Here is a 226,654-nt window from a genome sequence, read left to right as displayed (position 1 = left end):
TGGCCGCACGCACGGGACCGGCCCGGGGCCTGTCCTAGCCCGTCCGCCCCCGCAACTCCCCCTTCACCACCTTCCCGCTCGCGTTGCGCGGCAGTTCGGCCACGAACTCCACCGTGCGCGGCACCTTGTAGTTGGCCATCTCGCGGCGGGCCCAGGCGATCAGGTCGTCCCCCGTGAGGACCGAGGCCGGCCGGCGCACCACGTACGCCTTGCCGACCTCGCCCAGCCGGGCGTCCGGGACGCCGATCACCGCGACGTCGGCCACCTCCGGGTGCAGGCCGAGCAGTTGCTCGATCTCCGCCGGGTAGGCGTTGAAGCCGCCGACGATGAACATGTCCTTCAGCCGGTCGGTGATCCGGAGGTTCCCGGCCGCGTCCAGGACGCCGACGTCGCCGGTGCGCAGCCAGCCGTCCGGGGTCAGGGCGCCGGCCGTCGCCGCCGGGTCCTCGTAGTAGCCGCGCATCACGTTGAAGCCCCGGACCAGCACCTCCCCGCTCTCGTCCACGCGCACCTCGGTCCCGGGTATCGCCCGCCCCGAGGTCGACGCGATCACCGTCGGGTCGTCGCCCCGGCGGCACATGGTCACGATCCCGCTCGCCTCCGAGAGGCCGTAGGCGGTGAGGACCGTCTCGACGCCGAGTTCGCCGCGCAGGCGTTCCACGAGCCGCAGGGGGACGACGGCGGCTCCTGTCACCACCAGGCGCAGCGCGGACAGGTCGTGGGCGTCGCGCGCCGGATGGTCGAGGAGGGACTGGTGCAGGGTCGGGGGGCCGGGGAGCACCGAGACGCGTTCCGCCGCCACATTGGCCAGCACCGTCGCCACGTTGAACACCGGCTGCGGGATCATCGTCGCGCCCCGCATCAGGCAGGCGATGACCCCGGCCTTGTAGCCGAAGGTGTGGAAGAAGGGGTTGACGATCAGGTAGCGGTCGTCGCCGCGCAGGCCCGCGAGGTCGGCCCAGACCTCGTAGGCGCGCAGGGTCTGGGCGTGTGTGATCATCGCGCCCTTGGGGCGGCCGGTGGTGCCCGAGGTGAAGACGATGTCGGAGAGGCAGCCGCCGTCCAGCCCGGCCGCGCGGGCGGCGACCTCCCGTGCCCCGACCCCCTCCCCGGCCGCCAGGAAGTCCTTCCAGGTGCGGAAGTCGACCGGCGCGTCCTCCGAGAGCACCACCACCTCCCGCAGCGCGGGCAGCCCGGGCAGCGGCCCCGGGCCGTCCCCGTCCCCGTCCCCGGTCCCCTCCCCCGCCGCCCGGCGCAGTGACGCCACGTACGAGGTCCCCAGGAAGGTGCCCGTGACGAACAGCAGCCGGGCCCCGCTCCTGCGCAGCACGTCCGCCGCCTCCGCCCCCTTGAAGCGGGTGTTCAGCGGGACCAGCACCCCGCCCGCCGAGACCGCGCCCAGCGCCGCGACGATCCAGTCCAGGGAGTTGGGCGCCCAGATCCCCACCCGGTCGCCCGGCTCCACGCCCGCGGCCAGGCAGGCGGCCGCCGCCCGTTCCACCCGGGCGCCCAGTTCGGCGTACGTGATCCGGGTACGGCCGTCCACCACCGCCTCGGCGTCCGCGTACCGCGCCGCCGCCGACCGCACCAGTCCCGGAACGGTCCCCCACTCCATGTCACCGCGCACAACCGGCCTCCCCTCACACATAGCTGACTGTCCGTCAGATTAGCTGTAGCCTGACGACCTGTCAGCAAGCCGCGATAGCCGTGGAGGTGCGGGCACATGGCCGGTCCGAAGGGCTTCAAGGGCATCAAGGACGCCACCGCCATCGTCGGGATCGGACAGACCCGCTTCGCGAAACGGCTCGACGAGGACGAGAAGACCCTGGCCTGCCGGGCCGTCCTCGCCGCCCTCGACGACGCCGGGATCGCCCCCGGCGAGGTCGACGCGCTCTCCTCCTTCACCATGGAGGAGACGGACGAGGTGGAGCTGGCGAAGGCGGTCGGCTTCGGGGACCTCACCTTCTTCAGCAAGGTGGGGTACGGCGGGGGCGGCTCCTGTGCCACCGTCGCGCACCTCGCCGGCGCGATAGCGAGCGGGCAGGCGACCGTGGGAGTCGCGTGGCGGTCCCGGAAGCGCGGCTCCGGCCCCCGCCCCTGGACCAACACCACCGTCCAGCTGCCCACCCCCGCCCAGTGGACCCGCCCCTACGGCCTCCTCCGCCCCGCCGACGAGATCGCCATGCTCACCCGCCGCTACATGCACGAGTACGGCGCCACCCGCGACCACCTCTTCAACGTCGCCCTCGCCTGCCGCAACCGCGCCAACCAGAACCCGGCCGCCGTCATGTACGACCGCCCCCTGACCCGCGAGATGTACATGAACGCGCGCTGGATCAGCGAACCCCTCTGCCTCTTCGACAACTGCCTGGAGACGGACGGCGCGCTGGCCTGCGTGATCGTCAGCAGCGAGCGCGCCCGGGACTGCCGGCGGACCCCCGTCTACGTCCACTCCGCCGCCCAGGGCCTGCCCGCCCAGCACCACGGCATGGTCAACTACTGGAACGACGACCCCCTCACCGGCCCCGCCTGGACCGCCGCCCGGCACCTGTGGAAGCACGCCGACCTCACCCCGGAGGACGTCGACGTCGCCCAGATCTACGACGCCTTCACCGCCCTGGTCCCGCTCTCCCTGGAGGGGTACGGCTTCTGCGGCCGGGGCGAGGGCGGGGCGTTCACCGAGCAGGGCGCGCTGGAGACCGGCGGGCGGCTGCCGATCAACACCGGGGGCGGCGGGCTCAGCGAGGCCTACGTGCACGGCTTCAACCTCATCACCGAGGGCGTCAAGCAGCTGCGCGGCACCAGTACCGCCCAGGTTCCCGGCGCCGCCAGCTGCCTGGTCACCGCCGGCGAGGGCGTCCCGACCTCCGCCCTCCTCCTCACCAACCGGAGCTGAGATGCTGCGACCGGCCATCGACACCGACGGCGCCCCCTTCTGGGAGTACGCGGCACTCGGCGAACTCCGCGTCCAGGCCTGCGCCGACTGCCGTGAACCCCGCTTCCCGCCCCGCCCCTGCTGCCCGCACTGCCAGTCCTTCGCGAGCGAGTGGCGGCCGACGAACGGGCGCGGCCGGATCTGGTCGTACGTCGTCCCGCACCCGCCGCTGCTGCCCGACTACGCCGCCCAGGCGCCGTACAACGTCGTCGTCGTGGAACTCGACGAGGCGCCCCGGGTGCGCCTTGTGGGCAACGTCGTCGCCGCCGCCGGGGCGCCGCTCGACTCGACCGGGCCCGAGCGGATCCGGATCGGGGCGCGGGTGCAGGCCGTCTTCTCGGACGGTCTTGTGCAGTGGGTCCTGGAGCGGCCGTGAGTCCGCGCCTGGACGTGGACAAGGAGACCGGGGTCGCCGTCGTCACCCTCGACCGGCCCGAGCGACTCAACGCGATCGACCTGGCGACGGCGGCCGAACTGGCCGCCCTCTGGCGGGCGTTGCGCTTCGACGACACCGTGCGGGCCGTCGTCCTCACCGGGGCCGGCAGCCGCGCCTTCAGCACCGGCCTGGACCGGGACGCCGTGGTGCCGCAGCCCTCCTCGCCGTACAGCCAGGACGATCCGCTGATCGCCGTAGGACCCAAGGCGAACGACCTGTGGAAGCCGGTGATCGCCGCGGTGGCCGGGATGGCCTGCGGCGGCGCCTTCTACCTCCTCGGCGAGGCGGACTTCGTCATCGCCGAGGAGGACGCGACCTTCTTCGACCCGCACACCTCGTACGGCATGGTCAGCGCCTACGAGTCGGTGCTGCTGGCCCAGCGGATGCCCTACGGCGAGGTGGCCCGGATGGTGCTCATGGGCAACGCCGAGCGGGTCTCCGCCCAGCGGGCGTACGAGGTGGGCCTGGTGTCCGAAGTGACCGGGCCCGGGCGGGCGTTGGAGGCCGCCGTGCGCTGCGCGACCGTCATCGCCGGGTATCCGACGGAGGGGGTGCAGGGCAGCGTGCGGGCCCTGTGGGCGGCTCAGGAGGCGACGCGGGAGCGGGGCTGGGCACAGGCACCGCACCTGATCGCCCTGGGCAACCTGCCCGACGAGCGCCAGGCGGAACTCTTCGGCAACCGGGCCCGCACCGCCCCCCGCGTCCGCTGAACCACGCGTGGCGGGGCGCACCACTCGGGCGTAACGTTCGCTGCGGGAGCCGACTCCCGCCCCGAGCGACGGCCGCCGTGCACAGCCCTTCCGTGCGAGTGGTACGACGGCCGTCCCGGGGTACGGAAGTCTTTCGGGTGCGGGTGCGTGGGGGTTGCTCGCGCAGTTCCCCGCGCCCCTAAAGGCAAAAGAAGGGGCGCTGCAGCAAGCCCCCCTTTAGGGGCGCGGGGAACTGCGCGACCAGCCACAGCGCACCCGCACCCGACACTCGACCGTCGGCGCCACTCACGTCGTGCGGGCCGTCCCCGTTCCCTTCTCCGCGTCCAGCGCGTACACGCAGCGGTCCTTGCTGCACGCGTACACGACCCCGTCCCGTACCACCGGCGACCCGGTGATCTCCCCGCCGGTGGCCAGCTTCCACCGGAGCCGGCCGTCGTCGGCCTTCAGCGTGTACAGCAGATGGTCGGTGGAGCCGAAGTGGATACGGCCCTCGGCCACGGCCGGCGCCCCCACCACGTCGCCGCCCGCCTGGAAGCGCCACTTGGGCGTCCCGGTGACCGCGTCGAGGGTGTACAGGCCCTTGCCGCTGCCGACGTGGACATGGCCCGCGGCCACCAGCACCGGCTCGATCGAGGCACGGGCCTCGGTCGCGATGCGCCAGCGGTCGCGGCCGTCGGTGGCGTCGAGGGCGTAGACCGTGCCGAGGTAGTCGGCGAGGTAGATGCCGCCGCCGGTGACCGCGGGTCCCGGCACGAACGTCGGCGGGGAGAGGAACACCGCCGGTGCCTCGAAGTGCCAGCGCACGCGCCCCGTCGTGGTGTCGAGGGCGATGACGCGGGTGCCCGCGGAGGCGTACACGAAGCCGTCGTCGGCGTGGGTGAGGCGGACCGGGACGCCGCCGCAGGAGGCCGCGTCGCCGATGGGGTAGGACCAGCGTTCGTCGCCGGTCCGGGCGTCCAGCGCGCGCAGCCGCGCGTCCTGCCAGACGAAGACCGTGCCGTCGTGCAGGGACGGCCCGGACTCGGGGGACTCGAAGTCGGTCTGGGCGCCGGACAGCTCCCAGAGTCTCTGCCCGTTGGAGGCCTCCCAGGCCTGGACCCCGCCGCCCCGGGTGCCGGTGACGAGCGTGCCGCGGCCGGCCTTGAGGGAGTACACCCAGGCGTCGGTGGACAGCCGCCACAGGTCGCCGCCCTCGCGGGCCTCCAGGGCGAACAGGGTGGGGCCGTCGGAGGCGTGGATGCGGCCGTCGGCGACCGCCATGGACCAGGCGACGTCACGGGTCTTGAAGCGGCGCCGGCCGGTGGCCACGTCGAGGGCGTGCACCTCGAAGGAGGTGACGTAGACGAGGTCGCCGTCGACGGACGGGGTGCCCCAGACGTCGTTGGACATCCGGAACCGCCAGGGGCGCCAGCCGGACGCCGTCTCCGGCGGCAGGGCGGGCACCGGCGGTACGGCGGGGTCGACGCCGTTGACGCCGGGGTGCGGGCGGGACCAGCTGGCCACCAGGCCGGCCTCGGGCGGCGGCGCCTTGACGGCGGCGGCGCGAGTGTCGGAGACGCGCGGGCCGGGCCCGATGGGCACCTGGGCGCCGGCCAGGCGGACCGGGCCGGTGTCGGGGGCGGGGCCGGGGGCGCCGACGGGGACCGGGGCCGGGACGACGGGGTCGTAGGACGGCGGCGGGGGGACGGCGGGACGGCCGCCGCCGCGCCCGCCGGAGGGGTGCGCGGAGGGTTTCACGGCCGGCCGGCCGCCGCGGCGGGACTCGATCAGCCCGACCGCCTTCTCGGGCAGCCAGGCCGAGGCCGTACCGCTGTCGTCGGAGCCGGAGCCGAACAGGTGCGGGGCCAGCTGGGCCTGGAGGTCGGCCGGGTTGGGGCGGGCGGTGGCCTCCATCTGCATACAGGACTCGATGAGCGGACGCAGTTCGTCCGGGAGTCCTTCGAGGTCGGGTCCCTCGCGGAGCAGCATGAAGACGGTCTCGACCGGGTTGGCGCCGTGGAAGGGCGGGTGGCCGGTGGCGGCGAAGACGAGCATGGAGCCGAGCGAGAAGACGTCGCTCGCGCCGGTCACGGACCGGGAGTCCTTGGCCTGCTCCGGTGACATGTAGGCGGGCGTGCCGACGGCGACGTTCGTCATCGTCAAACGCGTGTTCGACACGCCGGACGCGATACCGAAGTCGATGACCCGGGGGCCGTCCTCGACGACGAGGACGTTGGAGGGCTTGAGGTCCCGGTGGACCAGTCCGGCGCCGTGGATCGACTGGAGCGCCTCGGCGACACCCGCGGCGAGCCAGCGCACCGCCTGGGCCGGCATCGGCCCGCAGTCGTTCACTATCTCTTCGAGGGACGGCGCGGGCACGTACGCGGTCGCGAGCCACGGCACGGCGGCACGCGGGTCGGCGTCGACGACGGCGGCCGTGTAGAAGCCGGAGACCGCGCGGGCCGCCTCCACCTCGCGCGTGAAGCGGACCCGGAACAGCTGGTCCTCGGCGAGCTCGGTCCGGACCGTCTTGATCGCCACGCGCCGGCCGGACGCCGAGCGCGCGAGATAGACCAGCCCCATGCCGCCGGCCCCCAGCCGTCCCAGCACCTCGAACGGCCCGATCCGCCGCGGATCGTGCTGCGTCAGCTGATCCACCACTTGCCTGCCACCTCCCCGTACGGGCCTCGTCCACCCACATATGTACGCGACCCCGTGCAGCGTCTCACCACCGGCACCGCCGTGGCGGCACGCACCCCGATTCTTCCTGGCCCGGGCACAGGTTGCGAACCCGGAGATCAATCGGGGTGTCTTATGACAAAGTGAGACATTTACTCGCCGCGAGCCGTTGTTTCGTGGCTTCTGAGCCGTTGTTCCCTGACTTCTAGCGTTGCAGCAGCGCGAAGGACGCCCCTTGATTGTCGGTGACGACGGCCACTTTTCCGTACGACGTCTCGAAAGGCGCCGCCTGGACCCGGCCGCCGAGTTCCTGGACGGCGCCGACCGCGGCCGCCACGTCCCCGGTGCGGAAGTGGACGACGAACTGCGGCGGCATCCCGGGGTGGAAGACGTCGGAGACGGGGGCCCGGCCGAAGTCCGGGTCGGCGTCCGCGCCGAAGAGGGCCTCGGTGAAGAGGTGCCCGTAGAAGGTGTTGGCCGCGTCGATGTCCGTGGTGTACAGCTGCGCCCAGGCGAAGCCGCCGGGGGCGTGCCGGACGCCGAAACCGGGGTGGCCCGCGGCCTGCCAGAGGCCGAAGACGGCACCCTGGGGGTCGGCGACGAGCGCGGCGGTGCCGAGGTCGCGGACCGGCGCGGGCTCGCTGACCACCTGCCCGCCGGCCGCGAGGACGCGCCGGGCGAGTTCCCGGGCGTCCGGGGTCGCGAAGTACACCGTCCAGACGGTGGGCATCCGGCCGTCCCGCTTCCGCGCCAGCCTGGCCACCGCCGCGCCGCCGAGCCGGGCCCACACGGAGCCGGGGCCGCCGCCGGCGTCCTCGAAGGTCCACCCGAAGAGCCCGCCGTAGAACCGCTTGCCCGCCTCGATGTCGGGCAGCTGCACGTCCACCCAGCACGGGACGCCCTCGGTGTATCCGGATGCCCTGTTTTCGGCCATGTCGTCAAAGTAACCGCCCGGCCCGCACCGCGCAGACCGTCCGCGCTCCGGGAGTGACCGGCGCTTTCCCCTCCGGGCGAGCGCCTCGCACATCCGTGCACCCCATTTGCAGTCGGCCGAATCGCGCTCCGATCACCCCTCGGTAAGCTGACGGCATGACAGGACAAGTGCGTACCGTCGACGGCCGCGTGGCCGGCCGGCGTGGGCAGGCGACCCGGCAGAAGCTGCTCGACTGCCTCAGCGAGATGCTCAGCTCCTCCCCTTACCGGGACGTCAAGGTCATCGATGTCGCCCGGAAGGCGGGTACTTCGCCCGCGACCTTCTACCAGTACTTCCCGGACGTCGAGGGCGCCGTCCTGGAGATCGCCGAGCACATGGCCGCCGAGGGCGGTCAGTTGACCGAACTGGTCGCCGGGCGCTCCTGGGTCGGCAAGGCCGGCTGGGCGACCGCCCAGGAACTCGTCGACGGTTTCCTGGAGTTCTGGCGGAAGAACGACGCGATTCTCCGCGTGGTCGACCTCGGCGCGGCCGAGGGGGACAAACGGTTCTACAAGATCCGTATGAAGATCCTGAACTCGGTGAACAACTCCCTGTCCGATTCCATCGCGGAGTTGCAGTCCAAGGGCAAGGTCGACAAGGACGTGAACCCGGCGGCCGTCGCCGGTTCGCTGGTCGCGATGCTCGCGGCGGTCGCCGGACACCAGAAGGGCTTCCAGACCTGGGGTGTGAAGCAGGCCGAACTCAAGCCGAACCTCGCGCTGTTGGTGCACCTGGGTGTGACCGGGAAGAAACCCACGAAGTAACCCGCACGGCAACACACCCTCCGGGTCCTGTCTGGCAGGCGGCGGTTCACACGCAGCGGTGAACCACCGCCTGTCGTGCTACGCCGGCAGCGGCCGGTCCCGCACCACGTGCTTCATCACCAGCGTCGAGTTGAGGCGCTGCACCCCCGGCAGGGTCGCGAGCCGTTCGTCGTACAGCCGCTGGAAGGCGGCGAGGTCGGCGGTGGCCACCCGCAGCAGGTAGTCGGGCTCGCCGAACAGCCGCTGCGCGTCCAGCACATGGGGGATCTCCGCCAGCTCCCGCTCGAAGTCGGCGACCGTGTCCCGGTCCTCCTGCCGCATGGACACGAAGACCAGCGCCTCGAAGGTCAGCCCGACGGCGGCCGGGTCCACCACCGCCCGGTACCCGCTGATCGCCCCCGACCGCTCCAGCTCGCGCAGCCGCCGGTGGCAGGGCGAGACACTCAGCCGCACCCGCCCGGCCAGCTCGGTCACGGTCAGCCGCCCGTCCTGCTGGAGCTCGGCAAGAATTTTCCGGTCCACGTCGTCCATGAGGTAGATCTTCCCCCGAAAACGTGCTCTTCGAGCAAATTTCGACAACACCTTCGGGTCATTCGCGCCTAATGTCCCTTCCATGGACACCGGACCCCTGATCTCCTTCCTCGCCGTCGACCTGCTGCTGGTGTGCGTGCCCGGCGCCGACTGGGCGTACGTGATCGCCGCCGGGGTGCGCGGCCGCTCGGTGACCCGGGCGGTGGCGGGCCTGATGACCGGGTACGCGCTGCACACCGCGCTGGCGGTGGCGGGGCTCGCGGTGCTGGTGGCGGGCTCGCCCGCGCTGCTCACGGCCCTGACGGCGGCCGGCGCCGGCTACCTGATCCGGCTGGGGTGGAGCGTGCTGCGCCGCCCGGCGGTGCCGCAGGAGGCGGACACGGCCCCGGAGGGCTTCTGGCGGGGCGCGGCGATCAGCGGCCTGAACCCCAAGGCGCTGCTGCTCTACCTGTCCGTGCTCCCCCAGTTCCTGGTCACCCGGGGCGACCACCCGCCCATAGCCCTCCAGACGGCCGTGCTCGGCACCCTCCACATGGCCTGCTGCACCGCCGTCTACCTGACCGTCGGCACCCTCGCCCGCCGACTGCTCGCGGCCCGCCCGAGGGCGGCGAGGGCGGTCACCCGCACCTCGGGGGCGGCGATGCTGGGCATCGGCGCCCTGCTGCTGGCGCAGCACGCCCTGTGATCACCGCGGGTCGAGCCGGAAGACCCGCAGCTCCCGCTCCACCCGCTCCTGGTAGGTGGCGTACGGCGGCCAGAACACCAGCAGCTCCCGCCAGGCGGCCGCCCGCTCCTCCCCCGCCAGCAACCGGGCGGTGACCGGGACGTCCCGCCCCTTCCAGCTGATCTCGGCGTCGGGATGCCTGAGCAGGTTGTAGGTCCAGGCCGGGTGGTCGGGCCGGCCGTAGTTCGAGCCCACGAGGAACCAGCCGTCGCCGTCGGGCCTGCACGCGAGCGGCGTACGGCGCGGCCGCCCGCTGCGCGCCCCGGTGGACGTGAGGATCACGCCCGGCAGCATCTGGGCGCTGAGCAGCACCTTGCCCCGGCTGAGCCGGTGGACGGCCCGGTCCATCGCCGGGACCACGTGCGGGGCGACCTTCAGGAACCCGCGGGTGCCCGCCACCTTCCGCACCAGCCGTTCGCCGATCACATCGCCACCGCCCCTCGCTCGAACAGCCCCGCCGAGGCGGCCGCGTGGCCGCGCAGCCGGTGCGCGGGCCCGAAGAGCAGCTCGTCCCCGGCCGCGCGCTTGAAGTACAGATGCGCCTCGTGCTCCCAGGTGAACCCGATCCCGCCGTGCAGCTGGATCCCCTCCCCGGCGGCGACCCGCAGGGCCTCCAGCGCCTGCGCGAGGGCCAGCCCGCCCACCTGCTCCCCATGGGCCGTCGCCCAGGCCGCGTAGTAGGCGGCGGACCTGGCCGCCCGCACCGCCACGTACACATCGGCCAGCCGGTGCTTGACGGCCTGGAAGGACCCGATCGCCCGTCCGAACTGCTCGCGCTGCTTCACGTACTCCACGGTCCGCTCCAGCGCCCGGCCGGCGGCTCCCACGGCCTCGCCCGCGAGCACGGCGGCGACGGAGTCGCCGAGGGCGGCGAGGGCGGGGCGGATGTCGGTGTCCTGGTCCGCCCCGAGCAACTCGGCGGGAACGTGCCGCAGTTGGATCCGGGCCTGGCCGCGCGTGGTGTCGAGGGCGGTCCGCCGGGTCCGTACGACCCCGGCGGCGTCGCCCGCCACCAGGAAGAGGAGGACGCGCGAGCGGGCGTACCCGCCCGCGTGGGCCGGGACGAGCAGCAGTCCGGCGCTGTGCCCGTCGAGGACCTGGTCGGCCTCGCCGTACAGCCGCCATCCGTCGTCCCCGTGCCTGGCCTGGACCCCGCCGGACCGCCCGCCGCCGGCCCAGTCGCCGCTCTGTGCGTCGGTGAGCGCGAGGGCGGCGCCGAGCCGGGTGCCGGGGACGGCGAGGGCGGCGGTGCGGCCGCCGTCGGCGATCCCCGGGAGCAGTGCGGCGCGCTGGGCCTCGGTGCCGAGGGCGAGCAGCAGCGGAGCGGCGAGGACGGCGGTGGCGAGGAACGGGGAGGGAGCGAGGGCGCGCCCCAGCTCCTCGGCCGCCAGCGCGACTTCGGTGACGGAGCAGCCGGCGCCGCCGTACCGCTCGGGGAGCGCGAGCCCCGGCAGTCCGAGCTGTTCGCCGAGGGCGGTCCAGAGGGCGGGGTCGTGGCCCTCCGCCCGGTCGACGGCGGCCCGCACGTCCTCCGTACCGCATCGCTTGTGGAGCAGTTCACGCAGGGCGCGCCGGATCTCGTCCTGCTCGTCGGTGAAGCGGGCGTCCATGACCGGACCTCCTGACGATCTGACGGCCCGTCATGCTAGGCGTACCGGATGCAGATGCACAGAGGCGGAGTCCGGCAGATCTGATGTACCGTCAGATTCATGACTGGACCCCGCAAGGTCGCCGTCGTCGGTGTCGCCCTCTCGGACTGCGGTCGCGTGGACGACGCCACCCCCTACGCCCTGCACGCCCAGGCGGCCCGCCGCGCGCTGGCCGACGCGGGCCTCGGCCGGGAGGTGATCGACGGCTTCGCGTCGGCGGGCCTCGGCACGCTGGCCCCGGTGGAGGTCGCCGAGTACCTGGGCCTGCGTCCCACCTGGGTGGACTCCACCTCCGTCGGCGGCTCGACCTGGGAGGTCATGGCGGCGCACGCGGCGGACGCGATCGCGGCGGGCCGGGCGAACGCGGTCCTGCTGGTGTACGGCTCGACGGCCCGCGCCGACATCAGGTCGGGCCGCCGGACCGGGAACCTGTCCTTCGGCGCCCGCGGCCCCCTTCAGTTCGAGGTCCCCTACGGCCACACCCTCATCGCCAAGTACGCGATGGCGGCCCGCCGCCACATGATCGAACACGGCACGACGATCGAGCAGTTGGCCGAGGTGGCGGTCCAGGCGCGGGCGAACGCGGCACTGAACCCGGAGGCGATGTTCCGCACCCCGGTCACGGTCGACGAGGTCCTGTCCGGCCCGATGATCGCCGACCCCTTCACCAAGCTGCACTGCTGCATCCGCTCGGACGGCGGCGCCGCGGTGCTGCTGGCCGCCGAGGAGTACGCGCGGGACTGCCGTACGGCGCCGGTGTGGGTGCTCGGCAGCGGCGAGTGCGTCTCCCACGCGACGATGTCGGAGTGGCCGGACTTCACGGTCTCCCCGGCCAGGGTCAGCGGCGAACTGGCCTTCCGGCGGGCCGGGGTAGCCCCCGACGACATCGACTTCGCCGAGATCTACGACGCGTTCACCTACATGACGCTGGTGACCCTGGAGGACCTGGGCTTCTGCGCCAAGGGCGAGGGCGGGGCGTTCGTGGAGAAGGGGCGGCTGCGGGTGGCCGGAGGGGAGCTTCCCGTGAACACGGACGGGGGCGGGCTCTCGGCCCAGCACCCGGGGATGCGAGGGCTGTTCCTGCTGGTGGAGGCGGTACGGCAGCTGCGCGGGGAGGCCGGTGACCGGCAGGTGCGGCGGGCCGGCGGGGGGCTGCCGGAGCTGGGGGTGGCCTCGGGCACGGGCGGCTGGTTCTGCTCGTCCGGCACGGTGGTGCTGGGTCGGGACTGAGCGGAGGGTGGCGGCAACCCTTTCCGGAACGGCGGCAACCTTCTCGGCTTCGGCGGCAACTACCGTCGGAAGCTTCGAAGTTCATTCGTTCGAAGGACGTGCACCGCCGACACCGCGTAAGGATTCCTCCGTGGCCTCCTCCTCACATCGCCGACGCCCGCGCCCGGAACAGGACTTCCAGTGGCGACCGGTCCGCGGCCCGCTGCTCGCGGTGGCCGCCGTCGCCGCCGTCGCCCTGGTCGTCACGCTGATCGTGGCCTTCCGGCCCGGCGACGCGTCCGGCGGCGGACAGGACCGGGCGGTGTCCGACGCCGGGGCCGTGACGAGCGCGACACCGACGGTGCCGGATTCGGCGTCCCCGACCTCGCCGAAGCCCTCGGCGACGACCTCGACCCCCGCGGCGGGCAAGCGCACCACACCGCCCGCGTCCGCGACCCCGTCCACCACCGCCACCCCCACCCGGCGGGCGACGAGCGGCACGGCCCGCACCCCGTCCACCACCACGGCCCCGGCGGCCGGCCGGATCCGCCCCGGGACGACGTACGACGGGGTCGCCACCTCCTACGACGTCGGCAACGGCGACGGCGCCTGCTCGTTCGGCCCGACCTCCGACGTGATGACCGCGGCCATGAACACCGCGGACTACGAGACGGCGAAGGCCTGCGGGGCGTACGTCTCCGTCCGCGCGGCGAGCGGCAAGTCCATCACCGTACGGATCACCAACGAGTGCCCGGCGCCCTGCGCGGTCGGCCAACTCGACCTCAACCAGCAGGCGTTCGCGAAGCTCGCGCCCCTGTCGGCGGGCCGGATCGCGATCACCTGGAGCCTGCTCAGCCCGGCCACCTCGGACACCGTCTCGATCCGCTACAAGACCGGCTCCACCCAGTACTGGTGCGGCATCCAGGCGATCGGCCACCGCAACCCGCTGGCCCGCCTGGAGGTCCGCACCGGCGGCGGCTGGCTGGCGCTGACCCGGACCGGGTACAACTACTTCCTCTCCGAACAGGGCACCGGCTGCGGCGCCGAGCTCCGGCTCACCGACATCTACGGGGAGCAGCTCGTCGTCCCCGCGCTCGCGGTACGCGCGGACGTGGTCCAGCGGACCGGGGTGCAGTTCGCCCGGCACTGAGCGGCCGTCAGCCGCGTACCGGCACGATCCGGTGGCCGCGGCGGGGTCCGGGCGCGTCGAGGAGGGTGACACCGAGGTGGCCGCGGCCGATCAGCCACGCGGCGGGGGCGACGACCAGGGTCACACAGGTCGCGACCACGCTCACCGGGAGGAGCAGCGGCGGCGACTGCCCCGCCGGGAGGGCCCGGCCGCCCTCGTGGACGGCGTAGGCGAGCGAGACGGCGAAGACCGCGAGGAAGAACAGGGAGACGGCCCGCCAGGTCGTGCGGACCCGCCGGGTGCGGCCGTGGTCGCGGACCTCGGCGAGGACCGCGACCGCGCAGACGGGGCACTCCAGTTCGACCCGGTCGCGGCCCACAGCCGGCCGGACCAGCCGGAAGTCACGGGTGGCCCAGGCCGCGGACCGCGTCCTGGGTCGCCCGGTATCGCCCGCCCTATGGCGTACGGCCACTTTCACGGTCCTGGGTCCCTTCATGCCGGACAGTGTGGTGCCGGGGCACAGGTGTGCGCAGCGGTTTGCCCGGTCGGGTTTGCGACCGGGTCCGGCGGGGAAGGCCCGACCGCCGTGCGACCCCTGATGACACGGCTGCCGGAGGTGCCCGAGTGATACTCGGCACATGGCAGCCACGGATCTCCACACGCTCCTGAAGTCGCTCCGCGTCTGGTCCCCCGGGACGACGGAGCTACGGCCGTTCGACCCGGCGTCGGCACCCGACGCCCCGCTCCCGCTCTTCACCGCCTGGTTCGCGGAGGCGGTGGCGGCCGGACAGCCCGAGCCGCACACCGTGTCGCTGGCGACGACGGACGAGGAGGGCCGGGCGGACGTACGGATCGTGATGCTGCACGGCGCGGACACGGACGGCTGGTCCTTCGGCTCGCACGTGACCAGCCGCAAGGGGCACCAGCTGAACGCCCGCCCGTACGCGGCCCTCGCCTTCTACTGGCCGGTGCTGGGCCGCCAGATCCGGCTCCGCGGCCCGGTCACCGCCGCCCCCTCCGAGGAGAGCCAGGCAGACCTGCACGCCCGCTCGACCGGCGCCCTGGCCGCCGCGCTCACCGGTCTGCAGAGCGGCCCCCTGTCCTCGCTGGAGGAACTGCGCGAGGCGTCCGACGCGGCCTGGGAACGCGCCCGCACCGACCCGGCCGCCCTCTCCCCGACCTGGACCCTCTACCGGCTCCGCCCGGAGGAGGCCGAGTTCTTCCAGGGCGACCCGGAACGGCGGCACGTACGCCTGCGGTACACCGGGCAGGCGGACGGGACCTGGCAGCGGCAGCTGCTGTGGCCGTGAGCGGCGGTGCTCACGCCGCCCGCTCCCCGAACGTGTACTCCGCCCAGTCGGCCACCCGCCGGTAGCCGATGCGCTGGTACAGGGCGTTGCTCGTCGGGTTGGCAAGGTCCGTGAAGAGCAGGAGCTCGCCGACCCCCGAGGCCAGCGCCGCCCGGCTGACCTGCGCCGTCACCGCCCCCGCGTAGCCGCGGCCGCGCAGCTCCCGCGGGGTGTAGACGGGTGCGATCCGGGCCTGTCCGGCGACCGTCGGGGTGACGCCGGCCATGGAGACGGGGGTGCCGTCGGCGGTCTCCCAGAGGGTGACGCCGCCGTACGAGAGCCGGAAGTCGGCCCAGTCCGCGCCGCCCCGGCCGCCGTGCGTGCCCGCGTCCTCGACGAACCCGTCGTACCAGCGGACCAGCAGCTCCCGGTCGGCCTCGCCCGCGACCCGGGCCCGGCCCTCGGGCATCGGCGACGGGTCGGTCAACTCGGCCAGCCGGTACAGCCGGTGCCGGTCGTGCAGCCGCGCGGACGCCCCGGTCCGCCGCTGCCACGCCGCCGCGAACGCCTCCGCCGTGGCCCGCTCGGAGGCGAAGCCGGTGACGGGACGGCCCAGGTCCACGAGAACGGCGGCCAGCGTCTCGGCCTCGTCGGCGGTGAGCCGGGTGGCACCCAGGGCGTACGGCGGGGTGTGCAGCAGCGTGGCGCCGACGCCGCCGTCCTCCCGGACGAGGTGCCCGAGGAGCGCCGGCCGGTCGCCGTAGGCCCGCGGGCCGCTCCGCCGGAGCCGTTCCGTCACCGTCAGCTGGACGGTGTGCAGGTCGGGGCGCGAGTGGAGGAAGTCCCTTGTGTAGGAGAGGAATTCGTCGACGTCGGTGGTGAAGTGCCAGCCGGCTGCGTGCCGGTCGGCCGCGTGCCGGTCGACTGCGTGCCGGTCGACCGCGTGTGTTTCGGGGTCCATGGTCGATGGTCCCGTCCGACCGCCCCGCCGGGCATCCGAATTAGGCCTCCACGGCGGTCCCGGGGTCCGTCGCGAGGCGGGCGTGCAGGTGGACGTCGCGGAACGCGTTCTGGCGGCCCGCCTCGAACATCGCGCCGCGCAGCGTGCCCTCGTAGGGGAAGCCGCACGTCTGCGCGATGCGGCAGGACGCGTCGTGGCCGAGGGCGTGGCCCAGCTCCAGGCGGTACAGGCCGAGTTCGGCGAAGGTCCAGTCGGCGGCCAGGGCGAGGGCGCGGGTGGCGACCCGGCGGCCGCGCGCCTCGGGGAGCACCCAGTAGCCGACCCGCGCCGACCGGAACACCCGGTCGATCACGTTGATGCCGACGTGGCCGAGGGTCGTACCGCTCCGCGCGTCCGCGATCCGGAACGGCGCGCAGGTGCCGTCGGCGGCCTGTGCCAGCTGCCCGACCATGGCGGCCCGGGCGCCGGCGAGGTCGATGTCCGGGGTGAGCGGGGTGTTCCAGCGGAGGAAGTCCGGGTCGGCCCGGCCGCGCCACCAGGCCTCGACGTGGGACTCCTGGTCCGGGTCCCAGCGGTCCAGCCGCAGGCCGTGTCCGTGGGGGACGGCGTCGGGGCGGTGGCCGGCGGGCTGTTCGTGGGTCTGGGCCATGAGGCCATTGAAACTCCTGTGCCGGGCGACGGCCCAGCGCGTTTCAGCGCACCTCGGGGCGGAACACCGGCACGCCCTCCCGGAAGGCGACCGTCAGCCGGAGCCCGGCACCCGGCTCGGGGGTGTCCACCAGCTCGGTCATCATGCGCGGGCCCTCTGCCAGGTCGACCACGGCGGCCACGTAGGGGACGCGGTCGCCGAACGGCGGGAGGTCGTTGCGGTGCACGACGGACCAGGTGTAGAGGGTCGCCCGGCCGGTCGCGGGCTCCCAGTCGACGTCCTCGCTCCAGCAGTGCGGGCAGAACTCCCGGGGGTAGTGGTGGGCCAGGCCGCAGTCACGGCAGCGGCGCAGCAGCAGCCGGCCCTCGGCCGCCGCCTCCCAGTAGGGGCGGGTGAAGGCGTCCGGTTCGGGGAGGTCGAAGCGGGGGGCATCCATGGATCTGACGGTACGTCAGGTGACTTGGAAAGCCGAGAGTCGGGCCTGAAAAGCCTGTGCACTTCCCGTGGGGCTGTGCGCCGCCCATGAATCCCGACGAATTGTTGACGATTTTGTCGGCGGTCACCTACGTTCGCAGACGCAAGGCCAAGGAGTCCAAAGACGAGGGGCAGCACGGTGAAGCACAGGTCAGTCAAGCGCAGGACGGTCGTCATGGGTATCGGCGCCACGGCCGGTGTCGCGGCGGTCGGCGGCATCGCGCTCAGCGCACAGGCGTCGAGCGACTCGTCGTCGGGCTCGGCGGGCGCGGCGGGCTCCCTGGCGTTCGATCCGGACGGGTTCTCCAAGCTGACCACGACCGTCACGGACACGGCGGGCACCGAGCACAATGTGACATACCACTTCTGGAAGGCGATCACCTACGTCGCCAACCCGGTGGACGAGACCTACCAGTCCCTGATCGTCAGCGCCCCGGTCGAGATCGACGGTACGGCCGTCGACCCGACGGACGCCCCGATCCTGCTCGCCAACTCCATCGGCGGCTACATGCCCTCCTCCGTGGCGGACGCCACCGAGGTCGGCGGCGGCGGTTCGGCGATGGGCGGCGGCGCGGCCCCCAGCGGGGCGGCCCCCAGCTCCTCCACGAGCGCGGCCCCCAACGCGAACGCCAACACCAACGCCACCGGCGGCGCCACGGCGAGCAACCAGCTCCTCGCGCTCGCCGCCGGCTACGTCGTGATCGAGCCCGGCGCCCGCGGCCGTACCCTCAAGAACTCCGACGGCGAGTACTACGGCACCGCGCCCGCCGCGATCGTCGACCTCAAGGCGGCCGTCCGGTACATCAAGGCCAACAAGGGCCTGATCCCCGGCGACGTCGACAAGATCGTCTCCGCCGGTACGAGCGCCGGTGGCGCCCTCTCCTCGCTGCTCGGCGCGTCCGGCGACAGCCCGATCTACGAGAAGTACCTGAAGGAGCTGGGCGCGGCCGACGCCTCCGACGCGATCTTCGCGGTCGGCGCCTGGTGCCCGATCACCGACCTGGAGCACGCCGACGGCGCCTACGAGTGGAACTGGGGCACCAACGACCTCTCCACCGGCAAGCAGGTCGACCAGACCGTCTCCAAGCAGCTCAGGGCGCAGTTCGCCGAGTACCAGGCGGGTCTGAAGCTGCGCGGCCTGGACGGCTTCGGCCCGCTGAACGCCCGCAACTACGACGACTACCTGGTCGAGCAGTACCTCCAGCCGTCGGCCACCACGTACCTCGCCGCCCTCTCGGACGCGGACCGCGCGACGTATCTCGCCGCCAACACCTTCATCACCTGGTCCGCCGGCAAGGCCACCTTCGGCTGGGACGACTTCCTCACCCACGTCGGCGCCCGCAAGAAGGACACCCCGGCCTTCGACGCCTTCGACCTGTCGGCGGGCGAGAACAATGAATTCGGAGCCGGTACGACGGAGAACCGTCACTTCACGGCGTTCGGCGCGAAGAATGACACCACCGGCCTCAGCAGCAAGCGGGTCGCCGCCGACATCCCCGAGAAGCTGAACCTGATGAACCCGATGTACCACCTGGTGGAGAAGGTCAACGACCGCCGCTCCAAGCACTGGTGGATCCGCCTCGGCACCAGCGACTCCGACACCTCGCACGTCATCTCCGCGAACCTGGCCGCCCGCCTGGACAACCTCGGCGACGACGTGAACCACCTCTACTACTGGGACCAGGGCCACGGCGCCAACACCGACCCCGGCGACTTCATCACCTGGATCGCCGATGTCACCTCCTTCGGCAAGGACAAGAAGGGCGCGGACAAGAAGGGCAAGCGGAATTAACAGGCCGCCGCGGAAGTAAGAAGCTCTCACAATCGGGAAAGAGCTCTCACGGTCGCGATAGCCTCCCAGAACGCGGTGTTCTTTCCCGTCTGTCTAAGGACACCGCCCACCCGTGACGTCGGGCCCCAGCGCACCGGGGCCCGACGTCACGGGCCTTTCTTTTCCGGCCGGATGCGGACCGGATGAGGTGGGCTACGTCACAAGTCCCACCCACTTCTCCTACCGGTGTGATCAATCCGCAACCAATTCCGGTCTTGACCGAGACCCATCAACGTGAAGCGTGATTACGCTCGCGCTCATGGCCGTGTTTCCCCCCACCGTTTCCCCCGTCTACGTCATCGGCGCAGGCCCCGGAGGGCTCGCCGCCGCGTATGCGCTGCGGGCCCGGGGCATCCGCGCCGTAGTCCTGGAGAAGTCGGACGAGGTCGGCGCGTCCTGGCGCCGGCACTACGACCGGCTCCACCTGCACACCACCCGCCGGCTCTCCGCGCTCCCGGGCCTGCCCATGCCGCGCCGCTTCGGCCGCTGGGTCTCCCGCGACAACGTGGTGCGGTACCTGGAGAAGTACGCCGAGCACCATGAACTGGAGATCGTCACCGGCGTCGAGGTCTCCCGCGTGGAGCGCTCGGCCGACGGCGAGGGCTGGCTGCTGCACGCCACCGGCGGCCGGGAGCTGACCGGCTCGGCGGTGGTGGTCGCCACCGGCTTCAACCACACGCCCCGCATCCCCGACTGGCCCGGCCGGGACGGCTTCGGCGGCGAGTTCCTGCACGCCGGCCAGTACCGCGACGCCGGGCCCTTCGCGGGCCGGGACGTCCTGGTCGTCGGCCCCGGCAACACCGGCTCCGAGATCGCCGTCGACCTGGTGGAGGGCGGCGCGGCCCGGGTCCGGCTGGCCGTCCGCACGGTCCCGCACATCGTGCGCCGCTCCACCGCCGGCTGGGCCGCCCAGTACAACTCCATCCTGGTACGACGGCTGCCGACCGGCCTGGTCGACCGGCTCGCCCGCACCATGGCCAAGGTCAGCGTGCCCGACCTGGCCGCCCAGGGCCTGCCCCGCCCCGACAGCGGGCTCTACAGCCGGGTCAAGCAGGGTGCCATCCCGATCCTGGACGTCGGCCTGATCGACGCGGTGCGCCAGGGCAAGGTCGAGATCACGGCCGCCGTCGAGGGCTTCGAGGACGGCAAGGTCGTCCTCGCCGACGGCACCCTCCTCTCCCCCGACGCGGTGATCGCCGCGACCGGGTACGTCCGCGGCCTTGAGGGCCTGGTCGGCCATCTCGACGTCCTCGACGAGCGCGGCCGCCCCACCGCCCACGGCCCCCGCACCCCGAAGAACGCCCCGGGCCTCTACTTCACCGGCTACACCAACCCCATCAGCGGCATGTTCCGCGAGATGGCGATCGACGCGGAGAAGATCGCCAAGGCGGTCGCCAAGCGTCAGCGCGTGGCGTAGAAAACCTCAACCTCCTTACGTACGACCCCTGTTACGCATGTGACCGATGCGACGAGAGTTCTTTGTTACCTGCGGTAGCACTGTGCCCCCGTGCGAGACCAGAATGTGAGCCCTGCTCAACTTTCCGGCTCCACCCCTCTCGCTCATGACGGAGGACGCACGTGGCACGTGAAAGACAGCTCTCCCCCCGACCCGCCCCCGCCCAGCCCCTGTCCCGCCGCTCCCTGCTCGGCGGTGCCGCCGCCGGGGCCGTGGGCCTCACCGCGGTCACCGCGGGCACCGCGTCCGCGGCGAGCTCCCGGACCGTCGACGTCGCGATCGTCGGCGGCGGCCTCGCCGGGCTCACCGCGGCCCGCGACCTGGTGGCGGGCGGAAAGACGGTCGCCGTCCTGGAGGCCCGGGACCGGGTCGGCGGCCGGGTGGTGAACCTGAAGCTGGCCAACGGCGGATTCACCGAGGGCGGCGGCGAGTTCATCGGCCCCACCCAGGACCGCATCAAGGCGCTGGCCGACTCCCTGGGCGTGGCGACCTTCACCACCTACAACACGGGCGACAACCTCCTCTACAAGGACGGCACCCGCACCCCGTACGACACCAGCGGCCTGCTCGGCTCGGTCCCGCCGGTGGACGCCGCCGGGCTCGCCAACGCGGCGATCGTGCAGTCCGAGCTGGACAGCATGGCCACGAAGGTGCCGGTGGACGCGCCCTGGACCGCCGCCAAGGCCGCCGAGTGGGACAAGCAGACCTTCGAGAGCTGGCTGAACGCCCACGCGATCGTGCCCTCCGCCAAGTTCCTGCTGGACCTGGCCTGTACGTCGATCTTCTCGGCCCAGCCCCGCGAACTCTCCCTCCTCTACGTCCTCTACTACATCGCCGCCGCCGGCAACGCCTCCACCGCCGGCACCCTGGAACGCCTCACCGACACCGCGAACGGCGCCCAGGAGTCCCGCTTCGTCGGCGGCTCCCAGCAGGTCCCGATCAAGCTCGCGGCGACCCTCGGCGACCGGGTGGTGCTGAGCGCCCCCGTCCGCTCCATCACCAAGTCCGGCGGTTCCTACGTCGTCACCGCGGACGGCATCACGGTCAACGCGACCCGGGTCGTCGTCGCCGTACCGCCCCCGCTGGCCGCCCGCATCACCTACGACCCGCTGCTGCCGGCCGCCCGCGACCAGCTCACCCAGCGGATGCCGATGGGCTCGATCGGCAAGGCCATCGCCGTCTACGACACCCCCTTCTGGCGGGCCGACGGCCTCAACGGGCAGGCCGTCAGCGACTCCGGCGTGGTCCGCTCCACCTTCGACAACTCCCCGCCGGACGCCTCCTACGGCGCCCTGATGGGCTTCATCGAGGCCGACGAGATGCGGGCCTACGACGCGGCGAGCACCGACGACGTCAAGGCCGCCGTCCTGGCCGACTACGTCAACTACTTCGGGGACAAGGCCAAATCCCCCACCTCCTTCGTGCTGCAACGCTGGGACAATGAAGGCTTCTCACGGGGTGGCCCGGTGGCCTACGCGCCGCCCGGCGTGCTGACCGAGTACGGTGCCGCGCTGCGCGAACCGGCGGGCGGCATCCACTGGGCCGGCACGGAGACCTCGACGTTCTGGACGGGCTTCATGGACGGAGCGGTGCGCTCGGGCGAACGGGTGGCGAAGGAGGTACTGACGGCGCTGGGGTGACAGCGCGGGCACCTCCGGCTGTTTTCGGCCTCAACTTTGCGTGCACACCCGTTCCTGACGCAGTGTCAGTTCAGTAATCTGACACTGCGTCAGTTAATTGTGCTGTCACACAGGAGCGGGCGGAACGATGCTTGGATCAACCCACGGCACCCTCACCACCGACTCCCGCCGGGCCAGGGCCATCGCCTGCGGTGAGCAGCGTCCCGGGCCCGCCGTCCACGGACGGGCGGCCGATTCGGACGAGCTGGACGTCAGCGGACGGCCGCTGTACGCGGACGTACCGGATCTGGACAGGTTCTTCCGGCCGGAGTCCGTCGCCGTGATCGGCGCCTCGGACGCCGACGGACGGCCCAACACCGGCATCACCCGGCAGATTCTCGACTGGGCCGGCCGGGTCGGGGCCCGGGTGCACCCGGTGCATCCGACCCGGCCGTCGGTCTTCGGCATCCCCTGCGCCCCTTCCGTCGCCGACCTGCCCGAGCAGGTCGATCTCGCGGTACTCCTGGTCGCCGACCCCCTTCCGGTGATCGAGGAACTGGCCGAGGCCAAGGTGAAGTTCGCCGTCGCCTTCGCCTCCGGGTTCGCGGAGACCGGCGAGGAGGGCGCGGCCGCCCAGACCCGGCTCGCGGCCGCCGTCCGCCGCTCCGGTCTCCGCCTGCTCGGCCCGAACACCAACCTCAACGCCTTCGAGCGGTTCCGGGACGACCTGGACGGCCCGGCGATCGCGCTGATCACCCAGTCCGGGCACCAGGGCCGGCCGGTCTTCGCCGCGCAGGAACTCGGTATCCGCCTCTCGCACTGGGCCCCCACCGGCAACGAGGCCGACCTGGAGACCGCCGACTTCATCTCCTACTTCGCCGAACGCCCCGAGGTCGGCGCGATCGCCTGCTACGTCGAGGGCCTGAAGGACGGCCGCGCCTTCCTGCTGGCCGCCGACCGCGCGGCCCGCCGCCAGGTGCCGGTGGTCGCCGTGAAGGTCGGCCGCACCGAGGCCGGCGCCCGCACCGCCGCCTCCCACACCGGCAAGCTGACCGGCGCGGACGACGTGGTCGACGCGGCGCTACGGCAGTACGGGGTGATCCGCGTCGACGGCCTCGACGAACTCCAGGACACCGCCGCCCTGCTGGCCCGGGCCCGGGCACCGCGCGCCGACGGGGTCGTGGTCTATTCGATCTCGGGCGGCACGGGCGCGCACGCCGCCGACCTGGCGTCCGGCCTGGGGCTGCGGCTGCCGGTGCTGTCCGAGGCGCGCCAGGCCGAACTGCACCAGTGGATACCGGAGTACCTGAGCGTGGCCAACCCGGTGGACAACGGCGGGCACCCGGTGGGCGACTGGCGCGGCCGGAAGATCATCGACTCGATCCTCGCGGACCCGGAGGTCGGGGTGCTGATCTGCCCGATCACCGGCCCCTTCCCGCCACTGAGCGACCGGCTCGTCCAGGACCTGGTCGACGCGGCCGAGGCCAGCGACAAGCTGGTGTGCGTGGTGTGGGGCTCGCCGGTCGGCACCGAAGCCGCCTACCGCGAGGTCCTGCTCGGCTCCTCCCGGGTGGCCACCTTCCGCACGGTCGGCAACTGCCTCACCGCCGTCCGCGCCTACCTCGACCACCACCGCTTCGTGAGCGCCTACCACTCCCCCTTCGACGAGGCCCCGCGCACCCCCTCGCCCTCCTACCGCAAGGCGCTCGCGCTGATGCGGCCGGGGCAGCAGCTGAGCGAGCACGCGGCGAAGCAGCTGCTGCGCGCGTACGGCATACGGGTGCCGCGCGAGCAGCTGGTGACCAGCGCGGCGGCGGCGGTGCGCGCGGCGGGGCTGGTCGGCTACCCGGTGGTGATGAAGGCGTCCGGCGGGCAGATCGCCCACAAGACGGAGCTGGGCCTGGTGAAGATCGGCCTGACCTCCGCCAGCCAGGTCCGGGACGCCTACCGGGAGCTGACCGACATCGCCCGCTACGAGGGGGTGACCCTCGACGGGGTGCTGGTCTGCCAGATGGTCGAGCGGGGCGTGGAGATGGTCGTCGGGGTCACGCACGACGACCTGTTCGGGCCGACCGTGACCGTGGGCCTGGGCGGGGTGCTGGTGGAGGTGCTGCACGACGCCGCCGTACGTGTCCCGCCGTTCGGCGAGGAGCAGGCCCGGGACATGCTCGCCGAGCTGCGCGGGCGGGCCCTGCTGGACGGGGTCCGGGGGCGGCCGCCGGCCGATCTCGAAGCCCTCGTCGAGGTGGTCCTCCGCGTCCAGCGCATGGCCCTGGAACTCGGCGACCAGCTCGCCGAGCTCGACATCAACCCGCTGATGGTGCTGGAACAGGGGCAGGGCGCGGTGGCGCTGGACGCGTTGGCGGTGTGTCGCTGAGATGAACATGGCCAAATCCCCCGAAGAGCCGGAAATATCCGTTGAGTCATTGGTACTGCACGCCACTGACAACCGGGTCGCCCAGCTCACCCTCAACCGTCCCGAATCCCTCAACGCCATCACCCCTGACCAGCGGGAACGCATCATCCAACTGCTTTCCGCAGCCTCCGCCGACCCGGAGATCGGAGCCGTCGTCCTCACGGGAACGGGCCGGGGCTTCTGCGCCGGCGCCGACCTCCGCGGCGGCGCCGGCGCGGCCGAACGCGTCCCCGGTGACGTGGCCCGCACCATCCGCCTCGGCGCCCAGCGCCTGGTCGCCGCCGTCCTCGACTGCGAGAAACCGGTGATCGCGGCGGTCAACGGCACCGCCGCCGGCCTCGGCGCCCATCTCGCGCTCGCCTGCGATCTGGTCCTGGCCGCCGAATCGGCCCGCTTCATCGAGGTGTTCGTCCGCCGCGCCCTGGTCCCCGACGGCGGCGGCGCCTACCTCCTCCCACGCCTGATCGGCCCGCACCGCGCCAAGGAGCTGATGTTCTTCGGCGACGCCCTCTCGGCACCGGACGCGGAGCGCCTGGGCCTGGTCAACCGCGTCGTACCGGACGAGGAGCTGACGAAGACGGCCCGGGCGTGGGCGGAGCGTCTCGCCAGCGGCCCCACCCGCACCCTCGCCCTGACGAAGCAGCTGGTCAACGCCTCCCTGGAAGCCGACCGCGCCACCTCGTTCGCGGCCGAGGCGGCGGCCCAGGAGATCAACATGACGACGCGGGACGCCCAGGAGGGCCTGCGGGCCTTCGTCGAGCGCAGAAGCCCGGACTTCCGGGGCCGTTGAGCCGCACGGGCCGACCGTGCGGTGCGGTGCGGTGGGCCGGCCGCACGGTGGGCCGGTCAGCCGTCAGCCGTCAGCCGGTTCGAGGATGCGGAGGGTGCCCGCGTCCGGGTCGCCGAAGAGTACGAACAGCTGGGGGGACTTCTCGCTGCCGCCGATGGACCAGTGGGTGTTCTCGCCGCAGTCGGCGTCGAGGCTGAGCAGCACGCCGTCGCGGCCGGTGCCGGAGCTGTCGGCGTCGGGCTTCCACGTACCGGACCCCTCGCACACGACGTAGTCACGGAACTCGCCGTCGCCGACGGGAGGCTGGGCGGGCAGCCGGGCGGCCTCGGCGCTGCCGTCGGCGCGCAGCCGCAGCTCGGCCCCGTCGTCGCCCCGCCAGACCCCGGTCAGCTGGTCGGCGGTCAGCTTCGGTGGCTCGTACTGCCGGATCAGGCCCGCCTCGGTGGCCGCCACGCCGCCGCCGAGGGCCAGGAGGAACAGGGCGACCGAGCCGGGCACCGCCCACCGCCAGACGGCCGCCGGCCGCCAGGAACGCCTGCGGCCGTACGCGACGCTGAGAGTGGGCAGCAGGCCCAGTGCGGCCAGGACCGGAACCGTCGTGGTGAGCGGCCAGGACCACAGCAGCGCGGCCGGTCCGCCCCAGAGGACGGCCGGTGCCACCGGGGCCGCCAGATGCCACGCCCAGGACGGGCCGCCGGGGCGCCGGGCCGCGAGCCGGGCGAGCACCACCGCGGGCCGGGTCAGGACGAACGCCTGCACCACGCCCAGCACCGGCAGCAGCAGCCACCCGAAGACCAGGAAGCACGCGGCGCCCAGGGCACCGCCGGACCCGGCGCCGTAGTCGTCGCCGCCGCTGCTCGCGGCCCACCACAGCACCGCCGCCGCGGGCAGCTGGGCCGCGCCCACCGCCGCGGCCGCGCCCAGATCTTCGCGCGACCAGGACACCTCGCCGCCGCGCAGTCGTCCACGTATGTTTCCCCACCCCATGAGCGCAGCGTAAGTGCCCGCATCGCGCCGCTCACCACCCTTCCCATCTGACGATGCGTCAGCTTCAATGAAAAGGTGATGGGACACGCAGGGGCGGCCGCCGCCGCCGTCCGTTATCTCAGGTCGGTTCCCGGGCCGGGCCCCGTGGAGGCGCTGCCGCGCCCGGAGTTGCGCTGTGTGCGCGCCGACGAGCGGGCCCCGGTCGACCAGACGGAGTTCCGGCGCGTCCTCGGGAACTTCGCGACCGGGGTGACCGTTGTCACCGCACCGGCCGCCGAAGGCGAATCCTCCCCCGCCGGTTTCGCCTGCCAGTCCTTCTCCTCCCTCTCCCTCGACCCGCCCCTGATCTGCTTCATGGTCGGCCGTACGTCGGCCACCTGGCCGCGCATCGCCCGCGCGGGCGTCTTCTGCGTCAACGTCCTCGGCGCGGACCAGGGCGGGCTGTGCCGCGCCTTCGCGGTGAGCGGCGCGGACAAGTTCGCGGGCGTGGCCTACGACGCGGCCCCGGTCTCGGGCGCGCCCCGGCTGACCGGTGCCGCCGCGTGGATCGACTGCGCGATCCACGCGGTGCACACGGGCGGCGACCACCTGATCGTGGTCGGCCGGGTGAACGCGCTCGGCGCGAGCGCCGCTGACGACGTCGCGCCACTGCTGTTCCACAAGGGGCGGTTCCTCTAGTTCCGCACCGGGCACTGGCTCCGTTCTTCACGGGCGGCTGAATCGGGTGGAGTTGCGGCCTGACGCTCACATCACCCGAGGCCGGTCTGCTGCAGTGCCGTCGCGGAGACCGCCTGCTGCGCCTCCGTCGCGGCTTCGGCCTGTTCCGCCTCTCCCTTCGCGGCCAGGGCGTTGGTCGCGGAGTTGAAGCACTCCATGGAGGTGGGACGGTCGGGGCCCAGGACGTACTCCTTCAGGGTGCGGCGGTCGAGGGCCATCGGGTCGGTGTGCGGAGCGCGGACCGAGTCGAGGATCTCCGGGAGGCGGGCGCACCGGCGGTCCAGGAGGTAGGCGCCGCCCGCAGTGGTGTAGGCGGCCCGGAACTCGTGGTCGGGCAGGTCGCGCGCGTTGGTGAGGACGTACGGCTTGAGGCTGGCCACGAAGTCGGCGACCACCGAGGAGACGTCGCTGATGAGGATGTCCGCCTGGTTGAAGCACTCGTAGAGGTTCGGCAGTTGCTTGAGGATCACGTTGTGGCGGACGGCTCCCTGGCTCTCCCAGAAGATCCGGTGCCACTCCGCGCGCAGTTCCTGCCACTCGGCCGCCGCGGCACGGTCGGGAACCCGGGCCTCGCGCATCTGCTCGGCGTCGTCGCCGTCGTGCCGGCCGGCCAGTTCGTCGAGGCGGGCCTGGATCTCCCGCAGCCGGGGCCGTGCGGCGGCGTTCGCGGCCTCCGCCGCCGCGGGGTCGCGCCGCTCGTTGTCGGCGCGCAGCAGCTCGCGGATCGCCTTGTCGGCGGCCGCCGCCTCGGCCGAGCGCTTGCCGGTGAGCGGGTGCGGCTTGTAGACGATCCGTACGTTCTCCGCCAGGAGCTTCTCGACGAGGGCCACGCCCATCGGGATCAGAGAGGTGTGGCAGTCGTCGTCGCTCCAGCCCTCCCAGGTGGGCGCGTAGAGGACGACGGGCAGCGGGCCGGGGACGTGTTCGGCGTGCAGACGGATCGGGGACAGCTGCGGGCGGCCCACCTCCACGATCGCGCTGTCGCTGATCGCGTGCCGCACCCGCTGGTAGCGGTCCCGGCCCGCGCGGCCGGCCACCCAGATCTCGTCGTACACCTTGCTGACCCGGTTGCTGCTGGCCAGCTTGTCGCTGTCGCCGTGCCCGATGAAGACGTGCTTGGCCTCGGCCACGCGGAGCATGTGAACGTTCTTGCCCGCGTTGCCGGGATACAGCACGACCCGGACGCCGGACAGTTCGAGTCTGGCCAGGTCGTCGGCCTTCGGTACGCAGACCACCGGGATCCAGGTACGGCTCAGGTGGCGGAACGAGGCACCCTCCCGAAGGATGATCAATGGACGCAGGTCGAGCTGCTCAAGCGTCTCGATCCACATGTTGACCTGGTACATGAAGTCACGTGAGACGGCCGCGAAGCTGAAATAGAGCACCACCTCCGGCCGGTGATCCTCCAGTTGGCGGTTGACCTCGGCGAACACCTCGTCCCGTGCCGGCATCCGGCGCACCTTGCGGTACTGACCCAGCAGCGCGAGGACAGCCGCCACGGTCACCCCGACGGTGAGCGCCAAGCCCGCGTAGGCCGACTCCCAGGTACCGGCGATGAGCGCGACGAGGAGCCCGGCGTGGGCCGGCAGGTCCAGGTGGAGGAGCTTGCGCAAGTGGCGTCTGTCCAGGAGGGCGGGCGGCTGCCGCGGTATCGACAGCTCGCTCAGGTCGAGGTTCCGCACCACCAGCGGCAGCACCCGGCGCCGGCGGATGGCGTGGTGCACCGCCGTGTACAGCATCATCATCGCGAAGTGACCGCTGAAGACGGCGAGGGCGGTGACCAGCACCACGCCCGGCGCGTCCATCCGGCTCGCCAGCGCGAGCAGCATCACCGTACGAACCGCGAACCGCATGGTGCGATCGAGATGCAGCACCGCCAGCCGGCGCACGAAACTCGGGGCGCGCACATGCAGTACCTCGTCCACCGCATAGGTAACGGCCGCCGCCGCCGCGAAACCCCACAGGGACGGCAGCAGGGCGAAAACCGGCAGCGCGGCGAAACCGAGGCCGAGCAGGAGCACAAGGAGCAGGTCGACCACCCTGTGCACACGTAGAACTCCACACAACCGACGGATCATCATGTGCACGGCTTCCCCCTACCGGACCGTCCACCCGGACAGGCGAACTGGTGTGTCCACCGGTTCGACCCGGTAAGCAAGGAAAGAGTTGTACACCTGATTCACATGAAAAATTCACCTTCCGTATGGCCTGGTGAACACGTTCGGCGTGAATGACGGTGACGACGCCGGAGCCGTCAGGCCGTCGCGGGGAGCACGGGGGTGCCTGCGGCGGGACGTCGTCGGATCACCAGCGCCATCAGCGCCGCCGCCGCGCACAGGGTGCCGGAGGCGTACCAGACCATGTCGTAGGTGCCGAAGACGTCGCGGGCGACACCGCCGAGGTAGGCGACGAGGGCCGCGCCGACCTGGTGGGAGGCGAGGACCCAGCCGAAGACGATGGCGCTGTCCTCGCCGTAGTGCTCCCGGCACAGGGCCAGGGTGGGCGGGACGGTGGCGACCCAGTCGAGGCCGTAGAAGACGATGAAGAAGATCATCGGGGGGTGGATCGACGGGCCGAGCAGCATCGGGAGGAAGAGCAGGGAGATGCCGCGCAGGGCGTAGTAGACGGCGAGCAGGCGGCGCGGTTCGAAGCGGTCGGTGAACCAGCCGGAGGCGATGGTGCCGACGACGTCGAAGACGCCGATGACCGCGAGCAGCGAGGCCGCCGCCGTGATCGGCAGGCCGTGGTCGTGGGCGGCGGGCACGAAGTGGGTCTGGATCAGGCCGTTGGTGGAGGCCCCGCAGATCGCGAAGGTCCCGGCGAGCAGCCAGAAGGGCCCGGTGCGGACGGCGGAGGCCAGCACGCCGAGGGTCCTGCGGGCGGCTCCGGTGACCGGCGCCGGCTTCGGTACGAAGTCGACCGCGCCGTACGGCTTCAGGCCGACGTCGGCCGGGTGGTCGCGCAGCAGCAGCCAGACGAAGGGGACGACCGCGAGGGCGGCGAGGGCGACGGTGACGGCGGCCGGGCGCCAGTCGTACGTCTCGACCATCCAGGAGAGGAGCGGGAGGAAGATCAGCTGGCCCGAGGCGGAGGCCGCGGTGAGGATGCCGCTGACCAGGCCGCGCCGGGTGGTGAACCAGCGGTTGGTGACCGTGGCGGCGAAGGCGAGCGCCATCGAGCCCGAGCCGAGGCCGACCAGCAGGCCCCAGCAGAGCAGCAGCTGCCAGGCCGCCGTCATCCAGACGGTCAGGCCCGAGCCGACCGCGATCACGGTCAGGGCGACGGCCACCACCCGGCGGATGCCGAAACGGTCCATCAGGGCGGCCGCGAAGGGCGCGGTGAGCCCGTACAGCGCGAGGTTGACGGAGACGGCCGCGCCGATCGTGCCGCGCGACCAGCCGAACTCCCCGTGCAGCGGGTCGATGAGCAGGCCGGGCAGGGAACGGAAGGCGGCCGCGCCGATGATCGTGACGAAGGTGACGACGGCGACGAACCAGGCACGGTGGATGCGCGGTGAGCGGGTCGGCTTCGAGCCCTCCGAGTCCTCGGCGGGGGCGGCTGCGGCTGCGCTTGTCTGGGTCACGCCACAAATATCCGGCCACCGGGTCCACTCCATCGAGTGGCCGAGAGGACAGTATTCGCTAGGATCGGGCCATGAGCAGTGACCCCGGCTTCCGCCCGCACCGTGTCGTCGTCCTCGCCCTGGACGGCCTGCTCCCCTTCGAGCTGGGCATCCCGCACCGCATCTTCGGCCGCCCCAAGGACGCCCGGGGGCGGCATCTCTACGAGGTCGTGACCTGCTCGGTCCGCCCGCCCGGCCCGGTCGACACCGACGCCGACTTCGCGATCCACGTACCGAACGGCCCGGAGACACTGGCCACCGCCGACACGGTGATCATCCCGGCGTCGTACGAACTCGGCCCGGTCTTCGAGGAGGGCGTCCTCACCCCCGAGCTGGCCGCCGCCCTGGCCCACATCCGCCCCGGCACCCGGCTCGCCTCCATCTGCACCGGCGTCTACGTCCTGGCCGCCGCCGGCTACCTGGACGGCCGCCCGGCGACCACGCACTGGGCCGAGGCCGATCATCTCCAGCGGCTGTTCCCGCGGATCGAGGTGGACGCGGACGTCCTGTTCATCGACGACGGCGATGTGCTGACCTCCGCCGGGGTGGCCGCCGGCATCGACCTGTGCCTGCACATGGTCCGCCGCGACCACGGCACGGCCGTCGCCAACGAGGTGGCCCGCCGCACCGTCGTCCCCCCGCACCGGGACGGCGGCCAGGCCCAGTACATCCACCGCCCGGTCCCCGACCTCCAGGTGGCCACCACCACGGCCGCCCGCGCCTGGGCGCTCGGCCGCCTCCACGAGCCGATCCAGCTGCGCGACATGGCCGAGCAGGAGGCCATGTCGGTACGGACCTTCACGCGCCGTTTCCGCGAGGAGACCGGCGTCAGCCCCGGCCAGTGGCTCACCCAGCAGCGGATCGAACGCGCCCGCCACCTCCTGGAGTCCACCGACCTCTCCGTCGACCAGGTCGCCCACGACGCCGGCTTCGGCACCGCCCAGTCCATGCGCCAGCACCTACAGACCGCGCTCGGTGTCACCCCGACCGCCTACCGCCGGACCTTCCGCACCTCACCGGCGCGGGTCAGAACGTGAGCACCCCCCGGGCCACCCGCCCCGCCTCGGCGTCCGCGCGGGCCTTCTCGAAGTCCTCCACCGGGTAGGTCGCGGTCACCAGCTCGTCCAGCAGCAGGGTTCCCTGGCGGTACAGCTCGGCGTAGAGCGCGATGTCGTGCTGGGGGCGGGAGGAGCCGTAACGGCAGCCCAGGATGGACTTGTCGAGGAACATGGAGGCGACGACGAAGGACGCCTCGGCGGTGGCGGCGGGCATGCCGAGCAGGACGGCCTGGCCGTGCCGGTCGAGGAGGTCGACGGCCTGCCGGACCAGCTCGACCCGGCCGACGCACTCGAACGCGTGGTCCACCCCGGTCGGCAGCAGATCCCTGACGCCCTCCGTCGAGGGCAGGAAGTCGGTCGCCCCGAACTGCCGGGCCGCCTCCTCCTTGGCCGGGTTGGCGTCCACGGCCACGATCCGGCGCGCGCCCGCGATCCGCGCGCCCTGGATGACGTTCAGCCCGATCCCGCCCGTGCCGATGACCGCCACCGTGTCGCCGCGGTCGACCCGGGCCCGGTTCAGTACGGCACCCACACCGGTGAGCACCCCGCACCCGATGAGGGCGGCCGAGGTCAGGGGGATGTCCTTCGGGATCCGCACCGCCTGCACGGCCCTGACGACGGTCCGTTCCGCGAAGGCCGAGTTGCACGCGAACTGGTACACGGCCGCACCGCCCCGCGTGAACGGCTTCTGCGGCCGCCCTATGGCTTTGCGGCACATGGTGGGCCGCCCACGGTCGCAGTCCGCGCAGGCACCGCAGTTGGCGAGAGTGGACAGCGCCACATGGTCTCCCGGGGCCACATGGGTCACGCCCACACCTACGGCCTCGACCACGCCCGCACCCTCATGTCCGAGCACCACAGGAACGGGGAAAGGTATGGTCCCGTCCACCACGGACAGATCGCTGTGGCAGAGTCCGGCCGCCGCCACCGCGACCAGCACCTCGCCCGGCCCCGGCTCCCGGATGTCCAGATCGTCGACGACCTGCACCTGTTTCCCGTCGAACACGACTCCACGCATCACGACTCGACCCCCTTCGGTTCCCTCGGCAGACCGAGCACGCGCTCGGCGATGATCGTGCGCTGCACCTGGTCCGAGCCGCCGTAGACGGTGTCGGCCCGGGAGAAGAGGAACAGGTGCTGGGCGGCGTCCAGTTCGTACGGCGCGGCGGCCGACCAGTCGGCCGGGCCCACGCTCGCCGCCGCGCCCCGCACCAGCACGGCGAGCTCACCGAGCCGCTGGTGCCAGCCGCCCCACAGCAGCTTGGCCACACTGGGCGCGCCCGGCTCCGCCGCCGCACCCCCGAGCGTCCGCAGGGCGTTCCACCGCATCACCCGCAGCTCGGCCCACTGCCGCACCAGCCGTTCCCGTACGACGGGATCGTCGGCGGCCCCGGTCCGTACGGCGTCCCGGACCACCCGCCCCAGTTCCTCGGCGAACCCGATCTGCTGGGCGAGGGTCGACACCCCGCGCTCGAAGCCGAGCAGGCTCATCGCCACCCGCCATCCGTTGCCCTCGCCGCCGACGACATGCTCCGCACGCGCGTGCGCCCCGTCGAAGAAGACCTCGTTGAAGTCGCTGGTGCCGGTCATCTGGCGAATGGGACGCACCTCGACGCGCCCCGGCTGGTCCATCGGCACGAGCAGGAAACTCAGCCCGTGGTGGCGCCTGGAACCGGGCTCGGTCCGCGCCAGCACGAAACACCAGTCCGCCTCGTGCGCCAGCGAGGTCCAGATCTTCTGCCCACTGACGCGGTAGCCGTCCGCCTCCCGCACGGCCGCGGTCCGCACACCGGCGAGGTCCGACCCGGCGCCCGGCTCGCTGTACCCCTGGCACCACAGCTCCTCGCCCGCGGCGACGGGCGGCAGAAAGCGGGCCTTCTGTTCACCGCTGCCGTGGGCGATCAGCGTCGGCGCGAGCAGGTTCTCCCCGATGTGCCCCGAGCGCGGCGGCGCCGCCGACCGCGCGTACTCCTCCGCCCACGCGACCTGCTGGGTGAGCGTCGCGGTCCGGTTCCCGTACCCGCCCTCCGCCCACCCCAGCCCGATCCACCCGGCGGCACCGAGCGTGCGCTCCCAACTGCGCCGGTCCGCATCGGGTTCGACATGCGCGTCGAGCCAGTCGCGGACCTCGCCGCGAAACACCTCGTCCTCCGGCACTGAGCCGAACTCCACGGTGACCTCCAGAAGTACGTCGGGGTTACGGCCGTACGAAAACCGCCGGCATCCGCCGTCGGGGCTGATCGCCGTCGCGGCGGAGAAAGAGGAGAGGGGCCGACAGTGCGTATGGACAGCGAAAACGGGGGGAGCAGGTGGTGGACGGGCGGGGGTCCGGTGGGCGGCGCCTTTGAACGGCGGTGCAGGCGACCGGCCCGGGGGCGCGGGGAACTGCGCGAGCAACCACGACGGCGCCGCACTCGCCAGCGCATCGCACCCCCGACGGCGAACAGGCGCCCGGCCCCACCCACATGTAGCCCACCCCCTAGGCGTTCGGTCGGCTGCCTTCTCGTGCCGCCGTCTCCATGGCCGTCACCCGCGCCAGCATCGGCATCGGATCCGCCCCCACACTCCCGGGCAGCACCTCCGCGATCCGCTCCGGCGTCCACGCGCCTTCGGACGCGTACGCGGCCCGCAGCTCCCTCGGCTGGGCCCACACCGCGATCTTCGGCCCGGCCACCGTGTACACCTGCCCGGTGATCGCGGCGTCCCGCGCGGCGTCCGACAGGAGGTAGACGACGAACGCCGCCACGTCCTCCGGCTCGCCGATCTCGGTCAGTTCCGTCGGCACGCCGGCCGACATCCGGGTCCGGGCCACCGGTGCCACCGCGTTCGCGGTCACCCCGTACTTGTGCAGGCCCAGCGCGGCGCTCCGCACCAGCGAGATGATCCCGCCCTTGGCCGCGCTGTAGTTGGCCTGGGAGACCGACCCCTGGTGGTTGCCGCTGGTGAAGCCGATCAGGGTGCCGGCGCGCTGCTTCCGCATCACCGCCGACGCCGCCCGGAACACCGTGAACGTGCCCTTGAGGTGGGTGGCGACCACCGGGTCCCACTCCTGCTCGGTCATGTTGAACAGCATCCGCTCGCGCAGGATCCCCGCCACGCAGACGACCCCGTCGAGACGGTCGTAGGAGGCCAGCGCGGTGTCCACGACCCGCTGCCCGCCCGCCATCGTGGAGATGTCGTCGGCCACCGCGACCGCCTCGCCGCCCGCCGCCTCGATCTCCTTGACGACGGCCTCGGCGACCTCGCTGGTGGGCGAGCCGCCGTCGACCGAGACGCCGTAGTCGTTGACGACGACCTTCGCGCCGTCGGCCGCCGCCGCCAGCGCGACCGCGCGTCCGATACCGCGCCCGGCTCCGGTCACGGCGACGACCTTGCCTGCCAAGAAGTTCCCCACGCCCGGCCCCTTCCCGCGGTTTCTGACGGACCGTTAGATTTTATGGCGCGTCAGATGTGCGGACACAAGCCCCGGGGAGGAACCGGATGTCACTGCCGACACTTCATCCGGCGTTTCACGACATCGCCAAGCGCGTCAACAACTGGGGGCGCTGGGGTGCCGACGACGAGATCGGCACGCTGAACCTGATCACCGACGACGTCGTACGCGCGGCCGCGCAGACGGTCCGCTCGGGCCGGCGCGTCCCGCTCGCCCTGCCCCTGCAACAGGACGGCGTGCAGACCGGGATGATCCCCGGGCGGGTCAACCCGCTGCACGCCATGGTGCAGATCAACCAGGAGCTCTTCGGCCCGGGCACCGTCGCGTGCAGCGACGACGCGGTGACCATGGGCCTGCAGGCCGGCACGCACTGGGACGCGCTGACCCATGTCTCGCACTCGGGGAAGCTGTACAACGGCCGCCCGGCGGGCACGGTGACCGCGCACGGCGGGGCGGAGTTCAGCTCGATCGCCACGGCCCGGCACATCGTGTCGCGCGGGGTGCTGCTCGACGTGGCACGCGCGCGGGGTGTGCAGCGGCTGGAGGGGGGTCACGCGGTCACGCCCGAGGACCTGGACGCGGCCGAGGAGCTGGCCGGGACGACGGTCCGGGCGGGGGACGTCGTGCTGGTGCGGACCGGTCAGGTGCAGGTGTATCTCGCCGGGGACAAGCACGGCTACGGCTATCCGTCGCCGGGTCTCTCGGTCCGCGCCCCGGAGTGGTTCCACGCGCGCGATGTGGCCGCCGTCGCCAACGACACGCTCACGTTCGAGATCTTCCCGCCCGAGATCGAGGACCTGTGGCTGCCCGTACACGCTCTCGACCTGGTGGAGATGGGGATGCTGCAGGGCCAGAACTGGAATCTGGAGGAGTTGTCCACAGCCTGTGGAGAAACCGGCCGGTACGCGTTCCTGCTGTCGGCGATGCCCGAGCCGTTCGTCGGGGCGACGGGCACGCCGGTCGCACCCGTGGCCGTTCTCTAGTCCCTGGTGACGAAGCCGGTGTCACGCCGGGGCCGAAGCCCGAGCCGGCGTGACACCGGCCTTCCCCCATTCCCCCCGGAATCCGAACGGCCGCACGCGCCGGACCGCCCCGAGCCCGGCCCCGCGCGCCGCCGTCCGGCTCGACCCACACTCGACGAGGACGTCCGCCATCAAGGCCCCCGCCGTCCCCTCGCGGCGAATCGCAGACCTCAAGCGTGATCACATGGTCACAAGGCGTCAACACCCGTGCGGAGTTTTACGGCTTATGCCCCGGTTCACCGAGGGCGCGCACGGATGCAACCCCCCGGCGCATCACCGCGCACCGGGGTCAGACCGCCTCGAAGGCCAGCCCCTCGAACGAGGCCAGGCCGCCTCCGTACGCCACCGCCGCGCTCTGCCGGGGCTGCGAACACCGGTCGAGTTCACACCAGATGCGCTTGCCGGCGCCTTCGGGGCTCCACCCCCAGCGGTCGGCGAGCCCGTCGACGAGGGCCAGGCCCCGGCCGCCGGTCGCGTCGCCGTCGGCGCACCGGGGTACGGGCGCGCGATTGCTGGTGTCGGCGACCTCCAGCCGTACGGTGACCGACTCCTCGGCGCTCCCGCGGTCCGCGCCGGGCAGCGAGAGCCGCAGCACGGCGGGCCGGCCGGTGTGCACCACGGCGTTGGTGACCAGCTCGGAGACAAGCAGGATCAGCGTCTCGGCAAGCGGCTCGTCCGCCGCTATACCGGACCCGGCGAGGCGCGAGCGGGCCCACCTTCTGGCCCGTCCCACCTCCGCGGGGTCGGGCCGGATCTCCAGCTGCACTTGAAGCACCTGCACCGCTCACACCATCCGAACCGGCGGACACATGAACCCGCGCCGAGCGAGCGCCACGACGAGGATCGCGACGAGCAGAACGGCGAGGGCCACGATCGTAGCCATTTTCTGCATGGCCAGAACAACGGCCAGAGCAAGGGTCACGGAACGTGATTCCCTTACGAGACAGCATGGTTGACGTACAGTCACCCCAACAAGCGCTTCGGGCATATTCCAGCGCGAAGGAGTACGCGTCCGGCATACTGTGCGACGCTCGCCGCGGGGAGTCGAACACGCGGGGGCGCAAGCCCTTACCGCCCTGCGAGCAGCCGTGTGCACCATGAATCGCGGGGCCGCTTCGACGGCACCGCCGGCATGGCTCGTCCTCGGAACCACTCGCATCCCACAGAAGGTACCCGAGGGGACACTCGACTCCAGGCCGTGACGAGTCACGCGTTGGACACAACCCGGTATCAACGCTCCGTGATTCCGGTATGCCACAATCCGCGACATCCGGCCCACCCGCACCACCGATCCCGCAGGCCACGGCCGTTTCGAACGTTCACCCGAGCAGTTCCGCGGCGAGCAGCTCCTCACTCTCCGTGTTCCCTCCGCCACGCTGTGCCCGCACCCAGGCCCGTTTCAGGTGCAGGTGCACCTCCGCCTCCCAGGTGAAGCCCATCCCGCCGTGCACCTGGAGGCAGTCCCGGGTGCCGCGTACGGCGGCCTCGTCGGCGAGCAGCCGGGCCGCCGCGATGTCCACGGGGTCGGCGGTCACCGCCGCCGCGTAGACGGCCGCCCGCGCGGTCTCGGCGCGCACCAGCATCTCGGCGCACAGGTGCTTGACCGCCTGGAACGCCCCGATGGGCTGCCCGAACTGTTCGCGGGTCCGCGCGTGTTGCACGGCGAGCTCGCACGCGCGCGTGGCCGTGCCGAGCTGCTCGGCGGCGGTGAGGAGCACGGCCACCGGATCGGGGGGCGCGGCGGAGGCCGGGCCGGGGATCCGGTGCAGGGGCGTCAACGGGTCGACCGAGCGCACCGCCACGGCCCCGGAGGCGTCCCCGGTGACCGCGTCCGCCTCGGCCAGCCACTCCACCAGGCCGCCGTCCACGCGGGCCACCACGGCCTCCCCGTCGGCCGCGCCGGGCACCTCGGCCGCCGCGAGGTGGGTGGCGGCCAGCGGGCCGGTCAGCAGCGCCCGTCCGGCCTCCTCGAAGACCAGGACCGCCTCGGGCAGTCCGAGTCCGACCCCGCCGTCCGCCTCCGGCAGGCGCAGCGCGAAGAACCCCGCCGCGCCCAGCTCCCGCCACAGGTCCCGGTCGAGGCGGCCGGGCGCGCCGACCGCCGCCCGCAGCGCCTCGCCGTCGAACCGGCGCCCGAGCAGCTCCCGCATCCCGTCCCGCAACGCCCGCTGGTCCTCGGTCAGTTGGAAGCGCACGTCATCGCCCCTTCGGCAGCCCGAGGATCCGCTCGGCCACGATGTTCCGCTGGATCTGCGAGGTCCCGGCCGCGATGGTGTACGAGAGGGAGGAGAGCCGGTCCAGGACCCACGGCCGGTCCAGGTCGAGCGCGTCCGGGCCGAGCACGTCGGCCGCCGTGTCGTACAGCTCCTGACGGGCGTGCGAATAGCGGAGCTTGAAGACCGAGCCGCCGACGCCGGGCACGCCGGTGCCCTCGGCCTCGCTGACGTTCCACTGGGTGAGCCGCCACAGCGCCCGGAACTCGGCGTTCAGCCGGCCCAGGCGGCGGCGCAGCGCGGGGTCGTCCCAGGTGCCGTTGGCGCGGGCCGCGCGCGCGAGGTCGCCGAGCACCCGGCGGCAGGCGACGACCTCGCCGACGAAGGCGGTGCCGCGTTCGAAGGAGAGGGTGACCATGGTGACCCGCCAGCCGTCGTTCTCGGCGCCCACCCGGTTGGCGACGGGCACCCGGACCTCGTCGAGGAACACCTCGGCGAACTCGGCCGACCCGGCCAGCGTGCGCAGCGGCCGTACCGTGATGCCCGGCGCGTCCATGGGCATGCCCAGCCAGGTGATCCCGCGATGCCTGGGCGCCTCCGGGTCGGTGCGCACCAGGAGCTCGCACCAGTCGGCGACCTCGGCGTGCGAGGTCCAGATCTTGGAACCGCTCACCACGTAGTCGTCGCCGTCGCGCCACGCGCGCGTGCGCAGCGCGGCGAGGTCGGAGCCGGCGTCCGGTTCGCTGAACCCCTGGCACCACACCTCCTCGCCGCGCAGGATCGGCGCCAGCCAGCGCGCCCGCTGCGCCTCGGTGCCCTCGGCGGCGATCGTCGGGCCCGCGTGCAGCAGGCCCACGAAGTTGGCGCCCACATAGGGCGCGCCGGCCCGTTCGGTCTCCTCCAGGAAGATCAGCCGGGTGGTCGGGGAGGCGTCCCAGTGGACGTCGGCGTACCCGGCGTCGTAGAGCATCCGCTGCCAGCCGAGGTCGTAGGCGCGGCGGCCCGGCCAGTCCTGTGGGCGCGGCTTCGGCGGCAGGCCGGGCAGCGCCTTGGCGAGCCACTCCCGCAGTCGCGCCCGGAAGTCCTCCTCCTCGGGCGTGTAGGACAGATCCACCGGCGGACACCCCCACGGAACTGATGGTTCGTCAGATTCTTCCGATCTCGCAGGCTAGCCCCGCGCCTCTGGACCGACAAGGCGGCAGGACCTACGATCTGACGACTCGTCAGGTCAGCCGGGCAGGGGGACTCCATGAACGCCACCGCACACGAACTGAGCGCCTCCCGCACGCTCTGGGACCTGGCCGCCCGCCGCGCGGAACTCACTCCCGAGCGCCCGGTGTTCCTCCAGGGCGACCGCACCCTGTCCTTCGGCGGACTGCGCGCGCGTGCCGAGCGGGTGGCGGCCGGCCTGTACGGCATGGGCGTGCGCCCCGGCACGGTCGTCGCCTGGCAGCTGCCGACCCGGATCGAGACGGCCGTGCTGTCCTTCGCGCTGGCCCGGCTCGGCGCCGTCCAGTCCCCCGTCATCCCCTTCTACCGGGACCGCGAGGTCGGCTTCGCCCTGCGCGAGTCCAGGGCCGAGTTCTTCGCCGTACCGGGCGTCTGGCGCGGCTTCGACCACACCGGGATGGCCCGGCGGCTCGGCGCGAAGGGGATCTTCGAGGCGTACGACGACCTGCCCGACGGCGATCCGGCCGTGCTGCCCGCCCCGCCCGCCGAGGGCACCTCCGTCCGGTGGATCTACTGGACCTCGGGAACCACCTCCGACCCCAAGGGCGTTCTCCACACGGACCGTTCGCTGATCGCGGGCGGTTCGTGCCTGGCGCACGCGCTGCGGCTCACGGCGGCGGACGTGGGCTCGATGGCGTTCCCGTACGCGCACATCGCCGGCCCCGACTACACGGTGATGCTGCTGCTGTACGGCTTCCCGGCGGTGCTGTTCGAGCAGTTCGCGCTGCCGGACGCGCTGGAGGAGTACCGCCGCCACGGGGTGACGGTGGCGGGCGGCTCGACGGCGTTCTACTCGATGTTCCTGGCCGAGCAGCGCAAGCAGCCGGGGGTCCCGGTGATCCCCTCGCTGCGGCTGCTCGCCGGGGGCGGGGCGCCCAAGCCGCCGGAGGTGTACCACGCGGTGGTGCGGGAGATGGGGGTGCAGCTGACGCACGGGTACGGCATGACCGAGGTGCCGATGATCACGATGGGGGCGCCGGACGACACGGCGGAGAACCTGGCCACGACGGAGGGGAAGCCGCCGCGGGGGATGGAGATACGGATCGCCGAGGGCGGCGAGGTCCGGTTGCGCGGGGAGGCGGTGTGCCAGGGCTATCTGGATCCGGCGCAGACCGCCGACGCCTTCGACGCGGAGGGCTTTCTGCGCACCGGCGACCTGGGCCGCCTGACCGGAACCGGCCATCTCGTCCTCACCGGGCGGCTCAAGGACGTGATCATCCGCAAGGGCGAGAACATCTCGGCGAAGGAGATCGAGGATCTGCTCGCCGCGCATCCGGCGGTCGGCGAGGCCGCGGTGGTGGGGCTGCCGGACCCGGAGCGCGGGGAGCTGGTGTGCGCGGTGCTCGAACAGCCGCCCGGGACCGCCGCGTTGACGCTCCCGGAGGTGGTGGCCTACCTGCGCGCGGCGGGCCTGTCGGTGCACAAGCTGCCCGAGCGACTGGAGGTGGTGGACGCCCTTCCGCGCAACGAGACCCTGCGCAAGGTGCTCAAGTACAAGCTGCGCGAGCGGTTCGCGGGGACGGCCACCACGGCGTGAGCACTACTCCGGGATGGTGAAGTAGCGGGCGAACGCCGGGACGATCTCCGTCTCGGCGACCCTGCCGTCACCGTCGATGTCGAGGCCGGACGCGACCGCCCGCGCGAGCTCCGGGGGCACCCCGAGGACGCGCAGCACGCGCGCGGTGTCGGCGACGGTGGCCGTGCCGTCGCCCTCGGTGTCCGCGAGGGCGAGGGCCGCGTGCAGGAAGGGGCGGGCGATCTCGCCGAACCGGTCGGGGTTGTCGTGCAGCCGCTTGACCGCGCCGCTCACGAACTCCTCGCGGGTGATGCGCTGGTCGCCGTCCCGGTCCGCCATGCCGGCCATGCCCTGCCAGAAGGCCTCCGCGCCGGCGTACAGGGCCTGGCCCTGGCCCGAGCGGGCGGGGGTGCCGAACTCGGCGAGCAGTGCCTTGGTCGCCGCGTTGAAGTCCCCGCGGTCGATCCAGCCGTTGCCGTCCTGGTCGAAGGTTGCGAACCGGGCGGCGATCCGTCGCTCGTACTCGGTGCTGACCATGTCTGTTCGGGCCGCCTTACGTGACGTGGGGGTTCATCTCGCAGGGAGCGTACGACGCCGCGGGCGGCCCGGGAGCGGGAAAACCACGCTTGTGCCAAGACCGGGGGAATTCTGCGACAACAATGTGGCACTGCCGTGATCGTCGGCTATGGGCGTTCCGGAACACCGGGGTGAGCCGGGGTGACGGGCGCGGGGCGGCTACGCGGAGAGCGGGTCCTCCTCGCCGTCCGCCGTCGCGCTGTCGATGTCGGGGTACACGTCGAACAGCCGTCGTACGCCGAGGGCGCCGAGGACCCGGTTGACGTGAGAACCGTCACTCGCGCCCTGGGCGGGCAGTATCAGCCGCAGCCGGCCCCGGCAGGAGCGGATCAGGCGGCGGGCGGCGATGAGGACGCCGACGCCGCTGGAGTCGCAGAAGAAGACGTCGGACAGGTCCAGGACCAGGCTGTGGTGGCCCTCGGCCACCGCGTCGTGCACCCGCTGGCGCAGCGCCGGCGAGGTCACCAGGTCCAGTTCGCCCGACACCCCGAGCACGGCCCACTCACCCTGCTCGACGCCGATCACCTTGAAAGCCACGGCTCAGCCCTCCGCTCGCCGGATCTCCGGAACCGCCCGGAAACGGAGCAAGTTCCTACGCTTCTTTTCGCGCGGCTGCCCAGCGGCGGTGCCCCGAAACACTGGATGACAAACGAGCGACGATCAGGAAGGGTCTTGTTTCAGTCACTGCCGATCCTGTTCGATCGGAAACAGAAGGGTCGAGCGAGGACTGCAGGACCCGGAGGACCCGGAGGACCCGGAGGCCCCGGAGGACCACAGGGAGGGCCCACTACCATCCGCCGTCCGTCAGGGGGCGCGCATTGCCACAAAGGGGCGTGCGTTGTCCGACGTGCCGACTACATTCGAGGAGACGGTGGAGACACGCTGGACACGGGCACGGGGAGGGGGCCGCATGGCGAAGAAGGACGCACCGCCCCGCTGGGACCGCAAGATGCAGCAGCGGCTCGCGCGCGGCGAGGCGGCCGCCCTCGGTGAGCTCTACGACCGCTACGCCTCGCTCGTGCACGGCCTCGCCCACCGCGTCCTCGGCGACGAGACCGCCGCCGACGGCATAACCCGCGAGGTCTTCGCCCATGTCTGGGAGCATCCCGACGCCTACGACCCCAAGCAGGGCCCGTTGCGCACCTGGGTCGCCGCGCTGACCCACCGGCTCGCCGTGCAGCGGCTGCGGGCCACCGAGACCGCCGCGCTCGGCCCGGGCGAGACCGGCTCCGCCGAGGCCACGGAGGAACTGGAGCGCAAGGTGCTGCGCGCCTCCGTCGCCGCCCGCGCCGACTACATCGTCCACTCCATGCCGACCCCGCTGCGCGCCGCCCTGGAACTCGCCTACTTCCAGCGCCGCGACTACCGGCAGACCGCGGCCGACCTCGGCGTCACCGAGGACGAGGCGCGCCGCCGGCTCCGCCTGGGCCTGCAACTGCTGTCCACCGCGCACGACGCCGGGACCCCGCCGGGATACGGAGGTGGCGTGTGAGCGACGCCTTCGAGGCGCACGACGGCCCCGGCTCCGGGGACGGCGACGCCCCGGGCAACGGCGGTGGCGGCCTGGGCCGGCCGCCGCGCATACCGCTGCCCCGGGCCTCCGTCGAGGACGGCGGACAGCCGCTGCCCGCGCCGGCCGACCTGCCGCCCGTACCGCTGGAGTTGCCGCACGACGTCCTGAAGTCGCTCCTCGGGGCATGGGCGCTGGCCGCGTGCTCGACGGCGGAGTCCCTCGCCGTCGAGGTCCACCTCGGCGACTGCGGCGCCTGTGCGGACGAGGCACGGCGGCTGCGCGAGGCGGTCGGGCTGCTGCACCAGCCGGAGAGCCTCGACCTCGACCCGGGCCTGCGCACCCGCGTCCTGGAGAGCTGCCTGGACCGCCGGCCGCCCCGGATCCCGCTCCCCTCGTGGGCGGCGCCCTACGACGCCGAGACGGCCCGCCTGGACGCCCTGCTCCAGGACATCGGCGACGCGGAGTGGCACGCCCCGGTGCGGCTGCGCTGGTTCGACGGCGCGGCGCCCGCGACCCGCCGTACGACGGTCGCCGGGGTCATCGCGCATCTGCTGTCCGTGGACGGCCTGGTGGCGGTGGCGCTGGGCCTGGACGACCCGCTGGGCGAGGTGCCCGGCCAGGGTCCCGCCGGGCGCACCGAGGCCTTCTGGCAGGGCTCGCACTTCCCGCCGACCCGCGCGGTGCGGGTGCCCTGGCGGGAGCAGAGCCACCAGCTCGTGCAGACCGTCTCCTTCACCGGCGGCGGCGCCGGGCGGCTCGGGGTGTCGTACGGCGACTTCGCGCTGCCCCTGCACGACGCGATGCTGGACCGCGCCTTCGAGTGCTGGGTGCACGCGGAGGACATCGCGGAGGCCGTGGACTACCCCTACGGGCCGCCGGCCCCGAAGCACCTGCACAAGATGATCGACCTCGCCGCCCGCATGCTGCCGGAGGCGCTCGCCGCCCGGCGCCGGGCCGGGCTCGCGTCCCCCGGCCAGGTCCCCCACCTGGTCCCCGCCGGGGCGCCCGGCCGCAGCCTGCGGCTGGAGATCGAGGGCAACGGCGGCGGCCAGTGGCTCATCCCCCTGGACTCACCCGGCGCGGTGGGCTCGGAGGACTTCGAGGTGGCCCACGTGGCCCTGGACGACGTGGAGTTCTGCAGGCTGGCCGCGGGCCATGTACCGCCGGAGGAGGCGGCCGCGGGTCAGCTCGGTGACCGGGCCGCGATCAGAGACGTCCTCTTCGCGGCGGCAAGCCTGAGCCGTATGTAGCCCACGGGGGAGGTGGGTTGCGATGCGTCGGCGGCTGCGGATGATTCGTGGTTGCTCGCGCAGTTCCCCGCGCCCCTGAAGGGGCGCTTGCTTCAGCACCCCTTCTTTTTGCTTTTAGGGGCGCGGGGAACTGCGCGACCAGCCCCCACGCACCGCAGCCGCCCTACGACCGAACCGGCCCGCCCCTCAGGCGAACACGACCGTCCGTCGGCCGTTGAGCAGAATCCGGCGCTCCGCGTGCCACTTCACGGCCCGCGCCAGCGCCTGGCACTCGACGTCGCGGCCGATCGCGACCAGCTGGTCCGGGGTGACGTCGTGGCCGACCCGCTCGACCTCCTGCTCGATGATCGGGCCCTCGTCGAGGTCGGCGGTGACGTAGTGCGCGGTCGCGCCGATCAGCTTGACGCCGCGCGCGTGCGCCTGGTGGTACGGCTTCGCGCCCTTGAAGCTCGGCAGGAAAGAGTGGTGGATGTTGATGATCCGGCCGCTGAGCTGCTTGCACAGGTCGTCCGAGAGGACCTGCATGTAGCGGGCCAGGACGACCAGCTCGACGTCCTGCTCACGGACGAGGGCGAGAAGCTGGGCCTCCGCGTCGTCCTTGGTCTCCTTCGTCACCGGGATGTGGTGGAAGGGGATGTGGTACGAGTCCACCAGCTCGGCGAAGTCGGTGTGGTTGGAGACCACGGCGGCGATCTCCACCGGCAGCGCGCCGATCCGGGCGCGGAAGAGCAGGTCGTTCAGGCAGTGGCCGAACTTGCTGACCATGAGGACGATGCGCATCTTCTCGTCGGCCCGGTTGAGCTGCCAGTCCATGTGGAACGAGTCGCCGACCGCCGCGAAGCTGGCCCGCAGCTTGTCGACCGTCACCGGCGCCTCGGCCGAGAAGTGCACGCGCATGAAGAACAGACCCGTGTCGTGGTCCCCGAACTGCTGGCTGTCCTCGATGTTGCAGCCGGTCATGAACAGGTAGCTCGACACGGCGTGCACGATGCCCTGCTTGTCCGGGCAGGAGAGGGTGAGGACGTACTGGTCGGCCAGGTCGGCCTGCGCTCGGGTGGGCTGATCGGTCATGCACCACAGAATCTCATGCCCCGCCGCCCCCGGCGGCCCCCGTCCGCCACGCGGACGCCCGGGGACCGGCACCGGGACCGGCGCCGGGACCTACGCCGGACCTATGCCGCCCGCGTGATGATCCGCAGCACCTCGAGGCTGCGCGGCTGCGCGTCCGGGTCGTCGCCGTCGCTCGTCGCCAGACGTATGTGCGCGTCCCGGGAGGCGCGGACGGCGTCCGGCCACCCCTGGTGGTCGAGGTACGCGGAGACCTGCGCGTCCGGCCCCACCTGGTGCATGATCCGCAGCACCCGCAGCACGGCGGTGTCGACGAGCGCCGCCTCCTGCGAGTCGCGGAATATCGTCCCGACGTACTTCTCGGCCGACCAGCTGTCCAGCCAGGTGTCCTCGACCAGCCGGTAGACCGCGTCGGTCACATCGCCGTACCCGTCCTGGCCGGCCAGCCAGACGTTCCGCTGGAACTCCGGGTCGGAAAGCATGTGCAGCGCGGAGCGCACATTGCTGCGCCAGCGCCACCACGGCATGTCATTGAGTGGCATGTCGCCCATGGTGGAGGAGCGACGGCCACGACGGGAAGAGTTCTCCGAACCTTGCACGGTCATCGATCGTACGTTCCGCGTCACACCGCCGTAACCCGCCCCCGCAATTCACCTGCACGTCACCTCTCATTGACCGAGGGTCACTTCCGGGTTAGTGATGTGGCGGAATCGTGCGTGTCCATGACCGGCAGGCGAGACCAGCGCAGCACCTTCCCCCCTTCGGCCCACCGGCGCCGCAGAGCCACCGCCCTGTCCGCGGTGGCCATGACGGCCTGTGCGTCGCTCGCCGCCGGCTGCGGCGTCGTCCCAGGGCTGTCCAGCGCGGCGGACGACGAGATCAAGGTCATGACCTGGGCCCCGCAGCAGACCAGCGCGACCAACAAGCCCGGCATGCCCGCCATGGCGTCGGCCATCGTGCGCTGGCTCAACTCCCAGGGCGGGGTCAACGGGCACAAGCTCAAGCTGCTCACCTGCAACGACCACAACACCAGCGTGGGCGCGGCGAACTGCGCGCAGCGCGCGGCCGACCAGAACGTCGTCGCCGTCGTCGGTTCCTACAGCCAGTTCGGCGACTCCTACTTCGCCCCGCTGGAGGGCGCGGCCACCCCCTACATAGGCGGCTACGGGGTGTCGAACGAGGAGTTCACCAGCCCCGTCTCCTACCCGGTCAACGGCGGCCAGCTCACCCTGCTGGCCGGACTCGGGGAGGCGCTGGCCGACTCCTGCGGCCCGGTCACCCTGGTCCGCCCGGACAGCATCGCCGGCGACCAGCTGCCCCAGCTGCTCGACTCGGGCCTGCAGGCCGGCGGCCACGCCAAGTCGATCGACCAGCTGGCGGCCGAGGACCTCACCGAGTACGACAAGCAGTCCCAGAAGGCCCTGGAGAACGCCACCTCGAACGCGGCGAAGACGGGCTGCGTGGTGCCCGAGCTCGGTGACCGCACGGCCACCTTCATGGACAACTTCCAGCGCGCCCGCCAGGACTACCCGAAGGTCAAGACGGCCGCCGAGGTCGGCAGCGTCGACCAGACGGTGATCAACTCCACCGGCGGCGCGTCCGGCCCGTACGAGGGGTCGTACATCACCGGCTGGTACCCGGTGGCCTCGGACTCCCGCTGGGACCAGATGAAGAAGGTCATCAGCAAGGAGGCCTTCGGCGACAACCGGATCGACCCGGCCGACGCCGGTGTGCAGACCACCTGGATCGCCTACCAGGTCCTCGTCGCCGCCCTGAAGAAGATCGGCGACGGCGAGGTGACCGCCGACAGCGTGCGGCGCACCCTCAACGACGGCCTGAAGGTCTCCACCGGCGGTCTCACCCCGACCCTGACCTGGCCCTACCAGGGCAAGCTGGCCGCGGCCGGCTTCTCCCGGCTGGTCAACGCGGACGTGAACGTCCAGACCGTCAAGGGCGGCCTGCTGCAGTCCGCGAACAAGGACGCCCTCGACATGACCAAGATCCTGGAAGACGCGGACCTCAGCTGATCCGCCCCCGCCGGCCCGCGCTCAGCCAGCCATTCAGCCGGTCAGCCGGTCAGCCGGTCAGAGCTGGGTCGGCTGGCGCTGGGTCAGCCCGTACTTGCTCGCGATCGTGTTCCACAGCGCGGCCGCCTTCGCCTTCTGGCTGCTGGCGGTGCCGCTCTCCCGGTTGCCGGCCAGGGTCTGGCCGGTGGTGCGGGCCTGGCCCTTGCGGCAGCCGTGCTTGCCCCTGGCCTGGTCGGCCCAGGACGCGTAGTGGCTGTCGGCGTTCGCGGAGGCCTGCCACGCCTTGGTGAGGGAGGCGGTCAGCTCGGCGTTGTCCGGCAGCTTGTCGACGGACAGCTGCGAGAGCCGGGTGACCAGACCGGCGCGCTGCTTGGCCGCGTCGCGCAGGTCGGAGGCGGCGCCGTCCAGGTCCTTGCACTGCTTCACGTTCGCGACGGCGCCGATCACCGTGGCCCGGCTGCTGCCGCTGTCGGCGAGCAGCTTGTCCAGGGCGACGGCCTGCGCCTTCGCCGGGTCGGCCGCGGCCGACGAGGACCCGTCGGTGGCGGGGGCGGACGCGGCGACCGTCTTGTTGCCGTCGTCCGAGCTCCCGCCGCCCCCGCTGAGCAGGGCACCGGCCCCGATGCCGAGGACGGCGATACCGACCCCGACGGCCGCGATCAACGGCACCTTCGACTTGTTGCGACCGCCCCGGCCGCCGTCGTCGTAGTCGTCATACGAAACCGACGGCGACGGGCCGGCGGGCGGCGGGGTGTACCCCGGCTGCTGCTGGAAGTGCTGGGGCTGCTGGAAGCGCGGCAGCTGGGCGGTGGACGCGGCCGGCGGCTCGCCGCCCGGGGCACTGCGGAAGAGGTTGTCGAACTCGGCGGGCGGCTGCCGGTCGGCGCCCTGCGAGGCTCCCGCCGGGTACGGCGCTATGTACTGGGTGGCCTCGGCGTCGGAGTGCGCCGGGGGCGCGGACTGCCGGCCGAGATAAGTGGTCTGCTCATTGGATCTCTCCGGCGGCAGCGCACCGGGGCCGACCGGCGGGATCAGCTGGGTGGCCCCCTCGTCCACCGGCGCGGCGGGCACCGGCGGGATGAACTGGGTGGCGCCCTCGTCGGCGGGCGGCAGGGCCCCGGGGTACCCGCCGTGGCCACCGTGACCGCCGTACGGGTCGGCGGGCGGCAGCGCGGCTCCCGGAGCGCCGTAGGGGTCCTGGCCGGCGGCCGGCGGCAGCGCGTCACCGGCCGTGCCCGGGGCGCCGTAGGACTGCTGGGGCTGGGCACCATAGCCGTACGACTGCTCGTAGCCGCCGTACGACGGTGCCGGGGCCGTCTCCGGCGGGAGCGGGCCTGCGCCGGAGGCGTCGGAGCGGGCCTGCGCGTGGGCGGCGTGGGACTGGGCGTTCCAGGCGGGCGGCAGCTCGGCGGAACCCCACTCCTGGCCCGCCGCCTGCGGCCAGTCCTGCTGGGGCTGCGAGGCGCCCTGCTGGTGCCCGGGACCCCACGGCTGTCCCCAGGCCTGGCCCTCGGGGGGCGCGGCCGGCGGGGCCGGGGCCTGGGCGGGGGCTATCGGCACGGGGCCGCCCGTCATGCCCGGCAGCAGGGGCTCGCCTCCGTCGGAGGGCAGCACGATGCCTTCGCGTGCGGGCTCGCCCTGTCCACTCTGCGTCACCGGGACTCCTACTAATGGGGGACCTTGTGAATCGTCGGCTCACGCTACCGGGTCCCCTCAGCAAGGTGCCACGCAGCCAAGGGCGCGATCTTGTTCCCTGTGACGGCAGTAACAGAACCGCCCCGCGGTGCGCTGTATATGCCACCTCTTGCACGGCAAGGTGTGGTTTCCCGCACGTTCACGCAACCGCGGGGCATGAATTCACGCGGCCGCCTGCAGATCCAGCCGCGCCCCGAACTCCCTGACCACCGGTTCGTCCCGGAACGGCTCCAGGCGCTGCTGGAAGTCCTCCAGGTACTCGGCGCCCCGGTTGGAGCGGACCGTCTCCAGGAGCTCCACCGCCTTCGTCCCGGTGGCGCAGGCCTGTTCGATCTCGCGCTGCTGCACCTGGGCTGTGGCGAGAAGCACATAGCCGATCGCCCGGCGCCGCGCCCGCTTCTCCGGGTGCCCGTCCAGCGACTGCCGGGCGCACCGCGCGGCCGCCTCGGCCTGGCCCAGGTCCCGGTGGCAGTGCGCCAACTCGTCGGCCAGGTAGGCCTCGTCGAAGTGCGCGATCCACGCCGGGTCGTCCCCGGAGGACGGATCGGCCGCCTCCATCGCGGAGAGAGCCCGCCCGGACGCCAGCTGCGCCGACCGCGCGTCGCCCAGCAGGGCGTGGCCGCGGGCCTCGGCCGCGTAGAACATCGCCTCCGCGCGCGGGGTGACGCGACCCCGCGCCCCCTCCTGCGCCGCCCGCGCCAACTGGGCGATCTCCCGCGGGTTCCCGAGCTGCGCGGCCAGGTGGCTCATGGACGCGGCGAGCACATAGCCGCCGTAGCCGCGGTCCCCGGCCGCCTGCGCCAGCCGCAGCGACTGGATGTAGTACCGCTGGGCGAGTCCGGGCTGGCCGGTGTCGACGGCCATGTACCCGGCGAGCTCGGTGAGTCGGGCGACGGCGGCGAACAACTCCCGCCCCACGGCCTCCCGGTAGGAGCCGGCCAGCAGCCCGGAGACGACGCTGTTGAGGTAGTGCACGACGACCGGCCGCACATGCCCGCTGCCGAACTGGTGGTCCAGGTCGGTGAGCGCCTGCGTCATCGCCTTCACGGCCGCGACGTCCGACTGCCCGACCCGCGGCCCCGCCTGCCGCGCCACCTGCGCGTCCGGTGCCGAGATCAGCCAGTCCCGGCTGGGCTCCACCAGCGCGGACGCGGCGACCGAGGAACCGGACAGGAAGTCCCGGCGCCCCACGTCGCTGCGCCACAGCTCGCAGACCTGCTCGATGGCCCCCAGTACCGTCGGCGAGAACTGGAGACCGACACCGGACGCGAGGTTCTTGCCGTTGGCCATGCCGATCTCGTCGATCGTGACCGTACGGCCCAGCTTCCGCCCCAGCGCCTCGGCGATGATCGCGGGCGCCCGGCCCCGCGGCTGCTGGCCGCGCAACCAGCGCGCCACGGACGTCTTGTCGTACCGCAGGTCGAGACCGTGCTCGGCGCCGCACATGTTGACCCGGCGGGCCAGCCCGGCGTTCGAGCACCCCGCCTCCTGGATGAGCGCCTGCAACCGTTCGTTCGGCTGCCGCGCGACAAGCGGCCTTGCGGCCATGGCGTACCCCCTGCGAACTCCCTGTAGGGAAAAGATCCGGCCTTTGCGATCACTGCCCAGCGGACATACCGAAAATGCGGGACATGCGAGGATTGCCGGGTAAAGGCAGCGGAACTGCGGGGACGACCGCCGCCAACCCCCCACTTGTGACTACCCGCTCACGCCCCGGTTCCTCCTGCGCGCCCCCACACGTGCATCCATGCGCCCCAGTTGCGGAGAAGATGCTCCTCCCCCGCGCGCGTTACGGCCGTAACTCCAGGTGGGTGCGGGAGTTGTGTTGAGCGTGGAAGAGACGATCGCCGGAACCGAAGCCGCTCAGATTCCGAAGCAGCGCGGGGAATCGCTGCTGGAGACCGCCGTACGCTACGCCGAGGAGCGCCACTGGGACGTCTTCCCCGGCACGTGGCTGGAAGCGGTCGAGGGGGTGCAACGCTGTTCCTGCGGGGAGGTCGCGTGCGGCGCGCCCGGCGCGCACGCAGCGCGCCCGGACTGGGCGACGCAGGCCACCGGTAGTGCGACGGTCGCGCGCCGGATGTGGCAGAAGCAGCCGACGGCGTCGATCCTGCTGCCGACGGGGCGGACCTTCGACGCGCTGTCCGTCCCGGAGACGGCGGGGTTTCTCGCGCTCGCCCGGATGGAGCGGATGGAGCTGACGCTCGGGCCGGTGACGCTCACCCCGGACCGCCGGATGCAGTTCTTCGTGCTTCCCGGGGCCTCGGTGAAGGTCCCGGAGCTGGTACGGAAGCTGGGCTGGTCCCCGGCCTCGCTCGACCTCATGGCGCTGGGCGAGGGGGCGTACGTACCCGCGCCGCCGACGCGGTACGGGTCGCGGGGGGCCGTGCAGTGGGCCTGCCGGCCGACGGCCGCGAACCGGTGGCTGCCGGACGCGGAGGAGTTGATCTCGCCGTTGGCCTATGCGTGCGGGCGGGATCGGTAGCGCGCCTATTGGGTTGCCGGGTGCCTTTTCGTCGGCGGCCGCGGGTGCGTTGTGGCTGATCGCGCAGTTCCCCGCGCCCCTGACGGGGCGCTGTGGTCCCGTCAGCTACATGGCTGCGCCCGCCCCTGCGCCGCCCCTCCCACCGTAGGGTTCACTCATGACCGATGCCGTGCGTGTGCGTGGGCTCTGGAAGCGGTTCGGGCAGCAGGTCGCCGTAGCCGGGATCGATCTGTCGCTGCCTGCCGGGAAGTTCGTCGGGCTGGTCGGGCCGAACGGGGCCGGGAAGACGACCACTCTCTCCATGGTGACCGGGCTGCTGCGGCCGGATCAGGGGTCCGTCGAGGTGGTCGGGCACGACGTGTGGCGGGACCCGGTGGCGGTGAAGGCCCGGATCGGTGTGCTGCCCGAGGGGCTACGGCTCTTCGAGCGGCTTTCCGGACGCGAACTGCTCGGCTACTCCGGGCGGCTGCGCGGTCTCCCCGGTCCGGAGGTCGACAAGCGGGCCGCGCAGTTGCTGGACGTGCTCGATCTCGCCGGGGCGCAGCACAAACTCGTCGTCGACTACTCGACCGGCATGCGCAAGAAGATCGGGCTCGCCGCCGCTCTCCTCCACAATCCCGAAGTCCTCTTCCTGGACGAGCCGTTCGAGGGCGTGGACCCGGTGTCCGCGCAGACCATCCGGGGCGTGCTGGAGCGCTACACCGCCTCCGGCGCGACCGTCGTCTTCTCCTCCCACGTCATGGAACTCGTCGAGTCGCTGTGCGACTGGGTCGCGGTGCTGGCGGCCGGACGGATCCGCGCGACGGGGACGCTGGAGGAAGTACGCGGGGAACATCCCCACCTCCAGGCCGCCTTCCTGGAGCTGGTCGGGGCGAGCGGCCGGGACACGGCCTCCGACCTGGACTGGCTGGGCGGCGGGGCGGCCCGATGACGGACGTGACCTCCACCGTCGTACGGCTGAAGCTGTCGCTGTTGCGGAACGGGCTGCGGCAGTCCGGCGGCCGCCGTGCCGCGTTCATCGCGTCGGCCGTCGTCGCGCTGCTGTTCGCGGCGCTGCAGCTGCTGGGCCTGGTCCTGCTGCGCGGGCACGCGCACGCGGACGCGGTGGCCGTCCTGGCGACCGCCGTACTGGCCCTGGGGTGGGCGTTCATGCCGCTGTTCTTCCCGAGCGGCGACGAGACGCTGGACCCCACCCGCCTGGTGCTGCTCCCGCTGCGGCCGGTCCCGCTGGTCCGGGCCCTGCTGGCGGCCTCGCTGGTCGGCATCGGCCCGCTGTTCACGCTGGTGCTGCTGGCGGGCTGCGCGGTGTCCGTGGCGCACGGGGCGGCGGGGTACGGCGTCGCGGTCGTCGGCGTCGTCCTCGCGCTGCTGGTGTGCGTGGCCCTCGCCCGGTCCGTCGCGGCCGCGAACGTACGGCTGCTGACCAGCCGCAAGGGACGCGACCTGGCCGTGCTGAGCGGCCTGGTCATCGCGGTGGGCGCGCAGCTGGTCAACTTCGGGGCGCGGAGCCTCGGTTCGGCCGGGCTCGGGGAGCTAGCGCCGGTGGCCGACGTGGTGCGCTGGCTGCCGCCGGCCTCCGCGATCGGGGCGGTGCGCTCGGCGAGCGAGGGGGCGTACGGGCAGGCCGTCCTCCAACTCGCCCTGTCCGCGGCCGCGCTGGCGCTGCTCGTCGGCGCCTGGGCGCGGACCCTGACCCGGCTGATGACCGCCCCGGACGGCTCGACGCTCCAGGAACCCGGCTCCGCCGGGCGGGGCGCGTCGTCGGGCGGCGGCCCGGGGCGGCTGCTGCCCTCCGGGCGCACCGGCACGGTCATGGCGCGCAGCCTGCGTTATGTCTGGCGCGACCCCAAGACCAAGGCCGCGTGGGTGACCTCGCTGGCCATCGGCCTGATCGTCCCCGTCTTCAACGCCCTGCAGGGCACCGGCTCGATCTACTTCGCCTGCTTCGCCGCCGGCATGCTCGGCATCCAGATGTACAACCAGTTCGGGCAGGACACCTCCGCCTTCTGGATGGTGGCGATGACCATCTCGTCCCCGCGCGACGCCTACGTCGAACTGCGCGGGCGGGCGCTGGCCCTGCTGGTGATCACTCTGCCGTACGCGACCCTGGTGACCGTCCTGACCACGGCCATGCTGGGCGACTGGCCCCGGCTGCCCGAGGTCCTCGGCCTCTCCTTCGCCCTGCTCGGCGCCATGCTCGCCACCGGCGCCTGGACCTCGGCCCGCTTCCCCTACTCCATCCCCCAGGAAGGCCACCGCAACGTCGCCGCCGGCCAGACCGGCCTCGCCTGGATCGCCATCTTCGGCGGCATGGTGTCGGCGGCCCTCCTGTGCGCCCCCGTCATCGCCCTGACGATCGCCCTGAACGTCAGCGCGGGCGGCGAGAACTGGACCTGGGCGCTGCTGCCCGTGGGGGCGGCGTACGGGGCGACGATCACCTGGGCGGGGCTACGGGGCGCGGCACCGCGCACGGCGGCAAATCTCCCGGAAATCCTGACAGCTGTCAGCAAGGGATAGCCCCTTTAGGGGCGCGAGGAACTGCGCGACCAGCCACAACGCACCCGCACCCGCCGAAGTACCCACTCCCCCACCCCACTGGGCGCTCTTCACTCCCCCACCCGCTCAAGAAACGGCTCCACAGCCGCCCTCCAGGCCTCAGGCCGGTCGTACGGCAACAAGTGCCCGGCATCAGCCACCTCCGCGTACTCCCCCCTGGGCAGGACCCGCACCATCTCCTGCGCCTCCGCCCGCCCCAGCTCCCCGTCCACCCCGCGCACGACCAGCGCGGGGCACGGCACCTGGGCCAGCTCCTCCCAGTGCGCGTCGTACACCCAGGTCTCCCGGGACCTCAGCATCTGGTCGGGATCGAAGACCGGCCGCCAGCCGTCGCCGCACTCGTGCATGACCTCGGCATAGAACTCCCCGCGCGCGGGGTTCGGCCGCTCCACCCAGGGATCGTCCTCACCGAACCACTTGCGGACGTCGGCGAGCGTGGCGAAGGGCACGGGCCAGGACCTGAACCAGTCGGCCCACTCGCGCTGCGAGGCCGCGCCGAGCGCGGAGGCCCGCATATCGCAGATGATCACGCCCCGGACCAGTTCGGGGCGCTTCGCGGCGAGCTGCCAGGCGGTCAGCGCGCCCATGGCGTGGCCGATGAGCACGGCGGGGGCGAGGCCCAGCTGCTCGATCGCGGCCGTGGCGTCCTCGACATACGCCTCACGGGTGTACACGGCCTGTGGGGGCTTGTCGCTCTGGCCGTGGCCGCGCTGGTCGAGCGCGACGGCCCGGTGCCGCTCGGAGAGCCAGCGGGCGGTGGACGCCCAGTGCGAGGCGCGGCCCATCAGGCCGTGCAGTAACAGCACGCCGTGCGACGACCGCTCCGGGTCGTCCTTCTTGGGCGGGTCCGCGAACTCCCAGGCGGCGAGGTGTACGCCGCCGGCTCCTGTCACGTCGATGCGCCGTGCCATGGGCCTGGCACCCCCCTAGCTCCGCGTGCCTAGTGTCGCCTCGGATCGCTTCGGATCGCTTCGCGATGTCGCTTCGTGATGCTTCGCTACCACTGCAGACTATCGAATGCCTATTCGAAAATCGGGCTCCTACGGGCAACACCCCTCGTTCGAGTGACCCCTCCCCAGGCATGATCGGCGCCACCGAGGGGATCTGTTCTGCGGGGGGCGGACCGCTCGGGGAAAACGGTCCGAGGGGATGACCCTGAGAGCTCGGGGCTCCGGGTCAGCACTGGGGAGGACAGGCCCCGGCACCGCAAGGTGCCGGGGCCAAACCCAGGTCCATCTCCACGTCCGTCTCCACGCCTTCGGCACATCCTCCCCGCCCCCTCAGGTCATATGCCTCACGCGACAGCCTCGCACGCGAAACGGATGGGCGCTGCGATTCGACGCACTGAATCTCCGATTCGACGCGTTCGACACACCGGGGAGGAACGCCGAAAAGACCCGCCAACTCCCCCACGAACAACGGAAGTTGAACGGCGCTCCGGCTACGGCGCTCAGCGCTTGGCGACGAACACATGGGAGGCGATGTCCGCCTCCAGCTCGGCCGCCTCACCACCGCTGCCCACCAGCACCCCGCCGGCCGACTCCGTCACGCTCACCACCGAACCGGGCTGCACACCCGCCCGCCGCAGCGTGTACATCAGCTGCGCGTCGGTCTGGATGGGCTCCCCGATCCGGCGTACGACCACGGTCTTGCCGTCGGCGCCCGGGTCCAGGTCGGCCAGCGACACCATGCCCTCGTCGAGGAACGGGTCCGCGCCGTCCTTCTCGCCCAGCTCCTCCAGACCCGGGATCGGGTTGCCGTACGGCGACTCGGTCGGGTGCCGCAGCAGCTCAAGCACCCGCCGCTCCACCGCCTCGCTCATCACGTGCTCCCAGCGGCACGCCTCCGCGTGCACCTGCTCCCACTCCAGGCCGATCACATCGACCAGCAGGCACTCGGCGAGCCGGTGCTTGCGCATCACCCGCGTCGCCAGCCGGCGGCCCTCGTCGGTCAGCTCCAGATGGCGGTCGCTGGCGACGGACACCAGACCGTCCCGCTCCATCCGCGCCACCGTCTGGCTCACCGTCGGCCCACTCTGGTCGAGCCGCTCCGCGATGCGGGCGCGCATGGGGACCACGCCTTCCTCTTCGAGCTCGAGGATGGTGCGGAGATACATCTCCGTGGTGTCGATCAGTCCGGACATTCGTGCCCCTCGATTACCTCTGCCGGAAGCCCGGCCGCGTGCGCTGGCCCTGACACCAATTCTGCCGGATCCCACTGACAAGCGGGGGACACCGGCGGAACGGGAACCAGAACGGGCCCCGGACCGGCAGTTCGGCAACCCCGTGCGGCCGCCTGCGCACCGGCCGTATTGACACCGAGATGGTCCAGACCGGAGGGTGATCCGCGACACAGACGCTGCGAAGGGGCACCGCATGAGCGACGGCACGCCGGCCGACCTGTTCTTCGACGCCGCCATCGGCCTCCTGCAACGGGTCCGCGCCGAGGAGGCCGAGGCCATCGGCGCCGCCGCCACCCTGCTCGCCGACACCGTCACCGCCGGCGGCCGGCTGTTCGCGTTCGGCGCCGGGCACTCCTCCCTCGCCGCCCAGGACGTGGTCTACCGCGCGGGCGGCCTCGCCCTCATGAACCTGCTCGCCGTCCCCGGCGCCGTCGGCGTCGACGTCATGCCCGCCACGCTCGGCTCCCGCCTGGAACGCGTCGTAGGACTCGCCACCGCCGTCCTGGACACCTCGCCCCTGCGCGCCGGCGACGCCCTCGTGATCATCTCCCTGTCCGGCCGCAACGCCATGCCCGTCGAGATGGCCATCGGCGCCCGCGACCTCGGCGCCCGGGTCATCGGCGTGACCTCGGTGGCGTACGCCGAGCAGACCACCTCCCGGCACTCCTCCGGCACCTACCTCATGGACCACTGCGACGTCGTCCTCGACTCGAAGATCTCCGTCGGGGACGCCGAGCTGACCCTCGACACCATCCCGGCCCCCTTCGCCCCCGCCTCCACGGTCGTCACCAGCGCCCTGCTCCAGGCGGTCCTCGCCACCACCGCCGCCACCCTCGCCGACCGCGGCATCGAACCCCCGCTGCTGCGCTCCGGCAACGTCGACGGCGGCCACGAGTGGAACGCCCGCGTCTTCGCGGAGTACCGCGACCGGATCTTCTACCAGCCCTGACAGACCCGCCGGGCTCCTGGGAACCCTCGTCACCGCTCCCTCAGGAGCCCCGCCAGGTCCAGCGCCGTGGCGATCCGTACCGCCACGTCCTCGGCGTACGTCGCGTCCGGGCGCTCGAAACGGCTGCGGCCCGACCCGCGCAGGAACGTCACCACGCCCAGCGTCCGCCCCCGGCTGCGCAGCACCGCGCACAACGCGTGCACCGCGTCACCCGGCCACTGCCGGTCCAGCGCCCACGCCCGCGCCCGGTCCGGCGGCACCGAACCCGCGTCCGCCCGCACACTCCCGGCCCGCTCCACGCACTGCAGCGCCGGGTGCCCGTCCTCGTACCGCACCGGCAGCCCCGCCGCGCCCGTCAGCAGACTCGGCCCCGGCGTCCCCGCCGGCGTGGCCGCGATCCGCACCAGCCGCACCGGCCCCACGTCCCCGTCACCCCGCGCACCGCCCACCACCCGGTCCACCACCGCATGATCGGCGAACCCGGCCAGCGCGAAGTCCAGATGGACGGTGGCCGCCTCCGCGGGGTCCTCGCACTCGGCGGCCGCGCGCGCAGCACGGTGCAGCTGGTTGGCACGGAAGCGCAGCATCGCCGCCTCCTGCTCGCTCTGCTTGGCCTCCGTGACGTCCTGGAACAGCCAGCCGACCCCGAGCGGCACCGGCTCCTCCGCGAGCGGCGACGCCAGCCGCAGGAACCCGGACCGCCAGCAGCGCCGCTGCTCGCCCTCCGCCGTCCGCACACTCACCCACATCTCCGCCGGCGCGGGCGGCGCGCCCTCGGCCAGCACATGCGTGAGCGCGCTCTCCAGATCCTCCACACCCAGCGCGAGCAACTCGCCCAGCGGCCGCCCCAGCGCCGACGTACGCCCGATCCCGAGCGCCCGCGCCGCATGGGCGTTCACCACGGCCGGCCGCAGATCGGCGTCCACCAGGACGACACCCCACGCCGCGTCCTCGAACAACGCCTCGCTCAGCGCGATCGACCGCTCCAGGTCTATCTGCGCGTGCACCTCGCTGAACGCGCAGTACACACCCGCCGGCTTCCCGTCCGGACCACGCACCGCCGCCGACTGCGTCCGTACGAGGACCCGCCCGCCGTCCTTCGTGAGCAGCGCGAACTCGTGCACCTGACGACCCGGGGCATGCATGGCCGACAGCAGCCGGCCCTCCACCTCGTCGGCGTCCGCCGCGCGCACCGCCCACCCGGCGAACCCGTGCCGGCCCACCGCCTCGGCCGCCGTCCAGCCCAGGATCCGCTCGGCCTCACGGTTCCAATGGGTGACGACACCGTCCGCGTCGAAGGCGCACAGGGCCGCGTCCATGCCGTCGAGCAGCGCGGCGAGCAGGTCGGAGCCACCCGAGTCGTCCGGGGCGTCCCGCTCCGGTTCCGGCTCGGGCTCGCCGGGCCCCAGCTCGTCCGTGGTCCCACTACGCCGGGAAGCACTCACCTGGACCCCCATCAGGCTGCGTCCGCACGCACGGCGCGTCGGTTCACTCACTGCCCTTCATTCAACTCGAACGTGACGCAGCCCACACTGTGTTCCCGCAAGATTGAAGGAATCGTTGCAAGCCGCACCCCGCCGACGCTCACAGCACGAGCCGCAGATCCACCCACTCGTCGCTCTCCCCGTCGAGCACATACCGCTCCACCTCGGCGAACCCGTACCGCCGCGCGAACCGCAGCCCGTCCTCGTTGACCCCCAGCACACACGTCTCGACGGCCTCGACCCCCGGCACGCACGCGTACCCGACCACATGCTCGTACAAGGCCGTACCGAACCCACGCCCCCGATACCCCGGCAGCACCCGCACGATCACCGTCACCACCCCGTCGACCACCGGCCGCACCGTGGCACACCCCACCAGCACGTCCCCGTCGTACGCGTTCTCCAGCCGATACCCCCGCGCCAGCCGCTCCCGAGCCTCCTCGAAGGTCATCGCCGCAGGCGGCACGACGACGTTGTGCACATACCGCCACTGCTCCAGCGCCCCGCCCCCGTCGCCGCCCCCGTCGCCGCCCACGAGGACCACCCGGAAATCACTCACGCCCATCCCCTCCCGACCGCCGCGCGTACACCTCGATCTCGATCTTCATCCGGGGATCGGCCAGCCCGCACACCATCATCGTCGCCGCCGGCCGCACATCCCCGAACACCCGCCGCAGCACCGGCCAGCACGGCTCGAAGTCCTCCCGCACCGGCAGCAGGTACCGCACCCGCACCACATCCCTGAACCCGCACCTCGCCTCCGCCAGCGCCGCCCCGATGTTCCGCAGACACTGCTCCGCCTGCTCCACCACATCCTCGGAAATCGTCATCTCCGCATAGTCGAACCCCGTCGTCCCCGACACATGCACCCACTCCCCGTCCACCACCGCCCGCGCATACCCGATCTCCTCCTCGAACACCGACCCACTGAGAATCACCTGCCGTTTTGTCATGCGCCGAACGCTAACGAAAAAAGAGTTGAGACTGTCCCGGCGGCTTCTTAGTGTGTGGGGCACACGAGAAGGGAGGTGGTTCGGCAGATGTATGAATACCGGACGCGTGAGGTGGCTGCGGGCTAGCGGCCCGTCACCACACCGAGTGCGGTGCCGGACCAGCACGTGACAGACGCGTGCAGCCGGCCCAATCCCAAGCAGTCACCCGACCCGCGAGCTCGCCGGTGCGTCCGGCCGGCTTCTCCGTCGTAAGGCGGAGGGACCTGAGCTCGCGGGTCGTCTGCGTCTGTGGGGAGCGTGGGGCTCAGGGGCTGAGGCGTTCCACGTGCCAGGTTCCGTCGGGGTCGGCGACGTAGCGGAGGCGGTCGTGGAGGCGGTTCTGGCGGCCCTGCCAGAACTCGACGGTCTGGGGGGCGATGCGGAAGCCGCCCCAGTGCGGAGGGACCGGGACCTGTTCGCCCTCGGGGTAGCGGGCGGTCAGCTCGGCGTAGGAGGCGTCGAGTTCGGCGCGGGAGTAGATGACCGAGGACTGGGTGCTGGCCCAGGCGCCGAGCTGGGAGCCGTGCGGGCGGGTGCGGAAGTAGGCGGCGGTCTCGTCGCGGCCGGTACGGCGGGCGGTGCCGGTGACGACGACCTGGCGGGCGATGGCGTGCCACGGGAAGAGCAGCGAGACGTACGGGTTCGCGGCGAGGTCCTGGGCCTTGCGGGAGTCGTAGTTGGTGTAGAAGACGAAGCCCTGGGTGTCGTACTGCTTCATCAGGACCGTGCGGGAGCTGGGGCGGCCCTCGGCGTCGGCGGTGGAGACGACCATCGCGTTGGGTTCGTAGATCATGCCGTCGGCGGCGGCCCGTGCGGCCTGGTGGAACCAGTGGGTGAACTGGTCCATGGGGTGAGCTGCCAGGTCGTGCTCTTCGAAGCCCTCGGCCCGGTAGTGCTTGCGCATCGCGGCGGGGTCGAGGACGGGGTCGTCGGAGGCGGCGGCGTCGCGGTCGGTCACGCGGTCATCTTGCCGTATGCACATATGGGTCCGGGGTACATGTGACGCAGACCTGTGGTGGCACTGAGTGCCGCTGGGCTCCCCAACTCTGGCACTCGGGGTTATGGTGCAGTTGCCTCCGCCTACACCTCATGAGGAGCCGCCCCATGTCCGACTTCGTACCCGGGCTCGAAGGAGTCATCGCGTTCGAGACGGAGATCGCCGAACCGGACAAGGAGGGGGGCGCCCTGCGGTACCGGGGCGTCGACATCGAGGATCTGGTCGGGCACGTGTCGTTCGGGAACGTGTGGGGGCTGCTCGTCGACGGGGCCTTCAATCCCGGTCTGCCGCCGGCCGAGCCGTTCCCGATCCCCGTCCATTCGGGTGACATCCGCGTCGATGTGCAGTCGGCGCTCGCCATGCTCGCCCCCGTGTGGGGGCTGAAGCCGCTGCTCGACATCGACGCGGCGCAGGCCCGGGAGGACCTGGCGCGGGCCGCCGTCATGGCGTTGTCGTACGTCGCCCAGTCCGCGCGCGGGCAGGGGCTGGCGATGGTGCCGCAGCGGGAGATCGACAAGGCGCACTCGGTGGTGGAGCGGTTCATGATCCGGTGGCGGGGTGAGCCGGATCCGAAGCATGTGGCCGCCGTGGACGCGTACTGGACGTCCGCCGCCGAGCACGGCATGAACGCGTCCACGTTCACCGCGCGTGTCATCGCCTCCACCGGTGCGGATGTCGCCGCCGCGCTGTCCGGTGCCGTGGGTGCGATGTCGGGGCCGCTGCACGGTGGTGCGCCCTCCCGGGTGCTCGGGATGATCGAGGAGATCGAGCGGACCGGGGACGCGGCCGGGTATGTCAGGAAGGCGCTGGACCGGGGTGAGCGGCTGATGGGGTTCGGGCACCGGGTGTACCGGGCCGAGGATCCGCGGGCGCGGGTGCTGCGGCGGACGGCGCGGGAGCTGGGGGCGCCGCGGTTCGAGATCGCGGAGGCGTTGGAGAAGGCGGCGCTGGAGGAGTTGCACAATCGGCGGCCGGATCGGGTGCTGGCCACGAATGTGGAGTTCTGGGCGGCGATCATGCTGGACTTCGCGGAGGTGCCGGCGCACATGTTCACGTCGATGTTCACGTGTGCGAGGACGGCTGGGTGGTCGGCGCACATTCTTGAGCAGAAGCGGACGGGGCGGTTGGTGCGGCCGTCGGCGCGGTATGTGGGGCCTGGGGTGCGGAAGCCTCAGGACATCGAGGGGTTTGTGGATATCGCCCACTGAGTTGCCTGTGCGGGTGTGTGGGCGGGTGCGGGTGGGTGGGAGCTGGTCGCGCAGTTCCCCGCGCCCCTGAGGGGCGCTTCAGCCGAGGATCTCGTCCAGCAGTGCCGCCCATTGCGCCACGACCCGCTCCCGTCTCGCCCTGTCGTCCGTGAGCAGGTTGGCCAGGCCCAGGCCTCTGGCCATGTCCAGGAGGCCCTGGACGGTTTCGCGGGTGCCGGGGCGGGATTCGTCGGCGCCCAGGAGGTCGACGGCGATGCGGTGGGTTTCGCGGCCGACGCGGGCTTCGAGTTCGGTGACGCGCGAGCGGAGCTGGTCTTCGTCGGAGGCGGCCACCCAGAGGTGGAGGGCGGCGCGGAAGAGGGGGCCGGTGAAGAGGTCGACGAGGGCGGAGACGACGGCTCCGCGGTCGCCGGTGGTGCCTTGGGGGAAGAGGGCCCGGATGGCGGTGGAGCGTTCTTCGGCGACGTATTCGACGGCTGCTGTGAAGAGGTCCTCGCGGGTCGGGAAGTGGTGCTGGGCGGCGCCGCGGGAGACGCCGGCGCGTTCGGCGACGACGGCGACCGTGGAGCCTGCCCAGCCGTGTTCGGCGAGGCAGGCCACGGCGGCTTCCAGGAGCCGTTGCCGGGTGGCCCGGCTGCGGTCCTGCTTCGGGGCACGTTCCGTCGTGCTCACACCACCCACGCCGCATCCCGTCGTTCGAGGAAGGCCGTCATCCCCTCGCGGGCCTGGTCGGAGGAGAACAGCCGGGCCGAGAGGGCGGTGAGGTGGGCCGCGTCCCGGTCGAATGTCTCCAGCACCCTAGCCGTGAGCAGCTGTTTCGTCTCGGCCAGGGCCTGGGGGGCGGAGCGGCGGAGGCCGTCGAGGATGGGGGCGAGGGCGGTGTCGACGTCGTCCGCGGTGGTGGTGAGCAGGCCCAACCGGACGGCTTCCGCCGACTCGAAGCGTTCGCCGGTGAGGTAGTGGCGGGCGAGGGCGCGGGGGTCGGTGCGGGGGAGGAGGGGCAGCGAGATGACCGCGGGGGCGACGCCGATTCTGACCTCTGTGAAGGCGAAGGTGGAGTCGGTGGAGGCCGCGGCGATGTCGCAGGCGGCGAGCAGGCCGAGGCCGCCCGCGCGGACGTGGCCGGTGACGCGGGCGAGGACCGGTTTGGGCAGTTCGACGATCTGGCGGAGGAGTTCGACGAGGGCGTCGGGGTGGGGCGGGTCGCGCAGGTCGGCTCCGGCGCAGAACGTGGTGCCGGTGTGGGTGAGGACGATCGCGCGGACGTGGGGGTCCTTGGCGCAGTCGGTGAGGGCCTCGGCGAGTTCGGTGACGAGGGCGGCGGACAGGGCGTTGCGGGTGGTGGTGGAGTCGAGGCTGAGGGTGGTGACGGCACGCGTGTGTGTCTGTCCGATCGACGTCATGGGCCCTCCTCGGGTTGCCCGGCCTTGGCGAGGGCGCGTAGTTCGCGGCGGAGTATCTTCCCGGAGGCCGCGCGGGGCACCCCGGCGATGAAGCTGACCTTGCGGACGCGCTTGTAGGGCGCGACGCGTTCGGCGACGTAGAGCATGGTCTCGTTCTCGGTGAGTTCGGGGGTGTCGTCGGTGGTGGGCCGGCGGACGACGAAGGCGTGCGGGATCTCGTTGCCGTCCTCGTTGTAGGCGCCGATGACGGCGGCGTCGGCGATGCCGGGGTGGGTGAGCAGGAGGGCCTCGAGTTCGGCGGGGGCCACCTGGAAGCCCTTGTACTTGATGAGTTCCTTGACGCGGTCGACGACGTAGAGCCAGCCGTCGGCGTCGACGTGGCCGACGTCGCCGGTGTGCAGCCAGCCGTCGGGGTCGATCATGTCGGCGGTGGCCTCGGGTTTGCCGAGGTAGCCCTTCATGACCTGGGGGCCGCGGATGGCGATCTCGCCGGGTTCGCCGATGCCGACGTCCTTGTGCGGGTCGTCGAGCGACACGATCCGCATCTCGGTGCCGGCGATGAGCTTGCCGACGGTGCCGGGCGGTGCGGTGCCGAGGGCGTCGAGGGGGACGATGTGGGTGCCGGGGGAGAGTTCGGTCATGCCGTAGCCCTGGGCGACGGGCGGCAGGCCCAGGCGCTGTCCGCCGGCCGTGGCGAGCTGGGCGTCCAGGGGGGCGGCGGCGCTCATGACGTACTTGAGGGAGGACAGGTCGTACTGCTCGACGAGCGGGTGCTTGGCGAGGGCGAGGACGATCGGCGGGGCGACCCACAGGCCGGTGATGCGGTGGGTCTGGATGGCCTTGAGGAAGGTCTCCAGCTCGAAGCGGGGCAGGACGACGACGGTGGCGCCCTTGCGCAGGGGCGCGTTCATCAGCGCGGTGAGGCCGTAGATGTGGAAGAACGGCAGGACGGCGAGGATGCGGTCGCCGGGGCCGGAGGGGACGCAGACGTCCAGCTGGGCGAGGTTGGTGGCGATCTGCCGGTGGGTGAGCATCACGCCCTTGGGGACGCCGGTGGTGCCGGAGGAGTACGGCAGTGCGGCGACGTCCTCGACGGGGTCGATGTCGACCTGCGGTTCGGGGGCGTCACCGGCGAGCATGTCGATGAGTGAGCGGTGTCCGGGTGCGCTGTCGCAGACGAAGATCTCCGCTATGCCGCCGGCGAGTTCGGCGGCCCGGCGGGCGGACTCCAGGAGGGGTGAGACGGTGATGATCCAGCGGGCCGCGGAGTCCTTCAGCTGTTTGGCGAACTCCTCGGGCGTGGCGAGCGGGTGCACGGTGGTGACGGAGGCCCCCGCGCGCGTGGCCGCGTAGAACGCCGTCGGGAAGGCGACCGTGTTCGGGCTGTGCAGGGCGAGGACGTCGCCCTTGCGGATGCCCGCGTCGGCGAGCGCGGCCGCGATCCGCCGGTGGAACCGGTCCAGTTGCGCGTAGGTGAGGGTGGTGCCGTCGGTGCCGTCGATGAGGGCGGGCGTGTCGCCGAACTCGGCGGCCCGGCCCAGTACGGCCTCGTGGATGGGGAGTTCTACGGGCGGAACGTCTGCGTACTCGCTGCGGAACACGGTTCCTCCAAGGCGGGCGCGGCTGCCTAGTACGACTTGGGCAGGCCCAGGGTCTGGTGGGAGACGTAGTTGAGAATCATCTCCCTGCTCACCGGAGCAATACGAGCCACGCGCGCGGCCGTTATCAACGAGGCGAGGCCGAATTCCCGGGTGAGGCCGTTGCCGCCGAGGGTGTGCACGGCCTGGTCGACGGCCCTGACGCACGCCTCCCCCGCCGCGTACTTGGCCATGTTGGCGGCCTCACCTGCGCCGATGTCGTCTCCGGCGTCGTACAGGTGTGCTGCCTTCTGCATCATCAGGCGGGCGAGTTCGAGGTCGATGTGTGCCTGGGCGAGGGGGTGGGCGATGGCCTGGTGGGCGCCGATGGGGGTCTTCCAGACGGTGCGGTCGCGGGCGTACTCGATCGCTTTGGACAGGGCGTAGCGGCCCATGCCGATCGCGAACGCGGCCGTCATGATGCGTTCCGGGTTGAGTCCGGCGAACAGTTGCAGCAGGCCGGCGTCCTCGTCGCCGACGAGGGCGTCCGCGGGGAGCCGTACGTCGTCGAGGACCAGTTCGAACTGCTTCTCGGCGGCGTTGAGTTCCATGTCGATCGGGTGCTTCTGGAAGCCCTCCGCGTCCGTGGGGACGATGAACAGGCAGGGCTTGAGGCGTCCGGTGCGGGCGTCCTCGGTGCGGCCGACGATCAGGACGGCGTCGGCCATGTCGACGCCGGAGATGAAGACCTTGCGGCCGGTGAGCAGCCAGTCGGCGCCGTCCTTGCGGGCCGTGGTGGTGATGCGGTGGGAGTTGGAGCCGGCGTCGGGTTCGGTGATGCCGAAGGCCATGAGGAGGGAGCCGTCGGCGAGGCCGGGGAGCCAGGTGCGTTTCTGGTCCTCGGTGCCGAACCGGGAGATCACGGTGCCGCAGATGGCGGGTGAGACGACGAGCATGAGGAGCGGGGAGCCTGCGGCGCCGAGTTCTTCGAGGACGATGGAGAGTTCGGTGATGCCGCCGCCTCCGCCGCCGTGTTCCTCCGGGAGGTTGACGCCGAGGTAGCCGAGCTTGCCCGCCTCTTGCCAGAGTTCGGTCGGGGGGCGGCCCTCGGCGATGGTGCGGGTGATGTATTCGCGGCCGTATTTGGCGCCGAGGGTGGCTACCGCTGCGCGGAGTGCCTTGTGTTCGTCGGCTTCGATTTGGGGGGACATGGTGGCTCCCTTGGGTGCGGGTTGTGTGTGGTTGCTCGCGCTCGCGCGGCGGTAGCCGCAAATTCGATGCAGCCCCGCGCCCCTAAAGGGGCGCTTGTACTACCGCCAATAGAGAGCCGGGCTCCACCTGTTGTCCTACGGCCACTCGCAGCTCGGTCAGTGTTCCCGTCGTCGGTGCCGTGATCCGGTGCTGCATCTTCATCGCCTCCAGCCAGAGGAGGGGCTGGCCGGCTTCCACTTCCGACCCCACCTCCAGGCCTTCCGCCACCCGTACGACCGTTCCCGGCATCGGTGCCAGCAAGGACCCCGGTGCCAGCTGAGCCTTGGCATCGGGGAAGCGGGGCAGGGCGGTGAGGGTGTGGTTGTTGACGTGGATCCGGTCGTCGCCGTAGCGCGCCACCTCGAACTTGCGGTGGACGCCGTCGATGTCGAGTACGACCAGACGCGCGCCGGCATGCACGACGCGTACGCCGTCCGCCGTGAGGCCTTCGCGGGTGTGGCGGTAGCGGACCTCGTGTTCCTCGCCGGCCATCAGGTAGCGCTTGGTCTGGGGCTGGGAGGGGAGGTTGCGCCAGCCGCCGAAGCGGGAGCGGCCGTGGGCGTCGGCGAGGGCGGCGGCGAGGGGGGCGTGCGGGTCGGGGGCGGGTGCCGTCAGCTCGGTGAGGTGGCGGTCGTAGAAGCCGGTGTCCATGCGGGCCGCGGTGAACTCCTCGTGGCGCAGGGAGCCGACGAGGAGATCGCGGTTGGTGGTGGGGCCGTGCAGAGTGGTGTTCTCAAGGGCGTGCGCCAGCTTGCGCAGCGCTTCGGCGCGGGTGGGGGCGTGCGCGACGACTTTGGCGAGCATCGCGTCGTAGTGGACGCCGATCTCGTCGCCGTCGGTGTAGCCGGTGTCGAGGCGGACGCTGTCCGGTACGGCGAGGCGGTGCAGGGTGCCGGTCTGGGGGGCCCAGTCGCGGGCGGGGTCCTCGGCGTAGAGGCGGGCCTCGATGGCGTGGCCGCGGGCGGGGGGCGGGTCGAGGGGGAGGGGGTGGCCTTCGGCGACGCGGATCTGTTCCGCGACCAGGTCGACGCCGGACACGGCCTCGGTGACGGGGTGTTCCACCTGGAGGCGGGTGTTCATCTCCAGGAAGTGGGCCCGGCCGTCGGCGACGAGGAACTCGACGGTGCCCGCGCCGACGTACGCGACGGAGCGCGCGGCGCGCACGGCCAGCGCGTACAGCTCCTTCACCAGGCCTTCGGGGAGTGCGGGCGCGGGTGCTTCCTCGATCACCTTCTGGTGCCTGCGCTGGAGTGAGCAGTCGCGGGTGCCGAGCGGCCAGACGGTGCCGTGGGTGTCGGCGAGGATCTGCACCTCGACGTGGCGGCCGCGTTCGAGGTAGGGCTCGACGAAGACCTCGCCGTCGCCGAAGGCGCTGGTGGCCTCGGCGCGCGCGCCCTCCAGGGCGGCGCTCAGCTCGTCGAGACGGCGCACGACGCGCATGCCGCGCCCGCCGCCGCCGGCGGCCGCCTTCACCAGGACCGGCAGGTCGGACTCGGTGACGTCGCCGAGGGGTGCGATGCCCATCAGTTCCTTGGCGCGCGTCTTGGACGCCATCGCCTCGATCGCTTCCGGGGGCGGTCCGATCCAGACCAGGCCGGCGTCGAGGACGGCGCGGGCGAAGTCGGCGTTCTCGGAGAGGAAGCCGTATCCGGGGTGCACGGCGTCCGCGCCGGCGCTCACGGCGGCCTTCACCACCAGGTCGGCGCGCAGGTAGGTGTCGGCGGGTGTGGCGCCGGGCAGCCGTACGGCGGTGTCGGCCACGCGGGCGTGGCGGGCGTTCGCGTCGGCGTCGGAGTGCACGGCGACGGTCCTGATGCCGAGGTCGGCGCAGGTGCGGAAGACGCGGCAGGCGATCTCGCCGCGGTTGGCGACGAGCAGGGTCGAAATCGACGTGGTCGACGTGGTCACGTGGTCCCTCACATCCGGAAGACGCCGAAGCCGCCCCGCGCGCCCTCGTAGGGGGCGGTGTGGAGGGCCGACAGGGCAAGGCCGAGGACGGTGCGGGTGTCGCGCGGGTCGATGACGCCGTCGTCGTACAGCCGCCCGGACAGGAACATCGGCAGCGACTCGGACTCGATCTGCTGCTCGACCATGGCGCGCAGGGCCGCGTCGGCGTCGTCGTCGTAGGGCTGGCCCTTGGCGGCGGCGGACTGGCGGGCGACGATCGAGAGGACGCCGGCGAGCTGCTGCGGGCCCATGACGGCCGACTTGGCGCTGGGCCAGGCGAACAGGAAGCGGGGGTCGTAGGCGCGGCCGCACATGCCGTAGTGGCCGGCGCCGTAGGAGGCGCCCATGAGGACGGAGATGTGCGGGACGCGGCTGTTGCTGACCGCGTTGATCATCATCGCGCCGTGCTTGATGATGCCGCCCTGTTCGTACTCCTTGCCGACCATGTAGCCGGTGGTGTTGTGGAGGAAGAGGAGGGGGATGTCGCGCTGGTTGGCGAGCTGGATGAACTGGGCGGCCTTCTGGGACTCGGCGGAGAAGAGGACGCCTTGCGCGTTCGCCAGGATGCCGACCGGGTAGCCGTGCAGCGAGGCCCAGCCGGTGGCGAGGCTGCTGCCGTACAGGGGCTTGAACTCGTCGAAGTCGGAGGCGTCGACGAGCCGGGCGATCACCTCGCGCGGGTCGAAGGGGATCTTGAGGTCGCCGGGGACGATGCCCAGGAGTTCCTCCGGGTCGTACTTGGGCGGTTCGGCCGGGGCCGGGTCCGCGTACGCCTTGCGGTGGTTGAGGCGGGCGACCACCCGGCGGGCCTGGCGCAGCGCGTCCGGTTCGTCGAGGGCGAAGTAGTCGGCGAGGCCCGACACGCGCGCGTGCATCTCGGCGCCGCCCAGTGACTCGTCGTCGCTCTCCTCGCCGGTGGCCATCTTCACCAGGGGCGGTCCGCCGAGGAAGACCTTGGCGCGTTCCTTGACCATGATCACGTGGTCGGACATACCGGGGATGTAGGCGCCGCCGGCCGTGGAATTGCCGAAGACGACGGCGATGGTGGGGATTCCGGCGGCCGAGAGGCGGGTCAGGTCGCGGAAGATGGCGCCGCCCGGGATGAAGATCTCCTTCTGGGAGGGCAGGTCGGCGCCGCCGGACTCGACCAGGCTGATGCAGGGCAGCCGGTTGGCGAGGGCGATGTCGTTGGCGCGCAGTGCCTTCTTCAGCGACCAGGGGTTGCTGGCGCCGCCGCGCACGGTCGGGTCGTTGGCGGTGATCAGGCACTCGACGCCCTCGACGGTCCCGATGCCGGTGACGAGCGAGGCGCCGACGGCGTATTCGCTGCCCCAGGCGGCCAGCGGGGACAGCTCCAGGAAGGGGGTGTCGGGGTCGAGGAGGAGTTCGATGCGCTCGCGGGCCAGGAGCTTGCCGCGCGCCCGGTGCCGTGTCACATATTTCTCGCCGCCGCCCGCGAGGGCCTTGGCGTGCTCGGCCTCCAGCTCGGTGAGCTTGGCGAGCATGGCGTCGCGGTTCGCCCGGTAGTCGGGGGTGCGGGTGTCGAGCGTGGTCTCGATGACCGTCACAGCAGGGCCTCCGGGATGTCCAGGTGGCGGGAGCGGAGCCATTCGCCGAGGGCCTTGGCCTGGGGGTCGAAGCGGTGCTGGGCGGCCACCCCCTGGCCGAGGATGCCTTCGACGGTGAAGTTGAGGGCGCGCAGGCCGGGGAGGAAGTGGCGGGTGACGGTCAGCTCCCGGCTCTCCGGGAGGAGGGCGCGGAAGGTGTCGACGGTCAGGGTGTGCGCCAGCCAGCGCCAGGCCTCGTCCGAGCGCACCCAGACGCCGACGTTGGCGTTCCCGCCCTTGTCACCGCTGCGGGCCCCGGCGACGAGCCCCAGGGGCGCCCGCCGGGTGGGACCCGCGGGAAGCGGCTCGGGCAGGGGTGGTGCGGGCAGGTCCTGGAGTACGAGGGTGTCCTGGGCCGGCGGCACAGGGATCCGTCGCCCGTCATGGAGGACGGCCATATGGGGCACCTCCTCCTGGGGGACGTACACATCCTCGAAGACCCCATAGGGCGCGCCCTTTCCCGGTGGGGCGAGCACATGGAAGCCGGGGTAGCTGGCGAGTGCCAGTTCCACGGCGGCTCCGCTGAGCGCCCGGCCGACGGCCTCCTGGTCGCGGTCCCGTACGACGAGCCGGAGCAGCGCGCTGGCCGTCTCCTCGGTGTCGGCGTCGGGGCGGTCGGTGCGGACGAGGTCCCAGCGGATCTCCGACGGCGCCTGCTCGGCGTGCGCGAGCGCGTCGCCCATCTGTTCCTGTACGAGGGCCGCCTTCGCCTCGATGTCGAGGCCGGTGAGGACGAAGACGACCTCGTTGCGGAAGCCGCCGAGCCGGTTGCGGCCGACCTTGAGGGTCGGGGGCGGGGCCTCGCCCCGTACGCCCTCGATCCGCACCCGGTCGGGGCCGTCCTGGCTCAGCCGCACGGTGTCGAGGCGGGCGGTGACGTCGGGTCCGGCGTAGCGGGCGCCGCCGGTCTCGTAGAGGAGCTGGGCGGTCACCGTGCCGACGTCGACGAGGCCGCCGGTGCCGGGGTGCTTGGTGAGGACGCAGCTGCCGTCCTCGTGGAGTTCGGCGAGCGGGAAGCCGGGGCGGCCGAGGTCCCGGCCGGCGGCCCGCGCGGCGGCGAAGAACGCGTAGTTGCCGCCGGTGGCCTGGGTGCCGCACTCCAGGACGTGGCCCGCGACGACGGCGCCCGCGAGCCGGTCGTACTCCCCCGGCCGCCAGCCGAAGTGGGCGGCGGCGGGGCCGGTGACCAGGGCCGCGTCGGTGACCCGGCCGGTGACCACGATGTCGGCGCCGGCCCGCAGGCACTCGGCGATCCCGAAACCGCCGAGGTAGGCGTGGGCGGCGAGGCTGCCCATGTGGGCGGCGGTGAGGTCGTCGCCCTCCACATGGGCGACGCGCACCGGGATGCCGAGCCGGTCGGCCAGCTTCCGTACGGCGTCGGCTAGTCCGGCCGGGTTGAGCCCGCCGGCGTTGGTGACGATCCGCACGCCCCGCTCGTGGGCGAGGCCCAGGCAGTCCTCCAGCTGGCGCAGGAAGGTGCGGGCGTATCCGGCGCCGGGGTCCTTGAGGCGGTCGCGGCCCAGGATGAGCATGGTCAGCTCGGCGAGGTAGTCGCCGGTGAGGACGTCGAGTTCGCCTCCGGTGAGCATCTCGCGCAGCGCGTCGAAGCGGTCGCCGTAGAAGCCGGAGGCGTTGCCTATGCGCAGGGTCACAGGGCGCCGCCCTTCGGGGTGCGGCCGGGTCCCGGCGGGCCCGCGAAGGCCTGGGCGATGTCCAGCCAGCGGTCGGCGTCCGGGCCGGCGGCTTCGAGGGCGAGGTCGGCGCGGTGGGCGCGCTGGGTGACCAGCAGGCAGAAGTCCAGGGCGGGGCCGGTGACCCGGTCGTCGGCGTCCTCGGGACCGTACGTCCACAGCACGCCGGACGGGGCGGTCAGTTCGACGCGGAACTCCTCGAACGGCACGGGCAGTCCGTGCACGCCGAAGGCGAAGTCGCGGGTGCGGACGCCGAGGCGGGCGATGTGCCGGAGCCGGTCGGTGGGGGTGCGGGTCACCCCCAGCGCGTCCGCGATGTCCAGGCCGTGCGCCCAGGTCTCCATCAACCGGGCGGTGGCCATGGAGGCGACCGACATAGGGGGGCCGTACCAGGGGAAACGCGCCCGCGCGGGCGCCGCGCGCAGCGCCTCGGCCAGGGCTTCGCGCCCGGCCCGCCAGTCCGCCAGCAGCCGGGCGGGGGGCTTTGCGGCCCCGTCCTCCGCCCCGTTGTCCACGAAGTCCCCGGGCGCGGTCAGCGCCTTCTCGACCTCGCGGGCGAAGGCGTCCTGGTCGGTGACGGCGAGCAGCGAGGAGTGGTCGGTCCAGGCGAGGTGGGCGATCTGGTGAGCGACGGTCCAGCGGGGCGCGGGGGTGTCGAGAGCCCACTGTTCGGCTCCCAACTCGGCCACCAGCCGGTCGAGTTCCGCGCTCTCCTCACGCAGGTCGTCGATGACGGGCGTCGGATCGGACATGGGGAGGAGCATGGCAGCGGCACCAGAAACAATCAAGCACGCTTGCATGAATTTGCCGTACGCAGCCCGAAGCAGGGGATTCCCCTGGGGCTGCCCGGCGCCCCACAGGTGTGCCCATGCCCTATGTTCGATGCGAACATCCGGCGATGGAGTGATGTGTGAGGCGTGCGGGACGTGCGGAGGGCAGATGAACTCGCCGTGGGGGCGGAGGCGACGCTCGTCGTAGACCCCGCGTCGGCCGGTCACCCGGCGGCCGGTCACCCGGGGGCCGAGGACGCGCCGGTGCGTGAACTCCCCCGTTTCTGGCCGCTGCTCCTCGTGGCCGCCGCCGTCGTCCCCGGTACCGCGCTCTTCCTGCTCGGCCAGGGCGTGAGCAAGGCCGCGCTGCAGGCCTGGCAGACGGTGTGTCTCGCCGTGATCGTGCAGGCGACGCCGTTCCTGCTGCTGGGTACGGCGCTGTCGGGGGCGATCAACGCGTTCGTGCCGGAGCGGGTGTTCACCCGGATGCTGCCCAGACGGCCCGCGCTGGCGGTGCCGGTCGCGGGGATGGCCGGGGTGGTGCTGCCGGGGTGCGAGTGCGCGTCGGTGCCGGTGGCGAACAGCCTGATCGGGCGCGGGGTCACCCCGGCCGCCGCGTTCGCGTTCCTGCTCTCCGCGCCCGCCATCAACCCGGTCGTGCTGACCGCCACCGCCATCGCCTTCCCCGGCACGCCCCTGATGGTGCTGGCCCGGCTGCTCGCCTCGCTGGTCACCGCCGCCGTGATGGGCTGGCTGTGGCTCTGGCTGGGCCGGGAGGAGTGGCTGCGGCCGGCGGCGCGGCACACCGGGCACCAGCCGGGACGGCACCGCTGGACGGAGTTCCGGCACGCCTTCCAGCACGACTTCCTCCAGGCGGGCGGGTTCCTGGTGGTCGGCGCCATGGCCGCGGCCACCTTCAATGTGGCGGTACCGCGTTCGGTGCTGGACACCTTCGCCGGTTCGCCCTGGCTGTCGGTGCTGTTCCTGGCCGCGCTGGCGATCATCCTGGCGGTGTGTTCGGAGGCGGACGCGTTCGTGGCGTCCTCGCTGACCGGTTTCTCGCCCACCGCCCGGCTGGCGTTCATGGTGGTCGGACCCATGGTCGACCTCAAGCTGATCGCGTTGCAGGCGGGCACGTTCGGCCGGGCCTTCGCGGCCCGCTTCTCGGCCGCCACCACGGTCGTCGCGGTCCTGTGCAGTGTGCTGGTCGGAGGGGTGCTGCTGTGAGACGTCCGCTCCAGGTGACCCTGCTGGTCCTCTGCGGCCTGGGTCTGCTGCACGCCTCGCTCTTCACCGACCTGTGCCTGCGCTACGTCAAGCCCGGGATGCGCCCGCTGCTGGTCGTGTCCGGGCTGGTGCTGCTGGTGCTGGGCATCGCGGAGGCGGCGACACGGGAGGGGAGAAAGGGGCACGGGAGGCATGGGGGCCAGGCACATGGGGGCCAGGCACATGGGGGCCACGCACACGGTTCCGGACCACACCCTGAGGCCGGGCAGCACCATGGGCCGGACGCACATGCCGGCCATGACCACTCCGCCGTCCCCCGCGTCGCCTGGCTACTGCTGCTCCCGGCGCTGAGCCTGCTCTTCTACGCCCCGCCGGCGCTCGGCGCGTACACCGCCTCCCGGCAGCCCGCCAAGGTGGTGGCGGAGCAGGACGACTTCGATCCGCTGCCGAAGACCTCGCCGCTGCCCATCACGCTCACGGACTTCACCACCCGGGTGCAGCAGGACCGCACGCTCGCCATCAAGGGGCGCACGGTGCAGATGAGCGGTCTGGTCACGCCGGTCGCCGGGGGCGGGAGCTGGGACCTGACGCGGATCATCATCTCCTGCTGCGCGGCCGACGCGCAGTCCGTGAAGGTCCGGATCTACAGCGACAGCATCCCGCCCGCCAACACCTGGGTGTCCGTCACCGGGAACTGGCATCCGGGCGGGAAGCTGGGCACGAAGTCCGCGCCGGTCGCGCTGGACGCCCGGACCACGAAGAAGATCCAGCGGCCGTCCAACGGCTATCAGGACGCGCTGCCGTTCCCCTCCGGCTGAGAGCTCGTCACCGGCTCCGGCCGCACCCCGGCCACCTGCTCCGGCTGGGCGCCGATCACCGGTACCGGCTCCGCCCGCGGGCCGGTCGCCGGGCGCCGGCCGCGGCCCACCTGGGAGCGGACCGCGCCGATGCTCGCCGCGATGACGAGGGCGATGGCGGCCGCCTCGGTGGCGGTCAGTGCCTGGTCGAGGATGAGGAAGCCGGCGGTGGCGGCGATGGCCGGTTCCAGGCTCATCAGGACGGCGAAGGTGTGGGCGGGCAGCCGCCGCAGGGCGAGCAGTTCGAGGGTGTAGGGCAGGACGGAGGAGAGGACCGCGACCGAGGAGCCGAGGGCGAGGGTGGTCGGGTTCAGCAGCTTGGTGCCGGCCTCGGCGATGCCCAGCGGGAGGAAGAGCAGTGCCGCGACCGCCATGGCCAGTGCGAGACCGTCGGCCTGCGGGAAGCGCCGGCCCGTACGGGCGCTGAAGATGATGTAGGTGGCCCACATGGCGCCGGCCCCCAGGGCGAGGACGACACCTATGGGGTCGAGGTCGCCGAATCCCCCGCCGCCGAGGAGGAAGACGCCGGCCAGCGCCAGTCCTGCCCAGAGCAGGTTGATGAGGCGCCGGGAGGCCACCACGGAGAGGGCCAGCGGGCCGAGGACCTCCAGGGTGACGGCGGTGCCCAGCGGGATGCGGTCGACGGCCTCGTAGAAGAGACCGTTCATCGCGCCCATGGTGATGCCGAAGACGATCACCGTGCCCCAGTCGGTGCGGGAGTGGCCGCGCAGCCGGGGCCGGCAGACGACGAGCAGGACCACGGCGGCGGCGAACAGCCGCAGGGTCACCACGCCGAGGGCGCCCGCCCTGGGCATCAGGGTCACCGCGAGGGCGGCACCGAACTGCACGGAGATCCCGCCGGCCAGCACCAGGCCGACGGGACCGAACGAGCCGAGCCGTCCCGGGACACCGGGGTCGGCGGGCGTGGACGTCGACGTCGGCTGTGAGGTGCTGGGGGCGGTCACGGGCGGTCCAGGAGGGTAGCTGTTCATTACGATGGACTTCTTAGTCCAGGGTAATGGACTTCGACAGGCGCGTGAACCCCTTATGGAACTGTCCTGGATGGTGAGATGTGCGGCCCGCCGACCACCGTCAGGTGGTGACCTCCTCGCCGTTCGCGTTCCAGGCCCGGGTGAACCCCGGTACGTCCGAGGAGGAGAACACGGTCACCGCGCCCGGCACGTACTCGACATGGCCGGCGACCTGGTCATCGGGCGCGGGCGGGAACAGGACGTCGAGGTGGTCTCCCGAGGAGAGTTCGTACTCCATGCCCGAAGGCTCGAACCGCACGGTGAGCGGCCCCTCGTAGGCGCTGATTCGGATACGCATCGGCTACCGGTTCCCCACTGGACGACACATTCGGCCCCGCCCCGGGCGCGGGGCGGGGCCGAACGGCAGTGAAACGAATCTTCAGGTGGTGGCCGGAAGCTACTTCACGTCGACGTAGTCGCCGGTCGCCGTCGAGGCACCGGTGGTGGCGTTGGTCGCGAACGAGTAGCGGTAGTACCCGTCGGCCGTGGCCTTGACCGTGGTCTTGAGGGCGCCGCCGGTGCCGGCGGTGATGGTCTTGAGGGTGGTGTAGGTGGTGCTGCTCTTCTTGCGGTACTGCAGCTGCACCTTCTGCGACGCGTAGCCGGAGTACTTGCCGGTGTTCCAGTCGGCGCGCGTCAGCTTGCCGGTGACGGTGATGGTCTTGCCCTTCTTCACCGGCTCGGGGGTGGCGTCGACGGTCAGCTTGGAGGCCTTCTTGATCTTGCCGGTGCCGATGTTGTCGTCGAAGCTGGCGTTCGCGGAGAGGTCGTAGCCGCCGATGGCGAGCTTCCAGGTGCCGGCGGCGCCGTTGCCCGGCATGTCGGCGGCCGCGTCGATGTTGAAGACGGCCTTGCAGCTGTAGACGCCGGTCTGGGTGGTCGACTCGGTGCAGACCGGGTCGTCGTCGGTGCCCAGGGCGCCGGTGATGGTGTCCGTGCTGGAGGGGTCGGTGCCCTGCCAGAGGAAGGCCTCCGTGACCGCGACACCACTGGAGCTGGTGGCGGTGTAGGTCGCGGTGACGGACTTCTTCGTGGTGGTGCCGAGGACGATGTCCTTGCCGCCGTTGACGACGCCCTTGGAGAAGGCGATGCTCCCGATTCCGGTCTTCGGCCGGACGGTCTGCGCGGAGTTCGCGGCGTGCGCGGCGGACGCGGTGTGCGCGGAGAAGGAGCTGAGCCGCGCCTTCGCGCTCGGGGTCGACGCCGCCTGGGCGGCCACCGGGACAGCGAGCGCGGACAGTGCGACCGCACCGGACAGAACGGTGGCCGCGACGCGTATACGCATGTGAATCCCCCCTGGGATCGCGAGGGGCCCGGCGGGTCGCCCCCGGCCGAGCCCATTGGCGTACGCAGCCTACGAAGAGGATGGAGGATTCCTGAAGATCCCTTGTGCAATAGGTGTGTAACAAGGCTCATGTGACGGGCACTCACCGGACTCGCTGTCCGTCCGGGCGCCGGATGCCCCGGACCGTCCTGCGTGTACGCCCTTGACGAGAACCGCTCTTCCCGAAATCCGTTCGCGCCCCGGGAGTCTTCGAGCGGAGACTGGTGGGGCGATCACAGTGGACAGGAAGAGTGGCCGGCGCTGACGTACAACCGTGACACGTTGCCCTTCCCCGAGAACCGTGTACCCCCCGTCACCTACCGGGGCATGCAGGGCTGGGACGAACTCGACCCGGGCCGGAACCCGTTCGCCTGGGACGAGGACGAGGAGGCCCGCCTCCGCTCGCTGGTCCGCGAGTGGGTGCCGCCTGTGCTCTCCGGTATGGCGGGCTGGTGGCAGGGGGAACGCTGGTGTGAACGCCAGGTCGACGCGATCATCCGGGAGCGGTACGGCAGCTGGGTCACCGGGCCGAGTTCGGTGACGACCCCTGACGAAACCGCCTCTTGAGCCGTCCGGGGGCGGTTCAGATGCCGGGCCAGGGCTCCTCGTCGCGGAACAGGGGGCGGCCGTCGGGGAGTGTGGTGGGCACGTCGGCCCCGTAGGCGGGCTGTATGTGGGGCTCGTACATGGGTTGGGGCCATAGCCCTGCGGCCGCGTACACGTTGTAGTCGTACATGTTCCCGTACGGCTGCTGGTAGGCGTACCCGTCGCCCTGGGGTGCCCCCACTCCCACGCCCACGGCCTCTGCCGCGGGTGCCGGTGCCGGGCCGCCCTGTTGCACGAACAGCGGCAGGCGCAGTTCGCCGGTGTCCATGATCGCGTTGTTCTGGGAGCGGTGGAGGCGGGAGTAGGCGCCGCCGCGGGCGAGGAGTTCGTCGTGGCGGCCGGTCTCGACGATACGGCCGCCGTCGACGACGAGGATGCGGTCGGCGTCGGGGGCGAGGTTGAGGTCGTGGGTGATCATGATGGTCGTCCGGCCGGTCATCAGGCGGCGCAGTGGTTTGACGACCCGGCGTGCGGCCATGGCGTCCAGGCCGGTGGTCGGTTCGTCGAGGACGAGGACGGGGGCGTCGCGCAGGATCGCGCGGGCGATGGCCAGGCGCTGGAGCTGACCGCCGGACAGCCGGGCCGAGTTGGGGTCGACCCTGGTGTCGTAGCCGTCGGGGAGCTTCATGATGAAGTCGTGCGCGTCGGCGGCCTTCGCGGCGTCCTCGATGGCCTGGTCGCTGGCGCCGGGGCGGCCGCAGGCGATGTTGGCGCGGACGGTGTCGTGCAGGACGAGCGTCTCCTGGGGCAGCAGGGTGATGTACTCGCGCAGGCGGGCCAGCGGGAAGTCGCGGAGGGGGACGCCGTCGAGGAGGACCTCGCCGCTGTCGGGGTCGTAGAAGCGCAGCAGCATCTTGGAGACGGTGGACTTGCCGGCGCCGCTGGGCCCGGTGATGATCACGAGTTCGCCGGGGCTGACGGCGAAGGAGAGGCCCTCCAGGGCGGTCTTGTCGGCGCCGGGGTAGCGGAAGCCGACCTCGCGGACCTCGATGGCGCCGTCGGGGCGGCCGGAGTCGGTGCCGCGGCGGGGGTCGGTGACCGAGGGACGCACGTCGAGGATCTCGATCAGCCGTTCCGCGCCGGCCGTGGCGGCGGTGATGGTGAGGCCGAGCTGGGCGAGGCCGCGCACCGGCGGGTAGAGGTAGCCGAGGAAGGCGGAGAAGGCGAGGAGCTGGCCGAGGGTCATGCGGCCGGTGGAGATCTCCCAGGCGCCGATGCCGATCACCGCGAGGACGCAGACGGTCTCGATGACCGCGACGAGCTGTTCGTAGGCCTCGTTCAGGCGGGTGGAGCGGACGGAGGCGCGGAACCAGGCGCCGGCCTCCTCGTTCAGCCGGCGGCGTTCGGCGTCGCGGCGGTCGTACGCCTGGGTGAGCACGATGTTGCCGAGGGACTCCTCGACGACGGAGGTGATCGCGCCGTCGGCGACCCGGCCTGCCCGGGACACGTCCTTGATGGAGCCGGAGAAGCGGCGGGCGGCCAGCCAGAACAGGGGGGCGAGGACGAAGGTGGCGGCGGCCAGGTCCCAGCGCAGCCAGAAGGCGGCGGCCGCGTAGAAGACCGCGCTGAACAGGGCGGACGCGGCCCCGACGAGTCCGGAGACGACCATGGTCTCGATGGCGTCGACATCGCTGGTCAGGCGGGAGAGCAGGTCGCCCTGGCGGTGGCGCTGGAAGAAGTGCGGGGGCAGCTGCTGGACGTGGTCGAAGACGTGTTCGCGCAGCCGCATGACGAAGCGTTCGGTGGCCCAGGCGGCGAGGGAGTTGCCGGCGTACGTGACGATCGCGCCGACGATCGCGATCGCCAGCCATTTCCCGGCCGGGCTCCAGAAGGCGCTCAGCGAGCCCTTCTGCAGGGCGTGGTCGGTGAGGTCGCTGAAGAGCAGGATGGCCTCGGTCTCGGCGAGCGCGGCGATCACCGTGCACACCCAGACGATCATCAGCCACTTGCGCAGGCCCGCGGTCAGCGGCCAGAAGCGGCGGAACGCGACACGGGCGGGGATGGTGGGCGTGTACTCGTCGTCCTCGTCCTCGTATTCCGAGTCGTCGACTTCGTACTCGTATTCTGCGCCCTCACTCTCCTTTACGCGCATTTCACACCACCTCCACCGTCCGACGCGGAATTACTTGAATTGCAGGAGTGAAAAAGGACCGACGGCGAACCGTCGGTCCTTTTTACAGCTGACTCAGTTGTCCTGGCCGGGGATCGGCTTCGGAGCCGGCTTCGGCGCGCGCTTCTTGGGCTTCGGCGGCGGCGGGGGCAGCTGCTTCTTGGGCTTGGGGGGCAGCGGGGCGAGCTTCTTGAGGCTCATTCCGACTCCTTGAGAGTTCGAAGTGCAAGTGGTGCGGGATGGTACGAGAATTCTCTTGGGCAACGTACGGGGATTTCGGATCGTCATCCTCGGCAATCCCCGCCGCCCGACACCGATGAACTTACACGGCCCGAATCCCAAGGGACGGCAAAGTCGGCTTGTGAACGGCAAACAGGTGCTGTGAGTACCTGGGTAACAGCTGTATAACGGCCCCGAAGCTGAGAGTTCTCTTATGAACCTGAGAGCCAGCTTATGAATCGGGGCGGCCGGACCCCCGGACGGGCGTCAGCGGCGGGCCATGTACACGTCGAACGCCTTGTGGAGCAGCTTGTTGAGCGGAAAGTCCCACTCGCCCAGGTACTCCACGGCCTCCCCGCCGGCCCCCACCTTGAAGCGGAGCAGCCCCAGCAGGTGGTTGGACTCCTCCAGGGTGTCGGTGATGCCCCGGAAGTCGTAGACGGCGGCGCCGAGTTCATGGGCGTCGCACATCATCCGCCACTGCATGGCGTTGTTGGGCTGGACCTCGCGCCTGCGGACGGTGGAGGCGCCGTAGGAGTACCAGACGTGCTCGCCGACGGTGAGCATGGTCGCGGCGGCGAGGACCTCGCCCTCGTGGTGGGCGAGGTAGAGGCGCATCCGGTCGGGGTGTTCGGAGGTCAGCGCGGTCCACATGCGCTGGAAGTAGGAGAGGGGGCGCGCGATGAAGCGGTCGCGCTCGGCGGTCTCGGTGTACAGCGCGTAGAACGCGGGCAGGTCCTCGTACCCGCCCCGCACCACCTTCACCCCCGCGTTCTCCGCCTTCTTCACATTGCGCCGCCACTGCTGGTTGAGCCCGCGCTGGATCGCGTCCAGCGAGCGCCCGGCGAACGGCACCTGGAACACGTACCGGGGCTGACCGGCCGCGAACCCCTCCTCCCCGCCCGGCTCCGCCTGCCGCCATCCCATCCGGCGCAGCCGGTCGGCGAGCTCCAGCGCCCGGGGGTCCTGCGACGTGGGCTCGGCGTCCCGCAGCCGCCGGGCGGCGGGATCGGCGATCGCCGCCTTCACCGCCTCCGCGCTCCATCGTCGTACGACGACCGGCGGCCCCATCTTCACGGTGAACGCCCCCCGTCCCTTCAGATACGCCAGCAGCGGATCCAGCCACCGCTCCGGTTCCGCGTCCCCCCAGTCGATGACGGGCCCCTCCGGCAGATACGCCAGGTACCGCCGCACCCTCGGCAGCGCCCGCAGCAGCACCAGCCCGGCCCCGACCATCCGCCCCTCCCCGTCGAACCACCCCAGACTCTCCGCCGTCCAGTCGGACTTCACCTCGCCCCAGGACGGCAGCTGCATATGGCTGGCGGAGGGCCGGGACCCTACGAAGGCGAGGTGCTCGGCGCGGGAGACGGGCCGGAGGCGGAGAGTTGCTGTCATCAGAGGAAGCTCCTGGACAGGTCGGCGATCGGTCTGCACTCGCATCAAGGACAACAGACGCGAACCCGGTCGGATTCGATCCCGCGCAGGTGGGCCAGGGCGTGTCGGGCCCCGGCCCGGGAAGAGCTAGGCGGACCCGCCGTCGGGCCAGGCCAGCACGGTCAGCTCGGGCCACCTCGTACGCCAGCGGGCCGCCTTGGTCTCGTAGACGGAACGCGGGGCGAGTACCGGGTTGGGCCGCAGGACGAGGTTGAAGACGTCCGACAAGCCGTGGGGTGCGTACACCCGCCACCGGCCGCCCTCCTCCAGCCGCACGCCCAGACAGCAGGTGGTCGCCGCGAAGCTGTCGATGGCGGCCTCGGTCGACTCGTACGGCGGACAGGGCACCCCGAACTTCTCCCCGTACCAGAGGTGCACCCGGGCCTCGTTCCGCACCTCGACCTCGGCCGCCACCCCGGCGAACACCTCCCGGGCCCGCCGGATCGCCCGGTCCTCCGCCTCCCACGACAGGTCGTCGCCGTCGAAGTAGAAGAGGTCGTAGTCCTTGATCCCGGCACCCGGCGGCCTGCCGGTCACCACGTTCCACACCGTCTGGAACAGGCATCCCGCCGTCACGTACCACTCGGGCAGCCCGAGCGCGGCACCCCGCTCCAGCACCTCCACGAGGACGTCGTTACGGCACAACACCTCGCGCAGGACGACGAGTTGCTCATCGATTGGCAGCCGACCGGTCATCTTCCCTCCCTACCACGACGACTCCTGACATCGTGTCGCCATGGGTGAACCGGTCGATCAGGTCGACGAGCAGGACCGGGTGCTGGGCGTGGTGGAGCGGGGTGAGGCGATCCGGTCGCGGCTGCTGCACCGGATCGCCACGATCGTGTGCCGCGACGCCGACGGGCGGTTCCTGGTGCACCGCAGGAGCGACACCACTTTGCTCTTCCCGGGGCAGGCCAACTGGATGCTCGGCGGGGCGGTGCGCGCCGGTGAGTCGTACGCGGACGCCGCGGCACGGGAGCTGGCCGAGGAGCTGGGGGTCGTGGACCGGCCGCGCCTCGTGCTCAAGTTCCTGTGCGAGGGGGCGATCTCCCCCTACTGGCTGGGCCTGCACGAGGTCGTCGTCACGGGACCGGTGCGGCCCGACCCCTCGGAGGTCGCCCGGTACGCGTGGGTGACGGACGGGGAACTCTCCGGGCTCGCCGCGCGGGACTCCTTCGTGGCCGATGCCCGGGAGGCGCTCGGGCGCTATCGCGCGCTGAAGAGGGCCAGGGCCTCGGAGTCCGAGGCGCGGGCCCGGAGGAAGTAGTCGGCCCACTCCTCGATGCCGGGGTAGGAGCACGCGGCCACGAGACGGGCGGTGGCCGTGGGGATGTCGTACGGGGTGACGCGCAGGTCGGTGCCGGGGCCGAGGAGGCACCAGTGGGCGCCGGGGCGGCCGTAGGGCATGCCCACGCTGCCGGGGTTGACGACGAGGCGGCCGTGGGCGAGGCGGGTGTAGGGCATGTGGGTGTGGCCGCAGACGACCGTGCCGATCCCGGGGTCGACCTCGGCGAAGACCTCGGCCCAGCGCTCCGGCGGCGAGTCGACCAGGACGATCTCCTCGTCGTCGCGGGGAGTGGCGTGGCAGAACAGGACCCGGCCGAGGCCCCGGACGGTGAGCGTCGCGGTCTTCGGGAGCCCGGCCAGGAAGTCGACCTGGTCCGCCCTGAGGGCGTGCGCCGCGAACGGGCCGATCGGGTCCGGGATGTCGGCGCGCTCGCCCCTGCGGTACTCGACCAGCTCCCGGTCCGCGTTCCCCGCCAGCCACAGCACGCGGTCGCCCAGCGCCCGCAGCACGTCGACCACCTCGGCCGGTTGCGGGCCCGCGGTGATGTCGCCGGTGAGCACGACACGGTCGGCACGGGACACGTCCGGTTCCGCCAGCACCGCCTCCAGCGCCGGCAGCACACCGTGGATGTCGGAGAGGACGGCCACCCGGCCGACTTCGGGTTCGGGCCCGGGTTCGGCCTCGGCTTCAGGCCCGGGTTCGGCCTCGGCTTCAGGCCCGCGTTCGGGTTCGACCTCGGCCTCGACTTCGGGTTCGGCCCCGCTCATTCGGCCTCACCGTCCAGTGCCTCCGCCAGGACCTCCGCCAGGTGTCTCCCCCGCACGCCGGCCAGTTGTTCCAGCTGGGTCCGGCAGGAGAAGCCGTCGGCCAGGATCAGCGTGCCCGGATCCGCGTCCCGGACCGCCGGGAGGAGCTGTTCCTCCGCGCATGCCTGCGACACCTCGAAGTGGCCTTTCTCGAAGCCGAAGTTGCCGGCCAGGCCGCAGCAGCCGCCGGCCAGGTCGCCGGTGAGGCCCGCGGCCTCGCGGAGGCGGCGGTCGGGGGCGTCGCCCAGGACCGCGTGCTGGTGGCAGTGGGTCTGGCCGGTCACCGGGCGGTCCAGGCGGGGCGGCCGCCAGTCCGGGGCCAGCCGTTCCAGTGCCTCCGCGAACGTGACCACCAGGCCCGCCAGGCGGGCGGCACGGGGATCGTCCGGGAGGAGCTCCGGCAGGTCGGTGCGGAGGGCGGCGGCACAGCTGGGTTCCAGGACCACGAACAGGGGGACGACGGGGTCGTCCGTGTCATCCGGGTCGCCCGGGACGTCCGGGACGTCCAGGGCGTCCACGCCCGGCAAGTCGTCGGGCAGGTCGTCCGGCGCCGGCAGGAACGGCTCCAGCAGGAACGGCTCCAGCAGGTCGAGCGTGTCGCGCAGTACCGCGCGGGCGCGGTCCAGTTGGCCCGTGGAGAGGTAGGTCAGTCCGCAGCAGGCGCGGGTGCGGCGGGAGCGCCAGGGGTTCATGCTGACGCCCCGCAGCTCGCCCTCCTCGGAGAGGTGCACCTGCCACCGTCGGCCGGGCAGCTCGGTGACGCCCACCCCGGCCGCCTCCAGCACCCGGACCGCCGCCCGGCCCACGGACGGCGACAGGTACTCGGTGAAGGTGTCCGGCCAGAGGAAGACCCGCTGCGCCGGGACGTCCGGCCGGCGTCCGGCCCGCAGGTCCGCCGTCCACCCCCGCACCCGCTCGCGCTGCCGTCTCCGCTGCCAACGGCCGAACGTCTCCGTCGCCAGCCGGGGGATCGTCCGCTCCGGCGCGATCCCGCCCAGGCGTCGGGCGAGCGCCGCCAACGGCCGTACCGAGGCGAGGGCGTTGACCAGGCGCGCCGTGCGGGTGCGCTCGACCAGGCGCAGCCAGACCGGCAGCCGGCCCATGCTGTAGTGGGCCGCGGGGCGGCGGCGGTCCGCGTAGTGGTGGTGCAGGAACTCCGCCTTGTACGTCGCCATGTCCACCCCGACCGGGCAGTCCGAGCGGCAGCCCTTGCAGGACAGGCAGAGGTCCAGGGCGTCCCTGACCTCCGTGGAGCGCCAGCCGTCCGTCACCAGGTCGCCCGCCAGCATCTCGTGCAGCAGCCGGGCCCGGCCGCGGGTCGAGTGCTCCTCCTCACCGGTCGCCCGGAACGACGGGCACATGACGGACGGGCCGGAGACCGACGTCGTACGGCATTTGGCGACGCCCACGCAGCGCCGTACGGCCGCGGCGAAGTCGCCGCCGTCGGACGGGTAGCCGAAGGCCACGTCGACCGGTTCGCGGGGGAGGACGGCGAAGCGGAGGTTCGTGTCGAGAGGCGCGGGTCTGACCAGCATCCCCGGGTTGAGGAGGTCGTCGGGGTCCCACACCCCCTTCGCCCGCTCGAACAGCGCCACCGTCTCCGCGCCGTACATCGCCGGAAGCAGTTCCGCCCGTGCCTGGCCGTCGCCGTGCTCGCCGGAGAGCGAACCGCCGTGGGCGACGACCAGGTCGGCCAGTTCCTCCGAGAAGCTGCGGAAGCGGGCCACGCCCGCCTCGGTGAGCAGGTCGAAGTCGATCCGGACGTGGATGCAGCCGTCGCCGAAGTGACCGTACGGGGTGCCGCGCAGGCCGTACGCCGACAGCAGGCCTCGGAAGTCCCGCAGATACGCGCCCAGTCGGGCCGGCGGCACCGCGCAGTCCTCCCAGCCGGGCCAGGCCTCGCTGCCGTCCGGCATCCGGGTCGCCGTGCCGGAGGCGTCCTCGCGGATGCGCCAGAGCGCGCGCTGCCCGGCCGGGTCGGTCACGACCAGCGCGTCGACGGTGTCGGCCACCGCGGCGATCGCCTCCGCACGCGCGCGTGCCTCCGCCGCCGTCTCCCCGCCCGTCTCGACGAACAGCCACGCGCCGCCCCGCGGCAGCCCGGCCGGGGACGGCACCAGGTCGGCGGCCATGCCCTCCACCGTCAGCGGGCCGAAGGGCAGCAGCCCGGCCGCGGCCTCCGCCGCCGCGCCCTCGTCGCCGTATCCCAGCACCGCCAGCGCACGCGCGCGCGGGGACTCGACGAGCCGGACCACCGCCTCCGTGAGGATCCCGAGGGTGCCCTCACTGCCGCAGAACGAGCGGGCCACGTCGGCGCCCTTCTCGGGCAGCAGGGCGTCCAGCGCGTAGCCGGAGATACGGCGGGGCAGGTCGGGGAAGCCGGTGCGCAGCCGCGCCAAGTCGCCTTCCACCAGGGCCCGCAGGCCGTCCGGCGCCCCCGCCCAGCCCTGCCCCAGCCGCAGCCGCTGCCCGCGCGCGGTGAGCACGGAGAGCTCGCGCACGCTGTCCGCCGTCGTGCCCCAGGCCACGCTGTGCGAGCCGCAGGAGTTGTTGCCGATCATCCCGCCGAGCGTGCAGCGGCTGTGGGTGGCGGGGTCGGGGCCGAAGCGCAGTCCGTGCGGCGCGGCGGCCTCCTGGAGGCGGTCCAGGACCAGGCCGGGCTGGACGACGGCCGTACGGGTGGCCGGGTCCAGGTCGAGCACACGGTTCATATGGCGGGTGAAGTCCAGCACCAGGCCGGTGCCCGTCGCCTGCCCGGCGATCGACGTGCCGCCGCCGCGCGCCACCACCGGCACGCCGTGCGCCCGGCAGATCTGGAGTACGGCCGCCACGTCGTCCGCGTCCCGGGGGGCCACCACCCCCACCGGGACCCGCCGGTAGTTGGACGCGTCCATCGTGACCAGCGCCCGCGACGTGACGTCGAACCCCACCTCGCCCCGGACCACCCCGCGCAGCTCCGCCTCGACATCCACCATGCCTCCCAGTCTGCCCGCCACCACTGACAGTGACGAGGGTTCGCGCCCCGAACCACCGCCGACGCGCACGGCACGCGACGCGCACGGCACCCGACGCGCGCTGGGGACAGCGGGCGACGGCTCGGGGCAGCTCCCTTCGGGGGATTCCCGCTGGTCGCCGTCTGCCGTCGGCCGGCCCGGCACCGGCAAGGGAACGGCCCGCGCACGGCGGCACCGACCCGTCTCACACGGGTCCCCACCCCGTCCCGCACCGGCCCCCGCGCCCGTCTCACCCGACGGACTACATTTCGACCACGTTTCCCCCACCGGCTACGCTCCCCCCGTGGCTGACATCGAGATCCCCGCTGACATCAAGCCCGCCGACGGACGCTTCGGCGCTGGCCCCTCCAAGGTGCGGACGGAGGCGCTGGAGGCGCTCGCCGCGACCGGAACGTCTCTGATGGGCACCTCCCACCGCCAGGCCCCCGTCAAGAACCTGGTCGGCCAGGTCCGCGAGGGCATCAGCTCGCTGTTCTCCCTCCCGGACGGCTACGAGGTCATCCTCGGCAACGGCGGCTCCACCGCCTTCTGGGACGTCGCCACCCACGGTCTGATCGACGGCAAGTCGCAGCACCTGAACTTCGGTGAGTTCTCGTCCAAGTTCGCCAAGGCCGCCAAGCTCGCCCCCTGGCTGGCCGAGCCCACCGTCATCGCCGCCGACCCGGGCACCCACCCGGAGCCGCAGGCCGAGGCCGGCGTCGACGTCTACGCGTTCACCCACAACGAGACCTCGACCGGTGTCGCCATGCCGATCAAGCGGGTCGCGGGCGCCGACGAGGGCGCGCTCGTCCTCGTGGACGCCACCTCCGGCGCCGGCGGCCTCCCGGTGGACATCGCCGAGACCGACGTCTACTACTTCGCCCCGCAGAAGTCCTTCGCCTCCGACGGCGGCCTGTGGATCGGCGTCTTCTCCCCGGCCGCCATCGAGCGCGCGGAGCGCGTCCACGCGTCCGGCCGCCACATCCCGGAGTTCTTCTCGCTGCCCACGGCGATCGACAACTCCCGCAAGAACCAGACGTACAACACCCCGGCCCTCGCCACCCTCTTCCTGCTCAACCAGCAGCTGGAGTGGCTCAACGGCCAGGGCGGCCTCGCCTTCTCCACCGGCCGTACCAAGGACTCCTCGACCCGCCTGTACACCTGGGCGGAGGAGTCCAAGTACGCCACCCCGTTCGTCTCGGACCCGGCCAAGCGCTCCCAGGTCATCGGCACCATCGACTTCGCCGACGAGATCGACGCGGCCGCCGTCGCCAAGGTGCTGCGCGCCAACGGCATCGTCGACACCGAGCCCTACCGCAAGCTCGGCCGCAACCAGCTCCGGGTCGCCATGTTCCCGGCGATCGACCCGGCGGACGTCGAGGCGCTGACGAAGTGCGTCGACTACGTGATCGAGAAGCTCTGACGGCGCGCCGGCTCCCGCCAAAAGGCAACTCCCGTAAGAGGGCAACTCCCGTAAAAAGCTGCTGGTTTACGCGCCGGGCATGATCCGGGCAAAACCTTCCGCGGATCATTGAGTCTCCTTCGTCGCACACCGGACACTGTGTGCCCCATGCGACGAAGGAGATCCACGCCTCCATGAACAGACCCATACCGGGTACCGTCGAGGTAGCGGTGCGCCACATCCTCAGCGACAAGGTCACGGGCTTCCTCGTCCGGACCCGCAGGATCACCTGGAAGGACGGCGTCTTCCGGGTACGCCGCCCGCAGTCCGGCAAGCAGACCGTGGAACTCACCTGCCCCGTCTGCGACGCGTCGCTGCTGGCCGAGGTCCGCACCGAGGCCCGTACCCGCCGGACCAGGGTCGTCCTGGGCGTCCTGGCCGCCCTCAGCGCGATCGTCTTCTTCGCCGCCTTCGCCTACGCCGTCCACGAGGGCGGCAAGACACTGCCCGAGGGCCAGTCGCTGCCGACCCTGTTCCCCGTCAGCGTCGTCTCGATCTTCGTGACGTTCGTCGCCGCTCCCACGCTCTTCTTCCGGAGCCGCATCTACAACGGCGTCAGCCTCCTGGACGCTCCCAAGCCACGTCGTCTGCACGGGATCAAGCCGGTGCGGGGCTGAGCAACGAGCCCGACGAGGGGCGCCCGGCGACCACCACCGGGCACCCCTGCCTCAGGCGGCGGAGCAGCTCACGCTCGGCACCGCCCCGCCACCCGGCGCGCCCCCGAATCCGAAGCTCACCGAACCACCCGCCGGGACCGTCCCGTTGTGCGCCGCGTTGACCGCGGTGACCGTCCCGCCGCTCTGGGTGTACGACGCGTTCCACACGTTCGTGACCTGCTGCGACCCGCTCCACGTCCAGGTCACCGTCCACGAACCGATCGCCGTGGAACCGGTGTTGGTGACCGTCACGTCGGCGTTGAAGCCGCTCCCCCAGTCACTGCTGACGGCGTACGAGGCCGAGCAGGAGGCCGCCGAACCGCCACCGCCTCCGCCTCCGCCCGTTCCGGTGCCCGTGCCCGGGAACAGCGGCGCCTTCACGCTCGCCAGATACCCGTCCTTCACCGTGTCCACGGTCGCCCAGTCGTCCTTCAGGATCCCGCCCGTGTCACCGGAGTTCGGGTTCCACGACCAGAAGGTCCACTGGAAGGAGTCGGCGCCGTACGTCGAGGTCGGCCGGAGGTAACTCACCAGCGCGGCCAGCCACTTCTGGTCCACCGCCGAGGCGAGCGTCGTACCGAACTCGCCCACCCACACCGGGGCGATGTTCTGCTTGAAGATGTAGCCCCAGTACGTGTCCCAGACCCCCGGCATGTTGGCCGGGAACGTCGGATCGCTGAACCAGCTCTGCTGGGCCACGCTGGTCGCGTAGTCGTGGGCCGAGTACACCACCCGGTTCGCCACCGACAGCCGCACCGGGTACTGGGCCACGCCCATCAGGTTGCCGCCCCACCAGCCGGAGACGCCGTTGAACGTCTGCACGCCCTCGACGAAGACCAGCAGGTCCGGGTTGACGGACAGGACGGCGTTCCCGGCCCGCTGGGCGGCCAGCCGCCAGTCGACCGTCGTGTCGCCGCAGCCCCAGCAGGCCGGATCGTGGGGCTCGTTGTGGAGGTCGATGCCGATGACGGTCGGATCGGCCGCGTACCGCGACGCCAGGGCCTTGAGATCGGCGATCCAGGTCGACTCGGGGACGGACGAGGTGTACCAGAGCGCCGACTGGCCGCCGGCGTCCGGACGGTGCCGGTCGAGGATGACCCGGAGGCCGTCCTGACCGGCGTACGCCACGATCCTGTCCATCACCTGCAGCGAGTTCAGCCCCTGCAGGTCGGCGTTCTTGCCGTTGCTGAAGTCGATGCTGTTGGGGACGGTGGTGGACTTGAGGATGTCGTCGCTGTAGGGCAGCCGGATGGTGTTGTAGCCCAGCGACCTCATCTGGTCGATCATGCTCCTGTAGTCGCGCGACCAGAGGCCGTGCACCACGTAGTTGGCGGTCTCGAAGCCGAACCAGTTGATCCCGGCGATCCGGACCGGCTGCCCGGCCGCGTCCAGGATCTGCCGGCCGCTGGTGTGCCAGTAGCCGGCGCCTGGGGCGGTCGCCGCGTGCGCGGAGCCCGTCGCACCGGCGAGGGGCAGGAGGAGCGCGGCGGCGGCAGCACACAGCGCTCTGCGCAGGGTGCGTAAGCGGAACATGTGCCTGTTCCTCTCGGGAGGGAGGCGCGGCCCCGGAACACATGGGAGCGCTCCCACGCACCGCGCACCTCCCAGGAAACTGACACACCATCATCACGTCAAGACGTACGACGGCCCGGTCCGCCCCGCGCCGGGGCGGCGGGTCAGCCGACCGTCGCGGTGATGCTGTTGATCACGCCGGTGGAGGTGACGACGACGGTGACCGTGAGGGGCCGGACCCGGCTGGGCGCCCCGGTGGGCGGGACCAGCAGGAAGGTGGGCTTGACGTTGAGCGTCGTGGTCGCCGCCGCCGAGAACGGGGCGTTGTTCCGCTGGGCGCCGACGAGGTAGTAGGTCGCGTGGCTGGTGAGACCGGTGCTGGTGGTGTCGTCCAGGCTGCTGATGATCTGGGCGGTGCCGCCGCCGGCCGCGCTGGGCAGGGTGATGACGGAGATGTCGAGGGTGCCCTTGACGTGGACCGACTCGGTGGGGCCGACGATGTCGCCTTCGAACGGCCGGCTGACCGAGCTGAACTGCGGGAGAGCGGCGGCGGCCGCGGTCCGGGCCGTCCGGGCGGGTTCGGCCGCGGCGGCGGTGCCGGCGGTCGCGGGGACGGTCAGGCCCAGGGCGGCCGCGAGCAGGCCGGCCTTCCTGGCCAGGCGGAGGGCGGTGCGGGACATGGGTGCTTCCATTCCGTGAGGCGGGACCCGGTTCCTGTTGCCGCCCCCGTCCCGCGGGACGCTTCCCAGCCTGCGGTCACCGCCGCGCCACCGCCCCGCCGGTGAGCCGGACGGGTGACGCCCGGCCCCGGCCCCGTGCCGCTCAGTGCCGGCGGGCGGACGGGCGCCGCAGCCGCCGCAGCCCGAGGAAGGCGAGCACGACGGCGCCGACGGCGATGGCGCCGCCGACCTTGACCTGACCGGTCGCCGTACCGCCGCCGTCGCCGCCCGCGGCCGAACTCCCGCTGCCCGAGGACGACTTGGCGGAGCCGCCTCCCGGTACGTCCTTTGCCTGCACCGGGCTGTCGGAGCCCTCGCTGCCGTACATCAACTTGGTCCCGTCGGCCGAGTAGCTGACCGACTCGCCCTGCTTCTGCAGCGGCACGTCGAGCCGGCCCTCGCGCTTGATGGCGCCGCCGTTCCAGTCGTAGTAGATCCCGCCGAAGTAGCCGCGTACGGCGAGCTGCTTGCCGTCGGGCGAGAAGGCGGCGTCGGTGGCCCACAGGTCGACGGTGGCGACCGGCTTGAAGATGTTCGTCCCCGAGGAGGAGAGCGTCGCCGGACCCTCGTACAGGTGCCCGCCGTCCTCCTTCTTGTCGATGATGTACACGCGTCCGGTCTTGGGGTGGACGATCAGCGACTCGGCGTTGCGGGCGCCGTTCGAGTACTTCACGACGTACTGCGTGGCCCGGACGGTCTGGTCGACGAGTTTCTTCGGCTCGGGCAACTTGTAGATCCACACGTACGGCCAGCTGCCGTCGAGGTTGTCGCCGATGTCGCCGACGTAGATCTGGTTGTCGGGGCCGATGGAGATGGCCTCGACGTCCCGGGGCTTTCCGATCCCGCTGAGGGTGACGGTGGCCACCGTCTTCCCGGTCGCGCTGTCGATGGCGTAGATGTACGGCCCGTCGTCGCTGTCGTTGTGCGTCCAGTAGATGCCGGGGTGCAGATGGGAGGCGGCGAGACCGCTGGACTCGGTGATGCGCGGGTCCTTGATCGTGAACCCCTGGTCGCCGGTGCCGTCCGTCGCGGCGGCGGAGGCGGAGGCGGCGGGTGTCAGGGCGAGGGCACCCGTGAGCAGGAGCCCGGCGAGAAGGGCGGGCGGTCGTCGGCGCATGGGTCCAAGCCTGCCATCCCGCCCTGTGTTCCACGGCGGGGGCCGCGGCGGACGGGGTTGTCAATAGGTGGCAGCCAGAGGTGCTTGAGCACGTTCTGGCGCGCATGAGTGAGTCTTCGGGCAGTGGCAGGCGCACTCTCTCTGGGGAGGAACGAGAGTTCTTGTCTCGAATGTGTGACCTTTGCTCGTGGTGGTCATTGGGGATGGTGACGGATTTCTACGGCACCGGAACCGGGGAGCTGAAGGAGTGGGCGGGCTGCGGGAAGTGACGGCACCGTTCGTGGCGCCCAGCCCTTCGGGGGTCGCCATCCGGTCCCGGCTCAAGGGCTTGACCGCCGGGGACGAGAAGGTGCTGTGCCTGATTGGTGACCACCTCGGGTCGCTGGCCTCCCTCGATCTCAGGGCTCGCTGCGCGGCCGGGCCGGACCACGGCACCGAGCAGTGGGCGCAGCGCAAGCGCGCGCTGACCGATGAGTCCTCCTCCCGCTGGGCAGGCTCGATCACGAAGGCCACCCATGATCAGTGGGCGCTGGCCCGGCGTGGCCTGCTCGCGCACGTCCAGGGACTAGAGGCTGGGGTGCGCACGATCACGCACCGGCTGTCCCTGTCTGTGGGCGAGAAGGGCACCAGACACGCGCCCGGCGGTTACCGCGACAGGCAGGAGTGGTTCGCCAAATCCCGTCGTCTGCATGTCCTCGAACACCGGCTGGAGGCGGTGCGGGCCGACTGGCAGGCCGGAATCGTGCACGTGGTGCGCGGCGGCAAGCGGCTGCTGGACACCCGCCACCACCTGGAGGCCGCCGGGCTTTCCGAGGCCGAGTGGCGTCGGCGGTGGCAGGCCGGGAGACGGTTCCTCCAGGCGGACGGCGAGTCCGGTAAGCGGTACGGCAACGAGACCATCCGGGTCACCCCCGACGGCGAAGTCTCCATCAGGCTGCCCGCACCGCTGGCGCACCTGGCGAACGCTCCGCACGGCCGGTACGTCCTCGCCGCGACGATGTCGTTCGCGCACCGGGGCGAGCAGTGGGCCGACCGCGTCACCGCCCACCGGGCCGTCGCCTACCGTGTCCATGAAGACGTGGGCCGAGGCCGCTGGTATCTGACCGCGTCCTGGGCCATCCCACCCGTCCAGACCGTCCCGCTCGCCACCGTTCGCATGCATGGACTGGTCGGCGTGGACACCAACGCCGACCATCTCGCGGCCTGGCGCCTCGACCAGCACGGCAACCCCGTGGGCGAACCGCTGCGCTTCGGCTACGACCTGTCAGGGACCGCTGACCACCGCGACGCGCAGGTCAGACACGCCCTGATTCGCATGCTGCACTGGGCCAAACGCCATGGACTTGCCGTCGCCGTCGAAGACCTCGACTTCCAGGCGGAGAAGACCCGGGAGAAGCACGGCCGCCGTAAACGCTTCCGCAAGCTGATCTCCGGAATGCCCGTGGCCAGGCTGCGGGCCCGGCTGGTCAGCATGGCGGCCGAACTGGGCATCCCCGTGATTGCTGTCGACCCCGCCTACACCAGCAAGTGGGGTGCCCAGCATTGGCAGAAACCCCTCACCGGCAAGAACAGGAAGGCCACTCGCCACGACGCTGCGGCGGTCGCGATCGGAAGGCGCGCCCTGGGGCACCCGATCCGGCGTCGGACGGCACCGCCCCGTACCCACCGGAGTGATGGGTACGGGCATCGGACCGTCCAGGCCGGGCCGGTGGCCCCGGGGCGTGAGGGAAACCGCCCTCGCATTCCCGGACCACGGACACGATCCGTGCCGCCCGGCTGCGGAGTGAAAGCGGTGGACCAGAACGCCCAACACCGTTCGGGGCGTTCGGGGCGTTCGGGGCGTTCGGGGCGTTCGGGGCGTTCGGGGCGTTCGGGGCGTTCGGCCGAGCATGAGACCTGGCAACAGGACTCACTCCCACTCAGTCTCTAGGAACGGTACGTGGTGGGCCTCACATCGCACCGCTCCCCTCTGATCGTCCATCATGAGCGGATGCTCAGGTTCATGCCCGTCGGGGACTCGATGACGATCGGCAGCACGGGCGAGCACACATGGCGGTACCGCATGTGGCAGCACCTGTGCGCGACGTACGGCGGCCCGTTCACCCTGGTCGGCCCGCGCGAGACGCTCTACGACAAGCTCGCCGAGGCCCCCGTCTCCTACGCCTACGCCGACCCCGACTTCCCGCGCGACCACCTGGCCGGCTGGGGCGAGGGCTGGCTGCACATGGCGCCGCTGATCGGGGAGGCGGTGCGCGCCAGCCGGGCCGACGTGCTGCTGGTCTCGCTCGGCCTGATCGACCTGGGCTTCTACACGAACGCGGAGCAGACGGCGGAGAACGTACGGTCCTTCGTCACGGCGGCCCGGGAGGCCAACGCGCGGATCGGCATCGTCGTCCTGCCGGTGATCCCGAACGTCCGGGCCCTGACGGACGCGCCGTTCGCGCGGCAGGTGGCCCTCTTCAACGAGTTGCTGGCGAAGGCGGTGGCCGACCTGGACGAGCCCCGCTCACCGCTCCTGCTGGCCTCGCCCCCGGAGTCGTACGACATCGACACGGACACCTACGACGGCACCCACCCCAACGCGAGCGGGGAGCACCGGATCGCGGAGGCGTTCGCGGAGGCGATGTGGCAGGGGTGGGACGTCGGGCAACCGTACGAGGCGGGAACGGACTGACCGATTTCCGCCGTTGCCCGGTCACCGTGCGTATCGTTGAACCGCGCGGCCGTACTCATGCGGAGGGCGGCCGGGGAGGAGCGCCAGGATGACCGTCCTCGAAGACAGGATCGCGATGGCCGAGAGCGACGACGAGATCACGCTGGACGAGATGTTCGAGCGGATCGAGAAGATGCCCGCCCCCGAGGGATACAAGGTCGAGATCGTCGAGGGAACCGTCTTCATGTCGCCGCAGCGGGACACCCACTGGGAGATCATCGCGGACATCTTCGAGCAGTTGCGGACCAAGTACCCACGGAAGCGGGTCAAGTCCGATGTCCGTATCGACTACCCGGGACACCTCAACGGGTTCGCGACGGACGTGACGTTGGTGGCCGAAGGCGCCGCCAAGACCGAGAAGGGGCTCTGGCTCCACCAGGACGTCGAGTTCGTCGCCGAGGTCATCTCCAAGGGCACCGCGGCCAACGACTACGGCGCGAAGAAGACCGCGTACGCCAAGGCCGAGGTCCCCGTCTACCTGATCGCCGACCCCTACCAGCGCCGCTGCCACGTCTTCACCCACCCCAAGGGCGACGACTACGCGACCGAGACCCGGGTGGACTTCGGCACCGACGTCGACCTGACCGGCACGGTCGTCGACCTCGTTCTCAAGACCGACGAGTTCCCGACCGACTAGCTAGTCCTGGGCGTCGTAACGCTCGCGGGCCTCGTGGACCTCTTCGATGTGGGTCTCCGCCCAGTGCTTCACCGAGGCCATCAGCTCGGACAGGCTGCGGCCGAGCGTGGTGAGTTCGTAGTCGACGCGGACCGGCACGGACGGGGTCACCGTGCGGCTGACCAGGCCGTCGCGCTCCAGTGAACGCAGGGTCTGCGTCAGCATCTTGGGGCTCACGCCCGCCATGGTGCGGGAGATGTCGCTGTAGCGGCGGGGTCCCGGCACGAGGGCGGCCAGGGTCAGGCAGGCCCACTTCTCGCTGATGCGGCCGACCAGTTGGTGGGTGGGGCAGGCCTTGATGAACGCGTCGTACTCGACACGGGCCTGTTCGCGCCGCTGGGCCGCGGTCGTGGTCGCCATGGCTCACCTCCCGGGTAGGTACGCACTTATGGGTAACTACTTCCCGATGGATAGTAGCTCTTCCTAGGGTTGTCGGCAGCTGAGGAGATACCTGAGCAGAAGCCGATATCCGGGAGTTTTCTGACATGCGTGCTGCAGTGGTGAGGTCGTTCGGCGGGCCCGAGGCCGTGGAGGTCGTGGAGACCGGGGTGCCCGAGCCGGGCGGGCGGCAGGTGCGGATCAAGGTGGCGGCGGCCGCGCTGAACCCGGTGGACGCCGGGGTGCGGTCCGGGGTGTTCGGAGCGGAGGGGCAGCAGGCGGGTCTCGGCTGGGACGTCGCCGGGACGGTGGACGCGGTGGGCGCCGGGAGCGACTGGGCGGTGGGCGACGAGGTGGTCGCCCTGGCGGCCGGTTTCGGCGGGCCGCTGGGCACGCACGCCGAGTACGTCGTCGTGGACGCGGACGCGGTGGCGGCCGCCCCGAAGTCCGTCGACGCGGTGGCCGCCGCCACCCTCCCCCTGAACGCCCTGACCGCCGCCCAGGCCCTGGACCTGCTGGAGCTGAAGCCCGGCCAGTCGCTGCTGGTCACCGGCGCGGCCGGGGCGGTCGGCGGATACGCCGTGCAGCTCGCCGCCCGTCAGGGGATCACCGTGACCGGGCTGGCCCGCGCGGAGGACGAGGAGCTCGTACGGTCCCTGGGGGCCGCCTCCTTCAGCAGCGGTGCCGTCGCGGCCGGGAGCGTCGACGGGGTGCTGGACGCGGCGCTGCTCGGGGCGGCGGCCCTGGACTGGCTGCGGGACGGGGGCGTCTTCGTCGGCGCGATCCCGGGCGCGGCGCCGGAGCCGGTGCGCGGGGTGCGGACGGTGTCCGTGTCGGTGAGCGCGGACGGCGCACGCCTGGCGGAGCTGTCCGGCCTGGTGGACGAGGGTGTCCTGACCCTCCGGGTCGCCGGGACGTACCCCTTGGCGGAGGCCGCGAAGGCGCACGCCCGGCTCGCCGAGGGCGGGGTGCGGGGGCGGCTGGTGCTGGTGCCGTAGCGCCCGCCCCTGCCACCCGGCCGGCACAGGTCCTTGCCTAGAGCGCACTCCACGCCGTTGGCTGGGTGACCATGAAGTACACGCAGCTCGGACGTACCGGACTCAAGGTCAGCCGACTCGTCCTCGGCACCATGAACTTCGGCCCCCAGACCGACGAGGCCGACAGCCACGCGATCATGGACGCGGCGCTGGACGCCGGCATCAACTTCTTCGACACCGCCAACGTCTACGGCTGGGGCGAGAACAAGGGCCGTACCGAAAGCATCATCGGCACCTGGTTCGCCAAGTCCCCCGCACACCGCGACAAGGTCGTGCTCGCCACCAAGGTGTACGGCAACATGGCCGGCGACGGCGATGCCTGGCCCAACCACGACAAGCTGTCGGCCCTCAACATCCGGCGGGCCGTGGACGCCAGCCTGAAGCGGCTGCAGACCGACTACATCGACGTCTACCAGTTCCACCACGTCGACCGGCGGACTCCCTTCGAGGAGATCTGGCAGGCGATCGACGTGCTGGTGCAGCAGGGGAAGATCCTCTACGTCGGATCCTCGAACTTCCCCGGTTACAAGATCGCCCAGGCCAACGAGATCGCCGCCCGCCGGGGCGGGACCATCGGCCTGGTCAGCGAGCAGTGCCTCTACAACCTCGCCGAGCGGCGCGCCGAGATGGAGGTCATCCCGGCCGCCCAGGAGTACGGCCTCGGGGTCATTCCCTGGTCGCCGCTGCACGGCGGGCTGCTGGGCGGTGTGATCAAGAAGGAGGTGGAAGGCGGCCGCCGGGCCGGTGGCCGGGCCGCCGACGCCCTCGCCAACACCACCATCCGGGCCCAGATCCAGGCCTACGAGGACCTGCTCGACAAGCACGCCGCGGAACCCGGCGAGGCCGCCCTGGCCTGGCTGCTCACCCGCCCCGGCGTCACCGGCCCGATCGTCGGCCCGCGCACCGCCGAACAGCTGGACTCGGCCCTGCGAGCGGTCGAACTCGACCTCGGCGAGGAACTCCTGGCCGGCCTCGACGAGATCTTCCCGGGCCCTGGCCCGTCCCCGGAGGCCTTCGCCTGGTAACACCGGAGAGGTGAGCGCCCCGCCAGGGGCGCGGGGCTGTATCGATGTGCGGCTCCGCCGCGTGGGCGCGACCAGCCACCCGCGGCGGAGCCGAAACCCGACCGCGGTTTCTCCCCGCCGCCCTCACCTCATCGCGGACGCCACCGCGACGACGACGAACAACAACACGAGCGCACCGGCCATGATCCGGTTCCGGGTCTTCGGGTCCACACAACGAGCCTAACCGGCCGCCCCGAGCCCCCAGCGGCCGACCACCTCGTACCGCGGCTGCTCCCCCGGCACCCCCGACGTCGGCAGATTGCTCCGCACCAGCGCCAGCTCCCCCACCGTCCAGGTCCGGCTCGCGAACTCCGCGAGCAGCGCGGTGTACGGCCGTACGTCCACCGCGTCCCGGCTGCGGGCCACCGTCAGGTGGGCCTTGTAGCGGCGGTGCTCCCCCATCGGCAGGCCCGCCTTCCGGGCCGCCGCCTCCGCGCGGTCGGCCAGCAGCCGCAGGGTCTCCAGGTCGCCGCGGGCGCCCGCCCACAGGGCCCTGCCGTGCCCGAACTGTCCGCCGCCCGCGACGGCCAGCGGGAAGGGCGCGGTGCGGTGGGCGGCGCGGGCCAGCCGCTCCGAGAGGTCCGGTACGACCTCGTCCTCGACCTCGCCGTAGAACGCGAGGGTGTAGTGCCAGCCGGGGCGGCCGGTCCAGCGCAGCGCGTCCGCGCCCGGCAGCTTCCGCAACTCGGCCACGCGCCCGGCGAGTTCGGCGGCCACGTCCGCGGGGGGCAGCACGGCGGCGAAGATTCTCATGCGGCCACCCTGCCATCATGGGGAGATGCGGATCACCATCAGAGAAGGCGGCCCCGACGACATACCCGTGATGCTCGGCATGCTCGACAGCTGCGTGAAGTGGCTGGTGGGGCAGGGGCGGACCGAGCAGTGGGGGACGACACCCCTGTCGGCGAACGAGAAGACGGTGGAGTCGGTCGTCCGGTACATGGACGAGGGCGTGGCCTACATCGCCGAGGCGGACGGGGTGCCGGCGGCCACGCTGACCCTCACCGACGCCCCGGGCGCCTATCTGGCCCAGCTGCCGCCGCCCGGTGAGCCCGAGCGGTACATCCACTGGCTGGCCTCGGACCGCCGGTTCCGGGGGCACGGCGTCGGCAGCGCGCTGCTGGCGCACGCGGCCGAGGAGACCCGGCGGGCCGGGGTCGCGCTGCTCCGGGTGGACTGCTACGCGGGCGCCGACGGAAAGCTCGTCCGCTACTACGAGAGCAACGGATTCACCCGTACCGACACCTACACCGCCCTCGGCGACTGGCCGGGGCAGGTGCTGGCCCGGCGGCTCTAGGCCCCCGGGCCTGCCCGCCCTCAGGCCGCCGGGGCGAGCTGTTCCTGGGCCTCTCTCGGCACGAAGCGGACCTGCGGGTGGCCGCGGTGCCAGCCGACCGACAGCCGCAGGTTGCCGACGCGGGCCAGGACCAGGCCGATGCCGATCGCGGCCACCGCGGCGATCGCGCCGCCGACGGCGAGGCCCGCCCGGACGCCGTACGCGTCCGTGATCCAGCCGGCGATGGGCGCGCCGATCGGCGAGCCGCCCATGAACACCATCATGTAGAGGGACATCACCCGGCCGCGCATGGCCGGGTCGGTGCCCATCTGGACGGTGGTGTTGCCGGTGACGTTGACGGTCATGCCGAACATGCCGATCGGCACCATGAGCAGGGCGAACAGCCAGAGGGACGGCGCGGTGGCGGCCACCACCTCCAGGGCGCCGAAGGCGATGGCCGCCGCGATCATCACCCGCATCCTCGCCGTGCCGCGTCTGGCCGCGAGCAGGGCGCCGACCAGGGAGCCGACGGCCATCAGCGTGTTGAAGGCGCTGTAGGAGCCGGCGCCCGCGTGGAAGACGTCGTCGGCGAAGGCGGAGAGGTAGACCGGGAAGTTGAAGCCGAAGGTGCCGACGAACCCGATCAGGACGATGGTCCAGATGAGGTCGGGGCGGCCGGAGACATAGCGCAGGCCCTCCCGCAGCTGGCCCTTGCCGCGCGGGGCGCGCTCGACGACGTGCAGGTCGCGCGGGCGCATCAGCAGCAGCCCGACGATGGGGGCGACGAAGGACAGGCCGTTGAAGAGGAACGCCCAGCCGGTGCCGACACCGGTGATCATCAGGCCGGCGACGGCGGGGCCGACCAGGCGGGCGGACTGGAAGTTCGCGGAGTTCAGGCTGACCGCGTTCTGCAGCTGGTCCGGGCCGACCATCTCGGAGACGAAGGACTGCCGGGCCGGGTTGTCGACGACCGTGGCGAGGCCGACGGCGAAGGCGGCGAGGTAGACGTGCCAGACCTGGACGTGACCGGAGAGGGTCAGCAGGGCGAGCGCGATGCCGGTGAGGGCCATCGCGGTCTGGGTGACCAGGAGGGCGCGCCGCTTGTTCAGCCGGTCGACGAGGACACCGCCGTAGAGACCGAAGAGCAGCATCGGCAGGAACTGCAGGGCGGTGGTGACACCGACGGCGGTCGCGGAGCCGGTGAGGCTGAGGACGAGCCAGTCCTGGGCGATGCGCTGCATCCAGGTGCCGATGTTCGAGACGACCTGGCCCGCGAAGAACAGGCGGTAGTTCCTGACCTTCAGCGAGCTGAACATCGACGACTTGCGGGCGGGGGTAGTAGGGGCGGTCGGTGCGGGGGCGGAAGGTGCTCCGGGTCCCGTACTCAAAGTGGGTTCGCCTCCTCGGTAGAACGGCTTACAGATGTGCGAGCTTCTCCAGCACGGGGGCGGCGGCGCGGAGTTTCGCCCACTCGTCCTCGTCGAGACCGTCGACCAGGCCGGCCAGGAACGCGTTGCGCTTGCGGCGGCTCTCCTCGAGCATCGCCTCGGCCTGCTCGGTCTTGGTGACGACCTTCTGGCGCCGGTCCTCCGGGTGCGGCTCCAGCCGGACCAGGCCCTTGGCCTCCAGCAGCGCCACGATGCGGGTCATCGAGGGCGGCTGGACGTGCTCCTTGCGGGCCAGCTCACCGGGGGTGGCCTGGCCGCAGTTGGAGAGGGTGCCCAGCACCGACATCTCGGTGGGGCTCAGTGACTCGTCGACCCGCTGGTGCTTGAGCCGTCGCGAGAGTCGCATCACGGCGGAGCGGAGGGAGTTCACGGCGGCCGCGTCGTCGCCATGGGTAAGGTCCGGCATGTTCTTTAGAGTAACTCATTACCCTACCTAAAGACCACCCGGGACACGCCATGTGCCCGTGACCTCGGCCACTGAACCCCATCCTCACTCGTACGAGTGAGTCAATTCCGGAAAGTGACGCACGGAGCGGACGGATGTGGCGCCCTCGTATCCATGGGGACCAGTGTGCTCAGCCTGCGGATAGACAAAGAGCTGCTCGACCGGCTCCGGCATCATGCGGCGAAAAGGGGAATGAGCGTCCAGGACTACGTGGTCAGCACGCTCGTCCGCACCGACTTCGACGAGCGGTTCTCGGCCGCCGTCGAGGAGACGGAGAGGTTCTACGGAGTCACCTGACAGGCGTTCGACAAACACAGCTGCGATGTCAACTCCCGTTCCACTAGCGTTAACCCCTCGTGCCGGGCGGCCGCCCGGCAACAACAGGGGGGCTACCACCCATGGACGAGCGAAGGTCCGTCGAGCAGCAGGGGAACCCGAGCCGCCGCCAGTTACTCCGCACGGGCGCCGGGCTGGCCGGCGCGGTCACGCTCGGCACGGCGGCGCCACTGGTGGCGGCGGGCGCCGCCCAGGCCACCGTCGCGACCTCGAAGCACTTCGTGCTGTCCGGTGACGGCGGCAACCCGGTCTGGCGCGCCACGCTCCACCAGCCCTACTGGGCGATGCAGTCCTTCGCCTACGACAACGTCAACGGCCGCATCTACTTCGCCCAGCACCGCATCGGCGACAGCGCCGGGCACAACGGCGACCTGTGGATCTCCCAGACCGACCTCTCGGGCAACGTCCTGGGCACGATGGCCGTCCAGGGGTTCGGCCACGGCTCCTCGATGGGCGTGGAGCCGACGGGCTCGGGCTCGACGCCGTACCTGTGGATCGAGGGCAGCGACTCCGACGACAACGGAGCCGGCGAGAAGCTGTCCCGCTTCCGGTTCGTGGACGGCCTGACCCTCGTGTACTCCAGCCCCGTCATAGAGATCTACGACCGCACCCCGACCATCTCCAGCTTCGTCAAGCTGCCCCGGCCGGCGATCGACCCGTACACCGACCGGCTGCTGATCCGGTACGCGACCAGCGGCTCCGCCTCCCGGGTGTGGCGCCTGGCCGTCTTCGACCTGGCGGACGCCGTCGCCGGCCGCCTCAGCGACGGCTACCGGCTCGTGGAGCGGGCCATCCCCAACAACGACGAGCTCGGCCTCACCGCGGCCGACCAGTTCCAGGGCATCACCCTGTGCGGCCAGTACGCCTATCTCTCGTACGGCGGCCCCGGCGGCCCCTCCTACCTGGTCACGCTGGACCTGAACGACACCGGCGGCTCGTACTACGACAAGTTCCAGACGACCGCCGGAGCCTCCCTGCCGGGGCGCGAGCCCCAGGGCACGGCGATCTGGATGGTGTCCGGGGCGCCCAGACTGGCGTTCGGCTTCTCGTCGAAGACCACGAGCACCGATCCGGACACCCTGGACGCGAGCATCTTCTACAAGAGCGACTTCGTCTCCTGAGCGGGGCCCGCCGGCCTCACCCGGCCGGCGGGCACCCCGCGCGGATCACGTGAGGCCGAGGGCCGGCATCAGGTAGTAGAAGGCGAACACCGCCGAGACGACGTACATCGCGACCGGGATCTCCTTCGCCCGGCCCGCGGCCAGCCTCAGCACCACGAAGGTGAGGAAGCCCATGCCGATGCCGTTCGTGATCGAGTAGGTGAACGGCATCATCACCATGGTCACGAAGGCCGGGATCGCGAGAGTGTAGTCGGCCCAGTCGATCTCCTTGATCGAACCGGCCAGGATCAGGAAGCCGACCGCGAGCAGCGCGGGGGTGGCCGCCTGGGACGGGACCATCGTGGCGACCGGGGTGAGGAACAGCGCGACGGCGAAGAGCGCACCGGTGACGACGTTGGCGAAGCCGGTGCGCGCGCCCTCGCCGACACCGGCCGTGGACTCCACGAAGCAGGTGGTGGCCGAGGAGGAGCTGGCACCGCCGGCGGCGACCGCGACACCGTCGATGAACAGGACCTTGTTGATGCCCGGCATGTAGCCCTGGGCGTCGGTCAGCTTGGCCTCGTCGCTGACGCCCATGATCGTGCCCATGGCGTCGAAGAAGCAGGACAGCAGGACGGTGAAGACGAAGAGGATGCCGGTCAGCAGGCCGACCTTGTCGAAGCCGCCGAAGAGGCTGACCTTGCCGAGCAGGCCGAAGTCCGGGGTGGCGACCGGGTTGCCGGGCCACTTCGGGACGGTCAGGCCCCAGGACGTCACGTGCGCGACGGCGTTGATGATCAGCGCGAGCACGGTCATCGCGACGATCGAGATCAGGATCGCGCCGGAGACCTTGCGCACGATCAGCGCCAGCGTCAGCAGCGAGCCGAGCACGAAGACCAGGACCGGCCAGCCGTTGAGGTGACCGTCGGCGCCCAGCTGGAGCGGGACGGTGGTCTGGGCGGCGTCCGGGATCCGGCTGACGAAGCCGGAGTCCACCAGGCCGATCAGCATGATGAACAGGCCGATACCGATCGAGATCGCCTTGCGCAGGCTGTAGGGCACCGCGTTCATCACGCGCTCGCGCAGCCCGCTGGCGACCAGCAGCATCACGATGAAGCCGGCCAGCACCACCATGCCCATGGCGTCCGGCCAGGACATCCGGGGCGCCAGCTGGAGCGCGACGACGGAGTTCACGCCGAGACCGGCGGCGAGCGCGATCGGGACGTTGCCGATGACACCCATGAGCAGGGTCGTGAAGGCGGCGGTGATGACGGTGGCCGTGACCAGCTGACCGTGGTCGAGCTGGTGACCGTACATGTCCTTCGCGCTACCGAGGATGATCGGGTTCAGCACGATGATGTACGCCATCGCGAAGAAGGTGGCGAAGCCGCCGCGCACCTCGCGGGCCAGGGTGCTGCCCCGCTCGGAGATCTTGAAGTAACGGTCGAGCGCGCCGTACGCGGGGGTCGCACCCGGCTGTTCGGGAGCGGGCGCCTGAGTGGAAGCCGGGGTCGACATTGGAGGTTCCTACGAGCAGAAGTGGCCAGACACAAACGGTTTCAGTATGAACGTATGATGACTAGATCGCTATCTCCGCGCGTAGAACGACCGGGTGCGTAAGCTGAGCCCATGGCGAAGTGGACCCCCAAACACGAGGCACCGGAACCCCTGGAGGGCCCCGTGGTGCCGACCATCATCGGCGGCACGATCGTCTGGTTCGTCCTCTTCCTGGCCCAGCTGCCCTTCTACGGCTGGTACGCCGACCACGGCCACACCTGGTGGGTATGGACCTGCCTGGCCGGCGGGGGCCTGGGCCTGATCGGCGTCTGGTACGTGCGGAAGCGGGACGCGGCGATCAAACGGGCGGCCACGGTAGGCGCTCCGTAGGGGTGCGGCACCACACCCGTACAACCACCGCACGACTTCGGTCCTCCCCAGGTCGGATCTTTGACGCACTCCGCATGTGAACGCTCAAAACCGCACGTACCGTCGAAGACATGCAGCACATCGACGCGGGCGCCGAGCTCGACCCTGTGCATCCCGTACCCCTGCCGGCACCGGTCAGGACAACCGGCCTGACGTCGGCCGAAGTCGCGCAGCGCATCTCGCGCGGCCAGGTCAACGACGTACCGGTGCGCAGCAGCCGCTCGTTCGGCGAGATCGTGCGCGCGAACGTCTTCACCCGGTTCAACGCGATCATCGGCGTGCTGTGGCTGATCATGCTGTTCGTGGCGCCGATCCAGGACAGCCTGTTCGGCTTCGTGATCCTCGCCAACACGGGCATCGGCATCGTGCAGGAGTGGCGGGCCAAGAAGACCCTGGACTCGCTCGCGGTGATCGGCGAGGCACGGCCGACCGTCCGCCGGGACGGGGCCGCCGTGGAAGTGAGCACGAACGAGATCGTGCTCGACGACCTGATCGAGATCGGCCCCGGGGACAAGATCGTCGTGGACGGGGTGTGCGCCGAGGCCGACGGTCTGGAGATCGACGAGTCGCTGCTCACCGGCGAGGCCGACCCGGTCGTCAAACGCCCCGGCGACCAGGTGATGTCCGGGAGCTTCGTGGTGGCCGGCGGCGGCGCGTTCGCGGCGACCAAGGTCGGCCGGGAGGCCTACGCGGCCCAGCTCGCCGAGGAGGCCTCCCGCTTCACGCTGGTCCACTCCGAGCTGCGCACCGGTATCTCGACCATCCTCAAGTACGTGACCTGGATGATGGTCCCGGCCGCCATCGGCCTGGTCGTCACCCAGCTCGTCGTCAAGAACAACGGCTTCAAGGACGCCGTGGCCCGCACGGTCGGCGGCATCGTCCCGATGGTCCCCGAGGGCCTGGTGCTCCTCACCTCCGTCGCCTTCGCGATCGGCGTGATCCGGCTGGGCCGCCAGCAGTGCCTGGTCCAGGAGCTGCCCGCGATCGAGGGCCTCGCCCGCGTCGACACCGTCTGCCTCGACAAGACCGGCACCCTCACCGAGGGCGGCATGGACGTCATGGAGCTGCGGGCGCTGAACGGGGTCGACGAGACGTACATACGCAAGGTGCTGGGCTCGCTCGGCGAGTCCGACCCGCGCCCCAACGCCTCCCTCCAGGCGATCATCGACGCCTATCCCGACAGCGAGGACTGGCGGTGCGTGGAGTCGCTGCCCTTCTCCTCCGCCCGCAAGTACAGCGGGGCGACCTTCAGCGAGGGCGACGGGGAGCTGAGCACCTGGCTGCTGGGCGCGCCGGACGTGCTCCTCGGCGCCGACGACCCCGCGTTGGCCGAAACCGCACGCCTCAACGAGGAAGGGCTGCGGGTGCTGCTGCTCGCCCGCGCCGCCCGCGACCTCGACCACGGGAAGGTGGCGGAGGGCGCCCGCCCCACCGCCCTGGTGGTCCTGGAGCAGCGCCTGCGCCCCGACGCGGCCGACACCCTCGGCTACTTCGCCGACCAGGACGTCCGGGCGAAGGTCATCTCCGGCGACAACGCGGTGTCGGTCGGTGCCGTGGCGGCCAAGCTGGGCCTGAGCGGTACGACGGTGGACGCGCGCCGGCTGCCCGCCGAACCGCACGAGCTGGCCGCGGCGCTCGACGAGGGCACCGTCTTCGGACGGGTCACCCCGCAGCAGAAGCGGGACATGGTGGGGGCTCTGCAGTCGCGCGGACACACGGTCGCGATGACCGGGGACGGCGTGAACGACGTGCTCGCCCTCAAGGACGCCGACATCGGGGTCTCGATGGGCTCGGGCTCGGAGGCGACCCGGGCGGTGGCCCAGATCGTCCTGCTCAACAACAGCTTCGCGACGCTGCCCTCGGTGGTGGCCGAGGGGCGGCGGGTGATCGGGAACATCACCCGGGTGGCGACGCTGTTCCTGGTCAAGACCGTCTACTCGGTGCTGCTTGCGGTGCTGGTGGTCTGCTGGCAGGTGGAGTACCCGTTCCTGCCGCGGCACCTGACCCTGCTGTCCACCCTGACCATCGGCATCCCGGCCTTCTTCCTGGCCCTGGCCCCCAACAAGGAACGGGCCCGACCGCACTTCGTACGCCGGGTGATGCGGTACTCGATCCCGGGCGGGGTGGTGGCCGGGGTCGCGACCTTCGTGACGTACCTGATCGCCCGCCACTACTACACGGGCACCGGATCCCTGGACGCCGAGACGAGCGCGGCCACACTGACCCTGTTCCTGATCTCGATGTGGGTACTGGCGATCATCGCCCGGCCGTACACCTGGTGGCGGGTGGCCCTGGTCGCCTCGATGGGCGTCGCGTTCGTGTTCGTGCTCGTCGTGCCCGCGCTGCAGAGCTTCTTCGCGTTGAAGCTGGTGGGGGTGGTGATGCCGTGGACTGCCGTCGGCGTGGCCGTGGTGGCGTCGGCGGTGCTGGAGCTGTCGTGGAAATGGGTGGAGCGGAGATTTCCGGATTGACGCGGTAGGGGGAACTGCGCGGGCCCGGTGGGGGCTGGTCGCGCAGTTCCCCGCGCCCCTTACGGGGCACTTGACTACTGCACGTCGATGTAGTCGCCCGTGGCGCTGACCGCCGGGGTGGTGGAGGTGCCGACGAAGGAGTAGCGGTAGTAGCCGTCGACCGAGGCGGTGGTCGTCGTCTTCAGGGCGCCCGTGGAGGAGGACTTGATGGTCTTCAGCGTGGTGTAGGTGGTGGAGCTCTTCTTGCGGAACTGGAGCTTCACCGACTGGCTGCCGTAGGCGCCGTACTTGTGGGTGTCCCAGTTGGCGCGGGTCAGGGAGCCGGTGACCGTGATGGTCTTGCCCTTCTTGACCGGCTCGGGGGTGGCGTTGGCCGTCAGCTTCGTGGCGCGGAGGATCTTGGTGGTACCCAGGCCGCCGACCCACTTCGTGCCGCCGTCGCCGACGGCGAGCGCGCCGACGCTCCAGGAGCCCGCCTCGGAGTTGGTCAGGTCTTCGTCCCCGTTGACCGTGAAGACCAGGGTGGCCTTGCAGTTGAGGACGGTGGTGGAGGCGGCGGTGCAGGTGCCCGGCTCGTCGGAGACGAACAGGTCGCTCGGCTTCGTGATCGAGGTGCCCCGGTAGATGGCCGGGCCGGTGGCGAAGTCGCTCGCCTTCAGGCTCGCCGCGTGCGTCACGGTGTACGTGACCGAGAAGGACGCCTTGGTCGTGCCGACGACCATGCTGCTGCCCTTGTTGACCTTCATGCTGGAGAAGGTGACGTCCGGCGCGCTGCCGGCGGCGTGCGCGGCCGGGGCGACGAACGCGGAGAGGGCCAGGGCGCCGGAGACGGCGGCCACAGTGGCACGAATGCGCATGAATTCCCCAGTGGGAACAGTGGGCGCGAGGCCCAAGTGATCTAGGGAGTCTGTTGACTCGGGTGATCAGATCCACGAGGGGTGAGCAAGGTTGTGCAGGTGAGACGTAATCCAGTCAGATTTTGTTTCCTTTGCGACCGGATTACGTCTCCTTGGGATTACTCCCGGTGCTGCTACTTCACGTCGACGTAGTCACCCGTGGCGTTGACCGCCGGGGTGGTGGAGGTGCCCACGAAGGAGAAGCGGTAGTAGCCGTCCACCGTCGCCTTGGTGGTCGTCTTCAGGGTGCCGGTCGAGGACGTCTTGATGCCCTTGACGTTGGTGTAGGTGCTGGAGCCCTTCTTGCGGAACTGCAGCTTCACGGACTGGCCGGTGTAGCCGTGGTACTTGCCGTCCTCCCAGTTGGCGCGGGACAGCTTGCCGGTGACCGTGATGGTCTTGCCCTTCTTCACCGGCTCCGGGGCGGCGTTCACCGTCAGCTTCGACAGGCGCTGGACCTGGGTGCTGCCGAGGGCGCCCTGGTCGGCGTAGCCGACCTTGGTGATGTCGAAGTCGGTGCTGGTCGGGTCCTGGCCGTTCCACGCGATGGCCAGGGCACCGGCGTGCCAGAGCCCGGCGTCGGAGTTGGACAGTTCGCCGTCCGCCGGGTAGACGTCGATGTTCCCCTTGCAGCTGGCGGTGGTCGCCGAGGTGGCCGTGCACTTCGCCGGGTCGTCGCCGATCAGGAAGTTGGACTCGTCGGTGTAGGAGCCCTTGTAGATGTAGGCGCCCGTGTTGAAGTCGGCGGCGGTGATGTCGACGTCGGCGCCGTGGGTCAGCGTGTAGGTCACCGACGTGGCGACGTGCGCGGTCGTACCGACCTTGACCGCCTTGGCGATCTTCACGTTGGAGAAGGTGACGTCCATGGCGTACGGAGCGTCGTCGTCCGCGGTGGTGGCCGTGTACGCGGTCTTGCCGGACGCCGAGTGAGCGGCCGCGAAGAGCTTCGCCGCGTCGGCGCCGAAGGACGAGCCGCCGGCGGCGTGCGCGGCGGGCACGGCGAAAGCGGAGAGAGCGAGGGCGCCGGAGACGGCGGCCACGGTGGCACGGATGCGCATGCGTTCCCCCATGGAAATGTTCGAGGAGTCCGTTGACTCGCCCGATCAGATCCATGGGCGGGCAGAAAGGTTGTGCAGGATTCGAAAGCTGTGTCGATCCTGTGAAGCTCAGTCGAACCAGCGGTCCCGTGCCAGCTCCTCCGTGCGGGACGGGTCCTCCAGCAGTGCGGCCACCTCGAAGCGGCGTGGCCACTGTCCGGCCGCCCAGGCGAGGCCGGCGGCGACGCCCTCCAGGGTGGCGGCGTGCAGGACGCCGTCGCCCGTGAGCCGCCAGTCGATCTCGACGCCGTCGACGACCAGTTCCTCGTGCTCGACGTAGGTCCCGGGGGTGCGCGGGCCGAGCAGCACCCGGACCGGCTCGGGGACGTCGTGCTCCGTGCCCTCCGAGTCGACCGAGCCGGTCACCGACTCGCTGAGCCGCCGCACCTGGAACAGCTCGGCCAGCTCGGCCGCGCGGGCCGGCCGTACCGGCAGCAGCGGCACACCGGAGGTGAAGGGCAGCAGGTCGGGCGAGTCGACGACGACCGCGTCGGCCGCGTCCACCACCTCGACCCGGCCGTCGATCACCGCCCGCACCTCGTCCGGCAGGGTCACCTGCTCGGGGTCCAGGTCCGCCAGCGCCCCGTAGAGGGCGTGCAGTTGGGCGCCGGTGACCGGGCGGTCCGGGTCGGCGAGGCGGTCCAGGAGCTCGGCGGCGCCGCCGGGTTCGTCGAGGAGGGCGGCGACCGAGGTCCGTACGCCGAGCGCCCGCAGCACCTGCTCGTCCTCGAAGCCGGTCGCGTCGGCCTCCTCGTAGAGGCCGCGCAGCAGCGGGTCGCCGCCGGCGGCCAGCAGACCGGCCGGGCGGCGGCCGTCGAGCACCGGGTGGCCGCGCAGCCACCAGGCCGTGTACGGCCGTACGACCTCGTGGGTGCCGTCGGGCAGCAGGATCCGGACCGGCTGGGTGAGGGCGTCGCGGAGCGGGGGCCGGGCGAGCAGGGCGAGGGCCTCGGGCCAGTGGTCCTCGTCGACGAGGTCGAGGTCGCGGACGGCGATCAGCTCGGTGGCGACCGGCGGGACGGGGGTGTCGGGGAAGCGGTCGAGGATGTCCTCGCACCAGACGTCGACGGCGTCAAGCAGACCCGCGTCGTCGGGTTCGGCGAAGTCGCCCTCGCGGGGCTCCAGTTCGTCCGGGTCGAGGACGACGTCCGTGGCGCGCACGAGGGCGAAGTTCGCCAGCACCCCGCAGGCGGCCAGCGGCTGTTCGCCCCACTTGCGCGCCAGCTCGGCGTCCACGGCGGCCAGTTCGTCCTCCCGGATCACCTGGGCGAACGCGCTGCCGGGGAGGACGAGTTCACCGGCCGGGGCCAGCTCGCCGTCCTCGTCGGGCAGGGCCAGCGCGCCCAGCCACGGCTCGTCACCGGGCTCCAGAGCGGCGTCCCGGACCAGCGCCAGCACGGTGTCCGCCAGCTCCTCGGCGTCCGGGGCGTCCTCCTCCCAGTTCAGAGAGCCCTCGTCGTCGAGCGACGCGGCGACGGCGGCCCGTACCTGCGGGGTGGTCAGGACCGCGCGCGGGCTCGCGGGCAGCGCGCCGAGCTTCTCCAGGAGCGGGTGGGCGGCGTCCTGGTGGGCCACCTTGAGGCCGAGCCGGGCGAGGACCTCGGGGTCGATGGCGGCCGAGTCGGGGGTGGGGAGCAGTACCTGACGGGGCCCGATGGTGGTCCGGCCGTCGGCCAGCGGCACCGGCAGGCCGGACAGCCGCTCCGGGTCGACGCCCGCGAGGCTGTCGTAGAGCCGCCACCACCAGTCCGGGTCCTTCTCCAGGCCGGCGAGACGGTCGACGGCGTCGGCCAGCGGGAGCCGGGCGACGCCCAGCGTGCGCAGCTCGACCCGGCGTTCCAGACCGGCGGGCAGGAGGGTGGGCAGCACCTCGGCGAGGACCCGGACCGTGTCGGCGCCCGCCCCCTCCACGATCTCGGCGTCGCGCGGCCGCAGCGCCTCGGGAAGATCGGAGTCGTCCGAGGTGTCCACGGCGGGCGGCAGGAAGGCGGTGCGGGGCAGCCGCTCCAGGATCGCCTGGCGCAGCGTCCCGTCCAGCTCGCCCTTGCCGAGCGGACCGGGCACCAGATGGATGATCCCCTCCCCCACCGGCCGCCAGTCGGCGAGGAGTTCGGCGTACGCGTCGGCCGCGCGCCGCACCAGGAAATCGGTGAGCGGGCCGGGGGCGGTGTGCCGGCGGGTGGTGTCGAGGGGGAAGGAGGCGATGAGCAGGGCGGGCACGCCGAGGGGCTCGTCGCTGGGCGTGGGGGCGTGCACGACGGCGGCGGTGCGCGGGCGGTCCGGGGCGCCCTCGGCGTCGGTGGGCACGGCCCAGGTCAGCGACCAGTGCGGACGCAGCCGCTCCTCGACCGGACGGTCGGCGAGCAGGTCGGCGGTGAGCGGCCCGTGCGCGGAGACGGTACGCCAGCTGGTCGTGCCCCGCTGCGAGTCCTCTACGACGGTGAGGGCGCCGTCGGCGCGGCGGCGCAGGGTGCGGGTGGCGTCGGCCGTCTCGATCACGACCTCCTCCAGCCCCGGCAGGGCGAGCAGGAGCGCGTCGTCGACGGCGCCCAGGAGACGCTCGGCGAGATCGGTGGCGGCGGTGTCCCGCAGCGGCAGGATCACGACCGTGTCGTACGGGTCCGGGGCGGTGCCCTCGGCGGCGAACGGGAGCCGGAGCAGCGGCACATGGCCGTCCCGGCGGCGGATCTCGTCGCCGAGCCCCGAGCTGCTCAGGGCGGTCTCCTCGGCCAGCTCCCGGGCCTCGGCGAGCGACCAGCGCACCCCGCCGTGCCGTCCCACGACGGCCGGCTCGTCGGTCACCGCGAGCACGGCGGCGAACCCGACGCCGAACCGTCCGACGGAGCCGGTGTCGCCCTCCTCCCGCTTCGCGGAGGCGCGCAGGGTGGAGAGGGACTCGACGCCGATCGCGTCCAGCGGAGCACCGGTGTTGGCGGCGAACAGGACGCCGTCGCGGAGAGTGAGCCGGAACCGCCCGGGCACACCGGCCCGTGCCGCCGCGTCCGCCGCGTTCTGCGCGAGCTCCACGACGAGCCGGTCCCGGTATCCGCCGAGGACCAGGTCCTCCTCGGCGTTGGCGTCCTCACGGAAACGAGCGGGGCTGGTGGCCCAGGAGTCGAGGACACCGCGCCGCAGACGGGCGGTCCCGAACGGGTCGGCACCCTCGGCGGCGGGCCGCACGAACTTGCTCACGTTGTCTCTCCTCGTCGACGTGAGCACGAAGGTACCGCGCGCCGAGCGTCCCCCCGCCCACCCGGCTCAGCGGCCGCGAGGCAACCACCCAGCCCCCGGAGTCACCGCCTGGCTGGAACGCGACGTCAGCACGGCCGCCGTGGCTCACGCCCTGACCGCCGGCCTGCCGTACGAGCCGCTCCACAGGCCCGCCGCCGCGCTCGCCCACCGGCTGACGGACCGGCTCCCGCCGTCACCGCCGTTCCGCGCGCCGCCCTCGCCCCGGCCGACCCCGGCCAGACTCCACGACTGCGACGGCTGCGACCACGGCTTCCGCTCCGCCAGGACTCTGCCGCGGCTGCCGAAGCGATCTCCCGGCGGCCCGCTAGGAGTGCCCCAGCTCCGCCGTCTCCTCGTCCGGGACCGGCGGGACCGAGCCGGAGTCGGAGGCCGGGCGGAGGGGGAAGGGGTCGATCCTGGTCTCGTCGACGACCGGCGGGGCCGGCTGCGGGGGCTTCGGCATGACCGCGGCCTCCGAGTGGCCGCCGCAGCCGTAGGAGAGCGAGACGACCCGGCCGTCGGCAGGTGAGAACTCGTTGGCGCAGACGCCGAAGGCCTGGCCGAGGGAGCCGCCGATGGGGCTCAGGAAGCCGCAGCTGACGCAGGTCGCGGGGGCCGCCTGGGCCATCGGGGTCTTGGCGCCGAAGGACTCCTCCCAGCGGTCGGCCGCGGTGTGCAGGCCGTAGCGGGACAGGACCCGGGCCCGGCGCATGCCGAGTTCCTCGGCGACCGAGGCGATCGTGCCCCGGGACGGGACGGTCGGCAGATGCGCGGGCGTGCCCGCGGTGACCTCGGCGTCCTCCGCCTCCGCCAGCTCCTCCATCTCCGCCGAGACCGGGGAGTTCGGCTCCGGCTCGTCCTCGCCGGAGTAGCCCGGCTCCAGCCGGAGGTCCTCGGCCTCGGTGGGGAGCAGGTCGCCCGGGCCCATGTCGCCGGGGCGCAGCCGCTCGCTCCACGGCACCCACTCGGGGGCGAGGAGGGCGTCGGGGCCGGGGAGGAGGACCACCTCGTCCAGGGTGACGACCTTGGCGCGGGAGGCGCGGGCCACGGTCACCCCCCAGCGCCAGCCCCGGTAGCCGAGTTCCTTGCACTCGAAGAAGTGCGTGACGACGCGATCGCCTTCCGCGACCGCTCCGGTGTGCTCCCCGACCACGCCGGGCGCGGCTGCCTCCTCGGCGGCGGCACGGGCGAGGTCGACCGCCTCGGCGCACAGACGGTCGGGGGTGCGGCTTCGCGTTGTCGCTGCGCTCACAGGTATCGCTTCTCTCCTACGCCGTCTCACGAGTGCGGCTGCCTCCGGCGGTGGGGCGGACGGAGCGGACCTGTGGGCCGCATCGACGTCCGCGTCCGATCGCACTCGGGCGCACCTCTGCCATCCATTGTGCGTTATGGCTGAGATACGCACGCTACCCCGTCGCCGGTGGTGGGGGACAGTCCGGCGCGGTGCCTGGGCGGCGCCCTGTGCCGAAGACGGTACGGGGTGGGGCGGAAGTGGGTCGTCGCGGGCTGCGGGTGGGTGGGGGTTGCTCGCGCCCACGCGGCGGAGCCGTACATCGATACGGACCCGCGCCCCTACGGGGCGCTTCGGACTCGCTTGGCCACAAAGTGCACTAGGGACTGCACTCTCAGGGCACTATGAACGACGTGGCAACCGCGAGGTCCCCCCAACGCGCCGTCGGGGTCGGTAGCGGTGCGGGCCGGGTGCGCGGTGCCGTCCGCTCGGTCGGGCGTGCCCTGCACTTCCCGGTGACGGGTACCGCCCGGGGCATCAGGAAGGCGACACACGCGCACGGCGCCGGTGAGTCCGGGCTCGGGAAACTGATCGAGCTGCACGCGGTGAACGGCGCCGGTGACGTCATGATCACCATCGCGCTCGCCTCCACCGTCTTCTTCTCCGTGCCCACCGACGAGGCCCGCGGCCGGGTCGCGCTCTACCTCGCCATCACCATGGCGCCCTTCACCGTGCTCGCGCCCGTCATCGGCCCCCTCCTCGACCGCCTCCCGCACGGCCGCCGGGCCGCGATGGCCGGTTCGATGCTCGCCCGGGCGCTGCTCGCGCTGGTCATCTCGGGGGCGGTGGCCAGCGGGAGTCTGGAGCTGTATCCGGCCGCCCTCGGGGTGCTGGTCGCGTCGAAGGCGTACGGGGTGGTGCGCAGTGCGGTCGTGCCCCGGCTGCTGCCGCCCCGGTTCTCGCTGGTGAAGGCCAATTCCCGGGTCACCCTCGCCGGGCTGCTCGCCACCGGCGTGGCCGCCCCGGTGGGGGCCGGACTCCACGCCATCGGGGACCCGTGGCCGCTCTACGGCGCCTTCGTGATCTTCGTCGCGGGAACCTTTCTCTCCTTCACCCTCCCCCCGAAGGTCGACTCGGCCAAGGGCGAGGACGTGGCACTGCTCGCCGCCGACGAGAAGCATCTGCACGGCCCGCTGCGGAAGGACCGGGACGACCAGAGAGAGGCGAAGGACGCCAGGCGGCCGGGGCTGCGGACCGTGGGGCCCGCCGTCACGCACGCCCTCGGCGCCAACGCGGCCCTGCGCTGCCTCTCCGGGTTCCTGATCTTCTTCCTGGCGTTCCTGCTCCGCGAGCACCCGCTGACCGGCGAGAGCGCGGCGGTGTCGCTGGGGATCGTGGGGGTCGCGGCGGGCGTGGGCAACGCGCTGGGTACGGCGGTGGGGGCCTGGCTGCGCTCCCGGGCCCCGGAGATCATCATCGTGGCGGCGGTGGCCCTGGTGCTGGGCACGGCGGTGGTCGCGGCCCTGTTCTTCGGCGCCCTTTTGGTGGCCGTGCTGGCCGCGGTGGCCGGTTTCGGGCAGGCGCTGGCCAAGCTGTCCCTGGACGCGCTGATCCAGCGGGACGTGCCGGAGTTGGTGCGCACCTCCGCGTTCGCGCGCTCGGAGACGCTGCTCCAGGTGGCCTGGGTGTTCGGCGGCGCGGTGGGCATCGTCATGCCGTTGAACGGCACCCTGGGCCTGGTGGTGGCCGCCGTGATCGTGGCGGTCGGCTGGCTGACCACCCTGCGCGGCCTGCTGAACTCGGCCCGGCACGGCACCCACCCCCGACCGCGAGTGGCGTAACGAACCGGGCACGCCGTACCCCACATGGGGAGACGGCCGGGACCTCCCGATAGCCTTCGGCCATGACCACGCTGCACTCCCGCTCGCGACGCCGCCGCGTCGTCGCCGCCGCCGGCGCCGTTTCCGCCGGACTGCTCGTCCTGTCGGCCTGTGACAAGCCCTCCCCGATCGCCACGATCACCGTCGGTACGAACTCGGTCAACTCCGAGGCCACCTGCTACAACGACGGCAAGGCCCTGGACACGGCCTCCCTCACCAAGTGCCTCAAGGACACCGGGATCAAGTCCATCAAGGTGGACCCGGACGACACTGTCCGGTTCGGCGTCGACCCGAAGATCGCGGACAACGGCTGGACGATCCTGATGAACGGTCAGGCGCTCACCGACTCCAGCACCAAGACCTACCGCACCATCCCGGGCAGCGTGTTCTTCAACGCCCAGTACGGCGCCTCCGGCAACTCGACGCTCGTCTCCATCAAGGAGGGCGACAAGTCGGTGCTGGGCCTGTGGTCCTTCAAGCTCAAGAAGGACGCCTGACCACGTCCGCCGTACGCGTCCTCGTAGCCACTGCGGTCCCGGCCGAACGGGACGCGGTGGCACGGGCGTTCGGCAGCGCGGCGGAGGTGCCCCTGCCGGCGGCGACCCTGCTGCGCACCCCCGGGGGCCACGACCTCCTCGCCGCCGGGGTCGGCCCGGCCCGCGCCGCGGCCGGCACCGCGACCGCGCTCACGGCCGCCGCCCTCGACGGCCGCCCCTACACACTGGTCGTCTCCGCCGGGATCGCCGGCGGTTTCGCGCCGCGGGCGCCCGTGGGCTCGCTGGTCGTCGCCGACGAGATCACCGCGGCCGATCTGGGCGCCGAGACGGCCGACGGTTTCGTGCCGGTGACCGAGCTCGGCTTCGGGACCGTCAGCCACCGTCCACCGAATTCGCTCGTACGAGCGATCGCCGAAGCCGTCGGCGCTCACCCCGGAGGGGTACTCACCGTCTCCACGGTGACCGGCACCGCCGCCCGCGCGGCCGAACTGCGCGCCCGGCACCCGCACGCCCTCGCCGAGGCCATGGAGGGCTTCGGGGTCGCCGAGGCGGCCGCCGCGCACGGCGTGCCCGCCGTGGAGATCCGCGCGGTCTCCAACCCCGTCGGCCCCCGCGACCGCGCCGCCTGGCGCATCGGCGACGCGCTGACCGCCCTCACCGAGGCCTTCGGGAAGCTCGCGCCCGTCCTGGAGAGTTGGAACCCACATGACCAGTGACCCGTTGCGCATCGCGTACTCGCCCTGCCCCAACGACACCTTCGTCTTCGACGCCCTCGCCCACGGCCGGGTCCCGGGCGCGCCCGCGCTCGACGTGACCTTCGCGGACATCGACATCACCAACGGCATGGCCGAGCGCGGCGAGTCCGACGTGCTGAAGGTGTCGTACGCCGTGCTGCCCTACGTCCTCGACGCGTACGCCCTGCTGCCCTGCGGGGGCGCGCTGGGCCGGGGCTGCGGGCCGCTGGTGCTGACGCGGGAGGCGGGGGCCGACCTCACCGGCCGTACCGTCGCCGTACCGAGCGAGAAGTCGACCGCGTACCTGCTCTTCCGCCTCTGGGCGGCGGACACGCTGACGGACGGCGGCGTCGGCGAGATCGTGGTCATGCCCTTCCACGAGATCATGCCCGCCGTGCGGGACGGGAAGGTCGACGCGGGGCTGGTCATCCACGAGGCGCGCTTCACGTACCAGAACTACGGCCTGCACAAGCTCGCCGACATGGGCGAGCACTGGGAGAGCACGACGGGCCTGCCGATCCCGCTGGGCGCGATCATCGCGAAGCGCTCGCTGGGCGCCGGGACGCTGACCCGGCTCGCCGACGCGATCCGCACCTCCGTCCACGCGGCCTGGGACGATCCCGAGGTGTCCCGGCCCTACGTCATGGCGCACGCCCAGGAGATGGACCCGGCCGTCGCCGACCAGCACATCGGGCTCTACGTCAACGAGTTCACCTCGGAACTCGGCGAGGACGGATACGCGGCGGTCCGCGGACTGCTCACGCGCGCGGCGGCCGAGGGACTCGTCCCGCCCCTCGGCCCGCACGCACTCGATTTCCCGTAAAAGGAGTTACGGGACTTACCCGCTTACGAGACGCGTATGTCTCTTACGCGGCTCCTGTGCGGCTACACGTCCAGCTGGTCCGCGACCGCCCGCAGCAGCCCGGCGATCTTCGCGCCGGCCGCCTTGTCCGGGTAACGGCCGCGCTCCAGCATCGGCGTGATGTTTTCGAGCAGGGTCGTCAGGTCCTGCACGATGGAGGCCAGCTCGTCCGGCTTCTTGCGCTGGGCGGCGGCGACCGACGGAGTGGGGTCGAGAAGGACCACCGACAGGGCCTGGTCACCGCGTTGACCGGCGACGACGCCGAACTCCACGCGCTGGCCCGGCTTGAGTGCGTCGACCCCGTCGGGGAGAACCGAGGAATGGACGAAGACGTCACCGCCGTCGTCGCGGGAGAGAAAGCCGAAGCCCTTCTCACTGTTGAACCACTTGACCTTGCCGGTAGGCACGTCTGTCCTCGTCCTCGTATCTCGTCGGAAACTGCTCGGTAAACTTCTGAATGCAACAGCTCTGGAACGGCCCTTGATAGCACTCGGGCGGGTCGACCATGACCCGCCGGTACCAAGGCTAATGGTCTTCGGGCGCGTGACAAGACGTCGCCCGGTTGTTCCTTCGGGCAGGGAACTACCCTGGTCGAGTGCGTGACAAAACCCAAGCGAATTCCGCCGGGCCCGGTGACCGACTGATCCGCGCCGGTGCCGTGGTCTTCTTCATCGGTACGGTGGCCACACTCGTCACCGTGATACCGCTGTTCCTCGGTGCGAAGCCTTTTCCGACCTACATGTACCTGCTGAGCATGCTCATGGGCGTCGGCTTCCTGATCGCGGGCGCCGGAGTGCTCCAGTCCGTGGCGGCGGGGCGCCGTCAGGCGCGGGAGGTGTCCTCGCGGTAGCGGGTGAGCCAGGCGGGCAGCTCGGTGAGGTCACCGAGCACCACGTCGGCACCGGCGGCGCGCAGCTCCTCCGCGGCACACGGCCCGGTGGCCACGGCCACCGACAGGGCCCCCGCCTTGCGCGCCCCGCGCACGTCTCCGACGTGGTCGCCGACGTACACCCCCGCGCCGTGCTCGCGCAGCGCCTCGGCCTTCTGCTCGGCCCACAGGTTCCCGACCACCGCGTCCGGGACGATGCCGAGGTGGCTGAGGTGCAGCTTCGCGTTGGGCTCGTACTTCGCCGTGACGACCACGGTCTTCCCGCCCGCCTCCCGCACGGCGGCGATCGCCTCCCGCGCCCCCGCCATCGCGGGCGTCGCCGTGATCGCGATCTCCGGATACATGGCCCGATACAGATCACTCACCTCCGCGATCCGCTCCGCCGGGAACCAGTGCACCAACTCATCGGCGAGCGGCGGCCCCAGCCGCGTCACCGCCAGATCCGCATCGATAAACGTCCCGGTCCGCTCGGCGAGCGCCCGGTATGTGGCATGGATACCCGGCCGGGAGTCGATGAGCGTCATATCGAGATCAAAACCGACGGCGAAGGCACGAGGACTCATATGGCCCATTGTGCCGGTCCCCGCGGGGCGACAACCGGGGTGGGGGGCGCTTGCAGCAAGCGCTCACTGACAGCGCCCCGAAGGGGCGCGGGGCCCCGTCGACATGCGGCTCCGCCGCGTGAGCGCGACCGGCCGCCGGACGGCCGCCCCCGCGCCACTCCGTCAGGGTGCGCGAAGCGCCCCGTAAGGGGCGCGGGGAACTGCGCGGCCAGCCCCCACCGGCCCGCAGCCGCCGGACAGCGGACCGCCGCTCCCCCTACCGCGTCCTCTGTGACCGCCACACCAGGAACAGGGCCGAGGCCACCGCCGCCCCCCGCACCACCCACGGCCAGGTCTCCGCCACCGCGCCGCTCATGTGGCCCTCGGCGATCGGGGCGCCCCAGCGCCCGGCGCTGCGGCCCCAGAGCCAGACCAGTCCGGCCGTCACGGACAGCCCCGGTACCCACATCACCGCCAGCTTGGTCTCCGCCGGGGTCAGCCGCCGCGACCCGTAGGCGATCAGCCAGCCGAGGAGCAGCGCGAACCAGTTGCCGAGCACCGCGCCCACGACCAGCGCGGCGGCGGCGAGCAGCAGCAGCGGGTTGCTCCAGCCCACGGCGGGGCGGGGCAGGACGCGGAGCCGACGGCGCTGCCCCTCGGTGCCGGCCTCGGCCTCCGCCGCCTTCGCGGCCGTTTCCTCCGGCGCCCCGTCGGCGCCCGCCTCCGGCTCCTCCTTGCGCGGGCGCGGCTTCCTGAGCATCTCGGGGATCTCGACGCCCCCCACGAACCCCGGCACCCCGTCCCCGTCCCCGAACGGACTGCTGTCCACCCGCCACCAGTCGGGCTGCCCGGAGCCGTCGTACGTCCCGGCGGGCCGGGGGCGCGGTACGACGCGGCGCAGATCCTCCGCCGGATCGGCCGACTCGGCCCGCCCGTCGGGTGCCGCGTCCCGCTGGACGGGGACCGCGGCCGCAGGCGGCGCGGCGGCGGTCTCCGCCGTGCCCCCGGCGGCCTCCACGACCTCGTCGGGCGTGCCCAGCCGGTCCAGGATGCGCCGTACCGCGGCGGGACTGTCGACGGTCGTCTTCGCCCGGTGCCGGTCGATCTCGTTGCGCAGCCCGGAGACAAGGCGCATCCGGTCGCCGGAGGACAACTGGCGCTGGTGCGCGATGTCCCCGACCCGGCTCAGATACTCGTAGACGACCTGATCGCTCTCGATACCCACGAAGTCCCCTCCGGGGCGGGTGCGTTGCGTTGGCGTTGGATACCCCGTCGTGACGACGGTAGCGCAGCGCACGGCTCACGTCGGCCGGCACACCAGCGGGTATCGCGTCTCCGAGCAGGGCCGGTTGCCGTACTCGCGCAGGATGTCCTTGCCGCCCTGGTCGGTGAGGTAGCGCAGGAAGGCCGCGGCGATGGACCCGGCGGGCGGTTCGCCGAACGTGTAGGCGTACTCGGTCTGCCAGTACGGGTACGTGCCGTGCTCGACGCCTTCGAGGCTGGGCGGCATGCCGTCGATGTCCAGTTTGACGAGGTCGGCGGAGGTGACCCCGGACGCCTCGCTGTAGCCGAGGGCGCCGCTCTGGCGGGCCACGGTGTCCAGCATGGTGTCGGTGCTGTCGACCTCGCAGACGCCGGCCCGGGTGGGGCCAAGGGACGCGCAGTCGCCGCTGCCGGACGCGGGCACCGGCCTGCCCGCGAGGACGCGCTGCTCCAGGGCGCCCCGGGTGCCGGAGTCGGAGTAGCGGTTGATCAGGTGGATGGGGAGCTTGGCGCCGCCCACCACCGACCAGTCGGTGATCTTCCGGGCGTAGATGTCGCGGATCTGCCCCAGGGTGAGGTTGGCGACGTGCGCGTCCTTGTTCACGACGAGGGTGAACAGGGAGTAGACCACCGGCCGCGGCAGGTCCTGGGCATGGCCGTCGCCGGCCGGGCCGTCGGTGAAGGTGATGTGGTCGCCGAGGCCGTCGTTGCCGGAGATCCGGGCGTCGTCGCCCGCCTTCTCCAGGGTGGTCAGGCCCACCCCGCTGCCCCGGAAGGTGCCGTCGTCGACGGGGATGCTCGCCCCCTTGGCCGAGCACAGCTCGGTGTACTTCCGCGCGGCCTTCGTCACCGCGGGGGCGAAGGCCGTGGAGCCCGACAGGTGCAGGGTGCCGCCGACGCAGTCCAGCGGGGCGGGCTTGGCGGGCCAGAAGAGGGTGAGGCTCGCCTGGAGGAGGACGGCCACCGCGAGCAGGCTCATGAAGAGCTTCGCCGGCCGGGAGGCGAAGGTGTGGCTCTCGGTGTGAGCGGGCTTGAGCCGGGTGAACCAGCGGACCCAGGCGAAGGACCGGTTGCTGTCCCCGATCAGGTCGGCATGGAACTCCGGCTCCAGGAAGCGGGCGTGCGGGATCCCGGACTGACGTTCGAGCACCGCCAGCACCTTGTAGTGGGCACCGCGGTTCAGCGTGACCTTGGGCAGCCGGAGGACGCTGGCACCGTTCTCCTCGCTGATCCCGAAGCCGTTGCTCTCGGCGTCGTTGTCGGGGGCGGTGAAGAAGGTGAGCAGCGAGGACGGGTTGAGTTCGGTCACCGCCATGCCGACCACCCGGCGGTCCTTGAACACGACCCGGATACCGGTCTGGCTGTTGCGGGGAGCCAGGTAGTTCTCGGGCTCGATCGGCCGCCAGCCGGCGTTCTCGATCCGGATCAGGACGAACGACGGCTCCGTCAGCGGCGTGCCGTCGTCATGGGTGGCGGCCAGCACGTCGGCACCCGGCGCGTGGGCGACGTCCGTGGCGAGCGTGTCCATCTGGAGGCGGTAGCCGAGCCTCTTGCGGCGGATGACCACGAACTCCCACACGAACGCCAGCACGGGGATCGCGACGCTGAGCATCGCGACGACATTGTTGAAGTCGAGCTCGGAACCGAACGGTCTCACGGCCGCATCCCCCTGAATCCCCTTGGCTCGTGGCGCAGTTGACCTGGCACGGGTTGTCAGGGAGCCCAGGGTGACGAGTGGTCGCCGAGCGTTGCCACAGTTGCCGCGTTCCTCCCGACGAAGTTCATGCAGTGGCCATCTACGAAACGTCCCGTTCGCCGGGTCGCCGCCCTCTCCACAGAACCGGCCGGGGGACCTTCGATCCCGGTCCCCGCCCCGCACCCGCTACCGTGGGTCGGATGAGCAACCCGGCCACCCCGCCGCGTTCCCTCGCGGAGGCGCTTCGCGCCAGGGACGACGCTTCCCTGGCCGTACTGCTGCGCGCCCGCCCCGACCTCATCACCCCCGTCCCCACCGACCTCACCCAGCTGGCCACCCGGGCCGGCACCCGGGCCTCGGTGCTGCGCGCCCTGGAGCGCCTGGACCGGTTCGCCCTGCAGACGGCGGAGGCGCTCGCGGTGGCCGGCGACCCGGCGTCGTACCGGGAACTGCTGGGGCTGATGGCCGGCGACGACGGGGACCCGGCGGTCGCCGCGGCCCTGCCGCGCGCGCTGGGCGCGCTCCGGAACCAGGCGCTGGTGTGGGGGGACGACGACCGGCTGCGGCTGGTGCGGACCGCGCGGGAGGTGCTCGCGCCGTCCCCGCAGTACCCGTCGCCGACCGGTCTCGGCCCGACCGTGCGGGAGGCGACCTCGGGCATGTCGCCGGGCCGGATCCAGGAGATCGTCGCCGACGCCGGGCTGCCCTCGACGCATGACCCGGTGTCCGCCGTGGACGCGCTCACCAAGCTGTTCGGGCACCGGAAGAAGATGGCCAGACTGCTCGGCGCCGCGCCCGCCGAGTCCCGCGAGGTCCTGGGCCGGCTGGTCTGGGGGCCGCCGTACGGCCAGGTCACCCCGGAACCGGCGGCCCATCTGCGCTGGCTCCTGGACCGCGGCCTGCTGGTGCCCACCGCGCCCGGCACGGTCGTGCTGCCCCGCGAGGTCGCCCTGCATCTGCGCGGGGGCCGCGCCCACCGCGAGCCGGAGCCGGTGCCGCCCGCCGTGGAGCCGACGGCGACCCACCGTCCACAGGTTGTGGACGCGACGGCGGCCGGGCAGGCGTACACCGCGCTGGCGACCGTCGAGGAGCTGCTGAAGGACTGGGACGAGGGCGGCCCGGCCGTGCTCCGGGCCGGCGGGCTCAGCGTCCGGGACCTGAAGCGGACCGCCGTCGCCCTGGACGTGCCCGAGCCGATCGCCGCCTTCTGGGTGGAGCTGGCCTACGCGGCCGGGCTGCTCGCCTCCGACGGCGAGGCCGACGAACGCTTCGCGGCCACCCCCGCCTACGACGAGTGGCTCGACCGCCCGCCGGGCGAACGCTGGGCCCAGCTGGCGTCGGCCTGGCTCACCGCGACCCGCACCTGTGGCCTGGTCGGCGGCCGGGACGCCAAGGACCGCGCCCTCTCGGCGCTCGGCCCGGGCCTGGACCGCTCGGCCGCGCCAGAGGTACGACACCGGGTGCTGACCCTCCTCGCCGCCCTCCCGGAGGGCACCGCCCCGGCCGCCGAGTCGGTGCTGGCCCGGCTGCGCTGGGAACGCCCGCTGCGCGGCCCGCAGGTGGGGGTCCCCCCGCGCGAGCGAAGCCGAGCGTGGGGGAGCGAGGACGACCTGCGCAGCCGCCTGGCCCGCTGGACCCTGACCGAGGCCGAACTGCTGGGCGTGACGGGCCGCGGGGCACTGTCGGCCCACGGCCGCACCCTGCTCGGCGCACCCCCGGCGAAGAAGGCACAGGAGAAGGCACAGGAGAGGGCACAAGAGAAGGAGCAGGAGAAGGCCCAGGGGCAGGAGCCCTCGGGTCCCGGTCCCGGTCCCGCCCTCGATCCCGGTCTCGGCCCCGGGGACAAGCTGCCCGTGCATCACCACCATCCCGACCATCCCGCCGCCGTCCTCGAACCCCTCTCCCCGCCCGAGCAGGCCGTCGCCGCCGCGGCCGCAGGCCGGCTGCTCGCCCCGCTCCTCCCCGAGCCCCTGGACCACGTGCTGCTCCAGGCGGACCTGACGGCGGTCGCCCCGGGCCCGCTGCGCCGCCCGCTCGCCGACGCGCTGGGCGTCCTGGCCGACGTCGAGTCGAAGGGCGGCGCGACGGTCTACCGCTTCACGCCCGCCTCGGTCCGCCGCGCCCTGGACGCCGGCCGTACCGCCACCGACCTGCACGCCTTCCTCACCACTCACTCCCGCACGCCGGTCCCGCAGCCGCTCGCCTACCTGATCGACGACGTGGCCCGCAGGCACGGCCATCTCCGGGTGGGCGCGGCCTCGGCGTACGTCCGCTGCGACGACGACACGGTCCTCAACGAGATCATGGCCGACAAGCGTGCCGCCGCCCTGCGCCTGCGCCGCCTCGCCCCGACGGTGCTGGCCACCCAGGCCGACCCGGCCACCCTGCTGGAGGGCCTGCGCGCGATGGGCTACGCGCCCGCCGCCGAGTCCGCCGAGGGTGATGTCCTGATCACCCGCGCGCACGCCCACCGCACCCCGCCGCGCACCGCCCCCGATCCGGTCCCGGACGGTCCGCCGGCCCCGGACACCACTCTCCTGGCGGCGGCGATCCGCGCGATCCGCGCCGGCGACCTGGCCGCCACCGCCCCGCGCAAGCCGGCCGGCGCCGCCGCCCGGGGCGGCGAACTCCCCCGCACCACCGCCGCCGAGACCCTCGCCACCATGCAGGCCGCCGTCCTCACCGGCGACACCCTCTGGATCGGCTACGTCAACGCCGAGGGCACCGCCAGCCAGCGCGTCATCGCCCCCATCCGCGTCGAGGGCGGCTTCGTCACGGCCTACGACCACACCGCCGACGAGGTACGCACCTACCCCCTGCACCGGGTGACAGGAGTGGCGGAACTCGCGGAGGACTGACCGGCCCTGAGGCGGCACATCGCGGCACTTCCGGCGGAGCGCTCGGCGCCCGGGGCAACCAGTTGATCATGTTGCAGGGCTCGCACACGCGTGCGTCACTGGCCTAGAAACAGCCAATACGTCCCCTTTTGGGAGGACTTGGAATGGTTGACCTTTCCACTTCACGGGGTTCCACGGTCGCCGTCTGGTCGGATTTCTGCGCCATCGCACCCAGCCCGGAACTGCGCGGCAGGATGCTCCAGGAACTGGAGCGGCTGCGCGGCGAATCGGACGTGGCGAGCCTGCTCCGGCCCGGCGGCAACCCCCGGAAGTTCGGCTACGGCGACGGCACCATCATCCCGGCCGGCGAATTCCCCCCGGGCACCCCGCACGAGGCGATCCGCACCGCGGCCGCCCACCGCGCCCCGCTGACCGGCGCGATACGGGTCGTCGTCGTCCTCGCGGACTTCGCGGACAAGCCGATGACCGAGAGCAACGAGCACTTCGAGAAGCTGTTCTTCTCCGTCGGCGAACTCCCCAACGGCAGCGTCCGCGACTACTACCGAGAGGTGACGCACGGCCTGGTCGACATCGTCGGCGAGGTCATCGGCCCGGTCCGGATGCCGCAGAAGCTGTCCTGGTACGCCAACAACAACTACGGCATCGGCAAGCCGTCGGGCGAGGCCCGCGCGCAGATCCTGGCCCGGGACGCCGCCGTCGGCGCCGACCCGCTCGTCAACTACGCGCCGTACGACAACGACGGCAACGGCTTCGTGGACGCCTTCATCGTCGTGCACTCCGGCCAGGGCGGCGAGGCCACCGGCCACCGCGGCGACCTCTGGTCCCACAAGTGGGTCCTGCCGAGCGCGTACAACGCCGACGGCGCCCGGATCTACGGCTACCTCACCATCCCCGAGGACGCCAGGATCGGCGTCTGCGCCCACGAGTTGGGCCATCTGCTGTTCGGCTTCCCGGACCTGTACGACGTCGACGGGTCGTCCGAGGGCGTCGGCAACTGGTGCCTGATGGGCGCCGGTTCGTGGGGCGGCGGCGGTGACGTCCCGACGCATCCCTCCGCGTGGTGCAAGGTCCAGCAGGGCTGGGCCAGGGCGGTCAACGTCACCAGCGACGGGATGCTCTCCGTCCCCGACGTCAAGAACGGCTTCGAGGCGTTCCGGATGTGGACCGACGGCCTGCCCGGCAAGGAGTACTTCCTGGTCGAGAACCGCCAGCAGACCGGGTACGACCGTTCGCTGCCCGCCCCCGGCATGCTGATCTGGCACATCGACGAGGCCCGGCCGGACAACACGGACGAGGACCACTACATGGTGGGCCTGGTCCAGGCGGACGACCAGCGCGACCTGGAGTCGGCCGTCAACCGCGGCGACGGCGGCGACACCTACCCCGGGAGCACGGGCAACAGCTCGTTCACCGCGGCGAGCAAGCCCGCCTCGCACTCGTACGCCGGCGCGCCGACCGGGATCTCCCTCACGGACATCTCGGCGCCCTCCGCCACGATGACCGCCATGGTGTCGGTCTCGACGGCCGGTGCCGTACGCGCGCCCGCCCCCGCCATGGCCCGCCGGGACACCGAGGACGTGCCCGGACTGGTCCAGACGATCCACGACCTCCAGGACCGGCTGGCCGCCCTGGAACAGGCCGTGGTGCCCTGGGCCGGCGCCGAGGCCTACCTGGAGCAGGCCGCCCTGCGGCCCGAGCTCAGGGGCGCGACGGGCGGCCCGGACCCGCTCCTCAAGGCCGGCAACGGACACGGCGGGCACGGCGGCCACGGCGGGCACCGGCACGAGGGCCCGCACCACCGGTGACCGCCGGCCATGGCGCAGGTCGTCGAGAACCGCACTGACCTGACCGCACGGCTGGTCGGCACCGCACCCCATCCGCGGCTCGCGGGCTGGGACCGCGCGGAGGTGGACGTGCTCGCCGCGGAGCCGGTGGCCGGCTACGCCGACCTGCTGTCGGGCGAGGTCGGGCAGCGTCTGCCGCTCACCGTGCCCAGCGCGCTCCTGGCGGACGTGGCCCCCGGATCCACCCTGCACGTCCGGGCCCGGCTGGCCGCCCCCGGCGAGGCGATGACCGAGAAGAGCCCCACTCCGGGCACCTTCACCGTCGAACCGCCGGGGTGATCCACCGCACCTCCCGCCGCACTCCCGGGGGACCGGCCGACCACGGCCGGTCCCCCTCCGGCCGTCTCCTGCCTCCTGCGGCCTCGCCCCTCGCGTCTAGCAGTCGCGCACCGGTGCGTTCGCCGGCAGGCCGAAGTGGGCGCGGGCCGCGGTCCGCAGGCCGGCGGACTCCATCGGCCGGTCGATACGGGACTCGGCGTAGGGGCTGAAGTGGTCCTCGTTCCATGCGGCGTAGCCCGCGCCGTCCGGTGCCTCCGCCTCGGAGACGACACGGAAGCCGCCGTCCGCCGTGTCCCGCCGCAACCGCACCACCTGGGCAATCTGCGCGCCGCTGCACTCCACCAGGGCACCGCCCCGCACCCCGTACTCCAGGCACAGGGTGTCGACGCCGGCGTGCACCTGCCCCCCGCTCTCCAGCAGGTCCAGGGCCTCCGCCCGGCAGAACCAGCGCGACCTGAGCGAGGGCACGGTCTCCCCGTACCCGGTTCCGGCGGCCTGGGTCACGAGCCGGGCCTCGATCGCGGGACGGACCTCGGCCCAGAGACCGGCGTCCACGGCACTCGACCCGCGCGCCCAGGCCCCGGCCGCCACCAGCACCGCCACCGCCCCCGCGCCGGTCACCCAGATGCGTACGGACGTCACCGCACCCCTCCTCACCGGACCACGCGCACTGCGCGGCCTCCCCCGGACATGACACCCGAAACGGGCTCAGGGTTGCACCGGACGATCAGGAGCCTGTCGAAGCCGGTCACCGGCGGTGCACGTTCCGTCGAGCGCCGCCGGTGATCGCTCGCACATGAGGCACACTGGAACTTTGGCCCGTGACGATGGCCGCCACGGCGATGGCCGCACGGGCCGAAGGGAAAGGGTGCCGCGCGTGAATGGTCCTCTGATCGTCCAGTCCGACAAGACGCTGCTCCTGGAAGTCGACCACGAGCGGGCCGACGAGTGCCGTCGGGCGATCGCGCCCTTCGCCGAGCTGGAGCGGGCGCCGGAGCACATCCACACCTACCGGGTGACCCCGCTGGGCCTGTGGAACGCGCGGGCGGCCGGACACGACGCCGAGCAGGTCGTGGACGCGCTGGTGGAGTACAGCCGCTATCCGGTGCCGCACGCGCTGCTGGTGGACATCGCCGAGACGATGGACCGCTACGGCCGGCTGACGCTCAGCAAGCACCCGGCACACGGGCTGGTACTGACCACCACCGACCGTCCGGTGCTGGAGGAGATCCTGCGCTCCAAGCGGGTCGCCCCGCTGGTCGGCGCCCGGATCGACCCCGACACCGTCGCCGTGCACCCCTCCGAGCGCGGGCAGATCAAGCAGACCCTGCTGAAGCTGGGCTGGCCCGCCGAGGACCTCGCCGGATACGTGGACGGCGAGGCGCACCCGATCGAGCTCGCCGAGGACGGCTGGGCGCTGCGGCCGTACCAGAAGCAGGCCGTGGAGAACTTCTGGCACGGCGGGAGCGGTGTCGTGGTCCTGCCCTGCGGGGCCGGGAAGACCCTGGTCGGGGCCGGGTCCATGGCGCAGGCCAAGTCGACCACCCTGATCCTCGTCACCAACACCGTCTCCGCGCGGCAGTGGAAGCACGAGCTGGTGAAGCGGACCAGCCTCACCGAGGACGAGATCGGCGAGTACAGCGGGACCCGGAAGGAGATCCGGCCCGTCACCATCGCCACCTACCAGGTGCTCACCACCCGGCGGAAGGGCGTCTACCCGCATCTCGAACTCTTCGACTCCCGGGACTGGGGTCTGATCGTCTACGACGAGGTGCATCTGCTGCCGGCTCCTGTCTTCAAGTTCACCGCCGATCTGCAGGCGCGCCGGCGGCTGGGGCTGACGGCCACCCTCGTGCGCGAGGACGGCCGGGAATCGGACGTGTTCTCCCTCATCGGGCCCAAGCGCTTCGACGCTCCCTGGAAGGAGATCGAGGCGCAGGGCTACATCGCGCCCGCCGACTGTGTCGAGGTGCGGGTGAACCTCACGGACTCCGAGCGGCTGGCGTACGCCACCGCCGAGACCGAGGAGAAGTACCGCTTCTGTGCGACCACCGCGACCAAGCGGAAGGTCACGGAGGCCCTCGTGAAGCGCTTCGCGGGCCAGCAGATCCTGGTCATCGGCCAGTACATCGACCAGCTCGACGAGCTGGGCGAGCATCTCAACGCCCCCGTCATCAAGGGCGAGACCTCCAACGCGCAGCGCGAGAAGCTCTTCGACGCCTTCCGTGAGGGCGAGATCAGCGTGCTGGTCGTGTCGAAGGTCGCCAACTTCTCCATCGACCTGCCGGAGGCGACGGTCGCCATCCAGGTCTCCGGCACCTTCGGCTCCCGCCAGGAGGAGGCCCAGCGGCTGGGCCGCGTCCTGCGCCCGAAGGCCGACGGCCACCAGGCCCACTTCTACTCCGTCGTCGCCCGCGACACGATCGACCAGGACTTCGCCGCCCACCGCCAGCGCTTCCTGGCGGAGCAGGGCTACGCCTACCGGATCATGGACGCCGACGAGATCCTGGCGGACGGCTGAGCACCGCCGTCGCGCAGGGCGCGGCCGTGCCGGCGTAGGGCGAGGGCCGCCCCCGCCAGCAGCGCCAGCCCGAGCAGCGGGTACGGCGACGCGAGCGGCTGCTGCCACCACGGGAAGTGGAGGTCCCGGTCGCCCGCGTGGGGCAGCAGCCACATGGTGCGGGCGGTGAAGAGGGCCGCGGTGGTGACGGCGAGGTACGGGCGGCCGGCCGCCAGGAGTACCGCGAGCAGGGGCACGCACCACACCCAGTGGTGGGACCAGCTGATCGGGCAGACCAGCAGGGCCGTGAACGCGGTGAGCGGGATGCCCCAGCGGTCCCCGTCCACAGGGCGGGCGCGGGTCGCCAGCCACAGGCCCGCCACGGCCAGCCCGGCCGCCGGGAGCACCCAGGCCGGTCCCGGTGTCTCCGCGCCCGACGCCCTGGCGATCAGCCCCTGGAGCGACTGGTTGTCGACGATCCACGCCTTGCCGACCCGGCCGGTCTCGAACAGGCGCCGGGTCCAGAAGTCCGCGGTGGCCGAGGGGAGGAGAAGGGCACCGAGCAGGGCCGTGCCCAGGAAGGACGCCGTCGCGACGCCTGCCTCCTTTCTGCGTGCGGTGAGGAACAGATAGGCGATGAAGATCGCCGGGGTGAGTTTGACGCCCGCCGCGATCCCCAGGGCCAGACCCCTGGCGCGGGCGCCGGGCGGGCGGGTGAGGTCCCAGAGGACCAGGCAGGCGACCGCGAGGTTGATCTGGCCGAAGAGGAGCGTCTGGAAGACGGGCTCCAGCCAGAGGGCGAGGGCGGTGGCCGCGCACAGCGCCGGAAGGCGCAGCGGGCGCCCGGCCAGGCGGGCGGAGAGGGCGACGAGCCGGGCGAGCAGGAGCGCGTTGCCCGCGAGGAACGCCACCTTCAGGGCCGGGACGGGGATCCAGGTCGTCGGGACGAACAGGACCGCCGCGAAGGGCGGATACGTCGCCGGCAGCCGCCACTCGGTAACCGTGAAGCCGTACAGATCACCACCGTGGACCACGGCCTCGCCCTCGGCCCGGTAGACCAGCAGGTCGGCCATCGGGGCGTGCAGCAGGAGGCAGAGGGCGGCGAAGGAGAAGAGAGAGACCGCCAGGAGGGAGAGGGACAGCAGGAGAGGGATGGGGGGTAAGAGGTGGGCTGGGGATGACGTCACCGTCCGCTTCGGCACGGAGGTGACCCTATGCCGTTACTTGTGGCGTATGCCCGCTTCCTCGCCGTACTCGCCGAGGAGGACGACGCTGACCGCCGCGCCCACGAAGACCTTGACGGCACGCAGGGCGTCGCCCAGACGGTGGTGGGGGACTCCGTCCACGGCGGTGGCGCCGGGGGGACGGCTGGGGGCTGGTGTGATGGTTGCTGCGCTCATGCCTCAATAGTGGGACTTCGGGCATACCGACGGCATCGGTCCACGGGTCCAATTTCCGGTATCCACCCGTCCACCCTCGGATGGACCCCCGCCCCTACCTCCGACCGGCCTCCAGGGTGACGCTCCCCCTAGGGGACTCCCCGTGGACTCCCCATGGACTTCCGGGCACTCCGGCGGGACACGGCGCGCGCCGGACCCGGCGGCCGGCCGGGGGAAAATCCATTGGCCTCCCCCACCCCCGCCTCACTACAATCTCCGCTCTTGCCCGCCTCCGTCCCCGGAGTGCCGCCGGCCGGACGGAAACCGGTCGGCTGATCGCCACCCGTGCGCCATCCACACCAGAGCGCCGTCCGCCCGCAGGCCTTCGGAGGCACCCCCTTGTCCACGCCCGCCCACGACCAGCCGACGGACGTACCCGGCGTGTCCGACGCACCCGCACCCGCCGACCCCCTCTCCCGCGAGCGCACCCACCTGGCCTCCTCCCGGGCCGCCCTGCGCGCCATGCGCGAGGACGTCGAGTCGCTGGACATCAGCGACGTCACCGCGAACTGGGTCAACGCCGAGGTGCTGGCCCGCCAGATCGAGGAGCGCATCAAGGCGCTGGCCGACCTGAGCGACACGCCCCTCTTCTTCGGCCGCCTCGACTACCTGCACGCCCCCGGCGCCGACCAGGCCGAGGGCGCGTACGGCGAGCGTTTCTACATCGGGCGCCGGCACGTCCACGACCACGACGGCGATCCGATGGTCATCGACTGGCGGGCGCCGGTCTCGCAGCCGTTCTACCGGGCGTCCAAGAAGGACCCGATGGACATCGCGCTGCGCCGCCGCTTCGGGTACACCCGCGGCGACATCACGGCGTACGAGGACGAGCACCTGTCCGACCCGGCGGAAGCGGCCCGCACCAGCAAGCTGCTCCAGCAGGAGATCGAGCGGCCGCGTGTCGGCCCGATGCGTGACATCGTCGCGACCATCCAGCCCGAGCAGGACGAGATCGTGCGCAGCGGGCTGGGCGGCACCGTCTGCGTCCAGGGCGGCCCGGGGACCGGGAAGACGGCCGTCGGCCTGCACCGGGTGGCCTACCTCCTGTACGCCCACCGGGAGCGACTGGCCCGCACCGGCACCCTCGTCATCGGCCCGAACCGCTCCTTCCTGCACTACATCGAGCAGGTGCTCCCGGCCCTGGGCGAGCTGACCGTGCAGCAGGCGACGGTGGACGACCTGGTGTCGCGCGGCGTGGACATCCGCGGCACCGACGACGCGCCCGCCGCGGTCATCAAGGGCGACGCGCGGATGGCGGAGGTGCTGCACCGGGCCGTCCACGCGCATGTCACCCTGCCCACCGAGCAGGTCGTGGTGGTCCGCGGCTCCCGGCGCTGGCGGGTCCCGGCGTACGAACTGCAGGACATCGTCCGCGAGTTGCTGGACCGGGGCATCCGGTACGGTGCCGCGCGGGAGGCCCTGCCGCAGCGCATCGCGCACGCCGTGCTGGTCCAGATGGAACGGTCGGGAGAGGCCCCCGACGACCGGGTGCAGGACTCGGTGGCGCGCAACGCGGCGGTGAAGGCGGCCGTGAAGCAGGTCTGGCCGCCGGTCGACCCGGCGAAGCTCGTGCTGCGGCTGCTCACGGACGCGGACTTCCTCGCGGAGCACGCCGCCGGGATCCTCGACGAGGAGGAGCAGAAGACGATCGTCTGGGCGAAGCCGGTGCGGTCGGTGAAGGCGGCCAGGTGGTCGGCGGCGGACGCCGTGCTGATCGACGAGACGACGGACCTCGTCCAGCGCACCCACTCCCTCGGCCATGTGGTCCTGGACGAGGCGCAGGACCTGTCCCCCATGCAGTACCGCGCGGTCGGCCGCCGCTGCACCACCGGCTCGGCGACCGTCCTCGGCGACCTGGCGCAGGGCACCACGCCCTGGGCGACCAGGAGTTGGGACGAGGCCCTGTCCCACCTCGGCAAGTCGGACGGCGTGATCGAGGAACTGACGGCCGGTTTCCGCGTCCCGACCGACGTCATCACCTACGCCTCCCGCCTCCTCCCGCACATCGCGCCCGGCCTCGCCCCGGTCGCCTCGGTCCGTGAGAACCCCGGTTTCTTCGCCCTCCGTCCCGTCACGGAGACCGCCGAAGTGGTCGCGGCCTGCGAGGAGTTGCTGCGCAACGAGGGCTCGACGGGCCTGATCGCGGCGGACGCCCGCGTCCCGGCGCTCGCCGAGGAACTCACCGCGGCCGGCATCGGCTTCCTGGCCCCCGGCGAGGAGACCACGGCCGACACCCGCCTCACCCTGGTCCCGACCTCCCTGGCCAAGGGCCTCGAGTACGACTACGTGGTCCTCGACGAACCCCGGGCCGTCGTCGACGGCGAACCGGACGAACGCACCGGCCTGCGGCGCCTGTACGTGGCGCTGACCCGGGCCGTGTCCGGCCTGATCGTGACCCACACGGCCGCGCTGCCGCCGCAGCTGGCCTGAACCGGCCGGTCTTGCGCCGGAATTCCCATGGTGTGCCGGGTGCGGCGCCGTCGTGGCTGGTCGCGCAGTTCCTCCCCCAGCCTTCGGCCGGGGGTACCCCCAGCGCCCTTTACGGGGCGCTGCACTCAGGCCGACTCCGCGCGGGACCCACCCGTCCCGCCGGTGTCGCCCTGCCCCTGCGTCTGCGCCTGCGCCTGCGCGTCGTGTGTCGCGGCGAGCGGGCCCAGGTGCTGTGCGGCGCTGTCCAGCAGTCCGAGGTCGGCCTTGGTATGGGCGATGGCGGCGTCGATCAGGACGGCGACCAGCGGCTCGTCGGCGTGGGCCCGGCGCTGCCGGGCCAGGCCCGCGAGCTCGGAGAGGTACGTCTGCCGCTGCGACTCGATCAGCGTGGTCAGGGCCTGCGGACCCAGGGCGGAGGCGCCGAGGAGCTTCAGGAAGAGTTCGTCGCGGAAGCCGCCGACCCGCACCCAGGCGGTGGTCGCCCAGGAGCGCAGTTCGGCCTCGCCCGCCTCGGTGAGCGTGTAGAGGTTCTTGTCGGGCCGGTCGGTCTGGGTGACCTGCGAGCGTGAGACATAGCCGTCGCGGACCAGCCGTTCGAGGATCTGGTAGAGGTGCCCGATGTTCAGGCCACCCCACTGCGGGCCGATGGCCTCCTCGAACCGGGCCTTGAGTTCGTATCCGTGGTTCGGTCGCCGGGTCAGCAGCGCGAGCACGGCGTGGTGGAGCGGCATATACGTCCCTTCTACATTGTGACAACATACCCCTGCATTGCCGCAATGCAGGTGCGGCGACGTATGTGCCGCGATGTACGAGGGCGAGGCTGCATCAATGGCTGTGAGCGTGGCGTTGCGCGGGGTGAGCCGCCGGTATCCCGGCCTGACCGCGCTGGACGGGATCGACCTGGAGGTCGCGGCCGGCGAGGTGGTGATGCTGACCGGGGCGTCCGGTGCCGGCAAGTCCACCGTGCTGCACGTGACGGGCGGCATGGACCAGCCCGACGAGGGTCACGTCGAGATCGACGGCACGGAGCTGCTGCGCCGGGACCTGGACCGCCACCGCCGGCGGATCGGTTTCGTCTTCCAGCGCTTCCACCTGCTGCCCGCGCTGACCGTGCTGGACAACGTGCTCGCCCCGGTCCTGCCGCGCAGGGTGGACTTCGACCGGCAGGCGCGCGGCATGGAACTGCTCGAAGCGGTCGGCCTGGACCACCGCGCCGACGCCCTGCCCTCGCAGTTGTCGGGCGGCCAGCAGCAACGCGTCGCCGTCGCCCGCGCGCTGGTCAACCGGCCGGGGCTGCTGCTGGCCGACGAGCCCACGGGCAACCTGGACAGCGTCATCGGGCGGGAGATCATCGACCTGCTGATGTCGCTGCGCGAGCGGTACGGGATGACGATGCTGGTCGCCACCCACGACGCGGAGGTCGCCGCCAACGGCGACCGGGTGGTGCGTCTGCAGGACGGCAGGATCACCTCGGACCAGCGGGTCACGCCGGCCGGCGACGTGCTGCACCGGCTGGGGGGCCTGCGCCCGTGATACGGATGATCCTCGATCAGCTCCGGCGCAGGCGCGGGCGCGCGTCGGCCCTGGCCGCCGGGATCCTGGTGGCGGCGACCAGCTTCACCCTGCTGACCGCGACGGTGAGCACGAGCCAGGCGACCACCGTGGGCACGGTACGGAAGAACGCCCGGTCCGCGTACGACGTCCTGGTCCGCCCGCCCGACTCGCAGACGGCCGTGGAGCGGCAGAGCGGCCTGGTCGCGCCGAACTTCCTGTCCGGCACGTTCGGCGGCATCACCATGGACCAGTACCGGCGCATCCGCGGCCTGGCCGGGGTCGACGTGGCCGCGCCGGTCGCCAACATCGGCTACCTGATGGTGTCGAGCACGGTCACCGTGGACGTGTCCCGCTTCCTGGACTCCAAGGCGTCCCGGCAGATCCTGCGCATCAGCCCGACGCTCACCTCCGGACTGGGCGCCTACCGCACCTCCGACGAGTACGTCTACCTCACCCGCTCCCCCCTGACATCGGCGGGGAAGCCGGAGGACCTGTTCCAGTCCGACACCCTGGAGGAGGGCGCGGTCGACAAGACCACCCAGCGGTATCAGCTGAAGGGCAAGTACGACGTCTGCTTCTACTTCAACTGGGACAAGACCGAGCAGACCGAGTTCAACCTGAAACTGCCGATGAGGCCGAACTTCATCGCCGAGGACCTCAGGGAAAAGTCGCCGTTCGACCCGGACCTGAGTTCGCGGATGAACTGCCAGTCCGGCCGGGACAAGGCCACCATCGACGTTCCGGTCAGTTACCCCGTGCTGCTGTCCGCCGTCGACCCGGCGGCCGAGGACGAGCTGGTGGGCCTGGGCTCCACCGTCACCTCGGGCCGGATGCTCACCGAGCGGGACAAGCCGTGGACGGTGTCGTCCGCCAAGAGCGTCCACGGGCAGCACGACTCCTACATCCCGGCGCTGCTCAGCGACGACCCGCTGACCACCGGAACGCTCGACGCCACCGTCCAGCGGCTCGACGTCGGCGACCCGGCCGAGCTGCCCTCGAAGCTGGGCAACCCGACGGCCGGCAGCTTCGTACGGGGCCTGCACGGCACCACGGTGGGCAGGACCCGGGTCGACCTGAGCAAGGGCTACCGGAAGGCGCTGACCGAGGATTCGTTCGACACCGGGAACTACTGGACGGTCGGCCCGGTCACCTACCGCCGGACCTCCGACGGCGACCTCGCCGCGCAGCCTCAGGCGCCCCAGAAGCGCAGCCTGTGGGTCACCACCTCGGACCAGCAGCCGTTCACCAACGTCCCCGAGGAGAACCACCAGGGCACCCAGTACCGGAAGGTCACCAGCCACGGCGCCACGGAATGCATCGGTCTGGGTTCCTGTGACGGCGTCGACTCCGGGCGCCTGCCCAACCCCTTCGTCCGCCTGGTCGGCCGCTACGACACCGGCAGGCTGCACGGCTTCTCGGCACTCTCCGACACCCCGCTGGAGACCTACCAGGCGCCGCAGGTCACCGGCGCGGACCCCGCGACCCGGGCGAAGCTGAACGGCCGGCCGCTGCGACCCGACCGCAATCTGGGCGGCTACGTCAGCCCGCCGCCCACCATGCTGACGACGATGGACTCCATCACCGCGCTCACCAAGAGCCGCCGGGTCCCGGGCCTCCAGGACAAGGCGCCGGTGAGCGCGATCAGGATCCGGGTGGCCGGGGTGACCGGCGTCGACACCGCCTCCCGGGCGCGGGTGAACGCCGTGGCCGGGGCGATCCGGGCCGCCTACCCCCGGCTCCAGGTCGACGTCACCGTCGGCAGCTCACCCGCCCCGCAGACGGTGGCGCTGGGCGGCTCGGCGCGGGTGACGGAGCGCTGGGTCGCCAAGGGCGTGGCCCTGCGCATCCTGCGGGCCGTGGACACCAAGAGCGCGGTGCTCTTCGTACTGGTCCTCGTCGTGTGCGCGCTCTTCCTCGGCCAGGCGGCGCTGGCCTCGGTGCGCTCGCGCCGTACCGAGATCGGCACGCTGCGCTGTCTGGGCTGGAGCGGCGGCGAGGTGCTCCGCCTGGTCCTCGGCGAGCTGGCGGTGATCGGCCTCGCCGCCGGGACCGCGGGCGCGGTGCTCGCGTACGTGCTGGGCCGGATGCTGGGACAGCCCGAGGCCGGCGCCAAGTCGCTCCTCGTGCTCCCGGTGGCGCTCCTGCTGGCCACGGCGGCGGGCCTGATCCCCGCCTGGCTCGCCACCCGGCTGGGTCCGATGGAAGCGGTCCGGCCCCCGGTGACGGCCGCCCGCCGCGCCCGCCCGGTGCGTTCGGTGGCCGGACTTGCTGTGCTCAACCTGCTGCGGGTGCGCGGCCGCACGCTGCTGGGCGCGGCGGGGCTGGCGCTGGGCGTGGCCGCCTTCACCGTGCTGCTCGCCCTGACGCTGGCCTTCCGGGGCGAGGTGGCCGGGTCGCTGCTCGGCAGCGCCGTGGTGGCGCAGGCGCGCGGGGCCGACTACCTCAGCGTCGCGCTGTCCCTGCTGCTGGGCGCCGCCGGCGCCATCGACGTCCTGGTCATCTCGCAGCGCGAGCGCGCCGCCGACCTGGCGGTGCTGCGGGCGACCGGCTGGACCAACCGCGAGCTGGCCATGCTGACCCTCTACGAGGGGATCGGACTGGCTCTGCTGGGCGGCCTGTCCGGCGCGGTGGCCGGTCTGGCCGGGGTGCTGGCACTCGGCCGGGGCGTGCTGCACGGACACCTGTTCACGGTCGCCGGCGCCGCGCTGCTGGCCACGCTCGCCGCGACCGCCCTGGTGGTGGCGGCTCTGACGGTGCCGATCCGGGGGCTGTCCCGGATCGCCCCCGCCCACCTGCTCGCCGCCGACTGATCCGGTCCGGCCCACCCGGCCGGCCCACCACGACCCGGCCCACCCGGCCGGCCCACCACGACCCGGCCCACCCGGCCGGCCCATCACGACCCGACCCATCACGACCCGGCCCATCACGGCCCCGGCCCATCGACAGGGCCGGGGTCGTCCCGCGCCGGTCAACGCGGTACCGCGACCCCCGCCTCGTCCAGCAACCGGCGCCAGGACCGCACGGCGTCCTCCGACACGGCCCCGTCCCAGCCCGCCGGCCGGGCCGCGCCGCCGATGTGGAAGGCGTTGATGCCGGCCGACAGGAGCTCGGGAACATGGCTGAGTCGGAGCCCTCCGCCGACCAGGAGCGTCTGGCCGTATCCCGGCTCGCCGCGCCGTCCGGCCTCGGCCAGCAGCGTGGGCAGTCCCTCGTCCACGCCCTCGGCGGCACCGGCCGTGAGGTAGGTGTCCAGGCCGGGCAGGTCGGCGAGTTCCTTGCGCAGCGCGTCCCGGTCGGCGGCCCGGTCGATCGCCCGGTGGAAGGTCCAGCGGCAGCCGTCCAGCGCGGCCACCACGCGCTCCACGGCGTCCAGGTCCACCCCGCCCCCGGCATCGAGGAACCCGAGCACGAACTGGTCGGCACCCACGCCCCGCAGCTCCCCGGCCACCCCCGTCAGCCGGTCGACGTCGCCCGCCGCGAACCCGTCGGCCAGTCGCAGCATCACGCGCAGGTCGATGTCGACGGCGGCCCGGATCGCGGCGAAGGTCCGGGGCGACGGGGTCAGCCCGTCGGCCGCCATGTCGGTGACCAGTTCGAGGCGGTCCGCGCCTCCGGCCTGGGCGGCGACCGCGTCCCCGGCGTCGAGGGCGATCACCTCCAGGACTGCACGCGTGCTCATAGGGCCCCTTCCATGGTGTTCCCCGTGTACCCCGGGCACGGCAGGCCGACGCCCACCCGACCTCAGGAGGTCTAGTCCAATCCAGGGTACGCGGGAACCACCGGCCCCCGCGAGACCGCCCCGGCCCGGCGACCGGCCCCACCCGCACGGTTCCAGCCGCCCGCCCGCACCTTCGCCAGGATCGGCCCCTGCCTCACCGCGCGCGGGACAATGACCCCATGGCCGACCTCGACGCCCTGCGCTCCCGCTGGCTCACCGCATTCCTGATGTCCCGGGAGGACGACTCCTGCGCGGTCTCCCCGCACCGGTACGCCGACGAGCTGCTCCGCCGCTGGCAGGAGCCCCAGCGCCGGTACCACACGGTGGCCCACCTCACGGCGGTCCTCGACCACATCGACGTACTGGAGGAGTACGCGGACGACCCGGCCCTGGTCCGGCTCGCCGCGTGGTTCCACGACGCGGTGTACCTGCCGGACCGGTCGACGAACGAGGAGCGCTCGGCCCGCCTCGCCGAACGCGCCCTCGCCGACACCGGGATCTCCGCGGCGGACACCGCCGAGGTCGCGCGCCTCGTGCGGCTCACCGTCAGCCACGACCCGGCCCCCGGCGACCGCAACGGCGAGGTGCTCTGCGACGCCGACCTCGCGATCCTCGCCGCCCCGCCCTCCGCGTACGCCGCCTACACCGCCGCCGTCCGCGAGGAGTACCACTTCGTCCCGAACGACGCCTTCCGCGCGGGCCGTTCCGCGATCCTGCGCCAACTGCTCGACCTGCCCCGGCTGTTCAGGACGCCCCACGGCCGGACCGAGTGGGAGCCGACCGCCCGCTACAACCTCGCGGCGGAGCTGGAAATGCTGTCGACCGCGGAGGATCCGGCGTCCTAGGGTGCCGCCCATGGCTGACATGGGCGGGGACCAGGTGGAAGAGGCCGTCGCGGGCTGCACGGCGGCCCTGCGGACGGCGGTGGACCGGAACTGGGCAGAGGTGCGGGCCGGGCGGCTGGACTGGAACTGCCACGAGACGGCGGTCCATGTCGCCGACGACCTCGTCGCGTACGCGGCGAATCTGGCCGGACGCGCCCAGGACGCGTACGTCCCCTTCGAGCTCAGGCTCGACGACGGCACCGACAACTCCGGCCTGCTGCACGTCATCGAGACCACCGGCGCCCTGCTCGCCGCGACCGTCCGCACCACCCCCCGCGAGGTCCGCGCCTTCCACCCGTATCCCTTCCGCAGCGCCGACCGGGTGGGCTTCGCCGCGATGGGGGTCGCCGAAGTACTGCTCCACACCCACGACATGGCCACCGGACTGGGCATCCCCTACCGGCCCGCCGAGCAGCTCGCCGAGTCCGTCCTCGGCTGGCTGTTCCCGCACGTCCAGCCGGGCCCCGCCGCCTGGCCGACCCTGCTGTGGGCCACCGGCCGCGGCGAACTGCCCGGCCGCGCCCCGGTCACCGACTGGCGCTGGTACAACAACCTCGTCCTGCCCGCCGAACGCCTCGACCTCGTCGGCATCCGCCCCGCCGCCGCCCGCGACCTGCGCCTCGGCGGCGACGGCGGCTTCGAGTGGATCGACGGCGGCCCCTACGAGGGCACCCTGGACGCCGCCGGCTTCCTGCTGAAGGCGTACGAAGGGGGCGTGCACCGCCCGGAGTTCGGCGTCTTCGCCCTGGTCCGCCGGGAGGACGGCCGGGCGATCGGCGGCCTCGGCTTCCACTCCGCCCCGGACGGGGACGGCCGCGTGGAGATCGGCTACGACCTGACCGAGGCCGCCCGCGGCCACGGCTACGCGACGGAGGCGCTGCGCACCCTCGCCGACTGGGCCCTGGCCCGCGACGACGTCCACTCCCTCTTCGCCACCGTCGACACCGCCAACACCCCCTCCCAGGCGGTCGTCACCCGCGCCGGCTTCACCAAGGTGAGCGAGGACGAGGCGGGGCTGGCCTTCGAACTCCGGGTGGGCTAGCCGCCGTCACCGGGGCACCCACGATCCCCGTCGTCACCGGGGCGCGTCGCTCTTGCGCCGGCGCAGCCCGGCACCGTGCAGCAGCCGCACCACCTCACGGCTGCTGACCTCCACCGCCCCGGCCGCGACCGCGTCCCCGTAACGATGGGACGGGATGTCGTAGTGATCCCGCTCGAAGGCCCGCCCGGGTACTCCCAACGCCTCGGCGAAGCCGTGCAGTTCGGCGTACGACACGTCGCTGACCAGGTGGGACCACATCCGGCCGTGGCCCGGCCAGTTCGGTGGGTCGATGTACACCGTCACGAGGAGGACATCCCGCCGGTGGCCCCGCTCAGGGCGCCGACCGAGGCGACCTTGACGCCCGCCTTGTGGCACACCCAGTGCGGGTCGGGGCCGAGCTCCGGTTCGACGTCCAGCGCGTGCGGGTCGCCGGAGCCGCACACCGGGCACAGCGGCCAGCGGCCGTACCGCTCCAGCAGCGCGTCCTGCACGTCCTGGGCCACCAGCCCCGCCACGTACCCCGCGCCCTCCGGCCACTGCTCGACCCACCAGCGCCGCTGTACGACGGCGTCCTCGACCAGTGAGACCACGTCGGCCTCGGCGACCTCGCCCGCGACCAGATCGGCGAGCACGAGGGCGCGGGCTGCGTGCAACGCCTGTTCCAAGGGGCTTACGGGGTGCATGCTCCCATTGTGCGCGGTCTTGACCGGCCGACCGAAACGAAAATATCTTTCAAGAGTGACCGAGGACGTGAAGGAAATTTTCAGCACCCGCGGAAGTGGTGGTGCTCCGCCGGCTCCCGCCGCCCTCGCGGCCAAGGTGCGCACCCTCGCCCCCTCCATGACCCGCTCCGTGCAGCGCGTCGCCGAGGCCGTCGCGGGCGACCCGGCCGGCTGCGCCGCCCTCACGGTCACCGGCCTCGCGGAGCTCACCGGCACCAGCGAGGCGACCGTCGTCCGCACCGCCCGGCTGCTCGGCTACCCCGGCTACCGCGACCTGCGGCTCGCCCTCGCCGGGCTCGCCGCGCAGCAGCAGTCGGGGCGGGCGCCCGCGATCACCACCGACATCGCCGTCGACGACCCGATCGCCGACGTCGTCGCGAAACTCGCCTACGACGAGCAGCAGACCCTCGCGGACACCGCCGCCGGCCTCGACACGGCGCAGCTGGGGGCCGCGGTGGAGGCGCTCGCCGGGGCGCGGCGGACGGACGTGTACGGCATCGGGGCGTCCGGGCTGGTCGCCCAGGACCTCACGCAGAAGCTGCTGCGGATAGGGCTGATCGCGCACGCGCACAGCGATCCGCATCTCGCGGTGACGAACGCGGTGCAGTTGCGGGCCGGGGACGTGGCGATAGCCATCACGCACTCCGGGTCGACCGGGGATGTCATAGAGCCGTTGCGGGTGGCCTTCGAGCGGGGGGCGACGACCGTCGCGATCACCGGGCGGCCGAATTCGTCGGTGACGCAGTACGCGGATCATGTGCTGACGACGTCCACGTCGCGGGAGAGCGAGCTGCGGCCCGCCGCGATGTCCTCGCGGACCAGTCAGTTGCTGGTGGTGGACTGCCTGTTCGTGGGGGTGGCGCAGCGGACGTACGAGGCGGCGGCTCCTGCGTTGGCGGCGTCCTACGAGGCGTTGGCTCATCGGCACCGGAGTTCGCCCCGATAGACCGTAGGGGGGTGCGTCGTGGGGCGTGTGCGGGTGCGTCGTGGCTGATCGCGCGCACGCGGCGGTAGCCGCACATTCAATGCAGCCCCGCGCCCCTAGGTGAGTTCCCTTGACCGAGTCAGAAAGAGCCGTTTCCGAATGACTACCGAACGACACTCGCTCCGCACCGAGCTCGAAACGCTCACCACCGAAGCATTCCGGCCCGAACTCGCCGAGATCGACACGCTCGCCACCCTCGACATCGCCCGCCTCATGAACGGCGAGGACGCCGGAGTGGCCGCCGCGGTCGCGCTCCGCCTTCCCGAGATCTCCGCCGCCATCGACGGCATCGCCGCCCGGATGGCCCAGGGCGGCCGGCTGGTGTACGCCGGGGCGGGCACCGCGGGGCGGCTCGGGGTGCTGGACGCCTCCGAGTGTCCGCCGACGTTCAACACGGGGCCGGGTCAGGTCGTCGGGGTGATCGCGGGTGGGCCGGGGGCGATGGTCACGTCGGTGGAAGGGGCCGAGGACTCCGCGGAACTGGCCCGGAGGGACCTCGACGCGCTCGGCGTCGGACCGGCCGACTCGGTGGTCGGCATCTCGGCGTCCGGCCGGACCCCCTACGCCGTCGGCGCCGTGGCGCACGCCCGGGCCCTCGGTGCCCTGACGGTCGGCCTGTCCTGCAACGAGGGCAGCGCGCTCGCGGCCGCCGCCGAGCACGGTATCGAGGTGGTCGTCGGCCCCGAGCTGCTCACCGGGTCCACCCGGCTCAAGGCCGGTACCGCCCAGAAGCTCGTCCTGAACATGCTGTCGACGATCACGATGATCCGGCTCGGCAAGACGTACGGGAACCTGATGGTCGACGTCCGGGCCTCGAACGACAAGCTGCGGGCCCGTTCCCGGCGGATCGTCGCCCTCGCCACGGGCGCCTCGGACGAGGAGATCGAGGAGGCCCTCGGCGCCACCGGCGGCGAGGTGAAGAACGCCATCCTGGTGATCCTCGCCGGTGTCGACGGACCCTTGGCCGCCCGCCTTCTGGAGGAGTCCGACGGCCGGCTGCGCGCGGCGCTCACCACGGCGGGCGGCTGACCCGCACGCTCGGGGAGTGCAGAGATCGCCGTACGACACCGCCACCGCGCTGCTGCCGCTCGTCGGCGGGCCCGCGAACGTCACCTCCGTCGCCCACTGCATGACCCGGCTGCGGCTGGGCGTCGCCGACCGGGAGCGGGTCGACACGGAGGCGGTGCGGGCGGTCCCCGGGGTACTGGGGGTGGTGGCCGACAGGGACACCCTCCAGGTGGTGATCGGGCCGGGTGCGGTGGTAGCCGTAACCGCCGAGTTCGAAACCCTCCTCGACACCGCCACCGGAACAGCCCACCGCGCACCGGCCGACGACCGGCCGGGCGGCCCCGCCCCGGGCGGCCTCCGGGCTGCCGACAGCGCGGGGCTCGCCGCCCGGGGTGCCGAGCTGAAAGCGGTACGGGCCCGGCGCAACGCGACCCCCCTCAAGACCGCGCTCCGCCGGATCGCCGACGTCTTCGTGCCGCTCATCCCGGCCCTGATCGGCTGCGGGGTGCTGGCCGGGTTCAACGGGCTCCTGGTGAACGCCGGCTGGCTGACCTGGCTGACCCCGGCCCTCGCCGCCATCGCTTCCGGCTTCATGGCGCTGATCAGCGTCTTCGTCGGCTACAACACGGCGAAGGTGTTCGGCGGGACACCGGTGCTGGGCGGTGCGGTCGCGGCGATCGTCGTCTATCCGGGCGTGGCGAAGGTGACGGCCTTCGGGGTCGCCCTCTCCCCCGGCCAGGGCGGGGTGCTGGGCGCGCTGGCGGCGGCGCTGCTCGCCGTCGGCGTCGAACGGTGGTGCCGCGGCCGGGTCCCGGACGCCCTCGACGTCCTGCTCACCCCCACCGTCACCGTCCTGGTCGCCGGACTGGCCACCCTCTACGGCCTCATGTATGCCGCCGGGGTCGTCTCCTCCGCCATCGGCACCGCCGCGAACTGGCTGCTCGCCACCACCGGCCCGCTCGCCGGCCTGGTCCTCGGCGGCCTCTTCCTCCCCCTGGTCATGCTGGGCCTGCACCAGGCCCTGATCCCCATCCACACCACCCTCATCCAGCAGCAGGGCTACACCGTGCTGCTCCCCCTCCTCGCCATGGCGGGCGCGGGCCAGGTCGGCGCCGCCCTCGCCGTCTACGCCCGCCTCCGCCACGACACGTCGATCCGTACGACGATCAAATCGGCGCTCCCCGCCGGCCTGCTGGGCGTCGGCGAGCCGCTCATCTACGGCGTCTCGCTCCCGCTCGGCCGCCCCTTCCTCACCGCCTGCGCGGGCGGGGCGGCGGGCGGGGCCTTCGTCGGGTTCTTCGCGGTGCTCGGCGACCGGGTGGGCGCGACGGCGATCGGTCCCTCCGGCTGGGCCCTGTTCCCGCTCCTCACGGGGAACAGGGGCCCGGCCCTCGCGGCGGCGGTCTACGCGGGCGGCCTGCTGACCGGCTACGCCGTCGGCTTCCTGGCCACGTACCTCAGCTTCGACGGCGGCGTACCGAACGACCCGTCGCCTCGCCGATCCAGCAGTACGTGACGACACGGTCCACGTTTCCCGGCGTCCGGTCGCGCGGGTCGAGGACCAGGGTGTTCTCAGCCACGGTGGGGACTTGGCACACTGCTCTCGACAAGCGCGCATTCACGGGGAGTTGCCATGGCGACGATCGGGCTGGCCGCAGCCATCGAGGAACTGCGTCAGGAGTTGTACGAGGCACAGGACCAGGGCGCCCGGCAGCAGTTCGCGTTCGAGATCCGGGAAGCCGAGCTGGAGTTGCTGCTGGAACTGCGCAACGACGTGAAGGGCGACGGGAAGCTGCAGTTCGGGGTGGCCACGGTCGGTGGCGGCGCCGGTCACTCGTCGTCCCGGTCGCACAGGCTGACGCTGAAGCTTCAGATCAAGGACCGGGCGGCCGGTGGCGGCAGCCCCGAGATCACGGAGGCGCGCCCCGGCTCCTGGGACGACGAGGGCTGAGGTGGACCCGCGCAGACTCGCCCTGGTCCGGGGCGGCGAGGACACCGGGTTCCGCCGCGTCGGCAGCGGATACCTGATCGCATCGCGCCTCGTGCTCACGGCTCGGCATGTCGTCGACGCGTGCCCGCGCGTCGACGTACGCGTGGGGCACCCGCAGGACGCCACACACCGCTGTGCGGCCCAGGTCTGCTGGACCCACCCGGACGGCCGCGATGTGGCGTTGCTCCTGCTCGACGACCCCGTCGAGGTACCGGGGGAGGTCCGGTGGGGCCTCCCGGCCGGCCAGGCCCCGCTCCCGTACGAGGCCCTCGGCTTCCCGTCGGCGACCACGAGAGACGGGCAGCACAGCGTCGAGCACCTGCGCGGAGAGCTGCCGGTGCTGGGCGGGGGCGCCGGCGACCAGGACCGGTACGTCCTCGACCAGGGGCCCGCGCCGGGCGGTCCGAAGGCGTGGGCCGGGGCCTCCGGCAGCGCGGTCTTCTGCCGTGAGCGTCTCGTCGGGGTGGTCATCCACGACGACGAGGCGTTCGAGAACCGGCGGCTTCACGCCTGTCCGGCCCGGTCGTTCGTGGCAGACCCCGGATTCGCCGGGCTGCTGGAGCGGCACGGAGGCGGACGGGCGCGGCTGAGCCAGGTGGGCACGGACCTGGAACGCTACCTGCGTGCCGCTCGCCTCGCCGCGACGGAGCATCCGTATCCCGGCGTCGTCCCCGGCACCATGCCGCCTCTCGCCCAGATCTACGTGCACCGGCAGGTCGTACGGCAGCCACCGCCCGACGGGGACACCGCCCGTGATCTCGGGCTCGACACGGAGGGCCCGTCGGCCGGATCCCCGCCGCAGCCGGCCGACGAGGCCCTGACCGGCGACGCGACCTGTCTGGTGATCGGAGGACCGGGCGGCGGCAAATCAAGCCTGTTGCGCACCCGTCTCACCGATGGCATCGCACAGTGGCTCGACGCCTCCGACGAGACCGGCCCGGCGCCGGTCCTGGTACCCGCCGCCGCCCTGCAGGGCGCCCCCCTGGGCAGGGCACTCGTCGACACCGTCAACGCCCAGCTCCGTCAGTACGGTCTCACGACACCCCTCCCCGAAACGTTCTTCGAACGCCGTCCCGCCCCAGGGCGCACCTGGCTGGTGCTGGTCGACGGCCTCGACGAGATCACCAGTCCCGACGGGCGGAAGGACGTCCTCAGGACCGTGGCGAACGCCGGAGACGACTACACGTTCGTCGTCGCCACCCGCCCCGTCCCCGAGGCCGATTCCGGCATCCCCGACCCGCAGGTCCCGCGCTACCGGCTGGAGCCGTTCCGCCCCGACGATCTGGAGCGCCTCGCGACCGGCTGGCTCCGCGCCCTCGACGTCCCCGAACCCGAGCGCAGCGCACGGCGGTTCCTCAGCGGACTCACGGTGGGCAGGCTGGCCGACCTGGTCCGGGTTCCGCTGATCATGTCTATGCTCTGCCATCTCCAGGCCAAGGCCCCCGACGCACCGCTCCCGCACGCGCGCGAACCGATCTACCGGAGCTTCGTCGCACTGCTGCACGAGCGCCAGTACGCCGCCGGTGGCGTCGAACAGGCCCGGGCCGCCCTGCGACGGTACGGCTCCGACGCCGAGGCCAGAGCGGAAGGCGCCTTCCAAGGCCTCCAGGGAATGCTCGCCCACGTGGCCTACCACCTGCTCCTCCCGGAGCACGGACCCCGGCCCGTCCTCGACCTCGCGCAGGAGCACGGGTGCGCCGAACGGCCGGAGGCGGTGCCGGAGAAGCACTGGCGGGACTTCCTGGAGTCGGTCCTGTGCGGCACCGGCCTCCTGGCCCGGCGCTCGGACGACCTCGTCTTCATTCACCAGACCTTCGTGGAGTACTTCGCCGCCCGCCACGTGGTCGACGACGAGGAGAGACTCCAGGCCGTCTTCCGGAAGACCCTCATCCGTACCGCCCGTTACCTCCCGGGCAGGTCACGGCCCCCGGGTGTCAGGCCCCGGCTCTGGTTCAGCACGTACTGGGAGGCGCCCAGGGACGACCCGTTCAACGGTTTCCTCCTCGACATCACGCCCGGAGACCATCCCCTCAAGAACGAGCTGTTCGGCCGGATGGCCTCCCGGCGTGCGGGCATCGACGGCTACCGGTTCCTGATCCTGCAGGGGCTCTTGGGCACCTCTCTGCCCGTGAGCGTCGCCGACAGCGTCGTGCGGCAGATCCGCGAGGCCGCCCGTGACCGGTCGCTCAAACCGTCCGCCCGCACGTACACGGCCAGGCTGCTGACCGCGTTCGACGAGGCGGACGGCATGGCGGCCTTCCGGGAACTCGTCCATGACCGCACCCTCAAAGGCTCCGACCGCATGGAGGCGGCCCAGGCCTTCGCCGAACTCGCCCCGGCAGAGGCCCTCGACGTCTTCCGTGCCCTCGCCGAGGACAAGACCCTGGACCGCCACCACCGCAGACAGGCCATGTGGACCGTGGCCGAGCTGGATCCGGCAGCCGACGCGGAGCCGCCGCAGGATCACGCCTTCTACATGAAGGCGGACAACCAGCACCGGGCGGAAGCGGCACTCGTCCTGTCCCAGGCCGATCACGAGACTGCCGTCCGACGGCTGCGCGCCCTTGCCCATGACGAGAGCGTGCGTTCCCCCGACCGGGTGAGGGCGGCGGAGGGGATGGCGCGCATCGAACCGGCGGAGGGGGTGCACCTGCTGCGCTCCTTCGCCCATGACCCCGGCCTCGGCGACCACTCACGCGTACAGGCGGCGGCCCGTCTGTGCCGCTACGAGAACGATGCCGAACTCTTCGCGATGCTCGCCCGCGACCCCACGCTGACGGCGTACTACCGGCTGCGGGCCGCACGGCTGCTGTTCCTGCTGGACGAACACCGGCTGGCTCGGACGCTCCTTCGCGAGCTGCGCGACGACACCGCCCTCGGGCGCCGCCACCGCTGGCGGGCCGCCCTGTCACTCGCCGGGTCACGCCTCTCGGACCGGGGCTGACAGAACCACCACCCTCAACACGGCGGCCGCCCCGCCCTGTTGGCCCTCCGTACCTGGGCCCGCAGCACCTCCTCCGGCGGCGTGAGTTCCAGCGACCCCACCGGACAGTCCCACTCCCGGCCGCCGGCCAGTGGCCGCACCTGCACCTGGCCGCCGACATGCCCCCGCACCTCACCGACCCGGCCGTCCCGCACATCCGTCACATGCGTCCCGAGCGGCGGCCGCTCCCCCCTGACCACCGAGGCCAGCCGCTCCGCCACCCGCACATTGCACCGCCCCAGCTCCACCAGGGCGAAGGGCTCGTCGCTCGCGCCGGTCACCGGGTCGACGCAGAGCGACGGCAGCACGACACCGACGTCCCGCAGGGCCGCCCGCAATGTCTCCACGACTTCCTCGGTGGTCCGCAGCACCATTCCCTTTACCTCCACACTGAGTTCCCGGTTCACCACACAGCGTGTCCGCCCCGCCTCTAACCTGGCCAGATACGGCATCCCAACAACCTCGTCTGTTGGACAGGGGCGTGCACATGGCAGGGCCGAAGGATCTGGACCCGTCGTCGTCTCCGCGCGCGTTGCTGGGGGCGGAGTTACGGCACGCGCGGGAGCGGAAGGGGTTGAGTCAGGCGGAGTTGGGCCAGCGGCTGTTCGTGAGCGGTTCCTACGTCGGCCAACTGGAGGCGGGGACTCGGCGGATGCTGCCGGATCTCGCCCGCCTGCTGGACGAAGTCCTGAAGACCGACGGCTTCTTCACGCGGAACTGCAGGGCGGCGGCCAAGTCGAAGTACGCGGATCACTTCGCAGATGTAGCGGAGGCCGAAACTCAAGCCACGGCCATCAGGGAATACGCACCGCTCCTGATCCCTGGCTTGCTCCAGACACCCGCGTATGCCGGGATCGTGAACCGCGCCTACGCCCCGACCGCGCCCGAAGAGGTCATCCAGGAGTGGACAGAAGGCCGGATGGAGCGAACCCGATTGCTTGACCACCCGACAAAGCCGTTGTTGTGGGCCGTGCTCGACGAGGCGGCGCTGCGCCGGGAGACCGGCGGCCGGGCGGTGATGGCGGAAGCACTGCGCCACATCGCCGACCTGTCCCGACAGAACCGGGTCATCATGCAGGTGCTGCCGCTCAGCGCGGGTGCGCACGCGGGCATGGCCGGAGCTCTCAAGCTGATGGAGTTCGAGGACGCCCCTCCACTGGCCTACCTCGAAGCGGTGCGCAATGGGCGGCTGGAGGACGACCCCGCCTCCGTCACCCAACTGAGGTTCCTGTTCGATCTCCTCGCCGCCTCGGCACTCTCGCAGCAGAAGTCCCTGGCCCTGGTCGACGCATTGGCGCAGGATTACGCCCATGACATACATCCCTGACCACGCACCGAGTTGGCACAAGTCGAGCTACAGCCAGGGTGGCGACAATTGCCTCGAAGTCTCCGTCGGCCACCCCACCCTCATCCCCGTCCGCGACTCCAAGACGGCCCCCCACGGCCCGAAGCTCACGTTCCGGCCGGAGGCCTGGGCGGCCTTCGTGCGGGACATCAAGGACTGACGCCCGAGGCTCAAGCCCCCCCCCGGCTCCGAGCCCTCTTTTCAAGGAATGGCCAGAGGGCCTCAACCCGCCCCTGTCAGCTCCCGAGGTCCGGTCCCGCGTCGCGGAGATCCGTGGCGCGATGAACGAACGACGAGAGAGGGCACCCGTATGACGGCTCCTGCGTTCCGACGACGCCACCCCAAGGCGATGGAGGGGAGGAGGCGACGCCATGACCCCTGAGACCGGAGAACGCCCGCAGATGTCCGTCGAGGACTTCGAGGAACTCGTCCGCAGGGCTCCGAAGGAGCTGCGGAACCGGCTGGAGTTCCTCGGCGGCCGCCTGTGCGTGCGACACGGCCCGCTCGACGTCGAGGAGTTCGAGGAACTGGCCGCCGCTCTCACGACCGCGACACCGACCGACGGGACCGCATCGACAAGCCCGTCGGCTACGCGGCCGTCGACATCCCCGTGTACCTGCTCATCGACCGCGACAACGACACCGTCGTCGTCCACAGCGAGCCCAAGGACGGCCGCTATCAGCAGACCGCCTCCCACCCCTGGGGAACTCCGGTCGAACTCCCCGACCCCCTCGCCTTCACCCTGGACACCGAAGAGCTCAAGGACTACGCCGACTGAGCTCGCCGCCGCGTTGTCAGCGCCGCGTGCGACCCTGGTCGGCATGAACCACTCCCAGCTGACCGCCCTGGGCCGTGCCCTTCGTCTGCTCGGTGAGCACGGGGAGGCCCTGTCGGCGACGACACCCGACGCCAAGCTGCACGAGGTGAAGGACGACCTGCGGCGCGCCCTGGACCTGCTGGAGGAGAGCGTCAGCGCGGCCGCGCCCACCACCCGGTGCGCCGAGCACCCGCAGGGCCCCGTGGACGAGAGCGCCCCTGACCTGTGCCTGCTCTGCGAGACGCGGCGGCGGGCGGCACGGCGGTCGGAGTTCGGGAGCGGGCCGCGGCCGGTGCGGGAGGAGGCCGCCGGGCCCGCCATGTCCCGGTACGGGGTGCGGGCCGACCGGCCGCAGCCCCAGCAGCGGTGGCTGCCGGAGGCGTGGAACGGGCGGGAGTGGGAGCTGTGCGGCACCCCCCGCCGCGACCGGCGCGAGGCCGAGCTGTACATCGCGGCCCAGCGGCGCGGATCCCGGCCGGCGATGGCCTACCGGCTGGTGCACGAGTTCACCGACTACGAGGTACTCCGGGTCTGGGGCACCCCCGTGCAGGTGGACATCGAGCCCCTCGGCAACCTCTAGCGGCCGGCCTCTCCTTACCCGAGCAGCATTCTCTGACTAGAGTCAGAGAATGGACGCTACAGATATCGAGCGGGTGCGGCGGTTCAACCGCACCGTCACCGAGCGCGTGGGCGTGCTCCACGACCGCTATCTGGGCCGCGACCGGCCGATCGGCGAGGCCCGCCTGCTCTGGGAGATCGGCGGGCAGGGCCAGGACGTACGGCAGCTGCGCGAGCGGCTCGGACTCGATTCCGGGTACGTCAGCCGGCTGCTGCGCTCCCTGGAGAGCGCGGGCCTGGTGACCGTGGAGCCGCAGCCCCGGGACCGCCGGGTCCGCACCGTGCGGCTCACGGAGAAGGGGCAGGCGGAGCGCGAGCTGCTCGACGAGAGCAGCGACGAGCTGGCCGCCTCCCTCCTCGAACCCCTCAACGCCGGCCAGCGCGCCCGGCTGGTCGCGGCCATGGCCGAGGTCGACCGGCTGCTGACCGCCGGGACGGTCGCCCTGGACGTCGTCGACCCCGACCACCCCGACGCCCGGCACTGCCTCCTCGCCTACTTCGCCGAGCTGCAGGAACGCTTCGACACCGGCTTCGATCCCGCGCGCAGCCTGCTGCCGGACGCGGGCGAGCTCCGCCCCCCGCGCGGCCTGTTCCTGGTCGCCCGGCTGCACGGCGAACCCATCGGCTGCGCCGGTGTGAAGCTGCCGGCCGGGGCCCCCGCCGAGATCAAGCGCATGTGGGTGGCCCCCCGGGCCCGCCGCCTCGGCCTCGCCCGCCGCTTCCTGACCGAGCTGGAGGCGCAGGCCGCCCGGCACGGCTACGACACCCTGCGCCTGGACACCAACAAGACCCTCAGCGGCGCGATCACCCTCTACCACTCCTTCGGCTTCCAGGAGGTCCCCGCCTTCAACGACGAGCCCTACGCCCACCACTGGTTCGAGAAGCGGATCAGCCGGGCGGCAACGACGGAGTGACCGGTCCTCACCCGCCCGTCGGCCAGCGCTCCGGGTCCCTCCCCAGCAGTCGCAGTGCCTCCTCCAGCGGACCGGCCCCCGCGGGCACCTCCCGCACGGGTGCGAAGGCGAAGCCCGGCCCCCGCCGCGCCGGATCGGCCGGGACCAGGCGGGCGACGGCGAGCGCCGCGTCGAGGGTGTCGCCCGGCAGTTCCACCGGCACGCCGAGGGTGGCGGCGACATCCCAGGCGTGCACCACGTAGTCGATGAAGTGGAAGCCGATCGCCATCCCGCCGGGAAAGCTCCCGCCCAGCTCCGGCAGCGCGAACTTCCGCCCGTCCGCGCCCGGTTCGGCGAACGCGTCGAGCACCTCCGCCGCGGCCTCCCGGTGCACCCGCGCCGGCTCGCCCATGTCCCCCGGTTCCCGCCAGCGCGTGGCGTCCTCCCCCGCGCCCCGCGCCGCGGCCGCGAAGCCACGGTGCTGGGCCGCCATGTGCGCCACGAGCCGGCGCAGGGTCCACCCCACGCACGGCGTGTCCCGCTCCCAGTCCGCGCCGCCCGCCAGATCCACCACCCGCACCGCCTCGCGCACCGCGATCCGGTCCAGCCCGACGATGTCCGCTCCTGTGACAGTCATGAACCGAGCCTAAGACTGTGCGAACGGTCGTGCTAGTTGTTTGAGGTGATCCGGCTCGGCTCAATGCGCGCTGCCCTCAGTGGACTTGAGGCACCCGGAGCGGATCGACCGCCGCCGTCCGCAGGCGGGCCGCGATCCCGATACGGGCCCGCCGGTACGCGGTCTCCTCACCGTGCAGCACCGCGACCCCGTTGGCCGTCTCCATCAACGCCACGAGTTCGAAGGCGAGCTGGGGCACATCGACGTCGGCGCGCAGCTCCCCCGCGTCCCGCGCCTCGGCGAGGGTCCGCTCCATGTACGCCGACCAGTCACGCTGGGCCCGGACCACGGCGTCGTGCACCGGTCCCGAGCGGGCGTCGAACTCGGCGATGACCTCGTAGAAGAAGCAGCCGCCGGGAAAGACCCGTCCCCGCGAGTATTCGAGCCATCCCTCGCACAGCCGCCACACCCGCGCGATGCCCGCGGGGTCCGCCGTCACCGGGCGGATCACCCGCTCGGTGAAGATGCGTCCCGCCTCCCGCACGGTGGCGAGCTGCAGCTCCTCCTTGGACCCGAAGAGCGCGAACACCCCGCTCTTGCTGAGCCCCAGCTCCGTCGCCAGCCGTCCGACGGACAGCGCCTCCAGCCCTTCCACGGACGCGATCCCGACGGTCCGGTCCAGTACCGCCCGCCGTGTTCTGTTCCCCCGTTCGACGCGCCCGTCCGGCCGGGGCGTTGATATGTCCTTGTCCGTCACGCGGCGAACAGTACCAACGCCCTCCGGACCCGGCCGGTCAGCCGAGCAGCGGCGACGGCGTGAACTCGTACCCCTCCCAGAGCTGCCGTGCCTTCTCCTCCGGGTACGCGGTCACGGCCGGGTGCGTGTCCAGGACCTGGGTGGCGCGGGCCTCGGGGTCGTACGCCGGCCAGCCCGGGTCGCCGGTGGCCGCGAAGGAGGTCCACGCGGTACGGAAGCGGCTGGACAGGGCCTCGGCCTCGGGGGTGACACCGGCGCCCGCCCAGAGGAGGTTGGCGAGGTCCGCCTCGAACGTGCCGAAGAGCAGCGGGATGTCCAGGCCGTGGCAGGCGCCCAGGATGCCGCCGTTGCCGGGGGCGCCCCAGGTCAGTTCGTAGAGGTGGGCCCGGCCGCCGCCCGCGGTCTGCGCCTCCGCCAGGCGCAGGGACGGCATGGCGAACAGCCAGTCGGTCTGTACCCGTTCGTACAGCTCGGTCGGCGACGCCTCGGGGAAGGCCGCGCGGTAGGCCCGCTCCCCCGCCTCGCCGCCCGGTGCGAACAGGCGCAGCGCGCCGGTCGCCTGCTCCTCCGTGATCTTGCCGTACATCGCGCCCATGACCAGGAAGAGGCGGTACTCGTCGCGGTTGTGGCCCACGAGGAGCTCCACGTCCCGGGCGGAGCCGGAGGCCAGCGCCTGCCAGGGGGCGGTGGGCAGGACGTCCCCGTCGACCACCGGGGAGAACGGGGTGACCGTGGGCGCGATCCGGCCCCAGCGGTCCAGGTGCTGGAGCATCTTGGCGCTGAGCGCCTGCCCGGCGTCCGGCAGCCGGCGCGGGTCGACCGTCGCCAGGTCGGCCGCCGTGGGGCGCAGGCCGGCCTCGGCCGCGAGGGCCCTGCCGATGTCCTCGGCCAGGTCCAGGGAGAAGAACGTGCCCGGGACGCTCTGGGCGATGGCCCGCCGGAACAGGCCCCGCGCCCTCTCCATCGCCAGCAGGGAGGCGACCGAGCCGCCGCCCGCGGACTCGCCGAACACCGTGACCTGGTCGGGGTCGCCGCCGAACGCCGTGACGTTCTCCCGCACCCACTCCAGCGCGGCGACCTGGTCCAGCAGGCCGCGGTTGGCGGGCGCCCCCTCGATCTGGGCGAAGCCCTCCATGCCGACGCGGTAGTTGAGGGTGACCACGACCACGTCGCCGTCGCGTGCGATGCGCTGGGCGTCGTAGCCGGGGCTGCCGGAGTGGCCCAGCTTGTACGCGCCGCCGTAGATCCACACCATCACCGGGCGGCGGGCCGCCGGGTCCGGGTCGGGTGTCCACACGTTGACCGTCAGCCAGTCGTCGCCCTCGGGGAGGTCCGGGTTCGCGCCCGTGGCCGTCATGCCCGGCTCCTGCGGGGGCGGCGGTCCGAAGGCGTACGCGTCCCGCGTGCCGTCCCATGAGCGTGCCGGGCGTGGGGCGGCGAACCGCAGCTCGCCCACCGGGGGCTCGGCGAACGGTATGCCCCGGAAGACCGCGAGGCCGTTCTCCCGCAGGCCGCGCACGGTGCCGGTGGCCGTCCTTACGACGGGGCCGTCGGAGGGGGTGGCCGACTGCGGGGCGTTGTTCGTCGTCATCGTCGCTCGCTTTCGCGTCGGGGGGTTCGCGTGGTGGTTCAGGTGCGGGTTGTCCGTGGCTGGTCGCGCAGTTCCTCCCCCAGCCTTCGGCCGGGGGTACCCCCAGCGCCCCTTTCGGGGCGCTTCAGCGGGGGCGTTCCGAAAAGTCGGGGCCGGTTACTCGTGGAACGGGTGGGGGTGGACGGAAGTGCCGGGCGGCCCTCACCCGATGGGGTGAAAGCCGCCCGGCGGTTCGCCAACTGCCCGGTTACGCCTCCGCGCCGACCGTCTCGACCTCGCGGTCGGCGTCCGTCGCGGCCGCCGCGGCCGTCTTCTGGCGCGGGATGAACGTGGCGACGAGGAAGGCGAGCAGCGCGGCTCCGGCGCCGATGGCCATGACGACCTTGAAGCCGTTCTCCGAGGCCAGCGCGTGGCCGCCGAAGTCCGTGGTCATCTGGGACAGGATGACGCCGGCGATGGCGCTGGCGAAGCTGGTGCCGAGGGAGCGCATCAGGGTGTTGAGGCTGTTGGCCGCGGCCGTCTCCGACGGGTCGACCGCGCCCATGATCAGGGCGGGCAGGGCGCCGTAGGTGAAGCCGACGCCGGCGCCGATGATGCAGGAGACCAGGATGAGGTGCCAGACCTCGGACATCAGGACGATGTTCAGGGCATAGCCGGCGCCGACGATCAGGGCGCCGATCATCAGGGTGACCTTGGGACCCTTGGCCTGGGTGAGCTTGGCGGAGGCGGCGGACATGGCCATCATCACCAGGCCCTGCGGGGCGAGCACCAGGCCGACGGTGAGCATGGACTTGCCGAGGCCGTAGCCGGTCTGCTCGGGCAGCTGGAGCAGCTGCGGCAGCACCAGGGACATCGCGAACATCGAGAAGCCGAGGGCGATCGAGGCGAGGTTGGTGAAGAGGACCTGCGGCTTGGCGGTCGTACGGAGGTCGACCAGCGGCTGCCGGGAGCGCAGCTCCCAGAAGCCCCAGGCGAGCAGGATCACGACGGCGGCGGTGCCCAGGCCGAGGGTGGTGCCGGAGGTCCAGCCCCAGGTGGCGCCCTTGGAGACGGCGAGCAGCAGCGTGACCAGACCGGCGGACAGACCGAGCGCTCCGGCGATGTCGAAGCGGCCGCCGGTGCGGACCTTGGACTCGGGCACGATGAGGAGGACCAGCGCGAAGGCGACGGCGCCCAGGGCGGCCGAGGTCCAGAACAGGATGTGCCAGTCCCACTTGTCGGCGATGAAGGCCGCGGAGGGCAGTCCGAGGGCGCCGCCGACCCCGAGCGAGGCGCTCATCAGGGCGGTGGAGCCGGCCAGCCGGTCGGCGGGCAGCGCGTCCCGCATGATGCTGATGCCGAGCGGGACGACGGCGGCCGCGAGGCCCTGGAGCGTGCGGCCGATGATCATCGGGACCAGGGAGTCGGCGAGGGCGCAGACGACCGAGCCGGCGACCAGCAGGACGATGCTGGTCAGGAGCATGCGCCGCTTGCCGATCATGTCGCCGAGGCGGCCGACGACCGGGGTGGCCACCGCGGCGGCCAGCAGGGTGGCGGTGACGGCCCAGGCGGTGTCCGAGGCCGAGGCGTGCAGCAGGGTGGGCAGCTCCGGGACGATCGGGATGACCAGGGTCTGCATCAGCGAGACGACGATCCCGGCCAGGGCCAGCACCGCCACCACGGCGTTCGGCCGCGGCGGGGCGGATGTTCCCGCCGCGGCGGGTCGGGTGAGGGCGTCGGACATGGGGGCTGGCCTCCATCGGACGGGCTCGATGAGCGGAGTCTTTGACTGCTTGACTTAAGCAACCTTAAGTCGATTGATTGAGTTAAGCAAGTTAATTCCAGAATAACTGCGCTGACCTGCGACAACACGGCTGCTCGGGAGCGGACGAGCGGCTACGACCCCTCAGCCGTGCTCGGCGACGAACGCCCGCGCCCGCTCCTCGTCGATCTCGTAGACCGTCTCGTGCGCCCGCGGATCCCGCGCGTGGAAGGTGTGGAACATCGGGCTCGCCGGGCCGTCCAGCTCCACCAGCGAGGCCGACGCCCCGCGCACCGCCCGCTCGCCCCCGGCCGCCACGGTCAGGTCGATCCGGTTGACGACCCCCGGCGTCACCCACACCGGCACCGACTCCAGCAGGCCGAAGAGCTGGAGGTGGTAGTGGCCGGTGAGGATCACCCGTACGTCACTCCCCCGGATCACCGCCGCGAGGTCGCCGGGGTCACGGAGCCCGAAGGCCCGCTGGGTCGCCGAGAGGTCGAGCGCGACGGGCGGATGGTGCAGGGCGAGGACCGTGCCCCGCTCGGCCGGGGCGCGCAGCACCTCGCGCAGCCACTCCAGCTGGGCCCGGCCCAGGCGGCCGTAGACCTTCCCCGGCACGAGCGAGTCCAGGGTGACGAGGCGCCGGCCGGCGACGGTGCTGACGGCGGCCCGCTCCGGCGCGTCGAAGGACGACTCCGCACGGTCGGTGCCGTCGGCCGCCAGGTGCCCGCTGCCCAGCACCTTCGCGAACGCCTCGCGCTCGTCGTGGTTGCCGGTGGTGCAGAGGACGGGGATGTTCCTGGCCCGCGCGTACGCGCCGATCAGGGTGCGCAGGGTCGTGTACGCCTCCACCGCGCCGTCGTCCGCGAGGTCACCGGTGACGACGACCGCGTCGAGGCCCCGCAGATGCCGGAGTTCGTCGAGCATCAGGCGCAGGGACGCGGTGGCGTTGACGCCGCGCCTGTTGGGGGCGTCGGTGCGGTCCAGGTGGGTGTCGGAGAGATGCAGGATCCTCATCTCCCGGAGACTAGACGCCGGACCCGGTGGCGGTCAGCGGGCCGGGCGCCACATCGTGGTCACGGTCCGGCCGCCCGGCGTGACGATCTCGCCCCGCGGGACGAAGCCCACGCTCTCGTAACGGCGGTCGTTGGCGGGGTTGGTGGACTCCAGGTACGCGTTCGCGCCGATGGCGTCGAGCCGGGCCAGCGTGTCGGACAGGAGCGCCATGCCGAGCCCCTTGCCCCGGTGGTCGGCGTGGGTGCCGAGGATGGTCAGATGGAAGAAGGGCTCCTCCGGATGCGCGGCCCCGAAGCCCGCCTCCGTCTCCTCGACGGCCCGCGCCACCTCCGCCCCGGCGACCTTCTCCATCACCGCGCCCCGCTCCCGCTCCTCCTCCTCGGTCAACTCGACACCCCCCGGCGGAATCCACACGGCCACCGCCTCCACGCCCGGCGTCACGAACGTCCACGGATACCGCAGCGCGCCCCGCGCGTACACCCGCCACAACTCCCCCATCTGCCGACCCCGCCGCCCCTCGTCCGGAAAGACCGGCCCCCACACCGGGTCCTGGAGAAAGGCACTGGTCAACGTGGACACGACGGCATCTAGATCGGCGGGGGTGGCCGGGCGGGAGGAGTGGCTCATGGGGACGACGGTAACGGTGACACCACCGGCCGCCTCCTTCAGGTTGACCCGGTATACAGCGGGAGTGCACATACCTATGGCGTCGGCGTTGTGATGAGCGTGGACGTACTCGACGCGCTCTCCCTGGCCGTGCTGGTCGTCACCCTCCTCATGACCGTGCACGTCCTCGGTCTGCGGTTCTTCTGGCGGCCGGGAAGGAGCCGGTTCCGCGCGTCCGACCTCGACTGGCGTTTCTCGCCGTCCTTCCTGACGGCCGCGGCCGTGGGCGGCCTCTGCGGTTTCGTGCTCGGCGGCCCCCCGCACGGCTGGTTCGACACCGTCGGCCTGGCCACGCGTGCGGTCGGCGCGGCCTGGCCGTTGGAGTCCTGGTACCGCCTCCACACCCCGGCCGACCCTCGGCACGCCCGGCTGACCCGCCGCCTGGGGCCGGCACAGACAGCCGCCTTCGCGGTGCTGACCACGGCGGGAGTCCTCTGACGGACCTGACGAACGGCGGACATGACGAACGGCCGGGACACTCCGCGTCCCGGCCGTTCATCGTGTCCGCGCAGGTGCTCAGCTCAGGGTCTTGAGCGCAGCCGCGTCGTACGCCGACAGCTCCTCCGTGCGGCCGGCGAGGACCTTGGACGCCCACTCGGGGTCCTGGAGGAGGGCGCGGCCGATGGCGACCATGTCGTACTCGTCGCGCTCCAGGCTGTCGAGGAGGTCGTCGATGCCCTTGACCGGGGAGCCCTCGCCCATGAAGCCCTTGATGAAGTCGCCGTCGAGGCCGACCGAGCCGACGGTGATGGTGGGCTTGCCGGTGAGCTTCTTGGTCCAGCCGGCCAGGTTGAGGTCGGAGCCCTCGAACTCGGGGAGCCAGTAGCGGCGGGTGGAGGCGTGGAAGGCGTCGACGCCGGCGGCGGCCAGCGGGGTCAGGATCGCCTCCAGCTCCTCCGGGGTCTCGGCGAGACGGGCGTCGTAGTTGTCGGACTTCCACTGCGAGTAGCGGAAGAGGACGGGGAAGTCGGCGGAGACGGAGTCCCGTACGGCCGCCACGATCTCGGCCGCGAACTTGGTCCGGGCGACCGGGTCGCCGCCGTACGCGTCGGTGCGGCGGTTGGTGCCCGCCCACAGGAACTGGTCCAGGAGGTAGCCGTGGGCGCCGTGCAGCTCGACGCCGTCGAAGCCGATGCGCTCGGCGTCGGCCGCGGCCTCGGCGAACGCGCGGATGACGTCGTCCAGGTCCTGCGAGGTCATCGCCCTGCCCTCGCCCTCGGTGCCGTCCAGGCGGATGCCGGAGGGGCCGACGGCGGGGGCGTCCGCGAACGGCGGCTGGCCCTGCTTGCGGACCATGCCGATGTGCCACAGCTGCGGGACGATCGTGCCGCCGGCCGCGTGCACGCCCTCGGCGACCTTCGCCCAGCCCGCCAGCTGCTCCTCGCCGTGGAACCGCGGGATGCGGCTGCTCTGCCCGGCCGAGTCGTGACCGACGTACGTCCCCTCGGTGACGATCAGACCGACACCGGCGGCGGCCCGGCGGGAGTAGTACGAGACCACGTCCTCACCGGGGACACCGCCGGGGCTGAACTGGCGGGTCATCGGCGCCATCACGATCCGGTTGGGGACCGTGAGCCCGTTCAGGGCGATGGGACGCGAGAGGATCTCGGCCGCGCGGGAGGCGGGGGGCGTGGTGACGGTCACGTGGGGGGCTCCTCGTGAGTAGGTCGTATACCTTGATCGTATACCAGTCGGTATGTGCACACGCATCGAGTGCACCTCCGTCCACAACGACCTGCCCGGACGCACGCATTCCCGGCACCCGCCCGGATGCCGTGTGACCCGGGACACGGGCCCGCGGCCGGTACCGCTAGCCGACGAGCAGATCCCGCTTCAGCGAGCGGAGTTCCTTCGCGTCGATGCCGAGGCCCTTGTCCAGGTAGGCGCCGAAGGTGCCGTACTTGTCGTGGACCTCCTGGAAGCCGGAGTTCAGGTACTCGGCACGGACGTCCAGGAGCGGCTTGTAGACCTTCGCCTGGGCCGGGGTCATCGCGGCGAGCGTGGCCGCGTTGGCCGCCGCGCGGTAGGCGTTGCTGGCGAGGTAGTCCGTCATCACCGTGGAGCGGGGCACGCCGAGCGCGGTGAGCAGGGCGGCGCCGGCCCAGCCGGTGCGGTCCTTGCCGGCGGTGCAGTGGTAGACGAGCCCGTGCCGGCCCTCGTCGGCCACGCCCGCGAGGACCGAGGTGTACGCGGCCTGCGCGGTGGCGCCGCTGACCATGTACTTCTCGCCGTCCACCATCATCTGGACGGCGGCTTCCTCGGTGGTCGGCAAGGTGGTGGTCATGGAGGACCCGGCCAGCACGTCGGCGACGTGGTATGTCACATACGACGGCACGACGTCCGGTGCCGAGGTCCGCTCCGACTCGGTCCGCAGGTCGTAGTCCGCACGGATGCCCAGCCGCCCGAGCTTGGCGACGTCGGCGGCGGTGAGCTTGTTCAGGGCGTCGGAGCGGTAGATCTCGCCCATCTTCACCCAGTGGCCGTCGGCGGTCCGATAGCCGCCCGCGTCACGGAAGTTGACGGTGCCGTCGAGCTTGACGAGCCGGTCGGCGAGGTGCAGCGAGCCGCCGCGCTCGGGCACGAGGTCGAACCACTGCCGGTCGGCGGCGGGCAGCCCCTTCACCGTGACGTCACCCGTGGCACCGCCGCGCGCGACCACGTGCCCGTCGGCGCGGACGGCGACCGAGCGCACCCCGGGCGCGGTCCAGACGACGTGGTACGAGCCGTCGTCGTTCGCCGTCACGGTCGCGGCCGTGAAGGGGATGCGGTGGGACGAGTGCGAGTGACCGGCGGCCGGGGCGGCGACGGCGGCCGGCGCGGTCAGGGCGAGGAGCACGGCGGCGAGCAGGGAGGGCTTCATGAGCGTCATGAGACGGATGCTGTGTGCACGTACCGTCCCAGACGTGAACGCCGGATGACTGACAGCATGTGCATGGATGGCAGTTTGTGCCACACCACTCCCCCGACCGGCGCGAACGCCCTCCGCCGGCCGGCGGAAACGCCCGAGGGCGGCACCCCCTGTCGTGAACAGGGGGTGCCGCCCTCGGAAAGGACGAGCCGATCCGTGGCGGATCAGAAGTCCATGTCACCGCCCGGCATGCCGCCCGGGGCGGCCGCGGCGGCCTTCTCCGGCTTGTCGGCGATGACGGCCTCGGTGGTGAGGAACAGCGCGGCGATGGAGGCGGCGTTCTGCAGGGCAGAGCGGGTCACCTTCGCCGGGTCGATGATGCCCTCGGCGATCATGTCGACGTACTCGCCGGTCGCGGCGTTCAGGCCGTGGCCGACCTGGAGGTTGCGGACCTTCTCGACGACGACGCCACCCTCGAGACCACCGTTGACGGCGATCTGCTTGAGCGGGGCCTCCAGGGCGAGCTTCACGGCGTTGGCGCCGGTCGCCTCGTCACCCTCGAGCTCCAGCTTCTCGAAGACCTGGGAGGCCTGGAGCAGGGCCACGCCACCACCGGCGACGATGCCCTCCTCGACGGCCGCCTTCGCGTTGCGCACGGCGTCCTCGATGCGGTGCTTGCGCTCCTTGAGCTCGACCTCGGTCGCGGCACCGGCCTTGATGACGGCGACGCCACCGGCGAGCTTGGCCAGGCGCTCCTGGAGCTTCTCGCGGTCGTAGTCCGAGTCGGACTGCTCGATCTCGGCGCGGATCTGGTTGACCCGGCCCTGCACCTGCTCGGAGGAGCCGGCGCCGTCGACGATGGTGGTCTCGTCCTTGGTGATGACCACCTTGCGGGCCTTGCCCAGCAGGTCGAGGGTCGTGTTCTCGAGCTTGAGACCGACCTCCTCGGAGATGACCTCGCCACCGGTGAGGATGGCGATGTCGTTCAGCATCGCCTTGCGGCGGTCGCCGAAGCCCGGGGCCTTGACGGCGACGGACTTGAAGGTGCCGCGGATCTTGTTGACGACCAGGGTCGACAGGGCCTCGCCCTCGACGTCCTCGGCGATGATCAGCAGCGGCTTGCCCGACTGCATGACCTTCTCCAGGAGCGGGAGCAGGTCCTTGACGGAGCCGATCTTCGAGTTGGCGATCAGGATGTACGGGTCGTCGAGGGACGCCTCCATACGCTCCATGTCGGTGGCGAAGTACGCCGAGATGTAGCCCTTGTCGAAGCGCATACCCTCGGTGAGCTCCAGCTCCAGACCGAAGGTCTGGGACTCCTCGACGGTGATGACGCCTTCCTTGCCGACCTTGTCCATGGCCTCGGCGATGAGCTCGCCGATCTGGGTGTCGGCGGCGGAGATGGAGGCCGTCGAAGCGATCTGCTCCTTGGTCTCGACATCCTTGGCCTGTTCGAGGAGGGCACCGGAGACGGCCTCGACGGCCTTCTCGATACCGCGCTTGAGGGCCATCGGGTTGGCGCCGGCGGCTACGTTGCGCAGGCCTTCCTTGACCAGGGCCTGGGCGAGCACGGTCGCGGTGGTCGTACCGTCACCGGCGACGTCGTCCGTCTTCTTGGCGACTTCCTTGACCAGCTCGGCGCCGATCTTCTCGTACGGGTCCTCGAGCTCGATCTCCTTGGCGATGGAGACACCATCGTTGGTGATCGTGGGGGCGCCCCACTTCTTCTCGAGGACGACGTTGCGGCCCTTGGGGCCGAGCGTCACCTTGACGGCGTCCGCGAGCTGGTTCATGCCGCGCTCGAGGCCGCGCCGCGCCTCCTCGTCGAACGCGATGATCTTGGCCATGTGAAGTGGTCCCTCCAGGACTGGGGGTGAGTCTTCAGGACCGCGCCCGCGCCCGCGACGGACGGCTCGCCGACCCGTGGGTTCCTTGCCCCACCCGGCCCGCGGGCCTCACCGACCCGGTCCTTCTTTGTCACTCTCACCTTCAGAGTGCTAACGCCAATGATTAGCACTCGGGGTAGGCGAGTGCAAGCGCCTCCCGGGGATCGGGCACACGCGGCCGGGCATGCCGAAGGGCCCGTGCCCCGGGAGGCACGAGCCCTTCGAAGATGTACAGAAGAACGTCGCTGTCAGTCGGCGCGTGCTTCAGCTGGTCGCCAGCCGGACCATGTCCGCCTGCGGCCCCTTCTGGCCCTGCGAGATCTCGAAATCGACTCGCTGACCCTCTTCCAGGGTGCGGTACCCGTCCATCTGGATCGCGCTGTAGTGGACGAAAACATCCGCACCACCGTCGACCGCGATGAAGCCGTACCCCTTCTCCGCGTTGAACCACTTGACGGTGCCCTGAGCCATGCCTAACTCCCCTATTACTGGCCCTTGCACAGATCCACACTTCGCGGATCCGGGTCAGACCTCACCCCCCAATGGTTGGGGGCGTGCGCCGGAACGCGTCGACCGCGGCCGAATGTATCTGTCCAACTGCCGTCTGCAACAGGTCAATCGGACGAGAATTCTGGACGGGAAGGGTCCGGAATGTAGCAAGAATTCGGCCGAATTCAGGGCAAGTCGGGCCCCAGATAAGCCGCAAAAGCCGCAAAGAACCCGCACACTTTGGCTACTTCTTGTCGGGCTCGCGGTATCGAATACGGGGCTCCCGACCTGGAGATCAGGACCGCGTTCCCCAACTGTACCGCGCTCAACCACACAGAATTGCCCCCTCCGCTTCTCTCACGGAGGGGGCAATCAGATGAACACTCGGTGATGGGTGTTACCGAAGGTAATGTTCGGTCATACGGCCATCAGGTCAGCAGGTCAGCCGGGTCGGCGCGGTCTGCGGGGTCGGTCAGCCGCCCGCGACGGCCGGGATGATGGAGACGCCGGCCCCGTCCGGGGTGGCGGTCTCCAGGCCCTGCTCGAAGCGCACGTCGTCGTCATTGACGTACACATTGACGAACCGGCGCAGCTTGCCCTGGTCGTCGAGAACGCGGGCGGAGATTCCCGTGTGGTTCTTCTCCAGGTCGGTGATGACCTCGCCGAGGGTGGCACCTTCGGCACTGACTTCGGCCTGGCCACCGGTGTAGGTGCGCAGGATGGTGGGGATGCGAACAGTGACGCTCACGGCTTTAAACCTCCGGTCAGGGCAGCGCCCTATTTCTCGGGGACTCAGGCGAGCCCGGCCTCGTGGAAAGACTCGAGATTCGGGCGAATGGTCGCGGTAAGACCCGTACCCGCCACCGCGTCGAGCGTCTTCAATCCATCACCGGTGTTGAGTACAACGACCGACTTCGAGGGATCGATGAGCCCATTCTCAATGAGCTTCTTGGTGACTCCAACCGTCACTCCGCCGGCGGTCTCCGCGAAGATCCCCTCGGTCCGCGCGAGCAGCTTGATCGCGTCGACGACCTGCTCGTCGGTGACGTCCTCCACCGCGCCACCCGTACGGCGGGCGATGTCGAGGACGTAGGGACCGTCGGCCGGGTTGCCGATGGCGAGGGACTTGGCGATGGTGTTCGGCTTCTGCGGCCGGACCACGTCGTGGCCGCCCTTGAAGGCCACCGACACCGGCGAGCAGCCCTCGGCCTGCGCACCGAAGATCTTGTACGGCTTGTCCTCGACCAGCCCGAGCTTGATCAGCTCCTGGAGCCCCTTGTCGACCTTGGTGAGCTGCGAACCGGAGGCGATCGGGATGACCAGCTGGTCCGGCAGCTGCCAGCCGAGCTGCTCGCAGATCTCGTACGCCAGGGTCTTCGACCCCTCCGCGTAGTACGGCCGCAGGTTGACGTTGACGAAGCCCCAGCCCTCGCCGGCCGGGTCGCCGATCAGCTCGGAGCAGAAACGGTTCACGTCGTCGTAGTTGCCCTCGATGCCGACGAGCTCGCCGCCGTAGATCGCGGCCATGACGACCTTGCCCTGCTCCAGGTCGTGCGGGATGAACACGCAGGAGCGGAAGCCGGCCCGGGCGGCGGCGGCGCCGACCGCGCCGGCCAGGTTGCCGGTGGAGGAGCAGGAGAGGGTGGTGTAGCCGAAGGCACGGGCGGCCTCGACGGCCTGGGCGACGACGCGGTCCTTGAAGGAGTGCGTCGGGTTGCCGGAGTCGTCCTTCACGTACAGGCCGCCGGTGACGCCCAGCTCCTTGGCCAGGTTGTCGGCCTGCACGAGCTTGGTCCAGCCGGGGTTGATGTTGGGCTTGGTCGCCACGTCGGCCGGGACCGGCAGCAGCGGGGCGTAACGCCAGATGTTCGCGGGTCCCGCCTCGATCTGCTTCCGCAGCTCCTCGGCGTCGTACGCCGAGTAGTCGTACGCGATCTCGAGCGGGCCGAAACACTCCTCGCAGGCGAACACCGGGCCGAGCGGCACCCGGTGACCGCACTCGCGGCAGGACAGCGCCGTGGCGGGGCCCAGGTCGACGGTCTTCGGGGAATCGGTTGCAACAGTCTGCGCAGCCATGTGAGGCGAGGCCCTTTCTCCTCATCTTCCTCACGACGCATCTCGCCGTGAGACGGATTTGGCACCTTCCCTAGCCGGGAGCCACGCCTTGGAAGACGAGTACCGACTGGAGGGTTGCCGGGGCTTCATCGGGCCGTATCCCTCTGCCCCTCTGGATGAGCTGTATTCGGTTGTCAACGCACGGTGACCGCAGGACATGCGATGGTCATCGGCGTTGTTCAAGACTGTAACCGAAGGCCAGGACAGTTGAGATAGTCGTCCGAACCGCGAGATGGATCACACCGCGCTGTGTGATCGTGACAGTGAGGAGCCGCTGACTGTGCTGGAAGAAGTCGAGCGCTGGCTGGCCACCCGCTCCTGGTCCCTGAACGACCGTCCCCTGCACCGGATACTCGCCGCCAAGCAGCGGACGGGTCAGTCGGTCTCCGTCGTGCTGCCCGCGCTCAACGAGGAGGAGACCGTCGGTGACATCGTCGCGGTCATCCGCCACGACCTGATGCAGCAGGCGCCGCTCGTCGACGAGATCGTCGTCGTCGACTCCGGCTCCACCGACCGCACGGCGGTGGTGGCCGCCGCGGCCGGCGCCCGGGTCGTCCACCGCGACACGATCCTCCCCCGCATCCCCGCCGTCCCCGGCAAGGGCGAGGTCCTCTGGCGCTCCCTGCTCGTGACCACGGGAGACATCGTCTGCTTCATCGACGCGGACCTGAGGGACTTCTCCTCCGACTTCGTCTCCGGGATCGTCGGCCCGCTGCTGACCGACCCCGGGGTGGACCTGGTCAAGGCGATGTACGACCGCCCGCTGGCCGGCGCGGCCGGGCAGGGCGGCCGGGTCACCGAGCTGATGGCCCGCCCGCTGCTGAACATGCACTGGCCGCAGCTGGCCGGGTTCGTGCAGCCGCTGGGCGGCGAGTACGCGGCCCGCCGCTCGCTCCTGGAACAGCTCCCTTTCCCGGTCGGCTACGGCGTGGAGCTGGGCATGCTGGTCGACGCCCTGCACCTGGTCGGCCTGGACGCCCTCGCCCAGGTGGACGTGGGGGTCCGCAAACACCGCCACCAGGACGGCCAGGCCCTCGGCCGGATGTCCGCCGCGATCTACCGCACCGCCCAGCTGCGGCTGGCCCGCGGCCACCTGATCCGCCCGTCCCTGACCCAGTTCGAACGGAGCGAGGACGGCTTCGAGCCGCGCACGTACTCCGTGGACACGGAGGAACGGCCGCCGATGGCGGAGATCGCGGAGTACGCCGAACGCAAAGTGGCGTGACTTCGACGGGTTCGACGCGCGTTCCGTATACGGCCGCTGGTCGGGCGTAGCCGTACGTTTGAGCGTTTACGGGCCGGGCTAGGTTGAGGCGTATGGCTTCCACCGGCGGTGCTGAGGTGCTGGTCGCGTCCAACCGCGGCCCGGTTTCGTACGAGGTGCGCGAAGGCGGTGCGCTGCACGCCAAGCGGGGCGGCGGCGGGCTGGTCTCCGGCCTGTCGGCGATCGGCCCGGACGCGAACGCCGTGTGGGTGTGCGCGGCGCTGAGCGACGGTGACCGCGAGGCGGTGCGGCGGGCCGACGGCGGCCGGCTGCCGGTGGCGGACACCGGGGGCCAGCGGGTCCGGATGCTCGACATCGACGCGGAGGTGTTCTCCGACGCGTACAACGGCATCGCCAACTCGGTGCTGTGGTTCGTCCACCACATGCTCTACCAGACCCCGCTGGAGCCGGTCTTCGACGCGGAGTTCCGGCGCCAGTGGGCGTCGTACCAGGCCTACAACCGGGCGTTCGCCGAGGCGCTGGCCCAGGAGGCGGGCGAGGGCGCCGCGGTCGTCATCCAGGACTACCACCTGGCGCTGGCCCCGCGGATGCTGCGCCGCCTGCGCCCCGACCTCCGAATCGGCCATTTCTCCCACACCCCCTGGGCGCCGCCGGACTACTTCCGGCTCCTCCCCGACGACATCGCCGCCGAGCTGCTGAGCGGGATCCTCGGCGCCGACCACGCGGCGTTCCTCACCCGTCGGTGGGCGGACGCGTTCGTCGACTGCTGCCACGCCGTACTGGGCCCCGGGATCCCCTCCTCCGGAGACACCCGGATCGGGGTGCACGGGCTCGGCGCCGACGCGGACTTCCTGCGGAAGCGGTCGCACGAGCCGGACGTCGAGGAGCGGATGGCCGCCCTGCGGGAGGAGATCGGCGACGGCCGCAGGACCATCGTCCGGGTCGACCGTACGGAGCTCTCGAAGAACATCGTGCGCGGACTGCTGGCCTACCGGCAGCTGCTCGACGACCACCCCGAGTGGCGGGAGCGGGTGGTGCATGTCGCGTTCGCGTATCCGTCCCGGCAGGACCTCGCCGTCTACCGCGACTACACGGCCGAGGTCCAGCGGGTCGCCGACGACATCAACTCGGCCTACGGGACGGCGGGCTGGACGCCGGTCGTGCTCCATGTGAAGGACGACTTCGCCCGCTCCCTGGCGGCGTACCGGCTGGCCGACGTCGCCCTGGTGAACCCGATCCGCGACGGCATGAACCTCGTCGCGAAAGAGATCCCCGTGGTGTCGGACGAGGGGTGCGTGCTGGTGCTCTCGCGGGAGGCGGGGGCGTACGAGGAGCTGGGCGAGGACGCGGTGGTCGTGAACCCGTACGACATCGGGGGGACGGCCGCCGCGTTGGCGCTGGCGCTGGGCATGCCGGTGGAGGAGCGGGCGGAGACGTGCAAGCGGCTCGCTGCGGCGGCTACGGCGCTGCCGCCTGCGGCTTGGTTTCTTGAGCAGTTGGAGGCGTTGGGCGGGTGAGTTCGTAGTTCGTCGGCTGCGGGGCGGTGGGGGCTGGTCGCGCCCACGCGGCGGAGCCGCACATCGATACAGCCCCGCGCCCCTTACGGGGCTTACGGGGCGCTGTATGCGACCGTCTGGCCCAGTAGCCGTACGACTCCCTCCGGGCCGTCCACGACCACGTCCGCCCGGTCCGCCAGCTGGGTGACTTCCTCGCTGCCGCTGCACACCAGGACGCCGGGGACGCCTTCCTCCCGCAGCTTCTCGACGGCGGCGAAGGCGGGGATGTCGCCGAGGTCGTCGCCGGCGTAGAGGACCGATTCGGCGCCGATCTCCCTCGCGTAGTCGCGCAGGGCCACGCCCTTGTCCATGCCCGGGGGGCGGAGTTCCAGGACCAGGCGGCCCGGTTCGACGATCAGGGCGTGACGGGTGGCCAGGTCGGTCAGGGGGGCACGGAGGGAGTCGAAGGTGGCCTGCGGGTCGTCGGCCCGGCGGGTGTGGACCGCGACGGCGAAGCCCTTCTCCTCGATCCAGGTACCGTGCGCGGCGCCCACCCGGTCCAGGAGGGCGGGGAGTTCGGCGCGGGCGGCGGCGATGCCCGGGTGGGGCGGCGGCGCGGTGATCTCGCCGGTGGCCGCTTCCCAGCGTTCGGCGCCGTAGTGGCCGAGGACGACGAGGTGTTCCAGCCCGGGCACGCCCGCGAAGCCGCCGTAGCGGACCGCCACCTCGGCCGGCCGGCCGGTGATCACGGCGACCGCGGCCACCTTCGGCGCGAGCGCGGCCAGCACCGGCACCGCGTCCGGGTGGGCCCGCGCCTGCTCGGGATCGGCGACGATCGGCGCGAGCGTGCCATCGAAGTCAAGACCGATCAGCGCGGTGTGCGGCTGCGCGACAAGCGCCGCGAGACCGTCGCGACCGGCCTGGGTGCGAGGCGTCGGAAGGGGTTCCGTGATGTGGGTTCCCATGCAGCCGACAGTATCCGAGCAGCGCCCCGTCAGGGGCGCGGGGAACTGCGCGCTCAACCCCCACCGGCCCGCAGACCGAGGCGGCCGACGGGGGGGGGTCGAGGGGGGCGAAGGGGGGGCGAAGGGGGCGCAGCCCCTCAGCGCACCGCCCCCTCAGCGCACCGCCCCCTCAGCGCACCGCCACCTCAGCGCACCGCCACCCTCACCGCTCCCCCCGCCGAGCCTCCCGCACCCTCCGCAGCCGGTTCACCGTCACCGGGTCGTGGGCCAGCGCCCGCTCGTCGTCGAGGAGGGCGTTGAGGAGCTGGTAGTAGCGGACGGGAGCCAGGTCGAGTTCCTCGCGTATCGCCCGCTCCTTCGCGCCGGTGCCGGCGAAGCCCCGCCGTTCCAGGGCGAGGATCGCCTGCTCGCGCGCGTCCAGTTCTTGCCGGTCCATGCCGAGAACGGTAACGCTCAGCCCGTGCTCGTACGGCTGTCGGCCAGCGACGCCTCCGCCTGGAGGCGGGTGAGGACGGTCGTCGGGTTGCCCGTCGAGGTGACCGCGGTGCCTATCTGCTTCTTGATGTCGGCGCTGATGGCGGCCCAGGACGTCTTGCCCGCCGGGTACAGCTGGGAGGTCGGGAGCTGTTCGAGGAAGGGGCGCAGCTGCTTGTCCTGCGGCTGCGTGGAGTCGGTCATCGCCTGGGACGCGGACGTGGTGACGGGCAGCAGGCCGTACTCGCGGGAGAAGGAGAGGACGTTCTTCTCGCTGTAGACGTAGTTGAGGAAGTCACCGACCTGGTCCGCGTGGCCGTTCTGCTTGAAGGCCGCCATCCAGTCGGCGACGCCCATGGAGGCGGTGCCGGTGGACTGCCCGGCCCGGGCGGGCATCGCGACGGTGCCGAACTTCACGCCCTTCTTCTCGGCCTGCTTGATGAGCGTGGGGTGGCCGTTGATCATGCCGACCTGGCCGTCGGCGAAGGCGGCGAACGCCGTCGCGCGGTTCAGTTTGCCGGGCGCCGTCGGGCCGGTCAGGCCCTTGCCGACCAGTTCGTCCTTGAGCCAGGTGAGGGTGTCGATGTTCTGCGAGGAGTTGATCGTGTACGTGCCGGTGTCGTCGGTGTAGCCGCTGCCGCCGCTGAGCAGCCACTGCATGGTCTCCGCCTGGGCCTCCTCGGGACCGAGCGGCAGCGCGTACGGGTACTTCACACCGTTCGCCGCGAGCGCCTTCGCGTCGGCCGCGAGCTCGGTCCAGGTGGTGGGCGGGGTGGTGATGCCGGCCTCGGAGAAGAGCGTCTTGTTGTAGAAGAGGACGCGCGTGGAGGCGGCGAAGGGGATGCCGTACTGGGCGTGGTTCCACTGGCCCGCCTCGGCGAGCTGGGACGGGAAGTCGGCCTGGACCGGGATGGAGAGCAGGTCACCGGCCTCGTACAGCTTGCCGGCGGCCGCGTAGTCGGCGTACGAGCCGATCTGCGCCAGGTCGGGGGCCTTGTCGGCGGCGACCATGGCCTTGACCTTGCTGTCGACGTCGTTCCACGAGTAGACGCTGACATCGATCTTCACGCCGGAGTGCTGGGCCTCGTACGCCCTGGCCAGCCTGTCCCAGTACTTCTGGGAGCTGTTGGCGGCGGAGTCGCCGTAGTCGGCCGCGACGAGTCTGAGGGTGACGTCCGAAGAACCCGTCGCCCCACAGCCACCGAGAACCGCCGTCATGCCCATGGTGGACACCACCGCGATCATTCCTGCCCTACGCCGCCGCACCCGCACTACCTCGATCTAACTGTCTCGCCGTTCAACATGTGGACCCATAAGGTCTACACCACGTAAGTGGACTAGACCTCTTGCGGGTCGGCGGGCCACACTGTTCCCGTGAGACATGTCATCGCCCTGGACGTGGGCGGCACCGGAATGAAGGCCGCGCTGGTCGGCCCGGACGGCGAGCTGCTCCACCAGGACCGCCGGGCGACCGGCCGCGAACGCGGCCCGGACGCGGTGGTCGCCGCCATCCTCGACTTCGCCGCCGAGCTGCGGGCCTACGGCGAACAGCACCTCGGCGAGCCGCCCGCCGCCGCAGGAGTCGCGGTACCGGGCATCGTCGACGAGCGGGCCGGCGTCGCCGTCTACGCCGCCAACCTCGGCTGGCGCGACGTCCCGCTGCGCGCCCTCCTCGCCGACCGCCTCTCCATCCCGGTCGCCCTCGGCCACGACGTGCGCACCGGCGGCCTGGCCGAGGGGCGGCTCGGCGCGGGCCGGGGAGCGGACCGCTTCTTCTTCGTCGCCCTCGGCACCGGCATCGCGGGCGGCTTCGGCCTGGACGGCCGGGTGGAGTCGGGCGCGCACGGCTTCGCGGGCGAGATCGGCCACATCGTCGTACGACCGCAGGGCGCGCCCTGTCCGTGCGGTCAGCGCGGCTGCCTGGAGCGGTACGCGTCGGCCGCCGCGGTGAGCGAGGCGTGGGCGAAGGCCTGCGGTGACCCCGACGCGGACGCGGCGGACTGCGCGAAGGCCGTCACGTCCGGCGACCCGAACGCCGTCCGGGTGTGGGGGGAGGCCGTGGCCGCCCTGGCCGACGGCCTGGTGACAGCCCTCACCCTCCTCGACCCCCGCGTCCTCATCATCGGCGGCGGCCTGGCGGAGGCGGGGAGCGTGCTCTTCGAGCCGCTGCGGGGGGCTGTGGAAGCCCGGGTGACGTTCCAGAGACTGCCGTCGATCGTCCCGGCCGAACTGGGAGACACGGCCGGTTGTTTGGGGGCGGGCCTGCTCGCCCAGGACTTGTTGACTACGACCACTACCGCGGAGGTAACCCCCTGATGGCTGCGAACGAGCCGCACGACAGCGCCCCGCCAGGGGCGCGGGGAACTGCGCGACAAGCCCCCACGCACCCGCAGCCGGGGTCGAACGGTCTGGTCCTCGACGGAGCCCGCACAGTCCTCCCGACCGGAGTGGTCGACAAGGGACGACTGGTGATCGACGGCACGAAAATCACCGCCGACGCCCCCGCAGACGCCCAGGTCATCGATGTCACCGGCCACTGGCTCCTGCCCGGCTTCGTGGACATGCACAACCACGGCGGCGGCGGAGCCTCCTTCAGCTCCGGCACCGCGGAGCAGATCCTCGCCGGCGTCCACACCCACCGCCTGCACGGCACGACCACCCTCGTCGCCTCCACCGTCACCGACGACATGGACGTCCTCGCCCGCCAGGCCGGTCTCCTCTCCGAGCTGGCCGAGCAGGGCGAGATCGCCGGTGTCCACTTCGAGGGCCCGTTCATCTCCCCGTGCCGCAAGGGCGCCCACTCCGAGGCGCTGCTGCGCGACCCGGACCCGGCGGAGGTCCGCAAGCTGCTCGACGCGGCGCGCGGCCACGCGAAGATGGTCACACTGGCCACCGAACTCCCGGGCGGCATCGAGTCGGTACGACTCCTCGCCGAGCACGGTGTGATCGCCGCCGTGGGCCACACGGACGCGACGTACGAGCAGACGGTGGAGGCGATCGACGCCGGCGCCACGGTCGCCACGCACCTCTTCAACGCGATGCCGCAGATCGGGCACCGCGCGCCCGGCCCGATCGCCGCGCTCCTGGAGGACGAGCGGGTGACGGTCGAGCTGATCGACGACGGCACGCATCTCCACCCGGCCGCGCTGCAATTGGCGTTCCATCACGCGGGCCCCGGCCGCGTCGCATTCATCACGGACGCGATGGACGCGGCCGGTTTCGGCGACGGCCGTTATCTGCTGGGCCCGCTGGAGGTGGAGGTCGCCGACGGGGTCGCCCGGCTCGTGGACAGCGGTGCCATCGCCGGCTCCACGCTGACGCTGGACCGCGCGCTGCGGCGGGCGGTGACCGTCGACCGGCTGCCCGTCGAGCACGCCGTCGCCGCGCTGTCCGCCAACCCGGCCCGGCTGCTGGGCCTGTACGACCGCGTCGGCTCCCTGGAACCCGGCAAGGACGCCGACCTGCTGCTCCTGGACGCGGACTTCACGCTGAAGGGCGTGATGCGCAAGGGCGCGTGGGTGGTCGTACCGGAACTGCCCGAACTGACGTAACCGCCCGAACTTCCCCGATGTGCGCTCCCCTTGAGAGACGGCGACCCTAGGCCGGTCGCCGTCTCTTTGGCATGATCGAGCCCCCCAGTGGATGGCACGGGCATATGCGAGGGAGGACGCCCGGTGATCCTCACCGTCACGCTGAACACCGCTCTGGACATCACGTACCGGGTCGGCGCCCTGCGCCCGCACGCCTCGCACCGCGTCTCGGCGGTGGCCGAACGGCCGGGCGGCAAGGGCGTGAACGTGGCCCGGGTGCTGGCCGCGCTCGGCCACGGGACGACGGTGACCGGGTTCGCGGGCGGGGCCACCGGGTGGGCGGTGCGGGAGCGGCTGGCCGAGACGGCGGGGGTGGTGGACGCGCTGCTGCCGGTGGCCGGGGCGACCCGGCGCACGATCGCCGTCGTGGACGAACGGACGGGTGACACGACCCAGTTGAACGAGCCGGGGCCGCAGATAGCGCCCGCCGAGTGGGGCGCCTTCCTAGACCACTACGAGGAGTTGCTGTCCGATGCCTCGGCGGTGGCGCTGTGCGGGAGTCTGCCGCCGGGGGTGCCGGTGGGGGCGTACGCGGGGTTGATAAAGACGGCCCGTTCCGCCGGCGTCCCCGTCCTCCTCGACACCAGCGGGGAGCCGCTGCGCCGCGGTGTCGCCGCCCGCCCCGACCTGGTCAAGCCGAACACCGACGAACTCGCCGAGCTCACCGGCTCCCACGACCCGACCCGCGCCACCCAGGACGCCCGCCGACGCGGCGCTCGCGCCGTCGTCGCCTCCCTCGGCCCGCAGGGCCTGCTGGCGCTCACCCCGGACGGCCGCTGGCACGCGACCCCACCCACCCACGAACACGGCAACCCCACCGGCGCCGGCGACTCCGCCGTCGCCGGCCTCCTCTCCGGCCTCGTCGAACAACTCCCCTGGCCCACCCGCCTGACCCGCGCGGTCGCCCTCTCAGCAGCAACCGTACGAGCCCCGGCAGCAGGCGAGTTCGACCGCCCGGCCTACGAGAAGCTGCTGGCGCAAGTTTCGGTGACAACGGGGTGAGGACTTTGCAACCCTCGCCGGGTATGCCCGCCTAGCGGTTTGGCCGAGAAACACCCTTCCCTTCATCTCGGCCGGATGATCAGATGATCACTAGTTCGCCAAATTGACCAGTGGCGAAGACTTCGGAATCGGGGAAAATTAAATGGGCATAGCCAAGAAGAGCTTGACGACGGTAGCGGTGACCGCCGCATTGTTGGGCGGCGCCTTTGCCACTCCGGCCTCGGCGGCCGATCCCAATACCTGCCCGTCAGGGAAGGTCTGTGGGTGGTCGAAACCGAACAGGACTGGCACCAGGACCGTCCTCTCCGTAACGCCCGGCTGTTATCCGTTCGACACGGCCAAGTCCGTTTCGAATCAGACGCCCTATCGCATCGAGTTCTGGCACATCACCCCGGGCACCGGCTGCAACGTCGGCACCAAGCTGGTCACTCTGAAGCCGCACACCTACTCGGACAACCCCGGTACCGTTACGGGGATTGCGGTCTACGGAAGCTAGTCGGGCCCGCGATCGAGCCTCACGACGGTCCGCCGGTCTACCGGCGGACCGTTCGGCTTTCAGGTTCCCTATTCCAGCCACAGCTGATCGAAGAGCGCGTCGCACTGATTGCCATCATTGCAAGCAAGCTCGATGACGTTGGTCCCCTTCGTCAGGGTGACCGGGGCCCATGTGCTCTGCCAGCCCTTTTCATAGTCCCCCTTCGGGGAACCGATGAAATTCTTCAAACCGATCGGCTGATTATTCGCCTTGCCGTTCACGGAGAGCGTCGCATTGGCATCGACACCAGGAATGCTGTAACGCGCATACAGCCGGAAGTCCCCTGCCTTTTGAATGCCGTTCACCGTCCACGTCACTTTGGCCCCGACGTGGTTGAAGCCGCTCACGTAAACCCCACCGTCGGCTTTCGCGCCCTTCACGTCCGAAGCCACAGAGGTGCCGCCGTCGAGGCGCAGTGCCTTCGCGTCGATCTTGGGCAGTTCGCCAGATGCCGACACCGAGCTCGTGCTCGACGGGGACGGGGACGCGCTCTGTGACTGGGACGGGGTGGTGGAGGCATCGCCGTTCGCCTTGTTGTCGTCGCCGTTGCCGTTCATCATGGCGACGCTGATGCCGATGACGACGGCGGCGACGACGGCGATGGCGCCGATGAGGAGGCCCTTGGTGTTGGGGCCCCGGCCGCGGCCGGGGTTCGGGGGGGCCTGGCGGGTGGTGGGGGCGCCGCCCGGGAAGGTCTCCGGGGCCTGGTAGGCCGCGGACGGCGACTGGCCGTAGCCGGCGCCGGGCTGCTGCTGGGGGATGGTCTGGCCGCCGTACTGCGCCTGCGGTGCCTGCTGCTGGCCGCCGTACGTGCGCTCGCCGACCGGTCGCACTCTGCTGACGGCGTTCGGGTAGCCGTAACCACCGGAGCCGGACGGCGGCTGGGCCCCTCGGGCCTGACCGTCGGCGTACAGGTAGCCGAACGGGTCGTCGTCCTCGGGCGTGCTCGCGCCGTTGTCGCCGGGCGTCATCCCTTGGTACTCCTCAACAGGTGCGGGCGGATGCGGTACAGGTATTGAGTGTCGAGCCTACCCGGTCTGGCTGAGCCAAACAGGTGACTCGGACCGCATCAGCGCGATGACCTGCGGGTCATCCGGCACGGCGGTGCGCTTTGGGACGAGATCGTTTCTCTACGTACATCCGCTCGTCGGCGGACTTGAGGACTTCGTCCGCCGTCATGCCGCAGTGCGCCCATCCGATGCCGAAGCTGGCGCCCACCCGGACCGCCCGGCCCTCGGCGCGGATCGGCTGGATGATCTCGTTGCGCAGGCGTACGGCGAGGTCCTGGGCGTCGGCCTTGCCGAGCCCGTCGGCGAGGATCACGAACTCGTCGCCGCCGAGCCGGGCCACGGTGTCGCCGTCCCGGACCCCCCGGGTCAGCCGGCGGGCGACCTCGATGAGGACCGCGTCGCCCGCGTTGTGCCCGAACCGGTCGTTGATCGACTTGAAGCCGTCGAGGTCGCAGAAGAGCACCGCGAGCCCCTTGGCGCCGTCGTCGCGGCCCTCCTCGGGGGCGACGGTGTGCACGTGGTGGTCGTAGCCACCGTCGTACGACGGTGACACGCCGGCGAAGTCGAAGTCGAAGTCGAAGCCGTGGCCGTTGACGTCGTAGGCGGGGTGGCCGTAGGCCGCGTCCAGGGACTCCAGGGCGCCGGCGTCGGCGCGCCGGCAGAGCCGGGAGGAGAGGCGGGAGCGGAGTTCGGCGGAGTTCGGCAGGCCGGTGAGGGAGTCGTGGGAGGCGCGGTGGGCGAGCTGGAGCTCGCGGCGCTTGCGTTCCTCTATGTCCTCGACGTGGGTGAGGAGGAAGCGGGGGCCGTCGGCCGCGTCGGCGACCACGCTGTTGCGGAGCGAGACCCAGACGTAGGTGCCGTCCCGGCGGCCGAGGCGGAGCTCGGCGCGGCCGCCCTCCGCCGAGGTGCGGAGCAGGGTGCCGATGTCCTCGGGGTGGACCAGGTCGGAGAAGGAGTAGCGGCGCATCGCGGAGGCGGGGCGGCCCAGCAGCCGGCACAGGGCGTCGTTGGTGCGCAGTATTCGTCCGTGCTGGTCGCCGCCCATCTCGGCTATCGCCATGCCGGAGGGGGCGTACTCGAAGGCCTGCCGGAAGGACTCCTCGCTGGCGCGCAGGGCCTGCTGCTCGCGCTCCAGCCTGACCAGTGCCCGCTGCATATTCGCACGTAGACGCGCGTTGCTGATCGCGATCGCGGCCTGGAAGGCGTACATCTGCAGGGCCTCACGGCCCCAGGCGCCGGGGTGCCGGCCGTTGCGCGGGCGGTCGACGGAGATCACGCCGAGCAGTTCGCCGCAGGCGCTGCCGGATATCCCGGGCGTGTACATCGGGGCGAAGAGCCGGTCGGAGGGGTGCCACTCGTCCTCGAAGCGCGGCGCCGGGCCGTCCGTGTACCACTGCGGGACGTCGTCGTCGTCGAGGACCCAGCCCTCGGTGTGCGGTATGAAGACGAGGTCGCCCCACTGCTCGCCCATGCCCAGCCGCCGGTCCCAGGACTCGCGGGAGCCGACCCGGCCGGTGATCAGGGCCTCGGCGGCGGAGTTCCCGGCGAAGGCGGCGACCACGAGGTCGCCCTCGGCGGGGCGTACGAGGTTGATGCAGGCCATCTCGTAGTTGAGGGCGGTGATGACGCCGTCGGCGACGGTCTGCAGTGTGTCCGCCAGGCTGCGGGCCGTGTTCATGTCGGCCATGACCTGGTGCAGCTGTCGCAGGGACGCAAGACGGACGTAGGGCTCCGACTCGGTCTCCATGCTCGCCCTCCCCCCGAGACCTCGCAGTGAATCAAGGGTCTGCTTCGGCGCTACTTTTCCCCGCCACTGAATCACAGCGCGCTGCCCACTCGGTACACAGGGTCAACAATTAATGCCCCTTGTGACTCAAGTCACAGGAGAACGTGAACAATTGAGTGGAGTTTCTGCGTTTTCCCTGTGCGTTTACTGAACACAACCTTTGGGTGCGTGCACACATGATGCACGTTACGACCCTTCACCCGCCCTTGGTCCTAGGACCCGGCTCGGGCCGATGGCCGATGCGGTCGCGCCGGGTCCGAGATTAGCGTTTCGGGCGTGCTGAAGACTCCCTCCCCCACCGCCGCCGAACCCACCGGGCATGCTGTGGGGGTGAGCAACGATGCGTTCAAGGCCGCCATGTCCCGGCTGGCCGCGGGCGTGGTCCTGGTGACCGCGCAGGAGCCGCCGCTCGACCCCGACGACCCGCTGGCGCCGGCCGGCGAGAACGTCGGCATGACGGCCACCGCGTTCCTCTCGGTGTCGCTCGACCCCCCGTTGGTGCTGGTCAGCCTGCGTACGGGGGCCCGTATGGACGACCTCCTGGACGAACAGCCGCTGTGGGCGGTCTCCGTGCTCACCGAGAGCCAGCGGCACATCGCGGGCCGCTTCTCGATGAAGGGCCGCATCAGCGACCGCCTGCTCTTCGAGGACATCCCGTACGCCCGCGGCGAGGTCACCGGCGCCCCGCTGGTCGGCGGCGCCCTCGCGACCCTGGAGTGCCGCACCGAGCAGCGGGTCACGGCCGGCGACCACACCCTCGTCATCGGACGCGTCCTCACCGCCGAACTCCCGAGCGCGGAAGGCGGTCCGCTGATGTATTTCCGGGGTCGCTACCGGCAGTTGGGCTGAGCCGAGAAGACCGCGCGGTCGGTTTATTAAATTCCGCGCACGGCCGCCTTTTCCGAACGGCGTATTCCCTAACCGAGATCAGGGCCGAAATCGATGTCGAGTTCGGCGACTCGCGCCGGGTCGGTCACGATGTCCAGCACGGCGATGCGGTCGCGAACGACCGTGAAGGCGAGGGTCCGCTCCGGACGGCCGTCGGCGAGGACGACGATCCCGGGCACGCCGTTGATCAGCGCCGGCACGCCAGGGCCGACGAGTCGCGCGAACCGGGTCGCGCCGCCGGCGACCGCGGCGGCGCCCGTGGTCACCCCGACCTCGGTGCGGGCCACCACGTCGGGGTCGAGCACCCGCAGCAGCCCGTCGAAGTCACCGGCCCGCGCGGCCGCCAGAAAGGCGTCGACGAGTTCGCGCTGCCGGGCCAGGTCGGCGTCCGGGGCGCTGTGCGGGCCGCGCACCCGGCGCCGGGCCCGGCTGGCCAGCTGGCGGGCGGCGGCGGGATTGCGACCGAGAATCCCCGCGACCTCCTCGAAGGGCACCGCGAACAGGTCGTGCAGCACGAACGCGAGCCGCTCGGCGGGGGTGAGGGTGTCCAGGACGACCAGCAGGGCGACCCCGACCGTGTCGGCGAGCAGGGCGTCCTGTTCCGGGTCGGCGGCGGGGCCGGGGAGTTCCACCGGGCCGCCGCCGGCCTCCAGGGACTCCTCCGCGCGCGACTTCCGGGACCGCAGCATGTCCAGGCAGACCCGGCCCACGACGGTGGTGAGCCAGCCGCCCAGGTTCTCCACCCGTCCGCTGTCGGCCCGGCTCAGCCGGAACCAGGCCTCCTGCACCGCGTCGTCGGCCTCGGCGACCGACCCGAGCATGCGGTGCGCGACGGCACGCAGCCGGGGACGGTGCGCCTCGAAACGCTCGGCGAGGAAGTTGTCGTCGGTGCCGTTGTCGGTGCTCATCGCGGTACCACCCGTGGCCGTAGTCCGTCCGCCGCTCGGCGGCCTTCCCTGGACTGACGGATGAGGCGACCCGGATGTGACCGGGGCCCCGGATGCGACGGGGGCCGCTAGGACCAGTCGCGGCCGGTCCGCCCCCGCTTGGTCTCCGACCGCTGCTTCTTCTCCCGCAGCCGGCGTTCGTTGATCCCGCGCGGGATGCGGGTCGGCGTGCGGGGCTTGGGCGGAGGCGCGGTGGCCTCCGCGAGGAGCGCGGCGAGGCGTACGGCCGCGGTCTCGCGGTTGCGCCACTGCGACCGGTGCTCGGACGACCGTACGACGACCACGCCGTCGACGAGCCGCCCGGCCAGCCGTGCCAGCGCCCGCTCCTTCCACACCGGGGGCAGCGCCTCGGTGGCGGCCAGGTCGAAGCGCAGCTCCACCTGCGAGTCACTGGTGTTGACGTGCTGTCCGCCCGGCCCGGACGACCGCGAGAAACGCCAGTTGAGCTCGGCCTCGGGGAGCGAGACGGAGCCGCGGATGACATAGGGACCGGACATGGCTCCATGGTCGCGCGGCTGACCGGCACACGTCACGCGAATATCGTTCATCACCCGTTTGGTAAAGAAAGTAAAGCGAGGTGGAACCTTCGGTACCCCTCGTGGCGTTCATACGGGTAGCTGTAGCTTCGAGCCCGTACGCCGCACGGCAGTACGCACACAAGGGAAAGGACTCCCCGACCATGGCTGTAAGCCTGTCCAAGGGTGGCAACGTCTCGCTCACCAAGGAGGCTCCGGGCCTGACCGCCGTCACCGTGGGCCTCGGCTGGGACGTCCGCACCACCACCGGCACGGACTTCGACCTTGACGCCTCCGCGATCGCGGTCAACACGCAGGGCAAGGTCTACTCCGACGCCCACTTCGTCTTCTTCAACAACAAGCAGACCCCGGACCAGACCATCGTCCACACGGGCGACAACCGCACCGGCGAGGGCGCGGGCGACGACGAGGCGATCAACGTCAACCTGGCGGGCCTCCCCGCCGACATCGACAAGATCGTCTTCCCGGTCTCCATCTACGACGCGGAGACCCGCTCGCAGAACTTCGGCCAGGTCCGCAACGCCTACATCCGCATCGTCAACCAGGCCGGCGGCGCCGAGATCGCCCGCTACGACCTCTCCGAGGATGCGGCGACCGAGACGGCCATGGTCTTCGGCGAGCTGTACCGCAACGGCGCCGAGTGGAAGTTCCGCGCGGTCGGCCAGGGCTACGCCTCCGGCCTCGTCGGCATCGCCCAGGACTTCGGCGTCAACGTCTGACCGACGCTGCGCTGCGCGGGAGCCCCCGGCCGCTTCGAGGTGGCTGGGGGCTCCTTGTTACTCCGGCTCCGCGACTGGGCAGGCCAGCTCGGCGTTCGCGCGATTCGGCGAGCAGGTCACCACTGCCAAGGACAGGTATGAGGGACGTTCGAGGTAGAAGCCGTATGACACGTCAGCTCCCGATTGCAGTTGTTCGGCAGCAGCGTTCACCTGCCGGGCGAGGCGCGTAGGGTCACGGCCCCTGTCCGACGCGAACCGGGGCGCGTACTCGGCCAGGCGTTCACCGAGCCATGACGCGGCCACCTTCGCCTCCTCCCACGTGCCGCGCACCAAGGAACGCGGCTTGATCAGCCAGTACGCCGTTTCCAGGGGCGGCAGATCCGACGTGAGGAACTCCCCGGCCACCTCGCGATACCGCTGGATCAGCTCCGGCCTGCTTCCGGGAGATGGCTCCTCGGGATGCGGAGGCCGTCGTAGTGCTTCCTGGTCGAAGCGGTCCTTCGGGCCGGTCCACAGGTAGCCGTGGTGGTGCACGAATCTTTCCCGTTCCGAGAAAAGCCGACCGGACCGGGCCCGGGAGAGTGAGGAAGGGACGGCCCGGCCGACGGAGGGGGGAGGGATCAGACGTGGAGGCCGAAGCGCGCCGGGTCGATGCCGGCCGCGTGCAGTTCATCCGAGGTGAACCGCAGCGGCTGCGCGTCGGGCCGCTTGCTGTCACCGAGGGCCCAGGCGTCGTCGCCGATCCGGGCCAGAGTCACGCACCCCTCGGTGCAGGGGCCGCCACACGCCTTCACGAACGAGGCCCCGTCGATGTCCAGTGTGTACAGGTCACTTCCGTCCAGCATCACTGCACCTTCCTGCTCAGCTGATCGCGGCCATGACCGACCGCCGCCGCCCGCGAAAGGGGCGGGAGTTCAGGGATTCCACCGCTAGGCCGGTGTGGCTCTACTCGGCGCGGACGACCATGGCGAACGAGGTCCGGGTGCGCCGGAAACCGGCGTGACCGGAACGGCCCGTGTGGCTCAGGCACGCCGTGTCGACAGGCGCCGAGTCACCGGCCGGCGTCGACTTCCCACCGCAGTGCAGACACTCGGCCTCGAACGTCACACCCGTATCGGGATGCTCGGTGATCCGGTGCATCACGTACCGCATCGCCGTCCGGACGCTCACAGCCCACCCCTGCGGCTGCTCGCGTTGGCTGCGGCGACTCGGCCGCTCAGTCCCTCGGCCGCGCTGGCCGGCGGCGGCTTGTAGTCGGGACACTTCGGGCTCCCGCACTCGCACGGAGGCCAGTGCAGGGCGGAACTCGGCGCCAAGTCCGCGCCCTCGGGGCCGGGGGTGCTCTTCTGCACCATGAGCACACCCCCGACGCCGAATGCTTCGGAGAGACGGGAGAGGAACTGCCGGGCCTCACTGCTGCCCGGGTGATCAGGCGATTCAGAACCCTGTGCCTTGCCTTCGCCCATCACACCGCGCCCTCTCGATCGATTCCGTGCGGATGTGAGGACCGTAGAAAGTGGCGAGTGCCGAACTCTACGAACTTGCATGGACTTGCACACCAATTGGCCTGGGCAAGGGCGGTATTGACGCTGTCTCCGCAGCTCAAGGAAGCTTGTGCAAGTCTGAGCAAGCACCTACACCAGGGAGCCGGCTATGGCCGTGGAGTTTGTGGGAATCGACCCCGACACCGATCTGGACCACTGCCCCACCGTATGGGCGGACGCGGAAGCTCAGGAGATCTTGTTGCAAGGGTGGAAGACAAGCACCGAAACTCAGGCGGAGTGCGAGGCAAGCAGCCCCGCGAGCAGTCCGGTGCCTGACAGTGAAGCCATCGTCAGGATTCCGGCTCGGATGATCCCGATGATCAGGGAGGCGTGTGATGCCGTCGAGCGACGCGACCAGCTTCGCTGACCTACTTGGCCAGTGCGAGCGGTCCGCCGTCCACCTGGAGCTACGCGACTCCTACGCTTCGACAGATCGGTTCGAGGCGTGGAAGCGCGGTGAGCGGATCAACTGGGAGGACCGCGGGGCCTGGTGGCATCCCTTCTACCAGCTGATCACGGATGCCGTGGCCCGGGGCGTGACCATCCGTCGAGCCCGGGTGGTCTCCGAGCCCGTATCGGAGTACATCCGCTGGGAGCACTACGTCACTCACGCCAACGTCTCGGCGGGTGAGGAGGTCCGGTGGCTACCACGGCGACGGGCCACAGACATCCCCCTGCCGGGAAACGACTTCTGGTTGTTCGACGGGGCGCTGCTCCGGGTGCACCACTTCTCCGGTGACGGAGCGGTGGTGGAGGACGAGGTGACGGCGGAGCCGCAAGCCGTGAAACTGTGCTCGGCCGCCTTCGAAGCAGTATGGGAGCAAGCGATCCCGCACCACCTGTACAAGATCTGACGAGAGCCGGCTCCATGCCCCCGCACGCCTCTTCACGCGTTCAGAAGGCCCGCGAAAGGCTGGCCCATCGTCTTCGCGACATTCGGAAGGACGCGGGGATCAGCGGACGGGAGCTGGCTGTCAGGTGTGGTTGGTCGGAGTCGAAGTCGTCCCGAATCGAGAACGCGAAGACCCCTCCCTCTGACGCGGACATCAAGGCGTGGTGCCGGGCCTGCGCCGCTGAGAGTCAGGCCCTCGATTTGATCGTGGCCAACAGGCAGTCCGCTGATGCTCATGTGCAGTGGCGGCGACTCCAGCGGAGCGGTCTGCGACGTCTGCAAGAGTCCGTGGTCGACCTGTACCAACGAACCAGGACTTTCCGCGTCTACGTGTCCGACGTAGTCCCCGGGTTCCTCCAGACACCCGGATACGCCACGGCTCTCTTGTCATCCATCGCGGAGTTCCGGGGAACCCCGGACGACGTGAGTGATGCGGTGGCGGCCCGCATGCGGCGCAACGCGGTGCTGAGCGATGGCTCCCGGCGGTTCTCGTTCGTGCTGGAGGAGTCGGTGCTGCGTTACCGGCTGTGCGGCGCCGAAACCATGGCGGCGCAACTCGGCCACCTGCTGGGAGTCATGGATCTCCCGAACGTCGCCGTGGGTATCGTTCCGTTTTCGACTCAACGGACCGTGTGGCCCATGCCCACGTTCACTGTCTTCGACCACGTCAGGGTGCATGCGGACACGTTGGATGCTGCTTCCGCGCTTACGGAGCCCAGTCAGGTTGAGCTGTACACCCGAGCCTTTGAGCAGCTTTCGCAGGGAGCCGCGCGAGGGGCTGCAGCACGTTCTCTGATAACGGGTGCGTTGGCGTCCCTGGACTGAGTGGGCCCATGTGTCGCCGGAGCCCGGAAACGCGGACTCCGGTCGCGAGGGACGTCACCACCAAAGGAACGACGGGGAGAAAGAACCCCGCCAAGCCCCACCCCTCCCGCCCGTCGCGCAGCGTCACTCCGGCGAGTGAATATGCCCAAGTCGGCTGGATTTGGGGAGGGTTGCGTGCCCTACGCTCGGCGCAACAACCGCAGAAGGACTTCGGCCCTCGCCGGGACGGCAATCCCAGTGCGAGGGCCTGACCACCTGGGAAGCCCGATACCTTCCCGATGGATACGAAAAACCCTAGCGCGCCCGCGTGCGCCCAGCCCCCTGTTGCCGCCAAGAAGCACCCGAACCGGGGGTCCGGCGGCGGGCTCATTCACGAACACACCCGCCACACCTCGCACTTCACCGTCGTCGGCAACGACCTGGCCCAGCACCCCGACCTGTCGGGGCTCGCGATCGGCATCGGCACACACATCCAGTCACTTCCGGCCGGCGCCAAGGTCGACATCAAGACGCTGGCGGAGCGGCTGAAGCCGCCGCAGAAGCCCGCCCGAAAGGCCGCCCTCCCGCCCGTACCGCAGCCCTCGTGTGCCGCGCCCGCGCTGCTCCAGCAATCCCTCGACCTGCTCGTACGCCTCCGCCGCCACGACTCCCGCCTCCTGCTCTCGGCCACCGACACCGAGCACCTGGCCCCCGGAGTCGCCGCCTGGCTGGAACGGGACGTCAGCGCAGCGGACGTAGCCCGCGCCCTGACCTCCGACCTGCCGGCCGAGGACCTACGCCGCCCCGCCGCCCCGCTCGCCCACCGGCTGACGGACCGGCTCCCGCCGCCGCCCCCCCGTTCCGGGCGCCGGTCGCCACGCCCTCGGCCCCGGCGAAGATCCAGAACTGCGACGGCTGCGACCGCGGCTTCCGTGCACCCCGGCCCGGACTCTGCCCCGGCTGCCGAACCGATCTCCCGAAGGACACCTAGCATGAAAGCGACGATCCTTGCCCCTGGGCACAGACGAGGAGCGAGCGCCATGACCATCGCAGCGGACGACGCAGGACATGGGGGCTCCCACCGGTACCGGGCCATGCGGGACTTCGTCCAGTCCATGGACGACACGCTGCCGGGCAAATTCGAAGTCACCACAGAAGGAATCGTCCACGACATGATGTCGCCCATCGGGCCTCACGAGCTCACGGTGCTGCGCCTTCGCAAGCGCCTGGAGAAGGTGATGCCGGAAGAAATCGTGGCCCATACAGGTGAGCCGGATGTGGAGGGCGAGCCCGAAGGCATCATGCGGCGTCCTGACGTGATGGTGATCGCCGAGGCGGACATGGAGACCCAGGGGACGTTCGACCCCAGGACGCTCTACGCCGCCGTCGAGGTCGTCTCCCGCTCCAACCCGGACAACGACTGGGTCGGCAAAGTCCGCGACTACCCGCTGATCGGCATCCCCGTCTACGCGATCTTCGACCCCCGCACCGGCACCGGCGCCGTCCTCACCGACATCCACCCCACCCCCGACGGCCCGCGCTACGCGACCCGCAAGGACTTCGTCTACGGCGAGGACGTGACGATCGGCGACTGGACCATCCCGACCGATAACCTGCCGCGCTACCAGGACGGGACTGGCAAGCAGCGCGGTCACGTTCGGCCGCCGGCCGGATAGGTTGCCGGCATGATCCTCGCCCCGGTTCCGCTCGGCCCCGACCGTGACATCCCGGCCCCGGTGCTCACCGAGCTCACCGCGCTGTATGCCTCCAACCGCGAGTTCCAGGCTCTCAGCGGCGACTTCCCGGACCCGGACGACATCCGCCCGGAGCAGGTGGCCGCCGCGCTGGCCGACGAGTTGGCGAACGCGGACGTGGAGGTGCTGCTGGCGCGGGCCGAGGGGCGGCTGGTCGGGGTGGTCGTCACGCTGGCCCGGCATCCGGATCCGGCCGACCCGGATCCGTGGATCGGGCTGCTGATGGTGGACGCGGGGGCGCAGCGGCGGGGGTACGGGCGGCGGATCGCCGAGGGCGTCGAGGAGCGGTTCCGGGCGGCGGGGCGGGACGCCGTACGGCTGGCCGTGCTGGAGGGCAACCCGAAGGGGCTCGCCTTCTGGACGGCCCTCGGGTACACGGTGATCGGGCATCGCCCGGACCGGCAGCTCGGGCGCCCGTGTGCCGTACTGCGCAAGACGCTGGACGCGGCCTAGGGTGTGGCCGGTTTGCCGTCGCCGTACAGCCAGTCCTTCCAGACGGCGGAGAAGTCCTTGCCGGGTGCTGACTTCTCCACGTAGGCCGTGAACTCGGCGGTGTCGGCGTTGGCGTGGCGGTGGGTGGCGGCCCAGCCCTGGATGATGTCGTAGAAGCGGTCGTCGCCGACGGTCCGGCGGATCTTCTGGAGGACCATGGCGCCACGGTCGTAGACCGGCCGCTCCGAGATGTACGCGGCGCTCGGCGGTTTCGCCGGGGCGAAGCCCCAGAGGGTGGAGTCGTCGGTGGGGGTGGCGTAGAGCTTGTCGAAGGTCTGCTGGGCGGTCGGGCCGCCGTGGTCCTCGTCCCAGAGCCACTCGGCGTAGGTCGCGAAACCCTCGTTGAGCCACATGTCCCGCCAGGTCCGCGGGGTGACGGAGTCGCCGTACCACTGGTGGGCGAGTTCGTGGACGAGGGTCGCGGTGTCCGGGGCGCCGGGGAAGACGGGCCGGGTCTGGGTCTCCAGCGCGTATCCGGCGTCCTCCGGGCGGTCGACGATCACGCCGGTGGAGGAGAAGGGGTAGGGGCCGAAGTTGTACTGCTCCCAGTCCATGATCTCGGGGAGCTTCGCGAGCACCCGCTTGCCGGCCGCGGCCTGCGTCGGGTCGACGGCGGTGTACACCGGCAGGCCGTCGGAGAGGGTGGACCGGGTGATCTCGTAGTGGCCGACGGCGACCGTGGCCAGGTAGCTCGCCATCGGCTCGGCGCTGTGCCAGACGAAGGTCGTCCGGTCGCCCTTGGTCGTCTCGCTCTTCAACTCGCCGTTGGAGACGGCCTGGAGGCCCTTCGGGACGGTGACCGTGATGTCGTACGACGCCTTGTCGGAGGGGTGGTCGTTGCCGGGGAACCAGGCCATGGAGCCGACGGGCTCGCCGAGGGCCAGCGCGCCGTCGGCGGTGCGCAGCCAGCCCTCCTCGGAGCCGTCGGGGTCGGTGATCTTCTCCGGGCGGCCCGAGTAGCGGACGGTGGTGGCGAAGGTCTGGCCCGCCTTCAGGTCGTCGTGGGGGCGGATCGTCAGTTCCTGGCCGGCCCGGTTCCAGCGGGCCCGGCTGCCCTCGACGGTGACCTCGTCGACCCGCAGCCCCTTCAGGTCGAGGTCGAAGGCGGACAGCGCCCGGGTGGCGCGGGCGGTGATCACGGCGGTGCCGGTGAGGTCGCGGGTGTCCGGGTCGTAGGCGAGGGTGAGGGCGTAGTGATCGACGTCGTAGCCGCCGTTGCCCGCCTTCGGGAAGTAGGGGTCGCGCAGGCCCGCGCCGCCGGGAGTGCCGTGGACCCCGCCGCCGCATCCGGCCAGCGCGACGGCGAGAAGGAGGGTGAGCAGGACGGACGGGAGCGCGAGCGGGGATCGGGGCACGCAGGCGATCGTAGGACGCCCGTGACACCATCGGCATGTGCTCGACATCGGCTACGCCCTCTCCAACCGCTTCCCGGACCCGCCCCAGGCCGACTACCGGCGCGTGGACGTCCGCGCGCTGCGCCACGACCTGTTCTGCGGGGACGTCTATCTCGCCGACACCAAGGCGGACCGGGAACTGTCCACAGCCTGGGGATGGGTGCCGGTGCTCGACTTCGCGTGGGCGCTGTGCGACATCGTGGAACGGCTGGACCGGGACCCGGCGGGCTCGCGGGCCGCCCGCCCCCAGCACGCGGAGCTGGACTTCACCGAGTCCACCGACCGCATGCTCTTCGAGCGCCGCTTCGGCTGGGTGGACATCGAGGCGGACTGGATGCCGGCCGAGGAGCCGCCGCTCAGCTTCTCCCACAGCGAACTGCGCCGGGAGGCCCGGGACTTCCTGCACGACCTGATCGCCGATCTGGTGGACCTGCACGAGGACCTGGCCGACAACCCGGCGATCTGGACCCTCCAGGCCCGCTTCCCACGGGTGTCCTGACCGCTCCGGGCAGCTGAACGACCGCCGGGTGTACGGGAGTTGGCGGCCCGTCGAGGCGGGGGTGACAAGTGACGCCGGAGGCGACGGAAGGCGTACGGTCCGTTCGGGCCGTGCATACGTTGACTCCGTGCGGACCGAGCGACAGTCAGGCGACGGCGGGAAAGACACCTCTTCCGGGGCCTCCCGGGCAGCGGTCACCGCCAGGCCCACGGGACCCACCGGACCCGCCGAGCACGCACTGCTCACCCTCCAGGGGAAGGCGGGGAACACCGCCACCACGTTGGCGCTCCAGGGCGGCAGGAGCAGCGCCGTCACCGGGCAGCCGGCGGGACGCGACGGCGCCGAGCCCGGGCTCGTCCTGCCGCCGTACCTCATGAACTTCCAGGCCGCCGGGCTGTCCACCGCCTACGGGCTGACCGGGCACGAGTTCGTGGGGAACGCGGTGGCCGCCGTCGTGGGCCACCGCGACGGCACGGTGGCCGCCCTCGCCGCCGATCTCGCCGGCCGTCCCGAGGCGTACTACGGGCAGGGCCGCGCCTTCGCGGTGCAGGGCAAGGACGGCAAGGAGTGGTACGACGTCACGGTCACCGTCACCCGCGCCCCCGACGACCGGCCGCCCGTCTTCCACCCCAAGGACCTGCTGGCCGACGCCGGGCCGGACCCGGACGGAGCGCCGCTCGCCCCGGTGGACGAGGCCGAGGGCAAGGACACCAAGGTCGACGTCCAGCACAACACCGCCGCCACCGTGGCGACCGCGGCGAGCGGGGGGTCCAGCAAGGGCGCGGGCGGGATGGCCTTCGGGCTCGCGCCCGTCGTACCGGGGCTGTGGCTGGGCGGCGCCGCCCTGGTGAACGCGCAGCCCTGGCAGTCCTCGCGGGAGTCGCGCAGCCAGCGGAACGTGGCCGAACCGCGCGTGCTGCGCAGCGACAAGGGCTCGGTCGAGGCACCGCGCAAGGTGCGCTACGGCGTACGGGTCAAGAAGCAGGGCGCGCAGCACGCGAGACAGCCCGCGCAGACCTTCCACGGCTCGGGCACCCTCACCCAGCGCGTGCCCACCGAGCATCTCGTCCCGGCCGGCACCGGGGCGCCCGCCGCCCCGCGGGCGGTCGGCGCGGACACCGCCCGGCGGGTCTCGCTCGCCGACTCCATGGCCCCGGTCGCGGTGACCGACACCGCCGCCCCGCACCAGGGCGGCGGCGGGCTCTTCGACGCGGTCGCCTCCGTCCTGCACCCCTCGCTCACCGCCCCCGGGGCGCCCGGCCGCGCCCGGCTCTACGAGGCGACCGCCACCGCGACCGTCCTGGAGGACCTGCCCCGGCTGCTGCGCGACGGCGTGACCGGCGAGGACCTGGCGTCCAAGGACGGCGGCAGCGTGGGCAGTTACCGCCTGCACGCCGTGATCACCGGCATGTCCCCCGCCTGGGGCACCGGCGGGACCCAGCTGCGCACCCATCAGCAGACCCAGCACACGGTCACCGAGAGCGCGGGCAAGGGGCGCGCCCTCACCGGCGGTCTGGGCCCGGCCATCGGCGTCGGGGCGGCCGGCAACGCCGCCGTGGTGCGGGGTACGGCCATGCCGGTCGCGGCGGCCCGCAAGGCACGGTTCACCGTGGCCGAGCAGACCGTCTCCAGCCGGCAGGGCGCGGAGGTGCGCGGCGACAAGGTGCTCTACCTCGCGACCGTCGACCTCACCGCGGAGGGCACGGGGCCGCGTTCGGCGCAGATGGTCCTGCGCCCGGGGACCCGGGTCGCCCGGCACTCGATGCGGGTGTGGATGAGCCTGCGCGCCGACGAGGCCCGGTCGCTCGGGCTGCCGCTGCCGCCCGGCACCGAGGCCGGGGAGTTCATCGAGAAACCGAAGCGGACCGACGAGAACGGCGCCGAGACCGACGTCGAGCGGCACCTCCCGTTCGGCGCCATGGGTTCCAGCGTCGCCCTCAGCCAGCTGGACACCGGGCCCATGGTGCGGGCCGTGCGGCAGCTGTTCGCGACCGATCCCCGGCTGGCCGGCTATCTGCCCGCCTTCGGTACGGAGCCGGGCGCCACGCCCCCGTCCAAGGAGGAGGCCGCCCTCCAGCGGCACAACCACCGGGAGCTGATGGCCGCCCTGTCGGAGACCAACCTGCGGGTCAACAAGGACCAGCTCACCTCGACCGGCATCCGGGTGTGGCTGCGCCGCAAGACCACCCTGCACGCGCACGACGTGCAGCTCCGGGTCCGGGGGCAGCTCCGCGAGACCGGCTACCTCGGCGACACCGACAACTGGCTGGTGCGCAGCCACGCCGGGGTCACCGGCAACACCCAGAGCGGGCGCAGCAGTTCCCGCTCGATCGGCGGGCTGGTGCTCGGCCAGGCCAGGATCGTCCCCGGCGCCCTGACCGGCTCGGCCCGCTACGAACGGCACCGCTCCGGCACCCGCCGCAACCAGGCGGGCCCCACCACCCGCACGGACGTCCTCACCAACGGCTCCGAGCAGGCCGCCGCCTTCGGGGCCGCGCTGCGCCTGGACGTCGACGTCACCATGACCTCCCGGCAGCGCAAGCTAGGCCGCGCCCTCACCCCCGGCTCCCCCGGCCAGGACGCACCGGAGACCACCCCGCTGGCGGGCCTGCACCTCGACGAACAGGACGTACGGCTGGTCACCCCGGCCGAGTTCACCCTCGACGAGGAGGGCAAGCGGCGGCAGGACGCGGCCGGCGGCCGGCGGCGGGCGCGGGCCCCGCGCCCCGAGCACGCGGTCACCGCCGAGGGCATCGGCGACCTGGCCGCGCTGGTGCCCCGGCCGTCCGTCGGGCAGCCGCTGCGGGACTGGCAGCTGGTGGAGACGGTCGGCGACGGCCAGGCCGTCCGCGACCTCGCCTTCCAGCTGCTGTCCAAGGCCGCCGCCCGCAACAAGGGCGTACGGGAGGATCCCGCGCTGGCCGCGGAGGGGCTCGCGCCGCGCCTCGCGATCGAGGAGCGGTTCGGGCCGCAGGCCATCACGGCCGCGCTGCGGCAGGCCGCGTCCTCCGGGTGGGTGGTGAAGAACCTGCGGTATCCGCGCCGGCTCGCCGCGCTGAACGGGGCCGTGGGCACCCGGCTCACCCTGACCAACCCGAAGTTCCTGCACCGGGGCGCCGGTCCCGGCACCGAGACCTTCGTGCTCGGCGGCCATCAGGCGGCCGGCCAGGAGGGGCGGGGCACCACCAGCACCTGGCAGTTCGGCGCCACCGGCTCCGAGAACGACGCCGAGTGGCGGCTCGGCCAGGGCCTCTCCGGGAGCCGCACCACCAGCACGGGCGACACCCGGTCCGCGGCCCTCTCCGGCACCGTCGAGCGCAACGCCCACACCCCGAAGAAGGCGCCGCTCCACCTCGTCCAGTGCGACCTCCTCGTCACCATGGTCGCCGAGGTCAAGGTCACCGGCGGCGGCCCCTACGTGGCGACGGCCGCCCGCACCCTCCCGGCCGAGGCCGCGGTGTGGCTGACGGAGGCGCAGTTGCCGGCGGCGATCCGCAGACAGCTGAAGCTCGACCCGGAACCGGCACTGATGACCCCGCCCGCCTCCCGACCGGGACAGCGACCGGCCGAGGGCTCCCGGACGGGTGCGGAACGCGAGCGCCGGGAGAAGGGGCGCGCCATGGACACGGCCGGGGGCCGCACTGCGGACACGGCCGGGGGCCGCACTGCGGACACGGCCGGGGGCCGCACTGCGGACACGGCCGGGGGCCGCACTGCGGACACGGCCGGGAAACGCGCCACCGACACCGCCGAGCCCCGCACCACCCGGCCCGCCGAGGGCTCCCGGGCGGGCGCGGAACGCGAGGCCCGGGAGAAGGGGCGCGCCACGGCCGCCTCCGGATCCCGCACCACCGCCACCACCGGCGCCCTCGGTTCCTCCACCGCCACCACCGGCGCCCTCGGTTCCTCCACCGCCACCACCGGCGCCCTCGGTTCCTCCACCTCCCCGCCCCGCACCAGCGCCTCCTTCGGCCGAGGCCTGCCGCTCGGGTTCGGCATGGTCGAGAACCTGCCGAACTTCGTGCCGCTGCTGGCGCGGCTGCGGACCCGGCTCGTGGAGAGCGGGCAGCAGGGCCTGGCCGAGAACCTGCTGCCCCGGCAGCAGCTGGCCGACCGCAACGACAACGTGCAGCGGCTGCTGCGGGTCCTGGACCGCGACGGCAGTGCCGGGCTGCTGTCCGGTGCGATGGACGGCGGGGTCACCGTCGAGCTGTTCGACGGCCGCAGGACCCCGTACTGGGCGGTGTTCAAGGTCAACCGCCTGGGCGACGGCGGCTACGACGGTGCCGCGGACGACGGCCGGGACATGGAGTACATCACCGCGGCCGTGGCCCAGCAGGCCGCCGCCCACGACGAGGGCGTGACGACCGGCGTGGAGGGGATCTTCGCGGGCTCCGGCAAACCGGAGGGCGGGGCCGGGCAGCTGAAGAGCACGGGCGGCGCGGCGGGACTCGGCGTCGGCTCCGGCAGCTCACGGCGCTCCGGCACGGCCGGCCGCGGTCAGCTCGGCATGAAGACGGTCGCCGAAGCGAAGACCGCGCCGTCGTCGAAGATGCGCGTGCCGATCGAGGCGACCCTCGAACTGCATCGCGGCGACCGCCGGCTGGCGGTGGCCTCACTGGGCCGCCAGGCGCTGACCCACCGTGTCCTGGACAAGGACCTGGCCGCCCTCGGCCGGGTGACCGCGCCGCGCCCCGCACCGGTGGGCCCGGCCCCCGGTCCGCAGGGCGGTCGCCCGGCCGCGCTCGGCGCCTGGCGCTCCGGTGGCGTGCGGCTGCCGATGGAGGCGCAGGTCAACGGCTTCCAAGGGGCCCCGCAGATACGGGAGCTGGTCAACTCCGCGGTCCGGGAGGCGGGCGGCGGCGACCGCTTCCGGGCCAAGGGCCAGGCCGCCGCCTACACCCTGCACGAGGCCGTCTCCACCGAGTGGCTGATCGCGGCGCTGCCGCTGCTGACCTCCGCCGGGGCGGAGCTGCCGCCGGTGCACGCCACCGGGGTGGAGGGCCAGGACCTGCGGGCGTCCCTGCACGGGCGGCTGCGGGACGGGCGGGTACTCGGCGTCGGCGACAAGATGACCTTCGAGACGGTGGGGCAGAGCCACCTGGACGCGCCCCGGCCCACCCAGACGGACGGCCTCAGCTCCGCCGACCACGGCAGGTCGGCACGCGGACTGGCCGGCGCGGGGCTGCTCAACGCCGACGAGTTCCGCCTCAACCAGATGATGGGCAACGCCGGTGGCGCGGGCGGCGGCGCGGGCCTCGCGGCGAACGCCTCCGGCTCGATGCCGCTGCACAAGCCCAAGTTCTCTTCGGTGCTGGTGCAGTTCACGCTGGACGTGCGGGTGGTGGCGAGTGTGAGCGCCCGCGTGCGGTCGGGGCGGACCGGTACGGCCGTACGCGAACTGACCCTGCCCCGGCCGGTGGTGATCCGGATGCCGGAGCCGGTGGTGCGGAGGATGCTCGGCGCTCAGCCGACGTTGCTGCGGGACCCGGATGATCAGTTGGGCCTGCGAAGGGCGGCGCCCCCGCCTCCGGACTGAGTGGTTCGGGTGGTTCGCGGCCGCGGGTCGGTGGGGGCTGGTCGCGCCCACGCGGCGGTAGCCGCACATTGACAGAGCCCCGCGCCCCTTGCGGGGCGCTGTTGCTTGCGTCGGTCGTCACTCGACGCGGATCCCCAGCTGGGCGGCCAGCACCGGTGCCAGATCCAGCAGTTGGGACATGCTGATGACCGCGCCCGCCAGCCGGTCCACGCCGCTCGCGATGCCCAGCTCCGCGGCCCCCCGCAGGTCGACGTCCTTCATCGTCACCCCGTTGAAGTCCGCGTCCTTCAGAGTGCAGTCGGTGAACTCCACCCGCTCCAGGACGGCACCGCCGAAGTCCGGCTCGACCAGGACGCAGCTCTCGAAGACGACGTCTCTGAGCCTGGCCTTGCGCAGGTTCAGGTAGTCGATCTTGCCGCCGCGGATGACCACGCGTTCCAGGACGGAGCCGTGCAGCTGGGTGCCGCCGAGGCGGGCGTCGATCAGCTCGACGTCGCGGAGGGTCGCCTCGGCCAGGTTCGTGCCGACGCCTCTTATGCCGGTGAGGACCGTGTCCAGCACGCGGGCGTGGCGCAGTCCCGTCTCGTCGAAGGCGCAGCCCGTCAGCGCGCAGTCCATGAAGCGGGCGCCCGAGGCGTCCTGGCCGACGAAGTCCGCGTCCTGGAACCCCAGCCCGTCGTAGTCCCCGTCCGGCTCCAGCTCGCCGTCGCTCCACGGCTCCAGCGGGGGCAGCCGCACCTCCGGCCGCCGCGCGCCCTTCACCTTGCCACCGCCGGACCCACCGGCCGCCGTCCTCGCCATGCCCCCATCTTGCCGCCCCCCACTGACAATCGCCGTGACCTGCGACGACGCCCCGCGGCCCCGGTGCCATGTCACATTCCGGCCGCCTCGATCCGTCGTATCAGCGAGGAAGGCACGTCCGCGGCGGCCGCCCTTGACCTCAAGCGCACTTGAGGCCGAAGAGTCGACCCGTCAGATCGGCCGGCAACTGGTTCGTCCAGCGGCTGGTTCGTCCAGTACCGGGGGGAGTCCCTGTGCACGCCATCGTTCTGCACGCCTTCGGGCCTGCCGAAAACCTCGTCCATGAGAAGACCGAGGACCCGGTGCCGGGTCCGGGGCAGGTGCGGATCGCGGTCGCCGCGGCCGGTGTCCATCTGCTCGACACCGCGCTGCGGGCGGGTCACCAGGGCCCGGCGCCCCGCCCGACCGTGCTGCCGACGATCCCCGGCCGCGAGGTCGCCGGGGTCGTCGAGTCGCTCGGCGACGGCGTGGACGGGCTGTGGCTCGGCCGGCGCGTGGTCGCCCATCTCGGGTTCGCGCCCGGAGGCTACGCCGAACTCGCCGTCACCGAGGTCGAGCGGCTGCACGAGGTCCCGGCGAACCTCGGCTTCCCCGAGGCCGTCGCCATGATCGGGACCGGCCGTACGGCCCTCGGCATCCTGCAGTTCGCGGAGCCTGGGCCGGAGTCGGTGGTGCTCGTCCCGGCCGCCGCCGGCGGTGTCGGCACCCTGCTCGTGCAGTACGCGAAGCACGCGGGCGCGGCCGTGATCGGTCTCGCGGGCGGCCCCGAGAAGGTCGAGCGCGTCCGGGCCGACGGCGCCGACCTCGCCCTCGACTACACCGACCCCGGCTGGCCGGACCGGGTCCGCGAGCACTTCGCCGCCGTCACCGTCGTCCTCGACGGCGTCGGCGGCGAGGTCGCCCGGGAGGCCGTGGCCCTGCTCGGCGACGGCGGCCGGCACCTCGTCTTCGGCTGGTCGGCGGAGGGGATCGGCGACGGCCGGGGCCACTTCGTCGACGGGCTCTCGGAGCGCGTCCTCGGCCCCGCGATGCTCCGCCGGACCGGCGGCCCCGACCCGCTGCGCACCCTCGAACTCCGCGCCCTCGCCGAGGCCGCCCACGGCCGGCTGCGGCCCGCCGTGACGCGCTTCCCGCTGGCGGAGGCGGCAACCGCACACCGCGCCCTGGAGACCAGGGCGACGATCGGAAAGGTGGTACTGGAACCGTGACCAGGAACAGCACACCCCAGGATGCAACCCGTCCTGATTCGTGGTCTTCTGACCGAATGAGCAGCGCCCGAACGGGTGAACCGCCCACCGGCCAGGCCGATCCCCGCCGCTGGTGGGGCCTGGTGGTCATCGCGCTCGCCCAGCTGATGGTCGTCCTCGACGCGACGATCGTGAACATCGCCCTCCCCTCCGCACAGCGCGACCTGGGGATGTCCGACGGCAACCGGCAGTGGGTGATCACCGCCTACACGCTGGCCTTCGGCGGGCTGCTCCTGCTGGGCGGCCGGATCGCCGACCTGGTCGGCCGCAAGCGCACCTTCGTCATCGGGCTGGTCGGGTTCGCCGCCGCCTCCGCGCTCGGCGGTGCCGCCCAGAGCCAGGGGATGCTCTTCGGCGCCCGCGCCCTCCAGGGCGTCTTCGCCGCCGTCCTCGCCCCCTCGGCGCTCAGCCTGCTGACGACGACGTTCACCGACCCACGGGAACGCGGCAAGGCCTTCGGCATCTACGGCGCCCTCGCGGGCAGCGGCTCGGCGATCGGGTTCATCGTCGGCGGGCTGCTCACCGAGTACCTGGACTGGCGCTGGTGCCTGTACGTCAACGTGCCCATCGCGGTCCTCGCCGTCTTCGGCGCCTCCGCCCTGCTGCACGACCGCCCGGGCACCGGCGGCGCCCGGCTCGACGTCCCCGGTGCGCTGTTCGGCTGCGGCGGGCTCGTCGCGATCGTCTACGGCTTCAGCGAGGCGCAGCCGCGCGGCTGGTCCGACCCGCTGGTGCTGGGCCTGTTCGCGGCCGGTGTCGTACTCCTCGCCGCCTTCGTCCGGTGGCAGAACCGGGCGCCCAGCCCCCTGCTGCCCCTGCACATCGTGAAGGAACGCAACCGCGCGGGCAGCTTCCTGACGATGGCGCTCGCCACCGTCGCCATGTTCGGGCTGTTCCTCTTCCTGACCTACTACCTTCAGATCATCCTCGGCTACTCCCCGGTCAGGGCGGGCCTCGGCTTCCTCCCCCTCACCCTGGCGATCATCGTCGGCTCGACCCAGATATCGGCGCGCCTGCTGCACCGCGTGGCGCCGCGTCTGCTGATGGTCCCCGGTCTGCTCCTCGCCGCCTGCGGCCTGCTGCTGCTGACCCGGATCACGGTCTCCTCCTCCTACCCCACCGAGATCCTGCCCGCCCTGCTGCTGATGGGCCTCGGCATGGGCCTGACCTTCATGCCGGTCTTCGCCACCGCCACCTCCGGCGTCGCCGCGCAGGACTCCGGCGTCACCTCGGCCACCGTCAACACCTCGCAGCAGGTGGGCGGTTCCATCGGTACGGCCCTGCTCAACACGATCGCCACCAGCAGCAGCGCCACCTATCTCGCCGCCCACCTCCACAACCCCGCGCAGAAGGCCGCCGTCGTCCCGCAGGCCGTCGTGCACGGCTACACGATCGCCATCTGGTGGGCGGCCGGCGTGATGCTGCTGGCCGCCGTCGTCGCGGGCCTGCTGGTGACGGCGAAGCCGCCCAAGCACGATGTCCCGGCCGAGGCCCCGATACCGGAGCCGGTCGCCTGAAAACGAGGACCAGCGGACCGACCCAGGGGCGCTGGGGGTACCCCCGGCCGAAGGCTGGGGGAGGAACTGCGCGAACGGCCACGACGGCGCCGCAGCCGCCGGCCCGCGTAGCCCCCGCCCCCTCAGTCGTCCGCAGTCCCGGGCATCCGGGCGATCCGCTCCTCCGGTATGTCAATCGGTATGTCAATCACCCATACGACGTCACGGCCGTGCATGAATCGCCTCATGGGAAATTTCCGGGGTCTCGGCGGCAGGGTGTGGGCGTACGTCCGCAGCGCCCCCGGCACGTACGTCTGGCTGGCGATCCTCTTCGTGACGACCGTCGCGCTGCACCACATGTCGCCGGAGTTCGAGCAGCAGTTCCTGCGGCAGCGGTCCACCAACCTCCGTGAGCTGTCGGACAACCCGGTGCGGGTGCTGGTCGCGAGCGCGATGTGGATCGAGGGCGGGCACTGGGTGCCGTACGCCTTCCTCTACACCGTCTTCCACGCACCGGCGGAACGCTGGCTGGGGACGGTGCGCTGGCTGGCGGTGTGCGTGACCGCGCACGTGCTGGCCACCCTGATCAGCGAGGGCGCGCTGCTCAAGGGCATCCACGACGGCATCGCCCCGCACTCGGCGATCAACACCCTGGACATCGGGGTGAGTTACGCGCTGGCCGGGGTGATCGGGGTGCTCTCCTACCGAATCGTGACGCCGTGGCGGTACGCGTACATCGTCGTCGTCCTGCTGGTCTACGGCCTGCCGCTGACGGAGTCGCCGACCTTCACCGACCTGGGACATTTCGTCGCCGCGCTGATCGGTCTCGCCTGCTGTCCGCTGGCCAGGGGGCGCGGAAAAGCATGGAATCCGAAGGAGACACTGGCCGCCCTCAAGGGTTAACGTCCGGCCATGAGCAGCTCGGCAAGCAGGGTCGTCAACGGCGGCATCTCCTTCTGGTACGCGAACGACGGCCTCCCGGCGGTGCGGGAGCCGCTCGCCGGTGACACGTCGGCGGACGTGGTGATCGTGGGCGGTGGCTACACCGGCCTGTGGACCGCGTACTACCTGAAGAAGGCCGCCCCCTCCCTCCGGGTCACCGTCCTGGAGCAGAAGTTCTGCGGCTACGGCGCCTCCGGGCGCAACGGCGGCTGGCTCTACAACGGCATCGCCGGCCGCGACCGGTACGCCGCGCTGCACGGCCAGGAGGCCGCCGTACGCCTGCAGAAGGCCATGAACGAGACCGTCGACGAGGTCGTGGCGGTCGCGGAGGCCGAGGGCATCGACGCCGACCTGCACAAGGGCGGGGTCCTCGAAGTGGCCACCACCCCGGCGCAGCTGGCCCGCCTGAAGGCCTTCCACGCGCACGAGCTGTCGTACGGCGAGAAGGACCGCGAGCTGTACGGCGCCGGGGAGACCCGGGAGCGGATCCGCGTCGCCGACGCCGTCGGCTCGACCTGGACCCCGCACGGCGCCCGGCTGCACCCGGTGAAGCTGGTGAAGGGCCTGGCCGCGGCCGCGGAATCGCTCGGGGTGGAGATCTACGAGTCCACGCCCGTGACCGAGATCCGGCCCAAGCAGGCCGTCACCCCGTACGGCACGGTCCGCGCCCCCTACATCCTGCGCTGCACCGAGGGCTTCACCGCGAACCTCAAGGGCCAGAAGCGCACCTGGCTGCCGATGAACTCCTCGATGATCGCCACCGAGCCGCTGACGGAGGAGCAGTGGGAGTCGGTGGGCTGGAACGGCCTGGAGACCCTCGGGGACATGGCGCACGCCTACATGTACGCCCAGCGCACGGCCGACGGGCGGATCGCGCTCGGCGGGCGCGGGGTGCCGTACCGCTTCGGATCCCGCACCGACAACGACGGCCGGACCCAGGACTCGACCATCGACGCCCTCCGCGAGATCCTCGTCCGCTTCTTCCCGTCCCTGGCCGGGGTCGCGGTCGAGCACGCCTGGTCCGGGGTGCTCGGGGTGCCCCGCGACTGGTGCGCGACCGTCACCCTGGACCGCTCGACGGGCCTCGGCTGGGCGGGCGGCTACGTCGGCTCCGGCGTCGCCACCACCAACCTCGCCGCCCGCACCCTCCGGGACCTCGTCCAGCTCGACTCCGGCCAGGCCGGCCGCACCGACCTGACCGAGCTGCCCTGGGTGAACCACAAGGTCCGCAAGTGGGAGCCCGAGCCCTTCCGCTGGCTCGGCGTCCAGGGCATGTACGCCACCTACCGCGCCGCCGACCAACGCGAACGCCTCCACCCGAGCACCGAGTCGTCCCGCCTGGCCCGGATCGCGGACCGGGTGGCGGGGCGGCACTGAGGAGGGGGCCACGGTGACCTGAGAGACAGGTCACACCGTCCGGGCCTGGAGATGCGGTCCCCCACCCCACCGCACACGATGGGAAAGGGACCGCCCAGACCCGGACGGTCAGGAGAGACCAGGTGAACGCTGAACAGTTCCCGGCCGCGTGGCTCTTCCCGGAGACCACGGACGCCCCGTCGCCGATGACACCGGAACCCCCGGTCGACGGCACGGAGCGGCACCATGGATGCGGCATTCTGCGCCAGATCGTCGAAGGCACCTCGGCCCCGGTCGTCATCGTCGACGAGCATCTGCGGTACACCTACGTCAACCCGGCCTGGACCGCCGCCACCGGGGTGCCGGCCAGCGGCTACCTCGGCAAGAAGTTCGGCTCGATACTGCCCGACGTCCAGACGCCCGACGATGTCCTGATCGAGGTACTGGCGGACGGAAAGCCACGCGAGGTGACCGTGACCGGGACGACACCGGTCCCCTCACCGGTCGGCCGCAGGATCTGGCGCTCGGTCTTCCACCGGCTGGAGTCCAACGGCCGGGTCATCGGCGTCTGCGGCATCGGCGTCGAGGTCAGCAACCTGCGCCAGTACCTCGACGACCTGGAGACCGCACACCAGCGGCTCGCCCTGCTGGACGCCGCGGGGACCCGGGTGGGCACCACCCTCGACGTCGAGACCACCTGCGCCGAACTGGCCGACTTCCTCTCCCCCTCGCTGGCCGACGTGGCAGCGGTGGGGATCGTCGAGGAGGAGTTCGACGGGACACCCCCACCGCCACCCGGTGTGCTCCGGCTGCGGAAGATGAAGCTCACGGCGGCGCCGGAGGTGCAGCTGCACCTGCGCGAACTCGGCGGCGGAAAACCGTACGTCGACCTTCCCCGGGGCGGGTTCATCCGCAACTGCATGGACAGCGGACGGCCGTGGCGGGGCAACTCGGCCTCCGAGGAACTCATGGAGAAGGTGACCGCGGCTCACGACAGCGTGAAGATCTTCCGCATGGCCGGTATGCACTCGGTCCTGGTCGTGCCGCTGCCCACGGCCGGCCGCAGTCTCGGCACCGTGATGCTGCTGCGCGGCGGCGACTCCGCCCCCTTCAGCGAGGACGACGTCCTCACCGCCCAGGGCGTCGCCGCCCGCGCGGCCACCTCCATCGACAGCGCCCGCCGGTACACCGGGGAGCACGCCATGACCCTGGAGCTGCAGCGCGCCCTGCTCTCCGAGCCCACCCCGCCGCACTCCAGCATCGAGGTGGCCACCCGTTACCTCCCGTCCGGCCGAAGTGTCCTGGTCGGCGGGGACTGGTACGACTCCATCGCGCTGCCCGGCGGCCGCACCCTGCTGGTCATGGGCGATGTGATGGGGCACGGCTTCCAGGCGGCAGTGGCGATGAGCCAGTACCGCTCCGTCGTACGCACCATCGCCACCTCGGACTCCGGCCTGACCGTCGACGAGATGCTGCGCAAGGCGGATCACCGGGCCGCCCGGATCGGCCTCGACCGGGTCGCCACCTGCCTCCTCGTCCTCGCCGACCCCGAGCACGGCACCTGCACGGCGGCCACGGCCGGACATCTGCCGCCCGTCATCGTCCGCCCGGACGGCAGCGCCGAGGTCCTCGACCTCCCGGCCGGACCGCCCATCGGCACCGAACTGGGCGACTACGAGCTGACAACGTTCTCCTGGGACCCGGACGCCGTCCTGCTCCTCTACACCGACGGCCTGGTCGAGCAGCGCGGCACGGACATCGACGACGCGGTCCGCGGCCTCACCGAACTGGACCTCCCGGCGGACGGCCCCCTGGAACACCTGGTCGACACCCTGCTGACCCAGCTGACCAGCGGAATCTGCGAGGACGACATCGCCCTCCTCGCGGCCCGGCAAAGCGGCGGAAACCCTCCGTCGGCTCCGCCGGCGAGTCGGGCTCTCCGAGAAGGCTGACGCGGCGGCTTCGAATGCCGCTGCCGCGACTCCGACGCGGCCCGGGACCCCGTCCGCGCCGCCTTCACCCCAACCTCAGTATTGACATAAGTATGTCATGACATACGCTTCTCGGAGTGAACCGCCAGGGGCATGAAGGGAAACCAGCGTGATGTCGTGCGAAGTGCTCACCATCGGCCGTGTCGGAGTGGACGTGTACCCACTCCAGACCGGCGTGGGGCTGGCCGAGGTCGACTCGTTCGGCAAGTACCTGGGCGGGAGCCCGACCAACGTCGCGGTGGCTGCCGCCCGCTACGGCCGTTCGGCGGCGGTGATCACGAAGACGGGCCGGGACCCCTTCGGCGACTTCGTCCGCAGGGCCCTCGACGGCTACGGCGTGGACGCGCGGTTCGTCGGCACGTCGGACATCGCGCCGACCCCGGTGACGTTCTGCGAGATCTTCCCGCCGGACGACTTCCCGCTGTACTTCTACCGCCTGCCGAAGGCCCCGGACCTGGACATCCACCCGGACGAGCTGGACCTGCCGGCCGTCCGGGACGCCGGGATCTTCTGGGTCACCGGCACCGGACTGAGCGAGGAGCCCAGCCGCTCCGCCACGCTCGCCGCCCTGGCCCACCGGGCGAAGTCCGGCACGACGGTCTTCGACCTCGACTGGCGCCCGATGTTCTGGACCGACCCGACCGAGGCCCGCGCGTACTACGCCGAGGCCCTCCGGCACACCACCGTGGCCGTCGGCAACCTCGACGAGTGCGAGGTCGCCACCGGCGAACGCGAACCGTACGCGGCGGCGCAAGCGCTCCTCGCGGCGGGCGTGGAGCTGGCCGTGGTGAAGCAGGGCCCGAAGGGTGTCCTGGCCATGGACCGGGACGGGACGGCGTCCGAGATCCCGCCCGTGCCGGTGGAGGTCGTCAACGGCCTGGGTGCCGGCGATGCCTTCGGCGGCGCCCTCTGCCACGGGCTGCTGTCCGGCTGGGACACCCGCCGCACCGTCTCCTTCGCGAACGCGGCCGGCGCCATCGTCGCGAGCCGGCTGTCCTGCTCCGACGCGATGCCCACCGAGGCCGAGGTCGACGCCAAGCTCGACGAGGTGCCCAGTGCTGTCTGAGAACCTGAGCCGCATCGTGGACGCCCGGGTCAACGACCCCGGCGCCGTCGCGGCGGCCGCCGAACGGCGCGTGAAGGCCACCTCGCTCCTCGGCGAGCACGGCAAGGCGATGATCATCGCCGCCGACCACCCGGCCCGCGGCGCCAACGGCGTCGGCGACGACCCGAACGCCATGGCCGACCGCTTCGAACTCCTCGACCGCCTGTGCACCGCACTGGAACGCCCGGGCGTCACCGGCGTCCTCGGCACCGCCGACATCCTGGAGGACCTCCTCCTGCTCGGCGTCCTCGACGGCAAGTCCGTCTTCGGCTCCATGAACCGCGGCGGCCTGGCGGGCTCGGTCTTCGAGATCGACGACCGGTTCACCGGGTACGACGCCGCCACCATCGCCGACCTGGGCTTCGACGGCGGCAAGATGCTCACCCGCATCGCACTGTCCGACCCGGCGACCCCCTCGGTCCTGGAGAACACCGCGCGTGCCGTGAACGAGCTCAACGACCGGCGCCTGATCGCCATGGTCGAGCCGTTCCTGTCCGTGTGGCAGGACGGCAGGATCCGCAACGACCTGTCGACCGACGCCGTGATCAAGTCGGTCACCATCGCGTCGGGACTGGGCCGGCGGACCGCCTATACGTGGTTGAAGCTGCCGGTCGTGGCGAACATGGAGCGAGTCCTGGCCGCCTCGACGTTGCCCGCGCTGCTGCTCGGCGGCGAAGTGACCGATCCCGAGGCGGCGTTCGCGTCCTGGGGCAAGGCGCTCAGGCAGCCGACCGCGCAGGGCCTGGTCGTCGGCCGTTCCCTGCTCTACCCGGCGGGCGGCGACGTCGCCGGCGCGGTCGACAAGGCGGTGAGCCTGCTGTGAGCGACAACGCCAAGTACCACCTGCCGAAGGGCACTTCGGCGGACGGCCCCTACGACGTCCAGATCACGCCGGAGTCGGCGGGCTGGGGATACTCCGGCCTCAGGATCCTGACCCTGAAGCCGGGCGGCACGCACACCCTGTCCACCGGGGACTCCGAGTTCCTGGTGCTGCCGCTGACGGGCTCCTGCACCGTCACCACGGACGGCACCACCTTCGAACTCGCCGGCCGGACAGGCGTGTTCGCCTCCGCCACCGACTTCGCCTACCTGCCGCGCGCGTCGGAGGCCCTCATCAGCAGCGCGGCCGGCGGACGGTTCGCGCTGCCCTCCGCCCGTACCGAGCAGGGAGGTCACCCGGCCCGCTACGGGCGCAAGGAGAACGTGCCGGTGGAGCTGCGTGGCGCCGGGGCGTGCTCGCGGCAGGTCAACAACTACTGCCTGCCCGGCACGTTCGACGCCGAGCAGCTGCTGGTGTGCGAGGTGCTGACCCCCGGCGGCAACTGGTCCTCGTACCCGCCGCACAAGCACGACGAGGCCCGGCCGGGCCAGGAGTCGGAGCTGGAGGAGATCTACTACTTCGAGATCTCCGGCGGCGACGGCGCCTTCGGCTACCAGCGGGTCTACGGCACCCCGGACCGCCCGATCGACGTGCTCGCGGAGGTGCGTTCCGGGGACACGGTGCTGATCCCGCACGGTTGGCACGGCCCGTCGGTCGCCGCGCCCGGCTACGACCTCTACTACCTGAACGTCATGGCCGGTCCCGGGCAGGACCGGGCCTGGCTGATCTGCGACGACCCCGCGCACGGCTGGGTGCGCGGCACCTGGGACTCCCAGGACGTGGACGACCGGCTGCCCTTCGGAGAGACCCGATGAACACCGTACGACTGACCACCGCCCAGGCCCTGGTCCGCTTCCTGGCCGCCCAGTACAGCGAGCGCGACGGCCAGGAACAGCGCCTGATCCCCGGCGTCTGGGGCATCTTCGGCCACGGGAACGTCGCCGGCCTCGGCCAGGCACTCCTCCAGGCCGCCACCACCGGCGAGGCCGACCTGCCGTACTATCTGGCCCGCAACGAACAGGGCATGGTGCATGCGTCGGTGGCCTACGCGAAGATGCGCGACCGGCTCGCCACCTTCGCCTGCACCGCCTCCACCGGTCCCGGCTCGACGAACATGATCACCGGCGCGGCACTCGCCACCACCAATCGCATCCCCGTGCTGCTGCTCCCGTCGGACATGTTCGCCACCCGCGCCGCCGACCCGGTGCTGCAGCAGCTGGAGGACACCCGCGGCGGGGACGTCACGGTCAACGACGCCTTCCGCGCCGTATCCAAGTACTTCGACCGCGTCCAGCGCCCCGAACAGCTCATCCCCGCCGCCCTCGCGGCCATGCGGGTCCTCACCGACCCGGTCGAGACCGGCGCCGTCACGCTCGCCCTCCCCCAGGACGTGCAGGCCGAGGCGTACGACTGGCCGGTCTCCTTCTTCCGGCGCCGGGTCTGGCACGTGGGCCGCCCGGTGCCGGAACCGGCCGCCGTGGAACGGGCGGTGGCGCTCCTGCGCACGGCGAAGAAGCCGCTGATCGTGGCCGGTGGCGGCGCGGTGTACTCCGGTGCCGAGACCGCGCTGCGGGCGTTCGCCGAGGCCACTGGCATCCCGGTCGCCGACACGCACGCCGGCAAGGGCGCGGTGCCGTGGGACCACCCCTACGCGGTCGGCGGCATCGGCTCCACGGGGTCGTACGCGGCGAACGAACTGGCCCGCGAGGCAGACGTCGTCGTCGGCATCGGCACCCGCTACTCGGACTTCACCACCGCGAGCCACACCGTGTTCGGCAACCCGGACGTCACGTTCGTCAACCTCAACGTGGCCCGCCTGGACGCGGTCAAGCACTCCGCGGAACCCCTGGTCGCGGACGCCCGCCTGGGCATCCAGGCCCTCGCCGGAGCCCTGGACGGCTGGGAGGTGGAGGAGTCCTACCGGCGCCGCACCCGTGAACTGATCGCCCGCACACGGGAGATCGAGGACGCCTGCTTCACCGTCGGCCACGGCCCGCTCCCGGCCCAGACCGAGATCCTCGGCGCGCTGAACGATGTCCTGGACGACCGTGCGGTGGTCATCAACGCGGCCGGGTCCATGCCCGGAGACCTCCAGCAGCTGTGGCGGGCCCGGGACCCGAAGGCCTACCACGTCGAGTACGCCTACTCCTGCATGGGCTACGAGGTCGCCGCCGGCGTCGGCGCGAAGATGGCCGACCCGTCGCGCGAGGTCGTCGTCCTGGTCGGTGACGGCTCGTACCTGATGATGGCCCAGGAGATCGTCACCATGGTCTCCGAGGGCCTGAAGGTCATCATCGTCCTGGTCCAGAACCACGGCTTCGCCTCCATCGGCGCCCTCTCCGAGTCCCTCGGCTCCCAGCGCTTCGGCACCAAGTACCGCTACCGCAACGGCGATTCGGGCCTCATCGACGGTGACGTCCTCCCCGTCGACCTCGCCGCCAACGCCTCCTCCCTCGGCGCCGAGGTTCTGCACGCCACCACCGTCGAGGAGTTCCGCTCCGCGATGGACAAGGCGAGAGCGGCCACCCGCACCACCGTCGTGCACGTCGAGACCGACCTCTACGGCCCCAACCCGCCCGGCCACGCCTGGTGGGACGTCCCCGTCAGCCAGGTCTCCGCCCTCGACACCACCCGCGCCGCCTACGACACCTACACCGCCCACAAGCAGACCCAGCGCCACTACCTGTAAGGAACCCCCGCTGTGAACACCATCCCGCACTGGATCAACGGCGCCGAGGTCACCACCGAGACCACCGCCCCCGTCTACAACCCCGCCACCGGCGCCGAACAGGCCCGCGTCGCCCTCGGCAGCGCCCCCGAGGTCGACGCGGCGGTCACCGCCGCCTCCGCCGCCTTCGAGACCTGGTCCGAGTCCTCCCTCTCCCAGCGCACCCAGGTGATGTTCGCCTTCCGCCAGCTGCTGGTCGAGCACGAGGAAGAACTCGCCCGGATCATCTCGGCCGAGCACGGCAAGACCGTCGACGACGCCCGCGGCGAGATCACCCGCGGCCGCGAGGTCGTCGAGTACGTCTGCGGCCTCGGCGACGTCCTCAAGGGCTCCTTCTCCGACCAGGTCTCCCGCGGCATCGACGTCCACAACTTCCGCCAGCCCCTCGGGGTCGTCGCGGGCATCACCCCCTTCAACTTCCCCGCGATGGTCCCCCTGTGGATGCACCCCGTCGCCATCGCCACCGGCAACACGTTCATCCTCAAGCCGTCCGAACGCGACCCCTCCGCCGCGAACTTCGTCGCCGGCCTCTACCAGAAGGCCGGCCTGCCCGACGGCGTCTTCAACGTCGTCCACGGCGGCAAGGACGCCGTCGACGCGCTCCTCACCCACCCCGGCATCGAAGCCGTCTCCTTCGTCGGCTCCACCCCCATCGCCAAGTACGTCCACGAGCAGGCCACCGCCCACGGCAAGCGCGTCCAGGCCCTCGGCGGCGCCAAGAACCACGCCGTCGTCCTCCCCGACGCCGACCTCGAATTCGCCGCCAACCACCTCACCGCCGGCGCCTACGGCTCCGCCGGCGAACGCTGCATGGCCGTCTCCGTCGCCGTCGCGGTCGGCGACGCAGCCGACTCACTGGTCGAGGTCCTCACCCGCAAGGCGAACGAGGTGAAGGTCGGCCCCGGCGACGCCCCCGACACCGAGATGGGCCCCCTGGTCACCAAGGCCGCACAGGAACGCGTCGAGAACGCCGTCGGCACAGCCGCCACCCAGGGCGCCACCGTCGTCGTCGACGGCCGAGGCCTGAAGCTCGACGACCCCGCGTACACGGACGGCTTCTTCACCGGCCCCTCCCTCCTCGACCACGTCACCCCCGCCATGGACGCCTACCAGCAGGAACTCTTCGGCCCGGTCCTCGCCATCGTCCGCACCGACACCCTCGACCAGGCCATCGACCTCATCAACGCCAACCCCTACGGCAACGGCACCGCCCTGTTCACCGCCTCCGGCGAAGCCGCCCGCCGCTTCCAGCGCCGCATCAAGGTCGGCATGATCGGCATCAACGTCCCCGTCCCCGTCCCCATGTCCTACTACTCCTTCGGCGGCTGGAAGGACTCCCTCATCGGCGACCACCCCATCCACGGCCCCGAAGGCATCCGCTTCTACACCCGCCCCAAGGTCGTCACCACCCGCTGGCCCGAGCCCAGGCAACAGGTCACCGCGGGCTTCAACTTCCCCACCTCCAGCTGACCCCACACACAACAAAAGGCCAGGTCACAATCCCTGTGACCTGGCCTTGCCAGAGCCCCCTGTCGGATTCGAACCGACGACCTACGCATTACAAGTGCGTTGCTCTGGCCAGCTGAGCTAAGGAGGCGTGCACGCGCGCGGTGGCGATGCGCCAGTGCAGTGTACCCACGTCGCGGAGGGGGCCTGTCGAAAATTTCCGCGAAGTTCACAGGGCTCCAGGTACTGACATACGGGGTGAACGCCAGGTACCGTCCAGAGCCAGTTCACTCTCGTGGACTACACCACCACCTTCCTACAACGGATCGTCCGGCACGTTCCTGCCGGTAGAAGGGGGCCTCTGAGCCATGGCCACTGTCACGTTCGACAAGGCGACCCGGATCTACCCGGGTTCCACCAAGCCCGCCGTCGACGGCCTCGACATCGCGATCGAGGACGGCGAGTTCCTCGTTCTGGTCGGCCCGTCGGGTTGCGGCAAGTCCACCTCGCTCCGGATGCTCGCGGGGCTCGAGGACGTCAACGGCGGCGCCATCCGCATCGGTGACCGCGACGTCACGCACCTGCCGCCCAAGGACCGGGACATCGCCATGGTGTTCCAGAACTACGCGCTCTACCCGCACATGTCCGTCGCCGACAACATGGGCTTCGCGCTCAAGATCGCCGGCGTCAACAAGGCGGAGATCCGGCAGAAGGTCGAGGAGGCCGCGAAGATCCTCGACCTGACCGAGTACCTGGACCGCAAGCCGAAGGCCCTGTCCGGTGGTCAGCGTCAGCGTGTCGCGATGGGCCGTGCCATCGTCCGTGAGCCGCAGGTCTTCCTCATGGACGAGCCGCTGTCCAACCTGGACGCCAAGCTCCGTGTCTCGACCCGTACGCAGATCGCGTCGCTGCAGCGCCGCCTCGGCATCACCACCGTCTACGTCACCCACGACCAGGTCGAGGCCATGACGATGGGCGACCGGGTCGCGGTCCTCAAGGACGGTCTGCTCCAGCAGGTCGACTCGCCGCGGAACATGTACGACCGCCCGGCCAACCTCTTCGTCGCCGGCTTCATCGGCTCCCCCGCCATGAACCTGGTCGAGGTCCCGATCACCGACGGCGGCGTGAAGTTCGGCAACAGCGTGGTCCCGGTGAGCCGCGAGGCGCTGCAGGCCGCCGCCGACAAGGGCGACCGCACGGTCACCGTCGGTGTCCGCCCCGAGCACTTCGACATCGTCGAGCACAACGGCGAGGCCGCGAAGTCCCTCTCCAAGGACACCGAGGACGCCCCGGCGGGCCTCGCGGTCTCCGTGAACGTCGTCGAGGAGCTCGGCGCCGACGGCTACGTCTACGGCAGCGCCAAGGTCGGCGACGACCTCAAGGACCTGGTCGTCCGCGTCAGCGGCCGCGCGGTCCCGGAGAAGGGCGCCACGCTGCACGTCGTGCCGCGGCCGGGCGAGACCCACGTGTTCTCCACGTCCACGGGTGAGCGTCTCTCCGACTGATCTCCTGATCGCCGACCGAGTGCGCGTCACAGCAACAAACCTCTGACCAGGGTGAATCTACCCAGGTTGACGACGAAGGCCCCGCAGCCTGCTGCGGGGCCTTTCGGTTGCCCCGATTTACCCCGGCAAGCGGGTGGTTTTCGAGCAGTGTGCGTCAACCCCGTACCCGAAACACGGCCCTTCTCCATCCCCCGAACCGGTGACTAAATGTCGCCAAATCATTACCGCACGCTACCCTCACACGCGTGAAGCACTCCACCACCCCTCAGACGCGACGCGGCCACCGGGGCGGCCCTGCCCGCCGGATCGGCCGCACTCTCGCCCTCGTCCTGCCCGTCGTCCTGGTGCTCTCCGGGACCCTCGCGGTCACCCGCGTCAACTGGACCGGGTCCCCGCGGAGCTCGGTGCTCACCGCGACCGACGTGACCGACGCGCACGTCTCCTCCAAGGCCGTCGCCCAGGCCCCGCAGGACGTGCTGCGCGAGCAGCTGATGACCGAGCTCCAGGACAAGAACCCGGGCCAGGTCCTCACCCACCTCCAGCAGGCGGTCAACGGCCACCCGTCGCTCGCCCGGCACTGCACGTCCATCGCCCGCGCCCTGGGCCGGGCCGCGGTGCGCATCTACGGCGCCTCGCGCGCCCAGTCGTACGCCCGCCCGGTCTGCGACACCTCCTTCGCGTCCGGCGTGCTGGCGGCGCACAGCTGAACGCCGGCCGGTAAGCAGGTAACGGGTCCTTAAGGGCCCTCTTACGGCAGGAGAACTGCCCCGGGGCGCCGCGTACAGTTCGGGCATGACTCATCCGAACGCCGCGCTGCGCCCCACCCAAGCCGTGGTCCTGGCCGGCGGCCAGGGCTCACGGCTTCGTCCGTACACCGACGACCGGCCCAAGCCGATGGTCGAGATTCCGGGCACGGGCACGCCGATCATCGGCCACCAGCTGCGCTGGCTCGCCGAGGAGGGCGTCACGGACGTGGTGGTCTCCTGCGGCCATCTCGCCGATGTCCTGCAGAAGTGGCTGGCCACGGCCGACCTGCCGCTCTCCGTCACGACGGTGGTCGAGAGCGAGCCGCTCGGCCGGGGCGGCGGTCTCAAGTACGCGGCCGCGCACCTGCCCCACACCGACCGGCCCTGGTACGCCACGAACGGCGACATCTGGACCCGGTTCTCGCTGCGCGACATGGCCGACTTCCACACGGAGCGGGACGCGGTGGCCACGCTGGCGCTCGCCCGGCCGCGGATTCCCTGGGGCGCGGTGAAGACGGACGGCTTCGGCCACATCACGGACTTCATCGAGTCACCGCCGTCGACGTTCGAGATCAACGCCGGTGTGTACGTCTTCTCGCCCGCGTTCGCCGGGATGCTGCCGGAGCGGGGCGACCACGAGCGGACGACGTTCCCGCACCTCGCGCGGAGCCGGCAGCTGGCCGGGTTCCCGATCCCGCAGGGGGCGTACTGGCGAGCCATCGACACGGCGAAGGATCTGACGGAGGCGGCGAAGGAGCTGTCTGCGTTGGGGCGGTGACCGAAGGGGGGGCGGTGACGCCGTCGTCGTCGGCTGCGGCTTCGTGGTGGCTGGTCGCGCAGTTCCCCGCGCCCCTTTCGGGGCGCGTTTGAGGCCCCGCACCTGAGAAGGTGCGGGGCCTCAAGGTCGTACAGCCCGATCGCTAGCCCAGCAAGCCGCCCACCAGGCCCGGCTGGCCCGAGGAGGAGGAGCCGCCGCCGGTGCTGGTGCCGGTGCCGCTGCCGGTGCCGGTGCCGCCCGTGGAGGAGGTGCCGCCGGTGGCGGTGCCGCCGGACGTCGGGCCGGCCGTGGTGGGGGCCGGGGCCGTGTGCTGGGGCGGGGCCTGGCCCGTGGTGCCCTGGGTCTGGCTGGGGGTCGTGGTGGTGGCGCCGCTGGTCGTGCGGTCGGCGCCCGGGGTCGTCGCCGCCCCGGAGGGGCTCGCGCCGGCCGTGGCGCCCCCGGAGGGCGACGTCGAGGCCGACGGGGTCTGCTGCTGACGCGGTGCCGTCTCGCCGGGGAGCGGGGAGCCGGGGAGGTTGTTGCGGGGCGCCTCGCCGGGGCCGGGGACGACGACGCGGCTGGAGTCGCGGACCGCGCCGCCCAGGAGGGAGCCGATGAGCAGGGTCAGACCGATGGTGATGGCTGTGACCAGGGCACCGCGGCGCAGCACGTAGGCGCGCAGGTCCCAGATGTCGGAGTGCGGGCCCAGGCGTCGCCAGGCGCTGCCCGCCAGCCGGCCGTCGATGGAGTAGACGGGGGCGCCGGCGATGATCAGCGGCGACCAGGCGGCGAGGTAGATGATGTCGGGGGCGTCGTACGCGGGGACCGTCTTCCAGCTGACGGTGACGATGAGCGCGGCGGAGAGCAGCGCGCCGACGACCGCGGCGACCCGCTGCCAGCAGCCGAGGACGGTCAGCACGCCGACGATCACCTGGAAGAAGGCGATGACGAGGCCGGAGCCGACCGGGTGCTGGAGGGCGAACTGGCGCAGCGGTTCGGCGACCTCCCAGGGGTGCAGCGTGTTGAGCCAGGTGACCATGGAGCCGCGCTTGCCGCCGTCGAAGTAGACGGGGTCGCACAGCTTGCCCATGCCGGCGTAGATGGAGATGAAGCCGAGGAAGATCCGGAGCGGGAGCAGGACCACGCCGAGGTTCATCCGGCGGCCGGGGTAGTAGGCGTGCCGGGCCGGATCGCCTTCGCCGTGCCGTCGGGTGGACCGCGGCGCGTCGAGGTCTTCGAGGTCGTCGAAGTCCTCGTACCGGTCGTCGGCGTAGCCAGGTCCGTCGTAGGCCGATCCGGCGTAGGCCGATCCGGCGTAGCCAGGCCCGGTGTAGGCCGGTTCGTCGTAGGCGCTGCCGACCGTCCGCATGTGCGGGAGGAGCCGGGTCTCGCCCGAGGCGGGGTCGCGGGGGTGGCCGACCAGCGGGGTCTCGACGGTCTGGTCGAGGTCGGCGTAGCCGTCGTCGACGCGCGGGATGACCTGGGTCGCGCCGGCCGGTTCGGCGGGTTCCTCGGCGTGCCGGACGCTGCCGCCCCGGACGGCCTGGAGCAGCCGGTGGGCGCCGGTGTCGTCGGGCGCGGACTTGCCGCTCCAGACGACCGGGCGGCGACGGCCGGGCGCCGCCCCCGCTCTGCCCGCCGTGCCGACGGCCGGGAACCGCGCGGTGTCCTCGGTGGCGCTCAAGTGCCCTGCGACCCGGGACGATTGGGTACGCCGTGTCGATACGCCCAGCTGCACGCGGAAGCTCGCGTGGTTGACGATGACCTGCGCCGGATCGCTCGGCACCTTCACCATGCTCAGCGCGGGAGCGTCGTCGGGACCGGAGGCGAATCCGGAGCGGAATCCCGACGAGCGGTCCCCCGTGGGTGTGCGGGGTGTTCTGGTGTCCACACTCATCTAACCGAGTGACGTGGAGTTAGGACACTGCTTTGACCGCCCGGATGTGTCCGGACCCCGTCAAGGATGTCCTGGACGCCGGAATTACCCCGCACGGGTGAGGTCGCGGACGTTTGTTCAGCTCCGGCGGCGCGCCGCCTCGTACAGCACGATCCCCGCCGCCACACCGGCGTTCAGCGACTCGGCGCCGCCCGGCATCGGAATCCGGACCCGGTAGTCGCAGGACCTCTCTTGACCGCCGCTCTCGCACGCTACGCGGCTTCGAGCAGCTGCGCCGGCCTCCGACCGGCGGGCTCCGCCTGCCCGCCTGCCCGCCTGCCGTCAGCTCCGGCGGCGCGCCGCCTCGTACAGCACGATCCCCGCCGCCACACCGGCGTTCAGCGACTCGGCGCCGCCCGGCATCGGGATCCGGACCCGGTAGTCGCAGGTCTCGCCGACCAGGCGGGACAGGCCCTTGCCCTCGCTGCCGACGACGATGACGACCGGGCCGCCGAGGGCCTCCAGGTCGCCGATCTCGTGCTCGCCGTCCGCGGCGAGGCCGACGATCACGATGCCGGCCTTCTTGTACGCCTCCAGGGCGCGGGTGAGGTTCGTGGCGCGGGCGACGGGCGTGCGGGCGGCCGTACCGGCCGACGTCTTCCAGGCACCGGCGGTCATACCGGCGGCGCGCCGCTCGGGGACGACCACGCCGTGGCCGCCGAAGGCGGAGACGGAGCGGACGACGGCGCCGAGGTTGCGCGGGTCGGTGACGCCGTCGAGGGCGACGATGAGGGGGTCCTCGCCCTCGTCGGCGGCCGCCTCGGCCAGGTCCTCGGGGTGCGCGTACTCGTACGGCGGGACCTGGAGGACCAGGCCCTGGTGGTTGAGGCCGTTGGTCATCCGGTCGAGCTCGGGGCGCGGGGCCTCCATGAGGTTGATGCCACCGCGCTCGGCGGCGAGCTGCAGGGCCTCGCGGACGCGCTCGTCGTTGTCGATGAACTGCTGGACGTAGAGGGTCGAGGCGGGGACGCCCTCGCGCAGCGCCTCGACGACCGGGTTGCGGCCGACGACCATCTCGGACGTGCCCCTGCCGCCCCGGCCGCGCGCCACCGGACGGCGCTGGACCTGCTTGGACTTGGCGTTGGCGATGCGGTTCTTCTTGTGACCCTTGCGCATCTCGGCGGGCGGGGTCGGACCCTTGCCCTCCAGGCCCCGGCGCCGCTGGCCGCCACTGCCGACCTGCGCGCCCTTCTTGCCGGACATGCGGCGGTTGTTGGCTGCCATGGGTTACTCGTCTCCGTGAGCTGTCTTCGTAAGTCTTCGTACGTACGTCTTATGCAGTGTGCCGCCCGGGGAGCCGGGCGGCACAGTTGATCTTCAGATCGAGGGCGCTAGGACTTGAGGGTCCAGCGCGGGCCCGAGGGGCTGTCCTCGATCGCGAGGCCGGACTGGTTCAGCTGGTCGCGGATGGCGTCGGCGGTCGCCCAGTCCTTGCGGCCGCGGGCGGATTCGCGCTGGTCGAGGACGAGCCGTACGAGGCTGTCGACGACCCCGTGCAGGTCGTCGCCCTTCTCGACGCCCCCGGCCCAGTGCGGGTCGAGCGGGTCGAGACCGAGGACGCCGAGCATCGCGCGGACCTCGGCGAGGCGGGCGACGGCCGCCTCCTTGTCGTCGGCGGCCAGCGCGCTGTTGCCCTGGCGGACCGTGGTGTGCAGGACGGCGAGGGCCTGCGGGACGCCCAGGTCGTCGTCCATCGCCTCGGCGAAGGCGGGCGGGACCTCGGGCGAGGGCTCGACGGCTCCCCCGGCCAGCTCCACCACGCGCTGCACGAAGCCCTCGATGCGCGCGAACGCCGACTCGGCCTCGCGCAGCGACTCCTCGCTGTACTCGATCATCGAGCGGTAGTGCGGGGTGCCCAGGTAGTAGCGCAGCACGATCGGGCGCCAGCGCTTGACCATCTCGGAGACGAGGACCGAGTTCCCGAGGGACTTCGACATCTTCTCGCCGCTCATGGTGACCCAGGCGTTGTGCACCCAGTACTGGGCGAAGTCGTCGCCGTACGCCTTGGCCTGGGCGATCTCGTTCTCGTGGTGCGGGAAGATCAGGTCGAGGCCGCCGCCGTGGATGTCGAAGGCCTCGCCGAGGTACTTGTGGGCCATCGCCGAGCACTCCAGGTGCCAGCCGGGACGGCCGCGGCCCCACGGCGTCTCCCAGCTGGGCTCGCCCGGTTTCACGGCCTTCCACAGCGCGAAGTCCCGCTGGTCCCGCTTGCCGGTCTCGCCCTCGCCCTCGGGCTGGCGGAGGTTCTCCAGCTCCTGGTTGGAGAGCTGGAGGTAGTCCGGGTAGGAGCGCACGTCGAAGTAGACGTTGCCGTCGGCCTCGTAGGCGTGCCCGCGCTCGATCAGCCCGCGCATCATCTCGATCATCTCCGGTACGTGCCCGGTCGCGCGGGGCTCGTACGTCGGCGGGAGGCAGCCGAGCGCGGCGTAGCCGTCGTTGAACGCGCGCTCGTTCTCGTAGCCGATCGCCCACCAGGGGCGGCCCTGGTCGGCGGACTTGGTGATGATCTTGTCGTCGATGTCCGTGACGTTCCGGATGAACGTCACGTCGTAGCCGCGGTATTCGAACCAGCGGCGCATGATGTCGAAGTTCAGGCCGGACCGGATGTGCCCGATGTGGGGCGCCGCCTGCACGGTGGCACCACAGAGGTAGATCGAGACACAGCCCGCGGCGAGCGGGGCGAAGTCACGGATCTGCCGGGCGTTGGTGTCGTACAGGCGAATAGTCACGGGACCAGGGTAGTGGGCGGAGGGTAGTGCGTGGCACCGGTGTGTTTGAGCGCCGTTGCCGGGTGCGGGTGCGCCGTGGCTTGTCGCGCAGTTCCCCGCGCCCCTTACGGGGCGCGTCCGCTTTACGGGGCGCGTCCGCTTTACGGGGCGCGTCCGCTTTACGGGGCGCGTCCGCTCACCCTTGTTGAACGACCAATGCCGTCGCAATGGCCATCAGGCCTTCGCCCCTGCCCGGAAAACCCAGACCGTCCGTCGTGGCCCCCGAAACGGAGACCGGAGCCCCCGCCGCGTCCGAGAGGATCTTCTCGGCCTCGTCGCGCCGCTTGCCGATCTTCGGGCGTGGTCCTACGACCTGTACGGCGACGTTCCCGATGGTGAAACCGGCGGCGCGGACGATGCGCGCGGCTTCCGTCAGCAGGGTCACCCCGGACGCGCCGGACCACTCGGGGCGACCGGTGCCGAAGTGCTGCCCCAGGTCACCGAGGCCCGCCGCCGAGAACAGCGCGTTGCAGGCCGCGTGGGCGACGACGTCCGCGTCGGAGTGGCCGGCGAGCCCCGGCCCCTGCCCCTCCCACTTCAGGCCGGCGCACCACAGCTCGCGGCCCTCCTCGAAGGCGTGGATGTCGGTGCCGATGCCGACACGCGGGAGCAGTGGCAGGTCAGAAGCCATCGTTCAGCCTCCTGCGGGCCAGGACCGCCTCCGCGAGGACCAGGTCGAGGGGGCGGGTGACCTTGAAGGCCTCCTCGTGGCCGGGGACGACCACGACCCGTTCGCCGAGCTGCTCGACCATGCTGGCGTCGTCGGTGACGTTGTCGGTGACCGTCTCGTGGGCGCGGATCAGCGTCGTACGGTCGAATCCCTGGGGCGTCTGCACGGCGCGCAGCCGGGACCGCTGCGGGGTGGCGACGACCGGCTCGGGGTCGCCCGGCACCGCCGCCGGCTCGACCTCCTTGACCGTGTCGGCGAGCGGGAGGGCCGGGACCACGGCCGGGGCGCCGTCGCGGACCGCCTGGATCACCGCGTCGACCGTGTCGACAGGGACGAGGGGGCGGGCGGCGTCGTGGACCAGGACGATGCCGTACTCCGGGGACAGCGCGTCCAGGCCGAGCCTGACCGACTCCTGGCGGGAGTCGCCGCCGGGGACGACGAGGAAGTCGGTGCGGTCGGGCAGCGCGTGCGCGTCGAGCAGGGACTTGACCTCGGGCGCGCCGTCGGGCGGGGCCACGACCACGACCAGGGAGACGGCGCGGGAGGCGGCCAGGGCGCGCACGGCGTGGATGAGCATGGGCGTGCCGTTCAGCGCGCGTAGCGCCTTGGGGGCGCCCGGACCGAGCCGTACGCCTCGGCCGGCGGCGGGAATCACGGCTGCCGTGCGCAGTTCCGGACGCGAAGGACGCGAATCGTCAGACATCGGTTCCTGTCAGGTTTGTGTGCGGGGCTGGCGTGGGTATGGCCTGGGAAGTGCCGGGCGCGACGCCTTGACCGGACCCTTCCGTGACACTGGTCGAGCCAGCAGCCCGGGCCCGGCACGCCTAGTATCGGGGGTTCCCGCGGGGGCGGGTTTCCGAATGAGCGGGTCCAGAGCGGGTTCCGGACACGGACATGCCGCAGCGCCCGGCGACATGTGGAGTGTCATCGGGCACCGCGGCATTTCGGTATGCGGCGTTTCAGCGTGCCGAGCTGGATCGCGTCAGGACGCGAGGACCTCGTCGAGCAGGGCCTCGGCCTTGTCCTCGTTGGTGTTCTCCGCGAGGGCGAGCTCGCTCACCAGGATCTGGCGGGCCTTGGCGAGCATGCGCTTCTCACCGGCGGAGAGTCCACGCTCGCGCTCACGACGCCACAGGTCACGCACGACTTCCGCGACCTTGATGACATCGCCGGAGGCGAGCTTCTCCAGGTTTGCCTTGTATCGACGGGACCAGTTCGTGGGCTCCTCGGCGTACGGCGCGCGCAGCACCTCGAAGACCCGGTCCAGCCCGTCCTGACCGACCACATCACGCACGCCGACGAACTCCGCATTGTCCGCTGGCACACGTACCGTCAGGTCACCCTGGGCGACCTTCAGCACCAAGTAGGTCTTGTCCACGCCTTTGATCTGGCGAGTTTCGATAGCCTCGATCAGCGCGGCCCCGTGATGGGGATAGACCACGGTGTCGCCAACCTTGAACGTCATGTGACAGGTACCCCTTCCGTGGCTATCCAGGGTAACACGGAAACCGGCGGTTCTGAATGGCGTTTTCGCAGGTCAGGGCATATCTCGGGGCTTGACAACAGCAACAGGAACGTGCTTCGCGGGCCGTCCGGAAGCAGGTATTCGCAGGTCGGAGCGGCTCTCCGGGCAGGGTGAAACGAGCACGTTACACACATCCGGACGCCCGCCCAAGTGGCTTAACGTCCCGATATGTCTGCTTCCAGGCGTACGACTTCCGCTACTCCGTTCGGTTGCCGGAGCCGGATCCGAGACGTTTCCGGAATTGATCACAGGCGTCCGACCGAGTGGTACGTGATCCATTTCCCCGGCGGTCGCGCATTCCTTCACGGAAATTTTGCGCGCGGTCTTGCGAACGAGTTATGTGAATGCCTGACGAGCGCCCCGCAAAGTGACCGACGAGTCACTTGTGGCCCCTCGGGGTACCCCCTGCCCGAGGGAAGCGAGGGGCTTGGGGAGGGTCGGGTGCGGCCCTGCGGGAACGGCTCGGTAACCTAAGGCCGCTGACAGACACTTAGGGCGGCTTTATAAGCGGAGCCGCCCGTGCGTTCAAGGAGTTGCCGCCGCCGTGAGCAGCAGCCTTCGACGCGGCGCCCTCGCCGCCTCCGCCCTCGCCTTCTCCGTCGCCTCCCTCGCCGCCTGCGGTGCCGGCAACAACTCCCAGACGCTGGAGATCAAGCCGGACAACGCGGCCACGAGCGTCGGCACCATCAAGGTCCAGAACGCGACCGTGATCACCCAGCCCGACCTCACGTCGACCGGCCCGGCCGTGGTCTCCGCGACCATCTTCAACACCGGCACCGAGCCGGAGACGCTCCAGTCGATCGTCGTCGCCGGCACCAACAAGACCGCCGAGCTGCACGCCACCAAGACGCAGCCGCTGACCATCCAGGCCGGCGGCCGGCTGATCCTCGGCGGCAAGGACAACGCGTCCGCCGTACTGCCCAGCAGCCGTGAGGCGATCCAGGACGGCAACGCCCAGAAGATCACGTTCACCTTCAGCAAGACGGGCGACGTGAGCCTGCGCGCGTTCGTGGTGCCGGCCGAGAGCTTCTTCACCGGCTGGGGCCCGAGCGCGGTGCCGTCGCCGTCCCTCTCGGCCACCCCGCTCGCCGGCGCCACGGCCAGCGAGAGCGCCAAGGCCGGCAAGAAGGACAAGGAGTCCGCCTCGGCCACGCCCAGCGACTCCGCCTCGGAGTCGGCGAACGCGGGCTGAGCAAACGGCCGTACGGCTCACAGGAGCAAACGGCCGTACGGCTCACAGACACACGAGAAGGGCGGTACCCCCGTGGGGGCCGCCCTTCGTCGTACGGTCGCCGTAATGGCAGGTCAGCGGCTTACGGCTCGAACTTGTAGCCCAGACCCCGCACCGTCACCAGGTACCGCGGCGCGCCCGGGTCCGGCTCGATCTTGGCGCGGAGGCGCTTGACGTGGACGTCGAGGGTCTTGGTGTCGCCGACGTAGTCGGCGCCCCAGACCCGGTCGATGAGCTGCATGCGGGTCAGGACGCGGCCCGCGTTGCGCAGGAGCATCTCCAGCAGGTCGAACTCCTTGAGCGGGAGGTCGACCTTCGAACCGGAGACCGTCACGACGTGGCGGTCGACGTCCATGCGGACCGGGCCGGCCTCCAGGGCGGCCGGGGTGACCTCCTCCGGCTCGCCGCGGCGGCGCAGGACGGCCCGGATACGGGCGACCAGCTCGCGGGAGGAGAAGGGCTTGGTGACGTAGTCGTCGGCTCCTATTTCGAGCCCGACGACCTTGTCGATCTCGCTGTCCTTGGCCGTCACCATGATGACGGGGACGTTGGAGCGGCCGCGCAGCTGGCGGCAGACCTCGGTGCCGGGCAGCCCCGGCAGCATCAGGTCGAGGAGGACGAGGTCGGCGCCGTTGCGCTCGAACTCGTCGAGTCCGTCGGGGCCCGTGGCCGCCACAGCGACCTCGAAGCCCTCCTTGCGGAGCATGTACGACAGGGCGTCGGAGAAGGACTCCTCGTCCTCGACGACAAGCACTCGGGTCACGGAAGGACCTCCGGGGCGGGAAGCGGTTCGTACGGGGATGACTCGGTGGTACCGGCCTCGTCGTCGAGGTCGGGGTCGGGGTGCTGCGACGCGCGGTCGCGTACCGCGCCCGCCTCCGGCAGCCTGAGGGTGAACGTGGAGCCCTGGTTCTCGGCGCTCCACACCGTGACCTCCCCGCCGTGCGAGGCGGCCACGTGCTTGACGATGGCGAGGCCGAGACCGGTGCCACCGGTGGCCCGCGAGCGGGCCGGGTCGACGCGGTAGAAGCGCTCGAAGATGCGCTCCTTGTCCTTGTCGGTGATGCCGATGCCCTGGTCGGTCACGGCGAGTTCGATCATGTCTCCGCCGGGCGCGCCGACCCGGCGGGCGGCTATCCCGACCCGGGTGCGGGCCGGGGAGTAGTTCACGGCGTTCTCGACCAGGTTGCCGAGGGCGGCGGCGAGCTGGCCGCGGTTGCCCCAGACGTGCAGGTCGGCGGTGCCGCCGGCGGCCATGGTGATCTGCTTGGTGCCGGCCTGGTGCCGGCACCGGTCGATCGCCTCGGCGACCAGTTCGTCGACCCGGACCGGCTCGGCGTCCTCCAGCGGGTCGTCGTTCTGCACTCTCGACAGGTCGATGAGCTCCTGGACCAGGTTGGTCAGGCGCGTGGCCTCGATCTGCATGCGACCGGCGAAGCGCTGCACGGCCTCCGGATCGTCCGAGGCGTCCATGACGGCCTCGGAGAGCAGGGAGAGCGCGCCGACCGGGGTCTTCAGCTCATGGCTGACATTCGCCACGAAGTCCCGCCGCACCGCCTCGATACGGCGGGCCTCGGTGAGGTCCTCGACGAGCAGCAGCACGAGCCGGGAGCCGAGCGGCGCCACCCGCGCGGAGACGGCGAGCGCCTCTCCGCGTCCGGTGCCGCGCCGGGGCAGATCCAGCTCGACCTGACGTATCTCGCCGTCGCGCCGGGTGTCCCGGGCCATCCCGAGCATCGGCTCGATGGCGAGTTTGCCGCCGCGCACGAGTCCGAGGGCGTACGCCGCCGAGCTCGCCTTGACAACCGTGTCGGCCTCGTCGAGGACGACCGCGGAGGAGCGCAGCACGCTCAGTACGGTGTCCACGCCCGGGGGCAGTACGGGGTCGGTGTGCAGAGAAGTCCTGGTCGGTCGCTTCTGGTCGCGTTCGCTCCAGCGGAACGCCAGCATGGCGATGACACCGGTAAGCACCCCGGCGATCGCTGCCGCTGCGGCGACCGCCGCGTTCACGTCCATGCAAACAGGTTAAGCAGGGGGTACGACATCCCCACAGTCCGGAAGGTGTCAGCTCGAACACTCGTCGCCCAGAGTTCACCTTGGAGCCAGTATTGGTTCATTTGGGGTGGCAGAAACGGACGGACTGGGACCGGAACATGGGAGCGTGGGGTTCGCAGCTGGTTTCGGCCACGGGCCCCGGCCCCCGGAACCCCTGGAACACACGCACGAGAGGGAACCCTGATGCGGGACGCGTACCACGAGGAACTCGACTCGATCGGCGACAGCCTGGTCGACATGGCCCGTCTGGTCGGATCGGCGATCGGACGCGCCACGACGGCGATCCTCGACGGCGACCTGAAGCTGGCCGAGAGCGTCATCGAGGCCGACCAGAAGGTGGACGAGCTCCACCACGACCTGGAGGCGCGCGCGATAGCCCTGCTCGCCCGCCAGCAGCCGGTGGCGACGGACCTGCGGATCGTCGTCACCTCGCTCCGGATGTCCGCCGACCTGGAGCGCTCCGGCGACCTCGCCCAGCACGTGGCCAAGCAGGCCCGGCTGCGCTTCCCGGAGCGCGTGATCCCGCGCGACCTGGAAGCCACCATCCTGGAGATGGGCCAGCTCGCGCAGCGCCTGATGGCGAAGGCCGCCGAGGTCATCGTCACCAAGGACGTCGACCTGGCGCTCCAGCTGGAGCAGGACGACGACGAGATGGACCTGCTGCACCGCACGCTCTTCCAGCACCTGCTGGACGACCGCTGGCAGCACGGCATCGAGACGGCCGTCGACGTGACGCTGCTCGGCCGCTACTACGAGCGCTACGCCGACCACGCGGTCGCCGTCGCCAAGCGCGTCGTCTTCCTGGTCACCGGCGAGCACGCGGACGAGCTGCAGCCCGACATCCAGCCGGTGACGGGCGTCGAGGGGGCGTAACCGCCCGGCGGGCGGGGCTCGCGGGGTGCGGGGCGGGCGCGGGACACCACCATGCGCCGCCGTGCGCTGTTGATGCGCCCAGTGAAACGGGCATGGAATGGGCAAAGGCACCACGCCCTGCATCCAGGGCACCTAGGGACCTCTAGGAGGGATCCATGGCCGAATCCCCCAGCACCACGCCCGACCCCACGCAGCAGCACGAGACCGACCAGCCCGCCGAGATCAAGAACCTGCTGGTCATCGGCGCCTGCGGGTGCGGCTCGGGCTGCGGCTGCGGCTGCCAGTCGGGCAGCCCCTGCCAGTGCGGCTGAGCTCTTCCAGCACGGCGAAGGGCCCCGGACTCCGGTCCGGGGCCCTTTCGCATGCCGGGCCGCGAGCGCGGGCGCAGCATGGAGGAGAACGGAGGAAAGGGAGGGGAACGCAAGGGAGACGGCCAAGGCGAAGGAGATGTGACTGCCATGCCCCAGTACATGGACGTCCACAACGGGATGAAGGGCATCACCGCCGACATGCTGAAGGAGGCCCACGAGGCCGACCTCGCCGTCGAGAAGGAGGAGGGCGTGCACTTCGAACGGGCCTGGGCCGACCCCGCCTCCGGCAAGGTCTACTGCCTCTCCGAGGCGCCCTCGGCCGAGGCGGTCAAGCGCGTCCACGAACGCGCGGGCCACCCGGCCGACGAGATCCATCAGGTGCCGCTGTCGATCTGGTGAAGCCGCGCGAGCCAGTCGAGCAGGAGCCGGTTGACGTCGTCCGGCCGCTCCTGCTGGATCCAGTGCCCGCAGCCGTCCAGGAGGTGGGAGGAGACCAGGCCGGGAAGGGTGACGGGGTACGCCTCGACGGCGTCGGCCAGCCAGGTCGTCGAGGCGTCGAGGCTGCCGCCGGCGAACAGGGACGGCTGGGTGATCGGGGCACCGTCGTAGGCGGCGAGGTCCTCCCAGTCCCGGTCCATGTTCCGGTACCGGTTGAGCGCGCCGGTCAGTCCGGTGCGCTCGAACTCCCCGGCGTAGACGTCGAGATCATCCTCGGCGAGCCAGGCGGGCAGCCGCCCGACGGGGAACCGCTCCCGCATCGTCGCCCCCGCACCGACGAAGTGCGGGTCGGGCGCCCCCGGCCCGAGCATGGTGTCACCGGACAGAGCCGCGTAGAACCCCGCGAGCCACCCCCGCACATCGGGCTCGATCTCCCCCTCCGCGCGCCCGGGCTCCTGGAAGTACGGCACGTAGAACTCCTCCGCCCCGCCCTCACCACGGCCGGCACCCCTCATCCCGGCGAACACCTCACTGGGCCGAGGACCGCCCCGCGGGGTGTACGGCACGCTCAGCAGCCCCACCGCCCGGAACACCTCCGGCCTGAGCAGCGCGGAGTTCGCGGCGATCGCCGCACCCCAGTCGTGCCCGACGACCACGGCCGACTCCGCGCCCAGCGCCCGCACCACGAACGCGTTGTCCTCGACCAGCTCGACCATCCGGTACGCGTCGGTCCCGGCGGGCCTGAACGAACGCCCGTACCCCCGCACATCCACCGCCACCGCGCGATACCCCGCCGCAGCGAGCGCCGGCAGCTGATACCGCCACGAGTACCAGCACTCGGGAAACCCGTGCACCAACAACACGAGGGGCCCGGCCCCCTGCTCCACCAGATGAACCCGCCGCCCCTCCCCGACGACAACCCGATGCGTCCCCTCCGCACCCCGCCGCACCCACATACGCCCTCCTCCGTCTCGCGCCGATCGGCCCACCACCGATCATCCGAAGAACCCCACCCACCGTCCGAGCGCATTTGCCGATCCGGCAAACCCCGGCCCGGGCCGACACCATCCGTCCGCCTCCCGGCAAACCCTGTTGCCGTCGGCGCCGTCGATCGGATTCGATCGTCGGCATGACCGAGGGCGCCACGCTCGACATCGCCGACGAGCACATCGTCGGCAACCGGATCCTCCGCGGGATCATGGCCATCCGTGCCCACCTGGGCTGCTCGCTCCATGAGGGGCTCGACGTCTTCGTCGCGAGGTACACGGTGCTGCGGGAGGAACGGCCGGGTGACTTCACATGCGGTCATGCCGAGTACTGGGACGGCTTCTACTCGTAGTCCGCGGCCGGTGTCCGCGGCCGGTGTCTTGGGCCGGGGTTCAGTCGCCCGGGTGGCCCCAGAAGCAGATCTCCCGGGGGTTGCCGGCGTCGTCGTGCAGCACCGCGCACCGTCCGATCCGGCGTGACCGGGGGAAGACGTCGAAGTCCTTGACGTGTGCGCGGGTCAGCCTGTCGACCCCCAGCAGCTCCTGCGACTCCGCGGCCGTCACGGGCTCGACGGTGTTGCAGTCCGGGGTGTCGTCGGGTCCCAGGACGTGGAAGATGTCCAGGACCGCGGCCGTGGTTCCCGCTCCTCCTCCGGGCGCCAGTCGCCACCGTTGACCCAGTAGTGGTCGCCGGCTTCGAAGACCTCACACCTCAGCTGCTGCAGCGCGGCGTCCAGGTCCTCCTGGTACGGCACGCGGTACTCCCACCCCGAAGCCCCCACCGGTCCCCGCCCCTCTTCCCCTCTTGCGGTCCCCGCTCTCGGACCGGGGAAGCCAGCACCCGCCTCCGGCATCCAGGTCCTTCGCTCGGCAAGGCACGTCGTCAGGCGCGTCGTCAGGCGCGCCATCACACGCGTCGTCACACGCGTCGTCACGCGCGTATGTCGGCCTCCGCGACCCCCGTCGGCTGCGGGACCGGAGCCCGTCCGTCCGCGCGCGGCCCCCGCATGAGCACGCCGTACCCGAGCGCCGCTCCCGTGCCCAGCACCGCGCAGACCCCCCACAGCCACCGCGCGCCGAACCGGTCGATGACGACACCCGACATCAGCGGCGCGACGAGCGCGGCGGCGGACCAGGAGAGCGTGTACATCCCCTGGTAGCGCCCGCGCCCGTGGACGGGCGAGAGCCGCACCACCAGCCCGGTCTGGGTCGGCGCGTTGACGATCTCGGCGAGGGTCCACACGCACACGGTGAGCGCGAACACCCCGACCGACCCGGCGAACGCGGTGAGCCCGAACCCGTACCCCGCGAGAAGGGACGAGACGACGAGCAGGGACCGCGGATCCCGGTGCTCGATGACCCGGGTGACGGGAATCTGCAGGACGACGATCAGCACCCCGTTGACCGCGATGGCCATGCCGTAGGCGGCGGGCGAGAACCCGGCCTCCCCCATCGCCACCGGCAGCCCGACCGACCCCTGCTGGAAGATCAGGGCGACCAGGAAGGACAGCCCGACGACGGCCATGTACCGCCCGTCGCGCAGCACGGTCCCGAGGCTGACCTCGCTCTCCCTCGCGGCTTCCTTGGCGGTGCGCTCCGGCCGCGACTCGGGCAGCTTGACGTAGACGAGTACCGCGCAGACGGCGGTCATCGCGGCCTCGATGAGGAACCCGGCACGGTAGCTGACCTCGGCGATGAACCCGGCGCCCATGGAGGAGACGGCGAAGCCGAGGTTTATGGCCCAGTAGTTGAGCGAGAACGCCCGCACCCGGTCCCGGGGCTTCACGATGTCGGCCATCATCGCCTGCACGGCCGGCCGGGAGGCGCTGGAGGCCATGCCGACGAGGAAGGCGACCGCGGCGATGGCGACGGGATCACGCACGAACCCGAGCAGTGCGACGGCCCCGGCGGTGGAGCCCTGGGCGATCAGCAGCGTCGGCCGCCGCCCGAGCCGGTCCGCCATCACCCCGCCGCCCAGGGACGACACCACCCCGCCCAGTCCGTGCAGGGAGGCGACCAGCCCGGCGTACGAGGCGCTGTACCCCCGGTCCAGCGTCAGGTACAGGGCCATGTACGTGGCGACGAAGGCGCCCAGCCGGTTGACGAGGGTGCTGGTCCACAGCCACCAGAACTCCCGGGGCAGACCGGAGACGGTCTCCCGGACGGCGCGCCGAAGGGCGACGGACGACATGGTTCCCCCAGGGCGGGACGAGGCAGGACAGCACAAGACGTAAGAGGCAAAGGGCCGCTACGGAAGTTACTTCTACGACGCTCGCCTGAGCCACTCAATTAACAAATGCAGTCAACTGTCCGCCCCCTGGGACGGCCCGCAGGCGCCCGCACTCCGCCCCGAATACGTGGATTACGCTCTGACCCATGGCCGACGCACCGTACAAGCTGATCCTCCTCCGCCACGGCGAGAGCGAATGGAACGCGAAGAACCTGTTCACCGGCTGGGTGGACGTCAACCTCAACGAGAAGGGCGAGAAGGAGGCAGTCCGCGGCGGTGAGCTCCTGAAGGACGCCGACCTGCTCCCCGACGTGGTCCACACGTCCCTCCAGAAGCGCGCGATCCGCACGGCGCAGCTCGCCCTCGAAGCCGCCGACCGCCACTGGATCCCGGTCCACCGCAGCTGGCGCCTGAACGAGCGCCACTACGGCGCGCTCCAGGGCAAGGACAAGGCGGCGACGCTGGCCGAGTTCGGCGAGGAGCAGTTCATGCTCTGGCGCCGCTCGTACGACACCCCGCCCCCGCCGCTGCCGGACGACTCCGAGTTCTCCCAGGCCGCCGACGCCCGCTACGCGACCATCCCCCCGGAGCTGCGCCCCCGCACGGAGTGCCTCAAGGACGTCGTCGTCCGCATGCTCCCCTACTGGTACGACGGCATCGTCCCCGACCTCCTCACCGGCCGCACGGTCCTCGTCGCCGCCCACGGCAACAGCCTCCGCGCCCTCGTCAAGCACCTCGACGGCATCTCCGACGCCGACATCGCGAGCCTCAACATCCCCACCGGCATCCCCCTCTACTACGAGCTCGACGCCGACTTCAACCCCGTCACCCCCGGCGGCCGCTACCTCGACCCAGACGCAGCCGCCGCAGCCATCGAGGCGGTCAAGAACCAGGGCAAGAAGAAGTAACGCGAGCCAGAAAAGCCCCCTGCCTGCGGTTTTCCCGCGCGCAGGGGGTTATTTGTTGCACCTGGGCCGTCGCTGGGCCGTGCAAGGAATCCGGGGCCGCTGTCAAGCCTCCCCATGAGCCTCAGTGGTGGGCTACGTGACCGGTATGCTGATGCCACCTCACCTAAACCTCCCTCGAACTCGATGTGGCGGCACGCGAGTTCCAGACTCCGGCCCGAGAAGCGGGTCGGTTGGAGGAGGAGGGAGGTGGTAGAGGTGAGTCTTGAGAAGGACAGGCCTCGCAAGTGGTCCGGTGCCGAGAAGTGGCAGGTCTCGCTTGCGGGGGTCGGCCTACTCGTGGCCATCGCTACTGGCGTGATGCAGTTCGCTCGATGAGCGAGTCACGCGCGAGTACGGTCGGGATCGGGCGCTGTACGCACAGCGAGCCCGGTCTGCTCTCACGCGACCGGGCTCGCTGACTGCACGAGGGCCTGGATCTGGTTGCCGCCGGATCCGGGTCCTCAGTCGTTCTGCACTCTGTATAGCTTCTGAGAAGCGATCTAGAGCTAAGTAGAGCTAACTAGAGCTATCTGTAATCTCTCACGCACTGCTAATTCAATCAACTTTGTGAGCCTACTCGTGCTCTAGATCTCTCGTCTCTACTTGAACATCCACCCCGAACTGTTCGCCAGTGACTACCGGGAACAGGAGTATCTCTGATCGTTGCGGTGTGGTCATCC

General features: G+C 71.8%; 209 protein-coding genes, 1 tRNA gene, 3 pseudogenes and 1 riboswitch (2 of these 214 only partly in view). Of the genes and pseudogenes, 102 read left to right on the top strand and 111 right to left on the bottom strand.

Going from position 1 to position 226,654, the window contains the following annotated elements; translation table 11 throughout:
• Positions 1-38, top strand: partial view of an O-antigen ligase family protein gene (locus ACIPSJ_RS29355; protein WP_401350582.1) — the 3' portion only. 1,297 nt of this gene lie to the left of the window's left edge; only the last 38 of its 1,335 coding nucleotides appear in the window; the start codon falls outside the window, past its left edge; it ends in the stop codon at positions 36-38.
• Here ACIPSJ_RS29355 and ACIPSJ_RS29350 read toward each other — a convergent pair.
• The gene (locus tag ACIPSJ_RS29350) at positions 35-1,627 is read right to left on the bottom strand and encodes a FadD3 family acyl-CoA ligase (RefSeq protein ID WP_359207095.1); all 1,593 of its coding nucleotides are present in this window, start codon (positions 1,625-1,627) and stop codon (positions 35-37) included. The genes ACIPSJ_RS29355 and ACIPSJ_RS29350 overlap by 4 nt on opposite strands.
• A 96-nt stretch (positions 1,628-1,723) precedes the next feature.
• On the opposite strand from ACIPSJ_RS29350, the gene ACIPSJ_RS29345 reads away from it, so the two are divergent.
• The 3 genes from ACIPSJ_RS29345 to ACIPSJ_RS29335 are packed head-to-tail and all read left to right on the top strand — an operon-like array spanning position 1,724 to position 4,081.
• Positions 1,724-2,896, top strand: coding sequence for a lipid-transfer protein (locus tag ACIPSJ_RS29345; RefSeq protein ID WP_401350579.1), 1,173 nt, complete (start codon positions 1,724-1,726; stop codon positions 2,894-2,896).
• A gap of 1 nt (position 2,897) precedes the next feature.
• Positions 2,898-3,311 (top strand): OB-fold domain-containing protein, encoded by a 414-nt coding sequence (locus ACIPSJ_RS29340; protein WP_359207102.1) that lies wholly within the window; start codon positions 2,898-2,900, stop codon positions 3,309-3,311.
• Positions 3,308-4,081: an enoyl-CoA hydratase/isomerase family protein gene (locus ACIPSJ_RS29335; RefSeq protein ID WP_401350578.1), complete on the top strand. Its 774-nt coding sequence runs from the start codon at positions 3,308-3,310 to the stop codon at positions 4,079-4,081. The genes ACIPSJ_RS29340 and ACIPSJ_RS29335 overlap by 4 nt, the downstream gene beginning before the upstream one ends.
• 285 nt (positions 4,082-4,366) lie before the next feature.
• On the opposite strand, the gene ACIPSJ_RS29330 is transcribed toward ACIPSJ_RS29335, so the two are convergent.
• Positions 4,367-6,721 carry a serine/threonine-protein kinase gene (locus tag ACIPSJ_RS29330; protein WP_359207108.1) on the bottom strand — a complete coding sequence of 785 codons (2,355 nt, stop codon included), beginning with the start codon at positions 6,719-6,721 and terminating at the stop codon, positions 4,367-4,369.
• Positions 6,722-6,944: 223 nt separating this feature from the next.
• On the bottom strand, positions 6,945-7,673 hold the full coding sequence (locus tag ACIPSJ_RS29325; RefSeq protein WP_359207111.1) for a VOC family protein: 729 nt from the start codon (positions 7,671-7,673) through the stop codon (positions 6,945-6,947).
• A gap of 155 nt (positions 7,674-7,828) precedes the next feature.
• Here ACIPSJ_RS29325 and ACIPSJ_RS29320 point away from each other — a divergent pair, with 155 nt between their 5' ends.
• Positions 7,829-8,476, top strand: a complete 648-nt coding sequence (locus ACIPSJ_RS29320; RefSeq protein WP_359207113.1) for a TetR family transcriptional regulator — start codon at positions 7,829-7,831, stop codon at positions 8,474-8,476.
• 78 nt (positions 8,477-8,554) lie between these two features.
• On the opposite strand, the gene ACIPSJ_RS29315 is transcribed toward ACIPSJ_RS29320, so the two are convergent.
• Entirely contained in the window at positions 8,555-9,007 is a 453-nt protein-coding gene (locus tag ACIPSJ_RS29315) for an Lrp/AsnC family transcriptional regulator (protein ID WP_355708816.1), read from the bottom strand.
• Positions 9,008-9,089: 82 nt separating this feature from the next.
• Between ACIPSJ_RS29315 and ACIPSJ_RS29310 the strand changes: the two genes are divergently transcribed.
• Entirely contained in the window at positions 9,090-9,692 is a 603-nt protein-coding gene (locus ACIPSJ_RS29310; RefSeq protein WP_401350575.1) for a LysE family translocator, read from the top strand.
• Here ACIPSJ_RS29310 and ACIPSJ_RS29305 read toward each other — a convergent pair whose 3' ends face one another.
• Both ACIPSJ_RS29305 and ACIPSJ_RS29300 read right to left on the bottom strand, forming a co-directional pair.
• Entirely contained in the window at positions 9,693-10,157 is a 465-nt protein-coding gene (locus ACIPSJ_RS29305) for a nitroreductase family deazaflavin-dependent oxidoreductase (RefSeq protein ID WP_359207117.1), read from the bottom strand.
• Positions 10,154-11,341 carry an acyl-CoA dehydrogenase family protein gene (locus ACIPSJ_RS29300; RefSeq protein ID WP_401350572.1) on the bottom strand — a complete coding sequence of 396 codons (1,188 nt, stop codon included), beginning with the start codon at positions 11,339-11,341 and terminating at the stop codon, positions 10,154-10,156. Before ACIPSJ_RS29300 ends, ACIPSJ_RS29305 begins: the two co-directional genes overlap by 4 nt.
• Before the next feature lie 99 nt (positions 11,342-11,440).
• Between ACIPSJ_RS29300 and ACIPSJ_RS29295 the strand changes: the two genes are divergently transcribed.
• Both ACIPSJ_RS29295 and ACIPSJ_RS29290 read left to right on the top strand, forming a co-directional pair.
• Complete coding sequence (locus ACIPSJ_RS29295; protein WP_401350569.1) at positions 11,441-12,610, top strand: thiolase C-terminal domain-containing protein; 1,170 nt, start codon at positions 11,441-11,443, stop codon at positions 12,608-12,610.
• A gap of 130 nt (positions 12,611-12,740) precedes the next feature.
• Positions 12,741-13,739 (top strand): expansin EXLX1 family cellulose-binding protein, encoded by a 999-nt coding sequence (locus ACIPSJ_RS29290; RefSeq protein WP_401350567.1) that lies wholly within the window; start codon positions 12,741-12,743, stop codon positions 13,737-13,739.
• Positions 13,740-13,746: 7 nt separating this feature from the next.
• Here ACIPSJ_RS29290 and ACIPSJ_RS29285 read toward each other — a convergent pair whose 3' ends face one another.
• Positions 13,747-14,214: a hypothetical protein gene (locus ACIPSJ_RS29285; RefSeq protein WP_401350566.1), complete on the bottom strand. Its 468-nt coding sequence runs from the start codon at positions 14,212-14,214 to the stop codon at positions 13,747-13,749.
• Between the two features lie 142 nt (positions 14,215-14,356).
• Here ACIPSJ_RS29285 and ACIPSJ_RS29280 point away from each other — a divergent pair, with 142 nt between their 5' ends.
• On the top strand, positions 14,357-15,028 hold the full coding sequence (locus ACIPSJ_RS29280; protein WP_359207133.1) for a pyridoxal 5'-phosphate synthase: 672 nt from the start codon (positions 14,357-14,359) through the stop codon (positions 15,026-15,028).
• A 10-nt stretch (positions 15,029-15,038) separates the two neighbouring features.
• Here ACIPSJ_RS29280 and ACIPSJ_RS29275 read toward each other — a convergent pair whose 3' ends face one another.
• The 3 genes from ACIPSJ_RS29275 to ACIPSJ_RS29265 are packed head-to-tail and all read right to left on the bottom strand — an operon-like array spanning position 15,039 to position 17,053.
• Complete coding sequence (locus ACIPSJ_RS29275) at positions 15,039-15,968, bottom strand: GNAT family N-acetyltransferase (protein WP_401350563.1); 930 nt, start codon at positions 15,966-15,968, stop codon at positions 15,039-15,041.
• A 40-nt stretch (positions 15,969-16,008) separates the two neighbouring features.
• Positions 16,009-16,617 (bottom strand): GNAT family N-acetyltransferase, encoded by a 609-nt coding sequence (locus ACIPSJ_RS29270; RefSeq protein WP_401350560.1) that lies wholly within the window; start codon positions 16,615-16,617, stop codon positions 16,009-16,011.
• A gap of 43 nt (positions 16,618-16,660) precedes the next feature.
• Positions 16,661-17,053 carry a Zn-ribbon domain-containing OB-fold protein gene (locus ACIPSJ_RS29265; protein ID WP_401350557.1) on the bottom strand — a complete coding sequence of 131 codons (393 nt, stop codon included), beginning with the start codon at positions 17,051-17,053 and terminating at the stop codon, positions 16,661-16,663.
• A 213-nt stretch (positions 17,054-17,266) separates the two neighbouring features.
• Here ACIPSJ_RS29265 and ACIPSJ_RS29260 point away from each other — a divergent pair, with 213 nt between their 5' ends.
• From ACIPSJ_RS29260 to ACIPSJ_RS29240, 5 genes are all read left to right on the top strand, one after another.
• Positions 17,267-18,883 (top strand): subtype B tannase, encoded by a 1,617-nt coding sequence (locus ACIPSJ_RS29260; protein WP_401350960.1) that lies wholly within the window; start codon positions 17,267-17,269, stop codon positions 18,881-18,883.
• A 298-nt stretch (positions 18,884-19,181) separates the two neighbouring features.
• On the top strand, positions 19,182-20,339 hold the full coding sequence (locus ACIPSJ_RS29255) for a flavin-containing monooxygenase (RefSeq protein ID WP_401350554.1): 1,158 nt from the start codon (positions 19,182-19,184) through the stop codon (positions 20,337-20,339).
• 161 nt (positions 20,340-20,500) lie between these two features.
• A complete protein-coding gene (locus tag ACIPSJ_RS29250; protein WP_401350552.1) occupies positions 20,501-22,018 on the top strand; it encodes a flavin monoamine oxidase family protein in 1,518 nt (505 codons plus the stop codon).
• Positions 22,019-22,145: 127 nt separating this feature from the next.
• Entirely contained in the window at positions 22,146-24,374 is a 2,229-nt protein-coding gene (locus tag ACIPSJ_RS29245; protein WP_401350550.1) for an acetate--CoA ligase family protein, read from the top strand.
• A 7-nt stretch (positions 24,375-24,381) separates the two neighbouring features.
• Positions 24,382-25,203, top strand: coding sequence for an enoyl-CoA hydratase/isomerase family protein (locus ACIPSJ_RS29240; RefSeq protein WP_401350547.1), 822 nt, complete (start codon positions 24,382-24,384; stop codon positions 25,201-25,203).
• A gap of 63 nt (positions 25,204-25,266) precedes the next feature.
• Here ACIPSJ_RS29240 and ACIPSJ_RS29235 read toward each other — a convergent pair whose 3' ends face one another.
• Positions 25,267-26,190: a hypothetical protein gene (locus ACIPSJ_RS29235; RefSeq protein WP_401350544.1), complete on the bottom strand. Its 924-nt coding sequence runs from the start codon at positions 26,188-26,190 to the stop codon at positions 25,267-25,269.
• Between the two features lie 78 nt (positions 26,191-26,268).
• Between ACIPSJ_RS29235 and ACIPSJ_RS29230 the strand changes: the two genes are divergently transcribed.
• Complete coding sequence (locus tag ACIPSJ_RS29230; RefSeq protein ID WP_359207159.1) at positions 26,269-26,868, top strand: flavin reductase family protein; 600 nt, start codon at positions 26,269-26,271, stop codon at positions 26,866-26,868.
• Between the two features lie 71 nt (positions 26,869-26,939).
• Here the strand turns inward: ACIPSJ_RS29230 and ACIPSJ_RS29225 are convergent, their stop codons facing one another.
• Complete coding sequence (locus tag ACIPSJ_RS29225; protein WP_401350542.1) at positions 26,940-28,955, bottom strand: hypothetical protein; 2,016 nt, start codon at positions 28,953-28,955, stop codon at positions 26,940-26,942.
• A gap of 206 nt (positions 28,956-29,161) precedes the next feature.
• Positions 29,162-30,490, bottom strand: a complete 1,329-nt coding sequence (locus ACIPSJ_RS29220) for an MFS transporter (protein ID WP_401350539.1) — start codon at positions 30,488-30,490, stop codon at positions 29,162-29,164.
• 71 nt (positions 30,491-30,561) lie between these two features.
• On the opposite strand from ACIPSJ_RS29220, the gene ACIPSJ_RS29215 reads away from it, so the two are divergent.
• Positions 30,562-31,566, top strand: coding sequence for a helix-turn-helix domain-containing protein (locus tag ACIPSJ_RS29215; protein WP_365688530.1), 1,005 nt, complete (start codon positions 30,562-30,564; stop codon positions 31,564-31,566).
• Here ACIPSJ_RS29215 and ACIPSJ_RS29210 read toward each other — a convergent pair.
• The 3 genes from ACIPSJ_RS29210 to ACIPSJ_RS29200 form a co-directional block, all read right to left on the bottom strand.
• The gene (locus ACIPSJ_RS29210) at positions 31,556-32,605 is read right to left on the bottom strand and encodes a Zn-dependent alcohol dehydrogenase (protein ID WP_359207170.1); all 1,050 of its coding nucleotides are present in this window, start codon (positions 32,603-32,605) and stop codon (positions 31,556-31,558) included. The genes ACIPSJ_RS29215 and ACIPSJ_RS29210 overlap by 11 nt on opposite strands.
• Positions 32,605-33,759: an acyl-CoA dehydrogenase family protein gene (locus tag ACIPSJ_RS29205; protein ID WP_359207173.1), complete on the bottom strand. Its 1,155-nt coding sequence runs from the start codon at positions 33,757-33,759 to the stop codon at positions 32,605-32,607. Before ACIPSJ_RS29205 ends, ACIPSJ_RS29210 begins: the two co-directional genes overlap by 1 nt.
• 307 nt (positions 33,760-34,066) lie before the next feature.
• Positions 34,067-34,981: an SDR family NAD(P)-dependent oxidoreductase gene (locus ACIPSJ_RS29200; RefSeq protein WP_401350535.1), complete on the bottom strand. Its 915-nt coding sequence runs from the start codon at positions 34,979-34,981 to the stop codon at positions 34,067-34,069.
• Between the two features lie 86 nt (positions 34,982-35,067).
• On the opposite strand from ACIPSJ_RS29200, the gene ACIPSJ_RS29195 reads away from it, so the two are divergent.
• Positions 35,068-36,003 (top strand): cyclase family protein, encoded by a 936-nt coding sequence (locus ACIPSJ_RS29195; RefSeq protein WP_401350532.1) that lies wholly within the window; start codon positions 35,068-35,070, stop codon positions 36,001-36,003.
• Positions 36,004-36,331: 328 nt separating this feature from the next.
• Here the strand turns inward: ACIPSJ_RS29195 and ACIPSJ_RS29190 are convergent, their stop codons facing one another.
• The 4 genes from ACIPSJ_RS29190 to ACIPSJ_RS29175 form a co-directional block, all read right to left on the bottom strand.
• Positions 36,332-36,808 carry an ATP-binding protein gene (locus ACIPSJ_RS29190; protein WP_359207944.1) on the bottom strand — a complete coding sequence of 159 codons (477 nt, stop codon included), beginning with the start codon at positions 36,806-36,808 and terminating at the stop codon, positions 36,332-36,334.
• An 18-nt stretch (positions 36,809-36,826) separates the two neighbouring features.
• Complete coding sequence (locus ACIPSJ_RS29185; RefSeq protein WP_355708863.1) at positions 36,827-36,964, bottom strand: hypothetical protein; 138 nt, start codon at positions 36,962-36,964, stop codon at positions 36,827-36,829.
• Between the two features lie 397 nt (positions 36,965-37,361).
• The gene (locus ACIPSJ_RS29180; RefSeq protein WP_401350530.1) at positions 37,362-38,237 is read right to left on the bottom strand and encodes an acyl-CoA dehydrogenase family protein; all 876 of its coding nucleotides are present in this window, start codon (positions 38,235-38,237) and stop codon (positions 37,362-37,364) included.
• A gap of 1 nt (position 38,238) precedes the next feature.
• Positions 38,239-39,369 carry an acyl-CoA dehydrogenase gene (locus ACIPSJ_RS29175; protein WP_359207185.1) on the bottom strand — a complete coding sequence of 377 codons (1,131 nt, stop codon included), beginning with the start codon at positions 39,367-39,369 and terminating at the stop codon, positions 38,239-38,241.
• 135 nt (positions 39,370-39,504) lie between these two features.
• Between ACIPSJ_RS29175 and ACIPSJ_RS29170 the strand changes: the two genes are divergently transcribed.
• Positions 39,505-41,022: an AMP-binding protein gene (locus ACIPSJ_RS29170; protein ID WP_359207188.1), complete on the top strand. Its 1,518-nt coding sequence runs from the start codon at positions 39,505-39,507 to the stop codon at positions 41,020-41,022.
• Positions 41,023-41,025: 3 nt separating this feature from the next.
• Here ACIPSJ_RS29170 and ACIPSJ_RS29165 read toward each other — a convergent pair whose 3' ends face one another.
• Both ACIPSJ_RS29165 and ACIPSJ_RS29160 read right to left on the bottom strand, forming a co-directional pair.
• A complete protein-coding gene (locus ACIPSJ_RS29165) occupies positions 41,026-41,538 on the bottom strand; it encodes an EF-hand domain-containing protein (protein ID WP_359207191.1) in 513 nt (170 codons plus the stop codon).
• 198 nt (positions 41,539-41,736) lie between these two features.
• Positions 41,737-42,114: an STAS domain-containing protein gene (locus ACIPSJ_RS29160; RefSeq protein ID WP_401350527.1), complete on the bottom strand. Its 378-nt coding sequence runs from the start codon at positions 42,112-42,114 to the stop codon at positions 41,737-41,739.
• Positions 42,115-42,487: 373 nt separating this feature from the next.
• Here ACIPSJ_RS29160 and ACIPSJ_RS29155 point away from each other — a divergent pair, with 373 nt between their 5' ends.
• The gene (locus tag ACIPSJ_RS29155) at positions 42,488-43,069 is read left to right on the top strand and encodes an RNA polymerase sigma factor (protein ID WP_401350524.1); all 582 of its coding nucleotides are present in this window, start codon (positions 42,488-42,490) and stop codon (positions 43,067-43,069) included.
• Positions 43,066-44,340, top strand: a complete 1,275-nt coding sequence (locus ACIPSJ_RS29150; protein ID WP_401350522.1) for a maleylpyruvate isomerase N-terminal domain-containing protein — start codon at positions 43,066-43,068, stop codon at positions 44,338-44,340. The genes ACIPSJ_RS29155 and ACIPSJ_RS29150 overlap by 4 nt, the downstream gene beginning before the upstream one ends.
• 186 nt (positions 44,341-44,526) lie before the next feature.
• Here ACIPSJ_RS29150 and purU read toward each other — a convergent pair whose 3' ends face one another.
• Complete coding sequence (gene purU, locus ACIPSJ_RS29145; protein WP_359207203.1) at positions 44,527-45,411, bottom strand: formyltetrahydrofolate deformylase; 885 nt, start codon at positions 45,409-45,411, stop codon at positions 44,527-44,529.
• A 101-nt stretch (positions 45,412-45,512) separates the two neighbouring features.
• Entirely contained in the window at positions 45,513-46,013 is a 501-nt protein-coding gene (locus ACIPSJ_RS29140; RefSeq protein WP_401350519.1) for a hypothetical protein, read from the bottom strand.
• A gap of 117 nt (positions 46,014-46,130) precedes the next feature.
• On the opposite strand from ACIPSJ_RS29140, the gene ACIPSJ_RS29135 reads away from it, so the two are divergent.
• Positions 46,131-47,435: an ABC transporter substrate-binding protein gene (locus ACIPSJ_RS29135; protein WP_359207209.1), complete on the top strand. Its 1,305-nt coding sequence runs from the start codon at positions 46,131-46,133 to the stop codon at positions 47,433-47,435.
• A gap of 57 nt (positions 47,436-47,492) precedes the next feature.
• Here ACIPSJ_RS29135 and ACIPSJ_RS29130 read toward each other — a convergent pair whose 3' ends face one another.
• A complete protein-coding gene (locus ACIPSJ_RS29130; protein WP_401350516.1) occupies positions 47,493-49,091 on the bottom strand; it encodes a hypothetical protein in 1,599 nt (532 codons plus the stop codon).
• A 201-nt stretch (positions 49,092-49,292) separates the two neighbouring features.
• Positions 49,293-50,678: a transcriptional regulator gene (locus ACIPSJ_RS29125; protein WP_355708884.1), complete on the bottom strand. Its 1,386-nt coding sequence runs from the start codon at positions 50,676-50,678 to the stop codon at positions 49,293-49,295.
• Positions 50,679-50,952: 274 nt separating this feature from the next.
• On the opposite strand from ACIPSJ_RS29125, the gene ACIPSJ_RS29120 reads away from it, so the two are divergent.
• The 3 genes from ACIPSJ_RS29120 (at position 50,953) to ACIPSJ_RS29110 (ending at position 54,132) form a co-directional block, all read left to right on the top strand.
• Positions 50,953-51,615, top strand: a complete 663-nt coding sequence (locus ACIPSJ_RS29120; RefSeq protein WP_359207216.1) for a bifunctional DNA primase/polymerase — start codon at positions 50,953-50,955, stop codon at positions 51,613-51,615.
• Positions 51,616-51,772: 157 nt separating this feature from the next.
• Entirely contained in the window at positions 51,773-52,546 is a 774-nt protein-coding gene (locus tag ACIPSJ_RS29115; RefSeq protein ID WP_359207219.1) for an ABC transporter ATP-binding protein, read from the top strand.
• Complete coding sequence (locus ACIPSJ_RS29110; protein WP_401350514.1) at positions 52,543-54,132, top strand: transporter; 1,590 nt, start codon at positions 52,543-52,545, stop codon at positions 54,130-54,132. Before ACIPSJ_RS29115 ends, ACIPSJ_RS29110 begins: the two co-directional genes overlap by 4 nt.
• An 89-nt stretch (positions 54,133-54,221) precedes the next feature.
• On the opposite strand, the gene ACIPSJ_RS29105 is transcribed toward ACIPSJ_RS29110, so the two are convergent.
• Entirely contained in the window at positions 54,222-55,082 is an 861-nt protein-coding gene (locus tag ACIPSJ_RS29105; protein WP_359207225.1) for an alpha/beta hydrolase, read from the bottom strand.
• A 539-nt stretch (positions 55,083-55,621) separates the two neighbouring features.
• Positions 55,622-56,314 (bottom strand): metal-dependent transcriptional regulator, encoded by a 693-nt coding sequence (locus ACIPSJ_RS29100; protein ID WP_355708894.1) that lies wholly within the window; start codon positions 56,312-56,314, stop codon positions 55,622-55,624.
• Between the two features lie 232 nt (positions 56,315-56,546).
• On the opposite strand from ACIPSJ_RS29100, the gene ACIPSJ_RS29095 reads away from it, so the two are divergent.
• Entirely contained in the window at positions 56,547-57,302 is a 756-nt protein-coding gene (locus ACIPSJ_RS29095; RefSeq protein ID WP_401350512.1) for an SIS domain-containing protein, read from the top strand.
• A gap of 29 nt (positions 57,303-57,331) precedes the next feature.
• On the opposite strand, the gene ACIPSJ_RS29090 is transcribed toward ACIPSJ_RS29095, so the two are convergent.
• The 4 genes from ACIPSJ_RS29090 to pdxH form a co-directional block, all read right to left on the bottom strand.
• Positions 57,332-58,747, bottom strand: a complete 1,416-nt coding sequence (locus tag ACIPSJ_RS29090; protein ID WP_359207232.1) for a PAS domain-containing protein — start codon at positions 58,745-58,747, stop codon at positions 57,332-57,334.
• A 139-nt stretch (positions 58,748-58,886) separates the two neighbouring features.
• The gene (locus tag ACIPSJ_RS29085) at positions 58,887-59,351 is read right to left on the bottom strand and encodes a GNAT family N-acetyltransferase (protein ID WP_401350510.1); all 465 of its coding nucleotides are present in this window, start codon (positions 59,349-59,351) and stop codon (positions 58,887-58,889) included.
• Positions 59,338-59,739, bottom strand: coding sequence for a RidA family protein (locus ACIPSJ_RS29080; protein ID WP_365688489.1), 402 nt, complete (start codon positions 59,737-59,739; stop codon positions 59,338-59,340). The genes ACIPSJ_RS29085 and ACIPSJ_RS29080 overlap by 14 nt, the downstream gene beginning before the upstream one ends.
• Positions 59,740-60,043: 304 nt before the next feature.
• Positions 60,044-60,760, bottom strand: a complete 717-nt coding sequence (gene pdxH / locus ACIPSJ_RS29075; RefSeq protein ID WP_355708903.1) for a pyridoxamine 5'-phosphate oxidase — start codon at positions 60,758-60,760, stop codon at positions 60,044-60,046.
• Positions 60,761-60,882: 122 nt separating this feature from the next.
• Between pdxH and ACIPSJ_RS29070 the strand changes: the two genes are divergently transcribed.
• The gene (locus tag ACIPSJ_RS29070; RefSeq protein WP_359207242.1) at positions 60,883-61,983 is read left to right on the top strand and encodes a citrate synthase 2; all 1,101 of its coding nucleotides are present in this window, start codon (positions 60,883-60,885) and stop codon (positions 61,981-61,983) included.
• Between the two features lie 78 nt (positions 61,984-62,061).
• Here ACIPSJ_RS29070 and ACIPSJ_RS29065 read toward each other — a convergent pair whose 3' ends face one another.
• From ACIPSJ_RS29065 to ACIPSJ_RS29030, 8 genes are all read right to left on the bottom strand, one after another.
• Positions 62,062-62,664, bottom strand: a complete 603-nt coding sequence (locus ACIPSJ_RS29065) for a TetR/AcrR family transcriptional regulator (protein ID WP_401350508.1) — start codon at positions 62,662-62,664, stop codon at positions 62,062-62,064.
• Positions 62,652-63,386, bottom strand: a complete 735-nt coding sequence (locus tag ACIPSJ_RS29060) for an enoyl-CoA hydratase family protein (protein ID WP_401350506.1) — start codon at positions 63,384-63,386, stop codon at positions 62,652-62,654. Before ACIPSJ_RS29060 ends, ACIPSJ_RS29065 begins: the two co-directional genes overlap by 13 nt.
• The gene (locus ACIPSJ_RS29055; protein WP_401350504.1) at positions 63,383-64,987 is read right to left on the bottom strand and encodes a 4-coumarate--CoA ligase family protein; all 1,605 of its coding nucleotides are present in this window, start codon (positions 64,985-64,987) and stop codon (positions 63,383-63,385) included. The genes ACIPSJ_RS29060 and ACIPSJ_RS29055 overlap by 4 nt, the downstream gene beginning before the upstream one ends.
• 26 nt (positions 64,988-65,013) lie before the next feature.
• Positions 65,014-66,174: an acyl-CoA dehydrogenase family protein gene (locus ACIPSJ_RS29050; RefSeq protein ID WP_401350502.1), complete on the bottom strand. Its 1,161-nt coding sequence runs from the start codon at positions 66,172-66,174 to the stop codon at positions 65,014-65,016.
• Positions 66,175-66,256: 82 nt separating this feature from the next.
• Entirely contained in the window at positions 66,257-68,122 is a 1,866-nt protein-coding gene (locus tag ACIPSJ_RS29045) for an acetyl/propionyl/methylcrotonyl-CoA carboxylase subunit alpha (RefSeq protein ID WP_401350499.1), read from the bottom strand.
• An 8-nt stretch (positions 68,123-68,130) separates the two neighbouring features.
• Positions 68,131-69,729: an acyl-CoA carboxylase subunit beta gene (locus ACIPSJ_RS29040; protein WP_401350498.1), complete on the bottom strand. Its 1,599-nt coding sequence runs from the start codon at positions 69,727-69,729 to the stop codon at positions 68,131-68,133.
• Positions 69,726-71,420 carry an acyclic terpene utilization AtuA family protein gene (locus ACIPSJ_RS29035; protein ID WP_401350496.1) on the bottom strand — a complete coding sequence of 565 codons (1,695 nt, stop codon included), beginning with the start codon at positions 71,418-71,420 and terminating at the stop codon, positions 69,726-69,728. Before ACIPSJ_RS29035 ends, ACIPSJ_RS29040 begins: the two co-directional genes overlap by 4 nt.
• Positions 71,417-72,211, bottom strand: coding sequence for a TIGR03084 family metal-binding protein (locus ACIPSJ_RS29030; RefSeq protein ID WP_359207266.1), 795 nt, complete (start codon positions 72,209-72,211; stop codon positions 71,417-71,419). The genes ACIPSJ_RS29035 and ACIPSJ_RS29030 overlap by 4 nt, the downstream gene beginning before the upstream one ends.
• A gap of 282 nt (positions 72,212-72,493) precedes the next feature.
• On the opposite strand from ACIPSJ_RS29030, the gene ACIPSJ_RS29025 reads away from it, so the two are divergent.
• Together ACIPSJ_RS29025 and ACIPSJ_RS29020 are read left to right on the top strand one after the other, a co-directional pair.
• A complete protein-coding gene (locus tag ACIPSJ_RS29025; RefSeq protein ID WP_401350958.1) occupies positions 72,494-73,456 on the top strand; it encodes a permease in 963 nt (320 codons plus the stop codon).
• Positions 73,453-74,274: a TIGR03943 family putative permease subunit gene (locus ACIPSJ_RS29020; RefSeq protein WP_401350494.1), complete on the top strand. Its 822-nt coding sequence runs from the start codon at positions 73,453-73,455 to the stop codon at positions 74,272-74,274. Before ACIPSJ_RS29025 ends, ACIPSJ_RS29020 begins: the two co-directional genes overlap by 4 nt.
• Here ACIPSJ_RS29020 and ACIPSJ_RS29015 read toward each other — a convergent pair.
• From ACIPSJ_RS29015 to ACIPSJ_RS29005, 3 genes are all read right to left on the bottom strand, one after another.
• Positions 74,244-75,278, bottom strand: a complete 1,035-nt coding sequence (locus tag ACIPSJ_RS29015; protein ID WP_401350491.1) for an EamA family transporter — start codon at positions 75,276-75,278, stop codon at positions 74,244-74,246. The genes ACIPSJ_RS29020 and ACIPSJ_RS29015 overlap by 31 nt on opposite strands.
• 127 nt (positions 75,279-75,405) lie before the next feature.
• The gene (locus ACIPSJ_RS29010) at positions 75,406-75,642 is read right to left on the bottom strand and encodes a hypothetical protein (RefSeq protein ID WP_401350488.1); all 237 of its coding nucleotides are present in this window, start codon (positions 75,640-75,642) and stop codon (positions 75,406-75,408) included.
• 99 nt (positions 75,643-75,741) lie between these two features.
• A complete protein-coding gene (locus tag ACIPSJ_RS29005; protein WP_359207277.1) occupies positions 75,742-76,629 on the bottom strand; it encodes a hypothetical protein in 888 nt (295 codons plus the stop codon).
• A 321-nt stretch (positions 76,630-76,950) separates the two neighbouring features.
• Here ACIPSJ_RS29005 and ACIPSJ_RS29000 point away from each other — a divergent pair, with 321 nt between their 5' ends.
• The gene (locus ACIPSJ_RS29000; protein ID WP_401350486.1) at positions 76,951-77,235 is read left to right on the top strand and encodes a hypothetical protein; all 285 of its coding nucleotides are present in this window, start codon (positions 76,951-76,953) and stop codon (positions 77,233-77,235) included.
• Positions 77,236-77,251: 16 nt separating this feature from the next.
• Here ACIPSJ_RS29000 and ACIPSJ_RS28995 read toward each other — a convergent pair whose 3' ends face one another.
• From ACIPSJ_RS28995 to ACIPSJ_RS28980, 4 genes are all read right to left on the bottom strand, one after another.
• Positions 77,252-79,366 carry an ABC transporter ATP-binding protein gene (locus ACIPSJ_RS28995; RefSeq protein WP_401350484.1) on the bottom strand — a complete coding sequence of 705 codons (2,115 nt, stop codon included), beginning with the start codon at positions 79,364-79,366 and terminating at the stop codon, positions 77,252-77,254.
• A gap of 93 nt (positions 79,367-79,459) precedes the next feature.
• A complete protein-coding gene (locus ACIPSJ_RS28990; RefSeq protein ID WP_359207286.1) occupies positions 79,460-79,585 on the bottom strand; it encodes a hypothetical protein in 126 nt (41 codons plus the stop codon).
• 285 nt (positions 79,586-79,870) lie between these two features.
• The gene (locus ACIPSJ_RS28985; RefSeq protein WP_401350481.1) at positions 79,871-80,998 is read right to left on the bottom strand and encodes a lipid II:glycine glycyltransferase FemX; all 1,128 of its coding nucleotides are present in this window, start codon (positions 80,996-80,998) and stop codon (positions 79,871-79,873) included.
• A gap of 126 nt (positions 80,999-81,124) precedes the next feature.
• Positions 81,125-81,733 carry a nucleotidyltransferase family protein gene (locus ACIPSJ_RS28980; RefSeq protein WP_401350478.1) on the bottom strand — a complete coding sequence of 203 codons (609 nt, stop codon included), beginning with the start codon at positions 81,731-81,733 and terminating at the stop codon, positions 81,125-81,127.
• A gap of 40 nt (positions 81,734-81,773) precedes the next feature.
• On the opposite strand from ACIPSJ_RS28980, the gene ACIPSJ_RS28975 reads away from it, so the two are divergent.
• Positions 81,774-82,304: an NUDIX hydrolase gene (locus tag ACIPSJ_RS28975; RefSeq protein WP_401350476.1), complete on the top strand. Its 531-nt coding sequence runs from the start codon at positions 81,774-81,776 to the stop codon at positions 82,302-82,304.
• On the opposite strand, the gene ACIPSJ_RS28970 is transcribed toward ACIPSJ_RS28975, so the two are convergent.
• Complete coding sequence (locus ACIPSJ_RS28970; RefSeq protein WP_401350473.1) at positions 82,244-83,092, bottom strand: metallophosphoesterase family protein; 849 nt, start codon at positions 83,090-83,092, stop codon at positions 82,244-82,246. The genes ACIPSJ_RS28975 and ACIPSJ_RS28970 overlap by 61 nt on opposite strands.
• A complete protein-coding gene (locus ACIPSJ_RS28965; RefSeq protein WP_401350470.1) occupies positions 83,089-86,106 on the bottom strand; it encodes an FAD-binding and (Fe-S)-binding domain-containing protein in 3,018 nt (1,005 codons plus the stop codon). The genes ACIPSJ_RS28970 and ACIPSJ_RS28965 overlap by 4 nt, the downstream gene beginning before the upstream one ends.
• 322 nt (positions 86,107-86,428) lie before the next feature.
• Between ACIPSJ_RS28965 and serC the strand changes: the two genes are divergently transcribed.
• Entirely contained in the window at positions 86,429-87,547 is a 1,119-nt protein-coding gene (gene serC / locus ACIPSJ_RS28960; protein WP_359207302.1) for a phosphoserine transaminase, read from the top strand.
• 173 nt (positions 87,548-87,720) lie between these two features.
• Entirely contained in the window at positions 87,721-88,203 is a 483-nt protein-coding gene (locus ACIPSJ_RS28955; protein WP_401350468.1) for a hypothetical protein, read from the top strand.
• A gap of 51 nt (positions 88,204-88,254) precedes the next feature.
• Here the strand turns inward: ACIPSJ_RS28955 and ACIPSJ_RS28950 are convergent, their stop codons facing one another.
• The 3 genes from ACIPSJ_RS28950 to ACIPSJ_RS28940 form a co-directional block, all read right to left on the bottom strand.
• Entirely contained in the window at positions 88,255-89,775 is a 1,521-nt protein-coding gene (locus ACIPSJ_RS28950) for a cellulase family glycosylhydrolase (protein WP_401350466.1), read from the bottom strand.
• 143 nt (positions 89,776-89,918) lie between these two features.
• Positions 89,919-90,434, bottom strand: coding sequence for a hypothetical protein (locus tag ACIPSJ_RS28945; protein WP_401350463.1), 516 nt, complete (start codon positions 90,432-90,434; stop codon positions 89,919-89,921).
• Between the two features lie 142 nt (positions 90,435-90,576).
• The gene (locus ACIPSJ_RS28940) at positions 90,577-91,590 is read right to left on the bottom strand and encodes a WD40 repeat domain-containing protein (RefSeq protein WP_401350461.1); all 1,014 of its coding nucleotides are present in this window, start codon (positions 91,588-91,590) and stop codon (positions 90,577-90,579) included.
• 247 nt (positions 91,591-91,837) lie between these two features.
• On the opposite strand from ACIPSJ_RS28940, the gene ACIPSJ_RS28935 reads away from it, so the two are divergent.
• The 3 genes from ACIPSJ_RS28935 (at position 91,838) to ACIPSJ_RS28925 (ending at position 94,940) form a co-directional block, all read left to right on the top strand.
• The gene (locus ACIPSJ_RS28935) at positions 91,838-93,520 is read left to right on the top strand and encodes an IS200/IS605 family accessory protein TnpB-related protein (protein WP_401350459.1); all 1,683 of its coding nucleotides are present in this window, start codon (positions 91,838-91,840) and stop codon (positions 93,518-93,520) included.
• A gap of 60 nt (positions 93,521-93,580) precedes the next feature.
• Positions 93,581-94,264, top strand: a complete 684-nt coding sequence (locus ACIPSJ_RS28930) for an SGNH/GDSL hydrolase family protein (RefSeq protein ID WP_359207316.1) — start codon at positions 93,581-93,583, stop codon at positions 94,262-94,264.
• A gap of 88 nt (positions 94,265-94,352) precedes the next feature.
• Entirely contained in the window at positions 94,353-94,940 is a 588-nt protein-coding gene (locus ACIPSJ_RS28925) for a Uma2 family endonuclease (protein WP_359207319.1), read from the top strand.
• On the opposite strand, the gene ACIPSJ_RS28920 is transcribed toward ACIPSJ_RS28925, so the two are convergent.
• Positions 94,941-95,339 (bottom strand): helix-turn-helix domain-containing protein, encoded by a 399-nt coding sequence (locus ACIPSJ_RS28920; protein WP_359207322.1) that lies wholly within the window; start codon positions 95,337-95,339, stop codon positions 94,941-94,943.
• Between the two features lie 125 nt (positions 95,340-95,464).
• Between ACIPSJ_RS28920 and ACIPSJ_RS28915 the strand changes: the two genes are divergently transcribed.
• Both ACIPSJ_RS28915 and ACIPSJ_RS28910 read left to right on the top strand, forming a co-directional pair.
• Entirely contained in the window at positions 95,465-96,355 is an 891-nt protein-coding gene (locus tag ACIPSJ_RS28915) for an NADP-dependent oxidoreductase (RefSeq protein ID WP_359207325.1), read from the top strand.
• 71 nt (positions 96,356-96,426) lie between these two features.
• Positions 96,427-97,419, top strand: a complete 993-nt coding sequence (locus ACIPSJ_RS28910; protein WP_401350456.1) for an aldo/keto reductase — start codon at positions 96,427-96,429, stop codon at positions 97,417-97,419.
• Between the two features lie 219 nt (positions 97,420-97,638).
• Here ACIPSJ_RS28910 and thpR read toward each other — a convergent pair whose 3' ends face one another.
• Positions 97,639-98,211: an RNA 2',3'-cyclic phosphodiesterase gene (gene thpR / locus ACIPSJ_RS28905; RefSeq protein ID WP_401350453.1), complete on the bottom strand. Its 573-nt coding sequence runs from the start codon at positions 98,209-98,211 to the stop codon at positions 97,639-97,641.
• A 25-nt stretch (positions 98,212-98,236) separates the two neighbouring features.
• Between thpR and ACIPSJ_RS28900 the strand changes: the two genes are divergently transcribed.
• Positions 98,237-98,755 (top strand): GNAT family N-acetyltransferase, encoded by a 519-nt coding sequence (locus ACIPSJ_RS28900; RefSeq protein ID WP_359207334.1) that lies wholly within the window; start codon positions 98,237-98,239, stop codon positions 98,753-98,755.
• Positions 98,756-98,775: 20 nt separating this feature from the next.
• Here ACIPSJ_RS28900 and ACIPSJ_RS28895 read toward each other — a convergent pair whose 3' ends face one another.
• Positions 98,776-100,122, bottom strand: a complete 1,347-nt coding sequence (locus ACIPSJ_RS28895; protein WP_401350451.1) for an MFS transporter — start codon at positions 100,120-100,122, stop codon at positions 98,776-98,778.
• Positions 100,123-100,150: 28 nt separating this feature from the next.
• Positions 100,151-100,588 (bottom strand): MarR family transcriptional regulator, encoded by a 438-nt coding sequence (locus tag ACIPSJ_RS28890; protein ID WP_351702944.1) that lies wholly within the window; start codon positions 100,586-100,588, stop codon positions 100,151-100,153.
• 153 nt (positions 100,589-100,741) lie between these two features.
• Here ACIPSJ_RS28890 and ACIPSJ_RS28885 point away from each other — a divergent pair, with 153 nt between their 5' ends.
• Positions 100,742-100,924 carry a ribbon-helix-helix protein, CopG family gene (locus ACIPSJ_RS28885; RefSeq protein WP_359207342.1) on the top strand — a complete coding sequence of 61 codons (183 nt, stop codon included), beginning with the start codon at positions 100,742-100,744 and terminating at the stop codon, positions 100,922-100,924.
• Between the two features lie 101 nt (positions 100,925-101,025).
• Positions 101,026-102,084: a hypothetical protein gene (locus ACIPSJ_RS28880; protein WP_401350449.1), complete on the top strand. Its 1,059-nt coding sequence runs from the start codon at positions 101,026-101,028 to the stop codon at positions 102,082-102,084.
• A 45-nt stretch (positions 102,085-102,129) separates the two neighbouring features.
• On the opposite strand, the gene ACIPSJ_RS28875 is transcribed toward ACIPSJ_RS28880, so the two are convergent.
• Positions 102,130-103,581: an NCS2 family permease gene (locus tag ACIPSJ_RS28875; RefSeq protein ID WP_359207348.1), complete on the bottom strand. Its 1,452-nt coding sequence runs from the start codon at positions 103,579-103,581 to the stop codon at positions 102,130-102,132.
• 111 nt (positions 103,582-103,692) lie between these two features.
• Here ACIPSJ_RS28875 and ACIPSJ_RS28870 point away from each other — a divergent pair, with 111 nt between their 5' ends.
• Positions 103,693-103,950, top strand: a complete 258-nt coding sequence (locus ACIPSJ_RS28870; protein WP_359207351.1) for a DUF2530 domain-containing protein — start codon at positions 103,693-103,695, stop codon at positions 103,948-103,950.
• Positions 103,951-104,060: 110 nt separating this feature from the next.
• Positions 104,061-106,460 (top strand): HAD-IC family P-type ATPase, encoded by a 2,400-nt coding sequence (locus tag ACIPSJ_RS28865; protein ID WP_401350447.1) that lies wholly within the window; start codon positions 104,061-104,063, stop codon positions 106,458-106,460.
• A gap of 74 nt (positions 106,461-106,534) precedes the next feature.
• Here the strand turns inward: ACIPSJ_RS28865 and ACIPSJ_RS28860 are convergent, their stop codons facing one another.
• The 4 genes from ACIPSJ_RS28860 to ACIPSJ_RS28845 all read right to left on the bottom strand — a co-directional run bounded on the left by ACIPSJ_RS28860 (position 106,535) and on the right by ACIPSJ_RS28845 (position 112,936).
• Positions 106,535-107,317: a hypothetical protein gene (locus tag ACIPSJ_RS28860; RefSeq protein ID WP_401350445.1), complete on the bottom strand. Its 783-nt coding sequence runs from the start codon at positions 107,315-107,317 to the stop codon at positions 106,535-106,537.
• A gap of 173 nt (positions 107,318-107,490) precedes the next feature.
• Positions 107,491-108,414 (bottom strand): hypothetical protein, encoded by a 924-nt coding sequence (locus tag ACIPSJ_RS28855; protein WP_401350443.1) that lies wholly within the window; start codon positions 108,412-108,414, stop codon positions 107,491-107,493.
• Positions 108,415-108,522: 108 nt separating this feature from the next.
• A complete protein-coding gene (locus ACIPSJ_RS28850) occupies positions 108,523-111,645 on the bottom strand; it encodes a sacsin N-terminal ATP-binding-like domain-containing protein (protein WP_401350441.1) in 3,123 nt (1,040 codons plus the stop codon).
• A gap of 364 nt (positions 111,646-112,009) precedes the next feature.
• Positions 112,010-112,936, bottom strand: a complete 927-nt coding sequence (locus tag ACIPSJ_RS28845) for a DUF3027 domain-containing protein (RefSeq protein WP_359207366.1) — start codon at positions 112,934-112,936, stop codon at positions 112,010-112,012.
• 392 nt (positions 112,937-113,328) lie between these two features.
• On the opposite strand from ACIPSJ_RS28845, the gene ACIPSJ_RS28840 reads away from it, so the two are divergent.
• The 4 genes from ACIPSJ_RS28840 (at position 113,329) to ACIPSJ_RS28825 (ending at position 116,849) form a co-directional block, all read left to right on the top strand.
• Positions 113,329-114,756, top strand: a complete 1,428-nt coding sequence (locus tag ACIPSJ_RS28840) for an MFS transporter (protein WP_401350439.1) — start codon at positions 113,329-113,331, stop codon at positions 114,754-114,756.
• A 62-nt stretch (positions 114,757-114,818) separates the two neighbouring features.
• Entirely contained in the window at positions 114,819-115,292 is a 474-nt protein-coding gene (locus ACIPSJ_RS28835) for a DUF2771 domain-containing protein (protein ID WP_355708990.1), read from the top strand.
• Complete coding sequence (locus tag ACIPSJ_RS28830) at positions 115,262-116,008, top strand: futalosine hydrolase (protein ID WP_359207372.1); 747 nt, start codon at positions 115,262-115,264, stop codon at positions 116,006-116,008. The genes ACIPSJ_RS28835 and ACIPSJ_RS28830 overlap by 31 nt, the downstream gene beginning before the upstream one ends.
• Positions 115,998-116,849 carry a 1,4-dihydroxy-6-naphthoate synthase gene (locus ACIPSJ_RS28825; RefSeq protein WP_359207374.1) on the top strand — a complete coding sequence of 284 codons (852 nt, stop codon included), beginning with the start codon at positions 115,998-116,000 and terminating at the stop codon, positions 116,847-116,849. Before ACIPSJ_RS28830 ends, ACIPSJ_RS28825 begins: the two co-directional genes overlap by 11 nt.
• Positions 116,850-116,911: 62 nt before the next feature.
• Here the strand turns inward: ACIPSJ_RS28825 and ACIPSJ_RS28820 are convergent, their stop codons facing one another.
• Positions 116,912-117,295: a cold-shock protein gene (locus tag ACIPSJ_RS28820; protein ID WP_093501504.1), complete on the bottom strand. Its 384-nt coding sequence runs from the start codon at positions 117,293-117,295 to the stop codon at positions 116,912-116,914.
• A 188-nt stretch (positions 117,296-117,483) separates the two neighbouring features.
• Here ACIPSJ_RS28820 and ACIPSJ_RS28815 point away from each other — a divergent pair, with 188 nt between their 5' ends.
• Positions 117,484-117,738: a hypothetical protein gene (locus tag ACIPSJ_RS28815; protein ID WP_359207378.1), complete on the top strand. Its 255-nt coding sequence runs from the start codon at positions 117,484-117,486 to the stop codon at positions 117,736-117,738.
• On the opposite strand, the gene ACIPSJ_RS28810 is transcribed toward ACIPSJ_RS28815, so the two are convergent.
• The 3 genes from ACIPSJ_RS28810 to ACIPSJ_RS28800 all read right to left on the bottom strand — a co-directional run bounded on the left by ACIPSJ_RS28810 (position 117,711) and on the right by ACIPSJ_RS28800 (position 121,239).
• Positions 117,711-118,340 carry an HAD family hydrolase gene (locus ACIPSJ_RS28810; RefSeq protein ID WP_359207381.1) on the bottom strand — a complete coding sequence of 210 codons (630 nt, stop codon included), beginning with the start codon at positions 118,338-118,340 and terminating at the stop codon, positions 117,711-117,713. The genes ACIPSJ_RS28815 and ACIPSJ_RS28810 overlap by 28 nt on opposite strands.
• Positions 118,341-118,596: 256 nt before the next feature.
• Positions 118,597-119,544, bottom strand: coding sequence for a hypothetical protein (locus ACIPSJ_RS28805; RefSeq protein WP_359207384.1), 948 nt, complete (start codon positions 119,542-119,544; stop codon positions 118,597-118,599).
• A 75-nt stretch (positions 119,545-119,619) separates the two neighbouring features.
• A complete protein-coding gene (locus tag ACIPSJ_RS28800; RefSeq protein ID WP_401350435.1) occupies positions 119,620-121,239 on the bottom strand; it encodes a substrate-binding domain-containing protein in 1,620 nt (539 codons plus the stop codon).
• Positions 121,240-121,478: 239 nt separating this feature from the next.
• Between ACIPSJ_RS28800 and ACIPSJ_RS28795 the strand changes: the two genes are divergently transcribed.
• The 3 genes from ACIPSJ_RS28795 (at position 121,479) to ACIPSJ_RS28785 (ending at position 126,259) form a co-directional block, all read left to right on the top strand.
• Positions 121,479-124,136 (top strand): helicase-associated domain-containing protein, encoded by a 2,658-nt coding sequence (locus ACIPSJ_RS28795; protein ID WP_401350433.1) that lies wholly within the window; start codon positions 121,479-121,481, stop codon positions 124,134-124,136.
• Between the two features lie 143 nt (positions 124,137-124,279).
• Positions 124,280-125,941 (top strand): M6 family metalloprotease domain-containing protein, encoded by a 1,662-nt coding sequence (locus ACIPSJ_RS28790; RefSeq protein ID WP_401350431.1) that lies wholly within the window; start codon positions 124,280-124,282, stop codon positions 125,939-125,941.
• Positions 125,942-125,950: 9 nt separating this feature from the next.
• A complete protein-coding gene (locus ACIPSJ_RS28785) occupies positions 125,951-126,259 on the top strand; it encodes a hypothetical protein (protein WP_401350429.1) in 309 nt (102 codons plus the stop codon).
• Between the two features lie 96 nt (positions 126,260-126,355).
• Here ACIPSJ_RS28785 and ACIPSJ_RS28780 read toward each other — a convergent pair whose 3' ends face one another.
• Positions 126,356-126,901, bottom strand: coding sequence for a hypothetical protein (locus ACIPSJ_RS28780; protein WP_359207398.1), 546 nt, complete (start codon positions 126,899-126,901; stop codon positions 126,356-126,358).
• Between the two features lie 235 nt (positions 126,902-127,136).
• Here ACIPSJ_RS28780 and ACIPSJ_RS28775 point away from each other — a divergent pair, with 235 nt between their 5' ends.
• On the top strand, positions 127,137-128,780 hold the full coding sequence (locus ACIPSJ_RS28775; protein ID WP_359207401.1) for a DNA repair helicase XPB: 1,644 nt from the start codon (positions 127,137-127,139) through the stop codon (positions 128,778-128,780).
• On the opposite strand, the gene ACIPSJ_RS28770 is transcribed toward ACIPSJ_RS28775, so the two are convergent.
• On the bottom strand, positions 128,738-129,961 hold the full coding sequence (locus ACIPSJ_RS28770) for a glycosyltransferase 87 family protein (RefSeq protein ID WP_401350427.1): 1,224 nt from the start codon (positions 129,959-129,961) through the stop codon (positions 128,738-128,740). The two genes, ACIPSJ_RS28775 and ACIPSJ_RS28770, sit on opposite strands and share 43 nt — an antisense overlap.
• Positions 129,962-129,979: 18 nt before the next feature.
• Positions 129,980-130,159 (bottom strand): hypothetical protein, encoded by a 180-nt coding sequence (locus ACIPSJ_RS28765; protein ID WP_355709013.1) that lies wholly within the window; start codon positions 130,157-130,159, stop codon positions 129,980-129,982.
• Positions 130,160-130,537: 378 nt separating this feature from the next.
• On the opposite strand from ACIPSJ_RS28765, the gene ACIPSJ_RS28760 reads away from it, so the two are divergent.
• On the top strand, positions 130,538-132,628 hold the full coding sequence (locus tag ACIPSJ_RS28760) for a HelD family protein (RefSeq protein WP_401350425.1): 2,091 nt from the start codon (positions 130,538-130,540) through the stop codon (positions 132,626-132,628).
• 125 nt (positions 132,629-132,753) lie between these two features.
• On the opposite strand, the gene ACIPSJ_RS28755 is transcribed toward ACIPSJ_RS28760, so the two are convergent.
• Positions 132,754-133,359, bottom strand: a complete 606-nt coding sequence (locus tag ACIPSJ_RS28755; protein WP_401350423.1) for a helix-turn-helix transcriptional regulator — start codon at positions 133,357-133,359, stop codon at positions 132,754-132,756.
• 97 nt (positions 133,360-133,456) lie between these two features.
• On the opposite strand from ACIPSJ_RS28755, the gene ACIPSJ_RS28750 reads away from it, so the two are divergent.
• Entirely contained in the window at positions 133,457-134,161 is a 705-nt protein-coding gene (locus tag ACIPSJ_RS28750; protein WP_401350420.1) for an ABC transporter ATP-binding protein, read from the top strand.
• 5 nt (positions 134,162-134,166) lie between these two features.
• Positions 134,167-136,992: an FtsX-like permease family protein gene (locus ACIPSJ_RS28745; RefSeq protein ID WP_401350418.1), complete on the top strand. Its 2,826-nt coding sequence runs from the start codon at positions 134,167-134,169 to the stop codon at positions 136,990-136,992.
• A gap of 158 nt (positions 136,993-137,150) precedes the next feature.
• Here the strand turns inward: ACIPSJ_RS28745 and ACIPSJ_RS28740 are convergent, their stop codons facing one another.
• A complete protein-coding gene (locus ACIPSJ_RS28740) occupies positions 137,151-137,861 on the bottom strand; it encodes a copper homeostasis protein CutC (RefSeq protein WP_401350415.1) in 711 nt (236 codons plus the stop codon).
• Positions 137,862-138,079: 218 nt separating this feature from the next.
• On the opposite strand from ACIPSJ_RS28740, the gene ACIPSJ_RS28735 reads away from it, so the two are divergent.
• Together ACIPSJ_RS28735 and ACIPSJ_RS28730 are read left to right on the top strand one after the other, a co-directional pair.
• Positions 138,080-138,745 carry a hypothetical protein gene (locus ACIPSJ_RS28735; protein ID WP_359207416.1) on the top strand — a complete coding sequence of 222 codons (666 nt, stop codon included), beginning with the start codon at positions 138,080-138,082 and terminating at the stop codon, positions 138,743-138,745.
• Between the two features lie 10 nt (positions 138,746-138,755).
• Positions 138,756-139,826, top strand: coding sequence for a GNAT family N-acetyltransferase (locus tag ACIPSJ_RS28730; RefSeq protein WP_401350412.1), 1,071 nt, complete (start codon positions 138,756-138,758; stop codon positions 139,824-139,826).
• Positions 139,827-139,859: 33 nt separating this feature from the next.
• On the opposite strand, the gene ACIPSJ_RS28725 is transcribed toward ACIPSJ_RS28730, so the two are convergent.
• Both ACIPSJ_RS28725 and ACIPSJ_RS28720 read right to left on the bottom strand, forming a co-directional pair.
• Positions 139,860-140,129, bottom strand: a complete 270-nt coding sequence (locus ACIPSJ_RS28725) for a DUF4031 domain-containing protein (RefSeq protein ID WP_401350409.1) — start codon at positions 140,127-140,129, stop codon at positions 139,860-139,862.
• A complete protein-coding gene (locus ACIPSJ_RS28720; protein WP_359207426.1) occupies positions 140,126-140,509 on the bottom strand; it encodes a hypothetical protein in 384 nt (127 codons plus the stop codon). The genes ACIPSJ_RS28725 and ACIPSJ_RS28720 overlap by 4 nt, the downstream gene beginning before the upstream one ends.
• Positions 140,510-140,564: 55 nt before the next feature.
• On the opposite strand from ACIPSJ_RS28720, the gene ACIPSJ_RS28715 reads away from it, so the two are divergent.
• From ACIPSJ_RS28715 to ACIPSJ_RS28695, 5 genes are all read left to right on the top strand, one after another.
• Positions 140,565-141,494: a MurR/RpiR family transcriptional regulator gene (locus ACIPSJ_RS28715; protein WP_401350407.1), complete on the top strand. Its 930-nt coding sequence runs from the start codon at positions 140,565-140,567 to the stop codon at positions 141,492-141,494.
• A gap of 138 nt (positions 141,495-141,632) precedes the next feature.
• Positions 141,633-142,562 (top strand): N-acetylmuramic acid 6-phosphate etherase, encoded by a 930-nt coding sequence (gene murQ, locus ACIPSJ_RS28710; RefSeq protein ID WP_401350404.1) that lies wholly within the window; start codon positions 141,633-141,635, stop codon positions 142,560-142,562.
• A gap of 16 nt (positions 142,563-142,578) precedes the next feature.
• Entirely contained in the window at positions 142,579-144,057 is a 1,479-nt protein-coding gene (locus tag ACIPSJ_RS28705) for a PTS transporter subunit EIIC (protein WP_401350402.1), read from the top strand.
• A 117-nt stretch (positions 144,058-144,174) separates the two neighbouring features.
• Entirely contained in the window at positions 144,175-144,492 is a 318-nt protein-coding gene (locus ACIPSJ_RS28700) for a trypco2 family protein (RefSeq protein WP_359207436.1), read from the top strand.
• 1 nt (position 144,493) lies between these two features.
• Positions 144,494-147,475 carry a trypsin-like peptidase domain-containing protein gene (locus ACIPSJ_RS28695; protein WP_401350399.1) on the top strand — a complete coding sequence of 994 codons (2,982 nt, stop codon included), beginning with the start codon at positions 144,494-144,496 and terminating at the stop codon, positions 147,473-147,475.
• Positions 147,476-147,489: 14 nt separating this feature from the next.
• On the opposite strand, the gene ACIPSJ_RS28690 is transcribed toward ACIPSJ_RS28695, so the two are convergent.
• On the bottom strand, positions 147,490-147,882 hold the full coding sequence (locus ACIPSJ_RS28690) for a hypothetical protein (RefSeq protein WP_401350956.1): 393 nt from the start codon (positions 147,880-147,882) through the stop codon (positions 147,490-147,492).
• Positions 147,883-148,001: 119 nt separating this feature from the next.
• Between ACIPSJ_RS28690 and ACIPSJ_RS28685 the strand changes: the two genes are divergently transcribed.
• The 5 genes from ACIPSJ_RS28685 to ACIPSJ_RS28665 all read left to right on the top strand — a co-directional run bounded on the left by ACIPSJ_RS28685 (position 148,002) and on the right by ACIPSJ_RS28665 (position 151,208).
• Positions 148,002-148,841: a Scr1 family TA system antitoxin-like transcriptional regulator gene (locus ACIPSJ_RS28685; RefSeq protein WP_401350397.1), complete on the top strand. Its 840-nt coding sequence runs from the start codon at positions 148,002-148,004 to the stop codon at positions 148,839-148,841.
• Complete coding sequence (locus ACIPSJ_RS28680) at positions 148,825-149,019, top strand: DUF397 domain-containing protein (RefSeq protein ID WP_401350396.1); 195 nt, start codon at positions 148,825-148,827, stop codon at positions 149,017-149,019. Before ACIPSJ_RS28685 ends, ACIPSJ_RS28680 begins: the two co-directional genes overlap by 17 nt.
• Before the next feature lie 450 nt (positions 149,020-149,469).
• Positions 149,470-149,637, top strand: coding sequence for a hypothetical protein (locus ACIPSJ_RS28675; protein ID WP_401350394.1), 168 nt, complete (start codon positions 149,470-149,472; stop codon positions 149,635-149,637).
• 43 nt (positions 149,638-149,680) lie between these two features.
• Positions 149,681-150,256, top strand: coding sequence for a hypothetical protein (locus ACIPSJ_RS28670; protein WP_355709046.1), 576 nt, complete (start codon positions 149,681-149,683; stop codon positions 150,254-150,256).
• Positions 150,257-150,305: 49 nt separating this feature from the next.
• Entirely contained in the window at positions 150,306-151,208 is a 903-nt protein-coding gene (locus ACIPSJ_RS28665) for a GNAT family N-acetyltransferase (RefSeq protein WP_401350391.1), read from the top strand.
• Between the two features lie 7 nt (positions 151,209-151,215).
• Here ACIPSJ_RS28665 and ACIPSJ_RS28660 read toward each other — a convergent pair whose 3' ends face one another.
• The 6 genes from ACIPSJ_RS28660 to ACIPSJ_RS28635 all read right to left on the bottom strand — a co-directional run bounded on the left by ACIPSJ_RS28660 (position 151,216) and on the right by ACIPSJ_RS28635 (position 157,536).
• Positions 151,216-151,824, bottom strand: coding sequence for a TIGR03086 family metal-binding protein (locus tag ACIPSJ_RS28660; RefSeq protein WP_401350389.1), 609 nt, complete (start codon positions 151,822-151,824; stop codon positions 151,216-151,218).
• Positions 151,825-151,900: 76 nt separating this feature from the next.
• Positions 151,901-152,545 carry a TetR/AcrR family transcriptional regulator gene (locus tag ACIPSJ_RS28655; protein ID WP_359207959.1) on the bottom strand — a complete coding sequence of 215 codons (645 nt, stop codon included), beginning with the start codon at positions 152,543-152,545 and terminating at the stop codon, positions 151,901-151,903.
• A gap of 52 nt (positions 152,546-152,597) precedes the next feature.
• A complete protein-coding gene (locus ACIPSJ_RS28650) occupies positions 152,598-154,151 on the bottom strand; it encodes a carboxylesterase family protein (protein WP_359207457.1) in 1,554 nt (517 codons plus the stop codon).
• A 247-nt stretch (positions 154,152-154,398) separates the two neighbouring features.
• Complete coding sequence (locus ACIPSJ_RS28645) at positions 154,399-155,874, bottom strand: MFS transporter (protein WP_401350386.1); 1,476 nt, start codon at positions 155,872-155,874, stop codon at positions 154,399-154,401.
• A gap of 162 nt (positions 155,875-156,036) precedes the next feature.
• A complete protein-coding gene (locus ACIPSJ_RS28640; RefSeq protein WP_401350383.1) occupies positions 156,037-156,909 on the bottom strand; it encodes a metallophosphoesterase family protein in 873 nt (290 codons plus the stop codon).
• Positions 156,910-156,942: 33 nt separating this feature from the next.
• On the bottom strand, positions 156,943-157,536 hold the full coding sequence (locus tag ACIPSJ_RS28635; protein ID WP_401350380.1) for a GNAT family N-acetyltransferase: 594 nt from the start codon (positions 157,534-157,536) through the stop codon (positions 156,943-156,945).
• 93 nt (positions 157,537-157,629) lie between these two features.
• On the opposite strand from ACIPSJ_RS28635, the gene ACIPSJ_RS28630 reads away from it, so the two are divergent.
• Entirely contained in the window at positions 157,630-158,013 is a 384-nt protein-coding gene (locus ACIPSJ_RS28630; protein ID WP_401350377.1) for a hypothetical protein, read from the top strand.
• A 78-nt stretch (positions 158,014-158,091) separates the two neighbouring features.
• Here the strand turns inward: ACIPSJ_RS28630 and ACIPSJ_RS28625 are convergent, their stop codons facing one another.
• The 6 genes from ACIPSJ_RS28625 to thrC all read right to left on the bottom strand — a co-directional run bounded on the left by ACIPSJ_RS28625 (position 158,092) and on the right by thrC (position 164,874).
• Complete coding sequence (locus ACIPSJ_RS28625) at positions 158,092-159,219, bottom strand: NADH:flavin oxidoreductase (RefSeq protein ID WP_359207471.1); 1,128 nt, start codon at positions 159,217-159,219, stop codon at positions 158,092-158,094.
• A 166-nt stretch (positions 159,220-159,385) separates the two neighbouring features.
• On the bottom strand, positions 159,386-160,444 hold the full coding sequence (locus tag ACIPSJ_RS28620; RefSeq protein ID WP_401350374.1) for a tyrosine-protein phosphatase: 1,059 nt from the start codon (positions 160,442-160,444) through the stop codon (positions 159,386-159,388).
• A gap of 203 nt (positions 160,445-160,647) precedes the next feature.
• A complete protein-coding gene (groL, locus tag ACIPSJ_RS28615) occupies positions 160,648-162,270 on the bottom strand; it encodes a chaperonin GroEL (protein WP_355709060.1) in 1,623 nt (540 codons plus the stop codon).
• Positions 162,271-162,573: 303 nt separating this feature from the next.
• Positions 162,574-162,780, bottom strand: a complete 207-nt coding sequence (locus tag ACIPSJ_RS28610) for a cold-shock protein (protein ID WP_019057200.1) — start codon at positions 162,778-162,780, stop codon at positions 162,574-162,576.
• 490 nt (positions 162,781-163,270) lie between these two features.
• Complete coding sequence (locus ACIPSJ_RS28605) at positions 163,271-163,546, bottom strand: MoaD/ThiS family protein (RefSeq protein WP_359207480.1); 276 nt, start codon at positions 163,544-163,546, stop codon at positions 163,271-163,273.
• 44 nt (positions 163,547-163,590) lie between these two features.
• On the bottom strand, positions 163,591-164,874 hold the full coding sequence (gene thrC / locus ACIPSJ_RS28600; protein WP_355709063.1) for a threonine synthase: 1,284 nt from the start codon (positions 164,872-164,874) through the stop codon (positions 163,591-163,593).
• Positions 164,875-164,892: 18 nt separating this feature from the next.
• Positions 164,893-165,036: riboswitch (SAM riboswitch) on the bottom strand.
• Positions 165,037-165,193: 157 nt separating this feature from the next.
• Between thrC and ACIPSJ_RS28595 the strand changes: the two genes are divergently transcribed.
• A complete protein-coding gene (locus ACIPSJ_RS28595) occupies positions 165,194-166,138 on the top strand; it encodes a glucosyl-3-phosphoglycerate synthase (protein WP_355709065.1) in 945 nt (314 codons plus the stop codon).
• 92 nt (positions 166,139-166,230) lie between these two features.
• Positions 166,231-167,655 (top strand): trehalose-6-phosphate synthase, encoded by a 1,425-nt coding sequence (locus tag ACIPSJ_RS28590; RefSeq protein WP_359207485.1) that lies wholly within the window; start codon positions 166,231-166,233, stop codon positions 167,653-167,655.
• A gap of 92 nt (positions 167,656-167,747) precedes the next feature.
• On the opposite strand, the gene otsB is transcribed toward ACIPSJ_RS28590, so the two are convergent.
• The 3 genes from otsB to ACIPSJ_RS28575 form a co-directional block, all read right to left on the bottom strand.
• Positions 167,748-168,599 (bottom strand): trehalose-phosphatase, encoded by an 852-nt coding sequence (gene otsB / locus ACIPSJ_RS28585; RefSeq protein ID WP_401350371.1) that lies wholly within the window; start codon positions 168,597-168,599, stop codon positions 167,748-167,750.
• Positions 168,600-168,801: 202 nt separating this feature from the next.
• Complete coding sequence (locus ACIPSJ_RS28580) at positions 168,802-169,035, bottom strand: DUF3263 domain-containing protein (RefSeq protein ID WP_359207491.1); 234 nt, start codon at positions 169,033-169,035, stop codon at positions 168,802-168,804.
• Positions 169,036-169,052: 17 nt separating this feature from the next.
• Positions 169,053-170,318, bottom strand: a complete 1,266-nt coding sequence (locus ACIPSJ_RS28575; protein ID WP_359207494.1) for an extracellular solute-binding protein — start codon at positions 170,316-170,318, stop codon at positions 169,053-169,055.
• 129 nt (positions 170,319-170,447) lie between these two features.
• On the opposite strand from ACIPSJ_RS28575, the gene ACIPSJ_RS28570 reads away from it, so the two are divergent.
• From ACIPSJ_RS28570 to ACIPSJ_RS28555, 4 genes are all read left to right on the top strand, one after another.
• On the top strand, positions 170,448-171,389 hold the full coding sequence (locus ACIPSJ_RS28570; protein ID WP_401350368.1) for an ROK family protein: 942 nt from the start codon (positions 170,448-170,450) through the stop codon (positions 171,387-171,389).
• Positions 171,389-172,624 carry an N-acetylglucosamine-6-phosphate deacetylase gene (gene nagA, locus ACIPSJ_RS28565; protein WP_401350366.1) on the top strand — a complete coding sequence of 412 codons (1,236 nt, stop codon included), beginning with the start codon at positions 171,389-171,391 and terminating at the stop codon, positions 172,622-172,624. The genes ACIPSJ_RS28570 and nagA overlap by 1 nt, the downstream gene beginning before the upstream one ends.
• A gap of 123 nt (positions 172,625-172,747) precedes the next feature.
• On the top strand, positions 172,748-173,665 hold the full coding sequence (locus ACIPSJ_RS28560; RefSeq protein ID WP_401350364.1) for a 1-phosphofructokinase family hexose kinase: 918 nt from the start codon (positions 172,748-172,750) through the stop codon (positions 173,663-173,665).
• A 142-nt stretch (positions 173,666-173,807) separates the two neighbouring features.
• Complete coding sequence (locus ACIPSJ_RS28555; RefSeq protein ID WP_359207506.1) at positions 173,808-174,161, top strand: peptidase inhibitor family I36 protein; 354 nt, start codon at positions 173,808-173,810, stop codon at positions 174,159-174,161.
• Positions 174,162-174,229: 68 nt separating this feature from the next.
• Here ACIPSJ_RS28555 and ACIPSJ_RS28550 read toward each other — a convergent pair whose 3' ends face one another.
• Both ACIPSJ_RS28550 and cdgB read right to left on the bottom strand, forming a co-directional pair.
• The gene (locus ACIPSJ_RS28550) at positions 174,230-175,171 is read right to left on the bottom strand and encodes a carbohydrate-binding protein (protein ID WP_401350362.1); all 942 of its coding nucleotides are present in this window, start codon (positions 175,169-175,171) and stop codon (positions 174,230-174,232) included.
• A 118-nt stretch (positions 175,172-175,289) separates the two neighbouring features.
• Positions 175,290-176,957: a diguanylate cyclase CdgB gene (cdgB, locus tag ACIPSJ_RS28545; protein WP_401350359.1), complete on the bottom strand. Its 1,668-nt coding sequence runs from the start codon at positions 176,955-176,957 to the stop codon at positions 175,290-175,292.
• 369 nt (positions 176,958-177,326) lie between these two features.
• On the opposite strand from cdgB, the gene ACIPSJ_RS28540 reads away from it, so the two are divergent.
• Positions 177,327-177,845, top strand: coding sequence for a flavin reductase family protein (locus ACIPSJ_RS28540; RefSeq protein WP_359207962.1), 519 nt, complete (start codon positions 177,327-177,329; stop codon positions 177,843-177,845).
• Between the two features lie 68 nt (positions 177,846-177,913).
• Here ACIPSJ_RS28540 and ACIPSJ_RS28535 read toward each other — a convergent pair whose 3' ends face one another.
• Positions 177,914-178,792 carry a sigma-70 family RNA polymerase sigma factor gene (locus ACIPSJ_RS28535; RefSeq protein ID WP_401350356.1) on the bottom strand — a complete coding sequence of 293 codons (879 nt, stop codon included), beginning with the start codon at positions 178,790-178,792 and terminating at the stop codon, positions 177,914-177,916.
• Positions 178,793-178,899: 107 nt separating this feature from the next.
• Positions 178,900-179,328, bottom strand: a complete 429-nt coding sequence (gene arfB, locus ACIPSJ_RS28530; RefSeq protein ID WP_359207518.1) for an alternative ribosome rescue aminoacyl-tRNA hydrolase ArfB — start codon at positions 179,326-179,328, stop codon at positions 178,900-178,902.
• A 182-nt stretch (positions 179,329-179,510) separates the two neighbouring features.
• On the opposite strand from arfB, the gene ACIPSJ_RS28525 reads away from it, so the two are divergent.
• The gene (locus ACIPSJ_RS28525) at positions 179,511-180,086 is read left to right on the top strand and encodes a TerD family protein (protein WP_355709085.1); all 576 of its coding nucleotides are present in this window, start codon (positions 179,511-179,513) and stop codon (positions 180,084-180,086) included.
• A 57-nt stretch (positions 180,087-180,143) separates the two neighbouring features.
• On the opposite strand, the gene ACIPSJ_RS28520 is transcribed toward ACIPSJ_RS28525, so the two are convergent.
• From ACIPSJ_RS28520 to ACIPSJ_RS28510, 3 genes are all read right to left on the bottom strand, one after another.
• Positions 180,144-180,620, bottom strand: coding sequence for a hypothetical protein (locus tag ACIPSJ_RS28520; protein WP_401350353.1), 477 nt, complete (start codon positions 180,618-180,620; stop codon positions 180,144-180,146).
• An 86-nt stretch (positions 180,621-180,706) separates the two neighbouring features.
• Positions 180,707-180,931 carry a DUF397 domain-containing protein gene (locus tag ACIPSJ_RS28515; RefSeq protein ID WP_401350351.1) on the bottom strand — a complete coding sequence of 75 codons (225 nt, stop codon included), beginning with the start codon at positions 180,929-180,931 and terminating at the stop codon, positions 180,707-180,709.
• Between the two features lie 100 nt (positions 180,932-181,031).
• Complete coding sequence (locus ACIPSJ_RS28510) at positions 181,032-181,256, bottom strand: hypothetical protein (RefSeq protein WP_401350348.1); 225 nt, start codon at positions 181,254-181,256, stop codon at positions 181,032-181,034.
• Between the two features lie 483 nt (positions 181,257-181,739).
• On the opposite strand from ACIPSJ_RS28510, the gene ACIPSJ_RS28505 reads away from it, so the two are divergent.
• From ACIPSJ_RS28505 to ACIPSJ_RS28480, 6 genes and pseudogenes are all read left to right on the top strand, one after another.
• Positions 181,740-181,997 carry a hypothetical protein gene (locus ACIPSJ_RS28505; protein ID WP_401350346.1) on the top strand — a complete coding sequence of 86 codons (258 nt, stop codon included), beginning with the start codon at positions 181,740-181,742 and terminating at the stop codon, positions 181,995-181,997.
• Positions 181,966-182,484 carry a DUF6879 family protein gene (locus tag ACIPSJ_RS28500; protein ID WP_401350345.1) on the top strand — a complete coding sequence of 173 codons (519 nt, stop codon included), beginning with the start codon at positions 181,966-181,968 and terminating at the stop codon, positions 182,482-182,484. Before ACIPSJ_RS28505 ends, ACIPSJ_RS28500 begins: the two co-directional genes overlap by 32 nt.
• A gap of 14 nt (positions 182,485-182,498) precedes the next feature.
• A complete protein-coding gene (locus tag ACIPSJ_RS28495; RefSeq protein WP_401350343.1) occupies positions 182,499-183,347 on the top strand; it encodes a helix-turn-helix domain-containing protein in 849 nt (282 codons plus the stop codon).
• Positions 183,348-183,625: 278 nt separating this feature from the next.
• A pseudogene (locus ACIPSJ_RS28490) lies at positions 183,626-184,317 on the top strand (helix-turn-helix domain-containing protein).
• Positions 184,318-184,366: 49 nt separating this feature from the next.
• The gene (locus tag ACIPSJ_RS28485; RefSeq protein ID WP_401350342.1) at positions 184,367-185,002 is read left to right on the top strand and encodes a Uma2 family endonuclease; all 636 of its coding nucleotides are present in this window, start codon (positions 184,367-184,369) and stop codon (positions 185,000-185,002) included.
• 9 nt (positions 185,003-185,011) lie between these two features.
• Complete coding sequence (locus tag ACIPSJ_RS28480) at positions 185,012-185,533, top strand: GNAT family N-acetyltransferase (protein WP_401350340.1); 522 nt, start codon at positions 185,012-185,014, stop codon at positions 185,531-185,533.
• Here the strand turns inward: ACIPSJ_RS28480 and ACIPSJ_RS28475 are convergent.
• The gene (locus ACIPSJ_RS28475; RefSeq protein ID WP_401350338.1) at positions 185,530-186,927 is read right to left on the bottom strand and encodes a M1 family metallopeptidase; all 1,398 of its coding nucleotides are present in this window, start codon (positions 186,925-186,927) and stop codon (positions 185,530-185,532) included. The genes ACIPSJ_RS28480 and ACIPSJ_RS28475 overlap by 4 nt on opposite strands.
• 37 nt (positions 186,928-186,964) lie before the next feature.
• Between ACIPSJ_RS28475 and ACIPSJ_RS28470 the strand changes: the two genes are divergently transcribed.
• Positions 186,965-187,465 carry a hypothetical protein gene (locus ACIPSJ_RS28470; RefSeq protein WP_355709103.1) on the top strand — a complete coding sequence of 167 codons (501 nt, stop codon included), beginning with the start codon at positions 186,965-186,967 and terminating at the stop codon, positions 187,463-187,465.
• A gap of 127 nt (positions 187,466-187,592) precedes the next feature.
• A complete protein-coding gene (locus ACIPSJ_RS28465) occupies positions 187,593-193,004 on the top strand; it encodes a hypothetical protein (protein ID WP_401350335.1) in 5,412 nt (1,803 codons plus the stop codon).
• Positions 193,005-193,121: 117 nt separating this feature from the next.
• Here ACIPSJ_RS28465 and ACIPSJ_RS28460 read toward each other — a convergent pair whose 3' ends face one another.
• Positions 193,122-193,805, bottom strand: a complete 684-nt coding sequence (locus ACIPSJ_RS28460; RefSeq protein ID WP_401350333.1) for a pentapeptide repeat-containing protein — start codon at positions 193,803-193,805, stop codon at positions 193,122-193,124.
• A 233-nt stretch (positions 193,806-194,038) separates the two neighbouring features.
• Here ACIPSJ_RS28460 and ACIPSJ_RS28455 point away from each other — a divergent pair, with 233 nt between their 5' ends.
• The 10 genes from ACIPSJ_RS28455 to ACIPSJ_RS28410 all read left to right on the top strand — a co-directional run bounded on the left by ACIPSJ_RS28455 (position 194,039) and on the right by ACIPSJ_RS28410 (position 207,020).
• Complete coding sequence (locus tag ACIPSJ_RS28455; protein WP_401350330.1) at positions 194,039-195,013, top strand: zinc-binding dehydrogenase; 975 nt, start codon at positions 194,039-194,041, stop codon at positions 195,011-195,013.
• Between the two features lie 56 nt (positions 195,014-195,069).
• On the top strand, positions 195,070-196,569 hold the full coding sequence (locus ACIPSJ_RS28450; protein WP_401350327.1) for an MFS transporter: 1,500 nt from the start codon (positions 195,070-195,072) through the stop codon (positions 196,567-196,569).
• A 225-nt stretch (positions 196,570-196,794) separates the two neighbouring features.
• Positions 196,795-197,451, top strand: coding sequence for a rhomboid-like protein (locus ACIPSJ_RS28445; protein ID WP_401350324.1), 657 nt, complete (start codon positions 196,795-196,797; stop codon positions 197,449-197,451).
• 9 nt (positions 197,452-197,460) lie between these two features.
• The gene (locus ACIPSJ_RS28440; RefSeq protein WP_359207555.1) at positions 197,461-198,867 is read left to right on the top strand and encodes an FAD-dependent oxidoreductase; all 1,407 of its coding nucleotides are present in this window, start codon (positions 197,461-197,463) and stop codon (positions 198,865-198,867) included.
• Positions 198,868-198,989: 122 nt separating this feature from the next.
• A complete protein-coding gene (locus tag ACIPSJ_RS28435; protein ID WP_401350322.1) occupies positions 198,990-200,798 on the top strand; it encodes a SpoIIE family protein phosphatase in 1,809 nt (602 codons plus the stop codon).
• A 151-nt stretch (positions 200,799-200,949) separates the two neighbouring features.
• A complete protein-coding gene (iolC, locus tag ACIPSJ_RS28430) occupies positions 200,950-201,903 on the top strand; it encodes a 5-dehydro-2-deoxygluconokinase (protein ID WP_401350319.1) in 954 nt (317 codons plus the stop codon).
• Positions 201,893-202,765 (top strand): aldolase, encoded by an 873-nt coding sequence (locus tag ACIPSJ_RS28425; RefSeq protein ID WP_401350316.1) that lies wholly within the window; start codon positions 201,893-201,895, stop codon positions 202,763-202,765. Before iolC ends, ACIPSJ_RS28425 begins: the two co-directional genes overlap by 11 nt.
• A complete protein-coding gene (gene iolB / locus ACIPSJ_RS28420; RefSeq protein WP_401350313.1) occupies positions 202,762-203,637 on the top strand; it encodes a 5-deoxy-glucuronate isomerase in 876 nt (291 codons plus the stop codon). Before ACIPSJ_RS28425 ends, iolB begins: the two co-directional genes overlap by 4 nt.
• On the top strand, positions 203,634-205,511 hold the full coding sequence (gene iolD, locus ACIPSJ_RS28415; protein WP_401350310.1) for a 3D-(3,5/4)-trihydroxycyclohexane-1,2-dione acylhydrolase (decyclizing): 1,878 nt from the start codon (positions 203,634-203,636) through the stop codon (positions 205,509-205,511). Before iolB ends, iolD begins: the two co-directional genes overlap by 4 nt.
• 12 nt (positions 205,512-205,523) lie before the next feature.
• Positions 205,524-207,020, top strand: coding sequence for a CoA-acylating methylmalonate-semialdehyde dehydrogenase (locus tag ACIPSJ_RS28410; protein WP_401350308.1), 1,497 nt, complete (start codon positions 205,524-205,526; stop codon positions 207,018-207,020).
• A 53-nt stretch (positions 207,021-207,073) separates the two neighbouring features.
• Here ACIPSJ_RS28410 and ACIPSJ_RS28405 read toward each other — a convergent pair.
• Positions 207,074-207,147 (bottom strand) — tRNA-Thr (locus tag ACIPSJ_RS28405).
• Between the two features lie 217 nt (positions 207,148-207,364).
• Here ACIPSJ_RS28405 and ACIPSJ_RS28400 point away from each other — a divergent pair.
• The 3 genes from ACIPSJ_RS28400 (at position 207,365) to ACIPSJ_RS28390 (ending at position 210,025) form a co-directional block, all read left to right on the top strand.
• Entirely contained in the window at positions 207,365-208,501 is a 1,137-nt protein-coding gene (locus ACIPSJ_RS28400) for an ABC transporter ATP-binding protein (protein ID WP_393543896.1), read from the top strand.
• Positions 208,502-208,746: 245 nt separating this feature from the next.
• Positions 208,747-209,208, top strand: a complete 462-nt coding sequence (locus ACIPSJ_RS28395) for a hypothetical protein (protein WP_355725811.1) — start codon at positions 208,747-208,749, stop codon at positions 209,206-209,208.
• A gap of 85 nt (positions 209,209-209,293) precedes the next feature.
• Positions 209,294-210,025 (top strand): NDP-sugar synthase, encoded by a 732-nt coding sequence (locus ACIPSJ_RS28390; protein WP_401350304.1) that lies wholly within the window; start codon positions 209,294-209,296, stop codon positions 210,023-210,025.
• A 142-nt stretch (positions 210,026-210,167) separates the two neighbouring features.
• Here ACIPSJ_RS28390 and ACIPSJ_RS28385 read toward each other — a convergent pair whose 3' ends face one another.
• The 7 genes and pseudogenes from ACIPSJ_RS28385 to ACIPSJ_RS28355 form a co-directional block, all read right to left on the bottom strand.
• Positions 210,168-211,901 carry a DoxX family protein gene (locus tag ACIPSJ_RS28385; protein WP_401350301.1) on the bottom strand — a complete coding sequence of 578 codons (1,734 nt, stop codon included), beginning with the start codon at positions 211,899-211,901 and terminating at the stop codon, positions 210,168-210,170.
• Between the two features lie 117 nt (positions 211,902-212,018).
• Positions 212,019-212,117: pseudogene (locus ACIPSJ_RS28380) on the bottom strand (23S rRNA (guanosine(2251)-2'-O)-methyltransferase RlmB); the annotation flags it as partial.
• 105 nt (positions 212,118-212,222) lie between these two features.
• Entirely contained in the window at positions 212,223-213,164 is a 942-nt protein-coding gene (gene rlmB, locus ACIPSJ_RS28375) for a 23S rRNA (guanosine(2251)-2'-O)-methyltransferase RlmB (RefSeq protein WP_359207585.1), read from the bottom strand.
• Between the two features lie 107 nt (positions 213,165-213,271).
• A complete protein-coding gene (gene cysS / locus ACIPSJ_RS28370; protein WP_401350298.1) occupies positions 213,272-214,669 on the bottom strand; it encodes a cysteine--tRNA ligase in 1,398 nt (465 codons plus the stop codon).
• Positions 214,670-214,844: 175 nt separating this feature from the next.
• On the bottom strand, positions 214,845-215,339 hold the full coding sequence (gene ispF / locus ACIPSJ_RS28365; protein WP_359207591.1) for a 2-C-methyl-D-erythritol 2,4-cyclodiphosphate synthase: 495 nt from the start codon (positions 215,337-215,339) through the stop codon (positions 214,845-214,847).
• Positions 215,329-216,081 carry a 2-C-methyl-D-erythritol 4-phosphate cytidylyltransferase gene (gene ispD / locus ACIPSJ_RS28360; protein ID WP_401350295.1) on the bottom strand — a complete coding sequence of 251 codons (753 nt, stop codon included), beginning with the start codon at positions 216,079-216,081 and terminating at the stop codon, positions 215,329-215,331. The genes ispF and ispD overlap by 11 nt, the downstream gene beginning before the upstream one ends.
• Positions 216,082-216,360: 279 nt before the next feature.
• Positions 216,361-216,843 (bottom strand): CarD family transcriptional regulator, encoded by a 483-nt coding sequence (locus ACIPSJ_RS28355; RefSeq protein ID WP_003953493.1) that lies wholly within the window; start codon positions 216,841-216,843, stop codon positions 216,361-216,363.
• 604 nt (positions 216,844-217,447) lie between these two features.
• On the opposite strand from ACIPSJ_RS28355, the gene ACIPSJ_RS28350 reads away from it, so the two are divergent.
• Positions 217,448-218,095: a DUF461 domain-containing protein gene (locus ACIPSJ_RS28350; protein WP_359207595.1), complete on the top strand. Its 648-nt coding sequence runs from the start codon at positions 217,448-217,450 to the stop codon at positions 218,093-218,095.
• A 121-nt stretch (positions 218,096-218,216) separates the two neighbouring features.
• On the opposite strand, the gene ACIPSJ_RS28345 is transcribed toward ACIPSJ_RS28350, so the two are convergent.
• Together ACIPSJ_RS28345 and ACIPSJ_RS28340 are read right to left on the bottom strand one after the other, a co-directional pair.
• Positions 218,217-218,897, bottom strand: a complete 681-nt coding sequence (locus ACIPSJ_RS28345; protein ID WP_010358452.1) for a response regulator transcription factor — start codon at positions 218,895-218,897, stop codon at positions 218,217-218,219.
• Complete coding sequence (locus tag ACIPSJ_RS28340; protein WP_355725789.1) at positions 218,894-220,150, bottom strand: ATP-binding protein; 1,257 nt, start codon at positions 220,148-220,150, stop codon at positions 218,894-218,896. The genes ACIPSJ_RS28345 and ACIPSJ_RS28340 overlap by 4 nt, the downstream gene beginning before the upstream one ends.
• A 222-nt stretch (positions 220,151-220,372) precedes the next feature.
• Between ACIPSJ_RS28340 and phoU the strand changes: the two genes are divergently transcribed.
• From phoU to ACIPSJ_RS28325, 3 genes are all read left to right on the top strand, one after another.
• On the top strand, positions 220,373-221,062 hold the full coding sequence (phoU, locus tag ACIPSJ_RS28335; protein WP_359207602.1) for a phosphate signaling complex protein PhoU: 690 nt from the start codon (positions 220,373-220,375) through the stop codon (positions 221,060-221,062).
• Between the two features lie 155 nt (positions 221,063-221,217).
• Complete coding sequence (locus tag ACIPSJ_RS28330) at positions 221,218-221,373, top strand: hypothetical protein (protein ID WP_177233040.1); 156 nt, start codon at positions 221,218-221,220, stop codon at positions 221,371-221,373.
• A 147-nt stretch (positions 221,374-221,520) separates the two neighbouring features.
• Positions 221,521-221,772, top strand: a complete 252-nt coding sequence (locus ACIPSJ_RS28325) for an SCO4226 family nickel-binding protein (RefSeq protein WP_355725780.1) — start codon at positions 221,521-221,523, stop codon at positions 221,770-221,772.
• Here ACIPSJ_RS28325 and ACIPSJ_RS28320 read toward each other — a convergent pair.
• Complete coding sequence (locus ACIPSJ_RS28320; RefSeq protein WP_401350291.1) at positions 221,748-222,767, bottom strand: alpha/beta fold hydrolase; 1,020 nt, start codon at positions 222,765-222,767, stop codon at positions 221,748-221,750. The genes ACIPSJ_RS28325 and ACIPSJ_RS28320 overlap by 25 nt on opposite strands.
• 173 nt (positions 222,768-222,940) lie before the next feature.
• Here ACIPSJ_RS28320 and ACIPSJ_RS28315 point away from each other — a divergent pair, with 173 nt between their 5' ends.
• Positions 222,941-223,150 (top strand): hypothetical protein, encoded by a 210-nt coding sequence (locus ACIPSJ_RS28315; RefSeq protein WP_359207608.1) that lies wholly within the window; start codon positions 222,941-222,943, stop codon positions 223,148-223,150.
• Between the two features lie 40 nt (positions 223,151-223,190).
• On the opposite strand, the gene ACIPSJ_RS28310 is transcribed toward ACIPSJ_RS28315, so the two are convergent.
• Positions 223,191-223,361 (bottom strand): hypothetical protein, encoded by a 171-nt coding sequence (locus ACIPSJ_RS28310; RefSeq protein ID WP_401350288.1) that lies wholly within the window; start codon positions 223,359-223,361, stop codon positions 223,191-223,193.
• Positions 223,362-223,728: 367 nt separating this feature from the next.
• Positions 223,729-224,988: an MDR family MFS transporter gene (locus ACIPSJ_RS28305; protein WP_401350285.1), complete on the bottom strand. Its 1,260-nt coding sequence runs from the start codon at positions 224,986-224,988 to the stop codon at positions 223,729-223,731.
• Positions 224,989-225,173: 185 nt separating this feature from the next.
• Between ACIPSJ_RS28305 and ACIPSJ_RS28300 the strand changes: the two genes are divergently transcribed.
• Entirely contained in the window at positions 225,174-225,935 is a 762-nt protein-coding gene (locus tag ACIPSJ_RS28300; RefSeq protein ID WP_359207617.1) for a phosphoglyceromutase, read from the top strand.
• Positions 225,936-226,648: 713 nt separating this feature from the next.
• On the opposite strand, the pseudogene ACIPSJ_RS28295 reads toward ACIPSJ_RS28300, so the two are convergent.
• A pseudogene (locus ACIPSJ_RS28295) lies at positions 226,649-226,654 on the bottom strand (tyrosine-type recombinase/integrase) (its annotated part continues 549 nt past the right edge of the window); the annotation flags it as partial.

This window comes from Streptomyces sp. NPDC090088 (genome assembly GCF_044747345.1).
Taxonomy (GTDB): Bacteria; Actinomycetota; Actinomycetes; order Streptomycetales; family Streptomycetaceae; genus Streptomyces.
The sequence above is the reverse complement of the archived record's forward strand: the minus strand, read 5'-3'. Positions and strand labels throughout refer to the sequence as shown.

Coding starts and splice junctions, on each gene's coding strand:
- ACIPSJ_RS28305 (WP_401350285.1), bottom strand. CDS start 224,988: ATGTCGTCCGTCGCCCTTCGGCGCGCCGTCCGGGAGACCGTCTCCGGT.
- ACIPSJ_RS28300 (WP_359207617.1), top strand. CDS start 225,174: ATGGCCGACGCACCGTACAAGCTGATCCTCCTCCGCCACGGCGAGAGC.
- ACIPSJ_RS29235 (WP_401350544.1), bottom strand. CDS start 26,190: ATGGGGTGGGGAAACATACGTGGACGACTGCGCGGCGGCGAGGTGTCC.
- ACIPSJ_RS28500 (WP_401350345.1), top strand. CDS start 181,966: ATGCCGTCGAGCGACGCGACCAGCTTCGCTGACCTACTTGGCCAGTGC.
- ACIPSJ_RS28965 (WP_401350470.1), bottom strand. CDS start 86,106: ATGGTGGATGTCGAGGCGGAGCTGCGCGGGGTGGTCCGGGGCGAGGTG.
- ACIPSJ_RS28505 (WP_401350346.1), top strand. CDS start 181,740: ATGGCCGTGGAGTTTGTGGGAATCGACCCCGACACCGATCTGGACCAC.
- ACIPSJ_RS29105 (WP_359207225.1), bottom strand. CDS start 55,082: ATGGCACGGCGCATCGACGTGACAGGAGCCGGCGGCGTACACCTCGCC.
- ACIPSJ_RS29260 (WP_401350960.1), top strand. CDS start 17,267: ATGGGTATCGGCGCCACGGCCGGTGTCGCGGCGGTCGGCGGCATCGCG.
- ACIPSJ_RS28975 (WP_401350476.1), top strand. CDS start 81,774: ATGGGTGAACCGGTCGATCAGGTCGACGAGCAGGACCGGGTGCTGGGC.
- ACIPSJ_RS28910 (WP_401350456.1), top strand. CDS start 96,427: ATGAAGTACACGCAGCTCGGACGTACCGGACTCAAGGTCAGCCGACTC.
- ACIPSJ_RS29140 (WP_401350519.1), bottom strand. CDS start 46,013: ATGACCGTGCAAGGTTCGGAGAACTCTTCCCGTCGTGGCCGTCGCTCC.
- ACIPSJ_RS28355 (WP_003953493.1), bottom strand. CDS start 216,843: ATGACGTTCAAGGTTGGCGACACCGTGGTCTATCCCCATCACGGGGCC.
- ACIPSJ_RS28835 (WP_355708990.1), top strand. CDS start 114,819: ATGACCACGCTGCACTCCCGCTCGCGACGCCGCCGCGTCGTCGCCGCC.
- ACIPSJ_RS28735 (WP_359207416.1), top strand. CDS start 138,080: ATGGCCGACCTCGACGCCCTGCGCTCCCGCTGGCTCACCGCATTCCTG.
- ACIPSJ_RS29030 (WP_359207266.1), bottom strand. CDS start 72,211: ATGTCCGATCCGACGCCCGTCATCGACGACCTGCGTGAGGAGAGCGCG.
- ACIPSJ_RS28315 (WP_359207608.1), top strand. CDS start 222,941: ATGACCGAGGGCGCCACGCTCGACATCGCCGACGAGCACATCGTCGGC.
- ACIPSJ_RS29245 (WP_401350550.1), top strand. CDS start 22,146: ATGCTTGGATCAACCCACGGCACCCTCACCACCGACTCCCGCCGGGCC.
- ACIPSJ_RS28550 (WP_401350362.1), bottom strand. CDS start 175,171: ATGACGCCCGGCGACAACGGCGCGAGCACGCCCGAGGACGACGACCCG.
- ACIPSJ_RS28925 (WP_359207319.1), top strand. CDS start 94,353: ATGACCGTCCTCGAAGACAGGATCGCGATGGCCGAGAGCGACGACGAG.
- iolC (WP_401350319.1), top strand. CDS start 200,950: ATGTCGTGCGAAGTGCTCACCATCGGCCGTGTCGGAGTGGACGTGTAC.
- ACIPSJ_RS28610 (WP_019057200.1), bottom strand. CDS start 162,780: ATGGCTCAGGGCACCGTCAAGTGGTTCAACGCGGAGAAGGGGTACGGC.
- ACIPSJ_RS29060 (WP_401350506.1), bottom strand. CDS start 63,386: ATGACGTCGATCGGACAGACACACACGCGTGCCGTCACCACCCTCAGC.
- ACIPSJ_RS29240 (WP_401350547.1), top strand. CDS start 24,382: ATGGCCAAATCCCCCGAAGAGCCGGAAATATCCGTTGAGTCATTGGTA.
- ACIPSJ_RS28995 (WP_401350484.1), bottom strand. CDS start 79,366: ATGCGCGTAAAGGAGAGTGAGGGCGCAGAATACGAGTACGAAGTCGAC.
- thrC (WP_355709063.1), bottom strand. CDS start 164,874: ATGGCTGCGCAGACTGTTGCAACCGATTCCCCGAAGACCGTCGACCTG.
- nagA (WP_401350366.1), top strand. CDS start 171,389: ATGGCTGCGAACGAGCCGCACGACAGCGCCCCGCCAGGGGCGCGGGGA.
- ACIPSJ_RS28970 (WP_401350473.1), bottom strand. CDS start 83,092: ATGAGCGGGGCCGAACCCGAAGTCGAGGCCGAGGTCGAACCCGAACGC.
- ACIPSJ_RS28575 (WP_359207494.1), bottom strand. CDS start 170,318: ATGATCGCGGTGGTGTCCACCATGGGCATGACGGCGGTTCTCGGTGGC.
- ACIPSJ_RS28580 (WP_359207491.1), bottom strand. CDS start 169,035: ATGGACCGGCAAGAACTGGACGCGCGCGAGCAGGCGATCCTCGCCCTG.
- ACIPSJ_RS28920 (WP_359207322.1), bottom strand. CDS start 95,339: ATGGCGACCACGACCGCGGCCCAGCGGCGCGAACAGGCCCGTGTCGAG.
- ACIPSJ_RS28525 (WP_355709085.1), top strand. CDS start 179,511: ATGGCTGTAAGCCTGTCCAAGGGTGGCAACGTCTCGCTCACCAAGGAG.
- ACIPSJ_RS28480 (WP_401350340.1), top strand. CDS start 185,012: ATGATCCTCGCCCCGGTTCCGCTCGGCCCCGACCGTGACATCCCGGCC.
- ACIPSJ_RS28450 (WP_401350327.1), top strand. CDS start 195,070: ATGAGCAGCGCCCGAACGGGTGAACCGCCCACCGGCCAGGCCGATCCC.
- ACIPSJ_RS29215 (WP_365688530.1), top strand. CDS start 30,562: ATGAGCAGTGACCCCGGCTTCCGCCCGCACCGTGTCGTCGTCCTCGCC.
- ACIPSJ_RS28400 (WP_393543896.1), top strand. CDS start 207,365: ATGGCCACTGTCACGTTCGACAAGGCGACCCGGATCTACCCGGGTTCC.
- ACIPSJ_RS28810 (WP_359207381.1), bottom strand. CDS start 118,340: ATGAGTCCTCGTGCCTTCGCCGTCGGTTTTGATCTCGATATGACGCTC.
- ACIPSJ_RS29320 (WP_359207113.1), top strand. CDS start 7,829: ATGACAGGACAAGTGCGTACCGTCGACGGCCGCGTGGCCGGCCGGCGT.
- ACIPSJ_RS28535 (WP_401350356.1), bottom strand. CDS start 178,792: ATGAGCACCGACAACGGCACCGACGACAACTTCCTCGCCGAGCGTTTC.
- ACIPSJ_RS28320 (WP_401350291.1), bottom strand. CDS start 222,767: ATGTGGGTGCGGCGGGGTGCGGAGGGGACGCATCGGGTTGTCGTCGGG.
- ACIPSJ_RS29095 (WP_401350512.1), top strand. CDS start 56,547: ATGAGCGACGGCACGCCGGCCGACCTGTTCTTCGACGCCGCCATCGGC.
- ACIPSJ_RS28985 (WP_401350481.1), bottom strand. CDS start 80,998: ATGACAGCAACTCTCCGCCTCCGGCCCGTCTCCCGCGCCGAGCACCTC.
- ACIPSJ_RS28870 (WP_359207351.1), top strand. CDS start 103,693: ATGGCGAAGTGGACCCCCAAACACGAGGCACCGGAACCCCTGGAGGGC.
- ACIPSJ_RS29300 (WP_401350572.1), bottom strand. CDS start 11,341: ATGGACGCCCGCTTCACCGACGAGCAGGACGAGATCCGGCGCGCCCTG.
- rlmB (WP_359207585.1), bottom strand. CDS start 213,164: ATGGCAGCCAACAACCGCCGCATGTCCGGCAAGAAGGGCGCGCAGGTC.
- ACIPSJ_RS29050 (WP_401350502.1), bottom strand. CDS start 66,174: ATGTCCCCCCAAATCGAAGCCGACGAACACAAGGCACTCCGCGCAGCG.
- ACIPSJ_RS28665 (WP_401350391.1), top strand. CDS start 150,306: ATGGACGCTACAGATATCGAGCGGGTGCGGCGGTTCAACCGCACCGTC.
- ACIPSJ_RS29125 (WP_355708884.1), bottom strand. CDS start 50,678: ATGGCCGCAAGGCCGCTTGTCGCGCGGCAGCCGAACGAACGGTTGCAG.
- ACIPSJ_RS28785 (WP_401350429.1), top strand. CDS start 125,951: ATGGCGCAGGTCGTCGAGAACCGCACTGACCTGACCGCACGGCTGGTC.
- ACIPSJ_RS29325 (WP_359207111.1), bottom strand. CDS start 7,673: ATGGCCGAAAACAGGGCATCCGGATACACCGAGGGCGTCCCGTGCTGG.
- ACIPSJ_RS28765 (WP_355709013.1), bottom strand. CDS start 130,159: ATGAGCGCAGCAACCATCACACCAGCCCCCAGCCGTCCCCCCGGCGCC.
- ACIPSJ_RS29345 (WP_401350579.1), top strand. CDS start 1,724: ATGGCCGGTCCGAAGGGCTTCAAGGGCATCAAGGACGCCACCGCCATC.
- ACIPSJ_RS29285 (WP_401350566.1), bottom strand. CDS start 14,214: ATGAAGGGACCCAGGACCGTGAAAGTGGCCGTACGCCATAGGGCGGGC.
- ACIPSJ_RS28495 (WP_401350343.1), top strand. CDS start 182,499: ATGCCCCCGCACGCCTCTTCACGCGTTCAGAAGGCCCGCGAAAGGCTG.
- ACIPSJ_RS28720 (WP_359207426.1), bottom strand. CDS start 140,509: ATGCACCCCGTAAGCCCCTTGGAACAGGCGTTGCACGCAGCCCGCGCC.
- ACIPSJ_RS28880 (WP_401350449.1), top strand. CDS start 101,026: ATGGACGAGCGAAGGTCCGTCGAGCAGCAGGGGAACCCGAGCCGCCGC.
- ACIPSJ_RS28730 (WP_401350412.1), top strand. CDS start 138,756: ATGGCTGACATGGGCGGGGACCAGGTGGAAGAGGCCGTCGCGGGCTGC.
- ACIPSJ_RS28750 (WP_401350420.1), top strand. CDS start 133,457: ATGGCTGTGAGCGTGGCGTTGCGCGGGGTGAGCCGCCGGTATCCCGGC.
- ACIPSJ_RS28930 (WP_359207316.1), top strand. CDS start 93,581: ATGCTCAGGTTCATGCCCGTCGGGGACTCGATGACGATCGGCAGCACG.
- ACIPSJ_RS28855 (WP_401350443.1), bottom strand. CDS start 108,414: ATGCGCATCCGTGCCACCGTGGCCGCCGTCTCCGGCGCCCTCGCTCTC.
- ACIPSJ_RS29275 (WP_401350563.1), bottom strand. CDS start 15,968: ATGGACCCCGAAACACACGCGGTCGACCGGCACGCAGTCGACCGGCAC.
- ACIPSJ_RS28945 (WP_401350463.1), bottom strand. CDS start 90,434: ATGTCCCGCACCGCCCTCCGCCTGGCCAGGAAGGCCGGCCTGCTCGCG.
- ACIPSJ_RS29005 (WP_359207277.1), bottom strand. CDS start 76,629: ATGCGTATACGCGTCGCGGCCACCGTTCTGTCCGGTGCGGTCGCACTG.
- ACIPSJ_RS29135 (WP_359207209.1), top strand. CDS start 46,131: ATGACCGGCAGGCGAGACCAGCGCAGCACCTTCCCCCCTTCGGCCCAC.
- ACIPSJ_RS28485 (WP_401350342.1), top strand. CDS start 184,367: ATGACCATCGCAGCGGACGACGCAGGACATGGGGGCTCCCACCGGTAC.
- ACIPSJ_RS28620 (WP_401350374.1), bottom strand. CDS start 160,444: ATGACGCTCATGAAGCCCTCCCTGCTCGCCGCCGTGCTCCTCGCCCTG.
- thpR (WP_401350453.1), bottom strand. CDS start 98,211: ATGAGAATCTTCGCCGCCGTGCTGCCCCCCGCGGACGTGGCCGCCGAA.
- ACIPSJ_RS28745 (WP_401350418.1), top strand. CDS start 134,167: ATGATCCTCGATCAGCTCCGGCGCAGGCGCGGGCGCGCGTCGGCCCTG.
- ACIPSJ_RS28980 (WP_401350478.1), bottom strand. CDS start 81,733: ATGACCGGTCGGCTGCCAATCGATGAGCAACTCGTCGTCCTGCGCGAG.
- ACIPSJ_RS29170 (WP_359207188.1), top strand. CDS start 39,505: ATGAACGCCACCGCACACGAACTGAGCGCCTCCCGCACGCTCTGGGAC.
- ACIPSJ_RS29165 (WP_359207191.1), bottom strand. CDS start 41,538: ATGGTCAGCACCGAGTACGAGCGACGGATCGCCGCCCGGTTCGCAACC.
- ACIPSJ_RS29100 (WP_355708894.1), bottom strand. CDS start 56,314: ATGTCCGGACTGATCGACACCACGGAGATGTATCTCCGCACCATCCTC.
- ACIPSJ_RS28515 (WP_401350351.1), bottom strand. CDS start 180,931: ATGCTGGACGGAAGTGACCTGTACACACTGGACATCGACGGGGCCTCG.
- ACIPSJ_RS29155 (WP_401350524.1), top strand. CDS start 42,488: ATGGCGAAGAAGGACGCACCGCCCCGCTGGGACCGCAAGATGCAGCAG.
- ACIPSJ_RS28680 (WP_401350396.1), top strand. CDS start 148,825: ATGACATACATCCCTGACCACGCACCGAGTTGGCACAAGTCGAGCTAC.
- ACIPSJ_RS28740 (WP_401350415.1), bottom strand. CDS start 137,861: ATGAGCACGCGTGCAGTCCTGGAGGTGATCGCCCTCGACGCCGGGGAC.
- ACIPSJ_RS29010 (WP_401350488.1), bottom strand. CDS start 75,642: ATGCGTATCCGAATCAGCGCCTACGAGGGGCCGCTCACCGTGCGGTTC.
- phoU (WP_359207602.1), top strand. CDS start 220,373: ATGCGGGACGCGTACCACGAGGAACTCGACTCGATCGGCGACAGCCTG.
- ACIPSJ_RS28385 (WP_401350301.1), bottom strand. CDS start 211,901: ATGAGTGTGGACACCAGAACACCCCGCACACCCACGGGGGACCGCTCG.
- ACIPSJ_RS28890 (WP_351702944.1), bottom strand. CDS start 100,588: ATGCCGGACCTTACCCATGGCGACGACGCGGCCGCCGTGAACTCCCTC.
- ACIPSJ_RS28790 (WP_401350431.1), top strand. CDS start 124,280: ATGGTTGACCTTTCCACTTCACGGGGTTCCACGGTCGCCGTCTGGTCG.
- pdxH (WP_355708903.1), bottom strand. CDS start 60,760: ATGTGCATACGGCAAGATGACCGCGTGACCGACCGCGACGCCGCCGCC.
- ACIPSJ_RS29195 (WP_401350532.1), top strand. CDS start 35,068: ATGTCACTGCCGACACTTCATCCGGCGTTTCACGACATCGCCAAGCGC.
- ACIPSJ_RS29295 (WP_401350569.1), top strand. CDS start 11,441: ATGACTGGACCCCGCAAGGTCGCCGTCGTCGGTGTCGCCCTCTCGGAC.
- ACIPSJ_RS29070 (WP_359207242.1), top strand. CDS start 60,883: ATGTCCGACTTCGTACCCGGGCTCGAAGGAGTCATCGCGTTCGAGACG.
- ACIPSJ_RS28330 (WP_177233040.1), top strand. CDS start 221,218: ATGGCCGAATCCCCCAGCACCACGCCCGACCCCACGCAGCAGCACGAG.
- ACIPSJ_RS28915 (WP_359207325.1), top strand. CDS start 95,465: ATGCGTGCTGCAGTGGTGAGGTCGTTCGGCGGGCCCGAGGCCGTGGAG.
- murQ (WP_401350404.1), top strand. CDS start 141,633: ATGACTACCGAACGACACTCGCTCCGCACCGAGCTCGAAACGCTCACC.
- ACIPSJ_RS28990 (WP_359207286.1), bottom strand. CDS start 79,585: ATGAGCCTCAAGAAGCTCGCCCCGCTGCCCCCCAAGCCCAAGAAGCAG.
- ACIPSJ_RS29085 (WP_401350510.1), bottom strand. CDS start 59,351: ATGGGCGTGAGTGATTTCCGGGTGGTCCTCGTGGGCGGCGACGGGGGC.
- ACIPSJ_RS28685 (WP_401350397.1), top strand. CDS start 148,002: ATGGCAGGGCCGAAGGATCTGGACCCGTCGTCGTCTCCGCGCGCGTTG.
- ACIPSJ_RS29210 (WP_359207170.1), bottom strand. CDS start 32,605: ATGCGTGGAGTCGTGTTCGACGGGAAACAGGTGCAGGTCGTCGACGAT.
- ACIPSJ_RS29110 (WP_401350514.1), top strand. CDS start 52,543: ATGACGGACGTGACCTCCACCGTCGTACGGCTGAAGCTGTCGCTGTTG.
- ACIPSJ_RS29270 (WP_401350560.1), bottom strand. CDS start 16,617: ATGGCCCAGACCCACGAACAGCCCGCCGGCCACCGCCCCGACGCCGTC.
- ACIPSJ_RS29340 (WP_359207102.1), top strand. CDS start 2,898: ATGCTGCGACCGGCCATCGACACCGACGGCGCCCCCTTCTGGGAGTAC.
- otsB (WP_401350371.1), bottom strand. CDS start 168,599: ATGGGAACCCACATCACGGAACCCCTTCCGACGCCTCGCACCCAGGCC.
- ACIPSJ_RS28670 (WP_355709046.1), top strand. CDS start 149,681: ATGAACCACTCCCAGCTGACCGCCCTGGGCCGTGCCCTTCGTCTGCTC.
- ACIPSJ_RS28390 (WP_401350304.1), top strand. CDS start 209,294: ATGACTCATCCGAACGCCGCGCTGCGCCCCACCCAAGCCGTGGTCCTG.
- ispD (WP_401350295.1), bottom strand. CDS start 216,081: ATGTCTGACGATTCGCGTCCTTCGCGTCCGGAACTGCGCACGGCAGCC.
- ACIPSJ_RS28325 (WP_355725780.1), top strand. CDS start 221,521: ATGCCCCAGTACATGGACGTCCACAACGGGATGAAGGGCATCACCGCC.
- ACIPSJ_RS28645 (WP_401350386.1), bottom strand. CDS start 155,874: ATGTCCGACGCCCTCACCCGACCCGCCGCGGCGGGAACATCCGCCCCG.
- ACIPSJ_RS28825 (WP_359207374.1), top strand. CDS start 115,998: ATGACCAGTGACCCGTTGCGCATCGCGTACTCGCCCTGCCCCAACGAC.
- ACIPSJ_RS28955 (WP_401350468.1), top strand. CDS start 87,721: ATGAACAGACCCATACCGGGTACCGTCGAGGTAGCGGTGCGCCACATC.
- ACIPSJ_RS28885 (WP_359207342.1), top strand. CDS start 100,742: ATGGGGACCAGTGTGCTCAGCCTGCGGATAGACAAAGAGCTGCTCGAC.
- ACIPSJ_RS28635 (WP_401350380.1), bottom strand. CDS start 157,536: ATGAGCCACTCCTCCCGCCCGGCCACCCCCGCCGATCTAGATGCCGTC.
- ACIPSJ_RS29315 (WP_355708816.1), bottom strand. CDS start 9,007: ATGGACGACGTGGACCGGAAAATTCTTGCCGAGCTCCAGCAGGACGGG.
- ispF (WP_359207591.1), bottom strand. CDS start 215,339: ATGGCTTCTGACCTGCCACTGCTCCCGCGTGTCGGCATCGGCACCGAC.
- ACIPSJ_RS29280 (WP_359207133.1), top strand. CDS start 14,357: ATGGCAGCCACGGATCTCCACACGCTCCTGAAGTCGCTCCGCGTCTGG.
- cdgB (WP_401350359.1), bottom strand. CDS start 176,957: ATGGAGACCGAGTCGGAGCCCTACGTCCGTCTTGCGTCCCTGCGACAG.
- ACIPSJ_RS28460 (WP_401350333.1), bottom strand. CDS start 193,805: ATGGCGAGGACGGCGGCCGGTGGGTCCGGCGGTGGCAAGGTGAAGGGC.
- ACIPSJ_RS28650 (WP_359207457.1), bottom strand. CDS start 154,151: ATGACGACGAACAACGCCCCGCAGTCGGCCACCCCCTCCGACGGCCCC.
- ACIPSJ_RS28590 (WP_359207485.1), top strand. CDS start 166,231: ATGGCTTCCACCGGCGGTGCTGAGGTGCTGGTCGCGTCCAACCGCGGC.
- ACIPSJ_RS28865 (WP_401350447.1), top strand. CDS start 104,061: ATGCAGCACATCGACGCGGGCGCCGAGCTCGACCCTGTGCATCCCGTA.
- ACIPSJ_RS28340 (WP_355725789.1), bottom strand. CDS start 220,150: ATGGACGTGAACGCGGCGGTCGCCGCAGCGGCAGCGATCGCCGGGGTG.
- ACIPSJ_RS28660 (WP_401350389.1), bottom strand. CDS start 151,824: ATGACTGTCACAGGAGCGGACATCGTCGGGCTGGACCGGATCGCGGTG.
- purU (WP_359207203.1), bottom strand. CDS start 45,411: ATGACCGATCAGCCCACCCGAGCGCAGGCCGACCTGGCCGACCAGTAC.
- iolD (WP_401350310.1), top strand. CDS start 203,634: ATGAACACCGTACGACTGACCACCGCCCAGGCCCTGGTCCGCTTCCTG.
- ACIPSJ_RS29080 (WP_365688489.1), bottom strand. CDS start 59,739: ATGACAAAACGGCAGGTGATTCTCAGTGGGTCGGTGTTCGAGGAGGAG.
- ACIPSJ_RS28940 (WP_401350461.1), bottom strand. CDS start 91,590: ATGCGCCGACGACCGCCCGCCCTTCTCGCCGGGCTCCTGCTCACGGGT.
- ACIPSJ_RS29255 (WP_401350554.1), top strand. CDS start 19,182: ATGGCCGTGTTTCCCCCCACCGTTTCCCCCGTCTACGTCATCGGCGCA.
- ACIPSJ_RS28950 (WP_401350466.1), bottom strand. CDS start 89,775: ATGTTCCGCTTACGCACCCTGCGCAGAGCGCTGTGTGCTGCCGCCGCC.
- ACIPSJ_RS28795 (WP_401350433.1), top strand. CDS start 121,479: ATGAGCAACCCGGCCACCCCGCCGCGTTCCCTCGCGGAGGCGCTTCGC.
- ACIPSJ_RS28755 (WP_401350423.1), bottom strand. CDS start 133,359: ATGCCGCTCCACCACGCCGTGCTCGCGCTGCTGACCCGGCGACCGAAC.
- ACIPSJ_RS29265 (WP_401350557.1), bottom strand. CDS start 17,053: ATGGATGCCCCCCGCTTCGACCTCCCCGAACCGGACGCCTTCACCCGC.
- ACIPSJ_RS28630 (WP_401350377.1), top strand. CDS start 157,630: ATGAGCGTGGACGTACTCGACGCGCTCTCCCTGGCCGTGCTGGTCGTC.
- ACIPSJ_RS29230 (WP_359207159.1), top strand. CDS start 26,269: ATGGGACACGCAGGGGCGGCCGCCGCCGCCGTCCGTTATCTCAGGTCG.
- ACIPSJ_RS28440 (WP_359207555.1), top strand. CDS start 197,461: ATGAGCAGCTCGGCAAGCAGGGTCGTCAACGGCGGCATCTCCTTCTGG.
- ACIPSJ_RS28640 (WP_401350383.1), bottom strand. CDS start 156,909: ATGAGGATCCTGCATCTCTCCGACACCCACCTGGACCGCACCGACGCC.
- arfB (WP_359207518.1), bottom strand. CDS start 179,328: ATGTCCGGTCCCTATGTCATCCGCGGCTCCGTCTCGCTCCCCGAGGCC.
- ACIPSJ_RS29310 (WP_401350575.1), top strand. CDS start 9,090: ATGGACACCGGACCCCTGATCTCCTTCCTCGCCGTCGACCTGCTGCTG.
- ACIPSJ_RS28900 (WP_359207334.1), top strand. CDS start 98,237: ATGCGGATCACCATCAGAGAAGGCGGCCCCGACGACATACCCGTGATG.
- ACIPSJ_RS29115 (WP_359207219.1), top strand. CDS start 51,773: ATGACCGATGCCGTGCGTGTGCGTGGGCTCTGGAAGCGGTTCGGGCAG.
- ACIPSJ_RS28700 (WP_359207436.1), top strand. CDS start 144,175: ATGGCGACGATCGGGCTGGCCGCAGCCATCGAGGAACTGCGTCAGGAG.
- ACIPSJ_RS28445 (WP_401350324.1), top strand. CDS start 196,795: ATGGGAAATTTCCGGGGTCTCGGCGGCAGGGTGTGGGCGTACGTCCGC.
- groL (WP_355709060.1), bottom strand. CDS start 162,270: ATGGCCAAGATCATCGCGTTCGACGAGGAGGCGCGGCGCGGCCTCGAG.
- ACIPSJ_RS28555 (WP_359207506.1), top strand. CDS start 173,808: ATGGGCATAGCCAAGAAGAGCTTGACGACGGTAGCGGTGACCGCCGCA.
- ACIPSJ_RS28875 (WP_359207348.1), bottom strand. CDS start 103,581: ATGTCGACCCCGGCTTCCACTCAGGCGCCCGCTCCCGAACAGCCGGGT.
- ACIPSJ_RS28860 (WP_401350445.1), bottom strand. CDS start 107,317: ATGCGCATTCGTGCCACTGTGGCCGCCGTCTCCGGCGCCCTGGCCCTC.